Origin of the sequence: Maribacter sp. IgM3_T14_3, from assembly GCF_049603095.1 — a bacterium.
Lineage (GTDB): Bacteria > Bacteroidota > Bacteroidia > Flavobacteriales > Flavobacteriaceae > Maribacter.
On record NZ_CP187138.1, the window covers coordinates 403,701 to 634,386 of the forward strand.

Consider the following 230,686-nt stretch of genomic DNA (forward strand, 5'->3'; position numbering starts at 1 on the left):
TTATGGCTGATACATAATCATTTAATGCAGGGTACTCATATGGTTTAAGATTTATACGCTTTTCGAAGATGTTCGATTTTCTTTTTTGCGCTTGTTCATTTCGATACAGGATATAACCCTTCGCTACATCGAAATAACCACTTTCCATTAATTTATTCTCAACGAAATCTTGAACTTCTTCAACTGTAGGAATATAACTTTCATCTGCCTGCTTCCTTTCTAGCAATGCTAAATGAACATTATTCGATATTATTTCGGCTTCACCGGGCCCACCATGTTCAACAGCTGTCATAGCCTTTAAAATGGCATTAGTTATCTTGTGTAAATGAAAAGGTTTTGTAGAAAAATCCCTTTTTATGACTTCTGTGATTCTCATGTTAAATTAAGGTTAATGATGTAGTTAATAAGAGAGATGTAAAGGTCGAAAATTAATCACCTTAATTTCACATTATCCTCTTTAAGCTTTTAACAGGGTTATCAACAATTTCATTTTTGAGACAAAATAACTTGATGATAATATTATTAAAATATCGATATAAAAAACTAATAAACAAACACTTACAACAAATTATCTGAAGACAAAAATTAAATTTTATTAAAGAAATACTTTACCTAAAACTTTTATAAAATATTTTTTATCAAAAATCTCATAGATAAATTTTCGAGATAACATACTATTAACCTTGAGGTATTTTATCGAATTAAATATGTATATCTCTAAGTAGTTTTTTATCAATTATATAGCTAAAATCACATCAACCTAAGCATTATATTTTTTACTTAAAGAACAACTTTAGCTAGTGAGACAAAATCACCTTTTTACGGATTATTTTGCCCTTTGTACCTCCAAAACTTTCAGATTGAACTTCTAAGTTTATTAGGCTATCTTTTGTAAGAATGTTGGAAATATAAAAATTTTGCGAAGGAGTTTTGCCTAACCACACCTTTTCATTTTTTGTATTTATATGGTAAATTGTATGATATACCCCTTCTGGTTTTTCGTTAAAATGAATATATAACTCTGCGGTATTCCCCTTAACAAACGATTCCACAGAAAATGATGAAGTTACTGGTATTTTCTCTTTTTTACTGCGGATGGATAATTCGCCCAGAAATGCGTTACCCTCACCTTTCGTCAATAATCCGATTTTAGATATGATGGTATTTTCATATGCAGGAATAAAAATAGAATTCGCAAACCATGAACTCGATTTCTTTAAAGGAAATGTCAAAGTTTCTCCGTTTGATAGTTGACAATAGATTTGCATATTCAAATTACCAACTGTCTTCGATACCACCTGAAGACTAAAGGACTTATCTAAACTTAGTTTTGTTTTGTATAGCGGAATTTTTGCATCTGCCAATCCTTCAAAAAACAAACTACTGCCACCTTCATAACTTTCATCAAAACTAATAGTAGCATTTACTTTGGTGCTGTCTACTTGAAATTGCCAAGTAGGTAATACATTTTGAATACTGAGGTTATGCCATTCTTTTTTAGAAACAGTCTTGCCCTTTTCATTATAAAAACGACCCAAGCCGTAATTAAAGTTCGTTTTAAAAGGTAATTCTTTGATAACACTGCGTGGTTCAAAATAATCTGCAAAGCCTTGCCAAGTGTTAGTTCCAAAACGTGTTTCAAATGACGGACCACCATTCCAAAACTTTTGTTCGTTGTTGTAAACATCTTCAGGAGATTTCGTTTCTGATATATCGAAAGTGGAATTTGACCAGTACAAGCCTATAGATGTATTGTTTGGTTTACCATCCTTATATAAAACATCCCATTTTACGGGAGTTTTAAAACTTTTAGATTGAACATCTATACCAGCATATAGTTCCCATTCGCTTCTTCCCAATTCTTGAGCTGCTTTTTTACTATCTTCTAAATTTACTTCATGATATCTAAAGTTAATAAAGAATACATCAGACATACTTCTGTCCTCTTTTTGAAAAAACATCTGATTATGGTTATTCAGCTCATCTTGCCATATTACCCTAGAATCATCAATCATGGCATCATACCAGACCAATTTTAAATTTGATTGTGTTCTATAATAAGATATGAATTGTTGCATCAATTGACCCATATCGCCCACCAGGTTATACGTCTCTTGATTTATGAACCAACCGTCAAAATTATACGTATCGGCAACCTCAATGAGTTTATCTGCAACGGGAAAGCTACCATCATCATTCTGCACCAAAAACTGGTACACCCATTCTTCTTTACCTCCATATACGTTAGGCGGAAAAAATACGGTACCTATACTCTTAACTCCGTTTTTGTGTGCGGAGTCTGTCCAGAAAGCAGTTGGTGGCACAATTATTCCCTCATTGGCTGAACCACCCCATTGCACAAAATAATCTATGTATTGCCAAAACGGGAATGCATATTGCTTTACAGTAGAAAACCCTTGTGATGGATGAAAATTGGTAGTATGTGGCGCCATCAATGCTATAATACCAGGAATTTTATCGGCGCCATTATTTAAGTCTGTCGAATCATTTAAAAAGCGACTTGCCAGGCTCACTTCACTTATATTAAATTTAGCGTCATTGTCACTTTGTGGAGACCATTGTAATAGCTCTTCTACAAACCAATATGAAGAAAATGGCTGATTATCACCATACTTTTCTTCTTGTGTATATCCATTTGTCACAAAACCTATGATCACTAAACCTATTAAAATTGCTTTCTCCAAATTCGTTTAATCTTTTAATCCGTAACAGGTGTTTAATGCATCACTAGCTTTTAATCTGACTAACAATCGTTCTGTCTTTTATCTTGGTATCATCTGCTAGCATTAATGCTTTACTTAAAATTACCGATAATGTCGAGTCACCCTCGAATGGCAGAAACACCTCATTTTCACGTTTAGATCGATCTGCTACAATACACAAATACTGATCATTTGGCTTCATTAATATATTACCACTACCTAAATGTATTTTGTAAATTCTTATATCTCCTTTTACTACTAAAAAATTACCCTCAAAAGAACATTGATTTGCAATCTTCAATTTTGGAATTAGATTTTCTAGAAGTTCTTTTCGTTCTTGACCACTTACAGCGAGGTTACCGAATGAAAAATCTGCCCAATACCCATGATATCTTTCTTCTCCGCCATCTCGCCAGTTAGGGTCTGCACCAATACTTGTAACCCCCACAAAAAGGTCTATATCTCTCATTGCCTCAGAAAAAACTATCGCAGGTACTTTATCCATTTCTACTTGACTCTCCTGATCAAAGAAACGAACTTGATCTGTCTGTAAATAGTTGAAAATTCCAGAATCATTGGCGGAGTCTTGAATACCTTCTACCCAAAATTCTACGCGGTATTTCCAAGCTAAAATTTTTAAAACAGGAGTGTTGTGAGAATCCCATTGACCTTGAAGCGTATACGCCCAACCACGTTCCCTACAAAGAGCAATAAATATATGTTGTCTCAAAACATGTGCCGCAAACCTATTTGAATACGTATTTGTAGTTTTTTCTGCATCTGTTACAATATACAACTCCCTATGCGCTTGTTTAAACGGTTGTTTTATTTCATTTTTTTCTAACCATCTTCGCCACGATTGTACTTCATCAACAGAAGCATTAACTGGGTGCCATAATTTGACTTTGGCATTAGTACAGTTTTTTAAAATGACCCCGTTGACATCTATAAAGTCGTTATTTTTATAAATAACACTCGTAGTTTTATCACCTATCGTAAAACTCCAAATTAATTTAGTCCCAAAAAAGCGTAATAGATTATTATCTAAATACAGCTTTTTCCATTGCTCAAAGTCCCATTCACGCTTAGCTAAAAATATCTTTTCAATTCTACTTCTTTGAGCAGTTAGGTTCGACTGTATGTCTTTTACTTTTTTCTTATATTCTTTTAATTCTACCGCAAAATTATCCCTAACAAATTTCGGAATCGATTTTATCTTCTTACCGCTTTCATTTTCCCAAAGCAAACTAAAACTAGAACTACTTTGAATAGTCCCCAAAGCTTGATATTCTCCAAATTTTTGAATAAGCTGAAAATCAGAATTTAAACCTAAGTCTTGAACAGCCAATTCTTCAATTTCATACATTGTTTTACCCTCAGCTTTTGCAACACGTTCAATTGCTTTTGTAATTATCGATTGCACTGATGGGTACTTAATTTTCATTCTAAATTTGGTAAGCCTAGAAATACCATCTTGATACGGAAGTTTAGAAAAAGTATAAATACATCCATTCCCTAATTTTGCACTTAATGCTCCAACATTCCTTAACTTCTTAAAACTCAATAAGCCTAAAACTTCTATTATTTGGTTTAGTTCATCGTCATTAATTGTAGAACAAGACCAAACTGCAGACCTTAATATTTGCATATTCTTATCTGCAATAAAATCAAATTCATATTCTTGGTTTTTGTGAATCTCTCGAAAGATATCTAGGGTTACTTCAATCCATTTAATAAAATGTGACCTTAACTCATCAACCCCTATTTTAGTAATTAACTCGTGAGATGTTTTTAACCAAGAATTGGCAGGTGCACTTTTACCGCCACCTTTAGAAAAGTGTTCTAATAATTCTTTGAACACGGCTTGATCGCCTTCTTTCAAAGAAGTAAGGGTATCATAAATACTATTACCTAGAGCGTCAGTGCGGTTAATTTCGAATTCCGATGTTAGTTTACCAATATTCGCAACTCTATTACCCAAACGTATTTCATCTGCAGACAAATAATTACTTTTAGTTATAGCCTTATGTAAAATACTTAATGTGTCGCTTAACTCTGGTGAAAGTCCAGATTTTTTAACCTCTGCCTCTATTTTTCCTACTAGCGGAACTATAGGCCAATTCCAGCTATTTAAACTTCCATTATCACCAAAAAGAAAACCCTGTATAATATCTGAAATATCATCATCGTCAAAATATACATCAGAAGCTCTAATTAACAAGCTCATCACGTTTTTAGCGGTGTCTTTAAAAAAGTATGCATCGTCTCCCCAATCTGTTTTAGATTGACCGTTTTTGAGGTAAATTAATTCAAAAACAAATTCTTTTCTAAAAGAGACTGGCTTTTTCTTAAGGGCTGAATACTTTTGTATGTCTGTTAATTTTACCGAATAACCATCTCTATACTCTTGGGCATCTATGAAGAAATCTTTACCAAATTGTTGTACTTCAGAACTTATTTCTCGTTTACTCACAATTTGATTATCTGAACCGAATAATTTTTTAATAATATTTTTCATAATTTACCCACCAACTAATTGCGTAAGTTTTACAAAGGCTATTTCAGTGGTTGTAGAAACCAGCACTTCTTGCTCTAAATCTTCTGCCTGTTTATTATCTATAAGTATAAAATAACCATTCTTTTGAAATGCATCTAAAGCAACCAAAACCTGCTTCTCTATATCTATATGCTTACCTCGGTTTTTCAATTTAAAACCATTCAATGTTTTTTCAGCTTCCTTTGGCTGAATTAAACCTTTAAAATATTCAGGGAGATTTTTATTATACGTGTTGACCTCAGATTCTACTCGAGCAGATATCAACTCTTTAACCGTAGTTCGTTCATTTTTGACAGCAATCTCTATCTGGTTTAGAATATCACCAGTGAACGTTGCATCTTTTATAGTTAATACCATTTTGAAGTTTTTCTAAATTTATGGATTTTTAAAATTTCAAAGGAAACTTATCTGTTTAAATTATCAATAAAAATCTTATTAGACAGCGAATCACTTCACATACATAATCAAAAAATAAAACCACAAAATTTTCAATACTTTCATCATTCATAAAACAATATATGACGGTTAAAGATTTAGTTGGGAAATATGATATTATAGGCAGTAACCAAGATGCAGAATCAAACTCTTACGAGGGTACGTTGATTTTATCTTTGGATGTAAATGATAGAATTGTGGCAAAATGGACTATTAACACAAACCAAGAGCAAACAGGCACCGGATTTTTTAAAAACAATATTCTGGTAATCAACTTTAGGTATACTGGTGATGACAAAAATATATACAAAGGTGTTGATGTATACCAGTGTATTAATAAAGATGTTTTAGACGGATTTTGGTCAGAAAAACATGGTAATCCGCTTTATTTAGGGGAAGAACGCTGTTTTAGGGTAAAAGAGAAATCGGAACTGATGAATTAACTTTATTCCTAAAGTGTAAACATAACGTGGCAGGCAATAAACCCAATAACGGCTAAAATAATGCCGACTAGAAAAACATGGAAAGAGGCTCTTAAAAGCTTGAATTTTCTATCAATAGTTTTCCCTAAATGAAATGTATCTCTTGCTATGGTCTTATATAGCTCGTCTCCTTTATACATTAAGCTCGTAAGTTCTTCTGTATATTCTTCTTCATTCATGGTATTAAAATTACCATAGAATAGCAAATTGTTTGTGCTTGTACTACCATGTGTAAGTTCCGGTCTCGTTGCAAAAACGGCATACCCAATTGAAATAAGGTTGGTAAGCAACATAATTGTAGCAGGAAAAATTAAGTGTGGATCTTTATCTAACTGATTAAGAACTGTACCAATGGTAATAGAAAGAATAAGTGCATTGATAGAAATAAGAATATTAGATTTTCTATCAATCATTGTATTTAAGGTATACTGATTTTTAGATACCAAACGAAACAAAGTTTCTGCACCACGCTCTGAGCGTGGCTCAACTTTTGCTAGTTTCTTCTTCAGTTCTTTTAGTTTCTCTTTATCAATACCCAATTCTTTTCTTAATTGCTTATCAATTTCTTTGGCTTCTTCTTTTGGGTTTGTCATTTGGTGGTTATAAAGCTATCAATTGGTTTTTACTGAAATTTGGCATTGCAATATTAAAATGATTGTAAACTGCTTTAGGAATTCCTAAATCTGCCATATATACATCTACTTCGTTTGGCAATTTCTCTAAAATAATTTTAGGTGCTGCCAAAGTCATTACCTGGTCGGCTTTGAATCCTAAAAGCGCTCCATCTTTAGAAATACCAATAGGAATATCTAACGAAATTTTAAATGCCGATGATGCGTTGGCTAATGCAATACTTTTTACAAATGCATCTGACAATGGTAATCTTTGAGAGAATCCTAAATAGGCATCTACCCAAATATCCGTTGTTTCGGGAATACCTTCTTTAGCTCCAAACAACAACGCTCTTTCTAATTGTGCTTTTGGCAGGTCTTTGGTAATAGGAACTACCAAGTCTAAATTCACTTTAAACCCCCAAGCAGCAAGTCTGCGAGCAGCTACTAAACCGCCGCCGCCATTGTTTCCATTACCAACGCCAATAGTGATAACAGAGGTCTCAGTTGCCTTTTTGGCGATTAATCTTGCTAGTTGAAGCCCCGCATTTTCCATCATCAATTCAATGGACAGGTTGTATTTTTCAACCGCCCAATAATCCATTTCTTTAAAGGCTTCTAACGAAAGACTGGTTACTTGCATAGTTACTTTTTATAGGTATTGATAGCTTTCGTGAAAAACTGTACCACTTTTTCTTCATTAATTTTTGTAGCAGGTAAAACTGCTCCTTTAAATCCGTTGTTTTTCCATTCACCTAAAGAAAGAGCATCAAACTTAGAAGTATCTAAACCGCTATGACCTTTGTATCCGCTGATATAAAAATAGTGCTCATTAATCATCGTATCGGGTACAGCTAAACCAAAGCCTATAGACAAATCATCAGAAATAATAACATAAGCACCTGAATCAAAATGATGGGGCCAAATACGAATGTCTGATGACAAACCATTTACCTCAAGTGTTCTTTCAAGACCAGACTGCGTTAAAGTTCTCAGATCAGCGAGCTCCTTTAATTTATATGCATCAAGTATAAAAGTGAAAGAATCATCAATTGAATACGGTAGCTCGTAATGAAAATCATAGATGTATTTCTTACCCAAAAATGTATCCGCAGAATTCGTTAACCACTCCAATACTTGTTGATGGGTTTTACCATCTAAAGCAAAAGAAGCATTGTTCTTAGGGGAAATCCATTCTAATGAAAATGTAGTATAGTTTAAGGCAAGTACATCTCCAGTTGTTGAAAACGGGTGAGTTTCTAGACATTGCTTATCAATAGACCAGCCAAGATTGGTATGACTATCATCTGCTTTCTTCTCTACAAAACTTATTCCTGCAGCAGCTAAATATTGCGCTGCTAAGTGCATCATTTTATCCATCTTTATATTGTTTTTAAGCGTTAACACCGCCGTAATTAATTCCAGTTAAACGATGCATGTCATGATTAAAAGTAGATAGATCATCAAAATTAAATTTTGAAATATCATCATGACCACAAGCTCTCGCAATAACTTTTATAAGGTTGTTTGTGGCATCAAAATAGTTCTGTAATTGTTTCGCCGAAGAATCAATAATCAACCTACTACGCAATGATTCTTTTTGCGTTGCAATACCCACAGGGCAGTTGTTACTTCCGCAAGCACGCATACCTAAACAGCCAATTGCCTGCAAGGCCGAATTAGATACGGCAATAGCATCGGCACCCAACATAAGGGCTTTACCAAAATCTTCTGCAATACGTAAACCCCCTGTAATTACTAAAGTGACATCTGTAGCACCTACTTTATCTAAATATTTTCTTGCTCTTGCCAAAGCAGGAATTGTAGGTACATTGATATTATCTCTTAATATGGTTGGTGCAGAACCTGTTCCCCCACCTCTACCATCTAAAATGATATAATCTACACCTACATCTAATGCAAACTGAATATCTTTTTCTATATGACTGGCTGCAATTTTGAATCCGATCGGTATACCACCTGTACGTTCTCTTACCTGAGCTGCGAAAGATTTGAAGTCATCTACACCATGAAAATCTGGGAAAGTGGCTGGTGAAATTGCCGTCTCACCTTCTTTTAAACCTCTTACCTCTGCAATTTCCTTACTTACTTTAGCACCTGGTAAATGACCTCCAGTACCTGTTTTAGCTCCTTGTCCGCCTTTAAAATGAAAAGCTTGAACTTTGTCTAGCTTATGCCAAGTAAATCCGAACTTTGCCGAAGCTAATTCATAAAAATACTTGCTGTTGTTTTCTTGCTCATGAGGTAACATGCCGCCTTCTCCTGAGCAAATACCCGTACCTGCTAATTGCGCTCCTTTAGATAATGCTATTTTAGCTTCTCTAGATAATGCGCCAAAACTCATATCACTAACAAAAAGTGGAATATCTAAATGTAAAGGCTTTTTGGCTTTAGGTCCAATAACCACCTTTGTAGCCACAGCATCTTCATCTAGCAACGGTCTACTAGCCAATTGGGCAGGCAAAAATTGAATATCGCTCCATTTTGGCAACGTATTTCTATCCACTCCCATTGAAGCAGAAGCTCCGTGATGCCCTAAATTTTTAAGTCCGTTGGTAGCTAATTCTTTTATATACCCTGTATATGGTTCTGTTTCTTCAGGGTGTGTATCTGCGTAAGCGCCCAAATAAGCATCTCTATTAAAAGGTTGCGGACTGTCTACTAAATAAGCATCTATCTCTTCTTCATCTACAAAAAGACTACCGCCCTCTATTTTAGTAGTAAACTTATGTAATACCTCAGCGTTATTGTATTCTGAAACTCCGGTATCTACTCTGTAATCCCAACCGTGAACACCACAAATAAGGTTATGACCATCTACATGACCGTCTGACATTAAAGCTCCTCTATGCAGACATCTACCGTATAATACAGAAATATTCTCATCAAATTTTACGATTACTAAATCCAAACCATTGACTAATGCGTGTTCTGGTTTTTTGTTTTCTAAAGTGTCTACTTGGGCAATTGCAATTGGTTTTTTCATGGGATGTTTGGTTTATGTTTATTTCTATCAAAAGGACTATACTATAGGTTTTTGATATCAAGAAGTTATCACACTAATGCAAAATGATGACATTATTGTTCAATCTTTGTCGTGAAAATTTATGGTTTCTTTCAATCTAGGAAGATTAATGAGAAAATCAAATAGGTTGATTTATTGAAAACCAATCTATATGCTTGTAAAAACCGTAATTTTGCGTCCCAATTATTTAAAAAATAAAAAGAATATATGAAGAATGATCACGAGTTTTTTATGCGTAGGGCTATTGAAATGGCTGCAAAAGGAATGAACTCAAATGCTGGCGGACCATTTGGTGCCGTAGTTGTAAAAGATGGAGAAATTATTGCCGAAGGCCATAACAAGGTAACTTCAACAAACGACCCTACTGCTCATGCTGAAATGGTAGTGATTAGAGATGCCTGTAAAAAATTGAATGATTTTCAACTTACTGACTGTATTATCTACACCTCTTGTGAGCCTTGCCCTATGTGCTTTGGTGCTATTTATTGGGCTAGACCTAAAGCTGTATTTTACGGTTGCGATAAAGCAGATGCAAAGGCGATTGATTTTGATGACCAATTTATTTATGATGAATTAGAAGTTGGTATGCGAGACAGACAAATTCACTTTAAACAAATGCTACAGGAAGAAGCTGTCGAAGTTTTTAATAACTGGGCTTCTAAAAATGATAAAACGAAATATTAGTCCATCCATATCGTATAGATTACCGATTTAAAAAAAAAAGAGAGAAAAACCAATGCTTGTTTTTCTCTCTTTTTTTTGCTTCTAGTTACATGTTAACTGCAAGGTATAAACCATAAACTTTATTTCAACATTTAGAACAAGGTATATAGCACACTATTCTAAATAAATTTCAGCTATTTCTTTTTGAAACTTTTCTCTAATAACTCTACGCTTTAATTTTAGTGTAGGCGTTAATTCTGCAGCGGAACCATTTTCATGAACTGGTAGCCATGGAGTCGAAATAAGCTTAAACTTCTTAATCTGCTCCACGTGACTAAACTCCGGATTATATTTGTCAATTATTTTTTGATACTTTTTTATTACTTTTTCATGTTGAATAATTTCTTCTAAACTGGTCCAAGAAATATCCTTTTTACCGCAATAGTTTCTAAGTGCCTCTTCAGCAGGTACAATTAATGCCGAAACGAATTTTTGCTTATCACCAATTACCATCATTTGCTCTACCAAGAACTCTTCACGTAATCTATTTTCAATAGGCGCCGGAGCGACGTATTTACCACCAGAAGTTTTTAGCAGTTCTTTTTTCCTATCTGTAATCTTTAAATATTCACGGCCTGTAGGGCCTTTTACCAATTTACCGATATCACCCGTTCGAAACCATCGTTTATTGTCTATTTCACAAAAAACCTCTGCATTAACTTCTGGCTTTTTATAGTAACCCAACATTACATTTGGTCCATGAGCTAAAATTTCACCTTCACCTTCTTGGTAATCTCCACTTTCTGTATCGATTAATATTTGAACTCCGTCTATAATTGGTCCTGCTGTACCTAACATTACCCCATCAATTTCCATAGTATTTACGGTCAACGTTGGCGATGTTTCGGTTAGTCCGTAGCCTTCACGAATCGGGATTCCCGCTGCGCAGAAAACACGCATAATCTTAACAGGACAAGGAGCTGCACCGGTAACAATTGCATTTATATTACCGCCCATAGCTTCTCGCCATTTGCTAAAAATTAGCTTGTCGGCAATTTTCCATTTAATTTTTTTTACGAAAGATAACTTTTGATTTGGTTCCCACTCATCAGTTAATGCCAATGCCCAGAAAAACAGTTTTTTCTTGGTTCCCTCAAGCGATAATCCTTTATTGTAAATAGCTTCATATATTTTTTCAAGCAATCTTGGTACTGTCGCAAAAGTGACTGGTTTTACAAATGCCAAATCACCTTCTGGTCCACTTAAATTATCGGTTCCTGCAAAAAATACATTTGTGCTTTTTAGAATGTAGACGAACAGAACGGCTCTTTCAAAAATATGACATATCGGTAAAAAACTTAATACCTGATCTCCTGTTTTCGCCGCCATATGTGGCTCTGTTTCCCTTACCACATGCATGATATTGTTATGTGTCAGCATTACCCCTTTTGGGTTTCCTGTGGTGCCCGAAGTATAAATAATAGTAGCTAAATCTTGCCCTTCTATACCTTTTTTTATTTCCGTAATTCTATCGGTATGTTTTGAATCGAAAATAGTTTTCCAAAATGTGCCTTTTATATGTTCATCAAAAGTAAAAATATGCTTTAGGCTGTTTACCTTATTTTGAGTTTCTGTTAATTTATCAAACAAATCGCCAGTTCCACAAAACGCTGCTTTTACTTCTGCCTCATTTAATATATACTCATACTCACCTACGCTAATCGTTGGGTATAAAGGAACGCTCACCATACCTGCAAGCTGTATAGCAAAATCCATGATTACAAACTCAGGTCTGTTTTTATACACCACAATACCGACCTTATCACCTGGCTGTAAACCTAGACTTAACAAACCCGAAGCGGCTTGCTCAACTGCTTCAACGACCGCCTGCGAACTATACGATTGCCAATTTCCTTTTAAATCTCGACCACTTAACGATTTCTCAAGTGGATGATTTTCTAGTTGATGGTACAGAAGATCGAACAGTCTAGTCATTGTTTGTTATTTTGTTTAAGTTAATCATTTAATAATTACAAAAGGTATCTACTTAGAAACCCATTATAAAAAGTGTTATTCGAACATTAGGCTCAAAAACTCAGCAACACATGCCGGTTTTTCTGAGCCTTCTATTTCTATTGTACAGTTCCATGTCACCTTTAACCCGGTGTCGCCATAATTTTCGATATTTGAAATACTTCCCACTAATCGAAGTCGGCTATCTACTAATACCGGACTAGGAAAACGGACTTTATTCAAGCCATAGTTTACACCCATTTGTGCAGATTTTACATGAATAGAGCCTTCTAACATTTTCGAAATAAGTGATACTGACATAAAACCATGAGCTACCGGTTTTTTGAAGGGTGAGTGTTTTTTTGCTTTTTCAGCGTCTACATGAATCCATTGAAAATCTCCCGTGGCTTTAGCAAAATCATTGATCATTTCTTGGTTAACGGTCATCCAATCGCCATCTGGAAGTTGTTTGCCTTCTAACTTTTTAAACTCTTCAAAATTTTCTATTTCTAACTTTGCCATAATCTTATCTTGAAGTTCCGCCATCTATCGTTAAACAAATACCCGAAACAAAACGAGCCTCGTCTGATGCCAAATACAAATAACCATAGGCAATATCGATAGGTTGCGCTACTGTTTTTAAAGGGATACTAGCTTCTATTGCTGCGAAATGCTCTTTCGGAATCTTATTTACCATATTAGTCATCGTAAAACCTGGTGCAATAGCATTGGCTGTTATACCGTATTTACCAAGTTCCATCGTCCATGTTTTTGCCATCGCAATAACGCCGGCCTTAGTGGCTGCATAATTTGTTTGCCCAAAATTACCTCGTAAGCCTACATTTGAAGCGGCACTAACAATTCTTCCATATTTGTTTGCTCTCATATACACTGCTGCTGCTTGTGTACATAAAAAGACTCCTTTTAAGTTCACCTCAACAACGGAATCAAATTCTGCTTCGCTCATTTTTTCAAGGGTTCTATCTCTGGTGATTCCCGCATTATTTATTAAAATATCTAGCTTACCATGTTTCTCATTTATCGATGCGAACAAGGTTTCTATCGCAGCTTTATCTGTTACGGAAACGGAATGAAATTCTGCTTTTCCTCCATTCGCATTGATTCCGTCAGCAACTTCTTGACCTTCTGGTAATAGATCTACTATAATTACCGTTGCGCCTTCTTTAGCAAATAATTCGGATATAGCTTGACCAATTCCTCTCGATCCACCAGTTACTACTGCTACTTTATTTTCTAATCTCATTTGGTTTTTAGTTTTAGTTGTTGGTTGTTGGTTGTTGGCTGTTGGCTGTTGGCTGTTGGCTGTTGGCTGTTGGCTGTTGGCTGTTGGCTGTTGGCTGTTGGCTGTTATAAAAATCAAATGATTTTTATAACAGCCATGTTGAATTTCAATATTTTCTTAAAATCTGTATCATACTAAACGACAGCATATAATCAAAAATTAACTACATTTCATCTTCATACTTTTTACTTTGTACTTTGTACTTTGTACTTAAAAAAAAACCTACTCAATCTTCACAATCAACTTACCCATCACTTTTCTATTCGTCATTTCTTCCAATGCTTTTGATGTGTCTTCCAAATTGTAAATGGCGTGAATATGTGGTTTCAATTTTCCCTGGGCATGCCATTTCATTAAAGTCATTGTATTTTCCATATTTGCTTTAGAATCTTTCATTGCAAAAGCTCCCCAAAAAACACCAACAATAGAAGCTTCTTTTAATAAAGGAAGGTTCAATGGTATTTTCGGAATATCACCAGCAGCAAATCCAACCACTAAATACCTACCGTTTCTAGCCATACCACGAAATGCCGCTTCTGAATATGCACCACCTACCGGATCATATATGACATCTACACCTTTACCTTCTGTCAGAACTTTAATTGATTCTTTTAAATCTTGTGTGGTGTAGTTTATAGTTGCGTCAGCTCCATATTCCTGGCATAAGGATAGTTTTTCATCTGTTGAAGCTGCTGCAATAACTTTTGCTCCCATTAACTTACCTAACTCAACAGCTGCCAACCCTACGCCACCAGATGCCCCCAATACTAAAAGAGTTTTCCCTTCTGCCAATACACCTCTATCTTTTAATGCATGGTAAGAAGTACCGTACGCCATTAAAAATGACGCTGCTGTCGGAAAATCCATTTGTGGTGGTTTTGGAAAACAAGCATTTGCAGGTACGATAACTTCTTCTGCCAAACCGCCGTGTGCTACAAAACCGAATACTTCTTGACCTACTTTTAAATGGGTTACTCCTTCGCCTACCTCTTTCACAACTCCTGCTACATCACTACCTGGTGTAAAAGGTAATTCTGGTTTAAATTGATACAACCCTTGTATTATTAGGGTATCAGGAAAATTAAGTCCGCATGCTTTTACCGCTACTAAAACCTCCTTCGCCTTTGGTTTTAAATTATCAACTTCTTCTAATACCAAAGAAGATGGCGGACCGTATTTATTACATCGTATTGCTTTCATACCTATTAAAATTCAAAAGTCAAACTCAAATACAAATTCAAATTTCAGCTTTTGTCCTTCTGAATTTGACTTTTGTATTTGCGCTTGTATTTTATTATTTATTCTTCTATGACCTTCAAAACCAATTTCCCCATTTTATCTCCTGAGAAAAGTCGATTGTAGGTCTGTGGGAAGTTTTCAATTCCTTCGTAAATATCTTCACGGCTTTTTATTTTTCCTTGCGCCATCCAAATGCCTAATTGTTCAGCTCCTTCTTTATATCTATCTGCCCAATCAAAAACGACGATACCTGTCATGCTCGCTCTATTGACCAAAAGTGATAAATAATTACTTGGGCCTTTTACCGCTTCTTTATTGTTATACTGAGAAATGGCACCACAAATAACAATTCTTGCATGCAGTCTTAATCTACCTAAAACGGCATCTAAAATTTCACCACCTACATTATCAAAATAAACATCTAATCCCTTTGGGCATTCTTCTTTCAAACGTGCTTTGATATCTTCATTTTTGTAGTCGATACAAGCATCAAAACCAAGTTCGTCAACTACATATTTACATTTATCTGCGCCACCGGCTATACCTACCACATGACACCCTTTTATTTTGGCAATTTGACCAACGATGCTCCCCACAGCTCCTGCAGCACCAGATACCACTACGATATCTCCTGCTTTAATCTTCCCCACTTCTTGAATTCCGAAAAAAGCAGTCATTCCCGGCATGCCTAAAGAACCTATATATGTGGGTAACGGAGCTAATTTTGGATCTACAGGATAAAAACCTGTTCCATCAGTTACGGCATATTGTTGAACTCCACCGGTACCAGCTACATATTGTCCTACTTTAAATTTCGGATTTTTAGAGGCTACTACCTCGCCAACAGATCCTGCTCTCATGACCGAACCGATTTCCATTGGTGCTATATATGATCTTGCATCATTCATCCACCCGCGCATAGCAGGATCTAGTGATACATAATGTTGTTTTACCAAAAATTGACCTTCTTCTATTTCAGGTGTAGGGGTCGTTACTAATGACCATGTTGAAGCGTCAGCTTCCCCTTGCGGTCTTTTTACAAATAATAATTGTTTGTTCATGTGTTCGTTTATCTTTTAAATTCCTACTAGAGGAAATCTGTTTGATTTGTACCTAATAATTTAAATTTCGTACCCCTTACTTTACTTCTTCTTGCTGGAAAAACTTTCGACGTAAGCTTTCATTTTGGCTCGAATTTCTGGTTTCCACCAAAGCTCTGATGCTTCTTTCAATGAAGTTTCAGCATTTAAGTCTAGTTTATCTAAAAGGTGCTTTCTAAGTTTTGCTTTTGTATTGATAAGAATCTCTTGGTCTGCCCTCATATATATTTTCATCTGCTTTTCAGCACGTTCCAATACATTTTCTAAAGGCACTAACTCATCTACTAGTCCGGCTGCCAATGCTTCTTTTCCAGATAGTAATTTTCCTTCTAGAATATATCTACTTGCCAAACCATCGCCCATCCAAAATGCATATGCTTCTGTTAGGTTTTGACTTATTTGAATGTTAACTGCTACCTCATTTAAGCCTATAACATACTTGTCTCCTTCTGCCATATACCGATTATCACTTGCCACTGCCAATACACAACCTCCTGCCGGAGAATGACCGGTAATTGCTGAGATAAATGGTTTTTTAAACTGGACTAATTGAAGATATAAAGCACCAAATACAGTGAAAAAATGAGTGATTTGTTCTTTATCATATTGATACAATTCAATTAAATCTAAACCTGCAGAAAAGTAATGGGGCTGACCTGTTAGAATTACTCCCTTTACCACTACATTTTTTTCTAAGTCACGAAACGTAGTCGATAATTCATTTACCATTTCGGCATTGATCGCATTTACTTTACCACGGTTCATTTGAACTATAGCATAATCACCTTTATATGTTATCTCTAATGTTTTCATAGTTTCTTATAATGAAGTTCCTCCGTCTAATGTTATGGTCTGACCTGTAATAAATTTAGAATTATCAGAAGCCAACCAGCAGATTGCCTCTGCAATTTCATCTGCTTCACCGAAGCGCCCCATTGGTATAAAGCGTTTAAGTTTAGAGCCCATATCAGGACTTACGGACAATAATTGTTCTAATAGTGCTGAGTGTGTAAATCCAGGACAAACGGCATTTACACGTATATTTTTTCTGCCATATTCTAAGGCGGCGGACTTCGTCATACCTACCACTGCAAATTTGCTTGCGCTATACGACAAGTTATTTCCCGATGCTTTCAAACCTGCAAGCGAGGCTACGTTTACTATATTCCCCTTTCCTTGAGCGAGCATTTGCTTTATGGCCGCCTGCATACAATAAAATACGCCAGTTTGGTTCACGGCTATTACATTATGCCAATCATCATGCGTATGATCTGCCGTTTTTGCTTGGTGCTTTCCACCAATACCCGCATTATTTACCATAACATCAAGACTACCGTATTTTGAAACTGTGCCTGTTATTAAGCTTTCAACTTCTTCAAACTTGGTTACATCGGTTTTGACTGCCGATGCCGTGCCACCTGCACTTTTTATTTCTTCAACTACTTTATTCGCGTTCTCTAGATTAATATCAGAAACAATAACGTTTGAACCATGTGTTCCAAAAAGTTTTGCCGTTGCTGCGCCAATACCACTACCCGCACCTGTTATAATTACAATTTTGTCTTTTAAATTCATTTGTTCCTTTTTAAACTTTTAGTATTACCAGATTCTTGACTGCGTTGGATGTGGCAAAAAAGATTCATTTACTATCTAACTAGTACCTGGTTATTTTTTCAATCTATATTCCTCTATTCAGCTACAATGAATTAACCGAGAATCTTCTAATGCTTGATTTCTTAAATGAGAAGGATAACCTTCGGTTTGTATCATTTCTAAAAAATCTGAAATAGTTTTATATTTTATGAGTAAAATTTTATCCCATAATTCTTCGTCTTCCGGTCCTATTAACATGGTATTTTCTTTTCCCATAAATAAGATTTCTGCTTCTGCTTTTATAAAAAAAGGAGTCGCTTTTTTCATATATTCTTTATAAGAATCAGCTCCCGACAAACCTGTTTCTGTCACCAATTCTTTAAATTTCAATAAATTAAGCATCACTACAGAAGTATCTTTGGGCAATTTTACAAATGCCTTAAACTGTTCTTCATTGATTTCTAGAAATGCTCCCTTTTTCATACCCTTAAAATAAATTATCAATTTGATTTTTCTGAATAGCTTGCCACGCTGTATTACAACATAATTCTGATGCCTTATTCAAGTAAGCGAATTTTGGGTCGCTTGTGTGCCCATGCTTGTACCTATAATATATTTGCTGTGCGATTACTGCTATTTTAAAGAGTCCGTACGCATAATAAAACGTAAGGTTATCAATATTTCTACCACTCTTCAGTGCATATTGCTGAACGATTTCTGTTCTAGATGGGTTGCCTTCCATTACCGTTGGCGATTGCAAACCTTGCTTCATAAAATCGGGATCGGCAGCAGTGGTCCAATAGCCTAAAGAAGTACCTAAATCCATTAAAGGATCACCTAGCGTGCACATTTCCCAATCTAGAATAGCCGTAATCTCTTTCCACGTTTCATCTTTAAAAACGACATTGTCATACTTAAAATCGTTATGTATTAAAGTATGATCGTATTCTTTCGGCTGATTATCTTGCATCCATACCATTACCTTTTCAGCGGTAGGCACGTCATCGGTAGCGGCAGCTAAATATTGTTTGCCCCAATTGGTAACTTGCCTTTCAACATACCCTACAGGTCTGCCTAAATTATCTAATCCTGCTGCCTTGTAATCTACATTATGAAATTCTACGAAAGTATCGAGCCAGGTATTTGAAATTGTTTTGAATTCTGACGGAGAAACATGTCTAGCTCTTGCTTCTTTTGCCGTTAAAATTTCACCTGAAACCTTACTCATTATATAAAATGGGGCACCAATTACATCGACATCTTCTGTATAGGCAAATGCCATTGGTGCCTTATCGAATATCTTATTCAAGTTGTGAATTACTTTATATTCCCTTCCCATATCATGACCTCTCTTCGGAGCGGCAAATGGAGGGCGACGTAACACATATTCTTTATCTTCTATATGTAATAGATATGTTAGATTTGAAAAACCATTGGAGAATTGACCAACCTGCAGCTCGCTTTTGGCGTCTGTAATAAGGTTATGCTCAAACAAGAATTTCTTAAGTTTGACTTCGTTTAATTCTTCACCTTCTCTGACTGGTTTTAAATTCATCTTCTTTATTATCAGTTGCTCTTTATTCTTTCTAGTTTACAATCATTCTTAAACCAATACACTTTTTGTATACTTAAGTTTTCGACAAGTTCGAAATGACATTTAAGTCTCTTTTTACCTTATACTTAGTGCTAGTTTATTCTTATTCTGTTGTTACTTCGAGTACTGCTTTATAACATTCTTACCCAATTGGCTCATATGAACCTCATCTGGTCCATCAGCTAATCTGAGCATCCTGGCAGCAGCAAAAAAATGTGCCAATGGTACATCGCTGCTTACGCCCAATCCACCTAAAATTTGCATTGCCCTATCTACTACTCTCAGTGTCATATTTGGCGTTACAATTTTAATCATGGCAATTAAATCTTTGGCTTCTTTGTTGCCTAGTTTATCCATTTTATCGGCTGCAGAAAGCACTAGAAGTCTTGTTTGCTCTATCTCACAAGCTGAATTTGCAATATCTTGACGAACACTGCTGTAGCTATCTAAAGTTCTACCAAAAGGTTTACGTTGCGTTGTTCGTTGCACCATAATTTCTAGCGAGCGTTGCGCCATACCTATCAATCGCATGCAATGATGTATTCTACCAGGACCTAATCTACCCTGAGCAATTGCAAACCCCTGACCTTCGCCAACCAATAAGTTTTCTTTAGGTACGCGCACATTATCTAAAAGAATTTCTGCATGACCCTCTGGAGAATCGTTGTAACCAAAAACTGTTAACGGTCTAATCACTTTTAAACCCGGCGTGTCCATAGGAACCAAAATCATACTTTGCTGCACATGTCTGGGAGCATCAAAATCTGTTTTTCCCATGACAATGGCTATCTTGCAATTAGGATCCATTGCACCAGATGACCACCATTTACGACCATTAATTACGTATTCATTACCATCTGCCACGATAGATGTTTCTATATTGGTAGCATCTGATGAAGCGACGTCAGGTTCCGTCATTAAAAATGCAGAGCGAATATTTCCATTCATCAATGGTTTTAACCATTTTTCTTGCTGCTTAGGAGTACCATATTTTGATAGTACTTCCATATTACCGGTATCTGGTGCGCTACAATTAAATACTTCTGATGACCATAACATACGCCCCATAATCTCTGCCAATGGAGCATATTCCATATTGGTCAAACCCGGACTTAAATCACCATATGTTTTTGGAAGGAAAAGATTCCATAAACCTGCATTTTTTGCTTTTTGTTTTAATCCTTCTAAACCTGGCCACTTTGTCCATGCATTTGCTGGGTCTTTATGATAAGCCTCTACTTCTTTTTCAACAGGAGCTAAATTTTGAGCCACAAATTGCTTTAGCTTTTCTTGAAGTTCTTTGGATTTTTCTGAATATTCAAAATTCATTTTTTCTCGTTTTCGTTGATAGTGTTTAGAATGTACTTTTAGGTTTCAATTTGAAATTGACTTTTAGTTGATAGATTTTAATCCTTTAGTATAGTATAACTGTTAACCAAAATCGAATACCGATTTTTATCCTGAAATTAAATATCCACCGTCTGCTGCGTAAACACCACCGGTCATGTACGAACCTGCATCTGATGCCAAGAGCATTACAATGCCTGCCATTTCATCTGGCTCTGCCATTCTTTTTAGGGGCACGGTTTGATTGTAACCTTCAACTAATTTATCATTAGACCAAAGACTTTGACTAAACTTTGTTTTTATTAGCCCGGGACAGACGACATTAGAACGAATACCGTATCTACCCCACTCTTTAGCCTGATTTTTTGTAAGCATAATCAAGGCAGATTTGGTCATACTATACAATCCTAATCTAAACCCTGGATGAATACCCTCTACAGACGAAATATTAATAATACTACCGCTGCCATTATCTTTCATAAATGGTTGCACTAGGTTTGAAAGTAACCAAGGTGCTTTTACATTTACATTCATTATTTTATCGAAAACCTCTTCTTCAGCACTTTCTATGGGACCATAAAAAGGATTGATTGCTGCATTATTTACCAATATATCTATTCGTCCATATTTTTCAACCGTCTTTGCTACCAGTGCTTGTCTCTGATCTGCATCACCAATATGACAGGCAATACCAATAGCATCAAAACCAGCTTCATTAAATTCAGCTGCAACAGCATCAACAGCTTCTTGATTTCGACTACTGATAACTAATTTGGCTCCATTCTCCGCTAAACCACGCGCAATAGATAAGCCTATACCTTTACTAGAACCTGTAACGATTGCCACTTTTCCTGTAAGATCAAATTTTTGTTTTATGCTATTCATATGTTTGTTTCTCGTTTTTCTGTGCTAGTTTTTATATCAAGAAATGATAAAACCTGCACTATCTTCTAAATGTGAATTTATTTTAAACTTGTTCTTGTAAACGGAATATTGTTATTCTCGTGTTTTCACCCTAAGTTAGAAAACTCCTCCCTTCAATTGAAAGGAGGAAATTCTACCTATTTTAATTTATGCCTAAAAAAGTTTAAAACAGATGTATTCATCTCGTTTCAAAGTAAGAAATAGTACTACTCTTTCTTATTAAATAAAGACTTCTTTATCTGTACCGATAGTTAAAGCTTTCTCATTATCCATAAGTATTTCTGCTAGTCCCGAAGTTTTTGGAAGTTCGTATTTGAAATAGAATTCCATGGCATGAATTTTACTTTCATAGAATTCTGCACTGTGATCGTTATTACCCATTACTAAGGCATTTTGAGCTTCAAGACCTATATTTAGCCATAACCAACTTTGTACTATTGTACTAAAGAATTCCATAAACGGAGTAGCATCTGCTAAGAAACGCTGGTAATCGCCCTTCATGGCAAAGCCCATTAAGCTTTGTAATACCTGTTGAGTCAATTCTAATTTACCTCCTAATTTTTTAGCATAAGGTTTTAAAGAATCGTGAACCATACTTGCTTTAATAGTATTTGTAATTTCTTCGGATAATAGCTGTAAAGCCTTCCCGTTATCCATCGTTACTTTTCTACCTAATAAATCTTGAGATTGAATACCCGTTGTACCTTCATAGATAGCTGAAATACGGATATCTCTTAAATATTGTTGTAAAATATATTCTGAACAAAATCCATATCCACCTAAAACTTGAACTCCGTTATTTACCGAAACAATACCCGCTTCAGACGGATACGTTTTTACTAAAGGTGTCATAATCTCTAATAACAATCTATATTTTTCGCGTTCTTCTGCTGTTGCACTTGCTATAGAAAGGTCATGATATTTTGCAGTCAACAGCACTAAACTTTGAGCACCTTCGGTAATTACTTTTTGTAACAATAACATTCTACGAACATCTGCATGGTTAATAATTAAGGTCTGCTCTTGGTTTGCATCTTTTTTACCCGTGCTTGTTAATTTACGCCCCTGTGGTCTTTCGTTTGCATAGTTTAAAGAAGCTTGGTATGCCGCCGAAGCTATCGCCGCTGCACCTCTACCAACCCCTATTCTCGCACCATTCATCATTAAAAACATATATTTCAATCCTTGGTTAGCTTCGCCTACAAGCCAACCCTCACAATTTTCTTTATCACCAAAAAACAAATGTGTTGTGCAATAACCACGTTGTCCCATTTTTTCAAAATCGGCAACGACGGTTACATCATTTGGTGTTAAACCACCTTCTGCAGTTGGTTTATTTTTAGGCACCACAAATAAGGAAATTCCTTTTGTACCTGCTGGCGCACCTTTTATTCTCGCTAAAACCAAATGCACAATATTCTCTGCACCTTGGTAATCACCACCTGATATAAATATTTTCTGTCCGTGAATTTTATACGTATCGCCATCGGGCGTAGCAGATGTTGTAATATCTGAAAGTGAACTACCTGCTTGTGGTTCAGTTAAACACATGGTACCACCCCATTTTCCAGATAACATATTAGGCAAATAAGTTTCTTTCAGTTGTTGACTACCAAAATGAGCAATTAGTTCTGCCGAACCTACCGTTAAACCAATATAACCTGGTAAATGATTGTTCGCTGCATCCTGTATAAATGCCGAAGCATGTGCCGCCATAGCCGGCATTTGCATACCACCATGCTCATATGAAAATGAACTTGCAATCAGCCCCATTTCTCCACCAGCTTTCATAAATTTCAACACCTGAGGATGCACAACAATCTCACCATCTTTAAAATGTGCAGGCTGCTCATCCATCTCCCTGAAATAAGGATAAAGCTCTTTATCAGAAAAATCTTTAACCGAATTCAGCATCATTTCTACCGATTCTTGATCATATTCTGCATAGCGCTCTTGGTCAAGAACGTCTTGCAGGTTGTTTACTTTATATAATAAGAATTTCAGCGTTTCTAAGTCTACATATTGATTTGCCATTGCGTTATATTTTATGAAACATAAAGTTAGTAGATATTTTACCCAAACTCATTAAACTAGTTTAATAAAAGAATGAAACTAGCGATTATCACAGTCAAATCTTCTATATTTAGAACTACCTCTCTAAACCTGAGCATTTTATGGATAATATTTCTAACGCAATTCTTGCTATTTCCCTAATCATCATCATGTTCGGCATGGGTTTATCTTTAGAGACCAAAGATTTCGTTCGAATATTCAGTAAACCTAAAGCCATATTAATTGGTCTATGCTGTCAATTAATCATTCTTCCCATAGTTGGCTTCATCCTCATACAAATCTTCAACTTATCGCCAGAAATAGCGATTGGCGTCATCATTATTTCTGCCTGCCCTGGCGGACCAACGTCAAACTTAATTACACATTTAGCAAATGGCGATACGGCACTTTCGGTTTCACTAACCGCAATTAGTAGCTTAATAACCTTGGTATCGATTCCTTTTATTATCAATTTAGGTTTGCAAGAAGTTTTGGGTGAAGGCACAACTATTCAACTGAATATCGCCCAAACCATTTTACAAGTATTCATCATTGTAATTTTACCTGTTGGCTTAGGGATGATACTAAAATATAAAAGCCCAAGCTTTGCCCTGAAAATGGAAAAACCAGTAAAAAAAGCATCGGGTATTTTCTTTGTCATTGTTTTGGTGGCAATTCTTATTAAAGAACGGGCGCTGCTAATAACCAATATTCAAGAAGCCGGTCTTGTAACCTTAACTCTTAATATTATTACCATGTCTATTGGTTATATCTTAGGATATATATTCAACCTACCCCTTAAACAACGTATTTCTGTAGCTATAGAAGGTGGAATACAAAATGGAACATTGGGTATAAGCATTGCAACAATTCTACTTAACAATACCGCTTATGCTATTGCTCCTGCTATTTATGGAACTCTAATGTTTTTTACCGCAGGTATTTTTATTTACTGGAGCAATAAACGGATTAAAAAACAAATTATTTAAACACAATCGCTTTCTCTTTGACCCACACGCTTTCGAATTTTAGAGAGCCCAACAGGTGTTAAACCTAAATATGATGCTATTAAATACTGTGGTAAACGCTGAAATAAATCGGGCCTTTTCTCCAACAGCCTCAAATAACGCTCCTCATTCGTACGACTGTTCATACGTTCTACACGACTGTATGATTTTAAAAAAGCTTCTTGCATTGACAATCTGCCAAATCTTTCTAATTGATGCGAATTATCAAAAGACATTTCGGCATTCGATTTTTTTATTGCAAAGACTGTGGATTTTTCAGTTGCCGTTAAAAAATATCTAGATGGCGAACCTTTTACATAGGCTGGTAGGTCTGTAAAAAAAATATCTTCGGTATAAAACTCCAAAACTTTGGTCTCCCCATCTTGAAGTTTATAATAATAAATACAACCAGCATCTAAGTAATAAAAATAATTGACCATTTGACCTGAAGAAATAAGAGCTTCGCCCTTCTTTAAATCAATTCTTTCATAGAGTGACAACCAATAATCTAATACATCGTCATCAACTTTATTGTAAGAGAGAATTTTATTCTTAAGATTTTGCAGAGAAGTCACTTTTAGGTTGTTTTATAATTAGTATAAACAATTCAGGATAATTATAAATATAGGCAATTTCAAAAAATCGGATACAAAGTATTGCCATATTCTACCAACTGCAGTGTTAATTTTAAGAATATGAAAAAATTACAGCTAAAGATAAATAGAGTTACACCTGTACTTCCTACTTTAACAAATATGATATTCTCTCAAAATCAGGAATTACCAGAAATCCTTTTACAGTTTTCTTGACGCCCAAATTTTAAATTTCGAATTATACACTTTGACGCATTAACCCTTCTTGTGCTACAGAAGCAACCAACACACCGGTTCTATCATATACACTACCTCTTGAAAATCCTCGCGAGTTAGAAGCACTTGGGCTATCCATACTATATAACAGCCATTTTTGAATGTCAAAATCGCGATGAAACCATATGGCATGATCCAAACTGGCGTAAAAAGTCTCGCCCTTATTCAATACTTCTCTATGTGGTAATGTCGCCGTGGTCAGTAAATTATAATCAGATGCGTAAGCCAATAATTGTTGTTGCATCGGCAAAGCGATTTCAGCTTTATCAGAAGTGCGTAACCAAGTATTAAAAAATGGAGAACCATTTTCGATTAGTTGCGTTGTAAATTTTTCTACGGGTTTAAATTCAAATACTTTAGGCTGTACCGCTTTTAATCTTTTATATGCACCAGGGTACAGATCCTTAATCTCTTCTAACTGCTCGAGACTGGTAGTTAGTTTCTCTGGCGGAATTAAATTAGGCATCGGAAATTGATGGTTAACACCATCGGACTTTACCTGAAATGATGCGGCCATATTGAAAATTGCTTTTCCGTTTTGTTTTGCTACCACCCTTCTTGTAGTAAAACTGCCTCCATTTCTAATAGTATCGACCTCGTATCTGATTGGATATTTTAAATCTCCTCCTAGAATAAAATAACCATGTAACGAATGTGCTATACGATCTTCTGGTACGGTCTGATAGGCTGCATGTAAAGATTGTGCTAATACTTGCCCGCCAAAAACCCTACCCCAAGGGGCATTATAGTTTTCTCCTTCAAATATAGTTTCGTCTATTCTTTTAAGAGTTATCAGCTCTATCAGTTCTTTTATCGTTTGCATTTGAGGACACCTATTTTTTCGGATCTAAAAGTACAGCTTTACAGATAAAACAAAAACAACCAAACCGTTTATCACAGAAATATCTACTCATCAAAATTGAAACTCATCGTTTACATGAAAGTTCTAAATCTCATTTCTATGCCCTAACTCATTAAAATTAACCGTAAACCAAACAACTTGTCAAGATTATAGAAATCGTGTCTCTAATGGCATTAAAATAGCAGAGAATTATAATTTATTACGTTGTCAACATATTAGATCTAAAAATAAACCGATGGTGATGTGGAGTAAATCATGGCTGACATTCTAAAGTAATTATTAGCTATTAAACTTTAAAATTAATTTTTAAATCTAGAAAGTAAATAATCAAAAGCTCAAAAAAAAGCAAAAAAAAACCAGTTCATTTCTGAACTGGTTTTTGTCGGGGTGGCAGAGTTAGAACCCCTGCCCTATACCATTAATAACCAATACGTTACAATCATTTTTTCAAAATAGGTATCCGAATAGGTCTACCAGAAAGACGTTTTGACTCTTTCGTATAATAAAGATAGTAAAACGATTCAGAACGATTCGAAACGCTTTATATTTAATTCATCGTTTATTTAGACTTTGATTTGATTATATCGGTATTAACTCCTTCCGCTCTCAATTTAGATTCTAATTCATTGCGGTCAAAATCATGTAAATCTTTACCAACTAACATATGGATTGAATGTCCTTTAGAAACATAAACTTCTATTAGTTCAACCAATAATGCTTTTTTGTATTTTGAATCTTTTATTACGGTCATATATTATCCTTTATTTGAACTTTGATAACGGTTTGATAAATCAACCTGTTTCCTAAATTATTAAAGAAAAAACTTGTTTTTCAACACAGTACCTAAGCGTAGTGCAGAGGCAAGGAAACTCTTCGTTTCCGTCTGCCGACGTAGCTAAATCTTATTGTTTTGCTTTTTCTTTTTTTGTTCCAAAGCTAAATCCATAAGATTTAGCGACTTCATAAATATACACAGACCTTTCGGTTTTGCCCCAAAAGTCCGCATTACGTTTTGTTGGCATTAATTATTATTCTCAATAAAAAAAACACTATTTAATAGACATTTACGTACCCCACATTTTTACCTATGTAATCGTCAATATCATCAGATTGAAAATAAAATAAAATTTCTAAATTTTCATAATCATAAATATGTAGACGCTCATTATTTGTACTAGTAAATTTTTCTGTTGGAAGTCCAAACCTATCTACTACGGTAGTCATAGAAAGTTGTAGATTTTCAATTTTCAGACCTTCGCTAATCTCATATTGGTACTGCTCACCAATGTATTCGGTATTCTCAAAAGTTCTCGACCATGGAATGCCGTAAAGTCTCATATAATGGGCTTGATCAACATTGTTATCCATTAATATCCAAAAACCTTTATTAAAGTAATGCCATACTTCTTCGTTTTTATCTTCGATTGTTAAAATATAATCGGGATCCCCATGTAATTCACGTACACGAACGGGAGAGTCTTTATCTAGAGTTAAGCCTTCTACAACTTTAAAATCTATAACGCCGTGTTCAAAAAATATGTAGTCTACGTTTTTTACCTCGGTAAAATTTTCAGAGGTAAGGGTAATTTGTATTGTCACTTCGGTAGCTACCGTAGCACTTAAAGTATAGGTTGTTGAGTTTATTTTATTTACGGTTACATTGTTAGTATTGCTTGTGACTTCAATATTCAAATATCCTTCTGCATCAATACTTACAATTATTTCTTCTTCAGTAAAAGCAAGTTCTTTAGAGCTATCAATACTAGTAATTATTATAGGGTTTGTTTCAAGATTTTCACTGTCGTCACTAGAACAAGAAAGTATAATTGAAAATATTATTACTGTGATTAAAAGATGGTTAAATTTCATTTTTCTAGTTTTTATTATACTTATGGTGGCTCATAATTAATGCCAACAATTAAATATATAACATATGTTATATATATCTTTTATAAAGTTCAAGTTAATAATTAATAGAAAAGTATGTAACCAAGAACATTAAATAATCCTTTATTTAAACTTTTAATGTCATTTCAGTTTGCCGTCGCGGTGTCCTATTTTAGGACAGTATTTATGAAATATCACCAATATCCCAATACTCAATTAATTGGCTTGTAAATTATTTAAAACTTTGCTCAATAGACGCTATTTCCCTTTTTATATCAGATAAATAAATTTGGTCAAATAATTCATTATAAGGGTCAAACATACTTTGCTCGGATTGATAAAGATTCAAGGCCATCTTTAAATGAATGTCTGCCTTAGCCTGTTCATTGAGACTCTTATAACATAAGGCGGTATAATACTGGTTTTCTGCGAGATTATTTATATCTGATTGTTTTTTAAAAGAGGCCAAGGCATTATGGTAGTCTTCTTTTGCCATATAAAGAACACCCAAATGTAAATAGTTGTACATACCAAAATCATCTTCTATTTCACTTTGTTTTGCAATTATTGCAATTGCCTCGTCAGTCCTACCCAGAGATTTCAAACATAGTCCTTTCACAACATTTAAATGATATGTTCCATTCGAACTATAGCCAATGTCATTTGATACAATACTACTTAAAGAATCAATGTCCTTTATGGCACCCTTATAGTCGGCAAAAAATTTATATCGAAGTGATGCCCTAACTGATAAATATTCTTTTGGATTGTATTTTACAGCTTTGTCTATGTATTTCTTCCACATTAAAAAATTACCACTTTTTACATATGGGGCTGCAAGTTCTCGATAGGGATAAGCATAGTAAGGACAAATTTCAAGTGCTTCTTTCATCAGTTTGTGAAAGCGACTATCGAATTGATAATATTTATCCTGATTATCCACCAGTAATTTACAAGCTTCATATTTAAGTGTGTCCTTTTGCCATAAATATGCATTACAGTTACCTTGTCCATAAGAAATACCGACAATGATAAAAAGAAAAAGAAAAATGAACTGCTTCATATTAGGGTAATATTTTTGTTATTATGCCATCATTAATACTGAAAATCAGGTATTGATAATAATCTACTGAATCCCCTCTTAATTCTTTGACCCCCCAACCTTTCAGACTTTTTGTGATTTTTAAAAGTTGGTCGGTTATAGTTTTGTCAAAATCTTTTTCTTTGTAGTCGTTATCCATTCCGAGTAATCGAAATCTATCTGCTTCACCTTTACAATTTACTACAAATCGAATTCTGACTAATCCTGTTTCTTTCGGAACAATTCCGGAATTATATTGGATACTGAACGCTTCTACCAATAGCGGTTTTCCTCCTTCGAAAATTAAACCCTTGGAATCATTGAAATATTGGTAAACATAAGGACGGCAAAGTTTAAAATCAGGATCGTCTACTATTTTGTCAAAATAAATACTATCAACTGTTTCCGGTTTTTCGTCCTGAGAATCTGATTTCTCCTTTGGTGAATTACAATTTGTGAGTAGTAGACATGTTACTAAATATAAAAGACCTTTCTTCATGGATTATTATTATGATTTACCTAAGTCATTGTTTATTTTAATAAGTTCAGCAGAAATTACAGGAGCCTTACCGATCAGTTTTTTATCGGACAAGGTCTTTACCATAAACTCAGCTACACTTTTTCTACTAATGGTGATCTTGGGTTTTGGTTCATTGTTGTAACTTTCAATAATAGTCTGACTCTTACTTAAATCTACGAGACCACTTGGTCTTACTATAGTCCAGTTTAATGTAGAAGATTTTAAAAGATTTTCCTGTCTTTCATGGTCTTTATATGCAACTCCGATATTACTGTTTTTAATAAACCAGTTAAACCATAATGGAATTTCCTTTTCCGTATCCGCAACACCCCAAGCTGAGCAAACTACAATTCGATCAATTTTGATGTTTGTGGAAAGTGTAATTATATTTTTCATTACATCGGATAGAAATGTTTTTGGCGTTCTTAATTTCGACCAAGGAAAATCCGATTTACGGGAGATATTTAAAGCACTGATTATTGCGTCACAACCTTTTAGAGCTGATTCCAGTTCTGAAATTGATTCGGGTGAGCCCTTATAAATTTTTAAAGCACTATGGTTTTGCTTGATTGCCTCGGGTTTTCTAACCAGACAATTTATCTTATAACCTCGTTCTAAAGCCTCCGCCAAAATCCACTTCCCAGTACGTCCAGTTGCTCCGAGTATTAATATTTTCATATATTTCTTTAAGTGATTGATATTGGCAAATGCATGTTAGCTTGGTGAAAACAATTCCGCAAAGAATATGATATAGCCCCAAGTTAAGTAATAGTATGAAAAGATTTATTTTACTGGCTTTAAATAATCCTTTTTTGGACTTTGTTTTTGGAATTTACGAAATTTCGTCAAGTACTTGAAGGTGGCTTGTCAGTCATTATAAATTATTTTAATTAACCTTCGAAACTATTTTCTTTGAATGAAGACGCAACGTTGTTCAATGATTTACATCTATTCTAAAATTACTTTCGTGCAAACAAGATTTTTTTTTATTTTAATGTTCATTTTATTCTTGGCCTGTGGCAAAAATGATAATGTGGAACCTTTGTTCTTAGATAACTCTTTTATAGCTGCACGAGATAATGAAACGTGGAAAGGAACTACTGCAATCAGTCTGACTGCTAGTGATACACTTATTTTCCTAGCGGTCGGTAAGGGTCTTGACAATGGTGTGATGGTTGCCAAAATGAAGTTTAACGGTATAGGGTCCTATAAATTATATGACAGCAATGGCAGCTATTATAACACTTTGGGCGGTGATGTTTTGATCAGTGAATATGCCATTGAAGAAGCTTCCAACGGTATATTTTCGATTTCGGCTTATGATAACGAAAATAGATATATTGAAGGTAGTTTTGAATTACCCCTAAAGGCGACTAGATTAAATAATCCTGAAATAAAAGATAGCTTACTTATAATTTCCGATGGGCAGTTTAAAGGATTTATTCGGGAAGAGATTTTAGAGTAATGAAATTAGCTATCCTTTATTTAAACTTTTAGGGAAGATACTATAAATCACCTGAAGCAATAAACTCTTTACAGAAGGTGCGATTTGTAAAGAGCTTTGTTCTGTATGTGATCGATAATCATTCATCCTCAATCCATCCTTTTAGCAGTATAGCAGGATTTATTACAGGAAGTGTTATGCCGTTCCAAAATGTATTGATTGTTTTTTCGTATATTATTCCTCTGAGGGTGGAATATGAAATACCAGCTAGGGTAGCTACAAAGAGCTCCTGGAAAACTGGTATATCTTCTTCGTTATGCGTGTACATATCATCTAAATTGTCCACTTCAAAATGAAAATTTACTCTAAAAATACATTCAGGTTCGCCGTCAATTTCAACAGCCTTAAAGACAGCTTTTAGACCTAGTAAGAATAAGTTATCTGATATGTTGAAAGCATGTTTGTGAGCTACTTTGGTGTCAAGCTTAGAAACAGGGTTAAGGTTATCAACCAATTTACCGATGTCTGTATACAACTCCTCGATGTGTTTGAGATGTATTTGAGTAGGGTCGATATTATGCGCTTTCTTGGTCATTATCCAATTTTACTAGGCATTATTTCTTGGTAGTTGTTTTCAGTATACTCATTTATCGCCTGTTTCATAGTCCCAGGAATAATACCTAAGTGCACATATTCTTTGACAGGTTCAACATGAAGCAAACGTTTGTCTAATGCTAACTCCATTTTGATAATTGACTTACCAGTAAAATTATGAGTACCACTCAACCACTTGCTAACTTCAGATGGAGTTTTATTTAGCATTTTAGCTAAGTCTTTATCACTTAGTCCTTTTTCGTCTAGAATGTTCCTGACTTTATTGGCTATTGCAAGATTTCGTTTTACAAGACGTTCAATGACGGGGTCATTGTTCTCATTTAGCCATTCGTTAATGATGTTGTTTTTTTTCATGCTTTGGTTTTCTAACTATATATCAATGAGTAAATCATCTTCAAAGTCGATATTAGAATAGTCGTCTATCCATATGATATCTTTCACTTTGATTGCGGTATCAATAGCTTTAGTCAATCGGTTTGCTTCCTTAAAATGGGGGCCTACATTGGGGCAATCTTGTGGATATTTCGCCGTTTTGATTGCTCCAGAAAAAAGAATTACTACGTGTTCGTTTAACCTGTAGCAATATAATCTCAGGTTGTTGGGTATATTTTTACCATCTTCTGTGTAGGTCGGAGCTCTATGGGTGCCTTTTGGCGGTAGTCCTGTTGCTTCGCCTTGGTTTTGTTCGGGTCTAAATAATCTGTCTTGTGCGCCATACCTTTCTCCTATTTCTTTTAGCCAATTAGTAATATGGATTACTTTCTTTTTACTTTTTGCACCTTCGACTTTTAAAAATGATTCATATAAGGAATCTTGGTCAACTAAAGTGTCAGGGTCATCGCCTAAACAGACTGAATAGTAGCTAACTTTTTCAAGGTCTTGTATATGTTTAAGGCGTGCAAAGCTACTCATCTAAATGTAAATATAAAAATTAAATTCACTTATAAGTGAATTTTAAGATTATTTGTTGTGAAAAGGCCAATTTCATTGGTGAATGAATCAAAATTAAGATATTTCTTACGGTTTTTATAATCTTTCAATTGAGTTGATTAACATGAGGGTAAACATTTTTGTTCATGATGTTTCGAGAAATCTAAGCTAAACTGTGGCTTTCCATGCAGTACGTTAGAATCATAGGGTGTCTTTTCTAGCCAATCAACAAAATCAAGTTTATAGGGTTCGTTTGCATTCGATTTGTGCGCCTGACCTTGCTTTATAATTGGGAATAGATGTGTTGGAATATCAATTGCTTTAGCTCCGAAATAATAGAAATGATCCTTTATTTGAACTTTACACGATAGTCCTTTATTTACCAATCAAAAATAAATTTATAGTTTAACTGATATTTTAGGCTGACAAACCGTGATGTATTTCTCCAACATCGTAATCCTTTATCAATATATCAGCTGGCACGTGTAATCTTTTATTTATAGCCCTAATATGGTTTAGGGTCAATTTTCTAGTTCCACTGAAAAGTTCGGACACCCGAGACCTACTATTTATAATTTTACCTAAATCACCTTCACTGATTCCATTCTGCTCCATCATAAATCTGATAGCCTCCAAAGGATGTGGCTCTTCTATATGATAATTTTCATTCTCATATTTTTCAATTACTAATGCCAATAAGTCGAACTCATCAGATTCAGGTGTTCCTTCTTCTGCATCGAATATTTTATTGAATCGTTCCAAATACTGTCTGTACTGATTTTCTGATTTGATAATTTTGATTTCCATAACTCTAACAGTCTTTTGTTATAGCTTGAACTATAAAGGTTATTATTTAACTAAAGGCTTTCTATGTCCAATTTATCATACTCTTTATGTGTGCCAATAAACCTTATAAAGGCCGCATGTTTTTGATAATTGAATTTAACGATCAATCTAAAATCGTTACGACAAATATTGAATATTATTTTACCATCCTTAACCACATCTGCAGTGTTGAACAATGCTATCACTTCGTTAGAATTTTTAAACTCAGTGTTCTTGATAATACTGTAAAAAGCCCTTAACTGTTTTTCCGCTTTTGGGTTCTTTTTCCAGAATTCAATTAAAGTGCTTTTCGAATATATTCTCATGATTAAGATAAATACCTTGATACAAATATATTTATTATTTCCCGTTATGGGAAATAATAATTGTTAAAATTTCCCGAAATGGGAAATCGGCTTAAATCATCAACTGGCTCATTATTTAATTCAACTCAAGGAATTACTCATAATGCCCTAATTAATCGTTAATTTAGACTTTTTGGAATTCATTTCCTTTTCAATCGTTTGAACTATTTGTCTTAATAACTTATCGTTCAATAGGTCGTTTGGCAAGTTTACAAATCTCGTTTCGTCTCTTATATGCGGATGTACATTTGGCATTCCTTCGGCATAGTTATCAATACATTTTACGAATTCTTCAAATGTGTTATTGTCTGTTGCCAGGCTTTTCAATAAATCATAGTCTGGTTTTATACCCGATTTAATCATTCGCTCATCGTCAACAACTATATTTAATTTTTGTACCGATTTGAAAATCTTAGAAATTAAGAACTTAATTGCATCCCATGTCATACCAGATGCCACCGCACCAATAATAAAGGCAAATATTTCACCATAAGGTATGTGTGAATGATGGCGATATGGACCTTTTCCGTTTGTCCTTTCAATTTCTTTTTCTAATGTCTTTCTTTGTTGATAGGCATAAAACATTATAGCCTCGCAGTTCCTAAATATATTATTGTCAATGGTAAATTCTAAAGAGCAATCGCAACTAGAGCATACTTTATTGTCTATTTGATCAACTTCTAGACAAAATGGACAAATTAAGAGCTTCCATTCTCTGTATGTATAAGGTTGCATCATACTATTAATTGTTTAATTGAACTTTACAAATTACGACCTAGCGTCCTAACTCATGCTATAAGTTTTATTGGAGCTATCATTTGAAATTAATCTTTTAAAGTAGCCGGTAAGCTATTTTTCCAAATCTCTGAGTCTATAATTTTCCGAAGTTCGGCTCCTGCGACGAGGAAAGTTTGATAACTTAAAATTTTAATTGAAAAGTTTTTCTTCTATTAAATTTTTCGCATGCTTGAATAGAGGAACTTTATATAGTAAAATCCACTGACACTGCTAATAACTCACTCCGATAATTTGCATAGAAGAACAAATTGTCTCTATTTTCAAATAGATATTAAATTAAAATTACATTTTACTATTATTATTAACTCCAATTATAAAAACGGTACCTTTTTCAATGTTTGTCTATATAGTTAACTTTTATTACCTCCTTTCATTCAGTTTTTTGATATATTCTAAATATTCTTTAAAGGACATTTCTCTTTTTCCTTTAGGTCTTTCTATAATAATTTCTCCTTTTGGATTCAAATCTATATCTGTAACTTTGTAAATAACTTTTCCGTACTCATGGTCAGTAATCAACTCCAAGATTAATCCTGGTAGACCATTAAACTCTTTTATTCCAAAGGATGTGGCTATTTCTGGGGTATACCAAGCAACCACAGGGCTCATATAATTCATACCATATAGTTGTTCCGATTCTATGGTTGAAATCGCTTTGTAACTAGTATAGCCTCCAATTATTTTTGTTTCTTCAGTTAATGTCCATTTAACTTCATTCAAATTTACCACTACACCTCTTGTCCAAAAGCTTTTAAAAAAATTTTCGTTGGTATTCGTATTCGTATAATAGACGTTTTCATATTGTGCTATATTGTTTGTCCAATTGGGTTTATGTCCTAGATTTACTCTTTTTTCGGGGTCAAACTGAGCTTTGTATAAGGCTTCATTCCCTTTTATCAACAAATAAAAAACATCAGGTACACTATTAGAAATATCTTCTGTATATAATTTTTTTAAATTATCAGAAATCAGACTATCCTTTATAAAACGAGCATAAAACTCATCACTATTTAAAGTTGCTTGATATTTTATTTTTGCATTTAAGGCTTGTGAATATGAAGAGACAACCGTAAACAAAAGTCCATATAGAAAAAGTAGTTTTTTCATTTAACAAAATTTTTATAAAGCCAATTTCTATAGAAACTTGCTTTTTTTAAAAATAAAGGTACTAACATCCCATCATAACATACAATCCTTTATTTGAACTTTACGAATTACGACATGGTGTCCTAACTCTTGCTTTATTTGAACTTTAAGCCAAGATACCGTGTTCAATTCTTCCTAAAGCATACATAACCTTCTGTACGCCTCTTGAACTCTTTAAAAGTGATTCAGGGGTTATCCCGCCCAAGGCTTTTGACTTTGTCTTTAACCACTTTTCAAAGTTAGTTTTATCTTCGAAAACTGATTCGCCGTATTCCTTTAATCGAATTTGTTCTTTCTTTAAGTTTTCCATTCTATAATTTGATGGTTATGATTAACGACGTGGTGTCCTAACTTATCCTTTATTTGAACTTTGATAACGGTTTAGTTATGAACAGTGCGGGAGCAAACTGGCGTTTGCTTTCCGCCATGCACATAGCAAAATCTTTTTATTTTTTTTCTTGTTTAAAGTAAAACCCAAAAGATTTAGCGACTTCATAAATATACACAGACCTTTCGGTTTTGCCCCAAAGTCCGCATTACGTTTAGTAATTGTTATCTGCTGGCTTTTATTTCCGCCCTGATTTTTTCAGCCAATTCAAAATTAACTTTTTCGGATAATTTTCTTTTTCCAAATATGCGCTTTTTTAAATCGTAAAGTCCTGAATAAGAAGCGATTATTCTATCCATTATTGAGTTGCACGGAACAAGATGAATATGGCAATGAAAAATTGATTGTCCAGCAGCTTTGTTTACAGCAGTCCAGATTCTGATTCCGTTACATTTGAAAGCTCTTTCCATTGCTTTGCCAACTAAACTTTGGATTTTGATAAGTCCATTCCCGTCCTGTTCTGTCAATTCCAATATATTCGGAACATGTTGCTTGGGAATAATTAAGCAAATCCCTCCTGAGCTAGTTTTACGATTCCTATCCGATACCACTATAAATTCGTTATTTTCAAAAACAATTTCCTCCGCATTTCTGTCTCCTCCAATTATTTCACAAAAACGACAATCTTTATTCATTCTTCAAAGTTGATTTTTTGCAGCTTGCAGATAACAATTAAATATATAACATATGTTATAAGTTCAAGTTAAGAATTAATAGGAAAGTATGTAACCAAGGACATTAAATAATCCTTTATTTAAACTTTTATTATCTAGACTATAGCTTTTAATAGGAGACATTGATGTTCCACGTTTTATTTCCGCAGTGCTTCAACCTTATCAATTGCGTTTACGTTGTTCTTGTCGATTTTCAGAACATTTTTGTATTGAACTATTGCTTTTTCAATCATATTTAGTTCTTCGTATTTTTCGCCCAAAATAACAAGTGCGTTAACGGATTCAGGATAATTATTCGCATTTAGTTCGTACAATTTTAGAGCCTCTAATTTATCTTTTTCATTTTGTATTGATGCTAACCAGTTTATCATTCCTTCAAGTGGGGTAAATTCTGCACCATAATTTTTCGAGAAGTTTGCGAAATGATTAATGATTTCGTCAGCAGTTCTATACTTCATTCCTTTTAATTCGTAATCTCCGAAAATAAAGGTTAATCCATTATATATGCTTGGAATAGTTACTGTGCCATGAGTATTCTGTTCAAAGTAATCCTGTCTGATTTTAGTAGAATCAATCTTATGATTTTGGATTTTTTCATAAAACGAATTTTGACTGTTCCGCATTTCTTTAATGTAGTTTGAAAAGTCGAAGTTGTCTGAACTGGCAATGTATATTCTTCGATTTTTAATTATATTTCGAGAAACTTGATCAAGTAAGCGAACTACTAATTGTTTATCCCACCAAAAACTAGGGTCGATCAATAAATAACTATCCAATTCAGTTTCCGATTGTAAATAGTCAAAACCGCCAATTAGTCCTGCAAAAGAGCGACCAATTAAAGTATCGAATGAATTTGTTCTATAGCTTTGGTTGATGTATGGAATAAGTTCAAAGTTCAAAAATTTTAAAAATTCCTTGCCACCCCCGCTTTGTTCTAAAGTGGAATCGTTTTGTTGTTCATAATTTATTACCGTATGACTTGGTGTAAAATCTTTTGTTCTGTCTGAATTAGAAATATAGATTTGGATGAATTCAGGAATTTCCCCGGTCTTTGACATATACTCAATTATTCCTGATGTTGAATTAATAAGAAAATCTCCATCCAAAACGTAAATTACCGGATATTCTATTTTTTCATATTCGTCATAGGAAGGAGGTAGAACAATCTTAAAATGTCGTGTTTCATTTAAAGTTTCGGATACTATCGAATCCTTTTCTCCATTTTGGAAAGCTTGAGCAGACAGACCTATTGTTGACGAAATTATTATTAGAACGATTTTAAATAGTTTCATTTCAATTAATGATTTAATTTGATTAATTATGCTACATCAAAGGTTTACCTAGAATTTTAATTTATCGTTTATTTTAACATTCCTAAAGGTAATTTTTTTGTGTGCTCCTTAGAGACGTTCTAACATATCCTTTACGGCTCTTTTCGATTTTGACTCATCTATAGCCAATTTTGCAGTTATACATAAATATAAAATTGCTGTTAAGGTTCTAGTAATGTAAATCAATTTAGCTCCTGATGCTTTATGAGATTTAATACTACTATCGTAATGTGTGAAATAGTTTCTTGTGTTAATGGCCATATTAATAAAATGTTTTTTCTCTTTATTGTCTTCAAAAAGAAAATCAAGGTCGTATTTATCTATCAAATCTTTCATCCTTTGTCTCAGGCTAGGCTCATTTGCATATCTTAAGAGTTGTTCCATCCACTCTCTATCTTTTTTGGAATCAGCGAATGCATTCATTGCGGTAATCTTTAATTTGTCGAAATAATCAGCAGGGAATTTGTTGATATTACTATCAAGTCGGTGAAAAACTTCCAATGCATGGGCAGCGTCAAGAAATCTATTTTCGTTGAATAAGCGCTTTGACTTTAATCTACTGTTAATTAAGTTAATCGGAATTTGAAAAGTTTCATAAAGTTCAAACCATGTTTGCAAAATAAATTGAAAATTATCTCGGAGAATTGAATATGGTAAAAGATGATCTCTAGGTTCGTTCTGGGAACTACCAGAATAAAACATAGTAGTTTGAAAAAATAGTTCTACTGGAATAATTTTAGTCGAATCTCCAATTTTTTCAGTAAAGACATTGTCTTTTAAAATTAGTTTAGTTGGATAACTTTGCTCGTTGGTACAGAATGAAATAAAGGAAACGAAACATTGAACATCCTTCCAAATCACAAGCCAATTCTTGCTTGAATTGTAAGAAAGATTTAAATCAGTAGATTTCTCAATTATATGGGTATTTGAATAATTTTGAGGTTTAATAGAAACATCATGTTCTATATTAAGAAGAATTCCCTCCTTTAACTTGAAATTTTCTATTCCTGTACTTTTACCCTCCAGCTTAAAAGACCAATCATCAACGTTATGCTGAATCGTTAGGTTCGGTGGATTGAACCAAGACTCTAGATTTAATGAAGAAAAAGAAACATCACTGAAAATAAGTTCATCCTTGTTTTCAACTTGAATTCCTTTGAATATTAAGGTAATGTTATAAGTTGTAATCGTTCCAAAATTACGATTGCTGCTGAATGACCTATAATCTAAATCAACCAGTGTAAATTCTCCTATAGGAGTTCTACCGACAACAAGACTTACCTTGTGGTTTGAAAATAGTATTGTATGCTCTGTAAAACTTCCAAATAAGGAAATCGAACTCCTTGTTTCTGGGTCAAATGATAGCGTGCCGTGAATCCAATCACTTTGTGCAACATTCCTCCATTTACCTTCAATCTCAAATTTATTCACTTGTATTTAAATATAATATATCCTTTATTTGAACTTCTCTAAATTACAAAAAACCTTTAGCATATTAACTTTTGTACTGCATTCAAAAATGGACATTGCTATTGTGAGTTGTTTGTATGTTCTTTAAAATAACTATTACTAAAACAATAACTGAAACTGTTTGGATTAGCTCCAATAATTATCATTATTGAAAATGTTTGTAAAAATATTATACATTTCCTGTAAAATTATTTGACAATATTATATTGACTATTTTTATAACTATTTGATTGACAGAATATTGAATTATGGCATAATAATAGAAGTAAAGCCTAAAGTCAACCAAAAATATACGTATGTATAAACTCTTCCTAAAGATTGCAACAAGGTATCTGATCAAGAACAAGCTTTACTCTTTTATCAATATTTTTGGGTTGGCTATTGGTATCGCCTCGTTTGTACTAATCATGCTTTACGTAAATTATGAGCAGAGCTATGATAAATTTGAAGGTTCTGAAAATGTGTATCGGGTTTATATGGATTATCTGGAAGGTGGCGAATATGTCCCTGGTGACGCGAATGCCTATATCGTAAGCGGACCAGCATTGAAAGAGGAATTACCTGAGATTTTAGATTTTACAAGACTCCGCCGTAGACAGGGAATGGTCCTATTGTACGATAATTTGGTTTTTGACCAAAATTCCGGTGCACTGACCGATCCATCATTTTTTGATATTTTCGACCGTAAGTTGGAAAAAGGCGATGTTAGTACTGCTTTGAGCGAACCGTATTCCATTGTATTGAGTGCCTCTTTGTCCAAAAAGATTTTCGGCAGTGAAGACCCCATGGGCAAAACCCTTAAAATTGCTGGCGATGACGAATCCACTTTCAAGGTTACTGGAGTATTGGACACTAATAATCCAAATACTCATTTAAATAATGATTTTCTAATTTCTTTCCAAACTTTCTATACATGGAAGCTATTTGAAAATGATTGGAAGTTTACATGGAACCAAAATGAATATTATACTTATATCAAGGTCGATAAAAATGCAGACCTTGATTTGCTCAATCAAAAGGTAATGGCCTTTAGTACTGAAGGTCTAAAAAATGAACGGCACCATTTAGAACCTATAGAAGATATACACTTAAATTCAAACAAACCATATGAGGCAGAGACCAATGGTAGCGCCAGTTCAATCAGACTTCTAGCAATTATTGCCTTCATTACCCTATTATTGAGTTGGATGAATTATATGAGTCTTTCTAGCAGTAAATCATTGGAACGAGCCAAGGAAATAGGAATCCGAAAAGTGGTAGGGGCAAAAAGACCACAACTTATCCTTCAATTTTTGATAGAGTCCGCCATGTTGAATTTTATGGCCATTATATTAGCTATAATTGCGGTTTATTTATTGCTCCCGGGTTTCAGTAGGTTCGTAGAACAGGACTTAGGATTCGGTTATATACAGTTAAAAGGCATTATACCCTATTTTGGAGTTATCTTATTAGGGGCTTCCTTAACCGCTTTTTACCCCGCGTTCGTATTGAGCAATTATAGTCCGACCAAGGTATTAAAGGGGAAGTTACAGACTTCAAAAAACGGGTTTAATTTTAGAAAGGCACTTATTGTAGGGCAATTTATCGCAACCATTGCCCTGTTGGCTGGAACTTTTGTCGCAAATAAACAAATTCGTTTTCTAAAAGAAAGACCAATAGGGGCCGATCTAGACCAACTGGTAGCGCTTAAAGGCCAAAAATTGACCGATGTACCAGACTCCCTACTTGTAAAAAAGTACGAAACACTTATTGAGGAGATCAGAAAAAGTCCATATGTAGCTGAAGTAGCGGGTGCGGGTACTTACCCAGGCGATGACTTTTCGAATATGAACTCTAATATCGGCATAACCTTTCCCGATGGAAGAGAAGATGTGAAGCGTATTTGGTATAACTACGGGGTACAACCGGAATATTTTGATTTGATAGGAATGGAATTTGTTGCTGGGGAAGGCTTTAAACGAACGTCTCAAGCGTCGAGCCCAAATGTGGTCATAAATGAAAAAATGGCCCGTTTTATGGGTATTGTTGATATGAAGGAAATCATTGGGAAAACCATTAAATTCTGGGATGTGGATTGGACCGTTACCGGAGTAATTTCGGATTACAACCATTTTGGATTAAAATCACCCGTAGAACCTTTGATTATAAGGCAAGGTAGAAATACAGGTAATATTCTAGTGAAATTCAACAAACAGGTTGGCTCTTTTGCCAAAACCTCGATAGCACTGGAAGAATTGACCAACATATGGCACCAAATATTGCCAGAAAGCACTTATAGTTACACCTTTCTAGATCAAAAATTTGAAGCCCAATACAAAGAGGACCGAAAATTCGCAAAGGCATTTCAAGTGTTTACAATACTTGCCATTCTAATCGCATCCCTAGGTCTTTTTGGACTGACCTCCTATACAGTGTTGCAACGAAAAAAAGAGATTGGAATTCGAAAAGTCAATGGAGCCACCATAAGTGAAATTTTGTCCATTTTAAATATAGACTTTGTAAAATGGGTTGGTCTCGCATTTATCTTCGCCGTACCTATCTCTTGGTATGCCATGAATAAATGGTTGGAAGGTTTTGCCTACAAAACTAGCATGAGTTGGTGGGTTTTTGCCTTGGCTGGAGTTTCCGCTCTTGTAATTGCATTACTAACAGTAAGCTGGCAGAGTTATAGGGCGGCAGTGGTAAATCCGGTGGATGCATTACGAGAAGAGTAAACTAATAAATCCTTTATTTGAACTTTGATAACGGTTTGATAAATCAACCTGTTTCCTAAATTATTAAAGAAAAAACTTGTTTTTCAACACAGTACCTAAGCGTAGTGCAGAGGCAAGGAAACTCTTCGTTTCCGTCTGCCGACGTAGCTAAATCTTATTGTTTTGCTTTTTCTTTTTTTGTTCCAAAGCTAAATCCATAAGATTTAGCGACTTCATAAATATACACAGACCTTTCGGTTTTGCCCCAAAAGTCCGCATTACGTTTTGTTGGCATTAATTATTATTCTCAATAAAAAAAACACTATTTAATAGACATTTACGTACCCCACATTTTTACCTATGTAATCGTCAATATCATCAGATTGAAAATAAAATAAAATTTCTAAATTTTCATAATCATAAATATGTAGACGCTCATTATTTGTACTAGTAAATTTTTCTGTTGGAAGTCCAAACCTATCTACTACGGTAGTCATAGAAAGTTGTAGATTTTCAATTTTCAGACCTTCGCTAATCTCATATTGGTACTGCTCACCAATGTATTCGGTATTCTCAAAAGTTCTCGACCATGGAATGCCGTAAAGTCTCATATAATGGGCTTGATCAACATTGTTATCCATTAATATCCAAAAACCTTTATTAAAGTAATGCCATACTTCTTCGTTTTTATCTTCGATTGTTAAAATATAATCGGGATCCCCATGTAATTCACGTACACGAACGGGAGAGTCTTTATCTAGAGTTAAGCCTTCTACAACTTTAAAATCTATAACGCCGTGTTCAAAAAATATGTAGTCTACGTTTTTTACCTCGGTAAAATTTTCAGAGGTAAGGGTAATTTGTATTGTCACTTCGGTAGCTACCGTAGCACTTAAAGTATAGGTTGTTGAGTTTATTTTATTTACGGTTACATTGTTAGTATTGCTTGTGACTTCAATATTCAAATATCCTTCTGCATCAATACTTACAATTATTTCTTCTTCAGTAAAAGCAAGTTCTTTAGAGCTATCAATACTAGTAATTATTATAGGGTTTGTTTCAAGATTTTCACTGTCGTCACTAGAACAAGAAAGTATAATTGAAAATATTATTACTGTGATTAAAAGATGGTTAAATTTCATTTTTCTAGTTTTTATTATACTTATGGTGGCTCATAATTAATGCCAACAATTAAATATATAACATATGTTATATATATCTTTTATAAAGTTCAAGTTAATAATTAATAGAAAAGTATGTAACCAAGAACATTAAATAATCCTTTATTTGAACTTTGATAACGGGAGTTTGCGCAGCAACTCCATTTCGAATAAAAATAAATGATTTGTTTTGATTTATAGGACCCTAAGCGAAGGTTTTATAGCCGGTTCTTTTGTGGTAAACTAAATTTCCAAGAAAAGGAAAGTCGCCCAAAATGGCTGAAATGGCTCCGAATAGGGCAAAAAATATGTCGACAAGCCTTTTGAGCCTGTCCTTCAACACTTTTGGGTCAAGAATGGACACAAGTCTGCTAAGGTTGTAGCATATCATGATCAGGTTTACCTCGGAGAGCACGTTCTGTTTTCCTTTCATCAATGTATGGGTGAAGCCCCATTGTCTTTTGATGGTCCCGAACTGGTGCTCGGTGATCTGTTGCCTGAGCCTATAATATTCCGGATTTTCCTCCACTCTTTTCTGGTTTTCCTCCAAGGCCTCCTGATAAATGGAGCGCTCTATGAAGCGTCCGTTCTTGTTCGTGGTACAAAGGTGCCTTACGGGGCAGACCTTGCAGGCCTGTCGGTTCTTGTAATGCTTGACCTTGTGGCCCGCCTTATTGTAAACGGTTCCATTGGTCACCAATATCTGTCCGTCGGGACAGGTATAGGTATCCATTTCCCTGTCGTATTTAAAATCGACCATGGGATAAAGGCCGTTGTGTTGGGAAGAATGCTCCTTTGGGGATGAGTAAGTTGTTATCCCGTTCTTGGTGCAGATGTCCAGGTGTTTGCCCGTGGTGTACCCTTTATCGGTAAGTGTCCTCATTTTTTCCACGCCCAAAAGTTGCTTTGCATCGAGTGCCATGGGCGAAAGTGCGTGTGTATCGTTTACGGTGCCCGTGTCGTTGTTGACGAAGAGTTTGTATTTTGCATCACACCCTGCCTGCACGTTATAGCCCACATTGATTATGTTGCGGTGCAGTACTACCGATCTGGCATCGGGATCGGTAAGGCTGATCTGTCGTTCCCCACTGGTGCGCAGCTCTTCCCCGATGTTGCGGTATCTTTCCTTCTTCGATTCCTGGTAGGCAATTTTGTCCTGTATTTTTTCGGTATCCGAATCTCCGTCCTCGGCATCAAGTTGTTGTTGGTATTCCAGTATCTTGTTGTCTATGTACTCGATATGGCGGTCGATCTTGTTCTGGTTGAAGTTGTTCTTCAGGGCGTTCTGGGCCCTTATCTTGAAGGAGTCGATGGCAATGGTCTCGCCTTCGATTAGTTCCCAATCCTTGAGCAGCACCACAAAATACCTGAATGCCCCTTTGAAGGCTTTTGGGTTACGCTTTCTGAAATAGGCTATTTTCCTTGCGGACGGCCTTAGTCCCTTCAGGAGCCATATGACCTCGAGGTTTACCTTGCAGGCATGTTCCAATTGGCGGGAGGAGCGCAGTTTGTTCTTGTAGCCGTAGAGATAGAGTTTGAGCATGTCCGAGGAACGATATGGTGGCCTGCCCTCGTTGTTCAGCACGTCCCTGAACCCCAGGTCGCCCATTGGGAGGATATCCACGAACATATCGACGATCCTTGCCCACGAATCGGGACCCAGGCAGGATTCGAAATCCATCATTACGAGTTGGTCCCTGTCAAAACCTGTTATAAAATCCATACCATTAAGATAATCAATATCAATACGTTATGGTATTGGCCGTGCTAAAGGAAATCAACAAAGTTATTAAGAAAGGGTAGGTTTTTGCGCAGTCTGACGGTTAGTATATGGTTTGTTGCGTGTTTAAATAGCTAATTTAATTAATAAAACCTAAAAGATAATTGAGTTCTATTTTTCTTAATTAAACTAAAACTAGCAATAAATTATATACTTCTTAAGTTTGATTCTCAGTAAATTGTTGATATAATTAGAAAGAACAAAAGAGAGAATTAAGGTTACTATATACGGTGAAGCTTCAGACTTCGACAACATTGATAATCCTCTCTCTTTTACTACTTAAATCACGTTCAGTTCTGTGAGACTTTAGATCTCGTTTTCAAGTTGTTGTGAGCAGAAGTAGCCGGTTCTTTCATAAAACATTTCTTATGAATAAATATAAAGAAACTTTTGGAGTTGACATTAGTAAAGATGTCTTTGATGTACATGGTAGTAACAAAGGTCACGACCAGTATAAGAACGATGAAACGGGGTTCAAGAAATACCTTAAGGAATTACCCAAAGGTTCATTGGTCGTTATGGAAGCTACCGGTTATTATCATTACAGACTTGCACAGTTTCTTTACAAAAATGGAGTAATAGTTTCAGTAGTAAACCCATTATCTATAAAGCGGTTCATTCAAATGAAACTTGCCAAGGTAAAAACGGACAAGAGCGATGCCAAGGCTATATGTGAGTATGCCCTTATCAACGAGGTTCCTATTTATAATGCCTTGACGGACACCCAGAGCGAATGTTTACAGTTGTTCCGGTTATTGGATACCTATTTAAAGCAACGAACGGCAACCAAGAACAAGATACATGGGGAAGCAGTTTTAGGTATACCCTCAAAGTTTGTTTATCGTTCCTTGATACGTAACAAGAAACAGCTCAATAAAGAGGTAGCCGCTATCCAATCAAAGATTCTATCATTGGTGAAAGAGGACCAACAGGAGCAATTGACCTTGTTGACATCGATACCTGGTATAGGTCAAAAGACTGCATTGTTCCTAATAGTGGTCACCGATGGTTTCAGTAAGTTCGAAACCGCAGCACAGCTTTGTAGTTATGTCGGTATAACCCCGACGATACGAGAGTCTGGGAGCAGTGTAAGAGGTCGTGCGCGAATAAGTAAGGTCGGCAATAGAAAGCTTCGTAATCTACTGTTTCTATGTTCTTTCAATGCCTGTAAACACAACAAGGCGTGCAAAGAGGTATATGAGCGAATCGTGAACAAGGGTAAGAGCAAGAAATTGGCACTGATAGCCGTCAGACTGCGCAAAAACCTACCCTTTCTTAATAACTTTGTTGATTTCCTTTAGCACGGCCAATACCATAACGTATTGATATTGATTATCTTAATGGTATGGATTTTATAACAGGTTTTGACAGGGACCAACTCGTAATGATGGATTTCGAATCCTGCCTGGGTCCCGATTCGTGGGCAAGGATCGTCGATATGTTCGTGGATATCCTCCCAATGGGCGACCTGGGGTTCAGGGACGTGCTGAACAACGAGGGCAGGCCACCATATCGTTCCTCGGACATGCTCAAACTCTATCTCTACGGCTACAAGAACAAACTGCGCTCCTCCCGCCAATTGGAACATGCCTGCAAGGTAAACCTCGAGGTCATATGGCTCCTGAAGGGACTAAGGCCGTCCGCAAGGAAAATAGCCTATTTCAGAAAGCGTAACCCAAAAGCCTTCAAAGGGGCATTCAGGTATTTTGTGGTGCTGCTCAAGGATTGGGAACTAATCGAAGGCGAGACCATTGCCATCGACTCCTTCAAGATAAGGGCCCAGAACGCCCTGAAGAACAACTTCAACCAGAACAAGATCGACCGCCATATCGAGTACATAGACAACAAGATACTGGAATACCAACAACAACTTGATGCCGAGGACGGAGATTCGGATACCGAAAAAATACAGGACAAAATTGCCTACCAGGAATCGAAGAAGGAAAGATACCGCAACATCGGGGAAGAGCTGCGCACCAGTGGGGAACGACAGATCAGCCTTACCGATCCCGATGCCAGATCGGTAGTACTGCACCGCAACATAATCAATGTGGGCTATAACGTGCAGGCAGGGTGTGATGCAAAATACAAACTCTTCGTCAACAACGACACGGGCACCGTAAACGATACACACGCACTTTCGCCCATGGCACTCGATGCAAAGCAACTTTTGGGCGTGGAAAAAATGAGGACACTTACCGATAAAGGGTACACCACGGGCAAACACCTGGACATCTGCACCAAGAACGGGATAACAACTTACTCATCCCCAAAGGAGCATTCTTCCCAACACAACGGCCTTTATCCCATGGTCGATTTTAAATACGACAGGGAAATGGATACCTATACCTGTCCCGACGGACAGATATTGGTGACCAATGGAACCGTTTACAATAAGGCGGGCCACAAGGTCAAGCATTACAAGAACCGACAGGCCTGCAAGGTCTGCCCCGTAAGGCACCTTTGTACCACGAACAAGAACGGACGCTTCATAGAGCGCTCCATTTATCAGGAGGCCTTGGAGGAAAACCAGAAAAGAGTGGAGGAAAATCCGGAATATTATAGGCTCAGGCAACAGATCACCGAGCACCAGTTCGGGACCATCAAAAGACAATGGGGCTTCACCCATACATTGATGAAAGGAAAACAGAACGTGCTCTCCGAGGTAAACCTGATCATGATATGCTACAACCTTAGCAGACTTGTGTCCATTCTTGACCCAAAAGTGTTGAAGGACAGGCTCAAAAGGCTTGTCGACATATTTTTTGCCCTATTCGGAGCCATTTCAGCCATTTTGGGCGACTTTCCTTTTCTTGGAAATTTAGTTTACCACAAAAGAACCGGCTATAAAACCTTCGCTTAGGGTCCTATAAATCAAAACAAATCATTTATTTTTATTCGAAATGGAGTTGCTGCGCAAACTCCCGTTGGCAAACATTTTGAAGCAACCTTTTAGACAAATGAAAGACTATTAGTATATAACACAATTAAATACATATAATATGAAAACAAGATTTCTTTTAATAATCACTACACTGTCTTTTGGGCTAATTATTAGCTGTAATTCTGATGATGATGACAATAAGCAAATCGAATATGATATTGGCTCTGTTGGACCTGCTGGAGGAAACGTTTTTTATGATTCAGGGAATTATGATAATGGATGGAGATATATCGAAACTGCACCAAGCGATATTGAAGGTTTTGAATGGGGATGTTTTAATAGCCCAATCGAAAATGCAAGAAATATAAGTATTGGCACCGGACTTGAAAATTCATTAGCGATTGTAGAATTCCATAACAATTTTAATGATTATTATAATAATCCTAGTGAATGTTCTGATGTAAGTAATGGAACCGTTGCTGCTAAAACTTGTTTAGAATTAGCAATAAATGGTTTTGATAATTGGCATTTGCCATCAGAGGGTGAAATGCTATTAATGTATGAAGTTCTTCATTTAAATGGTCTTGGTGACTTTGAAGAGAATGATAAACTTTATTGGAGTTCAACTGAACACGATGATAATACAGCTACAGCAACTGACTTCTCGAATGGCGATCAGGGTTGGAATTGTAAACAATGTGATTTTGGATTTATGAAAGTAAGAGCAGTTAGATATTTCTAAAAACACAAATCAACATAGCGCCAAACTTTTAAAGAATAATCGGCAAAAGAATCTTAGAATTTGTAAATTAATAATCTAGATTTAGTTAAAAAAAAACTGCTTACAATAACTAAGAATATGGCGTGCCGACTGTGTGCCGATGCCTATCGGTATAGGCTAGCGCTATATGCCTTGTTGACTGACGCGGGATGGTAAATAAGGGGGAATACGAGGAGTTTGCCTAGCCCTTGGCAAAGAAGAAGGCTGTTATTTAGCCCTGCTGTGTGTTTCTTTCCGCTATAAAACAGCACCACAATACATTTTTTTCGCTGCTTAGGACACAACTATTGAGTTGTTAAGCAGTTTTACCCGCTTTTTTTTGAGTTTAGGCAGTAGTCTGCCAGGGCACTTTTCAGCACCATTCTTACACATTGAATTTCAATAATTTACGCTTTATGGTCTTTTGGTAATTTTTTGGTGGGCCGCGGCTATCAAAGGTCAAAAGGGTGATCAATGTTCCTTTTTTACAGCTAGGGCAAACACGGTGCAGGGATTTCTCTGGTGTTACAAGTGTTTCTAGGTGTAGCAAATCCTTGTCTGCTAATTGCAATTGTAAAAACGGTAATTTTTCCTTTTTCCAACTACTACTCAAAAAGCCATAATGGCGTATTCGCGTAAAACCTTTAGGAAGTATATGGAGTTGAAAACGCCGTATAAATTCCTTGCTCGTGAGTGTCATTGTTGTTTTCTGGCCGCCTTTACGATAGTCTTTTAAGCTAAAAGTGACTTCTCTTTTCGCTTCATTGATGTTGACTATTCGGTGGTTGCTAATCGCTATTTTGTGGGTGTACCTTCCTAAATATTCAATGACATGTTCTGGTCTTCCAAAAGGAGGTTTGGCATACAGGAACAGTTTCCTAATCTATTTTACCATTGGAAAATGGGATATACAAAGTGAAAACGTTAATTTAGATTTGTATAACAAGAGCCGTATGATGGGAGACTATCACGTACGGTTCTGTGCGGTGTCCGCCACAGGAGGAAGAGGCTTGGGGTGAATTCCCCTTGCCTACTCGACTACTGAACGTTAGCTTTAATGCCAAAATACCACTAAAAGAATTCAAACTGATTGAAAAATAAACTCGAAATTATACAAGCCATTGCTAATGGAGATGAACAGGCTTTAGCCATATTCTATAATATGTATTCGGAAAAAATTTATAATACTGCGTTGAGCTACACCAAGATTGTTGAAGATGCAGAAGAAATTACCCAAGATGTTTTTATAAAAGTATTTAAAAGTATTTCAAAGTTTAATCAAGAGTCCTCTTTAAATACTTGGATATATCGAATTACAATTAACACATCCCTCAATTTTTTAAATAAAAAGAAAAGGTTTAAGCTTTTCAAAAACTCAATAAACAAATCTCAATTAATTAATTTTCAGCATCCAGGTGTTTTATTAGAAAATAAAGAAAATGCAGCAATACTATACCAAGTAATAGATTGTCTTTCCAATAATCAAAAAACAGCATTTATATTAAGTTACATTGAAGAGTTACCTCGTCAGGAAGTTGCTAATATTATGGAAATTTCATTAAAGGCAGTAGAATCTTTATTACAACGAGCTAAAAAAAATATGAGATTAAAATTGGAAAAAAATCACCCTAACCGAAGGAAATTACGAAAATAAGAGTCTAATTAAAAAAGTTACAATATGGAAAAATGGATGGAAGATGTAATCACAAGTATGCAAGGTAGCCAACGTGCGAAACCTAAACCCGCACTATTAGCAAAAATCAACAACCAGTTTAACAGTCAGATAGCTATTATCAATTTTTGGCACCATTGGAGATATACTTCAATAGCTGCTGCTTTTGTTCTTTTCATAAATTCAACAGCATTAATTTACTATACTATTCATAAGGCAAAAACTCAAAATGTCACATCTTTAGATGCATATAAGAATACATTAATCAGTTCCTATCAAATTTATTAATTGTGAGCAAAAAAGGATTTTACAAACTCGTCATCCTAACTTTAGTAGCATTAAATATTGCTATAGTAGCTTTTTTTCTGACCAAATTAAAACCACAAGACAAAGCTTCAGTTAAAAACATTCGATCTGAAATTTTAGAAATACTGCATTTAAACAAAGAACAAGCAGCAACTTTTAATAAATTGGCTGATGAGCATAAACAACAAATGAGAGTGCTAGATGCGCAACAAGCGAAATTATTGTATCCTTATTTTGAAAGCCTTGCCGATTCCTCTATTCATATTGAAAAAGACAGCATATTACACCAAATACAACTATCAGAAAGACAAAAAATAGAATTAACACACCGACATTTTGAAAAAATAAAAAAACTCTTAAATGAAGATCAAAAACCTTATTTTAAGATATTTACAAAGAAAATAACTCAAAAATTAATTGAAAAATAAATTTTTTTTATTCAACCCGAAGGATTTTGATGAATATTTTGTCTAAAAATAAAATAAATAAAACTCTTATGACAAAATCCCTTTTTCACCTTGCATTAATTTTTGTATTCTTATTAACATCCTGTGGTAATGATGATAACAATAACAATAACAATAACGATACCGATACCGATACCGATACCGATAACGAAACAGGAATAGATGGAGGAATTGCAACACCAATATCTGCTTTCGATGAATTCAATCCCAAAGCAGTTACTGTTTCTTTTGATGGTAATGAAATAATTATTGAATCAAATGGTTTACCTAACCATACCTCACCGTATTGGCCAGAAGACAACCCACTACATATTGATAAAGTAGCAAATAATACTGAAGTACAATCGCCGGGACGAATAGGTGAGCGCAGCTATGAATTAACAGTGTCTTCAGCGCCAGAATTAGCTGCTACAGGAACAACTACAGGGTTGGGAGCTATTGGGATTTCGGTATCTGGTGGTCCTATTTTTAATGATCTGGAAGGAGATAATAGACCCATAGAAGAGGTAATTGTTGAAAATTTTGATTATGCTGGAGCACATAATGGACCTTCTGGATATCACTATCATATTGAATCTTTTGATGTGCCTGAAAATACAACACTTTCTTTTGATGATGAACAGTTGGTGGGTATTCTGTCAGATGGGTTTTTATTATATGGAAGAAGAGAAGTTGATGGTTCTTATCCTGCCGATTTAGATGCTTCAGGAGGACATTTTGGAACTACAACACATAGTAATGGTGTAGAATTTTATCATTATCATATTATAAATGAATACTATTTTGGAAATGTTATACCTCTTTTTGCAGGTCAATTACAAGGAACACCAAACACAATACTTTAATGAATAAGAAATCATCTTATAACAAGAAAAATAGTCTAACTTTTTATAAAAAGTTAGACTATTTGTTATTGACTAAAAACCTATTATTCTTTATTTTATTTGTATCAGTAAGTATCTTCACTATTAGTTGTAATCAACAAACTAAAGAAGAAAAAATATCCTCTGAAAATCAAACTATTAAATCAGTAACAATTCCAGATGTAAGTGTCGATAAATCACTCATTATTTACGACAATAAAACTTCCACTTTTTTAATTAGTGAAGAACCTTTTTCAGGATATATAATTTCTTTTTATGAAAATGGAACACCTAAAGAAAAAATTGGAATATTTAATGGAAAAAAACAAAACAAATCTTCTTATTGGTTTTCCAACGGCAAATTGAAACAAATAGGCACATACAACAAAGGTAAACTTCACGGAGAAAAAAAACTTTGGTCTAATGATTCAATCTATACATTAACAACACATTTAAATTACTATTCTGGTAAAGCACACGGAGAACAAAAACAATGGTATAGAACAGGAGAGTTATATAAAATACTACACCTAACAATGGGAAAAGAAGATGGCATACAACAAGCATTTAGAAAGAATGGTGATTTATATGCCAATTATGAAGCAAAAAATGGAAGAATCTTTGGATTGAAAAAATCAGCTTTATGCTATGGTTTAGAAGACGAAAAAATAAATAAATTATGAAAAACAGCAGTATAGTTTTACTTATTATATTTCTTAATATTTTGCAAGCAAAAAGAACCCAATAAAAGTAGGGTTGAAAAGCTTCCGTATTATAATGAGGCTACTTTTACACCTCGTTGGATATCTGCTGATGTCGAAAATTTAGATACTTTTCACAAAATTACGCCCTTTAGTCTTACCAATCAAAATGGATAAATTATCGCAGAAAAAACATTCGAAGATAAAATCTATGTTGCAGACTTTTTCTTTACTTCGTGTCCAGGTATTTGTCCAAAAATGACTGCCAATATGAATATTTTGCAAAAAGAATTTTTAAAAGATGATGATGTTCTATTACTTTCCCACTCTGTAACACCTAGTAGAGATTCGGTTTCTATATTAAAACGATATGCGTAAAGTAAAGGCGTTGTATCTAATAAGTGGCATTTAGTTACAGGAAGTCAACAAGAAATTTACAAACTTGGCAGAAAGGATTATTTCGTTGAGGAAGATTTAGGAACCGAAAAAAATGTTGACGAATTTTTGGATACCGAAAATTTTGTTCTAATAGATAAGAGCAGACAAATAAGAGGTATTTATTACGGTTTAAATAAAACAGCAATAAGTCCACTAATAGCAGATATAAAAACTTTAAAATTAGAATAGTAGGCCTCTTTAACAATTAATGTTTTAGTATGAAATTAAAAACGGTTTTAATAGTAACTTTAAGTGTAATAGCATTAACTAATTGTGGCACATCAAGTAAAAGTAAAGACCAAAAAGAAAATGAAACGTCTGATAAAATTGAACAAACAAGTACAGACGAGAGACCTGAAAGACCCGACAGGCCTGAACGAGGTGATAGACCTGAACGAGGTGATAGACCAGACAGAGGTGAAGGTAGAAGAGAATATGAAAAAGTAGAAACAGCATTAGGAAAGTTAACCCCTTTGTCGGCATTTGATGAATTTAACCCAAATTCAGTAACAGTATCTTTTAATGGTGACGAAATCACCATTGAGTCTACTGGTCATCCTAACCATACAACACCTTATTGGGAAGAGTCGGATTCTCTATATATTAAACCTGTGGTTGCTATTGCGCAAACTCCTGGTCGCATAGGAAGTCATCGTGACCGTAGTTTGACCCTTACGGTTTCAGCTTCACCTGGAATAGCGGTTAAAAGTACAACTACAGGCTTGGGGCCAATTGGTATATCTGTAACAGGTGTTCCTATTTTTAATGATTCCGAAGGACCTAATAGACCTTTAGAAGAAGAAATTGCTGAAACATTTGATTATGCAGGAGGACACGTTGGTCCATCAGGTTACCACTATCATACAGAAGCTAAGGATGTTCCTGAAAACACGATGCTTTCTCACAATGACAAAAAGATAGTTGGAATTATGGCTGATGGATTTTTAATCTACGGGAGAAAAGATTTTGATGGCTCATACCCTACTGATTTAGACGCTTCAGGAGGACACTTTGGTGCAACACCACACAGTAATGGCGAAAAAATTTATCATTACCATATTATAAATGAATATTATGTTGGAAATTTAATAGTTCTTTTCGCAGTTGATTTTATGGGCTCACCAACAAACATACTTTAGAAAGTGAGTTCAAAAGTACTAAAGCTAATAACTAAGAATTTGGCGTGCCGACTTTGTGCCGATCCCTATCGGTATAGGCCAACGCTATATACCCTGTTGACTGATCCGGGGTTTGTAAATAAGGGGTAATTCGTGAAGTTTGTCTAGATCTGTACAAGGAAGCAGGCTGTTATTTAGCCCTGCTGTGTGTTTCTTTCCGCCATAAAACAGCACCACAATACATTTTTATCGCTGCTTACGACACAACTATTGAGTTGCTAAGCAGTTTTACCCGCTTTTTTTTGAGTTTAGGCAGTAGTATACCAGGGCACTATTCAGCACCATTCTTACACATTGAATTTCAATAATTTACGCTTTATGGTCTTTTGGTAATTTTTTGGTGGACCACGGCTATCAAAGGTCAACAGGGTAATCAATCCCCCTTTTTTACAGCTAGGGCAAACACGGTGCAGGGATTTCTCTGGTCTTACAAGTGTTTCAATATGTAATAAATCCTTATCCGCTACTTGCAGTTGTAAGAGCGTTAGTTTCTCCTTTTTCCAACTACTACTCAAAAACCCATAATGGCGTATTCGGGTAAATCCTTTAGGGAGTATATGGAGTTGAAAACGCCGTATAAATTCCTTGTTCGTGAGGGTCATTGTTGTTTTTTGGCCACCTTTACGATAGTCTTTTAAGCTAAAAGTTACTTCGCTTTTTTCATTATTGATATTCAATATTCGGTGGTTGCTAATCGCTATTTTATGCGTGTACCTACCCAAATATTCAATGACATGTTCCGGTCTTCCAAAAGGAGGTTTGGCATACACCACCCACTTTTTTTTGAATAGACTGTCATATAGAGATTGTGGCAAATCTGGTAATGCCTTGCGTAATTTTGCCACAAAAAGTCCTCGGTATTTTTTGCTTATTGCTTTTACCGAAAACAGAAAATTATCCTTCCCTTTTCCCTTTTTCCAAAACCCAGCTTTTGAGACCCCTCCCTTGGGTACTATGCAATGTAAATGTGGGTGCAATTGTAAATTCTGTCCCCAGGTGTGCAAGACAGCTATCATACCCAATTTTGCGCCCAGATGCTTGGGATTGTTCCCAAAGGCAGTGAGTGTTTCCCAAACGGTATCAAACAAAATCTTATACAATACCTGAGGGTTGCGCAGTGCCACAGGATTAAGACTGTCTGGTAATGTGAAGACTACATGAAAATAGGGCACAGCAAGAAGCTCTTGCGATCTGGCTGCTATCCACTCTTGCTGCTTATGACCTTGGCAGGTAGGACAATGCCTGTTGCGACAAGAATTAAATTGTAAATGCAGCTTGTTACACTCCATACACCAGTCTAAATGTCCGCCAAGGGCTTTAGTACGACATTTACGTATGGCGTGCAGCCCTCGCGCGTTCCAACTATTATGAGTAATATCCTGCAGATGGTCTACTTCTAAATTCAGCACATCTGCCACCTTATATGTAGGATGCACTAGGGTGTAAATAAAGTATCTAGTGGACTAAACTTCATAGAGCTACCCATATTGGACACCTGTAAATACACAATGGTAGTTTCAATATGAGCGTGGCCTAGCAGTTCCTTTAGACTCATGATATTCATCCCATCTTCCAGTAAGTGGGTCGCATAGGAATGGCGAAGGGTATGTGCGGTAAATTTCTTTTGGGTGTTTACTTTAGAGCGGCATTCCTTGATAACCCATTGGATGCCCCTTGTGGTAAGAGGGCCTGCTTTCCCGTCTTTGGTAACCTGACTATTGAAAACATATTTTACGGGGTTTTCTGTCTCAAAATAGGTTTTGAGACCTCGGGCAAGGTGGGGACTCAAAGGAAGATAGCGGTCTACCTTTCCTTTTTGTTTTTTTACAAACACCGTCTTTCTATCAAAATCGATATCTGCTTGTAAGAGATTACATTCCCGAGGCTTCGGGATCGTAACTGCGCAGACCGCAGCCGTAGAGCATCCCCAACATCAAACGATGTTTTAAGTATTTGGGAGCCTTTAATAATTCACGAACCTCTTTTTTGTTAAGCACCAAGGGAAGGTCTTTCTGCCTTTTTATTTGTGGGAGGCTAATGCGTTTTTTCTCCATCCCAAGCACCTTATAGGCAGCACGAAGCCCGTAGATGGTATGTTTAAAAAAGCTCTCCGAAGGGGTCTTATGCAGGTTCTGGCAATGGTAGAGATAGTCGTTTATCTGTTCCTCGTTAAGGCGCTCGGGACTAGATTTGTAATAAATAGCCAGGTGTGCAAGACAGCGCAGGTAGTTGCGCAGTGTACTGCTAGCTTTACCATTAATGGCAAAACTCTTTTCTAGTGTAGTAGCTAGTTCTTTAAATCTGGGGACTTCTGATAAGGCAACCTCTAATACGGTCTTTGATTTTTTTTAAATACATAATGTTAAGATTTTAATGAACTCATTAAGATAGTGTATTTTTATAATCAAACTAAAAGCTCCCGAGGTACGAGGGTTAGTTCAAGTTGTATATAGTAACAAGTTACTATATTTCTATTTTAGAAATACTAATCTAATGGATTTTTAATTTTCTTAAAAGTATTGGTCGCCACATGGGTGTATATTTCGGTCGTCTTGCTGGAGCCATGACCTAAAAGTACTTGAATCTGTCTAAGATCTGTACCTGATTCCAAAAGATGTGTTGCAAAACTGTGCCGTAATACATGTGGGGTAACGGTATCTCTTATACCTGCTTTTGCTGCTGATTTTTTAACGATGTTCAATACACTTTCTGCGGTATATTTTGATGCCTTTCTTCCCTCGAATAAATAATCTTGCGGCTTCCACTCTCTGTAATAAAGACGGAGATCATCCAAAGCGGATTTTGATAATAAGGTATACCTGTCCTTATTGCCCTTGCCGTCCTTTACCCTTACAAGCATTCGCTTACTATCAACATCCGAAATTTTAAGGTTCAAAAGTTCACTCCGTCTTAGACCTGAACTGTACAAAAGCTTTACAATGCACCTATGCTTGATATTATTGGTGTTCTCGATAATTGAAATGATCTCCTCCTTTGATATTACCTTGGGTAGCTTGGACTCCTTTCTTGGACGTTCTATTTCATAAAATCGGTTCGGCATGCCCAATACTACCTCATAATAGAATTTAATGGAATTGATTACTTGGTTTAGATAAGAATTGGATACGTTACGATGAATAAGCTTTTGAAGAAACGCTCTAATATCCCTTTCGTCAATGGCGTTCAGTTCCTTATGCTTATAATGATTTATAAACATTTCAAAGAACGAAACATAGGTGCGCACGGTGCTATTGGCATATTTTTTTAGTTCAAGTTTTAGAAGGTACTCTTCGGGACAACATCTAAATTGGGGTATGGGTTTCCTCTTGCGGTACCATTCCACATCTATTGCCTCATTGGTCGTCTTTAATGGTTTGTTGGTCAAGAATCGATTATAGTTTATCCAAACTTCACCTTTAAATGTGTTAAAGATAATGCCAAGGTTAGCTTTGGTATTCTCAATATAGGCCATATTGTACCGTTTACTCCATCTGGGGCCAGGTAGCCCTTTGATTAAATTTTGTATCAACCTATCCGGATAAAATTTGATGCCTATCATCTGTTGCCCCTTGATCATAAGATGATATAAGGTTATGGATTTTATATGCGGTGTATAAGAAGAAGCCATACTATTGAATTAATGGATAAAAGGGCAATTTATAGGATAGAATTGATTTAATCGTACCTTAAGCGAATAATGTTCGTATATACAACCACTTAAATTTAACAGGGATGAGATTACAGCATGAATGTATATATTGTAAAAAGCAACTTACAGGTAGAACGGATAAAAAATATTGCAACTTACACTGCAAGAGCGCCAACCAGTACCAAAAGGAAAAACAGAACCCGGAACGGTTTTATAACAAAGTGGACAATCAACTAAAACTCAATAGGAAGATTTTAAAGGAATACAACAAGGGAGGAAAGGTAACGATACGGTCTAATGTGTTATTGGAATTAGGATTTAATCCTAAATTTATTACACACTATTGGAAAAATCAAAAAGGAGAGGTATATCTATTTGTTTACGAATACGGATTTTTGAGCAAGAAGGATAACGGAAAAGAAAAGTATGTCTTGGTCATTTGGCAGGACTATATGGCGGTAGGGCTATAGGGCTGATCGTAAAAAAGTTTGCTTTTTTGCTGATTTTCTTTATGCGTTTTCGGAATCAACACTGAATCTACAAATGTCGTTTGCAATATGCATCTTCTAAATCTTGCGCTTGATCCCAGAATACAACTCCACATTCCTTACAATTTCTTCTGCCCTGAATAGCCAAATATTTATATAGGGTAGGTTTTGATTTAATACCTACCAATTTCATGATGTCGACAATAGGCAATTTATTCTCTTGGTAATATGTTGCAGCCAGCATCGCCTTTTGTTTAGCTTCTTTACCAAGCCCCTTTTTACGACCCAGTTGTATACCCCTTCTTCTTGCACTCTTAAGACCGGCAGTGGTCCGCTCTATAATTATATCACGTTCCAGTTGGGCTACGGCACCGAACAGTGTAATTATAAATTTGCCGTGCGCAGAAGTCGTATCAATGAACGGGTCATTAATACTCTTGAATTTAACACCAAGTTTCTCGAACTGATCGACCAATTTTAACAGGTGGGAAATACTCCTGGCAATTCGGTCCAGTTTCCAGACGATTACCGTATCTCCTTCCCTAAGTTTAGAAATCATCAGATCTAAATCATGGCGTTCTGACTTGGCGCCGGAGGAAACATCCCTGTAGATATTTTTCTCGGTGACACCTTCTTTTAAAAGTGCATCTATTTGTAAACTGGGATTTTGGGTTTTGGTGCTGACCCTTACATAACCAAAAAGCATAACGAGTATAATTATAGCTCTAAAAATAAACTATTAAATTATACCGATAAAATGAACCGCAATTTATTTAAAATTCGATTTGATTAAAAAGTTCAATAAAACGGTCGTTTATATGCACTACGGAAAGCGTTAGACAAAAGGTAAAACTCACAAAGCTAATACGGAAGAATTCTGATTTTTTCAGGGAGAGTTTCGCAGTGTTATCTTCTAAAAGTTAAATGAACAATATTTTGCACTATTAGTGACTTCGATAATCTATTCTTATTTGAATACAGGCAGTATTTGACTATTCTTTTTACTAAAAAGTTCTTTTCTTAAACCTAAAAATAACCGCTGCACTATGTTCAGCGATATTAATTCTTTTTTACCTTACTCCAAAACTTTAGAAAGGATTTTAGCTTTTCAAAACGTCTGTCATAGAAATTTTCGGGGATTATCGAATCGGATATAAAATTATGTTTATAGCGAGAAAATACAAAATACCCAGAAAATCATTGAGAAATTCCTCGACAGGTGCACCGATATGAAGATTAGGGCAAAACCTTCAAGAAAGCCAATAAAAGAAACCTTAAGACAGACCATAGAGCCGAAATGGTTTCTAAGAGAGAACAGGAGACACTAGAACAAAATCACAAAAAAACTCATAAGGCTGATTATATGGAACTGGGCAAGTTTTCCTGCCCGGGTTTTCGGTTTCCTAAGGAGTATTTCAAATCTTTTAGGAACATGTAGATATATCGTAAGGTAAGAGTTTAATAAAGCAGGGGCAGTAAACTTTAAGTGGCTGTATTAGAGGCTAGAAACAAAAGGGGAACATCTAAAATTTCAAAAAGATAAAATCAAGCCCATATTAGCAATTTCATCCCAGTTCAATATTAAAAATTCCACCTATTAAAATGAACACGATATTTTATTTTGTAGCCAATTTCTAATTTTGTAACGATAATTAGCTCTACGGTTCCAAAGATATTATTGTTATGGTAGTAATGATATAATATATACTGATTATCTTCAATTAAAACAAGAGACGAAAAAAAATGTCCATAGTTCTTACTAGAATCTGGCTCTAATAGTAATATATCATTTGAAAATTTTTTTTTCAGCTTTTTCTCTTCTGGGATATTATCAATAATATTCTTTATTTTATTAGATGTAAAATATTGATTTAGGCTCTTAAAATCGGAAAGTAGAGATTCCTCTAATACTAATTTTAAAGCTGAATTATCTGTTGTACTAAATATTTCCGGTGTATAATTTGTTTTTTTCTCAACATATTTAATACTATCTTCTTTAGTGAATTTCCCAACCTTTACCCAATTGTGTAACTTCTCAAATTCTAAAGAATCCATATTTTTAGATTCTAAAGCTATTTCTTCAATCAATCGATAATATTCTTTACTTTCTACAACATTTTGACTAACGGAATTGAGAGATATCAGTAGAAAGATAGTTACTGATATACCTCTAGTTACATGGAGATCCAATGGCCAATATTTCGAAACCTGTACTTTCATAGTCTATAAGATATGTATAATTTTCTTTTACTGTTTCATCTAACAGTGTCCAAGCAACCGAAGATTGAAGACCGGCCCATGCTAATGCCTCAGCTGTATTCTCACTAACACCATAACCTTTAGAATTACCATAATTCTGAATAATTTGTGCACTTTCCAAAACTATATCACCCATTATTTGATGTTGTATGATTGCTAGGTCGCTCAATACTTCTTCTTGAGGTACGCCAGCTTGAACATGCGCAACGAACTTGGTCCACTCATTCGCTAAATCGGAGTAATCTATATTAGGGTTATCAATATTTATACCAGCATTTGATAATTGATAGAACATTAATGCATGTATATTTTCATGAATGACTGTGGCGAAAATTGACAGGTCGGTTGCTTCCATTAAGAAATCATTGTCTAATTCAATTTTTATATTCGTTATATTCCCTTCATTATCTACAGTTGGTATTGTTCTTGCCAATACCATACCGTTAGGATTATCTTGAAAGATATCTTCATTTGAATAAAATAGAGTGGGTGCATCATCATCTCCAAAAGCATCCTTAATCTTCTGACCGATAAGATTATCAGAGTTGTTTGCACTTTCTATGACTTCAGCGGGGCATGGAGGAGTTACTGTAATTATTACTCTATCATCAAAATTAACAATACCTCCACCACCATCAACGAACACATCAATGGTCTCATTAATAAAATTCTTCGTATCGTCGGACAAGCCGTTATCAATGAAAAACTGTACCATCAGCTGCGCCGTGCCATGATTATCGGCAAGGAAATTGATTTCTTCCCAAGAAAGGGATTCATTCAGAAAGTAAAAAAGCTTTTGTACCGGTTTTTCATAACCGCTCAGCGCTACGCCACCGGTAGGTTCCGGACAATCGCCCGTGCGCATGCTACTGGCATTTTTGTTCGTACTCGACTCGGCACTTGGACAACTAAAATTTACGATTCCCGAATCCCTGATCTGCGAATTGGAATCTGGACATCCGGATCCTCCATCAGCTGCGGCCGTTGTATTCGATGTGCTGTTTACGGATACCGTATTGCTATAGGTGGTGATGGTATAGTTCCCATACGGAGTCTGGTCAGGGAAAGTGACGACCCCACTAGAAGCGGTCTCCACTTTAGTCTCGGAGCCATTGTTCGTTACGATGGTAGAGCTATAGGTATAAATACCTCCATTAGTGGTGTTGCCGAAAATCGCGTTCGTGGTATAACCATCTAAGTATGTGAATAAGTGGAGCCTGGGGTAAGCGGTGGACCGCTACTGCTACCACTTCCCCCGGTAGACCCGACCACAATCTCCTGTCCTGCCTGTTCTGCCGTATTTTGAATCACTGAAGAAACTTTCGAAGGTGTGGTAGGTATAAGCGGATTTGAAATAACGTAAGTCCCCATCACTTCGCAATAAATCATCAATGGTGCCGGGGTCGATAATGTGCGCAATGACATAAGGTTCCTCCAATTGTCCTTCGGGAGTCCTATGAACCACAAGATTGTATAGGTGATTCGCTGGGGCGTCCTTTACCAAGATGTCGAACGTATAGTTGACCCCTCCGGCAATGGTCATGACTTCTGCTATTGTGTCCGTCTGTATCCTCGTGTTATTGTAATTCATTTTACCGGAACTAATGCCTTTCTGACCCAGACCCGTCAAGGTGCCAAGGTTCTCCATGACATCTGGGGCCATACTGCCGGGAATGTTCCTAATGGTGGAACCGTCGTCTTCTACAGCTGTTTCAATCACTTCAGTTGGGTCGTCGGTTACCGCTTGCTCTAGTATTTTATCATTAGTACAAGACATTAATATTAAAACGGCCCATAGCGTGACCATCTTGGGATAAAATCTTTTCATTTAAACTATATTTACGTATATTCTTACAATATAGTGATTTTTACTTCAAATTTTGAAAGAATAAACTTTAATGAACATATTATATTAAAGTCTCAAGATTTAAGTTCTGTGTCTATCACAAATAATTAAAGTTAATTGAATATTAACGTCATGTCAAATTGAAAATTTCGTAACGGAATTAGATTTAAATTCTATAAAAGTATCACACCTTTATTGATTTTATTACTTAATCTAGCATCGTGATGTCACTAAATATTTGCAAACTTATCCAGTAATAAAGATTTTGAACCCACAATGGAAATGTCAATACCATGTTTAGAATTAAAAAAATCCCTTGTAATTCACTATTAAATAGTCTTTCAAAAGATTGTTTTCACAATTCCTATCCCCAGTCTATTGAAAAGTTGTTTTTAAATCAGGCCTAGAGTCATTTATCTTAATTCTTTTAAGAACCGTAGAATGTTAATTATTAGAACTATTCAAAAAACAAAGACACAAGGGACTAGGAAAGGATTTGTTTTGTGAGAAATATGACAATACCCTAAAACGAACGTTTTGGCACTAAAGTTATCTTCTTAAGATTTCAATAAACCTGTTTCCCACTTAATTAAGCCATTGTATCTAAACCCACCCCTAATTGAACTTTCAAAATTACTTTTAAAGTCTATAAAAAGTATTAATAATTATACTTTACCTGAAATCTTTTAAAAGAGTTTAATTGTCCATTCCTATCGATAAACTATTGGAAAGTTTAGCGAAACGCTAAATTTCAAAGGGGTCGGACGGTCGTTTAAATATACAGTTTCATCTAACAACGGTAATAAATATTACTAAAAATAATAACAATTAGAACGCGTAAATAATCCAGATTGTCGAATCTATTACTTCAATCCAATAATTTCGTTTAGTTTCAAGATTGTTTCATTTGGTAAATGTGTAAGAGTTTCAATATGTCCAGTATTTGTTTCCCAAAATTTTTTTGGTTCTTTAGCGGCATTAAAAATGTTCTTTCCTCTTTCTAATGGTACAGCTCTGTCTTTATTACTTTGTATAATTAGTTTAGGAATATTTTCAATATCCGTAATATCTCTAACAGCAACATAATCTTGATTATAATCCTCAGGGTTTTTTATAAATGGTTTTAAATAAAACTCCTGAAAATTGTCAGTAATAAAACTTTGAGCTGATTCTAATCCTCCATCCAGAACTAAAGCGTCTATTTCAATTTGATTGTCTTTCGTCAATTTAACGGCTAATTGACCGCCTAAAGACATTCCATAAACTATGGTTTTAATACTATCATTTTCTGTTTGTTTCAAAAAATCTAAAAATGCCATTTCGGTATCTTTCATTACTCCTGTATAATTTGGTATACCATTTGATTTCCCATAGCCTCTCCAGTCTGTAGAATACACTCTAAATCCATTATCGACAAGTGGTTTGATTAGTTTTTTACCTTGGCTAGTATTTCCGCTGTTTCCACGTAATAGGAAAATATTTGCTTTGGCATCTGATTTTGGGTTAAAAAAATAGGTATGAATTTTAATTGAATCTTCTACGGTAAGAATATTTTCTGAATAATTTAAACCGTGCATACTTTGCATCCCTTTAGTAGGTCTATAAAAAAGTTTGGTTTCATTGTTATTTACCAATGCCTTTATGTAAGGATCAGACTGATAAATAAAAACACCGTAAACAATTATTACTAAAAATAAAGCAGTAAATCCACATCCGATAATTTTGATTGTTTGTTTCATTGTAATTTAGATTTTAACATTATAAGTTATTTAGGCTTTACGTAGCTGAATCGGCAATAAAGCCAAGTAATCACTTACTAATAATATTGTGAAATAAATATTTTCGTAGAAGTATTCCTAATATTCGGGATGGTCGGGATTGATTTGGGATAACTAGGATTAGCTACTGTTTAATTTCTATTTTACCAATTGCAACTTCAAATTCCAAGGCTTTTTGTCGTGATACGGGAATGAATTCATCATAGTTTTTTAAAAGAACCTTATAGCCTCTAGAGTTCCCATTGATAGTTGTCACTTGTTGAATGTTTATTATATAAGACCTATGGCAAAAATTAAATACTTCAAATTGCTCCAAATCTTGAAAGAGAGCTTTCAGTGTATTTCTTAATAAAGTACGTTTAACAAGTTCATCTGACAAATAATATACTTCCACATAATTATGAGCACCTTTCAAAAATAAAATATCACTAATCGCAAGCTCTACATTTTCCGTTTCATCGTTAGACTTTAGTTTGACCTTAACTTTCAAATTATTTAAAAGTTCACTGTCAAATTTCTTTTTAATCAAAAGCATATTAAGGTACTTAGCTTTTTGTAAATAGTCATTTAGGACAATGTCACGTTTTATGTATATCGATAATGGAATTGTAAAGAACTGCTGACCTATAAACAGTATAATTATATTTTCAATCGTAATTTCTAAATAGAAACCGTCAGGAACATTCCATATCCACAGGAGCAAAATATAACAAAAACCTATTCCGGCAATTATCTCTAGAAGCATCCAAATTATCTCTTTACCTATAGTCCACTTCTTTTCTGAAAATTGACTTTTAAAAAAAAATGGAATTATCACTCTAAGAAGTAACTGACTATTAAAAACCATGAACAGCATTATAAAAGCTAATGAACTAGGTTTTTGTTCAGGTTGTGCAAAAATAGGCCCAGTAAATAAAACAAAAAGAAAACTTAGACTGCATAATGTTAAAGTAACATTTAAAGTCTTTTTGTTCTTTGTAAAAAAAGGAAAATCTTGTCGCAAAAAGTTAATCATATCTATTTCTAAATAATTTGCAAATTATTGCTTCAAATGTAAAACTTAAGAGTTAATGGGATGGTTGGTATAATTTAGGGACAACTGGGAAATAAGATTCTCTATAAACCGAAAGTTTGCCTTATTCTAACTTTAAAGAACGAATTAATGCGTTCCCACGTAATTGAACTAGAATGTTTAATCCCACCCCTAATTGAACTTTTAAAATTACTTTTAAAGTCTATAAAAAGGTGTTAATAATTATACCTTAGCTGAAGTCTTTTAAAGAGTTTAATTGTCCATTCCTATCGATAAACTATTGGAAAGTTTAGCGAAACGCTAAATTTAAAAGGGGTGAGACGGTCGTTTGTTTATACTTTTTTAGTTCCGTAAAACGTGAATTACCGGAACTATTAAAAAGAACGACAAATGGAACTGGATAAGGATTTGTTTGACGCGAATATCGATAGTGCCGAAAAACGGCCGTTTTTTTGAACTGAAAATACATGGGAATCAAACATTACCCCCACAAATTTCTATGAAACGTATTGCGATGACTAAAGAAGTATTTCCGACTTCATAGTTTTTTATTGAGTAAACGGCAAAACTTATGAAAGAATACCATCAATGAATATGTACAGAATAAAAAATATCTTATTTTAGCGACAGTGAAAAGCAAAATCCAAATAAGGGCGGGTATATTGGCAATGTATATTTTGTCTTTGCCTGTAATTTTATTTTTTCACTCGCAAACACACAGGGGCAATAGTATAACTATTGTTAAAAGTGATTTTGCCGATTTAACTACGCAAGACAATTCAAATTGTCAAATCTGTAGCTTTTATTTTGATCAACAGCTCTATGTTGAAAATTCTTTTGTTTACCAATTAGACTTTTCCACCTACTACTTTCATCAAAACATAGTAGAAACACTTTTTATTGTTTCGCAAGAACAGCAGTACTTACGAGGCCCACCCTCAGTTTAACATCTTTCTTTTTTGATAATGAATCCTCGGTTTCCAATGGTTAGCGATGAGTTCTATCGTATGCGACCAGTTTCGGTGTTGCATACCTCTTTATTAATCACATTTTACATAGTTTCAGATGTTAGAAGCAATCAATCTTACAAAAAGATATGGTGGTCATGAAGCATTGAGCGATTTGAACTTTTCCGTTGCTCAAGGTGAAATATTTTGTTTACTGGGCCAAAATGGCGCTGGTAAAACCACCACAATAAATTTATTTCTTGGTTTAATAGCCGCCACGAGCGGTAAGGCCCTAATCAACGGTGTCGAGGTAAAACCAAATAGCAATGCTACCTCAAAAATGATTGCCTACATACCCGAAGTGGTACAATTGTACGGTAATCTTTCAGGCATGGAGAACCTTGATTTCTTTAGTCGGATAGCGGGGTTTCGATATTCCAGGGAAGAATTAACCGGGTATTTGCAAAAGGCGGGACTTCAAGAAACCGCACATTGTAATAAGCTTGCTTCCTATTCCAAGGGGATGCGGCAAAAGGTCGGTATCGCTATTGCACTTTCTAAAAATGCGGACTTCATATTCATGGATGAACCCATCTCTGGTCTTGACCCGAAAGCTACGGTGGAATTTACCGCAATCTGTAAGGAGTTGAGCCAAACGGGGAAATCCATCTTCATGGCGACGCATGACATCTTTAATGCCGTGAACGTCGGTACCAAAATCGGTATTATGAAAGAAGGTCGTTTGGTGTATACATCTGACACGAACGCCATTAATGCCAACGAACTACAAGACCTCTACTTAAAAACAATTTAAAAAAACCAAGGATCGAAACCATTGAAAATAGTATTTCCCGTCAAGGGGGGTATTCTTTTTTAATCGGATGGAGTTCAGGGTTACACTCAAAATAAAACACAAATGAAAATCATAAAAATTCTATTCATAGTATTCCTTTTTAGTTTTACAGGAAACATATATGCCCAAACCATAGTATCGGGTTCAGTTACTAATGAAGAAGGCAACCCGGTTTTCGGAGCGACTGTTTCACTGACCAATACAGAAAATACCTTCGGAGTGCTTACGAATGGCGACGGAGCTTTTGAACTAAATGTGCCGCAGGGCTCTTATAACTTTGAAGTTCGTTATTTGGGTTATGCTTCAAATCAACAATCCGTTGCTGTAAATTCGAATACCGCCGTTGAATTAGGAGCAATCGTATTAATCGAGGCTGCCGAAAATCTACAAAATGTTGAAGTTATAGGTAGAGCTAGAACCGATTACAATAGTGACTATTCATTTTCGGCAACCAAGGTCGCCATCAAAAATAAAGAACTACCGCAGGCGATAACCTCCGTAACAAAAGAATTGATGACTGACCGCCTGGCTTTTCAACTGCCAGATGCAGTAAAAACGGTTAGTAATGTCGCAGTTACAGGCTTATACAATCATTATAATATTCGCGGTATTACGCAAGGAGATGATGGGCAAGTTCTAAACGGAATGCGCACCCGCCAATATTATTTTCTGCAACCTATTACCTCGCATCTTGAGCGTGTTGAAGTAATCAAAGGACCATCATCCGTAACTTTTTCAAGTGCAGACCCGGGAGGTACAGTCAATATGGTGACTAAAAAACCATTAACTGAAAAGCGAAGTGAAGTTTCTTTAACAACCGGAAGTTTTGGAACCCTAAGAGCTACAGCAGATTTCACAGGGCCTTTAAACGAGTCAAAAACCTTGTTATATCGCTTTAATGCCGCTATTCAAGAGGCAGATTCATTTCGGGATGTTGTAAACAACAATGCGATTTTATTTGCACCGTCTTTAAGTTATATCCCCAATGAAAGCACATCACTTAACGTTGAAATGATTTACAGCGATGCGGAAGGTAATTTAGATAGGGGCCAACCCATTTTTGGAGCTATAAATGGTGAATTTGATTTGAATAGTACTCCCATTACAAGAAATGTCGGTGCATCAAGCGACCATTACAAAAACAAAGAGTTTATTTTCATGGCCAACTTTAGTAAAAAGTTTGGGGACAACTTAGGTTTCAATGCGCAGTACATGAAACAAACTTGGGATGAGGATCTAGCCGAACATAGAGTTGGGGGCACCGTGGTCGATATTGAGGGTAATGTGATTCCCACCCTAGCAAGGTTACGATATGATGAAAGACAACAATTTTGGGAAACAAATAATTTCAGCACCTTCTTTACCTATGATATCAAAAGTGACAAGGTTACCAATAAAATATTAGTTGGCTATGATGGTACGCGTTGGGAACGAAAAATCGGAGCTGGATTTCTACGTGCCAGAAGATATTTAACTGTCGATGGAGGTCAGTCTAATTTTGACCCTGATAATGCTGATAATTTTCAACAAATCGTTGTTGACGGTGTCACCATACCGAAACCCGCTGCAGCTTTTTTTGATTTAGAAAATCCTTTTAACGGTGCTAGAAATGTTAATGATTACGGTCTTGCTCAATTATCAATTCCGGCAAATTTATCGACCTCTGATGGTATCTATCTTCAAAACCAATTTAAGGTGGGGAAATTTTCAGCTTTACTGAATTTAAGGTACGAGTGGTTCAATGACATCTTCAATTATAAAGGAGATGAAGAGGAATTTAAAACGAGTGCTTTTGTACCGAGACTAGGTTTAACCTATGAGATTACGAATGATATAAGTGCATATGCAACGTATCTAGAAGGATTTCAACCACACACAAATACAGTTTCATTATCACCAACTGCTGAAGGTTTCTTTTGGTCCACCTCACCAAGTAGGTTTGACCCTCTAGAAAGTAGCTTAACAGAAGTAGGTGCGAAAGGGGAGTTCTTAAATGGAAAATTATTTGCCAACCTTGCCATTTTTAATATTACTCAAAAGAATATTTTACTGGGTGACACCTATGATTTAGATAACCTAACCACACGAGGCGAACAAAGAAGTACCGGTTTTGAAATGGATATATCGGGTTACATATCACCAAACTTTCAACTTACGGCATCTTACGGTTTCTCAGATGCAGTAATTGTAGAAGATGCTATTGTAGAGTTTATTGACCAACCCATTGGAGGAGCTCCAAAACATAATGCCAATTTCTGGGGCCGTTATGATTTCATGGGTAACACCTTGAAAGGCATTGGTGTAGGTTTTGGTGCTCAATATATGGCCGAGAGATTTACCTGGTACAACCCTACTTACGATACGAATAGGGTATTATTACCAAACTACACCGTTTGTGAAGCGGCAGTTTTTTATAAGCCGAATAACACAGGTATTCAATTGACACTTAAAATCAATAATCTATTTAATGAAACCTATTGGTTGGGTGGTCTTAATCCTTCGAGATTAGGTCCTGGAGCTCCAAGGAACTTTTTGCTAAATGCAACCTATAAATTCTAAGAATCATTAAAGCTCAACCTGTCTACTAACTAGGCAGGTGGGTCTTTTATGAAAAGTACAACCACTAATAGCAACATCAGATAGTTCGTAAACTTTAAACAAAATGAAAAAGGCAAACATCTTTCTATTTATGAAGCATTTCCTTAAAAATGCTTTTAAGACTAAAGTCATTTATGCGATGTTGACGGTTTTTATGCTGCTGACTGCCTATGCGGCGGTTAGTGGTATTCATAACTATTCGGAACAAAATGCGATTCGGTTGGAACATCAACAAAAGGCACGTCAAAGCTGGGAAGCCAATCCCGATAAACATCCACATCGTATGGCGCATTTTGGTTCGTTCGCCTTTCGTCTGAAACAGCCTTTGAGTATGTTCGACTATGGTATCGAAAGTTTTACGGGCAATGCCGTTTTTTTAGAAGCTCATAGACAGAACAGCGTCAACTTTTCCGATGCCGGATTTTCAACAGGCACCCTACGTTTCGGAGAGTTGAGTATGGCCATGCTGTTACAATTAGTGTTACCCTTGATTTTGTTTTTCTTAGGATTTTCTGTCGTGGCTGCCGAGCGCGAAAATGGTACTTTGAAAATACTCTTGTCACAATGTGCACAATGGAAAGAAATTTTACTCGGGAAATCCCTAGGATTATTTGTTCTGGCACTTTTATTCTTTGTACCCATTGTCTTGATTACTGCATTTTTTTTGTTTTTTGGGGATAGCAATGCTATTCAATCTGATTCATGGCTACGTTTTTTACTGCTGTTCTTGGGGTATGCACTCTTTTTGCTCATTTTATGTTTCATGACTATTGCGGTATCTACCACGTCAAGGTCATCAAAAAATGCACTACTTACTTTGTTGGGTATTTGGTTATTACTAGTGGTATTGGTGCCAAAAACTTCGCAGGCAATAGCAAGTTCAGTATATCCTACCCCTTCAAAATTCAGTTTTCAAACGGCGGTAGAGCAAGACGTTATCAAAAAAGGGGATAGCCACGACCCCAACGACCCATACTTTAATAAGTTAAGAGATTCTGTTTTGACCGTTCATAAAGTTGATTCGGTTACTCAGCTTCCGTTTAATTATGGTGGTTTTGTAATGAGGGAAGGAGAGAAAACAAGTGCGCATCTGTACAAAAAGCATCATGATAGTTTGATAAATGTGTATGAAAAACAAAACAATATTAGTCGGTTTACCGCAATATTGAATCCGTTTACGGCCATTAAGACGATATCCATGGCTTTTGCAGGAACTGATTTTAAAGGCTATGTAGATTTTCAGAACCAAGCCGAAACATATCGCTACCAATTGGCACAAGAAATGAACGAGTTACAAATGGAATATATTGGTGCTAGGGTAAATAATTCAGAAGGGAAAACCAATGTCGTCGGACATGAACATTGGGAGGAATTCGCAGATTTTGAGCATCAAATGCAGCCTTTGAAAAGTTCTGTCAACGAAGCTTCGATAGGTATTTACTCTTTACTAGGCTGGGTGTTGCTCTCCTTTTTTGGGCTAGGTTATCTTTCTAAAAAAGCAAAAGCGATATAATCATGTACAGACTTCTATTTTTACAGTTTTTAAGATCACGGGCAGTTATGGCCAGTTTGGTTCTCATCTTAATATTGGGAGGAATAAGCATTGGTATAGGCCATCAATTTTTATCCCAAAAGAAAGCTGCCATCGATCAAGTCGAAAGCCATCAAAAAAGCCATATCGAACGTAATGTGGAATTACACAAAGACGATTTAGGGCTGCTGATGTATTATCTCAAATTCGCTTTTGTGAACAGTCCGAATCATCTTGCCGGCCTTTCCATTGGCCAAAGTGACATCAACCCGAATGTACAGCGCATCACCATTAAAAATCTGGAAGGCCAACGATACGATACCGATTTGGTCAACCCGATGAACCTACAGTCGGGTAATCTCGACTTGTCATTCGTTCTAATATATTTGTTCCCGCTTCTGATCATCGTTTTTACTTTCAATCTATTATCCGAAGAAACCGAAACTGGAACGTGGCGTTTGGTATCCGTACAGACACCATCAAAACTGAAATATCTATTAACAAAGTTATCCGTTCGGATGATATTGATATATGTAGTTCTAGGGATACTCCTTAGCGTGGCCAAAATAGCATTATCGATTCCGTTGGATGCTAATTTTATGATGTTCGTCCTTCTATCTTCTTTATACATTATATTTTGGTTCGCCCTTTGCTTTTTTATAATCAACTTTAAAAAGAATTCTGGGTTCAATGCCGTGCTGCTATTATCAGTTTGGTTGGTTCTACTCATATTACTTCCTGCTGGAATCAATGCTTATGTAACCAACAAGTATCCCGTTCCGGAGGCTTTGAGTACTATGATAAGTCAGCGTGATGGCTACCACACCAAATGGGATACCGATAAAAAAGAGACCCTGCAAAAGTTTTATGAACATTATCCCCAATTCGAAAAATTCGGATACCCGACCGAGGGCTTTAACTGGACATGGTATTACGCCATGCAGCAGATGGGTGATGATGAATCTCTAAAAGATACAAGGGCGTTTCGCCAAAAAATAAATGAGCGTGAAAATGCCAGCAAACAATTGTCGGCATTTTTACCCAATATGCATTTGCAATTGGCATTCAATGAGCTTTCGGGAACAAGCCTACGCCAACATTTAAACTTTTTGGATGCTACAGGCGATTTTCATGAAAAATTGCGGTTGTTCTTTTATCCCTCGATATTCAAAGGGTTATCTGGAGATGCCATAGACTGGGCAAAGTTCACTCCAAAATATAACATTAGCGATACGAGTGATAAAAAACACAATCGTTTTATATGGCCTTTGTTAATAGCCTCTTTTATTATATTTCTCGGCTGCATTATCATTGGCCGCAGGTTGCATTAGACCAATAAGAAATACAAAACCAGCAATTTGAATTAATTAATCGGGTCACAACAGTATAAATTTTTATGAAACAAATAAAAACGAACCATCAGACTTTTGATATTATCGCAGTAACAAGTGCCATTCTTTGTGCCTTGCATTGCGTTGCATTACCCATTTTACTTTCCTTTTCTGCTTTTGCGGGACTTTATGTTTTACAGAACCCAATAATCGAATGGTTCTTTATTGCCTTTGGATTGCTTTTAATTTTAGTTTCCCTCTGGCCTAGTTTTCGTAAAATACACAATAGTAAAATACCACTTTGGTTCGCAGGGTTTGGCTTTGTATTTATTGTCGCTAGTCGTATTAATTTTTCTTATTGGTGGGAAGCAGGAAATACAGCTTTGGGAGCCTGTCTTATAGCTTATGCCCACTATAGAAATTGGCGTCTCTTAAAAAATAGTAATCACGAACATTGAGTTATAAAATTGCATATATTTAGGTAGTACCAAACGAAAAGTGAAAACATATAAAAAACATAGCATCTCCCTTATTTTTCTGACAATATTCTTGTTGTTTAGGATAGTCAGTTTACATGCCATATCACACATATCAGATGATAAGGAGATTTCTCATTGTGAGGAATGTGTGCTGATTGTTAATGCTAAAAAAGGTACAATACTTGATTTTCCAACCCAATCAGGATTTAAAATTTCAATACCGATAGTACCAGAAGCCAACACTGGTTTTACAGACTATAAATCACCTTATCAAAAAATACTTCTTTCTGATTATTTTCACAACAAACCGCCCCCGAATATTTCACAGGGATAATTACGGTTTGTTCATACCTATCGTTTTTACAACTTTAAAATAGATTTTTTCGGGTCGATTAATTGCGGTTCCGTTCAAATTCAATTATACCGATACATAATGTTGTAGAGCACTTCTTTTCAAATCACTAGTGTCTCTCTTGTAATTCAATCGGATATTACATTTCCGATAAAATCCCATTCACAACTTAAGATTCTGAAAATGAGGAAAATTCTCTTGTTAAATATTCTATTGTTATATTTTATCAGCAATGCCCAAGAAAAAGAAACCGACAACTTCCCTCCGCCTGAAGTTCCTTTGGAAATACAAGCTATAAGAGCCATCAATCCCGTTAAAATAGATGGTGTTCTTAATGAAGTAGATTGGCAATCAGCACAACCGACAACGGATTTTTTTAGAGTGGAGCCAGTTCAAGGTGGTACCATTAAAAATCCTACTGAGGTACAAATCCTCTATGATGACAAAAACCTGTATTTCGGGATTTTCGCAGCAGATTCCTTGGGCAAAAAAGGAGTTCGCATACAAGATTTAAGCAGAGATTTCAATGGACAGGAAAATGATGTTTTTGGAATTCAAATCGATGCACAGAACACCAAACAGTATGCGGTTTCTTTTCAAACAACCCCTTATGGCAACCAACAAGACGTCCAAAATTTTAATGATACCAATAGAGATGAAGATTGGAACGCATTGTGGCGAGTTCGTACCCAAAGAACTGATCAGGGGTATTTTGCGGAGTTTGCCATTCCCTTTAAATCCATTCGTTATGATAAACCTGTAGCGGGCATTCCTGTTGAATGGGGCATTACCTTTTTTAGATTGGCAAGACGGGATTATGAAAAAACCGTTTTTCCGGCCATACCACAATCTTTTTCTGAAAACCGAATGACCTATGCCGCAAAACTGACGGGTCTTGAAGTTCCTCCACCATCAGCAAACATAAGAATAGAACCCTATGCGTTGTATCAATTTGACGAAAATAAAGCAGGCAACATGTTGACCAGTAAATTGAACCAACCCAAGGTAGGGGGCGATGTCAAATGGGCCATTAACCCGAATGCGGTGTTAGATTTGACTATCAATACTGATTTTGCGCAAGCAGATGTAGACCAAGCAGTCAATAACTTGGAGCGGTTCAATATTTTTTTTCCTGAAAGAAGACAGTTCTTTTTAGAAAACTCCGGCATTTGGGCAGGAAGTAATAGCTCTTTTGTGCGACCCTTCTTTAGCCGTACCATTGGCCTTTCAAATAGTTTTAATGCTACTCCGGCACCATTGGATGCAGGTGCAAGATATACCGACAGAGACGAAAACCGTACCCTTGCCGCCTTAGTGGTGCGCCAACGTGAAATCGATAATAGTCCGGGAAGCACGTTTGGTGTGGCCCGATACACAAAGAACTATGGTGAAGAAAATAACTTTGGAGCGATGCTCACATACCGCAGGGATGATGGTATTTCAGAACTGAATTTGAACAGTACAAATAACACCACCCTAACCTTGGACGGATTGATTAGGCCTAAAAGTGAACTGTCTATTAACTATTTTCTCTCGGCTTCAACGGACAGCGAAACGAAGGACAAGGGATTTGCAGGTCAATTCTTCATCGGTAACACTACGAACAAATATTATCTGGGTTACCTAAATAATTTTGTAAGTAAAGACTATGCACCGGATATGGGGTTCGTTAGTCAGAATGATGTGATGTACCACAGCCCTGGAGGGTATGCGATTATTCGCCCGAAAAAGTTACCTTTTATACGCCGATGGGACCCAGGGGCTTTCGTTAACTATTATCATGACTTTGAGAATTTTGGGAATTTTCAGCAAGCGAGTATCTATATCTTTCCCATTTTCACGTGGTTCAAAGACAATAGTTTTGTAGAGGCCTCTTTTACGCCCACTTGGCAAAATATCAATTTTGATTTTGCACCGCTTGGCCTTGAAATTGATTCCGGTACGTATAATTACACCCGATACCTCTTGCGATACAATACAGATCGTTCGAAAAAGTTTTCAGGTTCGATAAGTTATGATTTCGGTAATTTTTATAATGGTACCAGAATTACAGTAACCGGGGGGCTGCGCTATGCACCTGTGCCTCATATTGCCTTGACGGCGGATTATGAGCACAACAATATTAACGCACTTGGCACTTTTCAAGAATATCTGGATACTGATTTGTATACCGCCAGTCTTCGCTTGGCCTTGAACCCCAGAGTGCAATTGTCTACCTTTTACCAGTACAACAGTTTTGACCAACAGGGGCGCTGGAACGTGCGTTTTAGTTGGGAGTACATGCCACTCTCATTCATTTATCTGGTTTTCAACGATACCCAGACCAACGTATTTGACCCAATACAACAAAGTACCCAGTTCATCAGCAAGATTACTTTTTTGAAGCAATTTTAATACATTAGTCATGTTATTAATTGCTACGAAATAAAACCACTTATTATGTTAAAGCCATATTTTATTGCACTACTATTATTTTCCATTCAAGCTGGAATAGCACAAAACGACTTTCAAGATATCTTTTCAAGCAACACAAAACCTCTGAAAGAAAACATTCGTATTGAATTCCAAGATTCTCGAAACAACCAAACCTTCTTACCAATATCTATACTCAAGGGGCAGCGCGAAGGTCCTGTTTTTACAATTGTTGCCGGAGTTCACGGTTTTGAATATCCTCCTATTGTTGGCGTACAAGAGCTTTTGAGAGAAATCGATGTCGATAGCTTAACTGGCACTTTAATCATAATACCTATTGCAAATACAAGTTCGTTTTTTTCGCGAACGTCTATTGTAAATCCGAATGATCAAGTGAATTTAAACGGTGCATTTCCCGGTAAATCGACTGGTAGCGTTACACAGAAAATAGCAGATTTCATTACTACTAATATAATACCCGTGAGCGATATTTTTTTAGATATACATGGTGGTGGTGTCAATGAAGATCTGATTCCGTTTGCACTTTTCTACGATAACCCGAATTATCCACAACAAACAAAAAAAGCCAGGGAACTTACAGAGATTAGTGGATTTGAATATATCGTTTCATATCCTTTCACCATAAGGGACGATGAACCTGCAAAATATGTCTTTAAACAAGCCTCTCAAAATGGCAAAGTGGCTTTGAGCTTTGAAAGCGGTAGATTGGGCAATGTACAGAAAGATGCCGTAAGTTTAATAAAAAATGGGGTGTATAATATGCTTGACAATATGGAAATGTATGATAAAGGAACTGGACTAAATGCCTACCTAATTCAGCTAAACAATCAAACCTATATCAGCGCTACCGAAACAGGACTTTTTTACAGTCATCTTAAAGCAGGAGATTCCGTTAAAAAAGGTGATAATATAGGCTATATCACTAACGAGTTTGGTGAGAAACTCAATGAATACAAAGCACATTCATCGGGCATTATTCTGTACAAAATTTCCACCCCACCCGTCAATGTAGATGACACTTTAATGTGTATAAGTTCGAGTTTATAAACAGTATTCAATATGCTCAACCTAGCAAAACATGACTTAGAAATACAGATAATTTCTATTAAAAATCTGTGTAAATCATAAACTGACCCTTATGAAATTGTGTTTTTCAAGTCTCATTAGACCAACCTTTTTTAGCACAAATACTATTTAGTAGTTTTTTCTAAATTCCGATTTTTCAATCAGCCCTTCTTAAAACCCTTGTTGATAGATTGAAAATAGGGTTTATAAGAAATCAATGCCCAGTCAAGTAGCCATATATCTGATAGGCGAATAACCCTATCCCCGCTAATACCAAATACCAATTCACCGCTTTGAAAAAAGCTGGAAACTGTTTGCGCTTTCGTGCGTACGTGATTATAAAAACAATCGGTATCAAAGCCAGCACCTGTCCCACTTCTACGCCTACATTAAAGCAAAGGATTTTTGCCAGAAATTGGTCTTCCCCCATATCAAATGACTGTAAACGAGTTGAAAGTCCAAAGCCATGAATCAATCCAAAAAGACCGACCATAAGCAATAAATTAGGCGGGTTTACCTTCAATTTTTCAAATCCACCCAGATTCTCAAATCCCTTATACAAGACACTTAAGGCGATAACTGCATCTACTATATGTTCATTTGCGGTAATCCCCGCATAGGTAGCTCCTATCAGGGTAATACAATGCCCTATCGTAAATACCGTGACAAAAATTAAAATGTCTTTAAAGCCCTTTAGAAAAAATATGACACCGGTAAGAAAGAGCAGGTGGTCATAGCCCGTAAGCATGTGCGTTGCGCCTACCTGAATGTAAGCCCATAAACTACCATCGCGTAGAATTTCCTGATCGGCACTGGTAACATCATGAGCAAATGCCAAAATTGGAACGAAAAGTAACAATGGTGAGAGTACTCGCCTTAAATTTAAATGCATTATTATTTCCCTTTTCTAAAAATTAGGAATAACAGTCCAATAACAAGTAGACTTCCCAAAACAAAAACCCAGGTAGGAATATCTTTATGGTCATCATCATGCGTGTGTGTATCAGAACCATGCTTGTGGCTAACCTCAAAAGTAAGCGTTGCCCATTTAGATCGGTGAGTTAGCTCATCACTATCAGTTACGCTGGTCATATGAATAGTTCGTAGAAAATAGATGCCGTCTTCGGGTAAATTCACCGTGAACATACCTTGCTCATCGGTGCGTAATTGCTGGCCATTGGTATGTGTATGTGTTTCATCTTTTTCGGATTCATGAGAATGGCTATTTTCATCATCGGAATGTGTATGACCATGGGAATGTTTTTCTCCGTCCACTTCATGCTCGTCGCCGTCTCCGTTATGTGTATGGGCATGAGCTCCTTTTAGGAAGTCAGCAAAGACTAGTTGGTTTGGTAAGGTTTTGCCATCCAACAACAACTGTACTTCCAAAGTTTCGCCACTATATTTTTCATAAGGATTTACCTGTGGGATAAACTCAATGGGATAGCCCAATACCGTACTCCAGTCGGCTGTTCTTGTTTCACCTACCTGATAAATGGCCTTGACATGCTTTTCATAGCTTTCCACGGCATCTGTATCCAATAGACTATCCTTCTTACGTTTTTCCAACATATCCAAAACACCGTCATGTTCCAGATAACTGTTAAATTTTTCAGCGGTGAGTTCTATATTTCTTGCCTTGGTGGATACGCCTACTACATAAGTTCCTGCTTCACCGGTATTAAACGGTAATTGTGTAATGGTACTGTCTTGGTTTTTCCATTGATTTGAATCGATGGCCATTCTTTTGCCATTGGCAACAACAGAAGCGTCAAGCATACGGTCCGGAGCGATAGTATTTTCGCTCTTTTCAAAAGTACCGTTGTAAAGGCTTAAGGTCGCTTCTTGATTAGGCTGCAAGAAATAAGCGTCCAGTTTTATATACAGGTCGTGACTGCATAGTAAAATAATAAATAGTAGGTAAAAGGTTTTACGCATAATAGAAGCTTTTGCTTTAAATATACGAGTAAAACATGCCAGTGGTTTGAAAAGTACAAACAAAATCCAAGATTGATGAATAAAAGTATTTTAGATTCTTTGTTGGCCTCTAAAATGAACGTTTTTTGGAACTACTTCTGTATAAACTTGGGTGTATTTAAACCCACCCCTAATTGAACTTTCAAAATTACTTTTAAAGTCTATAAAAAGGTATTAATAATTATACTTTACCTGAAATCTTTTAAAAGAGTTTAATTGTCCATTCCTATCGATAAACTATTGGAAAGTTTAGCGAAACGTTAATTTTCAGAGGGGTCAGACGGTCGTTTAAATATACTCTTGGTGTCCCATAAAAAGTGTATAAACGAGAATACTAAAAAAAGACCACGTTTGGGACACTCTCAAAAAAGTTTTATGTTTTGGAAAAGTGTTTTCTTAAAATGGCCGCTTTATAAACCTAGGGTTTCTCTGCCAAAAAATCAGATTACCATAGTTACATTTCCTTTTGATATAGTTAATGAACCGTTTTGGTAGTCTGTGCTTACATATTAATGACCTACCTGGTTACTTGATAAATTGTATTATAAACGTGAAAGTCATACTTTAGTCATTCGAAAAATTGCCTATTTGGACGGTTTTTGGTATAATAATTTATCGATGAAGAATTCACTTAAAAAACTTTTAAAACACGTTCTTATAATTACTGGCTTTGCAGTCTTGGCAATTCTTTATTTCAATCCCGTTTTACAAGGAAAAGAGATTATTCAGAGCGACATAGTCCAATATATTGGTATGGCTAAGCAAATGAATGACATTAGGGATGCATACGACGAAGAGACATATTGGATAGATACTGCATTTGTTGGTATGCCCACTTACCAACTAGGTGTAAACTACCCATATAATTTCGTTAAGAAGTTTGACAGATTATTAAGATTTTTACCAAGACCGGCAGATTATCTTTTTCTTTATTTGGTTTGTTTTTATTTCTTGATGCTAACAATTACCAATGATTTTCGTTTATCCCTAATTGGCGCGCTAGCATTTGGTTTTTCAACATATTTGATAATCATTATTGGAGGCGGACATAATTCTAAGGCGCATGCAATCGCTTATATGCCGCTAGTTCTGTCTGGAATTTTACTCGTCTTTAAGAAAAGATATTTGATAGGGTTTTTGGTCAGTACAATTGGGCTTGCTTTAGAAATAAATGCCAACCATTTTCAAATGACTTATTATTTGTTGTTGCTGGTTTTGGTTTTGGGCATTTGGTTTCTTATTGATGCATATTCAAAGAATAAAGTGCGCCAATTCTTTATATCGGTATCAGTATTATTTGGTGCACTTTTTTTGTCGATGGGCTTGAATTCAACTAATATTTTAGCAACACAGGAATATGTTCAGGACACCACAAGAGGTAAAAGTGAATTAACGATTAACCCTGACGGATCTCCCAAAGAAAACTCTTCAGGCCTTTCAAAGGCCTATATCACACAATGGAGTTATGGTATCTCTGAAAGCTTTAATCTATTCATCCCGCGGTTTATGGGCGGGAGGAATTCAGAACAACTAGATAAAAACTCAGCAAGCTATAAAACTTTACTAAAACTTGGCGCATCTCCCTCTGAAGCGTTAACAGTAGTTGAAACCCAAATACCAACATATTGGGGTGAGCAACCATTTGTATTAGGTCCTGCCTATATTGGAGCATCAATTTTGCTTTTATTGTTTTTGTCATTTTTTCTAGTAAAGGGTAAAAGCAAATGGTGGCTAACTTCAGCAATCGTTCTTACATTATTTTTGTCATATGGACATAACTTTGAGCTGCTCACAAACTTTTTTATTGACTATGTTCCATTGTACAATAAGTTTCGGGCTGTCTCATCAATACAGGTAATAGTAGAATTATGTGTGCCTATTTTGGCTATTATTGGCCTACAAAAACTATTGGATGATTCAATAGAACATTCCCTTAAGTTGAATGCTCTTAAATATACATTTATCGGTCTAGGAGGGTTAACAATTTTTTTTCTGATTTTCAAGTCAGTACTTTTCGATTTCGTTAATTCTAGAGAATTAGACCAATTGAATGAGTCAAATTCGGATTTGTTGAGTGCTATTATCGACGACAGGAAATACCTTTTTTCTAATGATGCATGGAGAACATTGGTTCTAATTTCAATTTTTAGTGGCGTAATCTGGATGTACCTTAAAAAAATACTATCCGAAAAATTGTCCCTTATATTATTCGCAATTATAATTTTATTTGATTTAGTAGGTGTTGATAGACGCTATGTTAATAACGAAAATTTCACAACCGCAAAGACCATTAAAAATTATTTCCGACCTAGCCAGGCTGATAAGGAAATTTTAAATGACACCTCTAATTTTAGGGTGTATGATATGAGTTCAGGTTTTTTTACGGGTAAGGCTTCTTACCTGCATAATTCGATTGGAGGATATCATGCAGCTCAACCAAAGCGTATTCAAGAATTGTATGAGTTTTATTTATCAAAAGGGAATATTGAAGTTTTGAATATGCTGAATGTCAAATATTTAATAAAATCATCTGAAAATGGACGTCCTGATGCGGTCAAAAATCCTTTGGCCAACGGAAATTCGTGGTTTATAAGAAAACTAAGTTTAGTTGATACGGCTGATGAAGAAATTCTAGCCTTAGAGGGGCTAAACACAAAAGAATCTGCTGTGGTAAGAAAGGATATTTGGTTAAGTTTTCTCGATGATTCTCCTCAAAAAATAAGACAAAAGACCAGTAGTGAATTCTCTTTTAAGATAGGTCAAGAAAATTATGTGAAACTTGTTAGTAATAAGCCCGACCATTTAATCTACAATTCAAAAAATGAAGAAAGTGCTTTTGCCGTTTTCTCCGAGAATTATTATCAACCTGGTTGGCAAGCTTTTTTGAATGGCGAACCAGTCGAACATTTGAGAGTGAATTACACCTTAAGAGGCCTCCCAATTCCTGCAGGGGTTCATACCATTGATTTTAAGTTTATCCCAAAAGTCATAGAAACCGGTAGTAAGATTACAATTGTCAGTTTGGTTATATTCATTTTAGTTCTTATTGGTCTATTTTATCTAATCTTCCGTAAAAAGAACCCGGAAATAATTAATTAACAGTTCTTCACCTAATTTAACTAGTATATTTATACCCACCCATATTTGAACTTTAAATATTGATTTTAAAGTCTATAAAAAGGTATTAATAATTATACCTTACCTGAAGTCTTTTAAAGAGTTTAATTGTCCATTCCTATCGATAAACTATTGGAAAGTTTAGCGAAACGCTAATTTTCAGAAGGGTCAGACGGTCAATTATCTAAACATATAAATGAAATAGCCTCAGCACATTCCCCTTCCATTCCGTTACTCTCCATTCCGTACAATAAGCTTCGTACCCACCTGTCTTGGACACAATCCACTCTTTTGACTTTCCATTCCGCTAACCCTTCCCGATACGCTGGGAAGGAACACTTCATTGCAAGCCAAAACCGTGAATTAAGTCCGCTTCAAACGAAATTGATTTATAGCATTTTGTTCCGCTTCAATAGCCTTTAAAATTTCACGGCTTCAAAGTATTTAATCTACTATCCGGACCACCACTATAATTCTTTTTTTGACGGCGAAAAAACAACATTCATTCTTGTACGACGGCATAAACCAGGGGGCCCCTGCCCCTCTTATTTATACGTCTTACCAAGCCTGAATATTGTAAAAGGTTAAGCAACAAAAAAAGGTAACAGTGACGGCTCTGTGGGAAGTAAATCAAAACCGAAAATCATGAAATCATATCAAATCCTCAAAAATGAAGCGGAACAAAAGTTAAAAAACAAAAAAAAGGAAAACGCTCTAGGTGTAATAAGTAAATCATTTTTAAAAGCTGTTCGAAGGGTTCGGACAGGCATATTAATCAATTCTAAATATTTTCAATTATGAGCAGTATCAAAAATTATGTGCATTTGTTAGGGAACATCGGGGATGATCCCAAAGTAACGGAATTGGATGGAGGTAAAAAGGTAGCCCGTTTTGCGTTGGCCACCAATGAAAACTACACCAACAAACAAGGGGAAAAGCAACAGGTAACGGAATGGCATACCATCGTAGCCTGGGGCAAGACCGCTGAAATCGTGGAAAAGTTTGCACACAAGGGCAAGCAGGTCGCTATTGTAGGGAAACTAAAAACAAGGAGCTATACAGAGCCGAAAGAGGGGAATGAACGCTATGTGACCGAGGTGGTCGCCGATGAAATTTTGCTCCTAGGAGGAAAAAACGAAACAACTGCCGCCAAGTAAATCAATTAAAAGGGTGCTGCGGTTTTGACGGCACCCTTTACATAATCCTAAAAAATACGAACATGGAAACACAAATGAACCCACAGGAACTTAAAGAACAATTGGCCGCATTTTCGGGTACAGAATCGTTTTACAAGATTCCCCTATTAAATACGGTCATCACGGATGGTATTCAATACCTCGCTAGTAAAGCAAATTGTTTTTGGTTGGTAACGGATGCATCGGTAGTCGCTAAAAGTCTGATGAACCGAAGTTCCTTTATTACGGTCGACTTTAAAAAGCTATCAACCGAGAAACAAAAGGTTTTAGGCTATGCCGCTGTTATAGAGTATAGCGACGGAAACGATACCATTCTGGAAACGCAAAAATATCACTTAACGGATTTTCCTTTGGAAACCATCCGGCTATTTTTTACCAATAACACGCTGATGCTACCAAGCGAGTATTAAAAAGAAAGAGGGCGACACCGTGGAAAGTTACGCCCTCTTTTTCATCGTCTAATCTTAATAAGAAAACAATGAGAAACGAAGTTAACGAAATTCAAATAAGCTATTGCGAAAAATTAGGGGTACTCAATTCAGAACCTGCAAACTATTCCGATAGGGTTGCCGAATTATTATACCAAACATGGGATAAAAACACCATCGGACTTCATGAAACCTTTAAGGTGTTATTGTTGAACAATGCCAATAAGGTCAAAGGCACATTTCAGGCATCTACAGGCGGACTCACAGGTACCTTGGTAGATGTTCGAATTCTCTTTGCCGTGGTGCTTAAAACGCTTTCTACATCCATCATCCTTGCACATAATCATCCATCGGGAACTAATAAAGCCAGTGGTGCCGATATCGCATTGACCAAAAAAATAGAAAAAGCTGCTGAACTTTTTGACATCAGGGTGCTTGACCATCTGATCATACTTCCCGATGGTAACTATTTCAGTTTTAGCGATAATGGGTTAATGAAAAATTAGGCAATCATGGATATTCCTATTAAAATCCCATTTCGCCTAAATTTCAACAATCTGGATCGGGAAACTCAAGAAAAAATCATGCAACAATCAAAGCAAGAGATAGAACGAAAATTCGGTGAGGACTTGAAAACCTATGCAGCTGAAAACTACTTAGACTACGATTCGCTCTTGGAAGAAGAAGCAATAAAGAACCTATATAACCATACATTCAAGTTTACCATTTAAAATAGAATTTCTTGGATGGAGACAAGGCAGCCTTTTCGGTTGCCTTTTTTCGTTTTATAATTCGTATTAATTTTTTATAAATCCTCAAAATTCCTCAAAAATTAGCGCCAAGGACTCTTAAAATTTTGGTTTCGAAATCCGTTGTTAAAACGGCAGGCTAAATTGAGATGAAGGCTGGATTTTTCTCCTGCGGAGTAAAAAGGAAGAGCAAGAGGGTAACACGCTGGCGCGGCGTTACAATATATAAACTCATTACAATACACTGTAAATCAAATTTTTAACTCGTTTAAAGTAGTTGTAATTGCCTTCAAAATTTTGATTTTTGCGGCAAATCACCCGAAAAAGCCCATAAACAGGCGAAAATTTGCGGCAAAACTGGATAACAAGTAAAAATCAGATTGAAAACATTTAGCAACATACGTTTCAAAAAGGCCACCGCCCGGAAGTTTCAAGAATTCTCCAGAAGATTCTTTAAAACCCATAGCGAAGCCCTACAGACAATGCTCGATTTTTTCTTTTACAACGAAATTTCGCCAAAGGAACGCTTTGGGCCTACAGCCAGAACGTTGGAAAACCTCATCAAAAAAAGATTCAATGGGATGGCAGCGATTATGAAAGAGATGGACAAGCGTGGTATAACACCTACTAGAGCCATGATGGAATTACTCTTTGAAAATGCCCCGCAACAGAACAAGCAGCAAAAATCACTTTCATCCAATAAAAAGGACATGCCCATTAAAGATGATGCTTTCTTTAAATCCGCTTTTGAAGCTATAGAACTTCAGAAAGAGAACACCGTAATAAAGCAAAATCTTGAACAGCTGCAGCAACAGTTTATAGGAACCCTGGAAAAGGTGGAAATAACGAAATCTAGTTTCGGCAAATCAAAATTGCATTTGAATATGAAACTGGAAGAATACAATCAATTGAAAGCATCACTAAAAACAGACTGAACTATGTACATCAGTATTACTAAACAACATTTAAACAACAACTTTTCACAGAGCGCATCTGATTTTGTGGATTATTTGGAAAAGGAAAATGAGGGTATCTTGCCTGAGCTACAAGAACCCTTTTTTGACCAAAAGAATGACCATATTCCACCAGAACAGGTTGTCAAAGAGATTGACGGGAATACGGCCAAACTTAAAAAGGTAGAGCCCAAGTTTTATTCCTTGACCATTAATCCGAGCCAACAGGAGCTGAAGGCGATCAACAACGACCCTGAACAACTAAAAATTTACGTGAGGGAAGTCATGAAGGACTATGCGGCATCCTTTCACCGCGACCAACCGGTTACCGTAGACGATATTAAATATTTCGCTAAAATTGAACACGAACGAACCTTCAAAGGTTTTGATCGGGAGGTTCGAGAAAATCAACCCTACCGTGCTCAAATCGTAAGACTTGAAAATGAAATTCGCAAAATAGAGCGGGGGGAACTTTCGGGTAGTATTCCATCAAAAACCAAAAAAGTTGAAAGCCTCAAAGCTGAAATACCCCATAAAATTGAAGGAAAGCCCATTGAACAGGGAATGAAAAAGCTAGGCTTCCAAACCCACGTTCATATCATCGTGAGCAGAAAAGATGTCAGCAATCGGTATAGCCTATCCCCTGGTAGTAAATACATGGAATCGGAAAGTAAGTTGAACGGCCTAATGGTCAAACGTGGTTTTAACCGTGACCTATTTTACAAAAGGGCTGAAAAGACCTTTGACACCCTTTTCAACTACAAACGGAATTTTGTGGAAACCTACGAAGCTAGAAAATCCTATATCAAAGATCCCCATCATTATTTCGCACACCTACTCGGACTCCCCACGAATGAGCGCAGCGCAGCATTCAAAATATTAGGGAAAGCTGGGGTGCGGGTTCCGCAAGTGAACATTCCCGCCAATAAAGTTCAAATGGCTCTTAAAACTATCAAACAGTTCAAAAAGGCCATGGACGTAGCTCGATCATCCAGTTCCATAGGAATCTAACGGCATATGCATTTATTTTCGGTCATCGTTATATATTATGTTTCGGCTTCAGGCTTGATACTTCTGATGCATCGCTATTACCGCTATACCTTTGTCAGTCTGGCTGTGATATTCTTGTATTTGGGTATTATGGGTTGTTGGGGAAACAGCTTACAGTACGGTCTGTTTTTTTGTTTAAAATGGATTTTACCATTGTATGCCATCAGCATGGTTTGTTATGCCGCTTTAATTGAAAGGGATAATATCAATATTCCTAAAAAATACCAGGTCAAATTTCAGCTTAGGAATGGTGTGCTGAACATGAAAAATATCCGCAGGGGTGTTTCGATTATTGGTTCTGCGGGAAGTGGTAAAACGGAATCCGTTGTCTTTAATTTTCTCAAACATTTTAACACCTATGGATTCTGTGGAGTCATTCATGATTATAAGCATTTTGAGATTACTGAAATGGCCTATCCCCTCTTCCAAAATCCAAAAATCCCGTTTCACATCGTTTCCTTTGACGATATCTATAAACGTGTAAATCCCATCGCACCACGTTATATGGTGGATGAGGAAAGTGTCAATGAAATATCCCGTGTGCTTTTGGAAAATCTTTTAGAGCAAAAAGAATCGGGTGCTTCGGGATCTTCCAAGTTCTTTAACGATGCCGTAGAAGGCCTTTTGGGTGGGTTGATCTGGAAATTGAAGACCGAGCACCCAAAATACTGTACCCTGCCCCATTTGATTGCGACCTTCCAATACTTGGATATGGAGCAACTGGTATCCTTTCTCAGTTCCGACTTTACCTCAAAAGCGATGGCCGATGCATTCATTTCCGGAATCGATTCCGAACGACAAACAGCCGGAGTAATGAGTACCTTGGCCAATGCTCTTAAAAAAATCAGTACCCAACGTATTTTTATGGCCCTCTCGGCAGATGAAATTCCGTTGGATATTAATAATCCAGATCATCCGTCAGTAATCTCCATTGTAAACAATCCAAAGTTCGATAACGCTTACTCCACAGTAATCGCAACCATTATTCACACCATTACCAAACAAATGAGTGTTCGCAATCGTTTATCATCTTTCTTTCTTGCAGAGGAAGCCTCTACCTTTCGATTGCTGAACATGCAACGAATTCCGGCTACCTTACGGAGCTATGATATCATGACGGTTTATGTACTCCAAGATAAGATTCAAAACGATTTGATGTACGGGGATAAGGCCAGTAAGGCCATCTTGAGCAACCTCTCTTATCAGTTCTTCGGGAAAGTGAACGACCCAGATACGGCAAAGTATTATGAACGCTTTTTTGAAATCATCAAACAACCAACTCGGAGTGTAAGCAAGAGCAGCAATTGGAATTTTGATGCACGGATTACCAAAGGGGAAAAAGATGTCAGCAAAATACGCGCGGATGTTTTCTTCCGATTGAAACGTGGCGAATTTATAGCCTTTGCCGATGGAAAGGATAAACGGGTCAGATTCGAAAGGCCAGAGATAAAAAGGGAACTTCCCAAGCCTGTCTTGACAAAAGACGATGCAGAAATCAAGGCTAATTTTCAACGGATACATCTTGAAGTTAGAAGGCTTTTCAAATAGGATTTTTGGACTTTTAAGTAACAACACAAAATGAAATAGGTTTCATTTTGACCTTGAAATTTCGTATCTTAAAGGGTCAACTAAACCCCTAAAATCGTGTGGTTCAATCAAGCAAAATGTGATATTTACATGGGTACCGGAGCCGGTACCAAATTACTAAAGGAAATTGGAAACGCTCAACGTTCCGTGAAAATTTCCTCTCCGTACTTATCTCCCAAAATGGTAGATGAATTGGTTTGGCTACATCAACAGGGGGTTAAGGTCACATTGATTACTTCTGATAAATATGACAGTAGAAGCTATCGTCAGGAAAAAAGTATTCAACCGTTGGTTGTTCAGAACCAACACTTAGATGAGGAGGCCAATAGAATAAGAAAAAGATGGCTGTTTACACAGAAAGCATTACTGGTTGGGAGTATCGCTTTAACTCTACTCCTGGTCATTCAATTCCTTACTTCGTATAACTCGACCTATATCTTTTCCTTTGGAATCGTTTTCCTGCTTTTTTTGGGCTCTAGATACGCTAGAAGAAAAGCTAAGAAAACAAAAATTTATTCCTATACCTATTCACCACTTTTTCCATTTAAGGTATTTATAGCCCCAGATTCCTACCGGATCAATGATATGTTCATCCATGGCAAAATCTATATCATCGATGGTCATACTGCTTATTTGGGTTCTTTGAACTTTACAGAGAGCGGTACCAAACACAACTACGAAACTAGGATTCGGATAACGGAAATCGAAGTGGTAAGAAAAATTGAAGAAGAATTTAATGCGTTATATGACCATCCTGATTTGGCTTTTTTTGGTATTGAAGATTGGGGTAAATCAATTTATAATGAACCAATAAACGAAGTTCGTCTGGTTTAAGAAAGTCTCTACATTGATTAAAATGTGTCCCATAAAAGTTTAAAGTAAGGGATTACTAAAAGAGACCATAATTGACACGTTTGAATATGAAGTTCTAAACCATTGGCAAAGTGTCCTTTAAAACGGCCGTTTTATGACTCACAAATTTCTAGAATACCACCAAGATTTGATAGTGAATTTTAGAAAACATCCAAAAAATAACAGCCGACACCCAAGTTGTTGAATCTACCAACTTTAGATGCCGACTGCGTTTTTAAAAAATATCGCTAATTACAATCGGCATCGGTCTCGCTCGCTTCGAGTTGAATTTCCGCTGTATTATCGAAGGTGGTCATCCCTCGTACCGTTATTTCAATAGAATTAGTACCAATTTCGGTAATGGTGCCTGTAAAGCCTCCAAAAGCGCTCTGGGTAGCTAATTCCTCTCCTGTTAGGGCAACTTGGTCTGAATTACGCCCCGTTATCTTAATTCGTTGTACAAAAGGAACCCTAATAGCGGGATAGGTTTGCACTGCGTCGTAGACCAGCACTTGTTTTCCTGGATTAACAGGGACCACTCGTTTCGTAAAAATAGTGCTTCCTATTTCTGTTGTCCTTTCTTCCGCATTGGTGGCCGATTTTGACATTTCCACGGATAATGCCAGTCCTACACTAACCTCTCCGGAAGCCTCCACATTTCCTTTGCCAAAAAAGGAGACCCCGGCTTTTGTACCTACTGTTACTTCGGCTGTTAATGTAGCCCCTGCTGTAAAGCCTACCGTCTCCTGCCAAGAAACGGACATCGTCTTCGTTTCCGTTAGGTCGACACCTACGTCTTGTGAGATTACTGCAGATGTACAATTGGTAAGCGTACTGTTGACCTTAAATGAATTTTCAGCAGCTGGCAATATAGGTTGCCCATACCAAGTTTCTATGCTTTGAGCCTCATACTCAACATCTGTAGTAGCAAATCTAAAATTTTGACCTGCGAAACTTGCAATACTGCTTCTTAGTGTAGTTACTTCAATACTGGTACCAAAAATACAGCTCTTAGTAGTGGTTTTAAATCCGAAAGGCTGATCATCATTATAGGGAGCTAGTTGATAATTACCATTTTCTTTTCGTATTTGAAATTTGAATGCGTCGCTTAAAGACGTATAATTCTTTGTTTTATTTATATCTGAGGTATAAACCTCCTTAGAAATAAGCCCAAGACTAGTAATACTCTTAAAAGCCAAATAGGTATTTGTGTCTCGGGAAATTATACTGTATACATTCTCTTTCTCTTCATCTTCATCTTCATGTTTTTGAAAATAAAACTGCTGTGTAGTGTTATTACTGGAAAAATCAGCTTCTGAATTCAGGGAAGGGTAGCCGGCATATTCTATAATTGTAGCGCCGCAATTAAAGCCAATAGTGGGATTAATTTCGCCATATACTATACCTGGGGCATTGTCCAATGCCTTAGACTCTATTTGGCCATCATCAGTTACCAATTGTAAAAAATAGGGCGTGTCCGGGTTTAAATGAACCTCTGTATTTAAATCTTCAACACCATCCCCACGTAATTCTACATCGCTGCCATTTTCTGTAAACAAGGTATTTTCCAAAATTTCTTTGAAAAGTTCATTGTCATTTTCATCGAGTAGGTCGACCTCTAGATCGATACCATTTCTTAAGGCGTTTTCTGCTTCACTAGGCAAATCTTCTAGGCCAAATTTAAAACTAGCATAATTGGTAAATGGGTCTACCTCTAATACCATTGGCTCAAAGTAATCGCTATCAGTTGGCGTAACTCTTAATTTAGTAATGGGTTGACCTTTTCGAATGTAAGGGCGCGCATCTAACAATATACCTATCTCGCCCATGAAGGTTTCCAATTCATCTTCACTAATACCATCTCCTTCAATGAAATCACCATCTTCTGGTAGTTCAGGTAACTCGGGCAGATCTACAGAATCATCGGAGCTACAACCCACATTTAACATAAGGCCAATCCCCATTGCAAATACGTACTTTAAAATTGTTTGTTTTGTTTTCATAATTTCTTTGGTTTTAAAAGATTCAACACCCCAAAACTAGATGCAAAACAAGCCCTCAACTAATTTTGGGCATGGACAAAGTATGGACAGGTGGTATGGATTTTAACATAATAGCACATGGACAACGACTATTTTACAAAAACAGAAAAACCACCTTAAGTCAATGATTTATTGGCTTAGCAAGTAGGATAAATCATTTTATTAATCAAAATGACATGGACTCTCTATGGACAAGTGGCTATTAAACAATGAACTGGTCTATTTCTAGACAGAATATAATTAGGTACCTTGGTCATGAAGCTATAAGAAGGAAATACATCACCTAAATCTTACATACGCTATGAAACCTATTTTCAAACTATTTCTATTCATTGGTTTGTGTCTTTGCATCAATCTACAGGCTCAAGAATATAAAAACCTTGATAGTTTAATTACAGCATATAACAATCATGTTATTGATACTGTCAAGGTAACTATAGGTTCGCTCATTTATCAGAATCTAAGCTTTACCAATCCGGAAGAATCCTATAAATATGCCCAAGAAGCGGTTTCTATGTCCAAACAAATTAACCATGAGAGCGGCCTTGGACAAGCTTACAATAATTTGAGTTTTTATTTTCTCAATAAAGACCAACTAGATTCTGCGCTTTACTATAAAAAAGCATCGCTGGACATAGCCACCAAACTGCAAAATATAAGAGGTATTCTGACCGTAAATATGGGTCTTGCTGTATTGTATAACAAGAAAAATGACTTTAATAAGGGAGAAGAGTACCTAAACAAGAATATTACAATTTTTAAAAATAGAGATACGATTAAGAATGCAAGGGAGATTGACTTCAAATATATCGGATCTACTTATCACGCACTTTCAGATATCAAAGTAAAAAAAGGACAATATAATTTGGCGTTGAAATATGGATTGAAATCTCTAGAGTTATATAAAGCAAGAGCTAAAGATCAACTCTATGAGGCGGATGCTTTTAATTTATTAGGGCAAATAGAAATGAAAATGGAAAACTATGCACAGAGTTTTATTTATCTAGAACAAGCTTTAAAAGTCTACCATGAGTTTAAGGATTTACTTTGGGAAAGTGATGTACTAAAAATTATGGGAGATAATATGGTATTGCAAAACAAGCCAAATGAGGCCATAAAATATCTTTTGCGTTGCATTGAAATTGCTAAAGAAAACGAATTTCAGTTAACAGAAGCATCAGCGCTTAACATTTTAGGCAATGCCTATAGCAAGTTGAATCGTAATGAAGAAGCACTACAAAGCCTAAATAATTCCATTGAGGTATATGGTCAAATGGAAAACCCGACAGAAGTTAATGAAGCATACATCAGTTTGGGTCTTTTCTACAATAAAGCCAATCAGCCGAATCGTGCTATTCCCTATCTTGAAAAAGCAATTGTAATTTCTGATAGTATTGGGGCAATCCCACAGGCATATCAAGCCTATTACGAAAGATCTAACTCATTCAATCAATTAAAAGAACACCAACGAGCTCTGGAAGACTTTGCTTTATATAACAAGCTAAAGGATAGTATGTTCACCGTTAAAAAGTCACAGCAAATAGAAGAAATGCGAATAATATTCGAGACCGAAAAAAATGAGAACGAAATTGCACTACAAAAAGAAGAGATCAAAACCTTAAATCAGGAGGTCGAGATTAGTAATTTAAGAAAAGGGCTGTATGCAGGCGGATTAGCCTCTGCCTTAGCTCTATCCGGTCTTTTGGTCTTTGGTTTCCGTCAGCGAATCAAAAAGAACAAAATAGCCCGCGAGAAGCAAGAAGTAATCTACAAACAAGAAATTGCACATAAAAAGAAGGAGCTCACCTCGCAAACCCTGCATTTAGTACAGAAGAACACCTTTATTCAAGAGTTGATGGATAATTTGGAGAACGTTAAGAATTCTCCTGAAAAATTTAAAACCGAGTTTCGGCGCATTGTCATGTTACTCAAAAAAGAAAACGCTTCAGATAAGGACTGGGAGGTCTTTAAAACCTATTTCGCAGAGGTGCATAATGACTTTGACCAAAAACTAAAAACGCTTTATGCTGATATCTCTGAGAAGGAAATACGCCTAGCTGCTTTTCTTCGCATGAATCTAACTACCAAAGAAATTGCTGCAACCCTGAATGTACTGCCCGATAGTATTCTAAAGTCGAAGTACCGCCTAAAAAAGAAACTAAACCTAGATAAGGATATCGATTTGACTAGTTTCTTAAATACTTTATAAAAAGCGGATTTACATTACCTACAACTTAATTCATAAACATAAATTCCAATCTCTTTCTGTTCTTTAATATTGACCGATAAAACGAACCATTTAAAGGACTTTTTCAACGCGATAAAAAGAGCTTTTGCTAATACCAGCTCTTCTGCATGCAATTTTTATAGGTAAGTCTTTATTGTCATATAAGTATTTTGCAAAATGGTACTTTTCGATAGTTTCTTTTTTAGATCCAGTTGGCCTGCCCAGTAGTTTGTTTCGTTTCCGTGCGTTGGCAAGTCCAACTTTGGTTCTTTCACTGATAAGGTTTCTTTCGAATTCCGCTACAGCCGCAAATATATGTAGCAAGAATTTGCCGTTTGCAGAGGCTGTATTAAATTCCGGTTCGCTTAAGCTTTTAAAGTACACGCCTGACTTATTAAACGTGTCTATAAGCTCGACCATATTCTTTAAAGAACGAAACACACGGTCATTTTTATAGGTTATCACGGTGTCTCCCTTGCGCATGTATTTGACCAATTCGTTCAGACCTTTTCTATCACTCCTGGCACCGCTGGCAATGTCTTTGTATATTTTTTCACAACCGGCTTTTTTCAATAGGTCTATCTGAGCATCTAAATTTTGCTCTTGAGTTGACACTCTAGCATATCCAAATATCATGACATACTTTGGTTAAGTTATAGCTAGCAATGATTTGTTTTAGTGGTGTCAATCATGGATTAATTTTAGAATCCGATTACCTCGGTACTCTTTGAGTTCCAACAGTAGTTTGTCGGTATCCCCAAAAGTAAATTTGGGGATAAGCAAAACGAATTCATGGCGCTCCCCATCGTTAATAATCCTAGGGAGCTTATGCTTATAAATAGACTCCATTTCAATTTTTTGGTAGGATGATTTTTTCCGCTTGTTTCCATTTACCTTGAAAATTTTCAGGTAATCCATCTCAAAGTCTATCCCAAATCTGTTTTTTATCTCCACAAGTGCATAGACCTCGGTTCGGTCGTAAATCAAGTCCTTTAAATGTAGGATTACACCCTTTTTTCTTTTGCGCTTTTGACTGTTTCGATTGTGCTTCAAATGAAATTCGCTGAATTTTTTAAAGTATTGAAAACGATTCGGGGAATCGGTTCGCGGTGTCTTCATCGTCACAGAATCCTTCAATACGGATAACGAACTTTTACTAGTTGGAATAAACAAAGGGCTTTCATAACCAATACGTTCATTTCTAGGAATAAAATAATTCAGCGTATCCAAATTTTTCAGATACTTCAATTTATAGGAATAAACTTCATTGGTGGCCGTTATTACCAAAAGATTGCTTTCGCTACCTTTTACACCCTGCAATAAGCCTACGTGCTGAACGCTTTCTTTATTATAACTAAACGTAAAGTTGGGTGAACCCACGACTGCTTGTCGAATCTCATCCGGAAAGAACAAGGCAACAACCTGCCTTTCATTGGTGCCGATAGTCTTTAACTCCTGTGCACTTATTTGGCCTAATACAAGTACTGAAAAAATGGATAATATCTTTTTCATAAAGTAGGTTTTAAAATAAGCTGATATTGATTGTAAACCGTCACTTTCACGTTACGGTTATTTCTTCGAAAGACCTGTTTAATTCCGCCCACCTGAGGCACACCAGCGATATTGATGTCCTGAACAATATCGTCGATTACTTCCCTCCCAGCCTCTGCAGTGAAACTGTTTTGAACGTAAATACCTTCATTACCATCTAGTAAATCGAAAGCTTTCAAATCAACTGGTTTATTATTGATGTTCGTAATATTGATGAAAACCCGATTGGCCTTGAAACTGACAAATCCATAAACCAAAGAATTCCGAGAAATAGAATCGCCATTGATCAGCGCATCTACAGCCAATCGCAATTCCAATCTGCTATCGGTTTTCACGGTCTGTTCGCCGTGAACTTCGACCATGATAAAATCGTCTGTTTTCAGATTCGATTCTTCTACCTTAAATGACGCAATTGGATTAGGTTCATATGCAAAAAACTCTTGATGGGCCTCTTTAAAATCTATCTCGATTTCTTCAATTTCATCTTTTCGTGTGTTGGTTCCTACCGGAACAGCATTGTATCTGGGCTTATTTCTATAATGCCCAGACTCATAGTTTATCCTTCCTTCTGCATAGATACTGTCGACAATGCGTTGCCGCTCCTTTTCTTGAAAGAGGGGGTCATATAATCCGGTAGAATCCAAAAGGGATTCATCATACATACTTGGAGCATTGGATTCTCTTACCTCCTTTAAATCATTAATAGCATCCAGTTTAGAGGAATATTCCTTTTGTTCTTCCTTCAATGCTGGCACTGCAGGTTGGCTTAGTTCAGTTTGCACTTCTTCTCCATCGCCCATTACAAACACAGCATAACCTACAATGAAGAGGACCACTGAAGCTACTATCCCGATAAAGATTATTTTATTTCTATCTAGTTTCATTTGCATCATTATTGGTTATTCAGCTTTTTAAGTGAGTTTTCAAAGAAGTTGGTAATCAATAGACCATGGGTGTTATGGGGAAAGTTCCTGTCCACTAGTATCAAATTACCCGTCGTAATTAATTGGTATTGGTCAACGATAGACCCTCTATTGATTTCAAAAATAACTTCGGTTCGAAATGAAGTGGTTTTTGAGGATAAAGTCAATTCTGTATTAACGGAAACAACCTTTTGAACCAGAGAGTATTGGAGTAATCTATTGTACACACCATCAGCTTTTTTCTGCCGGTAAACATTATCTACAGTACTATCTCCCAACCACAAAGCTTTCTCTAGATTTTTCTCGTAATTACTCTCATCAATTCCATAGAAATACGAATGAAATAAATCAATATGTGAAAGTGCCTCAACTTCCATATTTTCCTTTTGCAATACCAATTTCAGCGGAATAATAGAACCATCGGTATTTACTGCAAATGTGCTGTTCAACATGTTTTGGTTAAATCTATACACGGTTATGATGGAGAAAACGCAGGTCAGTAAACAGGCCGCTACTACCGCCAAAACTATAAAGCGGTTAATTTTCAACACGCTGTAAATATTCTTGTATGGAGTAATTCTATTTTTCATTGCTTTTGGTTTAGTCTACGAACAATCGTAAAGTAAAAGTGCTCGCTCGTTTATACAGTTTAAATTTTATAAGAATGATAAAGCCTACTCCTGCGAGTTCAATGACAGGTGCAAAAAGTTCGCTGCCGAAGTCGGTTCCAAACAGATTGGGCCAAAAATTTTCCGTGATTTCTTTATACAGTTCATTTACAAAAACATTGACCAGAAAGAAAGCCGGTACTATCATATAGACGGCAGCATATAGCTTGAAAAACCGATACCCAATATCCCGAAACTTTTCAAAAACGGCCATGCTAATGACCAATGGAAAGAAGGCCTGCATAATTCCTAATAAAAAGTAGCGTTCCGCCAAAAACATAGGGTAGATGAACAAATCCAACATCCAGAGAAATAGGCCGAGTCCCAAGGCTATCATTCGAATTCCCAGGAAAGGCGTGGTTAGCCATTCATACAAAATACCCATCGCTTTCGTGGTCGCATCCAATAGCCCTAAATCCTCCTCTACCGCGATGTCTTGTAATTCTAGTGGTAATAGAATAGGTGCAGTTCCTCTATATTGTCCTTCTATGGCCACCAAAATAGAATCGAATGCATCAAGTACCTGCGTTGAAAAGACAACCACTAAGACCACCGCAAAGTTTTTAATCAATTCTGTGGGTGTCAATCCCCAAGTAACTCCCTCCCTGCTTGCTCCGCCTTCATAATACTTCTTCACGATGTTGATTAGAAAAAACAATACGGCAAGGAACTTCATTCCACCAATGGTATAGGACATAAAATCACTATCCTTAATGGTCTGAAAAACCGTATCAACATATTCTAACCCGATGGATAAAAACATCTTAATGTGTTTAATAATTAGTTTCCCTAGTGTTGACTTTGTCTTGCATCTCCCGAAAAGAAATAATCAATTTGTACCGCTTGTTCTTAAGGGTAATATCAGCGACCATTTTTTGGGAATCGTCGCGTTGTGCTTCCAAAATGGCCAAGCGCTCCGCATCATTTAGCTTTAAGAAGTCGTTGGAAAGTATCTGATTCATAAATTCAAGATTCCGTAGTGACCCATCGATTATTGTATTGAAAGCGTTGGAAACCGCATCTATCTCATTAGGGTGGATATAGGGCGAATTCAATATATCCCTCAAATCTCTTCGTACCATGTTCACTAAAGCTTCATTGTTTTGGTTAATCTCCCTAACAGCTTCATATTGTTTAACGGCATTGTTCACCTTTTCAATAGTCTCCTTGGCCTGTTTCAAAAACTCGACAGTTTTAATCATTTCAGAAGTCTGTTTGGCGGACTCCACCAATTGCTTTACCAAGGAGATAAAACTGGTGTTGTCATAAACAGGCATTCCCTGTGCTTTTATGTGTCCGGTACTGGCAAGCAGCAAGAATGCAGATACGATGATAGTTTTGACTGTAATTTTCATGATATAGTAATTTTAAGTGTGTGAATTATGATTTTTGAAATTTCTGTTTTACAAATTCATTAATAGCCGACTCCATATTTTTAGTTTTCTTATAAATGTCCATTATGGCCTCGTTCTCGGAGCCGTCCGTGAGGTAGGCGGCATAAACTTCTGGTGGAACTTCCAAACGGAATATGTTGCTCTCCTTACCTATCTTGATAAAGATTTCAGTATACTTTCTTTGGCCTTTTAAATCGTTCTTGATGGACTTCAACTGATTTAAGTCGTGACTGGAAAGGCTTAGTCTTTTAACCAATTCATCATATCCCTTTTCGTTTCTAAGGCTGTAGATGACTTGGGTATTTTCAAGTATACTGGCGGATGTTGAATTACTAGGTAATTGGTTGATAGATTGCAGTATAATGCCAATGGCCCCATTCTGCTTACGAATGGCCTGATAGTAGAATTCAACACTTTCCAACACATTATCAAACTTCAATTGTTTAGCGAATTCATCGAAAAGAATAATTCCTTTTTCTGCACGGTTACGCCAGATGGTTCGCTGAATGGCGGACTTAATGAGCTTGAGCATTACGGAGAGCACCTCCTTGTTATCCTTCACTTCATCCAGTTCAAAAACAATAAGGCGTTTATCCTCAATTTTATAAGACTGGTCTTCGCTTACTTCGAACAAGAAACTATAAAGGCCTTCTCCCACGTACTCGGACATAATGTGAAGAAAGTTTGTGGTATTGAAATAGTCCGTATCAATACCTAGATCGTCCAACAAGGTTTCCTTTGTTTCTCGCACGAAATTGTAAAAAGCCTCTAAGGAATGTGTCTCTGTTGCGTTGCGCTTATAGTACTGCTGAAGGATTTTCTTTAAAGCCACCTCTTGGGCTTTGGCGACCTTAAGACCCGAAGCAAAGAGCTCCAAAAGGAAAACCGTTAGGTCTTCCAACCGCTCCGGGCTTAGGTCATGTAGGTTGTTTATGTAAAACGGATTAATGCCTAGGTTTTTGCCCTGTTCATAGCGCAGAGTGATATATTGGTCTGGGTATAGTTTCGCAAACTTGGAGTAGCTCCCTCCCAAATCAATAATGACCAACCGGACACCACTTTCAAAGTATTGTCGAAGGATGTTGTTCGCTAAAAATGATTTACCTTCTCCTGTTGGGGCGAATATGGCAAAGTTTCGAGCTTTGATGCGCCTCTTCTTTTCGTCCCAAACATCCTTAAGAACAGGAATATTATGTTGGCGATCGTTGAAAATGATGCCGGTTGCGTCCGATTTATAATTGGTATTGTTGATGAGCAGACAAAGGGCATGTTTGAGATCGGTGACATATAGATCTTCGTCTGAAAAGTTGGAGGAGAAACAACAGTAACTATTCAGTAAATAGTTTTTACGCTCCTCCCCTTTCGGATAATACGGTATGATGTCCAGTTCCTTGAACTCCGTTTTGATTCGAGAAGCAATTTTACCTAAATCAGTTTTCTGCTCGCTCCAAAAAATAACATTCAGATGACCTCTAACAATTCGGGCATTATCATCTTGGTTAATTTGATCCAATATCGCATTGATTTTCTCATACACGACCTTGTTCTGCGTACCGAAGTTGGAACTTTTACTCAGTTCTTCTAAACGTTTTTCAAGCAGCTTTCGCCACTTATGCTTATCGTCTAAATAGATAATCTGATTAACGATATGATTTTCGTTCAGATGTAGCCCTAGTCCATCGATAAAACCCTGATGGAAGATAAAAGCATCGGAAGTAAAAGCATCGTTGGTTTTGCTACTGCTTACTGCATCGCCAAAGCATAATTCATTATTGACCGCCAGGACATCAAAATAATGGTTACCAATCTGGGCATGGTGGTTATTTAGCACGATATCGGTATCGAACCCCTCATTGAATCCATTGAAGTACGTATCGGTTAGTGAAAGAATTTCCCCTTCGAATATCGGAGTGAAATCCAGTTTATAGCTGTTGTTGAGGAAGCCCACCGCATCTCGAACGGATGCCATAAAGCTTTCTACGGCTTCCGTCATTTTTTCGGGAATCCCTTTTGGAACTCCTCTAAACGGATTCACATATTTTGATTTGTTCAACCCTTTATTCTTGGGCCAAACAAAAAAGAGATACGATTGATGCGAGATGTATTCCCTACCCTTGAAATGTTGATGGGTCGCCTTTTCCAAGAAGGTTGTATTCGGCAAACGTTCAGCTGAATATTTCAATTTCTGGAAAACATCCTGTTTATGGATGACCATTCCGGCAGGTAGCGATTTTAAGGCTTGAAACCAACTACCGTGCAAATCTTCAAAATCCATAGAAGAGAGCGAATAGACCTCTGGCAAATCGGCCTTATAGCAAAGTACTAGATTGCCATTATTCGCAAAGACCAGATTCTCCTGGATATCCACAATTGGATAGTGTTGGGTGAGATTAATCCTCATATTGCAGCACGGTTGTTTTTTTGTTAGAAATAGCCGTTGGGAAAACCTTTTGTATATGTAGGATATGCGGCTGATGGGTCAACTTTAAGAGCAACACATACAACATAAAGTTGATTGCTATGGCCCCCATGACCAAAAGAAGGCTAAACGAGAAAATAACCACTAATAGCGAACCGATGACCACTGCCATTTGTAATGCGAACAAAGAAACCGGAAGCCCAAATATCAATGCCCGTTTACGAATGTTGCGATAGATCTGAAAACTCCTCATTATACCACTAGGGTTATCAGGTAGGTAAAGATGCCCACCACGGCGCCTGCAATCAATACAAATACCAATACACGGGTAATCCCCTTTTTAAGATCTGAATTCTCACCGAAGAAGTGTCCAGCATTAAATAGAAAACCCACAAGGAAGATGACCCCGAGAATTATGGGGAAAATAGTTCGTATGGTATCCGAAATGTCGGCTACCGAATCTTCTATACCTCCAATTTGCGCATAGGTTGGGGCCGCTGCAAAAAGCAACAACCAAAATGACTTGCTAAGTTTTTTCATAACTGTTCGTTTTTTAATACCTGATTAGGGCGGTTGATGAATTCTTGTTGACGAATTTGAAATGAAATGAAGCGAATGCAGAGAATCGGCTAAAAATTAACAGGTGGGAAAGTTAAAATTTCAAGTATTTGAAATGAATTGACCAAATCGATGAAAATTGTGCAACACGCACATAAAAATTTCAGCGAATGAAGAAACTCTGTTTTTACTGTTTGTTTTGGATTATAGCCGCTGGTTTTCATCAGGTCTTAGGACAGGAAAAAAACCATAAGCCAATTATTATTATTGATCCGGGACATGGCGGTACAGATTCTGGTGCCGTTGGAATCAATGGTATTAAGGAAAAAGAAGTGGTCTTACAGATAGCCAAAGAGGTTGTAAGGCTCAACCGAGAACTATTCAATGACTCGTTGGAAATTTATCTTACCCGTCAGACTGCGCAAAAACCTACCCTTTCTTAATAACTTTGTTGATTTCCTTTAGCACGGCCAATACCATAACGTATTGATATTGATTATCTTAATGGTATGGATTTTATAACAGGTTTTGACAGGGACCAACTCGTAATGATGGATTTCGAATCCTGCCTGGGTCCCGATTCGTGGGCAAGGATCGTCGATATGTTCGTGGATATCCTCCCAATGGGCGACCTGGGGTTCAGGGACGTGCTGAACAACGAGGGCAGGCCACCATATCGTTCCTCGGACATGCTCAAACTCTATCTCTACGGCTACAAGAACAAACTGCGCTCCTCCCGCCAATTGGAACATGCCTGCAAGGTAAACCTCGAGGTCATATGGCTCCTGAAGGGACTAAGGCCGTCCGCAAGGAAAATAGCCTATTTCAGAAAGCGTAACCCAAAAGCCTTCAAAGGGGCATTCAGGTATTTTGTGGTGCTGCTCAAGGATTGGGAACTAATCGAAGGCGAGACCATTGCCATCGACTCCTTCAAGATAAGGGCCCAGAACGCCCTGAAGAACAACTTCAACCAGAACAAGATCGACCGCCATATCGAGTACATAGACAACAAGATACTGGAATACCAACAACAACTTGATGCCGAGGACGGAGATTCGGATACCGAAAAAATACAGGACAAAATTGCCTACCAGGAATCGAAGAAGGAAAGATACCGCAACATCGGGGAAGAGCTGCGCACCAGTGGGGAACGACAGATCAGCCTTACCGATCCCGATGCCAGATCGGTAGTACTGCACCGCAACATAATCAATGTGGGCTATAACGTGCAGGCAGGGTGTGATGCAAAATACAAACTCTTCGTCAACAACGACACGGGCACCGTAAACGATACACACGCACTTTCGCCCATGGCACTCGATGCAAAGCAACTTTTGGGCGTGGAAAAAATGAGGACACTTACCGATAAAGGGTACACCACGGGCAAACACCTGGACATCTGCACCAAGAACGGGATAACAACTTACTCATCCCCAAAGGAGCATTCTTCCCAACACAACGGCCTTTATCCCATGGTCGATTTTAAATACGACAGGGAAATGGATACCTATACCTGTCCCGACGGACAGATATTGGTGACCAATGGAACCGTTTACAATAAGGCGGGCCACAAGGTCAAGCATTACAAGAACCGACAGGCCTGCAAGGTCTGCCCCGTAAGGCACCTTTGTACCACGAACAAGAACGGACGCTTCATAGAGCGCTCCATTTATCAGGAGGCCTTGGAGGAAAACCAGAAAAGAGTGGAGGAAAATCCGGAATATTATAGGCTCAGGCAACAGATCACCGAGCACCAGTTCGGGACCATCAAAAGACAATGGGGCTTCACCCATACATTGATGAAAGGAAAACAGAACGTGCTCTCCGAGGTAAACCTGATCATGATATGCTACAACCTTAGCAGACTTGTGTCCATTCTTGACCCAAAAGTGTTGAAGGACAGGCTCAAAAGGCTTGTCGACATATTTTTTGCCCTATTCGGAGCCATTTCAGCCATTTTGGGCGACTTTCCTTTTCTTGGAAATTTAGTTTACCACAAAAGAACCGGCTATAAAACCTTCGCTTAGGGTCCTATAAATCAAAACAAATCATTTATTTTTATTCGAAATGGAGTTGCTGCGCAAACTCCCGTTACCTGCAAGCACAAAAAAAAAGAAAGAATGATAACTATTGAATTTGCAAAACAATTTTCAGAGAATTGGACAAAAGATTGGAACTCACATAATCTTGAAAAAATATTATCTCATTACTCTGATGATTTTAGTATTGAAAGTCCTCTTGCATTAAAAAGACTTCCTGAAACTAAAGGAATTGTAATTGGAAAAGATAATGTTAGAAAGTATTGGACTATTGGTCTAGAATCTAATCCAAATTTACACTTTAAGATTATTGATTTATTAATTGGAGTTAATAGTATAACAATATATTATTTAAATACGACAACAGGAAAAAGGTCGACTGAATTAATGACTTTTGACAGCAATAAAAAAGTCATTAAGGCAATTGTTAATTACTCAGAATAAACAACTATAATATGATTCATTTAACTCAAATTATATATGTTTTTGAAGGTCAGGAAGAGATTTTTCATCAATTTGAAGACATAGCAATTCCAACCATTTCAAAATATAACGGTAGACTTACTTTAAGAATTCGACCGACTGACAATTGTATTATTGAAAATAATATTGATAAGCCTTATGAAATTCATCTTGTTGAATTTCATACTCAAGAAGATTTTGATAATTTCAAAAAAGACGAAGAAAGAAAAAAGTTCTTGCATTTAAAAGAAAAGTCAATTAGAACATCCATTTTAATTCAAGGAATAAAACTGTAACCAAAATAAAGCCAGCAGGTAACAATGTATATAAGAAATAGGCGAAATAGTAGTAAAATCAAGGCTTTAGGCTCGTGTCAAACTTTGGGCTTAACCGAAAGTTTCGTGCTTCGAAATCGCCTACTTTTCATATACTAGACCGTTATATGCAACCCTAAAAAAAATCTTGCTGAAAAGAAAAAATTCAAGGACTTTGTAACATTTTGTAGTTCCTCGTATCTAAAAGACGAATCATAATGCAAACTACGAAATGAAAAACTTACTTTTTTTTAGCACATTCCTACTAATCAATATTCAATCTTTTGGACAAATTTCTGACTACCCTTTTGAAGTAGAAAAAAGCGGGAATGGAAATCGAACAATTGTACTAATCCCAGGATTTGCGTCTTCAGGAGAAGTATGGGCTGAAACAAAAGCAGTTTATGAAAAAGAATATACTTGTTATACTCTTACGATGGCAGGATTTGCAGAGGCTAAACCAAGCCCAAATCCGAGCTTTGAAAACTGGAAAGTTGGAATTGCAAAATTCATTAAGGAAAAGAACATTGTAAAGCCAATTTTGATTGGACACAGTATGGGCGGTGGTTTGGCTATGGCAATAGCTGCCGATTATCCGAAACTTATTCAAAAAATCGTTGTTGTAGATGCCCTTCCCTGTTTGGCAGCGTTAACCAATCCAAACTTTAAACATCAGGAAAATATAGATTGTTCAGGAATGGTCAATCAGATTACAGCGTTGCCAAAAGAACAATTTCATCAAATGCAAAAAATGACGATGCCCCAACTTATTGAAAATAAAGAAATGATAGAAACAGTTGTAAATTGGAGCATACAATCAGATAGGCAAACCTTTGCAGAAATGTATTGTGATTTTTCAAACACAGATTTACGAGAAAAAATCAAAAGTATTGAATGTCCTTCTTTAGTTCTACTAGAATCTAACTTTACAAGCATTAAACCTGAGATTAAAGAACAATTTGAAAATCTCAAATCGGCTGATTTGCAATATGCAAACCAAGGACTTCATTTTATAATGTACGATGACAAAGAGTGGTATTTTAACCAATTAGAAAATTTTCTAACCAAAGATTAAACGTGTTCGAAGACATATACAAAAATTATTGGCAAAGAATATTTCGTTTATGTATGGGCTTTGTAAATGACAAAGACTTAGCAAAGGATTTAGCGCAAGAAACATTTATAGTTGTATTCAAAAAACTTCCAGAATTCAGGAACGAGTCGAAAATAGGTACTTGGATTTTTAGAATTGCATCTAATATTTGTTTACGCCAAATCGAACGCCAAAAGCGTTATCCAAAAGACGAACTACCAAAAAACCTTTCAGAAGAAAATACATCGGATATTGAACCACAAATCAAGTTTTTGTACAAGTGCATATCCGAACTAGCCGAAACTGACAGAATAATTATATCACTCGAACTTGAAAACATCAAACAAGAAGATATTGCAAATATAGTGGGGCTTTCCAGCACTAATGTTAGAGTTAAAATACACAGAATCAAAGAAAAAATAAGAATAAAATTCAGGGAATATGAACAATGATACAAACCTTAAAAAATTGTGGTCTAATCAGACCACCGAACCACCTCAAATAGAGGAATTGTTTTCAAATTTCGCGAAAATCAAGAAAAAAAATCTAACAACATTAATTGCTGCTAACTTTTTGATGGTAGCTACAATTGCGTTTATCATTTTTATTTGGTTTTATTTTAAACCTAAGTTGGTTACTACCAAAATCGGAATAGTATTAACGATTTCAGGAATACTTGTTTATCTATTCTTTTACAATCAACTTATTCCATATTTGAGAAAAATCAACGAAACTCAGAGTAATAGCGAATTTTTAAAAGCAGTTATAAAACTGAAAGAGCAACAGAAATTTTTACAAACGAGAATGTTGGAGATATACTTCATTACATTAACCCTTGGTCTATGTTTGTATCTATATGAGTATGTATCGCTAATACCATTTCCGTGGTCTATTTTTGCCTATGTAGTTACCTTGATATGGATTGGCTTTAATTGGTTCTATCTTAGACCAAGAGTAGTCCGAAAGCAGCGTGACAAACTGGACGGTATTATTAAAAAATTTGAAAATATTAAAAGTCAGAACTAAAGACAGTACGGAAAGGGCAGCATATAACAAAACCTATACGTAATGTGGGCTAAGGTGATTATTCGTAGCGTTTGCGTATTTTTATAATGTCGCAAAATCTTTAGGATTTTGCATTAGAAAAAAAAGATAAAACAAAACAAAAAGCTTTTGCTAAGAGCTGTGGCGGAATGGGTATTGCGTGTCCGCTCCCACACTACGCATAGCTCGAGCGTTAGGTGTAATTTTGACCCGTCCTGAAATATGTATACAAAACACTTCAAGTATATGTATAAAAATGATGGATATGTAAAACGCTATAGTGAGAGCTTCAAGCTCAAAGTCTTGGCAGAACTTACCAAAGGAAACCATTCCAAAAGACAAATTGCATTAACTTACGGTATACAATCCAGTACTATAAACGTATGGATCAAAAAGTATGATCGTAAAGATTTAATGAATACCCGTGTAACCGTGCAAACAGACGACGAACTTTCCCGTATCAAAGCCCTTCAAAAAGAGCTGAAACAACTTAAGGACCTTCTTATTAAAAAGGACCTGGACAAACTGGTGACCGATAGCTATCTTGAGGTAGCCGCCGAAAACCTGGGCTATAGAGATGTTGAAGAATTAAAAAAAAACTTAAACATAAAGCCTTGATGAAAGTAGCACCGATAAACCGTAATGAAAGGCTGCATTCAATTGGTACTATCTGTAATGCCTTTGATCTGAAAAGAGATGCCTATTACAAATACCAAAAAAGGTTTCTAATCAAAAAACAGATAGAACAAGATGTAATCGAACTTGTTCGAAAAAGTAGAAGAACACTACCTCGAGAAGGTACAAGAAAACTCATGCGATCATTAAAAAATGAGTTTCATAAATATGACCTTAAAGTAGGCAGAGACCGGCTATTCCGTATCTTAAGAGAGAACAGGTTACTCGTTAGAAGAAAAAAATATTCTTCTAGAACCACAAATTCATATCATAGGTTTTACAAGTATGGTAATATTATAAAAGACCTTAATATCAATAGACCTAATCAAGTCTGGGCTTCCGATATAACCTACATCAGAACCATTAAAGGATTCTGTTACCTGGCCTTGATCACCGACATGCACTCACGTAAAATTGTTGGATATGACCTAAGTGATAGCCTAGAGCTAAAAGGTTGTGTCAGAGCTTTAAATAAGGCTATTTACAATGCTCAAAACATTGATCAACTTATTCATCATTCGGACAGGGGCATTCAATATTGCAGCAATGTATATACCCAAATACTAAAAAGAAAGAAAATCAAGATCAGCATGACAGAAGAGAACCATTGCTATGAAAACGCACTGGCCGAAAGGGTAAACGGTATCCTAAAAGATGAATTCTATCTTGACCAGACCTTTACCAGCGTGGTACATGCTAAAAAAGCAGCCAAAAATGCAATCAAACTATACAACTCTAAAAGATTGCATTTATCTTTAGATTATAAAACACCTAATTACGTGCATCAATATGCCGCTTAAAACTAATATTAATCTGTAGCCGTATTTTAGGACGTGACATTTGAAATAACAACTCGAAATTGAAGATAATATGAGCAAACACATTGATGCAAGTCCTGAAGCAGGAAAAGAATTTTATCAAAACTTCCACGACAAAGGAAAGGTAGTGATGTTGAACTTACTGAAATTTAGAGCAACGGCTGACTATACAAATTTGGGAGAATTAAAACCTACTAAAAACATCAGTGGAGAAGAAGCCTATCAATTGTATATGGACAGTACTCTACCCGAATTGGAGAAAGCTGGAAGCCGAATTATCTATTTTGGAAAGAGCCAAAACTTTCTGATTGGACCCGACTCGGAAAAATGGGATGCGGTTTTGTTGGTAGAACACGAGTCTGTTTTGAAGTTTATGGAATTTGCCCAAAATCCAGACTATCTAAAAAAAGCGGGACACAGAAAAGCAGCATTGGAAGATTCCAGGTTGTTACCAACGAATGAAATAAAAAACTACACCTAACAAGGCATATATCTTATGGCGGGTGACCGGCTGAATGATAGGTTTTCGTTCCGTAACCAGTTTTGATTACCGTGGACAAGAAAGTTCTTCGAAACCGCCACAAGCCATATGCAAACCGTCAGACTGCGCAAAAACCTACCCTTTCTTAATAACTTTGTTGATTTCCTTTAGCACGGCCAATACCATAACGTATTGATATTGATTATCTTAATGGTATGGATTTTATAACAGGTTTTGACAGGGACCAACTCGTAATGATGGATTTCGAATCCTGCCTGGGTCCCGATTCGTGGGCAAGGATCGTCGATATGTTCGTGGATATCCTCCCAATGGGCGACCTGGGGTTCAGGGACGTGCTGAACAACGAGGGCAGGCCACCATATCGTTCCTCGGACATGCTCAAACTCTATCTCTACGGCTACAAGAACAAACTGCGCTCCTCCCGCCAATTGGAACATGCCTGCAAGGTAAACCTCGAGGTCATATGGCTCCTGAAGGGACTAAGGCCGTCCGCAAGGAAAATAGCCTATTTCAGAAAGCGTAACCCAAAAGCCTTCAAAGGGGCATTCAGGTATTTTGTGGTGCTGCTCAAGGATTGGGAACTAATCGAAGGCGAGACCATTGCCATCGACTCCTTCAAGATAAGGGCCCAGAACGCCCTGAAGAACAACTTCAACCAGAACAAGATCGACCGCCATATCGAGTACATAGACAACAAGATACTGGAATACCAACAACAACTTGATGCCGAGGACGGAGATTCGGATACCGAAAAAATACAGGACAAAATTGCCTACCAGGAATCGAAGAAGGAAAGATACCGCAACATCGGGGAAGAGCTGCGCACCAGTGGGGAACGACAGATCAGCCTTACCGATCCCGATGCCAGATCGGTAGTACTGCACCGCAACATAATCAATGTGGGCTATAACGTGCAGGCAGGGTGTGATGCAAAATACAAACTCTTCGTCAACAACGACACGGGCACCGTAAACGATACACACGCACTTTCGCCCATGGCACTCGATGCAAAGCAACTTTTGGGCGTGGAAAAAATGAGGACACTTACCGATAAAGGGTACACCACGGGCAAACACCTGGACATCTGCACCAAGAACGGGATAACAACTTACTCATCCCCAAAGGAGCATTCTTCCCAACACAACGGCCTTTATCCCATGGTCGATTTTAAATACGACAGGGAAATGGATACCTATACCTGTCCCGACGGACAGATATTGGTGACCAATGGAACCGTTTACAATAAGGCGGGCCACAAGGTCAAGCATTACAAGAACCGACAGGCCTGCAAGGTCTGCCCCGTAAGGCACCTTTGTACCACGAACAAGAACGGACGCTTCATAGAGCGCTCCATTTATCAGGAGGCCTTGGAGGAAAACCAGAAAAGAGTGGAGGAAAATCCGGAATATTATAGGCTCAGGCAACAGATCACCGAGCACCAGTTCGGGACCATCAAAAGACAATGGGGCTTCACCCATACATTGATGAAAGGAAAACAGAACGTGCTCTCCGAGGTAAACCTGATCATGATATGCTACAACCTTAGCAGACTTGTGTCCATTCTTGACCCAAAAGTGTTGAAGGACAGGCTCAAAAGGCTTGTCGACATATTTTTTGCCCTATTCGGAGCCATTTCAGCCATTTTGGGCGACTTTCCTTTTCTTGGAAATTTAGTTTACCACAAAAGAACCGGCTATAAAACCTTCGCTTAGGGTCCTATAAATCAAAACAAATCATTTATTTTTATTCGAAATGGAGTTGCTGCGCAAACTCCCGTTCTACGCAATTTGAACAAACCAACAATGGACGAGAAAACAAAGAAACAAATTGAATTACACTCTGCTGGAGCAACAATCCGACACGCAAGTCCATTCGCTGAATTGGAACATTATACAAATGAAAACAAAATTGAACCTGAATTTATAAAAAAATGGTGTGTTCCATTTTATATGTTCGGAATAAATAACGCGGATGAATTCATTCGGAACTTTGAATCAATAAGAGCGGAATTGAATATAGAAGTTGTTAAAAACTTACTTGGAGATTTTAATTGGAGAACTAGAATTGTAGGAGCATATTTTGCTTCAATAATGGAATTTAAATCTGTTGAAGATATTATTGGAATTCACCTTTTAAAAAGTCAAGTCTGTTATGCAGGAAATGGATACTGTTTGACTTTAGCGACATTTAATACTCAAAACGGAATTGAATATCTTAAAAAATATCTTGAATACTATTTGACTCGAAAAGACTTACATTATGAACAACGAGAGGCAATGTGTGCTTTAAAATGGACTGACCAAATAAACGGAACAAACGAAATGGAAAAATACTTGGATTTATATCAAGATTGGATTTCTGGAAAATATTCTCAAGACTTAAATAATTCATTTCAAGGATTTGAGCAACAGATGAACAATTTGAAAAGAATAAAAACTGCGTAGAACACCGTGTATAATTCATTGCTAGTTAGAGCCTACTTACGAAAGTCCTGGCGGACTTTCTATCTGTGATTTATTTGCTAACTTTAGTGCTGAAACACGCAACGAAATCATACACAAGACCGTTGTAATCAATAGCTCAAATAAATATTATGGAAGAATTAAAAATACATTCTGAGGGGCAAAATGACCACTTAATATCGATTAAAGAGAAGTATAATAAACTTAAAAACTCTTTGAAATTGAATGTTAAATTGACTGAGGAAGAAAAACAAATTGAACTAAAAAAAGCCGAAGAACAGTTTAATAAAGAAAAAAAGGATTCTAAGCAAAATCTGTACTAAGTCAATAAATAACAGACTAATCACTAGGATTTAAAAACAGTTATGTGCAGATGGAACTAACTCTTACGTAACTGTTACGCTGGACATCTAACTCTAACGGACTTAACTGTTGCGCAGATGGACTTTACTCGGACGAAAAAAATACAGAAACGGAATCGTTCGTGCTCACTCTTGTGTGTCGCTACTGATTACAACAATACCTAAACGTAATGCGGACTAAGGTGATAAACCGAAATGTCTGTGTATATTTATGATGTCGCTAAATCTTATGGATTTAGCTTTGGAACAAAAAAGAAAAAGCAAAACAATAAGCTTTAGCTTCGTGCGCAGACGGAAACGAAAAGTTTCCTTTCAACCGCACTACGCTTAGGTACTGTGTTGAAAAACAAGTTTTTTCTTTAATAATTTAGGAAACAGGTTGATTTATCAAACTGTTATCCCGCGCAGCAAGAGCTTCATGCTTTTGCTGCTTTTTTATTTCAAATTTAGCATCATAATTTTCTTCGTTCTTCCATAAGGTGTACATTAAGATCAATAGTTTTCTCTGCACCGCTACAAGTGCCACCAACGGCTTTGCCTTGTTCGGCTTCAGTCTATTGTAGAACTGTTTCAAAGTTGGGTTACAGCGTACACAGGTCATCGAGGGCATGTGCAGTACCGCCCTTATATGGCTGTTCCCTTTTTTACTGATCCTGGTCTTTCCCTTGAAGTTTCCCGATTCCCTCAATACCACATCATAACCGGCGTAGCTCGCCAATTGCTTGGCATTGACTATAGATTCGAAGCCCAACGTTTCTGCGATCACCGTAGCCGCCGATATAAACGATATACCAGGTATACTTATCAAATAATCCAGCTTCCTTTTCAATACTTCATTTTTAGAGATCAGAAGTCGCATATCTTCTTCGACAGCCGCTATCTGCGTGTTTAGAAGCTTTAATCTGATCTTGTGCCTTTTCAATGCCCTTGCATTACTATGAACGCTCGATGCGATAGCTCCTTGTCGATTGGTCTCCATCGTTCTATCGTTCAACAATGAACTACGTTCCCTGCTCAGTCCTTTTAGCTCCTGCAACTCCTCACTGGGCGGGTGCCATAGTCGAATGTTCCTTTCCAGACCTAACATACTTAGCATTCTACTGTCGAGTGCATCCGTTTTGGAACGTTGGTCCAAACTCTGCGCATAGCGCTTTACACGACCGGATTGCATTACACAAACGCTATAGCCCTGCTCGTACAGAAAATGCGCAATACCTTGATGGTAAACGCCCGTGGCTTCCATCACCACCAACAATTCCACATCGGGATCGACAGATGCCTTCAGCCATTTCAAGAGTACCTTATAACCCATTATATCATTGGATACATCGGGATGGGACTCGAATTCCTTAACTAAATTTTCATTTAGGGAACCTAGTGATAATGACAAGTTCAATTTTGAAACATCGATGCCAAGACTCTGTTTTAAATACTTTTCCATTTCTTCGGTTTTTAAGCTGTAATTCTCTTTATCATCTTTGCTCGCACTTGATTCGATCTCTATCCAAAGGACCTAGGTACTGTTCAGATTCCAAGAAAATTATAGAAGGGAGGTCTCTCTAAAAAACGATATCACATTAAGTGTATCTAGCCCAAAAGCCATTATCCCTTCTAGTTAAGCTTATTATTGATTATCTAAAATAATGCTTTAATAAATCAGTTCAGGAAGAGCGTAAACCTAAGCGACGATATCTCTATTTAGTATCTAGCCCAACCACGAAATCACCCTTCCTTTAAACTAATTTATCATTCAGAATATATTATCTTCAAACTTAGAACCAAACATACGAGCTAAACCGTTGTGCTTAATTTAAAAAAAATGAAAAAAAGAACATTTACTCTAATAATATTTCTCTTAACCTGCATTCCAATCTATTGTCAATTGAGTAAGCAAGAAGAAAAGAAATTAGACAGCTTGATGCAAATATCCAAAATACCTGGTGTAAGCTTGAGTATAATCAAAAACAATAAACTTGTCTATAACAAGGGATTCGGAATTAGTGGTGGGTCAAAGAAGGTAACAGAAAAGACTATTTTCCAAGCGGCATCATTAAGCAAATTTCCAACGGCATTATTATTTCTAATTAATAATCAAAATCAACAATTTGATATCGATAATGAAATTAATCTATATCTAAAAACTAATAAACTTGAGGGTTTAAAATCAGACCCAAGTACGATTCCTACAATTTCTCAATTACTCAGTCATACTGGAGGTATTAATATGTCTGGATTTCTTGGCTATAAACCTGATAAAAAAAGAATACCGACAATTGAAAATGTAATTGAGGGCAAACATACATTTATTTGGGAGCCAAAAATCAAAATTAAGAACGAAGTGAATAGTGAAAATAAATATTCTGGTGGAGGCTACTGTTATTTACAAAAAGCAATAAAAGATACTAAGGGAGAGCCATTCAGAACTGTTATTCAAAAGGAGCTATTACAACCATTAAATATGCAAAATAGTTTTTATAGTTTAACGCCGAACAATAGAAATGACGTAGCTTATGGTTATAGTAAAAAAGGGAAACCTATTAAATTAGGGTATAAAGTATATCCACAAGAAGCTGCCGCAGCATTATGGACTACTTCTTTTGATTACTCACAATTATTGCTGGAAGTAATGGCAGGTTTGAATGATAACAGACCTTCAATTTTAACCAAAGAGTCTATTAAATTATTGACAACACCAACAAATACGACAAATGGAAAATTAAATTTGTACGGATTAGGAGTAGGACTTCAAGTTGATGAAAACGGTAAAGTGAAAGGAATAGGTCATTCCGGAGCTAATATTGGCTATTCTTCTTTCTTCTACTTAGACATTAACGATGGTTCTGGCTATGTACTTCTTACAAATCGTAATTTTGCAGATTTAAGTGAAATAAAATCTTTGCTACGAAAAAACATATTCGGAAAATAAAACTAAGCACAACAACGTATAAAAACAATAGGGCAATTGGTGCTTAACACAATGTTCACAGCACTTTTCCGAGGTCGCCAAATTTTTAAATTTGGCTTATTGAGAAAAAAATTATAAGTAAAATTTAAAAATTCGGCTTGTGTCTAACCGAATGGTTCGTGCGTTTTTCCGTCCTACTGTTCTTATACAAATCCGTTGTAAAACATTCCCCACATCAGAATCCGATTAATTCCTCGAGCTAACGAATCGCAAAATCCTATCTTTTTTTTATTTTTATATAGGCTCACTACAAGGTCGATTTTTCAACTGGTGTTACCTTTTGGGTAAACTCGGTCAACATTCTGATTGAAGTACTATCATTCTTGCCTTTAGGTTGAGTTTGATGTGATAATTCCAGTGGTACTGCATCTTATGCAAGTCCGATCGAGATATTTTAGAATTTATACAGTACTTCTTTTGAGCCATTTTTATAAACCTAAATAATTTTGGTATGAACAAAAAAATGGAACTGGACATCATCAATCTTCACTGTGCTGGAATTGATGTGGGAAGTAGAAGTCACTTTGTCGCCATTGGACAAGACCTCAGTGATGTAAAAGAATTTGGAGTGTATGCAGAAGACCTTCAGGACATCTGTAATTGGCTTTTAGGGAATGGCATCAACTCTGTTGCTATGGAATCTACTGGAAGTTACTGGCAGAACTTATATGCTGAACTCGCTAAAAATGGATTTGACATTATTCTTGCCAATGGAAAATTTACTAAAAATGCCAAAGGCAAAAAAACTGACGTAAAAGATGCACGATGGATACAAAAACTACACGCTCTTGGACTATTGAGTAGTAGCTTTTTACCAGATGAAACTACGGAAATCCTAAGAACCTATTGCAGACAAAGAACAAACTGGTTACAATTAGCTGCCGAAGCTTCCAACAAAATGCAGAAGTACCTAAAACTACTTAATATGCGTTTAGACGTAGTAGTAAAGGATGTATGTGGGCTTACCGGGCTGAAAATTATTGAAGACATCTGCAAAGGAAATTTAGACCCAAATTCTTTAGCGAAACACAGGCACTATAATTGTCGAAAATCAGAAGAAGAAATTGCCAAGGCTCTAAAAGGCAATAACAGACAGGACTTTCTTTTTGGACTCAAACAAGAATTTGAAAGCTACCAATTTTATCAAAAGAAAATAGCAGATTGTGATAAACAAATTGACAGGTTCCTTAAAAAACAAATCAATCTTGACCCGATTAAAAAAAAACTAAAAACCAAAGCAAAACCTTATAAGCGCATAAATAAAAATGCCCCAAAAATTGAGTTAAACCAATTGGCTTTTCAATATTTTGGAGGCATAGACCTAATGCAAATAGAAGGTCTAAGCCACGCAACAGTACTCACTATAATTAGCGAAATTGGTTCTGAAGGATTTAATAAATTCCCTACTGCAAAACATTTCACCTCTTGGATGCGACTTGCACCGAATAATAAAATATCTGGAGGAAAAGTATTAAGTCATCGCACACCAAAAGGAAGTAATCGAATAAAAACAGCACTCAGGCAAGCTGCAAATGCAATCGGAAATCTAAAAGACACTCATTTATCCAATTTCTTTAGAAAAATCGCTTTCAAAAAAGGAAGACAAGTAGCCGTGAGTGCAACCGCTAGAAAACTGGCTGTTATCATTTGGAATATGGTCACAAAAAAACAAGCCTATCAACCACCTACTGACTATTTATTCCTAGATCAAAAAAGAAAAATGGGACTCGTCAAAAGAATTAAAAAACAAATCAATAAATTTGACATAAAACCAGAAGATCTCGATTTTTCAACATCCTGATTTTCAATAACTAAATTTGACGTTAGTCGAGATTTAAAAAAACATTTTAGCTATAGACTTTATTTCTTCAACTTTTCATAATAATCCTTTTTTACATTTAATTTAACTTAACATTTAAAGTCCTTTAACGTTTTCAAAATCAAATTAATATAGGTTTGTAGAACATCAAAGAAACCTTTTTAATGAAAACAAATTATATAGCAATCATACTTTTGTTCTCAGTATTTACCACCAAAGCGCAAAAACAAAATTCCATTAGCGCAAGTCCGTCTGAAAAGAGAAATGAACTAAAACTTAATGTACTTTTTACGTCATTAGGCCTTTTAGATATAGCATTTGAAAGAAATTTAAATAGAAAATCTTCATTGGGGATTTCGGGTCTATACGTGTTTAGCCAAAGACATGATGAAGACACAAATTTTCAAATTTCACCTTTCTACAGAAGATATTTTGGCAAAAAACATGCCTCAGGTTTTTTTGTTGAAGGATTTACAACCGTTGGCTCAACTGACGGAAAACAGTTAACCGATATAAACGGAAATCTTACTTTGAACGAAGGTCCTGATGTGATTGATTTGTCGCTCGGTTTAACGTTAGGCAGCAAATGGATTACAAAAAATGGAATTACTATTGAACCTTTCTTTGGTTTTGGAAAACTATTATTTAATGCAGATAAAACAGACCATTCCCAGATAAATAGACTTGGAATAAATGTAGGCTACCGATTTTAAAATTATACCAAGGTACTTCACTATAATTCAAAATCTAAAAATTGCAGAAACCTTTAAGATTTTTATTACTCTTGTTTATCCTATTGACAAACTACACCCTATCTAGTCAAAAGAAGACCAAACAAATAAGCGGTAAGATTAAAAGTCTTAACAATGATGTTTCAAACGTATTAATAATCAACTTAAATTCAAAAGAGTCAACAATTACTGATTCTTTGGGGGTGTTTACCATTGAGGCTAAGTTGAGAGATTCAATTCGATTTACTGCAGTTCAATACCTAACTAAAGAAATTGTCATCACGGAAACCATTTTTCAAAGAAATTTAGTCGTGGTGAATCTTGTAGAAAACATTATAAATTTAAATGAAGTTACCGTTACACCATACAATCTATCGAGTAAACTAGAACAAGACATTAACAGTCTGGGTATAGAACCCGTCGTTACTTCTTCGACATTGGGCTTGCCAAATGCAGATGTAAAGGTAATGCCCCAGAGTGAACGACTACTTTTAGTTGCAGACAGAGGCGAATATGCAAGACTCATGACAATAGAAGAAATATTGAAGCTGGATAAAACCCTTTTAGGATTCTTCAAAATAAGCGTTATGGTAAACTCAGATAAAACAATTAATAGAATTTCTGGTAAAACGAAATCACTAGAAGAGATAGTTATCCGCGAGAAAAATATAGAGCTAGAAAAAGAAATAATCGCAAAATTTTCAAAGAAAACAATGTCTGAAAATTTTGATATACCTGAAGTTAATATTGATGGATTTCTAACATTTTGCATGTCTCAAAAGGATTTTTCAGAAATATCAAAGTCTGGAAATATGCTGTCAATTTGGGAATATCTGAAAATAAAAAGTATTGAATTTAAAGAACAATAGCCATTGGGGGCATCTGTGCAGAAAAAACGTTTTACAACAATGCCTAAACGTAATGCGGACTTTAGGGCAAAACCGAAAGGTCTGTGTATATTTATGAAGTCGCTAAATCTTTGGGATTTAGCTTTGGACAAGGAAAAATAAAACTAAACCAAAAGCTTTAGCTTCGTGTGCAGACGGAAACTCAACGTTTCCTTACTACCGCACTACGCTTAGCCGAGACGTCAGACTGCGCAAAAACCTACCCTTTCTTAATAACTTTGTTGATTTCCTTTAGCACGGCCAATACCATAACGTATTGATATTGATTATCTTAATGGTATGGATTTTATAACAGGTTTTGACAGGGACCAACTCGTAATGATGGATTTCGAATCCTGCCTGGGTCCCGATTCGTGGGCAAGGATCGTCGATATGTTCGTGGATATCCTCCCAATGGGCGACCTGGGGTTCAGGGACGTGCTGAACAACGAGGGCAGGCCACCATATCGTTCCTCGGACATGCTCAAACTCTATCTCTACGGCTACAAGAACAAACTGCGCTCCTCCCGCCAATTGGAACATGCCTGCAAGGTAAACCTCGAGGTCATATGGCTCCTGAAGGGACTAAGGCCGTCCGCAAGGAAAATAGCCTATTTCAGAAAGCGTAACCCAAAAGCCTTCAAAGGGGCATTCAGGTATTTTGTGGTGCTGCTCAAGGATTGGGAACTAATCGAAGGCGAGACCATTGCCATCGACTCCTTCAAGATAAGGGCCCAGAACGCCCTGAAGAACAACTTCAACCAGAACAAGATCGACCGCCATATCGAGTACATAGACAACAAGATACTGGAATACCAACAACAACTTGATGCCGAGGACGGAGATTCGGATACCGAAAAAATACAGGACAAAATTGCCTACCAGGAATCGAAGAAGGAAAGATACCGCAACATCGGGGAAGAGCTGCGCACCAGTGGGGAACGACAGATCAGCCTTACCGATCCCGATGCCAGATCGGTAGTACTGCACCGCAACATAATCAATGTGGGCTATAACGTGCAGGCAGGGTGTGATGCAAAATACAAACTCTTCGTCAACAACGACACGGGCACCGTAAACGATACACACGCACTTTCGCCCATGGCACTCGATGCAAAGCAACTTTTGGGCGTGGAAAAAATGAGGACACTTACCGATAAAGGGTACACCACGGGCAAACACCTGGACATCTGCACCAAGAACGGGATAACAACTTACTCATCCCCAAAGGAGCATTCTTCCCAACACAACGGCCTTTATCCCATGGTCGATTTTAAATACGACAGGGAAATGGATACCTATACCTGTCCCGACGGACAGATATTGGTGACCAATGGAACCGTTTACAATAAGGCGGGCCACAAGGTCAAGCATTACAAGAACCGACAGGCCTGCAAGGTCTGCCCCGTAAGGCACCTTTGTACCACGAACAAGAACGGACGCTTCATAGAGCGCTCCATTTATCAGGAGGCCTTGGAGGAAAACCAGAAAAGAGTGGAGGAAAATCCGGAATATTATAGGCTCAGGCAACAGATCACCGAGCACCAGTTCGGGACCATCAAAAGACAATGGGGCTTCACCCATACATTGATGAAAGGAAAACAGAACGTGCTCTCCGAGGTAAACCTGATCATGATATGCTACAACCTTAGCAGACTTGTGTCCATTCTTGACCCAAAAGTGTTGAAGGACAGGCTCAAAAGGCTTGTCGACATATTTTTTGCCCTATTCGGAGCCATTTCAGCCATTTTGGGCGACTTTGCTTTTCTTGGAAATTTAGTTTACCACAAAAGAACCGGCTATAAAACCTTCGCTTAGGGTCCTATAAATCAAAACAAATCATTTATTTTTATTCGAAATGGAGTTGCTGCGCAAACTCCCGTTATCTGCAAGCTGAAAAAATCTCATTCCTTGGAAAAATCCTCTTCGAAATTGGAAATGAAATCATTAACGTACTTTTTGACCTTATCGGCTTTACGAAAGACCAAATAATGCGTTCTTTTCAAACCATTTTTACCTATTCTTTTAAAAATCAAATCATCAGACAACTTAAAGGATTTTAATGCCCATTTAGGCATACACATTATTCCCATATTGGCATCGACCATTTCCAGGGCGACCTCGGTAAGAGGAATAGCGGAAATCTTAAGCGGAGTAATTTTATTCGGCTTTAAAAATTGTTCATATACCGAGACAGTTTCCAACGGAAAAGAATGTATTATCAAATGTGCATCCGAAAAATCATTCGTATCCAAAAAACCAACTTTGTTCAACGGACTTTCCTTATGCATAATCGCAAAAATTTCATCTTCGTAAACCTCGATACTGGACAAAATTTCATTTACTGGTTTTGAGGTAACAATCGCAATATCAATCTCATTGGACAAAATCTTCGAAATCGGTTGATGCGTGGCTTCAAGAATCAAATCAACCTCTATTTCTGGATATAAAAGCCCCATTTTTTGAATAAAAGCAGAAAGACCTTGATAAAAACTGTAACATTCCGTGCTAACTTTAATAGTTCCGACAGAACCGCTTCGCAATTGTTCAATGTTCTGAAAACTCTTTTCGATACTTTCAAGAATAGAATTCCCCAATTTGTAGAGTTCGCCACCTTCATCGGTCAATTGCCATTTATTACGTGTTCTATGAAAGACCTTGAATCCTAAACGCTCTTCCAATTCCCTTAATTGATGACTTAAAGCTGATTGCGTTAAAAATAGTTTCTCGGCAGAATTGGCAATACTGCCTTCTTCAACGATTGTTTTTATCAGTCTAAAATATTTAATTTCCATACGGGACAAAGTTAGCAATTTGTATAGATGCTATAATTGAGAAATTCTCAGCTTTAAATTCAAAACCTTCAAGTTCAAAATTTGAAAATAGGGTTATTACCTAACTAATTTTGCCGAAACAAAAACTTAGGAATTATGCAAAAACAAATTGAATTTTACGAAAACAAACTTGCTTACGAAATGGACCCATCAGATTTATGGGACGCTTTGGAAAAGGACGAAAATACAGTAGCTTTAGATGCCCGAAAAGCTTTCGGTTTTGAAAAAGAACATATTCCGACCGCTATCAACATTCCGCACATGGAAATGAACGCAGAAAGCACAAAACATTTAGACAAGTCAAAAACCTATGTTTGCTACTGCGACGGAATCGGCTGTAATGCTTCAACAAAAGGAGCATTGAATATGACCAAACTTGGATTTAAGGTCAAAGAACTAATGGGCGGAATAGAATGGTGGAAATTTGATGGTTATGCAACCGAAGGCACGAATCCTGTGAAAGGAGCAAAAATGGAATGTGCCTGCTAAAAACTCTAATAATGAAGATAAGATTTGCCAAAAAAAAGGATTTGCCACAAATTATTGAATTATGCAAAGAACACGCTGAATACGAACAAGCGGAATTTGAACAAGAGAATAAAGCGGAATTGTTGTCCGCTTTTATTCTTGGGAAAAACCCCAGTTTAAAATGCTTGATTGTAGAGCAAGAAAATTCGATTATTGGATATGCTACATTTATGAAACAATTTTCGACTTGGGACGCGGATTTTTACATCTACCTTGATTGCTTATTCCTTAAAGCAAATACGAGAGGACAAGGTATAGGTACTCGTCTTATGGAAAAGGTTGAGGAATATGGAAAAGTTGAAAATTGTAAAATCATACAATGGCAAACCCCTGATTTTAATCAGAAAGCTATAGATTTTTATAAAAAAATTGGTGGGGTTTCCAAAACTAAAGAAAGATTCTGTCTGGAAATTTGAGAGCGTAAAAGCCAGCAGATAACAATGGCTATAAGTAATACGGGGCTTTAGGGCTTGCCGAAAGATAGTTGCGTAGATAGAAGACCGCAAAGCCTTATTTTGAGTTTTTATCGTTAAATTTAAAAAAAATAAGGCTTTGCTATGTTCTAGTCGGAAAGGTTCTTGCTTTAACCCCCCCGTACTACTCATAGTGTGCCAAGAAGCAGTCATGGTAATAAACTGTGCTGCATGCTGTAATTAAGATGATGGTAGATCCATCAGAGTCGTTGTATAGGCGATGGCTCTAAACCACTTAAAGGTGCTTTGGTTAACAGCCTTGGTACTGAGCGTTTAGGAGAATCCAACCCACGAGGTTGGCAGGTATGAATAAAGGAGTTGAACGAAAGTGAACCACTGAAGAGGTGTCGAGAAGTAGGTACATCCAGTCAAAAGCTACGAAGTATGATACGGAGTTAAAACTAGTGTTTGAAAGAACATTAATCACAGGGGTAACCTATTTATTTTCTGTGGGGCTGGCGTCATTCAGGTGGCAAGAACTTTATTCGGGCTTAGTTATGGAACTTGGGAAGCTGCATATACGTGCTAAGGGAAATACACAATAGGCACAACCTAGAGGTAGAATACCAAAAGTATATGTAGTGGCGGACTCATTCGTAGTAGTGATGAAGTTTCTGTAATGGAAATGGAGCAAAGGGATGAGCTGGTTTAATACACAACCTGCCAACTTGAAAGAGGATGAGCTATCTTTGTGTATCAAGTCAGAAGAGCCGTATGATGGGAGACTATCACGTACGGTTCTGTGAGAGGCTTGGGGTGAAATTCCCCTTGTCTACTCGACGCCCAGTCGTTAGCGGTCATTGTGACCCGTCCTGAAATATGTATACAAAACACTTCAAGTATATGTATAAAAATGATGGATATGTAAAACGCTATAGTGAGAGCTTCAAGCTCAAAGTCTTGGCAGAACTTACCAAAGGAAACCATTCCAAAAGACAAATTGCATTAACTTACGGTATACAATCCAGTACTATAAACGTATGGATCAAAAAGTATGATCGTAAAGATTTAATGAATACCCGTGTAACCGTGCAAACAGACGACGAACTTTCCCGTATCAAAGCCCTTCAAAAAGAGCTGAAACAACTTAAGGACCTTCTTATTAAAAAGGACCTGGACAAACTGGTGACCGATAGCTATCTTGAGGTAGCCGCCGAAAACCTGGGCTATAGAGATGTTGAAGAATTAAAAAAAAACTTAAACATAAAGCCTTGATGAAAGTAGCACCGATAAACCGTAATGAAAGGCTGCATTCAATTGGTACTATCTGTAATGCCTTTGATCTGAAAAGAGATGCCTATTACAAATACCAAAAAAGGTTTCTAATCAAAAAACAGATAGAACAAGATGTAATCGAACTTGTTCGAAAAAGTAGAAGAACACTACCTCGAGAAGGTACAAGAAAACTCATGCGATCATTAAAAAATGAGTTTCATAAATATGACCTTAAAGTAGGCAGAGACCGGCTATTCCGTATCTTAAGAGAGAACAGGTTACTCGTTAGAAGAAAAAAATATTCTTCTAGAACCACAAATTCATATCATAGGTTTTACAAGTATGGTAATATTATAAAAGACCTTAATATCAATAGACCTAATCAAGTCTGGGCTTCCGATATAACCTACATCAGAACCATTAAAGGATTCTGTTACCTGGCCTTGATCACCGACATGCACTCACGTAAAATTGTTGGATATGACCTAAGTGATAGCCTAGAGCTAAAAGGTTGTGTCAGAGCTTTAAATAAGGCTATTTACAATGCTCAAAACATTGATCAACTTATTCATCATTCGGACAGGGGCATTCAATATTGCAGCAATGTATATACCCAAATACTAAAAAGAAAGAAAATCAAGATCAGCATGACAGAAGAGAACCATTGCTATGAAAACGCACTGGCCGAAAGGGTAAACGGTATCCTAAAAGATGAATTCTATCTTGACCAGACCTTTACCAGCGTGGTACATGCTAAAAAAGCAGCCAAAAATGCAATCAAACTATACAACTCTAAAAGATTGCATTTATCTTTAGATTATAAAACACCTAATTACGTGCATCAATATGCCGCTTAAAACTAATATTAATCTGTAGCCGTATTTTAGGACGTGACATTGTAAAAGCGACACAGAATAAAATAGACAAAACATATGGACAAAAGAGTAAAATTTGACTTTGAAATATACTTTACCAACGGAGGAAGCATAAAAGGCGAGGATTTTCGACTTGATATTTTGGGCGACAATATATCTGACAAAGAACTTGCGGACTATATAGTTGAAGATTTAAGACTATTAATGGTAGGTCAAACTAAAATCTTGAATAAAGAAATATTGACCGAGCCTCACAAAAGAAAACCTATTAATGCAAACATAGAGAATGACTTACTAATTGATTTAAGCCACACAATTGAACACGGACTTGTAACTTACAAAGGTTTACCAGCTCCAATTGTTTGCGACTATTTGAGTAGAGAAAATTCAAAACAATTTTACGCAGAAGGGACTGAATTTCAAATTGGAAAAATTGAAATGGTTACAAACACAGGAACTTATATTGACTGTCCCTTTCATAGATTTGAGAGCGGAAAAGACCTTTCAGAGGTTGGTTTAGAATGTTTTACCGACCTTGACGGAATTGTGATTAGTATTCCATTTTCTGAAACATTAGAAATAACAGAAGAACATTTAAAAAACTGCGAAATTAGAAATAGGGCAGTTTTAATTCACACAGGTTGGGACAGTAATTGGAATACAGAAAAGTATTATGAAAATCACCCTTATTTGACAGAAGGTGCAGCAAAATATCTAAAAAATTGCAGTGTTAAATTAGTTGGAATTGACTCTCATAATATTGACAGCACATTAGGCAAAACAAGACCAGTTCATACGACACTCTTGGGAGCAGATATTTTAATTGTTGAACATCTTTGCAATCTTTATTTATTGCCCAAAGACGGTTTTACTTTTAGTGCTATTCCTCCCAAATTTAAAGGAGTTGGGACATTTCCAGTAAGAGCAATGGCTAAACTGACAAAAAATGTTTGACAAAATGAAAAACAACGAACCGCTAACATCACCTATACGCAAGCAGGGGTTTCGTGCTTCCTAGGACAGATAAGTGGTAAATTTGAAATTCAGCTCTTCGTAGGAAGTTCAGTGGTTAAAAACCCTGCCTGCGTATAGCTGAGAACCGTTGTAAGTAATGCGAAAATCGAGCTAAAATTGAACATTTGAACTAAAAACGCCAACGCTCGGTCAAGCACATTTATTTTTTTGCCAACGCGAAAAGCCAACGCTCAAAAAAAATAAAAGAGCTTGCCCTTTCCCATCGCACACATCAAAATAATATTCACATTTTTTACACTATTTTTTGAGATAATTTGAAAATCTTGATTATTTTAGTGGACTAAATTACGTCTGAAATGAACCGAATTAAGGAAGTGTTGGAACAGAAAGGAATTAAACAAACTTGGTTGGCTGAAAAACTAGGCAAAAGCTACAATATGGAAAAAACGGTCAATGAGAACCACTAAAAACGGATTTATTTGAACCACTTAAAAAATCGTTTCATACTTGGCTATAACAGGGTTTACCATAAAAATTGCTATGCTCACTTTAACCCGGCGGGGGTGGTATACTATGTCCGTCCTTTCCACATATGGCAGTATTCGTAATCAACACCTACTAAATGTGCTTCCCAAAATAATTCAGAGTTATTGCTTTTTTTAGCTTTTTTAATTAAATATGGTAATGGCAAGTCCCATCCCCATTGGTCAATTCCCATTACTTTTATTCCTTGTTTTATAATCCATTCTGTAGCTTCAGCGCTCATTCCAGTTCCTTTATAAAAAAAATCTTTTGTACCCATTAATTGGTCTCTTCCTGTTTTTATGAGTACAATCATTTCTGGAGCTAAGGACAGTTTTTCTTTTTGTAGAAATCCTTTTATATCTTTAGAAGTAATTGAATCAAAGTCTTTTTTATGAGTCATATCAATAACAATACCCTCACCAAAACACCACTCTAGAGGAACTTCATCAATAGTTTTTGCTCGTTTACCCATACAAGTTGGTGCATAATGCCAAGGCGCATCAATATGAGTTGTAGAATGAACTCCCATTTTTCTAATTTCATCATCTGCCCAGCCAGTAAATTTTTTTGGAAATAAGCGGAAAGGTAACCCTAAAAACCTAACCAGCCATTTAGCTTTTTTATGTGACTTATGCTTGATTTTTACCTTCATAAAGAATGGGTCATCAGAATTGTATTGAATAGTTTTAGAAAGATCTATTATTTTGCTCATTTTGTTTGATGCTTTCCTGGTTCCCAATTTTTATAAAGATATTTATTTCCAAATAGAAGAGGTTCATCTTCTAACTCAGTTGCCATGGAATCATTCCAACGGTTTAGAAAGCCAAAAATGGCAATTGTAGAAACAATTTCGATAATTTGTGGTTCTGTAAAAAACTTAGCCAATTTTTTATGATGTTCTGTAGTAACTTGATTAGGAACACTTCCATCAGCCATTGCAAAGTTTAAAGCCACTCGTTCTTGTTCTGAAAATAAGTCAGATGTTTGAAATTCCCATATTTTTTGAATTTTCTCAAGTGCAACACCATTCTTGTGAGCTGTATGTGCGGTATGTGCCTGGCAATACCGGCAACCAGCTGCATTACTTGCAACATTTGCTATAAGATCTTTTAAATAGGCAGGAACCTCTAAATGACTTTCCCTTTTAGCCTTTAATGTCCAACGTAGATTCTTTAAAAATAATTTGACACCTGTCCAAATAGTAGTCTTTGAAGAAGAAAATCCTTTAATATTAGCATATAGTATAGAAAAAGCTCCTAATATATTTGGCTTAGCACTCATTCTATGTAAACTATTAGGCACGAAGCCCATTCCTTTTATGGCTTCATCTAAAATGATTTCGTAGTCTTTCATTTAATCAATCTTATTGGTTAAAGAACCAATCCCTTCTATTTCCAAAGTAATGGTATCTCCCTTGTTAAGCATTACTCCGTTTTCAATACCTGTGCAACCAGGAATTGTGCCTGAGCCAAATAATTCACCAGGATATAATTGTTCTTCCCAAGAAGCATATGCAATTGCTTCTTGCAAAGAATAGGTTTTATCTTTTGTGTTACTTTCAACAATGGTTTTTCCATTGATAATAACTTTTACTTTCAAGTTGTCAACTTGGTGAATAAGCGATTCTTTCCTAACAATTACGGAGGATATAGAACTACCAAAATTTTTGGTTTTCATTGGGCCAAAACCACTATCCATTTCGTCTAGTTGTATGTCTCTTGCTGAAAAATCGTTCAAAATTAAAAAACCTCCAATGGCATCATTGACCTGATCAATGGATGCATTTTTTAAAGGTTTACAGATGACTACCCCCAGTTCTAATTCATAATCCATTTCTTTTGTATAAGATGGAATTTTGATAGAATCTCCTTCAGAAATAAAATTCAAATGATTACCCATATAATAAATAGGATGTTGATAGAACCTCTTTTTAGGTTTTAACTTTGGAAAAGGCCTTCTAAAAATTTTCTCGTAAGTCATAACTACTGGAAGTAAGTAAACCATATACTTTTTTACAAAACCTCTTGCAGCATCTATAGCGTGTTTTTCATAAAGCATAAAGTCTCTGTAAGCGGTTGGCTGGAATGATATTCTTTGTTGGTAAGATTCAAATTCTTCAATTAATTCCATTTGTAGTGAATCAATTTTGTTAGCAGGCAGATTTATTAGATCCAAGAAAGTGATTTTTTCGTCTTTAATCATTTGCCATTGGCCTTTAATTTCAATAGCAAATTTTTCAACTTTTGTTTTTTTGTTATAAAGTCTTGAATACTTCATTTTTCTATTTGTTTAAATTTACTATTTGGAATGGTAATAATCCCTTTCGTATTTTCTTTTCCATGTTGATTTGGCTGTTGCGCAGATGGTATCACTACCTTCTATTTTTATAGTGTGGTTAAATGATATTTCCTGCTTATTATTATAATTGTTGTTAATCAATGATGTAACGGTTTGTTTATAATGAGCTTCTGCAATGAATCTTCCTGTTATGGAATATAAAAAGTAATTATTTACAATTTCTTCAGGAACTGATTCAATAACCCATTGTAAATATCTAATATTATTTACATGATTATTCATATTGGTATCATACCTATTAACTATAAATTTTAATTCATAATCTGATTCATTGATTGGGCTAACTTTTTCAGAGATACTGTAATCGATACTTTTAAATGAACAAAATGACCAGTTTTCCTTTATAGCATCAAAAATTTGTATAGGCCTTCTTTTGGCTATATTAAAGAAAACCCATAAGCCCCTAGATCTTCCAATAATCGTATTTTGTTCATCATAAATAATATTTTCCCGATACCCCCTAATTTTTGAATATTGGGACAACCAAGTTCTAATAGTGATTTTTTCTTTATAACTAGGATATCGATCCATTTGCATATATCCAGAAACTAGTACCCATCCAATATTTAGATTCTTCAATTGAAATAAGCTATGTTTTATAGCGTAGCAGTGGTCGGCCGCTGTTTCTTCTAATAAAGTTAAGATTATAGTTGGCGAAGCATTGCCTAATGAGTTCATTTCAAAATAACGCAGTTCAAACGCCTTATCAAAATAATTTTCAATCAATTACTTACATTGGTTTTAAGTTCTCTTACGCCCAAAAAAAGTCTTGTTGTAATAAAAGAACAGATTATTAATACTTTTTCGCTAAAACGTAATGCCTATCTTACTTCTTTTCTTAGCCAATACTGTGTTCTTCCAAAAATTGAAAATCCAAGAAAACCTCTAACCTTAAGTTTATTTTTATCGATAAGTTCTAAATTACAGTTATATGTTTCCCCGGATTCTGGGTCTAAAATGGTTCCACTCTCAAATTTATTCCCGTTATTTTTTATATTTTGAACAATTACCAATCCAACTATGGGTTGACCTTTTTTATCTCCTACACATTTCTCACAAACCGCATCCTTATCTCCATCAAAGGTTTTGGTGATTTTAGCAAAATAGAGTTTGTCTTTTTCATAAATTTCAATAAGAGCTTTCCTTTTATTAGTCTTATCATCGATGGTTTCCCATTCCCCGACTATGCTTTGCCCATTAACGGAAATACTTAATATTAGTATAAATAGAAAATATAAATGTTTCATTATTTTAAGTTTTTTAGTTGAAAGGAGTTAGAGATTTAGAAGAAACCTGATTTAAAGTAAAAGATTTAATACTCATTTTATGTAAATAACCCTCTTTCAAGAGGTTCGATTTTACTGGTATAGTGCTTGGGAGAAGAATTCCGTCATAATCCTTGTAATCCTGGAAAGAGGCCTCACCAGTAACAAATCGATATTTATCCCTTACGGTATAAACTATTTTGATTATTCTCTTACTTTCAGAATCTATCCATATAATATATTGGTCTAAATCATTTTGAGGTGCGACAGTATTCCAAGAAGCTATTATTCCTTCAGCTTTTATACCATTAATCATTTTGGCTCCTAAATAATCAATAGAAGTAGCCTCTTGAATTCGACTTGGGAATTCGATGAAATATTGGTACGTAGGAATATAAAACTTTATGTTCTTGTTCTCTTTTACTTTAGGATTACCTTTTTCATCTAAATAGTAAGTCTTCCATGATTGAATTCCCCAAACGGTATTTTTCTCTTTCCCACTTAAGATTTTTAATTGACCATTAAAGGTTTTTGGGATATAGTTTAAAGAGAACTCTATTTTTTGTTCAGGAAAAGAGTGGGTTTTTCGTCCTAAGAACCCATAAAATTCATCCTCAAATATAACGTTGTAAGTTTCAATAGTATTCCAATTGTCAATTTGATGTTCTTTACCCATAGCTTCAAGAAGATTTTTAGCTTTTGCAATATCGTTTGGATATTTATAGCCATCAGGACGTAAATCTGTCAAGTAAAAAAATAAAAAAAATCCAAATAGCGTGATAAGACTTAAAATTGATAGTAAATGTTTTATTGATTTTTTCATTGTATTATCTTTTGATTTTTTTTAATCCAAGTTTTGGGATAAATAGACTAAAGTTCTTCACAATAAATTCCTTCCGAGATCAATACAGTTTTTACTTCTGAAATTATGTCCTTGTTAGATTCTATTCTTAGAATATGATCGCAATCTTCAAAATCAAAATCTATTTTATAAATTTCTTTAATTGATGAAAGTATATTGAGAACATAACTCTCCGAATCTTTTTTAATATTTGTTTTAAATACTTGTATCATATTGAAATTGTAAAGTTTTAATTAGATGTTTTATTGGCAAAAGGATTAATCGATATACCTAGTTTAAAATAGGTTGTAGCATCTTGTCTATTTTCATAAATATAGTTACTTGCTGCTGCTCCTTTCTCTAAAAGTATACTATTAAATACCTTATGAACGCCTGCTTCTAACTTACCTACTAAAAAATCATTAAAACGATGTTCATACAACAGACCTGCCTTTAGTTCCAATTGATTATATTCTAAAAGATTGACTAATGATTGGTGATTAGAATTCACGTATAACACATCACTCCCAAATGTTGATCCTAGCGACAACCTTCCTTTTTCTCCCATTAGTTTACGTAAATACAGCATTCGCGGTAAGAGAAAAATTAATTCCCATCTTAGGTCTCTAAATTGATGTTTATAAAGAAATAATGGTAATACAGGATTTTGGGAACTGGAATCTATATTTCCTAGAGCCCCTAATCCAATCAAAGTGCGATTTGTTCCTTTTAAGAATAGAAGAAACCCTAAAGAACCTTTTATTCGACCTAAATGCTGTTCATTTGAGTCCGCTATCGCACTTACAGTTAATTTTATCGGTAATTTTTTAAATAGATAAGTAAAATATTCTGCCGTAAACTCCGCCGATAAGTAATGAAAATTAACAGTATTGTCTTGCTCAAATAGCACTGGAACTCCTTCAAAAGAGGAGTTATTTTGAAGATTTTGAAATTTAAATTGGTTGAATTGATAGGAAAGAAATGTGCTCAATTCCCATCCAACTTTCTTGTAAAGAGGAATATTAGTTGAAAAAATATAATTTCTTTGATTTGTAATTACACCATCGTTTAAATTTTGATTTAAAAATTCGGAGCTAAAATTTCTATTTAAACTTTCACTAATATCAAAATTAAGAAGACTAGTTTTTGGAAACCTTTCTTTAACCTGTTTTATTTGTTTTTCTTGTAAAGAATCTTGAGGCTCTTGGGCAATACTACACTCATAAAATATAAAAAATGAAATAAGTATAACTATATTTTTTTGTACCAAAATACTCTGTTTGGTACAAATTTAGAGTGAATAACATCTTCATATGATTGACTTTCGTCAATAAATGTTTAAATACGTTTTCTTATTCTACTTAAAGATTCTGGAGTAATTCCTAAATAGGAAGCAATCATATATTGCGGCACAGTTTGAAGAATGTTTGGGTCTTTAATGAGTAGCCTTAAGTAGCGCTCTTTTGGGGTATCCATTAAAAAACTATCTAAGCGTAAAGACTTCATCAAAAAAATTTGTTCTGCAATTATTCTACCTAATTTATTAAAATTTACAGATTCGTCATAATGCTTATTCATATATGCTCTTTTCAATTTCCAAATAGTTCCTGATTCCATTGCTTCTATATTATAATTAGAAGGTTTGTTGGTAAGGAAACTTCTATAGTCCGAAAAAAAATCTAGCGGAAACCAAAAGTCAGTTGTTTTTTCATTGCCTTCTTTTATAATATAAAATCGAAAAAGGCCTGTCTTAACAAATCCAACAAAATCACAATGTTCTCCTTCAGATAAAATTAAATCTCCTTTTGAATAGGAAATCTTTTTTAAACCATTTTTTAAAATGCCCCATTCTTCTTCATTTAAGGAAACTATTTTTTTTATATGTTTTTTAAGCTCTTTCAAAATTTTTAGTCAACTTAATAAGCAGGCAAAAACCAAGCAATTACGTACAGCCATTGTGCTTGTAGCTCAAGTTAGCAAATAAAAGTAGTCTCTGCTCATTTCTAATGGAGAAAACGGATAGTAATTTTGATTATGGAAGATAAAAAAGAGATATAAGCAATAGGTAGCCCAACAAGAAGTGAGCAAAAGATTAAGATTACCTACTAGGTAGAGCTAACAAAGAAGCAAAGTATACCAGTAACAAGTGCCATTACAATCCTATTGAAGTCCTAAATAATAAGATTGTTGCACTTATGAGTTGAACTCAGCACTCATCTAGCTTTAAAAGGTTTAATATTAGTAATAAAGTTTTTTGCTTTTAATCCAATACTACCGGTAGGATCGGGATTAACTTAATCACTCACCTCTTAGCGAATAAAATCTAATTAGACTTTTACAACTTTATTTTAATTTAATTATTTGCCGGAATTTAACCGGCATCGATGAATTTTAGCTGAATAAATAAATCAAAGCTCATTCAAGCATATTCCTTGTGTTAGGTGTGTAGTTTAATCCTAACCCACTTATGTTAACAGACTACTATAGGTTTTTTATTTGTACTAAAAGCTCTATTTTTACTGAGAACTAGGAAAAGGATACGAAAGACTATCATAAGTAAGTTCACAAATCGTCAACACGAGAAGTGAATTTCAGCAAGTACTCGACTCTGGTTGGTCTGAACGAAGAGGGTTCGAGCACCAGCCAAATGAAATAAATACTTCATAAATCAAGTCTTGATATAAAATGATACTCATTTTAATGCACTTTATAGTTAAAATGCCATATATGAAAACTGATTTTTGGATTTATTTCAACATTGTTTAATTGCATTCTCAGGTTTTTCATGTCCAAACTAATCTTTTGTTGAAGAATTCTAGCGTATATCTGAATAGCGATCTACTAGTTTTTTAGTTCAAATTTAATTTTGACTGTTTACGTAGAATTTACAAATTATAGATCATAAAAATCTTACTAACAAAGCACTTTTCTTGGAATGGAGTTTTTCTGCCTAATATATAGGATTGGGGCTAACTAAGATGCGAACCAGTATCTTATCTTCTTGTAATAAGTAATTCACAAAATACTTGATATCCCTGAATTTAAAATTTATCCACTGTTCCATTTGAACTATTTCGTCCTTTAAGTACCTTATTTTTATTTTTAAAGCATATTATAGGCACTAAGAGCTTTTATAGGTATGGCATTCAATAGTATTAAAATGCTTCCTTAAGCGATCCATATCGTCACTTACCTTGCGTTCAATAACCTTCGCATAAATTTGAGTAGTAGCTATCTTTGAATGTCCCAGTAATTTTGAAACGGTTTCTATAGGCATCCCGTTACTTAAGGTGACGGTTGTGGCAAAAGTATGCCTGGCAATATGAAACGTGAGATTCTTTTCTATACCGCACACGTCTGCAATTTCCTTTAAATAGGAATTCAATTTCTGGTTCGATATTTTGGGAAACACCCTGCCTTGTGCAATCGATTTTGAATTATCCTTATACTTCTCTATGATATCCAAAGCTTTTGGCAGTAAAGGAATATGAATAGGCTTGGTTGTTTTTTCACGGTTATAATAAATCCATAGTTCCCCATCAATGCCAATGCGAATATTATCAGCGCTAAGATTGATAGCATCAATATAACTCAAACTTGTATAGCAACTGAAGACAAACAAATCCCTTACTAGTTGCAATCTAGGGATGGTAAAATTCTTTTTTTCTATTTCCTGAAGTTCTAATAGACTCAAAAAGCCCCTTTCCGTTTTAATAAACTTTGCATGAAAATTAGCGAACGGGTCGCTCAACATCCATCCTAACTTAAAAGACAAATTAATTAATTAATTTTCTAAAGCGTTCTATGTGCTTCATTACCGTGTTATTACCCATTTTTTTATGATGTTCTTGGGGAATGTAAGCCCGTAAATATTTCTCGAACCTTATGATAAAGTCATAATCCAATTCTTTTAGAAACATATCCGTAGAATTATACGCTTCCAATATAAAGTTAGAGATATAGCGCTGTGTAGTAAAATAGTTCTTTTGAGTCCCCCACTTTAACTTGCCTTTCATATCATCGTTGTGATAGCTAATAATTTCCATAACCGAACGGTTGATTTCATCCAAACCAAGGTAGCGTGCTTTAATCGATTGTGCTGTTATCTGCTTATGTTCGGACTTTAAGTCTTGATAGGCTTGAAATAACTGATTATAGGTTTCATCTAGATAGGTATTAAGTATACGTGATTTTTGCGCGGTGCCCTTTGCCCTATTTCTGTCACTATCCCAGTCGGTTATTAAAACTTTGCGATTTAAACTGATGGCGGCCCTTTTTCCGTTTACGGTAATCCGTGCGTAAAGAGATGCCTTACTGTTCTTTGTTCTGGATAAGTTTACCCAAAACAGAATACTGAATGAAGAAGATGTTTTCATGATTTCGTCTGTTTGTTAACATTAGATGTTGTTATCAGACGAAAGTCAAATCACTTAAAGATACATTTATTTAGCCTAAACACAGGAATTTTAACAATTCGGTCAACACTATTTAAAAAATTAATTTGTTAACCGAATTGTTGACGTGTTCTTTGGATATAATTGTTTTATTATGATACCCCTAAAACCATAAAAACCTGTTAATCATAAGATTAACAGGTTTTTGGTATAGATTGATACTATCATTTGTCGGGGTGGCAGGATTCGAACCTGCGACCTCCGCGTCCCAAACGCGGCGCGATAACCGGGCTACGCTACACCCCGAATTGGTTATCTAAAAATATGTCTCTCAACACATTGTTGCGGAGAGACAGGGATTCGAACCCTGGGTAAGTGTTTCCACCTACGACGATTTAGCAAACCGTTCCTTTCGGCCACTCAGGCACCTCTCCAGTAATTCTTCAATGAACTGTTGCTCTAAATAGCGGATGCAAATGTATAAGTATAACTCGTTTTACGCAACTATTTTTAATGTTTTTTTTCAATAAAAAAATACTACCCTGTTACTCAGGATATTCCACACGCAAATGATAGATATTTATTAGCTTTTGCTTAAAAATTTTCTTGATTGTTTCAATTTCTTTAAAGGTAATATCTGCATTCAAAAATTGATTTGCCTTCATTTGACCAGAAATTATCTTGTCAACAAACTCATCAATAATTAAAAAAGTTGGATTTTTTAAACTTTTTGATGCTGCTTCTACCGAATCTGCCATCATTAAAATTGCAGTTTCTCTAGAAAATGGTAATGGCCCAGGGTACCTAAAATCCTCTTCGTTTACATCATCATCCAATTCTTTTTGCTTTTTGTAAAAGTAAAACACCAAAGTAGTGCCATGATGCGAACGTATAAAATCTATAATACGGTCAGGTAAGTTATTCTTTCTAGCAATCTCAATCCCCTTAATAACATGATCAATTATAATACGTGCGCTGTCTTTTGGGCTCAGCTCGTCATGCGGATTTACATTCGTAACCTGATTTTCGGTAAAATAGGTAGGCTCGTTCATTTTACCAATATCATGATATAAAGCCCCTACCCTAACCAACATGGCATTCGCCCCAATTTCGTTAGCGGCCGCCTCAGCTAAATTGGCTACTTGTAACGAATGATGAAATGTACCCGGTGCCTTGTTAGATAATTCTTTCAAAAGTTTAGAATTGGTATCTGACAACTCCAACAGCGATACATCTGACACAAGACCAAAGAGCTTTTCATAGATATAAATTAATGGCTGCACAAAAAGAGTAATCATTCCGTTTAACAGAAAAAGACCTAATGTATACCACTCAATATCACTTAAATCACCTTCGTGTATGGTATGGAACGCCAAATAACCAATTATATAAATAAGTGTTATTTGACCAACACTCACAAAAAGGTTTGCCCTTTTATACAACTCAGAAACGGTAAGTATAGTTACTATACCGGTAATTATCTGCAAGAATATATATTCAAAACTATTGGGTACTACAAAACCTAAAATTAGAATAGTCAATACATGCACAAATAGACCTAACCGGGCATCAAAAAAAGTTTTTAAAATTAATGGAAGTATGCATAATGGTACTACAAACACTAATTGATCATTGTACTTTATAACAATAGTTGTTATAAAAACCATGAGCAGTATATTAAAGAAGATGAACGTAACTTTTACATTATTTTCATACACCGTTCTTCTATATTTTTTTAGGAATAGGAACAACATTATAAGTACCAGTGCTACTAGTACCGTATACCCGATTAAAATATAATAATAGTTATTCGCTGTCCATAATTCTGATTCGTATTCAGATTTTAAAGACTCTAATATCTTAAGATTTTCAGCTTCAACAACTTCACCTTTTGCAATTATTAATCGACCCTGATCAACCGTACCTCTTGTATATGAGAGTTTAGATAGGGCTTCATTTCTTGCTTTTTGGGTAAGGTTATTATCAAAACTTACATTGGGCGCAATTATGTCAAAAAATAGAGACTGGGTATCTTTTTCGAAAACCGATAAATTATTATCGGCAAGAACTCTACCTATTAGGTCATTAATTTCGCTGACCCTAAAAAAATCTGAAACCCTTACTTTACTAGCCTCATTATTCTTCACCAAAAAAATAAAACTGCGCTGAACTTGCTTCCCATTATTTTGTAAAATTCCTTTGGCGTAGACGGAATCTAATATAACCTGAGAAAAATACTTTAACCTCTTTTTCTGATTTTCCCTAAGTGATGTGTTACCCCACTTATCTTCAAATTTTTTCTCAAATTGTTCTGTAACTTTTTCAACCTCAGCCTGGTCATATCGATAGTACGGTAGTTGATTACTTTCAATTACCTGCTTCTCTTTGGCTATTTCAGTATCTGTTTTTTGTATCGAAAAATCAAATGGCGCATATAAGTTTTCAAATTGCCAAGGTTTACCTTTTTGAAACTCATACTTGAATTTACCTCCCTTGGGTAAAAAAAACACTATAAAAGCAACAGCTACAACATAGAGTATGTATTTGAAAATGAGCGATTGCTGTTTGTAAAGATTATCCAAAAGAAATTGTATTAGGTTCTTCAAAAATAGAAAATTATAATCTGATATCTAGTAATTGAAACGATATCCCTCGGGTTGCTATAGAATTTAGTAATTTCGTGACATCAAATAATTAAAAACATGAAAGAGGTCGTTATTGTTTCTGCTGTTAGAACCCCAATAGGAAGTTTTATGGGCGGATTATCAACCATACCTGCTCCGAAATTAGGGGCGGTTGCTATTGAAGGTGTATTAAAGAAAATAAATCTTGATCCTACATTGGTAGATGAAGTTATCATGGGAAATGTGGTACAAGCCGGAACTGGACAAGCACCTGCTAAACAGGCAGCCATATTTGCCGGTATTCCGAATACCGTACCTTGTACTACCATAAACAAAGTTTGTGCCTCTGGTATGAAAGCTGTTATGCAAGGTGCGCAAGCTATCGCTCTTGGTGATGCAGATATTGTTGTTGCTGGGGGTATGGAAAATATGAGCCTAATACCTCATTACGTTCATATGAGAACAGGTACCAAATTCGGACCTACTTCTTTAATCGACGGCATGCAAAAAGATGGTTTAGTAGATGCATATGATGAAAACGCTATGGGTGTTTGTGCCGATGCTTGTGCTACTAAATACGAATTCAGCAGAGAAGATCAAGATGCTTACGCTATACAATCATACAAGAGATCTTCTGATGCGTGGGAAAACGGGAAATTTGATAATGAAGTTATACCAGTTGCAGTTCCACAGAGACGCGGAGAGCCTAAAATGGTTATAAAAGATGAAGAATTCAGTAATGTATTCATCGATAAAATACCCAACTTAAGACCTGCCTTCTCTAAAGACGGTACGGTAACGGCCGCAAATGCCTCTACAATTAACGATGGTGCCGCTGCTCTAGTTTTAATGAGTAGAGAAAAAGCAGAGGAACTAAATTTAAAGCCATTAGCGGTTATAAAAGGTTATGCAGATGCTGCTCATGAGCCAGAATGGTTTACTACGGCACCAGCAAAAGCTTTACCAAAAGCATTGGCAAAATCTAATTTAAATTTAGAAGAAATAGATTTCTTTGAATTTAACGAAGCATTTTCTGTGGTTGGTCTTGCTAATATGAAAATATTAGGTCTAAACGATAAGAATGTAAATGTAAATGGTGGTGCAGTTTCTATAGGTCACCCATTAGGTTGCTCTGGTGCACGTATTCTTATTACACTACTAAATGTATTGGAACAAAATAATGCAAAACTAGGAGCCGCTGCAATTTGTAATGGCGGTGGTGGTGCATCGGCAATAATTATTGAAAGGGTTTAAGCGCTCAAAAAATTACATGCAATACGGTATTTGTCAATTAAGCATTGTTCCAATTAGAAGTATACCAGATGAAATATCTGAGTTAGTTACCCAACTTTTGTTCGGGGAGCACTACAAAATACTTGAAAGCCGAAAAAACTGGTCTAGAATAAAAACTATTTTCGACAAGTGCGAGGGCTGGATAATGAATAGTCAATTGACATTTATAACCGATAATGAATTTAATGAGATTCAAAAAAGCAAACATTTTAATTATGTTGCCGACTTAATTTCGTTTGTTAAAGATGCTAATGAAATTGAAACACCTATAGTTATCGGTTCATGTATTAACGATATCCCATCATTGTCTGTAAATTTCAAAGGTAATCTCTTAAGTAACCAACAACCTAAAGAGAATTTGACCAATATCTCATTGCTATATTTAAATTCTCCGGAATTAAAAGGAGGAAAATCCCCATTCGGTATTGACAGTGCAGGCTTTACACAATTGGTGTATAGAATTAATGGATATCATCTTTTACGAACCGCAGAACAACAATCGACACAAGGTACAGCGCTAAGTTTTGTTGAAGAAAGTGAGGCTGGCGATTTGGCATTTTTCGACAATGTCAATGGTGTTATTGACCACGTAGGTATTATTATGGACGATAATTATGTTATTCATGTCAACGGTAAAGTTCGAATAGATCGCATAGATCACACCGGTATTTTTAATAATGACCTAAGAACTTATACGCATCAATTAAGAGTCATAAAAAAAGTGATATAAAAAAAGGCCCTAATAAGGGCCTTTTAATTTTATAGCGTGCTATTAATTACTCGCCTAACAACTTCTTCATTTTAGTGAAGTTTTCTGTATCACCCATAGCTCCATAAATATTCTTGAGCTGAGTCATTACATTTTCGTTATCAGGACTGTTCTTCAATGCACTTTCCAATACATCAGCACCCTGCTTAAACAAACCATCTTTTTTCTCTTTTAGCTCATCGTATTTTGCAATATCAGCTCTAGAGTTACCCAACGAATTCATTTCATCAATTAATGCGTTACCTTCATTTACATACGTTGTAGAAAGGTTTAAGTATGCATTTGTGTACTTTGGATCAATTTCAATAGCTTTTTTGTAAGACACACGTGCATCTTCGTAATTTTCTTGCTCCATACTGATTACACCAACATTATAATGAAGATCAGGATTATCTGGCGCCAAAGCGATAGCTTGAGCCATCAATTCTTTAAACTTATCTTTATTACCTTGGTTGAAATATAAATTTGCTTCATTAAGAATCAAATTAACATCTTCTGGATCGTTCTTTCTAGCTTGTTGGTAAGCCTCTAAAGCTTTTTCATCTTGACCTAATTGCGTATAGATCAAAGCTGTATTCTTAACAATCTCAGCTTGTTTAGATGGAGTTTTCTCATCTACAGGATTTGAATACGTACCAGATTTAACCATAAGATCACGTTGAACCTTATCCATCTCTTCCACTTCACCAGATACGGCACTTGTAGCCTTATAAACAACTCCACCACCATCATAACCTACTTCTTGTAGTTTATTATAGTAATCTAATGCCATTTCATAATGACCACCATTTACCGCACTACCTGCAGCATAATACAAGTATGAAGTATCTTTAGGGCTAAGTGTGTAACTCATGTACAATTTTTCTGCAGCCTCTTTAAACTTGTTATTACCGTTATCGCTAACCGCAGAGTTTACTAAATCAGCAGTCAACGATGCCATATATTGGTTTGTTTCAGAAGTATATTTCTGCTTACCAGAAGCTTCTTCTAATTCAATAACCTTTTTGAAAGAAGTTGCTGATTTTTCAAACGCATCATTATTTCCTTTTTTAGCCAAATCACTATAAATTTTACCTCTAGTGAAATAGTATTGTGCCTGCGTTTTCTCATCAGCAGCAGCAATAGTACCAGATGCAGCCTCAAGAGCAGTTTGTGCCCCGGCAGAATCACCTGATTTCAATGCTTTTTCTGCATCTTTTATTTCATTTTTCTGAGCAAAACCTATCATAGTAAATGATAGCGCTGCTACAAGTAATAATCTATTTTTCATTTTTAATATATTAATTATTAGTGTTTAAAATTTATGATGTTTATTCTTCGGTATCAGGATTATCAATCTCTGTGCCATCTTCGGTATCAGAATTATCAATCTCCGTGCCATCTTCTGCATCTACCTCAATATCACGTATTTCAGATTCTTCTAAATCATCTTCATCTTTCATTACCTTGGCAACAGCAGCAATAGAGTCGTTACCTTTAATGTTTATTAATCGTACACCTTGTGTTGCTCTACCCATTACACGTAAATCTTCTACGCTCATACGAATTGCAATACCTGATTTGTTGATAATCATTAAATCATCTGAGTCAGTAACATTTTTAATAGCTACCAAGCCACCTGTTTTATCTGTAACACTGATAGTCTTAACACCTTTACCTCCTCTATTCGTAACTCTGTAATCTTCTATACTCGAACGTTTGCCATATCCTTTTTCAGAAACTACTAAAATTTCGTCTTCAAGATTATGAACCGATACCATACCTATTACCTCATCGTCATCGTTAGCCAAAGTAATACCCCTAACACCAGATGCATTTCTACCCATTGGTCTGGTCTTACTTTCTTCAAATCGAATAGCTTTACCAGACTTAAGACCTAAGAAAATTTCACTAGTACCCGTGGTTAATTTTGCCTCTAGCAATTCATCACCGTCACGCACGGTAATTGCATTTATACCATTTTGACGTGGTCTTGAATATTGCTCTAAAGAGGTCTTCTTAACAATACCTTTTTTGGTAGCCATAATGACAAAGTGACCGTTTACATATTCTTCATCTTTCAAATCTTGAGTACAGATAAAAGCTTTTACACTATCATCTTGCTCAATGTTTATCAGATTCTGTATTGCTCTACCTTTTGAAGTTCTACTTCCTTCGGGAATCTCATAAACACGCATCCAGAAACATTTCCCTTTTTGCGTAAAGAACAACATGTATTGGTGATTGGTGCCAACAAAGAGATGTTCTAAGAAATCTTCATTTCTAGTCGAAGAGGCTTTTTGACCTACTCCACCTCTATTCTGTGTTTTATATTCTGATAACGGAGTTCTTTTGATGTAACCGGCATGAGAAATGGTAATTACCACTTGCTCATCTGGGATCATATCTTCCATACTAAGATCACCACCTGCAAAGTTAATTACAGATCTTCTTTCATCTCCGTACTTATCTTTTATCTCTTGCAATTCATCTTTAATGATTTGCATTCTGCGTTCTTTTTTATCAAGTATGTCTTTTAAATCGGCTATTAAAAGAATAATTTCATCGTATTCGGTTCTAAGCTTGTCTTGCTCAAGACCGGTAAGCTGACGTAATCGCATTTCTACGATCGCCTTTGCCTGAATTTCACTTAACTTAAAGCGCTCCATCAAGTTTGCACGAGCTTCATCAGCATTATTCGATGCTCTAATGATAGCAATTACTTCATCTATATTATCAGAAGCAATTATCAATCCTTCTAAAATATGCGCGCGATCTTCAGCCTTTTTCAACTCAAACTGAGTTCGTCTAACCACAACTTCATGGCGATGCTCCACAAAATAATGGATCATTTCCTTAACGTTCAATAATCTTGGCCTTCCATTAACCAAGGCAATATTATTGACACTAAAAGAAGTTTGTAATGCTGTATACTTAAACAACATGTTCAATACAATATTAGGTATTGCATCTCTTTTTAAGATATAAACGATTCGCATACCATTACGGTCAGATTCGTCCCTAATATTTGAAATTCCCTCGATTTTCTTATCATTTACAAGATCGGCAGTCTTCTTAATCATGTCTGCCTTATTGACTTGATAAGGAATTTCATGAACAATAATACACTCTCTACCTTGAACTTCTTCGAAAGTTGCCTTGGCACGCATCATAACACGACCTCTACCTGTATGAAAAGCTTCTTTTACCCCATCATAGCCATAGATTATTCCACCTGTTGGAAAATCCGGAGCTTTTATATGGGTAATTAGCTCATCGATCTCAATATCATTATTATCTATATAGGCAACCGTACCATCAATAACCTCAGAAAGGTTATGTGGCGGCATGTTGGTAGCCATACCTACTGCAATACCAGACGCGCCGTTAACCAAAAGGTTTGGAACTCTAGTCGGCAATACCGTAGGTTCTTTTAATGAATCATCAAAATTCAATTGATAGTCTACCGTTTCTTTTTCTATATCGGAAAGCATATCATCTGCAATCTTACGCATACGGGCTTCCGTATAACGCATTGCTGCAGGGCTATCACCATCTATAGATCCAAAGTTACCTTGACCATCTACAAGCATATATCGCAAACTCCATTCTTGAGCCATACGCACCATTGCATCATAAACCGAAGTATCCCCGTGTGGGTGATACTTTCCTAAAACCTCCCCGACAATACGCGCAGATTTTTTATGAGAGCTATTACTTCTAACCCCTAATTCATGCATTCCAAATAAAACTCTTCTGTGCACGGGTTTCAATCCGTCCCTGACATCTGGCAGGGCTCGTGACACAATGACCGACATTGAGTAATCAATGTAGGCAGATTTCATTTCATCTTCAATATTAATAGGAATCAATTTTTCACCGTCAGCCATTTTAAAATCTTCTGTTTTTTAATTAGTAAAAAAGCATGCCAATATACTTAAATCCTGAGCGTTTTAAGAATAAGTGCTTTTAATAATGTTATTTTTTATTAACACTTGGTCGACTTGTGTTAATTTTCAGTTTATATTCTTATTTAAGTCATAATAGAGCCACATTTAATGGGTTTTACAATAACTTTAACGATTATAGGTACGGTATTTGCCATGGATTGGATGAGATTTAGTAATTTTATAGTAGATAATATAGTATATGGATGATAATTTTTCCCCAAGAGTAAAGGATGTAATTGCATATAGCAAAGAGGAAGCATTGCGACTTGGTCACGATTTTATCGGTACCGAGCACCTCATGCTAGGGCTTCTTAGAGATGGAAACGGGAAGGCTATAAGCATTTTAGATGCTTTAGAAGTTGATTTAGAACATCTACGTAGAAAAGTAGAAATTCTTAGTCCTTCGAACCCTAACGCTAGTGGCGTACAAAAAGATAAAAAGAATTTACACCTAACGAGACAGGCAGAACGTGCTTTAAAAACAACATTTTTAGAAGCTAAGCTTTTTCAAAGCTCTTCTATTAATACTGCGCACCTCTTGCTTTGTATTCTTAGAAATGAAAATGACCCGACTACAAAACTTTTACATAAGCTGAAAGTTGACTATGATGGTGTTAAAGAACAGTTTAAATTTATGATTACAAGCGACGACGATATGGTTGACGGCCCAACTGCCGAATCTTTCCCTAGTGATTCTGAAGATGCCAATGAAGGTAAAGAAAGCACTTTTGGTGCCGCCTCTAGCCAAAAAGGCACTAAGAAATCTAAAACTCCGGTATTAGATAACTTCGGTAGAGACCTTACCCAAATGGCTGAGGAAAATAAACTAGATCCAGTTGTTGGTAGAGAAAAAGAAATTGAAAGGGTTTCTCAAATTCTTAGTAGAAGAAAAAAGAATAACCCATTGCTTATTGGTGAGCCAGGTGTTGGTAAAAGTGCCATTGCCGAAGGTCTTGCATTACGCATTATTAACAAGAAAGTTTCAAGAATTCTTTTTAACAAAAGAGTTGTTACCCTTGATCTTGCATCTTTAGTTGCTGGTACGAAGTATCGTGGTCAGTTCGAAGAGCGAATGAAGGCCGTAATGAACGAACTTGAGAAAAACGATGATGTAATTTTATTCATTGATGAAATTCATACTATTGTAGGTGCAGGTGGAGCTACCGGAAGTTTAGATGCTTCGAACATGTTCAAACCGGCATTGGCAAGAGGTGAAATTCAATGTATCGGTGCAACAACCCTTGACGAATACAGACAGTATATTGAAAAGGATGGCGCATTAGAAAGACGTTTTCAAAAAGTAATTGTTGAGCCAACTACAGTTGATGAAACAATTGAAATCTTACATAATATAAAAGGTAAATACGAAGACCACCATAATGTAACCTATACCGACGAGGCTATTGAAGCTTGCGTTAAATTGACAAATAGATACATGACAGATCGTTTTTTACCGGACAAAGCTATTGACGCCCTTGATGAAGCTGGTTCTCGTGTACATATTGTAAATATGGACGTTCCAAAACAAATTCTTGAATTGGAAAAGAAATTAGAAGATGTTCGTGAGCTTAAAAACAGTGTTGTTAAGAAGCAGAAATATGAAGAAGCAGCTAAACTACGTGATGACGAAAAAAGTCTAGAAAAGGACCTTGCCATTGCTCAAGAACGGTGGGAAGATGATAGTAAACTGAACAAAGAGACCGTTAGCGAAGATAATGTTGCTGATGTTGTTTCTATGATGAGCGGTATACCTGTTAACAGAATTGCACAAACGGAAAGTAACAAATTAGCCGGATTGCCAGAACTAATTAAGTCGAACGTAATTGGACAAGACGAAGCGGTTGCTAAAGTTTCTAAAGCGATTCAACGTAACAGAGCTGGACTTAAAGATCCTGACAAGCCAATTGGTTCGTTTATATTTTTAGGACAAACAGGTGTTGGTAAAACACAATTAGCTAAAGTATTAGCGAAAGAGCTTTTTGATTCAGAAGACGCACTTATTCGTATAGATATGAGTGAGTATATGGAGAAGTTTGCTATTTCTAGATTAGTTGGTGCACCTCCAGGATACGTTGGTTATGAAGAAGGCGGACAATTAACTGAGAAAGTTAGAAGAAAACCTTACGCTGTAATTTTACTTGATGAAGTTGAAAAAGCTCATCCAGATGTATTCAATATGCTTTTACAGGTATTAGATGATGGTTTCTTAACTGATAGTCTGGGTCGTAAAATTGATTTTAGAAATACGATCATCATTATGACTTCAAACATAGGAGCAAGACAATTGAAAGATTTTGGTCAAGGTGTCGGTTTCGGTACTTCAGCTAAAAAATCTCAAGAAGACTCTCATCAAAAAGGTGTTATCGAAAATGCATTGAAAAAAGCTTTCGCTCCTGAATTCTTGAATAGAATTGATGATGTTATTGTTTTCAACGCTCTTGAAAGAGAAGACATTCATAAGATAATAGATATTGAATTAGCTAAATTATTTAAGAGAATCAAGGATATTGGCTATCACTTGAACTTAACAAATGAAGCTAAAGATTATATAGCAGAGAAAGGCTTTGACAAACAGTACGGTGCTAGACCGCTTAAAAGAGCAATACAAAAATACATTGAAGACGCCTTAGCGGAAGAAATAGTGAATTCTAAGCTTAAAGAGGGCGATAGTATTTTTATCGATCTTGATAAGAAAAGTGAAGAGCTAACTATTAAAATTGAAAAAGCAGAAGAAGAATCACCTAAATCCTAGGTATTTATACTTTACTTAAATATAAAAAAGGAGCCCTATTGTAGGGCTCCTTTTTCGTACAATTCATTTTTAATTGTAAGAATAAAAACACACTGAATAGTAGCCATACGCAGTATGAACGATATTTTCGCGTTTAAACTAAAAATTTACCTAGAGAATGTAGTTCCTTTTACTTTCGCTTCAGACACACTATATTAATACGAATAGAATGAAGATTGGATCAACCAAGAAGAAGGTAATTGTAAGGGAATACGAATTAGAAACAGGAAAAATTCAAGTATATGAGAACTACATGGTATCCATCTTTGATGAAGGAGCTACGTTAACTCTAGAAAGAGCATATCAAATTATTGGTATTTCTGAAATTCACTTTAGAGATAAAAACTTCGGTTTTATTAGTCTACGCAAACACTCATTTGCCATCGACCCAACCATATATAACTATCTAAAACAACTAGACAATCTTAAAGCTTTTGCTATTGTTTCTGTTAAAGAGATAGACATGCATAACTTTAAGATTGAAAAACTGTTCTACAAAAAACCCATGAAGTTTTTCATTGAATATGATAATGCTCTAAAATGGGTAAAAAGAAGAGTAAACTCTTAAAGAAAATCAACTTGGTTGATTTTCTTCTTCTACTACATGTTGTTCTGGCATTTTAAAAAGGTCTAAATAAGCACCCGCTAAATTATCTATTAGATGAGTTGCTGTTAAAGATTGAAAACCTGTATACTCTACCGCAATATCACCAGCTCTACCATGCAAATAGACGCCGAATATTGCCGCATCTAAAGCAGGATAACCTTGAGCTCTTAAACCTGTTATTATACCTGTTAAGACATCACCACTACCTGCTGTAGCCATACCTGGGTTACCAGTTGTATTTACATAACCTTTTGCATTGTATACTATAACAGTGTGCGCACCTTTAATTACAACAATACATTTATACTTTTTCGAAAATTTCTTAACCTTGGCAAGTTTATCGAAATCGTCTTTCCATTTTCCTATTAATCGTTCCAGTTCTTTTGGATGCGGAGTCAAAATAGAATCTTCTGGCAATTCTTTCAATAAATCTTTATGCTGAGAAAGTATATTAAGTGCATCGGCATCAAGTACCAATGGCAGCTTATTACTTTTCAAAAAACCAGATAAAGCTTTAACTGTTGCCGCACTTGTTCCTATCCCAATACCTACTCCGATAACCGTTGGTTCTATATCAAATTTCAAATCTGTAAGCTCATTTTCATTGGCATCGGTCAGAACCATAATTTCTGGTATTGAGGTTTGCAAAATGCTATATCCTATTTTAGGAACAAATGCGGTAACTAAACCACTACCTGAATACAATGCTGCTTTAGATGAAAGACAAACTGAGCCCATTTTACCATAGCTACCGCCAATTATTAACGAATGCCCGTAAGTCCCTTTATGTCCGTATTTCTCGCGAGGCCTATATAAGGTAAGCACTTCATTTTTTCCAATGAGTTCATAGTCGGTTTCCGTAACTCTTAAATATTCTGGATCTAGTCCTATATCTAAAACTTCCCACTGTTCAATGTATATTCCCGTTTTTGGTAAGAAAAATACTAGTTTAGGAGTTTGAAAACTCAACACGAAATTAGATTTTATAATAGCATCAAAATCTTCCGGACCTTGATCGGTGAATAATCCCGAAGGAATATCAATAGAAAGAATAAATGCCTGAGAATTATTTAAATGTTGAATAACCTTAACCACCCATGCATCGGGAGTTCTGTTTAAGCCTATTCCGAAAATTCCGTCTACGATAATATCCTCCTTACCAATTACAGGAAGTTCATCATCAGAATTCATAAAATGCGGCCAAACCTTACGGTCTTTCAATCTATCTAAATTGATTAGAAAATCTTTTGAGCGCTTCTCACTATAATTTATAACATACACTTCAACATTATAACCGTGATCTACCAGATGTCTGGCAAGGGCAATACCATCTCCCCCATTATTACCAATACCACAGAATAAATGAATTTTAACAGGTGCACCCTGCATACGCAAATGCATCCAATTAAAGAGCTGTAAGGCTGCACGTTCCATTAATTCATTACTACCTATTTCCTGTTTTTTAATAGAAATCTGATCTGCCTTATAAATCTGTTTTGCACTATATAATTTCATTCTTTATTTTTTTTACAGCTAAAAAGTAACGATTCCGTAAAAAATTGTGGAATCATTTGATTAAGATATCAAATGTACTACATTTGATTTTCAACCATTAGTATTTATGGACTGCTATAATACAGACATAACATTCGATTTCACTTCAGCTACTATTACTTATGGTACAGCTACGGCATGTTTCACCCTTTGGGGTTAAAAACTATATTTCTCCGTACCCGTGTTTAATTACACCATATCTTAAATTACAAAGTCAATATTTCACAACATGAAAGTTCTAAAATTCGGTGGCTCATCTGTAGCCAAACCTGAAAATATAATTAAAATTAAAAATATAATCTCTAAGTACAACGACCCAATTGTTTTGGTTGTTTCTGCACTAGGGGGCGTAACAGATCTATTATTAGAAGCCGGTTCTTTAGCTTCGACACAAGATCAATCTTACAAAAATATTCTTAGCACACTAGAAGAAAGACATTTATCTACCATCAAAGCATTACTGCCTGTTACGGCCCAAAGTAAAGTTCTTAGCAAGGTAAAGAGCGAATTTAATGTTTTAGAAACGCTTTTAGAAGGTGCTTATTTTATCGGAGAAATCACTCCGAAATTATCAGATAAAATAGTAAGTTACGGCGAACTTCTTTCTTCTTACATTATTAGCGAATACCTTATTAGCGAAAAATTAGACGCTGAATTTAAAGATAGTAGAGAGCTGATAATTACACATAAGCTTAACGGCAAGAATGTGGTAAATTTCAACAAAACCAATACTAATTGCGTCGATTTTTTTAAGAGCTCCGATAAAAAAATAACTGTTTGCCCTGGTTTTATTGCTACTTCTGAGGAAGGAGTTTCTACTACTCTTGGCAGAGGTGGTTCTGATTACACGGCAGCAATTTATGCTGCTGCCATAGATGCCGATATTTTAGAAATCTGGACAGATGTTAGTGGTATGTATACTGCCAACCCAAAAATGGTGAAGCAAGCCAAAGCTATTCCGCATATATCGTATGAAGAAGCAATGGAGCTTTCTCATTTTGGTGCTAAAGTACTATACCCCCCCACTATCCAACCTGTATTATCGAAAGGGATATCTATTGTCATTAAGAACACTTTTAGCCCTGAGGAAGCGGGTACTTTAATTACCAAATCTAAAAACGAAAAAGGAAAAACCGTTCGTGGAATTAGCCATATTGGCAATATTGCATTATTATCTTTAGAGGGATCAGGAATGGTAGGTATACCAGGAATTTCGAAACGATTTTTCGAGGTTCTTTCTCAAGCTGATATTAGTGTTGTTTTAATTACCCAAGCTTCTTCTGAACATTCTATCTGTGTTGGTATTTCTGCCGATGACGTAGATAAAGCTGTTTCAATTGTGAACGAGGCTTTTGAATATGAAATCGAAAGAGGTCGAATAAAACAGGTAATTCCTGAAAAAGATTTAGCTATCGTTGCTCTAGTTGGCGATAATATGAAAAGCCACCAAGGACTGAGCGGTAAAATGTTCAGTACTCTTGGAAAAAATAATGTCAACATTAGAGTGATTGCCCAAGGTGCATCTGAAAGAAATATTTCTTGTATTATAGATGAAAAGGATGTCAAAAAAGCACTAAATGCATTGCACGAAGAATTTTTTGAAGAAAACATTAAGCAATTAAACCTATTTGTAATGGGTGTTGGTAATGTTGGCGCAAAGTTTCTAGAGCAAATTAAAGAGCAACGTAAGTTCTTAAAAGAGAATTTAAAATTGAACATTCGAGTAATAGGAATGTCGAACTCTAGAACTATGCTTTTTGATGAAAAAGGGATAGATTTAAATGATTGGTCAACAAAACTTACGGCAGGTCAAAAAGCAGATAAATCTAAATTCTTAGAGCTCGTAAATAGTCTAAATTTTAGAAATAGTATTTTTGTAGACAACACAGCAAGTGAAGAGGTTTCTAATACATATAACGAATATTTAGGTAATAGCATTTCTGTAGTTACTTGTAATAAAATCGCCTGCTCTTCTGCCTACGAAAACTATTCTCATTTAAAATCTCTAGCTAGAACATATAACGCTCCTTTCTTATTCGAAACTAACGTAGGTGCGGGCTTACCAATTATAGACACCTTAAAACATCTTATTGCATCTGGAGATAAAATCTTGAAAATTCAGGCCGTTCTTTCAGGAAGTTTAAACTTTGTTTTCAATAACTTCAATGATAAAACTACCTTTCATGATGTGGTAAAACAAGCTCAAGAAGAGGGATATACAGAACCTGATCCAAAAATTGATTTAAGTGGCGTTGATGTAATGCGTAAAATTTTAATCTTAGCTCGTGAGAGTGGAAATCAATTGGAAATCAGTGATATTACCAACAATCCATTTTTGCCTGAAGAAAGTTTAAACACAGCTAATAATGATGAGTTCTTTGCTTCATTAATACAACATGAAGCTCATTTTCAGTCATTATTTACTAGTGCAAAAAATGCTGATAGCAAATTGAAATATGTTGCTCAGTTTGATGATGGTAAAGCAAGTGTTGGTTTACAAGAAATACCTAAAGGTCACGATTTTTACAATCTAGAGGGCAGTGATAATATCGTGCTTTTTTATACTGAAAGATATCCTAATCAACCAATGATCATTAAAGGTGCCGGTGCCGGTGCAGCAGTAACAGCGTCTGGTATTTTTGCTGATATTATACGAATTGGTAATTTCTAAATTTCATAACAAGAGTATTCATTATGAACGCAAACGAAATTAAAGTCTTTTGCCCTGCAACAGTTGCAAACGTTTCATGCGGATTTGATGTTCTAGGCGTTGCCCTAGACTCGGTCGGTGATGAAATGATAGTTAGAAAAGTGCCTCAAAAAGGTATTAGAATCACCAAACTAACAGGACAAGACCTACCAAAGGAAACTCTGAACAATGTAGCTGGAGTTGCCGGTAATGCTTTTTTATTAGCATCTGATTACCATGGCGGATTCGATATTGAAATCAATAAAAAAATAAAACCTGGTAGTGGTATTGGTAGTAGCGCCGCAAGTTCTGCAGGTGCTGTTTGGGCTATGAACCATTTATTGGGTAACCCGTTCAGCAAAACCGAATTGGTAAAATTCGCCATGGAAGGTGAACGTTTGGCAAGTGATGTTGCCCATGCCGATAATGTAGCCCCTGCCCTATTTGGTGGGTTTACGTTGGTGCGTAGCTACAGTCCGTTAGACGTAATTACCATACCTGCTCCTAAAGAATTATATGTAACCATTATCCATCCGCAGATAGAAATAAAAACATCAGATTCTAGAAAGATTCTGAAAACTACTATTTCTATGGAAACCGGAATTAAACAATGGGGAAACGTAGGTGGCCTAGTTGCCGGTTTATTCAAAGAAGACTATGATTTGATTGGTAGATCTCTTGAAGATCATATAGTAGAACCGATACGTTCTATATTGATTCCTGGTTTTGATGAAGTAAAAAAAATTTCCATTGAAGCTGGTGCTCTAGGCTCTGGTATCTCTGGATCCGGACCATCAATTTTTGCTTTTAGTAAAGGAAACGAAACAGCAGTAAAAGTAGGCGAAGCAATGAAAACGGTTTACGATAAAATCGGTATTGCTTACGAAATACACGTATCAAAAATTAATATGGAAGGCGTTAAACTTTTATAAGTTCAGCAGCAATACATTCATAACTTTTAAAAATATTCAGCTTGAAATTCTATAGTTTAAACAATATAGCGCCCGAAGTTTCTTTTGATACTGCCGTAGTCAATGGTATTGCACCTGATAAAGGTTTGTATTTTCCGAAGGAAATTAATGCATTACCTAGTTCTTTTTTCGAGAATATTGAGAGCCTAGCTAACGAAGAAATAGCGTTTACCGCAATACAGCAATTTGTATCTGGTATTTTACCTGATGATGTATTAAAGACTATTTTAAAAGAGGTGTTGGATTTTGACTTCCCTGTAGTTGAAATCACTCCCAATATTGGAACTCTAGAGCTTTTTCATGGTCCGACGATGGCTTTTAAAGATGTTGGCGCTCGTTTTATGGCACAATGTTTAGGCTATTTTTCAAGGTCTACGAAAAATGAAGTAACTGTTCTTGTAGCTACTTCTGGTGATACTGGTGGTGCCGTTGCTAATGGATTTCTAGGTGTTGCAGGTGTGAATGTAGTTATACTCTACCCTAGCGGAAAAGTGAGCGATATTCAAGAACGACAATTAACCACGCTAGGTAAAAATATTACCGCTTTAGAAGTTGATGGTACTTTTGATGATTGCCAAGCTATGGTAAAGAATGCCTTTTTAGATAAAGAACTTCTTGATCATATGAAATTGACTTCAGCAAATTCAATTAATGTTGCTCGTTGGTTGCCACAGTTATTTTATTTCTTGTTCGCTTACAAACAGGCGAAATCTAAAGGTAAGGAAATTGTATTCTCTGTACCTTCTGGTAATTTCGGTAATATATGTGCTGGCTTAGTTGCTCAGCGATTAGGCATGCCTGTAAAGCACTTTATAGCTGCTACAAATGTGAACGATACCGTACCGCAGTTTATGCTTACAAAAGAATACACTCCCAAACCATCTACAGCAACTATTTCTAATGCTATGGATGTTGGCGATCCTAGTAATTTTATAAGAATAAGACATTTGTTTCAAGATGATTTCGAAGCTCTGAAAAAGAACCTTTCTTCCTATTCTTTTGATGATGAAACCACTAAAGTAGCCTTAAAGGAAATCTATGATGTCAACGGATATATTGCTGATCCCCATGGAGCTGTAGGCTATTTGGGCTTGAAAAAATATCAAGAACAAAACCCTGATACTTATGGTATTTTCTTAGAAACGGCACACCCCGTAAAGTTCTTGGATATTGTTGAAGAAACAATTCATATTAAATTAGAAATCCCTAAACAGATTCAGAAAGTAATGGGAAAAGAGAAAAAATCCATTCAAATTTCTAATTATGAAGATTTAAAATCTTTTCTTAAAAATTAAATATCAATCAACTTTTTACTGATAAATAGATTAAAAAAGGCGAACCACACAGGTTCGCCTTTTTTGTAAATAAAAACTATTATACCAAATTATCAATAATGGATTAGTTGGCATCGTGAGTATTGCTAAGACGATAAAAAGTAATAATATCACTGTCATCAGCCTCACCTGTATTATTTTGAGTATAAATTCCAGCTTTAAAATACATCCACTCGTCAGCAAGATCATAACCGCTGTTCAGGGCATTCATATCTACGGTTGTCTCTGCAATCATAGGTCCATCAACATCACCTCTATAAATACGCACAATAATATCTTCGTTATCATTAATAATTTCATAGGAAAAAAGTTCGTCTAATGTTATACCGTCTTCAGGTCCATTACCACTGCAATCTTCATCACCGATCAATTCAAAGGTAACGTCATCACCATCTCGTATTTCATGTTTCAAATAGATACAGCCAAATTCTGCATCCGGCAACTTTTTATAATAAAGCCTTGCCGGTTCATCATTATCCGCATGTATTTGACCAATAACCGTTCTACCTTGATGTGAATTACTACCTGTTGTAGTTACTTGGTTAACCATTAGCGTAGCTGCCAATGTACCGTTTCTTCCTCCATGATCCGTACCTTCTGGTTGATACCCAAGAGCCCAATTATTTCCATTGACACCTGTAGTAGAAATACTGGTATTTCCGGCACGCAACATTTCACGTAGTTCACTACGGACGTATGATGTATTTTGACTAGTTTTAGCACCACCAACCGTAGATACAAATCTCATCCCACCATCGGTATGGGTAAAAAAGAAAGGGCGAGAATCGCTTGATGCCAAAGGATCCCAATTCAATTCACCATATCTTTCAGAAAAACCATCTTCGTCAAAAGCCGGAGTGTCTATAACCCAATCGGATAAATCAAAGTTTTCCCATGGTTCTAGAATTGAGCTTAAGCCAAATACGTCATTAATAAATTCCTCTTCTTCTTCTTCAACAACTTCCTCTTCTTCAACAACTTCTTCTTCCTCTTCAACAACCACTTCAGGATTTGGTTCAGGCACTTCATCAGATGAACAACCTACTGTAAGTTGCGACAAACACAGTACTGTAATGATTAATAATTGTAATTTAAAAATACGTTTTAAGTATATCATAAGTAAAATTTAATTAAACAACTCTTTATTTAGTGGCTAGCAATCATAATTGCTTATAAAAATATATATAATTATTATAAACAATAATTATAATCGATTAAAAGCATGAGCTTCCTTCCCTACAACGAAGTATTTTAAATAAATTTGCTTCGCAAGAAACTATAGAATATGAAGAATACCGCACTTACTACAACTCACGAAAGACTAGGAGCAAAAATGGTGCCATTTGCCGGATACAACATGCCTGTTTCTTATGAAGGTGTTAATGCCGAACATGAAACCTTATGTAAAAGTGTGGGAGTTTTTGATGTATCGCACATGGGCGAGTTTCTAATCTTTGGTCCTACTGCCTTAGATTTAATTCAAAAAGTATCATCTAACGATGCCACAAAATTGACTATTGGTAGAGCACAATACAGTTGTCTACCAAATGAAACCGGTGGCATTGTAGATGACCTTATTATTTATAAAATTTAAGAAGAGCAATATTTATTAGTGGTGAACGCTTCAAATATTGAAAAAGATTGGAATCACATTTCATTTTATAACGATGAATTTAAAGCAGATATAAAAAACATATCTGAAAGATATTCGCTTTTAGCGATTCAAGATCCTAAGGCTTTTGAGGCGATGCAATCTTTGACTTCTGTTAATTTAGCCGATATTAAATTTTATCATTTTGAAGTTGCCGATATTGCAGCTATAGATAATGTAATTATTGCTACAACAGGATATAACGGTTCTGGTGGATTTGAAATTTACTGTAAGAATGACGAGGTAAACAAATATTGGACACCGTTATTGAAGCCGGAGCAGATTTCGGAATTAAACCAATCGGATTGGCAGCTAGAAATACCCTTAGTTTAGAAATGGGATACTGCCTTTACGGTAATGATATTGACGATAACACCTCTCCGCTTGAAGCTGGTTTAGGATGGTTTAGGATGGTTAACAAAATTCAACAAATATTTTATCAACTCTGCAGCTTTAGAAAAAGAAAAACAACACGGACTGGAACGAAAGTTAGTTGCTTTTGAACTAGACGAACGTGGTATACTTAGACATGGTTATGACATTGTAGATGGTCATGGTAAAACTATTGGCGTATTAACTTCTGGTACTATGTCACCTTCTATTAGAACTTTAGAGTTATTTCACTTACCTACCATGGTTTTTAAGGATGTAGGCGCACGTTTTAATGCGCAATGCCTAGGATATTTTTCTCGTTCCAATAAAAGTAAAGTAATTGCTTTAGTCGCTACCTCAGTTGATACGGGTGGAGCAGTTGCAAACGTATTTTTAGGTTTAGATGTTGTAAAGGTTGTTATTTTATACCCAAGCGGTAAGGTCAGCGATAAACAGAAACGCCAATTAACAACATTAGGACAAAACAGTACTACATTGGAAGTGAATGGCATGTTAGATGATTGCCAAGCCTAGGTAAAAAATGCCTTTTTAGTTATCGATTTTATTGCTCATATGCAATTGGCCTAAGCAAACTCCATCAATGTAGCTCTCTGGTTACTGTAACTATTCTATTTTCTGTTCGTCTATAAACAAGCGAAATAAAAAGAAAAAGAAATCGTGTTCTCCTTTCCATCTGGAAGTTTTGCGAATATATGTGCTGGTCTAGTCGCACAAAGGTTAGGTATGACGGTTAAACATTTTGTAGAGTCTAGCAATGTCAACGATACCGAACCAGAATACGTGCTGACTAAAACCTATGCTGCAAAAGCATCTATACCAACAATTTCGAACGTAATGGATGTGGGTGACCCAAGTAACTTTATGCGTATGCGGCACATTTTCAATAATAATTTCAAGGAGATGGAAAAAAATTTGTCTTCGTATGCCTTTAACGATGAACAAACTAAAGAGACCTTATTGAAAATCCATAAAATAAACGGATACATTGCAGACCCACATGGGGCAGTAGGGTATTTAGGACTCAAGAAATACCAAGAACAACACCTAAATACCTATGGTATATTTTTAGAAACTGCGCATCCTGTTAAGTTCCTGGATATCGTGGAGGAAACTCTTTCTACTACCTTAGAAATTCCACCACAAATACAAAAAGTAATGAATAAGTAGAAGAAATTTCAAAAAATCAGGGATTATTAAGAATTTCAAAAATATCTATTGGAAAAAGTATAATTTCTATCGTCTACACTTTACGAAAATAAGGAAATAAAAAAAGGGCGGTGATTTGATTCACCGACCTTTTAAAATTAACTAACTCTATACTTTACTCTTTTGAAAAGTAATTGGATGTTAGTGAGTAGCATAAAAATCATAAACGACCACTTCTCCATAATTATTGGAATTTCCTGTATTACTGCCTTCTATTTCGGCATTACTTTGGGTATAGTTACCAATTTTAAAATATGCCTCACCATAAGTCCTGTCCATGACATAAGAATTATTTCCATCTCTAATTAAATAACTTGAAGCGTTTCCACTTGCATAGGCACTTTTTAAATTCCCATCTTCACTATAGTAGCAGTAATGCTTGCCATCTTTTACCTCGAATATTACTTCGTGGACTTTACCTAAGGTATAGTTGGTTTTTATGGTAACATCACTTCGCAAAACACCTCCATTGAAGCTAAGGAATAGTTTTGACCCTTCTAAGCGTAACACCATAGCATCATCTATGCCTTCAGATTTATTACCGTGAATTTGCGTTGCTACCAAATGATCTTTGGTTATAGGTAGGTTTGTAATCGCTTGTTTTACATACACAACATTTGTTCCCGCTGTTGTCCAATAAATATCAGAACTTCCATTCTCTGTTCGCTCACGAAGTTCTGAACGAACATAATCGGAATTAGGGGTTGTACCATTATTGTTTCTAATAGGAGCTTTAAATACTATACCGTTTTTGCTGCTATTGACAAAAAAGTATTCATTATTGCTCTCTCCGCATAGGGTCTTGTCTTCCGAACCATCTGGATAGGTTATTTTCCATTGGCTACAATTATCCATTAAATCAGAAGGAATAGACGCACTACCGGGTTCAACACCTCCACCGCCGCTACTTTCTCCAAATACCTCTACCTCAGCTAGTGATAATGGATTAGTTCCCTTTAACTTAACACGAACACGAGCACCTATAACTCCACCAGTGTTTATCGTTACAGAAGGACTTGGTGTGTCTGTAATCGTTGTCTTAAATACCTGAATTCCTGCATTATTATAAACGAAAACGTCAAAATTATTTAATCGGCTAGAACAACAATTTGTTCTGTTCCAGATTTTAATTTCACCTATTTCATAATCCGCACCTAAACGCACTTGCCACCATGGTTGATAAGTATTTGCAGTATGGGTTATAGTACCACTATTCCAATTTCCATTGGTGTTCCCATCAATAGCTCTGCTTGCAGCACCATTATATGCAGTAGAAGACTGTTCAGCAAGTTTCCCTAATGCCAAGTTTGTGTCTCCACTAATCCCTGAAGAGCCACCAGAACCACTAAAGCTAAATGAATCTACATCGAATAAATAACCACTACCACCTTTAAAAACTAAATAAAGATCAGAATTATTGGAATCATCACTAATACTACCAGTAAAGTCTTGAAAATTAGACCACCCACCAGTATTAATTACCGAAACTTGACCTAATAGATCACCACTAGTGCCACCTGCTCTAAACTCAATTGTTCCTCCCGTTTTTCCACTTGATGCACGCACAGATACCGAGCTAGCACCATCGTAATCAAAATCTTCAAATCTTATCCAATCACCGTTTTGTATGTAACCAACAGCTGTACCTCCACCACTAATTTGAATTCCATTTTGCCCATCATAATTCTCTGCTTGGATTAATGAACTTGTTAATTTCGCAACAATAAATTCATCAGCATTAGTCTGTTCTGCTTCTTCAAAGATTTCTTCTTGTGAACAAGAAAAGACTAATAAAGCAGATACAGCTAATAAGCTAAGACCATACAAACCTTTTTTTTTAAATTTTCTCATCATAATTTTAGTTTAAATTAATATAATACATGTTTAACAAATTGGATATCCAATCTGGTTTACCAGATTGGATATCCAATTATACACCAAAATAATCTATAAACCTAAAAAAATGTTAAATATTAGCCAAAACACTAAATTTTTATATAGTTAATTAACATTTTAATAATTAATGACTTTTCCAATAAACACCGTACTTTGCTAACCTAACTACGTTTCCAAATAATAATCTTAGATATTTTCAATAAATTTGTAGTCTAATTTTGATTTTCATGAAAAATACTGCGCTTACCACAACTCACGAATCTCTTGGTGCCAAAATGGTTCCATTTGCTGGTTATAATATGCCCGTTTCATACGAAGGTGTTAATGCCGAACATGAAACCGTACGTAAAAGTGTGGGAGTTTTTGATGTGTCGCATATGGGTGAGTTTCTAATCTCTGGTCCTAAAGCCTTAGATTTAATTCAAAAAGTATCATCTAACGATGCGACAAAATTGACCATTGGCAGAGCACAATACAGTTGTCTACCTAATGAAACCGGGGGTATTATTGATGACCTTATTATTTATAAAATTAAAGAAGAACAATATTTATTAGTGGTGAACGCTTCAAATATTGAGAAAGACTGGAATCATATTTCATCATACAACGATGAATTCAATGCTGATATGAAAAACATATCTGGAGGGTATTCACTTTTAGCTATTCAAGGTCCTAAGGCTGTTGAAGCGATGCAATCTTTAACATCTGTTAATTTAGCTGATATAAAATTTTATCATTTTGAAGTTGCCGATTTTGCAGGTATAGATAATGTAATTATTTCAGCAACAGGATATACCGGTTCTGGCGGATTTGAAATTTACTGTAAGAATGACGAGGTAAAACAAATATGGGATAAGGTCTTTGAAGCGGGAGCAGATTTCGGAATTAAACCAATCGGATTGGCAGCGAGAGATACCTTACGTTTAGAAATGGGATACTGCCTTTATGGTAATGATATTGACGATAACACCTCTCCTATTCAAGCTGGTTTAGGATGGGTTACAAAATTTAATAAAGATTTTGTCAACTCTGCAGCTTTAGAAAAAGAAAAACAACACGGACCGGAACGAAAGTTAGTTGCTTTTGAACTAGACGTACGTGGTATACCTAGACATGATTATGACATTGTAGATGGTCATGGTAAAACTATAGGCGTGGTAACTTCAGGTACTATGTCACCTTCGATGGGTACTGGTATCGGCTTAGGTTATGTTCCTCCCATATTCTCAGATGTAGGTAGCAAAATCAATATTCAAATTCGAAAAAATGCTGTACCTGCTACTATAGTTAAATTACCATTTTACAAAAAGTAAATGATAGATTTTCAAGGTGTTCTTACCTCAATAAATGAAACTGCATCAAATGAAAAGGACAAAGGTAAGATTGCAGATTATATTCCAGAATTAGCAAAGGTTGATGTTAATAATTTCGGAATACATCTTATTGATATTCAACAAAATAATTTTTCTGCCGGAAAATCTGATGAAAAATTTTCGATTCAAAGTATCTCCAAGGTTTTAAGCCTTTCTATGGCTTTAGGACTCATTGGAGAAAAAGTTTGGAAACGTGTAGATGTTGAACCTTCTGGAGATCCGTTCAATCATTTATCGCTTTTAGAATTAGAAAACGGAATTCCTAGAAATCCGTTGATAAATCCTGGTGCTATTGTAATTGCCGATATTCTGATTTCTCAATTAAAAAATGCTAAGGAAGATTTTCTAGCATTTGTGCGCAATATAGCGAATGATGACACCATAGCTTATGATCTTGATGTAGCCAAATCTGAAAAACGAACAGGGTTCCGAAATTTTGCAGCAGCCAACCTTTTAAAATCGTATGGTAATCTAAAAAATGAAGTTGACGTTGTTCTAGATTTTTATTTTCATCAATGTTCACTTGCCATGAGTTGCTCGCAGTTAACGAACACTTTTTTCATGTTCATGAACAATGGAAAGTGTAGAAAAAATAATACGTTCCTAACCACATCGCAAGTAAAACGTATTAATGCCATAATGTTGACGTGCGGCTTTTATGATGAAGCAGGTGAATTTGCTTTTGAAGTTGGACTGCCTGGTAAAAGTGGTGTCGGTGGCGGAATCGTTGCATTTCTACCAAATAAATTTTGTGTTGCTACTTGGTCTCCTGGTCTCAACCCTAAAGGAAATTCTAAATTAGGAATGCTTGCCTTAGAGAAATTAACTACAGAAACTGAACTTTCCATTTTTTGAAATTAGAAACTAAAAAAATATTGATTCTTGGCGGAAGCGGTTTCATAGGTAATGCGATTTACAAAGAACTTTGTAATTATTTCGATACTTATGGCACCTATTGTCATGCCGCAAATTCATTCTCCTCTAACAAACAATTTGTGCATTATAATTTAGAAGAAGATGATATTGTTGAGGTTTTAGAAGCCGTTAAGCCACAAGTAATAGTTTCAGCATTAAGAGGAAATTTTGCTGCTTTAGTAATCGCACATAATCATATTGTCGAATATATTACTAAAGAAGATTGTAAAATTTATTTTATATCATCTGCTAATGTTTTTGATACCTATAGTAAATATCCATCATATGAAATGGACAAAACTTTGTCTGAAAGTGTTTATGGCAGACTAAAAATAAAAATTGAAAATATGCTTCTTAGGTTGCCAAAAGATAAAATGGCTATCTTAAGGGTGCCAATGGTATTTGGCAATAGCTCGCCCAGAATTAAGGAAATGAAAAAGGCTATTATAGAAAATGCACCTATTGAAGTCTTCCCTAATTTGATATTAAATGTCACCAATGATGATAAGCTAACTCAACAAATTCATTACCTTATCAATAGAAATAAAACTGGTATTTACCATCTAGGCAGCAATGATTTAACGCATCATGAAGATTTTATTAAAGAAGTCCTAGAACGTGTTGGTAATTTTAACGCTATTATTAAAAGGGTTTATACCACTAATGAAGACAGGTATTTGGCAGTCTTACCAAAGACTAATAAATTACCTAAAAATTTACAGTTTACTTTTCAAGATATTATTGACCATCATGTTTTAAATTAGTAACAATTATGAAAGAAATGGAAAAATTTACTGACCAGCAAATAGCGGACTATTTGGGTCAACTTGACGGATGGGAGTATGTGGATGGCGCCATAGAAACCACTTTTGAATTTAAAAATTTTAAAGAAGCCTTTTCTGTTATGACGCGTATTGCCTTTGAATGTGAAGCGCAAGGTCATCACCCAGACTGGAGCAATGTGTACAATACTGTAAATATTCGTCTGAACACTCACGATGCAAATGGAGTTACCGAAAAAGATTTTGTTCTAGCTAGAACTATAGAAGATATAATAGAAAGTGAATTTTAATAATCAATACTAATTACTTACTGGTTGTTTAGAAAATTCAATTTAATGATATCTGAACATTGCCCGTTTTTGTACATTTGTTTAAAATAATTTACCATGGGAAGAGCTTTTGAATTTAGAAAAGCACGTAAAATGAAAAGATGGTCAGCAATGTCTAAAGCCTTTACACGTATAGGTAAAGATATTGTGATGGCCGTTAAAGAAGGCGGACCAGATCCGTACGCCAATTCTCGACTAAGAGCAGTTATACAAAATGCCAAGGCAGTAAATATGCCTAAAGACAATGTTGAACGCGCCATAAAAAGGGCTAGTGACAAATCTTTAGGTGATTATAAAGAAGTGCTTTTTGAAGGCTATGCCCCACATGGTATTGCAATTCTTGTTGAAACCGCTACTGACAACAATACAAGAACCGTTGCAAATGTTAGAAGTTATTTTAATAAATGCAATGGCAATATGGGTACATCAGGTTCTGTAGAATTCATGTTCGACCATACCTGTAATTTCAGAATACCCGCAGAAGGTCTAGACCCAGAAGAATTAGAATTAGAATTAATTGATTTTGGTGCTGAAGAGGTATTTGTCGATGAAGACGGAATTTTAATTTACGGACCATTCGAAAGCTTCGGAGCGCTACAAAAAGAACTGGAGAATCGTGAGATTGAAATTTTATCATCAGGTTTTGAAAGAATTCCGCAAGTAACAAAAGCACTTACCGAAGAAGAGGCTGCTGATGTGGAAAAACTTTTAGAAAAATTAGAAGAAGATGATGACGTACAGTATGTGTACCATACTATGCAAGAATAAATCTCCGAAACCCCTTAAACATTCAGATAACCCCCTATTTGTTAGATGGATTTTTTCTTTATAATCCTTTATAATTGTTTATATTTGTTCATATTCCGAACAAATAACGAACAAATGAATTTCAACTACTATCTTTCCCACTATATTAAGAAGAACGGTACTCAGATGATACGGCTCAAAATGGAGACTTCTAAAAAAGATGTACAATATTTGGATTCCGGAATATCAATCAGAAAAAATCAATGGGATGACAGGAAGAAAAAAGTAAAAAGGCATCCCATTGAAGAAAAACTGATATTTTTATGGGAATTCAGGAGTAAATCTATTGAAGTAATAGCGGTTTATCTCGTCTGAGTTACTTTCAATAATATCTAACTTGCCATCTCCATTTAAATCAAAAACAGTAATGTCGTACGTATTAAAATCTTCATCTGCCAAGGTGATTTTCTCCCAAGTTTTTCCGTTATTAGAATTAATAAAAACTGAGTTGGATTTTTTTACATTCGCTATGATTATATCCATATCTCCGTCTTTATCCAAATCACCTAAAGCAATGGCATAAGATTTATCTTCGCTAGGATCAAATGCTATCTTACGTTGGTAAGTCTGCTTTTTATCCCCAAAATAAATCACATTAGATTCCCCGATATTTGCAGTTACAATATCTAAGAATCCGTCTTTGTCTATATCAGCAATAGCCACAGAACGTGTAATGTCATTACCTGTTCCGTATGGTATTTTCTTGGTAAACTTTAAATTACCTTCATTCAAATACACAAAATTAGGTTGGTCATCTCTATTCGCCAGTATAAGATCAAGGTTTCCATCACCGTTCATATCTGCAACTTCCACATCAATTGTAGAATCTTCCTTATTTCCAAAACCTATTGATTTAGAAAAAGTTCCATCACCGTTATTCAGACATATCTCATTCTCTTTACCCCTATTGGTTATTAGAATATCCTTATCTCCGTCTTGGTCAATATCCGCAACCACAATATTTCTTGTTGGGGCATAAGCCGCCCCAAAACTTGAAGCTCTTGTAAAATCACCTTTGCCATCGTTTAGAAATATGTAGTTTGGTGCCATGTCATTACCTACAGCAATATCCAAATCTCCATCACCATCAAAATCTGCAAGTTCGGTTGAATACGTAGTTTCACTTTCTAATCCTAAGCTTTTTGAAACTGTAAATACCCCTCTACCATTATTAACGAATATTCTGTTTTGTCCTGGCCAGTGACGACCGTTGGCGACTAATATATCTGCATCGCCGTCATTATCTATATCGCCAACGCCTACAGATGCCGTTCTCTCTTTATGCGTACCCAATATTAACCTACCACTGGTAAAAAACTCCAGTGATTGCCCATTCACAGTAGATAGCGCAAGAGAAAAAAGAAGAATTAATTTTACTTTCATTTTATATATTATTTAAAGTGTTTAATACCCATTTTGTTATAAAGCTCTTCGGCGAAATAAAGATGTCCTCCCTTTATCGTCCACTCTACTCTTCTTATATCACTGATATTTTCTACAGGATTACCGTCTATTAGAATAAGATCTGCTTTTTTACCCGCTTCAATAGATCCTAAAAAATCTGAAACGCCCGTTATCTTAGCAGAATTAATGGTAGCCATCTTTATTACTTCTGCAGCAGGTATACCTGCCTTTTCATATAACTCCAACTCTCTATGATATAAAAATCCTGGTAAACCATCTGTACCCGGTACTATAGACACACCTCGTTTGTACATGTCGTTCAACGCATTAAGCATATTCGTATAACTATCTTTATACAAAGCAACCTTTTCACCAGCTTTAGGTAGGCCTCCACTATAGAAAGCGCGCTGTTCTATTAACGGTAGTCTATTCATTATTTTGCTATATGTTGGGCTGGGTTCTCCTTTTTGAGAAACAAACATATTCTCAAAAATGGCCATCGTAGGATCTACTAGAATATCTTTAGATTTTAATAATGATACAAAATCTAGATATTCCTTAGATTTTAAATCTATATCAACCCCATGATTCGCAACCATGGTAAATCTTAATGGTGTTCTGGTATCTATAGTATCTGACATGAAATTCAAAAACAACATATTCATATGCTGAATTTCATTATAACCTTGGTTGATAGCTTGTGATGCTGTCATATAAGCAGGTATATGACCACTTACACGCATACCTAACTCATGCGCTTTAGCGGCTAAAGGTTTTACCCACTCTGGCCTTATTGAACTGTATAATTTAATTTGATCATAATCTAAATCTTTATAAGATTGAATTTCAGCCAAACCTTCTTCTAAATTATCAACTACATTTCTTTGGTTCGCAAAAGGTCCAGATCCATCTATAATACCACAAAAAGTGACAATATTAGGACCTATAATCTCATTCTTATCGAACTGTTCACTTAATTGATTCAATTGCTTATTATTCGCTAGATCCCTAACTGAGGTTACACCACCTGCCAAATGTAAAAGCCCTCTAAATTTTGTGTTGTGCGTATGCATATCGAACATACCAGGTAAAAGCGTTTTTCCTGTACCATCAATAACCTGAGCAGTTCCATTTAAAATTTTCCCCTTAGATGGTTTTATAGACTGGATAACCGTTCCATCTATAAAAACATCTTGATTGTATACAATAGTCCCTTCAGGAGAAAAGACATTCACATTTTTAATAATCGTCTTATCTATTTGATGGGAAAGCTCTTTTGATATTTTAATCAGATAATTATCCTCATAGGTATCCTGCAAAGATTTTAGTTCTTTTCTAAAGTCTTTGAAATCTTCTCTAATGATATGAAGGTTACCAGAAATACTGGCTATCATTTCATTCTTTTGAATCCATAAATACGTCGGGTTCATATCTAAACCTTTGACCATTAAAAGGTTTATTGGTGTACTATCAGAAAGAGTTATTGAAAAATTATCAACCAACTCTACTTCACCCTCAGGATATAGATTAATTTTTTCATCCTCAGACTTTAGTAAAAGTTGCGCAAGAATTTCATAGACAGCAGGTGAACCGTCATGTCTAAAATATAGTTGGTTGCCATTAAAATCACCTTTATCTTCACTCATGGGGTTTTTCCAAGAAGCGGTACTACCTGTACCTATAAAGCTTTCGCTAATAGAATCTTTTAGATAATTCACACCTATAATAGAATCTGACACTATAAAATTTTGATTATTCAGAGTAATTTTCTCTGTAACCTCTGGTCCACGACCTCTATCTGTATAGGTGTAATAAAAATTAAAACTATTATCGCCAGTACTCCATTTTTCATATGTACCTGCAAGGTTTTCACGAAATACCACATCGTAAATCGTTTTTATTTCCGTTTTTGATGTGTCATTATCTTTGCACGAAAAGAGTATTCCAAAAATAAGGACGATATAAAAACTACTTTTATTCATAAATGTGTATTTTAATTGCTAGGTTAGGAGAAATATTTTCAAATCTCTATTTTATGGTTTTAAAACTTCCTTGTTGAAACGAATCCAGTTTTGACCTAATATTTTTTCTATATCTCCGGTACTATAACCTCTTTTGTCAAGGATCTTTGCAACCTGCAAATATCTATCAGGTTTATCTAGTTCAGGAATCCATGGCGGCCATTGTACTTTGTATGAAGGTTTAAATCTAGTTAGTCTAGGCACGTACCAGTTTTCTCGTGTTGCTCCCGTAGCTTCTAGCCCTTGTATAGCAAAATCAGCAGCTACACCTACATGGTCAATTCCACCAATTTTAACTGCATGGTCTATATGGTCTACATAAGTTTCTAAAGTTGTATCTGTACCTAGGTTAGGTCCAATCATATACCCCAGGCATATGATACCTATTATACCCCCTTTATCTGCCATAGCCTTTATCTGCTCATCCGTTTTAGATCGTGGGTGATTTTTATGAAGAGCCTCGCACATAGAGTGATTTATGGAAACTGGAGAATTACTAAAGGCTATTCCATCACTTGTTGTTTGCTTACCGCAGTGCGAAAGATCAATAATGATTCCCAGTTCATTCATTCGCTCTACAACCTCAAGACCATAATCAGATAACCCTACATTGGTTCTTTCTGTACTCCCATCTCCAATTAAGTTACGAGAGTTGTATGTAAGTTGCATCCATCGCATACCAGCCTCGTAAAGTGTATCTAAATTTTTAATAGAGCCTTCTAACATTCTAGAACTTTGAAAACCAAACATTACGGCCACTTTATCTTCTTTTTTGGCAGTAACGATATCGTCGGCACTTTTGGTTAACAATAATCTATCTGGATTATTACTGATAATTTGTTTCCATTCTTCTATACTCTTTAGAGATTTTTCAAGTTTCCCAGAATCTAAAGAAGCATTAAAACCGGTATAGCCAGATTCAGCCAAAGCTTTAAAAGAATCATCATTCCAATTACGTGAAATGACCAAACCGTCATATACCACAGCTTTTTTAAACAGTTTTTCTATTCCTTTTTCCCCTAGTGTCTGTAATAATTGATTACTTGAATCTGCGGGTATAGATTCTAAAATATTATTTAAAGAATAAGCCGCTTGAGCAGGAAACAATGCTCCTAACGATAGTAGTTTCGCAAGATTTCTACGTTGTGTGTTCATATGTTTCTTGATTTTTAAAGTGAAAAAATCCAAAATTTTTATTCTATGAAAAAGAACACATTGGCTCTATTCCAAAAATAGGACAAAATTTCCGGTATAGATTTATTGTTGATTGAAATACAGTCAGTTATGCCGATATTTTTAAATCCAATATTTTCTGCATATCAAATGGTAGCTTCCTTCCCTTTATTTCAAAATTATATTCTCCCAACATATTTATATGTTGCCATGTCATAATCGAGCTACCCTTTAGTAAACCGAGTATTCTATTATATTCCCCTTCGTCCGTCGTGGTGGACAATGTTTGGGAAACCGACATATAATTCCAAAGGATTATAGAGTTCTGAATCAAATGCCTGCATGACAGCGCGATTTCCTGTTCATCCTTGGTACTTACCTTAAACTCTTGGTTCTCGCCAAAGAACACCGCTTTTGCAAATCTGTGGGACAATTCCACTTTATTAAGTTGTTTCTCGATTGACTGCCGCAAAGGGGTTTCGGTAAGATACCGCAATATAAATATGGTCTTGAATATCCTCCCCAGTTCCTTTAATGCCCTATACAACGGGTGCTGTTTTGAATATGAACTGAGCCGGGACAATATGTCCGAAGCTTTTGCCTGTTTCAATTTTATGGTACAAAGCAATCGGAGAATATTTTCCCATTGTGAACTCAACACGGCCTCTTGTATAACGCACGATTTTGATGGTAAAATCATAAAATCATTTTTTTCATAATGTTTCCTGCTGTTTTCCTTAAAGGTGTAGAGCAACTGGTCTTTGTAGTTTTTTATTCTGGGTGCGAAAAAGACACCAAGTGAATTACAGAGTCCGAATACGATTTCACTATAACCATGGGTATCCGTGGAATGGACATCGCTCTCAATGTCATCGTTGTGCATCAGACCATCGAGTACGTAACCGGCCTCCCTCTCCGAAGTACTTATTACCGTATTATAGAACAACCTGTTCCTATCGTCGATAAAACTATAGGCCGATACCCCTTTTCCAAGACCAAAGTATTTGTAGGAATGGCGGGCATGCAACGATGGAACCGATACACCGTATTTCTGACCGTCACTTGAGGAATGAAGTTTTTTTGAATCCTCTACAAAAATTTTGGGAAGTGATAGTTTTTCGGTCAGGGCCAGGATCCTGCGATTGGCGTCATCGATATTCTGTTTGCTGAAATACCATCGTACGGCATAGTCCAATCTGTCCGGACCCACCCCCTTCGATATTTTCCCCATCTTTCTTACCCCGATATTGCAACCAAGTCCCATGATTCCGGCATATAGTATGTTTTCGGAGAGCTTTTTTGTAGTTGTCTTTCTACTGAAATGGGAAAAGGACTGTACGATATCCGATGAGCGGCCAACATCGGTAAGTATGTTGATCAAAGGAAGGTAGTTGTCCTGTCCGATAATTTCCAGGCATCCCTCCGATTCGATTTTTTTGGACTTTGGCGTTATCACACGGGGTTTTCCGTCCTTACCGATTTTCAGGTTCTTATCGGTCTTGGCATTTTCATTTGTGTTGGTGTATTGCTTTTCAAGTTCCAATTTTGAGGATTTCAAAAAAGAGTCGAACCCCTTTAGATGTTGGAGATTGGCTCTGGCCAGAAGTACTTTTTTATCCCGCTTCCACGTTTTTGCATGGATAAGATACTCATCAATGGATCTGTACTTTTCCGAATGTTTCAGGTTCAACGACCCTGCTTTGATATGGTTGCAGACCTCTTTGAAAAGGATTACCCTATAAAGATTGGCCCTATCCGCTCCGCTGGTAGCCAATACCCATTTTCTCTCCTTGTCGCTGATAAAGCCCATCGGCGATTTTATCGTAAACCTGCCATTTCGTTCTTGATAATCCGATATGGCCTCCATAATCGGGCCATCGGATGTTTCTTTATTGAACTCTAAAGCCAATAGAATTCGGCCGACCCTATTTCGTATTCTTAGGTAGCCTTCGGAAAGCTGTCCATAGTACATCCTATCCCTAAGACCTTTAATACTCAATGAATCGATTCTTTCAATTTCGGCAAGAAGCTCGTCTTGAAGAGATTTCGCCCTGATGGGTATCAGTTGCTTCAAGAGCTCGACCTTTTCAGTTTCATCATATCCATTCGAGTAAAGTATGTTCTTTGCCTCTTGGATCTGATATTTGGATGATAGGACGATATTCTTAAGGCCTGCAAAACTTGGTTTTCTCCCTTTGGAACCTTTGATTTCCTGTTTGAGAAAATCCCTGGAAATCTTTTTCTCGGTGTCGTTTAGATATTTTTGTACGCATTGCAGCATAGTGTCCACGAAAACATCCTGTCTGAGCCGGAACTGATATACTATAAAAGCAATTAGGTAAAGTCTTTTCATTGAGTTTTTGGAAATGCTTTCAAACTGTATATGTTCGGCCTTTATTACCCAAACGGCATAATAGTTCAACAATTCGTTTGAAATTCCAAGGTTTTCAACCGTATGGATAAAATTGGAATGTAGGTCTTTGATAATCGCGAAGTCCTCAAGGCTTTCCCTGATCTTGCTAACCTTTAACTCTTGGTTCGGTTTTTTGAGCTTGGTCATCAGGTAAGGGTTTTTAGGACCGGGGGCTTCATTTCCCGATACGAGCTTCATAAGGTTGTCCAGCGTTTCCTTTTGTTGCACGTTAAGTAACCCTTCCAGTTGATCTGCAAGTTCCTTTTCGAATGAGTTCAGGGAGTTCCTGATGGCCTCCGCGAAAAGATAGTACTTGGGCCGCTCGATCCTGCGTTCGTCCAAAAAATCGATAAGGGAATGGAATATGTCCTTTGGCCTCAAAGATGTTCTTACAAGTGCCCTTGCCTCGTTTTCGAACATTAACGTGTTCTCGTTAAATGGAAGATGGGCCAGTACGCCCAATATCTTGGGTCGGTGCTCTGCATAGGTACTGCTCTTATATTTCGAAATCTCCGGTTTCTTTTTGAGCCTAAGGAGCGTCGTCACATATTTTATATCCTCCTCTCGGAACTGGTCGGGTGTGTAGAATTTCCTCCCGTACTTAAAATACCCCATTTGAAGAATGAAGCCTAGTTTTGCTAATTTTTTGCGAAAATGGATTCTGTTTTCCTTGATTTCGTGCAAGGTAAAAAGAGCTCTCCGCTCTTTATCGGAAAGTAAAGGAGGAGTGTCAAAAGCATCGATTTCTTCATCCTTGAATAGTTGGATTCGGGCCATAATAATCGTTTTTCATCAAGATAAAAAACAATGCGGCCTTGGGGATGTTTATTTCTTATTTCTTTTTTCTGCCAGCATTTTTTTGACTTCTTCCCATGAATAGTACTTTGCGGTCCCGTCCCTGTGGCGTTCCAGTCTTCTATCAAGTTCTTCCTTGATAGCATCCGTAAGTTCAATATTTTCTTCTTCCTGGGCCAATTGGGATTTTTGTTGTTCTAAGTTAGGGAAATAAACCTTGTCCCGAAAAAGGTTCCTTTTACGGGACTAATGCAAATTCGTTAAAACTGCTTAAGAAAGCTAACTTTAACGATAGCCTGTCTCTCTAGAAAAGTATCCATCTGCGTAGTATTTTGATTCGAATTGAAAACTAAGTACAAATATGAAAGTGGACTATATTCCCAAGAAAGTCTAAGATTGTAGAAATCAGAATTATTTTGGTCATTACGCTGATACAGTCCATTCAAACTAAATCTAGGATTAAGAAATATTCTTCCTTCCAATGTATAAAGATTTACTATTCCCGAAGAGTTGACCGTGCCCAATGTCTTGAACTCGTTTCTATTAAAGCTTCCTTTTAGGAAAAAATGAGGTATCGGTATCAAAGTCAAGGAAGCATTTATACTATTTAATTTCCCATTATAAAAATCCCCAAACTCATAGTTAAGGATTGTGGATACTTTACTCGAAGGATCGGTGGATAGCCCTAGGTTATATCTAGTATAATCATATACCCCAATCCCAATCTCTTCATTTAATAGGGAAAATGAGTTGCTTATGTTTTGGCGAATAAATAGACTTGTAAAACTTATAACGGCACCATTTTGTGCCTCGATCGATAAGGGACTGACAGCTATCTCTCTTTCGGAAAGGTCGCTCGTAGACGCCTCATGAAACCAATTTGCGGCTAGCTGTGGCCTGAACGCCCTGATGACATTTTTGAAAGGAAGCCTTTTACCTCTGTAATTAGCAGTTATCCCAGGACTTGTGGCAATTACGTTGGTGCGCGAAATGAATCCCAGTTCCGGGTTGAACCGTTCTCCTAAATATGATTCTGTCCACCAAGCATTCACCCCATTGGTATCATATCGATATTGAACATAGCCGCCCAATCCGAAATTATCTGTATCAGAATCTGTTGAAGCTAATCCCATTACACCGATACTATTGGATTTATCGAGTCTAAAAAAACCATCTATGCCGCCTACAACATTAGACTTTTCATCCTCAATTTTTGTTGTAGCAATTACTCCTAGTCGATTCTGTTTTCCGAAATTATGGACATAGCGTCCAACAAAGTTGTAGCTACCGTCAATATCCTCAGAGCTTCCTTCCCGTATTCCCAAGACACCAAAATTGGATTTAGCAGAACGATGTACCAACCTCAGACCTCCATCTATATTGACTGGCTTACCTGAAGTGTCCAACCCGATTCTTCTACTGAAAAATGGAATGATACTCAAATTACCTGAAACTCCGTTGGAACTATATAACCCTGTACCGAATAATGAAGCATTCTCTAAAAAAAACTGTCTTCTTTCGGGAAAGAAAACAGAAAATCTACTAATATTATTTACTTGGCGGTCGGCCTCAGCTTGCGCAAAATCGGTATTTATTGTCAAATCCAATAAGGTATTTGAGTTAAGCGCCCATTTAAGCTCGCCTCCTAATGTATAATCTGTATTGGAGGTTGTTAGTTCCCCATTACTCTTGGTTTCTCGAAAATCTGAGAGTACATACGGATTAACTTGAATGTTTGTGCTTGGCTCTGGTGGTCTTACCTCTGTCAATAATCCAAAATATTCCGAACGATTAAAACCAAATGCCCTAGGATAGGAAGACCAAGTGGAAATCTCATTGCTTTTTCGTCTAAGTCTTACAAAATTGATTCCCCATTTTGAGTCACTTTCTGCGGTATTACCATATCGAATGGATTTCCATGGAATCTGGAATTCAGCATACCACCCCTTATCGGTTCGTGTTGTCCGAACCTTCCACAAACCGTTCCATTCCGCATCAAAATAAGTGTCATCAAACGATAAATAGTCTTTCTGTGTTCCATAGGGATTGGTTGCAATGGTAATGCTATTGCGTTCATCTAAAAATCCATCGATACCAATGGCAAATGTATCACTTGAGCGGAAGGGAAAATCCCGGGTAAGATCGGGAACCCGGATAGCCTTAGTGCCTTCTAAATCCTCACAATAGGCTCCTATATAAAGGTTTTTTTCATTATAAAGAATTTTTACTACCGTTCTGAATGCGGAACTTTCTCCTTGATTCGGCTCTACCTGCACGAAATCGGTCAGAGCGACTGCCTTGTTCCAGTTTGCCTCGGAAAGTTTACCGTCAATGTTTATTACACTTTCTGTATATACTGCAGATACAGATAACTTATCGATAGGTGGTTCGAAGATATCTTGTGCTAAGGTTGAATAAGTAAGTAATAATATCGGCAGTAACAATGTGTATTTCATAAGTTCTTTAGTTGTTTGTAAACCACAAATAAAGAACTTGTACAAGCATTCCGAAACCCAATTCTTGCGGAATGTCTTTAGTAAGTGAGATTTATGTTTGTGGGACTTTTAAAACTATTCTTAAATAAAAATCCATACGATGAAAGCTTTATTATTTCTTGTCGATGGTTCTAAAAGTTAGATTTATGCGAGGGTCTGTAATTCGTTTCGTAGGAGGTAGTCTGTGCAGCCAATTGGATTGTGTAGCACCCTTCATTACCAAAAGGCTTCCATGCTCCAATAAAAGTTCCCGCTTTTCGTCGGTGAGTTTATGCCTGAACAGAAATCTTCTTTCCGCACCCAGGCTTAGGGATGCTATTGCCCCGTTTTTCACCAGATCCTTTTCCGCATCACTATGCCAAGCCATACCCTCATTACCGTTATGGTAAAGATTAAGAAGACAGGAGTTGAATTTCTCACCGGTCGTACGCTCTATCGATTCCTTTAGTTCCAAGAGTTCGTTTGTCCAATTGAGCGCATATTTGGTGGTATTCGAATAGGTATATGCATAGGGCATGTCTCCATACCATGCCACCTTTCTTTTGGTAACTATCCGTTTTCCGTAAATGACGGCTTCATCACTTTTCCACGGGATTTTATGGAGCAGGGTCTTTAAATATAAATCGGCGTTTCCCCAATTTAGGATTTTGCCATAATAATTTACCGTGCCGTCCTTGGGAAGTAGGTTTGACCTAGGGTCGAACGATCTATCGAACAGTTCCATCTTTCCACTCTTTATAGGTTTCCCTCATACAATGTCCACAAGGTCTGTACCCGTTCTGGATGGCATCATCAACGGTAGCGAAAAATACGCGGTTCATTTTTTTCATACGCTTACCGCTGGAACAATCCAGCCTGCCGTAGATTTTTAATTTTTTATTTCCCCCGTATTGAATGCGGTGGTTTTTTATACTTTTTTTTAGTGAAAAGTCACTTATCTCCTCGTGCTCTATCATCCGTTCAAGTAAGCGCATCGTGAAAAATTATTCCGAGCGTATGTCTTTCCCCGTTTATGATTTCGCTAACACCGTGTTTCATATTGGCCCGATAATATCCCCTAGTGCCCATTATCGGACGGAAGTTGGTCGTAAAAACCAACATATCACCTTTTTTGGGTTTGAGGACAATGGCCTTTGATTGTGCCCTTGGTGTTTGTTGGGTCAGTACAAACTCGCCACCCGTGTAATCTACGTCGGGTTCATTGAGGAAGAAAACCGTCTGGATCGGAAAATAAACGTCACCGTACAAATCCCGGTGCAAGGTGTTGAAACCCCCAGCTTCGTACTTTAAAAGAAGCGGTGTCGGTCTTTTTTGGTCATTCGCTTGGCATAACTTCTGTAAGAGCAGTAACGAATTTGGAAACAACGTATCCATTCTTAGAGCCTTCATCCATTGGTTGGCTATTGGTGATAATCGGGCGTAAATAGTTTCTCTAAGTTCTTGTATGACCTGCGGCAGCGGATAATCAAAATATTTATACTCCCCTTTCCCGAACCTATGTCGTTCCATAACGACGGTCTTCCTGAACAAATCCTGATTTTCGTATAAATGTATGATCTCCTTGCATTGGTTTGAAGTCAATATTTCAGATGCTAATGCATATCCTTGTGAATGCATTTCCTCGGTAATGGTATTCCAATCCAAGGAATTTATTTTATCGGTCATTTTAAAATAGTTGAAATTTTGCCATTTGATGAACCCACCGTACTAAGTTATAGACTACCCTTTAGGTTCGCTTTTCAAGGCGATTTCTATAAATATATCCGCTAGTTCTCTTGGTTCGCTAAAAAACGGAGAATGGCTTGTTTCCATGCTATATACTTTTGAACAAGGTGTTTCGGTATACATTTTATGTTGAATAAAAGGGGTTACCGCCCTATCTTCGGAACATTCAATATAGAAACGTGGTACACTTCCAAAACTTTCCTTACTAAGTTTAAGTGTGGCATTACCTGATTCTATGGGTTCATTGCTTAGTATTACATTTGCCATTTCAGTAATATCATCATCACAATCGTGGTAAAGACCTTCTTTGAAAATTTCGGTTTTTAAAGTGTGCGACTTGGTATCTTCATGAATGTCGACATACCCCTTTAGCCAACCTTCGGTATCTTGAACCGAGTATTCTTTTTGGGTCTTTCCATCGGGAATCAGGTAAGCCGCCAGATAAATCAACTTCTCTATCTTGTCCGGGCGGTATTCTGCGGCTTGTGAAATCATGATACCATTTTTACTATGTCCTACCAAAATAACTTTGCCCTCGATACCGTCTATGAGATCGCAAAGTTTTTGAACTGTCCGTTCAAATTTCACCTCTTCGATTGGGGTTTTGTCCCTTCCCATTCCTGGCAGGTCGATAGCATGCACAACATGACCCTCACTTTCCAGTAAGGGAGTTACTTTGTGCCAGTTCCATGCACTATGCCATGACCCGTGAATCAAAATAAATGTCTTTTTTTCCATAATGTTGTTTGTTTAAATTTGTATCTTGAAATGAATATTAAGGTTACCAGTAAGGCATGGCTTCGCCACCTATATTTTTTCCTATGATTTAAGGATTTAATGGATTGGTTCTATTTTGAGGCTTCCCAACCGATCATAGCGGTCTTTCTCGTATTGCCCCAAGCGTACCCCCCAATATTCCCCGATGCCTGTATTACACGATGGCAAGGTATAAGAAAGGCCACAGGATTACTTCCGATTGCAGTTCCTACCGCTCTCGATGCCTTTGGTTTTTGTAGCTGTTCTGCAATTTTCCCATAGGACGAAAGCTGCCCCATAGGTATTTTCAACAAAGCGTCCCAAACTTTTAACTGGAAATCAGTTCCTTTTAGGTGTAACTTTATATTTGATATATGGCTCCAATCATTGGCGAATATCATAAGTGCGTTCACTTGTGATTGGTCGACTCTTTGATAGTACTTGGCATTGGGAAACCTTTTTCTTAAGCCATAAAACGCCTTCTCCTCATCGTCTATAAAAGCAACGTGGCAAAGACCTTTTTCAGTTGATGCAACCATAACAATACCGAACGGGCTTTGGGCGTAGCTATAGTTAATAATAAGTTGCTCTCCACCATTTTTGTACTCCCCCGGTGTCATCCCCTCTATTTTAACGAAAAGATCGTGAAGTCTTCCGGTTCCGGAGAGGCCGATTTCCATAGTGGTATCGAACAATGTGGAATTTTGCACGTCAAGAATTTTTTTGGCATTTTCCACACTTATGTATTGCAGGAACTTCTTTGGACTTACACCTGCCCATTCCTTAAAGAGCCGTTGAAAATGGAAAGGACTTAAGCTAACCTTTTCAGCTACTTCATTAAGTGAAGGCTGATCCTTATAATGCTCCTTGATATAGGTTATGGCATTCGCAATTCGTCCGTAGTTCAAATATTCTTGTTCGTTCATGGTTTTTGATATAATACATCAAAGATATTCATATCGTTATCTGTTAGAAACCCGATTCTTGCTATATATCATTTTGTCTTATCTAAATCAAAGCCATTGAGATTGAACAGTCCCAAAAAACGGCCGTTTTTCGGCACTATCGATATTCGCGTCAAACAAATCCTTATCCAGTTCCATTTGTCGTTCTTTTTAATAGTTCCGGTAATTCACGTTTTACGGAACTAAAAAAGTATAAACAAACGACCGTTTTATTGAACTTTTTAATCAAATCGAATTTTAAATAAATTGCGGTTCATTTTATCGGTATAATTTAATAGTTTATTTTTAGAGCTATAATTATACTCGTTATGCTTTTTGGTTATGTAAGGGTCAGCACCAAAACCCAAAATCCCAGTTTACAAATAGATGCACTTTTAAAAGAAGGTGTCACCGAGAAAAATATCTACAGGGATGTTTCCTCCGGCGCCAAGTCAGAACGCCATGATTTAGATCTGATGATTTCTAAACTTAGGGAAGGGGATACGGTAATCGTCTGGAAACTGGACCGAATTGCCAGGAGTATTTCCCACCTGTTAAAATTGGTCGATCAGTTCGAGAAACTTGGTGTTAAATTCAAGAGTATTAATGACCCGTTCATTGATACGACTTCTGCGCACGGCAAATTTATAATTACACTGTTCGGTGCCGTAGCCCAACTGGAACGTGATATAATTATAGAGCGGACCACTGCCGGTCTTAAGAGTGCAAGAAGAAGGGGTATACAACTGGGTCGTAAAAAGGGGCTTGGTAAAGAAGCTAAACAAAAGGCGATGCTGGCTGCAACATATTACCAAGAGAATAAATTGCCTATTGTCGACATCATGAAATTGGTAGGTATTAAATCAAAACCTACCCTATATAAATATTTGGCTATTCAGGGCAGAAGAAATTGTAAGGAATGTGGAGTTGTATTCTGGGATCAAGCGCAAGATTTAGAAGATGCATATTGCAAACGACATTTGTAGATTCAGTGTTGATTCCGAAAACGCATAAAGAAAATCAGCAAAAAAGCAAACTTTTTTACGATCAGCCCTATAGCCCTACCGCCATATAGTCCTGCCAAATGACCAAGACATACTTTTCTTTTCCGTTATCCTTCTTGCTCAAAAATCCGTATTCGTAAACAAATAGATATACCTCTCCTTTTTGATTTTTCCAATAGTGTGTAATAAATTTAGGATTAAATCCTAATTCCAATAACACATTAGACCGTATCGTTACCTTTCCTCCCTTGTTGTATTCCTTTAAAATCTTCCTATTGAGTTTTAGTTGATTGTCCACTTTGTTATAAAACCGTTCCGGGTTCTGTTTTTCCTTTTGGTACTGGTTGGCGCTCTTGCAGTGTAAGTTGCAATATTTTTTATCCGTTCTACCTGTAAGTTGCTTTTTACAATATATACATTCATGCTGTAATCTCATCCCTGTTAAATTTAAGTGGTTGTATATACGAACATTATTCGCTTAAGGTACGATTAAATCAATTCTATCCTATAAATTGCCCTTTTATCCATTAATTCAATAGTATGGCTTCTTCTTATACACCGCATATAAAATCCATAACCTTATATCATCTTATGATCAAGGGGCAACAGATGATAGGCATCAAATTTTATCCGGATAGGTTGATACAAAATTTAATCAAAGGGCTACCTGGCCCCAGATGGAGTAAACGGTACAATATGGCCTATATTGAGAATACCAAAGCTAACCTTGGCATTATCTTTAACACATTTAAAGGTGAAGTTTGGATAAACTATAATCGATTCTTGACCAACAAACCATTAAAGACGACCAATGAGGCAATAGATGTGGAATGGTACCGCAAGAGGAAACCCATACCCCAATTTAGATGTTGTCCCGAAGAGTACCTTCTAAAACTTGAACTAAAAAAATATGCCAATAGCACCGTGCGCACCTATGTTTCGTTCTTTGAAATGTTTATAAATCATTATAAGCATAAGGAACTGAACGCCATTGACGAAAGGGATATTAGAGCGTTTCTTCAAAAGCTTATTCATCGTAACGTATCCAATTCTTATCTAAACCAAGTAATCAATTCCATTAAATTCTATTATGAGGTAGTATTGGGCATGCCGAACCGATTTTATGAAATAGAACGTCCAAGAAAGGAGTCCAAGCTACCCAAGGTAATATCAAAGGAGGAGATCATTTCAATTATCGAGAACACCAATAATATCAAGCATAGGTGCATTGTAAAGCTTTTGTACAGTTCAGGTCTAAGACGGAGTGAACTTTTGAACCTTAAAATTTCGGATGTTGATAGTAAGCGAATGCTTGTAAGGGTAAAGGACGGCAAGGGCAATAAGGACAGGTATACCTTATTATCAAAATCCGCTTTGGATGATCTCCGTCTTTATTACAGAGAGTGGAAGCCGCAAGATTATTTATTCGAGGGAAGAAAGGCATCAAAATATACCGCAGAAAGTGTATTGAACATCGTTAAAAAATCAGCAGCAAAAGCAGGTATAAGAGATACCGTTACCCCACATGTATTACGGCACAGTTTTGCAACACATCTTTTGGAATCAGGTACAGATCTTAGACAGATTCAAGTACTTTTAGGTCATGGCTCCAGCAAGACGACCGAAATATACACCCATGTGGCGACCAATACCTTTAAGAAAATTAAAAATCCATTAGATTAGTATTTCTAAAATAGAAATATAGTAACTTGTTACTATATACAATTGTTGTAAGCAATTAAGACAAACCAATGTTGACCATTGAAAAAATAAAAATATATAACAAATTTGGCGGAGACATTGACCATTTGGCTCGTGTTGGAAAATCGACTGAAAAAGAATTGATTTCTGACAATGATTGGTCGCAGATTGACGAATTTGAACAGGATGTAAAATTGATTTCCGATAGACTTGTATCAAAAGAATATAGAGAAAACGCTTTAATTAAAATGAATGAAAATTGCGATTTGGAAACCAAAGACTACTTCAAATCCAAAATTCCATTTTATTCGGATTTTAAAGAAGTTTCGGAAATAGTGGCTAATATCAAATCAAGAATTAATGATGAAACTGATACTGTATGGGCAGGATTTGATAATGTCGAAATTTTGACAAAAGAACTTGACACTGACCAAAAACAAATAGAACTTTTGGACTTTGATACTCTTGAGAAAATAATGGTGGAATTTTTACCGACCAGTACTTATCAAGAATTAGCAATGTCAAATGGTTGGAGTGATGAATACTTAAAAATAGCTGAGAAATTTGATTCTATTCATAAGCGGATTAAAGAAAAACTGCTTACAACAACGTATAAAAATAATGGCGGAAATTCTGCCAAAATAAAAGATATTAATAACAATAATTTTTGGTCTAAACTGAAAAAGTGGTGGTCGTAAAACCGCCACTATTCTTATACAAGACCGTTGTGTGTAATTTTGAAAAAATGTGCAAACCATTCAAAATCTTGACTTTTCTTAGCTTAATTCTTTTGATTGGCTGTAAGGGACAAGAAAAAAGGGAAGGATTTAAATGGAATAGTGAAAAGGAAAAAATTCATAACCAAAACAGAAATGATAGCACTAAATTAAGCGTGAAAACGTGGAATGCGGATATTGAGAATATCAGGTTAAACGATAGACCCATGGTTAATGGAGTATTTCCTGTTCCAGACTATGATTTTGCGGATAGTACATTTGTTGGATTAGGTAATTCGGGAGATTGGAAAGGAATAAAATTAAAAGACAAAACAATTATCCATCACTCATTGTTTGTAACTAAAAGTGCTGTCAATCAAAAATATATTCCAAATAAACCTAATGAGGTATACTTCACAATTCTTGGACTCACGGACTCGGTAGACACCAAGAAATTTACTCATACTAATGTAAACGCAACTTCGAGGAACCATCCGCACTATTCTGGACAAGGATTTATAAAAACTAAGTCCAACACAATTGATTTTACAGCTTTTTTGACCGCAGACAGAAAAGAATACGCAATTGTGAATATGCGACTGTTTGATTTAAAAATTGGTCGAATAATTTTAATCGCACCCCAAAAAGATGGCACTTTTAGGTCGCTACAATTGGAATCGCCCATAATGTCATCAGAAGAAATGGACGTTTATGTTAAAGACTTGCTTAACGATAAAAAAGTTATGGACTTTTTTACTCGTGCTGGAAACATATAAAAACTTAACTGCACGGAAAAAACTACACACAACACAGCCTAAACGTAATGCGGACTTTAGGGCTAAATCGAAAGGTCTGTGTATATTTATATTGTCGCTAAATCTTATGGATTTAGCTTTGAAACAAAAAAAGAAAAGCAAAACAATAAGCTTTAGCTTCGTGCGCAGACGGAAACGAAAAGTTTCCTTGCCTCCGCACTACGCTTAGCCCAACCGTCAGACTGCGCAAAAACCTACCCTTTCTTAATAACTTTGTTGATTTCCTTTAGCACGGCCAATACCATAACGTATTGATATTGATTATCTTAATGGTATGGATTTTATAACAGGTTTTGACAGGGACCAACTCGTAATGATGGATTTCGAATCCTGCCTGGGTCCCGATTCGTGGGCAAGGATCGTCGATATGTTCGTGGATATCCTCCCAATGGGCGACCTGGGGTTCAGGGACGTGCTGAACAACGAGGGCAGGCCACCATATCGTTCCTCGGACATGCTCAAACTCTATCTCTACGGCTACAAGAACAAACTGCGCTCCTCCCGCCAATTGGAACATGCCTGCAAGGTAAACCTCGAGGTCATATGGCTCCTGAAGGGACTAAGGCCGTCCGCAAGGAAAATAGCCTATTTCAGAAAGCGTAACCCAAAAGCCTTCAAAGGGGCATTCAGGTATTTTGTGGTGCTGCTCAAGGATTGGGAACTAATCGAAGGCGAGACCATTGCCATCGACTCCTTCAAGATAAGGGCCCAGAACGCCCTGAAGAACAACTTCAACCAGAACAAGATCGACCGCCATATCGAGTACATAGACAACAAGATACTGGAATACCAACAACAACTTGATGCCGAGGACGGAGATTCGGATACCGAAAAAATACAGGACAAAATTGCCTACCAGGAATCGAAGAAGGAAAGATACCGCAACATCGGGGAAGAGCTGCGCACCAGTGGGGAACGACAGATCAGCCTTACCGATCCCGATGCCAGATCGGTAGTACTGCACCGCAACATAATCAATGTGGGCTATAACGTGCAGGCAGGGTGTGATGCAAAATACAAACTCTTCGTCAACAACGACACGGGCACCGTAAACGATACACACGCACTTTCGCCCATGGCACTCGATGCAAAGCAACTTTTGGGCGTGGAAAAAATGAGGACACTTACCGATAAAGGGTACACCACGGGCAAACACCTGGACATCTGCACCAAGAACGGGATAACAACTTACTCATCCCCAAAGGAGCATTCTTCCCAACACAACGGCCTTTATCCCATGGTCGATTTTAAATACGACAGGGAAATGGATACCTATACCTGTCCCGACGGACAGATATTGGTGACCAATGGAACCGTTTACAATAAGGCGGGCCACAAGGTCAAGCATTACAAGAACCGACAGGCCTGCAAGGTCTGCCCCGTAAGGCACCTTTGTACCACGAACAAGAACGGACGCTTCATAGAGCGCTCCATTTATCAGGAGGCCTTGGAGGAAAACCAGAAAAGAGTGGAGGAAAATCCGGAATATTATAGGCTCAGGCAACAGATCACCGAGCACCAGTTCGGGACCATCAAAAGACAATGGGGCTTCACCCATACATTGATGAAAGGAAAACAGAACGTGCTCTCCGAGGTAAACCTGATCATGATATGCTACAACCTTAGCAGACTTGTGTCCATTCTTGACCCAAAAGTGTTGAAGGACAGGCTCAAAAGGCTTGTCGACATATTTTTTGCCCTATTCGGAGCCATTTCAGCCATTTTGGGCGACTTTGCTTTTCTTGGAAATTTAGTTTACCACAAAAGAACCGGCTATAAAACCTTCGCTTAGGGTCCTATAAATCAAAACAAATCATTTATTTTTATTCGAAATGGAGTTGCTGCGCAAACTCCCGTTACCACACATTTGAAAAAACAGAATGGATTTAAAAGATATTAAAGAAAACTATAAAAATTTTGATGATTATAACATCGAAAAAATAGCATCAGAAGAGGCTGGTTCTTTAAGACCAGAAGTTCTTGATATATTAAAAGCAGAAATTAAAAAAAGAAATCTCAATCTGAATTTAATTGACAGCGTTGATTCTCAAACAAAGGAATTAACAGAATCCGAATTTAATGAATACTGTGGTATTTTAAGAAATCATCCTTGTCCTAAATGTAATTCAAAAACTCAAAAAGTAAACGCAACAATGGTTGGTCGAGTAGTTAGTATGTTAATAATGACAAACTATGAGAAATCTTTAAAAGTTGCATGCTCAAATTGCCTTGATGAAATGCATAGCAAAGCAAATATGAAATCTGCATTATTAGGTTGGTGGGGAATTCCTTGGGGACCAATTCAAACAATTAGGTCTTTTATGTTTAACTCAAGTATGAAAAAAAATAATCGGAGTGAAAAACCGAATGAAATTTTCACAAGTTTTATACTTAGTAATATCGGAATTATGGAGAAGGCGAAAACTGAACCTGAAAAACTGACTGAATTTATTAATCGGACAAATAGAACCGTGTAAAAACGTGTGGTAACAATGCCTAAACGTAATGCGGACTTTAGGGCAAAAACGAAAGGTCTGTGTATATTTATAAAGTCGCTAAATCTTATGGATTTAGCTTTAGCATAGAAAAAATAAATCAAAACAATAAGCTTTAGCTACGTGCTAAGACGGAAACGAAGAGTTTCCTTACTTCCGCACTACGCTTAGCCGGAACGTTAGGCATAAGCTGAAAAAACATACATGACGAAATACTTTTACATCATAATTCTTCTTTTTTCACTTACCAATCTTTGGAGCAATCCTAAATATGAAAAAATTGACAAGGAATCAAAAAGCGTTCCTGATTCACTAAAAACTACTGAGGAAATTGCGAAATACCTGACTTCTGAACTAAAAAATGATGATGAAAAAATAAGAGCTCTCTACATTTGGATTACTCATAATATTAAATATGATTTAGACCAAATCAATAGTGAATTTCAATATGGCTCTTATAAGGAAATGGTAGATGAAACCTTAAAAACTCGAAAAGGCGTTTGTGGACATTATGCCCAACTTTTTCACTACATGTGTAAATCCATTGGAATTGAGTCCTTTGTAATTTCAGGTTATACTCGACAATTGGACAGTAATAAAATTTCAGAATTAGACCACGCTTGGAATGGTGTCAAAATCAATGATAGCTACTTTTTTGTGGACAATACTTGGGCAGCTGGACATCTTAGTTACAAAGGCAATTATGTTCATGAATTTACAGATAATTACTTCCTAGTCAATGCAAAAAAATTCATAAAAACCCATGTCCCTTTTGACCCTGTTTGGCAATTTCTAAACAACCCAATAAGTAACGTAGATTATGAAAAAAAAGACTTTTCAAAACTTAGTAAACGCGGGAATTTTATCTTTAAAGATTCCATTTCTAAAATGGTTCAGTTGGACACTATAACCCAAATCAGGAAGAAAATTGACCGCATCATAAAATCAGGGATTACCAATGTATTAATTGAAAAAGAAATCTACGAAGATGAAGAACTAATTGAAAGTCTTACATACGCCAAATGGATTTCAAACTATAATAGCATAAACGATAAGATTAATAGCGCGAACGATGAAATAAATATGGGAATAAGTTTTGAAAATATTTTCATTGGTTATATGAACAAGAATTTCAGAAACCCAAAGATTGAAGATAGCGAGATTGAAAGTACGATTGATAAGGCGAATCAACACTTTTATCAAGGTAAAAATCAATTGAAAAAGTATAAACCATCAGTCTATGATTTAGAATATTCTGGAAAAAACAAAAAGTTCATAAGGCTAACCAAAAACTATAAAGAAACTCTAGTAGACTTTGTAATTCAATTAGAACGTACAATATTAAAAGTTGAACCATCAATAATTAAGGACACAGATTACTCAAAAAGGTATCTGAAAAAGTGGAAACCTTTAAGGGACCTAGTAGCATATTAAAAAAAAAGCCTATGCCTAATAACTAAGCATATGGCGCGCCGATAGGCTAACGCTATATGACTTGTTGACTGATCCGGGGTTTGTAAATAAGGGGTAATTCGTGAAGTTTGTCTAGACCTTGGCAAGGAAGCAGGTCATTGTTATATGGTGCTACAGTTTTCTTTTTTGCAGAAAACCACATAATGAAGAAATTTTTGCTGTAAAACCCATACTCCTTTTGAGTATTTGCGTGGTTTTACCTGTTTTTCCTTCGTTTTGGGCAGTAGTATGCTAGGGCACTTTTCAGCACCATTCTTACACATTGAATTTCAATAGTTTACGTTTTATGGTCTTTTGGTAATCCTGTGGTGGGCCACGGCTATCAAAGGTTAAAAGGGTGATTAATTCCCCTTTTTTACAGCTAGGGCAAATCCTGTGCAGCGATTTCTCTGGTCTTACAAGTGTTTCAATATGTAATAAATCCTTATCCGCTACTTGCAGTTGTAAGAGCGTTAGTTTCTCCTTTTTCCAACTACTACTCAAAAACCCATAATGGCGTATTCGGGTAAATCCTTTAGGGAGTATATGGAGTTGAAAACGCCGTATAAATTCCTTGTTCGTGAGGGTCATTGTTGTTTTTTGGCCACCTTTACGATAGTCTTTTAAGCTAAAAGTTACTTCGCTTTTTTCATTATTGATATTCAATATTCGGTGGTTGCTAATCGCTATTTTATGCGTGTACCTACCCAAATATTCAATGACATGTTCCGGCCTTCAAAAAGGAGGCTTGGCATAGACCACCCACTCGTTTTTGAATAGTGTATCATATAAGGATTGCGGTAATTCTGGTAATGCCTTGCGTAATTTTGCCACAAAAAGTCCTCGGTATTTTTTGCTTATTGCTTTTACCGAAAACAGAAAATTATCCTTCCCTTTTCCCTTTTTCCAAAACCCAGCTTTTGAGACCCCTCCCTTGGGTACTATGCAATGTAAATGTGGGTGCAATTGTAAATTCTGTCCCCAGGTGTGCAAGACAGCTATCATACCCAATTTTGCGCCCAGATGCTTGGGATTGTTCCCAAAGGCAGTGAGTGTTTCCCAAACGGTATCAAACAAAATCTTATACAATACCTGAGGGTTGCGCAGTGCCACAGGATTAAGACTGTCTGGTAATGTGAAGACTACATGAAAATAGGGCACAGCAAGAAGCTCTTGCGATCTGGCTGCTATCCACTCTTGCTGCTTATGACCTTGGCAGGTAGGACAATGCCTGTTGCGACAAGAATTAAATTGTAAATGCAGCTTGTTACACTCCATACACCAGTCTAAATGTCCGCCAAGGGCTTTAGTACGACATTTACGTATGGCGTGCAGCCCTCGCGCGTTCCAACTATTATGAGTAATATCCTGCAGATGGTCTACTTCTAAATTCAGCACATCTGCCACCTTATATGTAGGATGCACTAGGGTGTAAATAAAGTATCTAGTGGACTAAACTTCATAGAGCTACCCATATTGGACACCTGTAAATACACAATGGTAGTTTCAATATGAGCGTGGCCTAGCAGTTCCTTTAGACTCATGATATTCATCCCATCTTCCAGTAAGTGGGTCGCATAGGAATGGCGAAGGGTATGTGCGGTAAATTTCTTTTGGGTGTTTACTTTAGAGCGGCATTCCTTGATAACCCATTGGATGCCCCTTGTGGTAAGAGGGCCTGCCTCCCCGTCTTTGGTAACCTGACTATTGAAAACATATTTTACGGGGTTTTCTGTCCTGAAATACGTTTTCAGGCCACGGGCAAGGTGGGGACTCAAGGGAAGATAACGGTCTACCTTTCCTTTTTGTTTTTTCACAAACACAGTCTTTCTATCAAAATCTATATCTGCTTGTAAGAGATTACAGAGTTCATAGCTGCGCAGACCACAGCCGTAGAGCATCGCTAATATCAAACGATGTTTTAAGTATTTGGGAGCCTTTAATAATTCACGAACCTCTTTTTTGTTAAGTACCAAAGGAAGGTCTTTCTGTCTTTTTATCTGTGGAAGTCTGATGCGTTTTTTATCCATCCCCATAACCTTATAGGCAGCACGAAGCCCATAGATGGTATGTTTAAAAAAGCTCTCCGAAGGGGTCTTGTGCAGGTTCTGGCAATGGTAGAGATAGTCGTTTATTTGCTCCTCATTAAGGGCCTCTGGACTACATTTGTAATAAATGGCCAGGTGTGCAAGACAGCGCAGGTAGTTGCGCAGTGTACTGATAGCTTTACCATTAATGGCAAAACTCTTTTCTAAAGTAAGGGCTAGTTCTTTAAATCTGGGGACTTCTGATAAGGCGACCTCTAAAATCGTCTTTGACTTTTTTTAAATACATCATGCTAAGATTTTAATGAACTCATTAAGATAATGTATTTTTATAATCAAACTAAAAGCTTCCGAGGCACGAGGATTAGTTCAACAATGGCTATAATTAATGTGGGGTTAGGGTTTTTAAGCCAAGGTCTGTGTATATTTATGAGGTCGCAAAATCTTTGGGATTTTGCTTTAGACAAGAAAAATTAAAACAAAACAAAAAGATTTGGCTACGAGCTGTGGCGCAATGGGAATTATAAATCACCGCCCCACACTAATCATAGCCTAGCCGTCAGACTGCGCAAAAACCTACCCTTTCTTAATAACTTTGTTGATTTCCTTTAGCACGGCCAATACCATAACGTATTGATATTGATTATCTTAATGGTATGGATTTTATAACAGGTTTTGACAGGGACCAACTCGTAATGATGGATTTCGAATCCTGCCTGGGTCCCGATTCGTGGGCAAGGATCGTCGATATGTTCGTGGATATCCTCCCAATGGGCGACCTGGGGTTCAGGGACGTGCTGAACAACGAGGGCAGGCCACCATATCGTTCCTCGGACATGCTCAAACTCTATCTCTACGGCTACAAGAACAAACTGCGCTCCTCCCGCCAATTGGAACATGCCTGCAAGGTAAACCTCGAGGTCATATGGCTCCTGAAGGGACTAAGGCCGTCCGCAAGGAAAATAGCCTATTTCAGAAAGCGTAACCCAAAAGCCTTCAAAGGGGCATTCAGGTATTTTGTGGTGCTGCTCAAGGATTGGGAACTAATCGAAGGCGAGACCATTGCCATCGACTCCTTCAAGATAAGGGCCCAGAACGCCCTGAAGAACAACTTCAACCAGAACAAGATCGACCGCCATATCGAGTACATAGACAACAAGATACTGGAATACCAACAACAACTTGATGCCGAGGACGGAGATTCGGATACCGAAAAAATACAGGACAAAATTGCCTACCAGGAATCGAAGAAGGAAAGATACCGCAACATCGGGGAAGAGCTGCGCACCAGTGGGGAACGACAGATCAGCCTTACCGATCCCGATGCCAGATCGGTAGTACTGCACCGCAACATAATCAATGTGGGCTATAACGTGCAGGCAGGGTGTGATGCAAAATACAAACTCTTCGTCAACAACGACACGGGCACCGTAAACGATACACACGCACTTTCGCCCATGGCACTCGATGCAAAGCAACTTTTGGGCGTGGAAAAAATGAGGACACTTACCGATAAAGGGTACACCACGGGCAAACACCTGGACATCTGCACCAAGAACGGGATAACAACTTACTCATCCCCAAAGGAGCATTCTTCCCAACACAACGGCCTTTATCCCATGGTCGATTTTAAATACGACAGGGAAATGGATACCTATACCTGTCCCGACGGACAGATATTGGTGACCAATGGAACCGTTTACAATAAGGCGGGCCACAAGGTCAAGCATTACAAGAACCGACAGGCCTGCAAGGTCTGCCCCGTAAGGCACCTTTGTACCACGAACAAGAACGGACGCTTCATAGAGCGCTCCATTTATCAGGAGGCCTTGGAGGAAAACCAGAAAAGAGTGGAGGAAAATCCGGAATATTATAGGCTCAGGCAACAGATCACCGAGCACCAGTTCGGGACCATCAAAAGACAATGGGGCTTCACCCATACATTGATGAAAGGAAAACAGAACGTGCTCTCCGAGGTAAACCTGATCATGATATGCTACAACCTTAGCAGACTTGTGTCCATTCTTGACCCAAAAGTGTTGAAGGACAGGCTCAAAAGGCTTGTCGACATATTTTTTGCCCTATTCGGAGCCATTTCAGCCATTTTGGGCGACTTTCCTTTTCTTGGAAATTTAGTTTACCACAAAAGAACCGGCTATAAAACCTTCGCTTAGGGTCCTATAAATCAAAACAAATCATTTATTTTTATTCGAAATGGAGTTGCTGCGCAAACTCCCGTTAGCGGTCATTGTAGAACGACAGAACAAATAAAAAATTATGAAAAAAGAGACACCACAAATCAAGGTTGCAGAAATTGCATATAAAGACAAAGTTTTTAGCATTGAATATTTTTTTAGACAAGGACAAAAAGAAACAATAGTATTGCTTCATGGTCTTGGTGGAGCAAAAGAAAACTATTATGAAGCTTGTAAATCAGATGCACTTTCCGAGCATACGCTAATATTTTTCGACAACCCAGGAACGGGTAATTCAACATACTTTGAGGACTTACTATTAAATGTCGATGACCTCGCTGCCATTAGTTCCATTTTTATTAGGCAGCTTGACATTTCAAACTTCATACTTTGTGGGACAAGTATGGGTGGTCTAACCACTTTACTATATCTTAAAAGTACTGAGCAGGACAATGTCAAAGCCTATATCAATATCGAAGGAAATTTATTGCCTGAAGACTGTATGTTTTCAAGCAAGGTAGTTACTTATGACTATGAAACATTTGCCAATCACGTTTTTCCAAAAACAGTTCATGATATGAAAGCTAATGGAAATGCGGGTTATTATATCATTGCAAACAATCTGGAATTAAACACCAATGTAAAATCTTATTACAATTATAGTTTTCAAACAGTAGAATATTCGGCAACAGGCGATTTGCTTAAACAGTTTATTGCATTGAAAATCCCCAAAATATTTATTTACGGACAAGAGAATAATTCATTATCTTATATCCCAGAACTACTTAAAAATAATGTAAATGTTAAAGAGATTTCAAACAGTAATCACTTTGTTTTTTATGACAATCCGAAAGAATTATATGATATTATTGGAAACTTTGTTAATGAACAAGGTTGACAAACAACGAACCGCTAACAATGTATATGCGATAATGCTCCCTAATCGGTCGCACTACGCATATACTTGACCGTCAGACTGCGCAAAAACCTACCCTTTCTTAATAACTTTGTTGATTTCCTTTAGCACGGCCAATACCATAACGTATTGATATTGATTATCTTAATGGTATGGATTTTATAACAGGTTTTGACAGGGACCAACTCGTAATGATGGATTTCGAATCCTGCCTGGGTCCCGATTCGTGGGCAAGGATCGTCGATATGTTCGTGGATATCCTCCCAATGGGCGACCTGGGGTTCAGGGACGTGCTGAACAACGAGGGCAGGCCACCATATCGTTCCTCGGACATGCTCAAACTCTATCTCTACGGCTACAAGAACAAACTGCGCTCCTCCCGCCAATTGGAACATGCCTGCAAGGTAAACCTCGAGGTCATATGGCTCCTGAAGGGACTAAGGCCGTCCGCAAGGAAAATAGCCTATTTCAGAAAGCGTAACCCAAAAGCCTTCAAAGGGGCATTCAGGTATTTTGTGGTGCTGCTCAAGGATTGGGAACTAATCGAAGGCGAGACCATTGCCATCGACTCCTTCAAGATAAGGGCCCAGAACGCCCTGAAGAACAACTTCAACCAGAACAAGATCGACCGCCATATCGAGTACATAGACAACAAGATACTGGAATACCAACAACAACTTGATGCCGAGGACGGAGATTCGGATACCGAAAAAATACAGGACAAAATTGCCTACCAGGAATCGAAGAAGGAAAGATACCGCAACATCGGGGAAGAGCTGCGCACCAGTGGGGAACGACAGATCAGCCTTACCGATCCCGATGCCAGATCGGTAGTACTGCACCGCAACATAATCAATGTGGGCTATAACGTGCAGGCAGGGTGTGATGCAAAATACAAACTCTTCGTCAACAACGACACGGGCACCGTAAACGATACACACGCACTTTCGCCCATGGCACTCGATGCAAAGCAACTTTTGGGCGTGGAAAAAATGAGGACACTTACCGATAAAGGGTACACCACGGGCAAACACCTGGACATCTGCACCAAGAACGGGATAACAACTTACTCATCCCCAAAGGAGCATTCTTCCCAACACAACGGCCTTTATCCCATGGTCGATTTTAAATACGACAGGGAAATGGATACCTATACCTGTCCCGACGGACAGATATTGGTGACCAATGGAACCGTTTACAATAAGGCGGGCCACAAGGTCAAGCATTACAAGAACCGACAGGCCTGCAAGGTCTGCCCCGTAAGGCACCTTTGTACCACGAACAAGAACGGACGCTTCATAGAGCGCTCCATTTATCAGGAGGCCTTGGAGGAAAACCAGAAAAGAGTGGAGGAAAATCCGGAATATTATAGGCTCAGGCAACAGATCACCGAGCACCAGTTCGGGACCATCAAAAGACAATGGGGCTTCACCCATACATTGATGAAAGGAAAACAGAACGTGCTCTCCGAGGTAAACCTGATCATGATATGCTACAACCTTAGCAGACTTGTGTCCATTCTTGACCCAAAAGTGTTGAAGGACAGGCTCAAAAGGCTTGTCGACATATTTTTTGCCCTATTCGGAGCCATTTCAGCCATTTTGGGCGACTTTGCTTTTCTTGGAAATTTAGTTTACCACAAAAGAACCGGCTATAAAACCTTCGCTTAGGGTCCTATAAATCAAAACAAATCATTTATTTTTATTCGAAATGGAGTTGCTGCGCAAACTCCCGTTGGCAAACATTCCCCACATCAGAATCCGATTAATTCCTCGAGCTAACGAATCGCAAAATCCTATCTTTTTTTTATTTTTATATAGGCTCACTACAAGGTCGATTTTTCAACTGGTGTTACCTTTTGGGTAAACTCGGTCAACATTCTGATTGAAGTACTATCATTCTTGCCTTTAGGTTGAGTTTGATGTGATAATTCCAGTGGTACTGCATCTTATGCAAGTCCGATCGAGATATTTTAGAATTTATACAGTACTTCTTTTGAGCCATTTTTATAAACCTAAATAATTTTGGTATGAACAAAAAAATGGAACTGGACATCATCAATCTTCACTGTGCTGGAATTGATGTGGGAAGTAGAAGTCACTTTGTCGCCATTGGACAAGACCTCAGTGATGTAAAAGAATTTGGAGTGTATGCAGAAGACCTTCAGGACATCTGTAATTGGCTTTTAGGGAATGGCATCAACTCTGTTGCTATGGAATCTACTGGAAGTTACTGGCAGAACTTATATGCTGAACTCGCTAAAAATGGATTTGACATTATTCTTGCCAATGGAAAATTTACTAAAAATGCCAAAGGCAAAAAAACTGACGTAAAAGATGCACGATGGATACAAAAACTACACGCTCTTGGACTATTGAGTAGCAGCTTTTTACCAGATGAAACTACGGAAATCCTAAGAACCTATTGCAGACAAAGAACAAACTGGTTACAATTAGCTGCCGAAGCTTCCAACAAAATGCAGAAGTACCTAAAACTACTTAATATGCGTTTAGACGTAGTAGTAAAGGATGTATGTGGGCTTACCGGGCTGAAAATTATTGAAGACATCTGCAAAGGAAATTTAGACCCAAATTCTTTAGCGAAACACAGGCACTATAATTGTCGAAAATCAGAAGAAGAAATTGCCAAGGCTCTAAAAGGCAATAACAGACAGGACTTTCTTTTTGGACTCAAACAAGAATTTGAAAGCTACCAATTTTATCAAAAGAAAATAGCAGATTGTGATAAACAAATTGACAGGTTCCTTAAAAAACAAATCAATCTTGACCCGATTAAAAAAAAACTAAAAACCAAAGCAAAACCTTATAAGCGCATAAATAAAAATGCCCCAAAAATTGAGTTAAACCAATTGGCTTTTCAATATTTTGGAGGCATAGACCTAATGCAAATAGAAGGTCTAAGCCACGCAACAGTACTCACTATAATTAGCGAAATTGGTTCTGAAGGATTTAATAAATTCCCTACTGCAAAACATTTCACCTCTTGGATGCGACTTGCACCGAATAATAAAATATCTGGAGGAAAAGTATTAAGTCATCGCACACCAAAAGGAAGTAATCGAATAAAAACAGCACTCAGGCAAGCTGCAAATGCAATCGGAAATCTAAAAGACACTCATTTATCCAATTTCTTTAGAAAAATCGCTTTCAAAAAAGGAAGACAAGTAGCCGTGAGTGCAACCGCTAGAAAACTGGCTGTTATCATTTGGAATATGGTCACAAAAAAACAAGCCTATCAACCACCTACTGACTATTTATTCCTAGATCAAAAAAGAAAAATGGGACTCGTCAAAAGAATTAAAAAACAAATCAATAAATTTGACATAATGTAAGCTTCCCCAAAAACCGAACTGTTTAAAAGTAGAAAAATAGTTTTAACTTTAAACAGTAATTATGAAGACAAGTAAATTTTCACCCACCCAGATTGCCAAAATTCTAAAAGAATTCGATAATGGCAAAACCGCTTCCGAGATTAGTCGGGACCATGGTGTAAGCACAGCCGCTTTTTATAAATGGCGAGAACGTTATGCTGGTATGAGCGGTAAAGAACTCAAACGTATTAAAGAGCTCGAGGAGGAAAACCGCAAGCTCAAACAGATGTATGCCACTCTAGCATTGGACCACCAGATGGCCAAGGAGATCATTGAAAAAAAGTTCTAAAGCCCTACCGTAAACGAGCTATCAGTAAAGAACTTGCGCATTACGGTATCAGTAGGGCATGCCGTGTGATGAAAATGAGCAAGAGTGTCTATTACTATACTCCTTTACCCAAAGATGATTCTGAAATCGAAAAAGCCTTGCAAGAAAAAGCTGAGGAACGTTCAGAGGAAGGTTTTTGGAAAGCGTATGAGCGTCTTCGAGATGAAGGTAAACCTTGGAATCACAAGCGAGTGCATCGAGTATATAAAACCTTAGGACTTCCCTTACGACGTAAGGCAAAGAAGCGCTTGCCAGCACGTATAAAGGAGCCTTTAGCGGCTCCTTTAGAGCTTAACCATACATGGAGTATGGATTTTGTAACTGATGTACTTGAGAATAAGAGACGGTTCAGAGCCTTTAATGTCATTGATGATTATAATAGGGAGGCATTACACATCGAAGTAGATTTTTCATTGACCAGTAACCGAATTGTATGGGTTCTCAACCATTTGGTAAATAAAAGGGGAAAGCCTCGTAGAATTCGAATGGATAATGGCCCAGAGTTCGTTGCTAAAATAACAGCAGTATGGAGCGAAATGCAAGAGATAGAATTTAAATATATCCAACCAGGAAAGCCAACACAAAATGCATTTGTGGAACGTTTTAACGGAAGTTTCAGAAGAGGAGTTTTGAACAAATACATTTTTGAACATATAGATCAAGTTAGAGAACAAACAGAGATATGGATGCAGGATTACAATCACAAAAGGCCACATGATTCCCTTGGAGGAAAGTCACCCAAAAAATATGCAGAAGAAAATTCTCATGGGGCTAGCCCCATGAGAATTAAAAATAATAACTTTATAGAGATATTAGACAATTAAGCAGTTCTAATCAAGGGAAGCTTACAATAAAACCAGAAGATCTCGATTTTTCAACATCCTGATTTTCAATAACTAAATTTGACGTTAGTCGAGATTTGAAGAATCATTAAAGTCTGTAACAATTCAATAATTTCTCAATCTTTAGATAAAACGTCAAAGAAATGAAAAAAACATTTACCCTTTTATTTGCAATTATAAGTTTAATCGCAACTTCACAGAATAAAATCGAATACCTAAAAAACAACCGATTTGACTTAACAAAATCAACTTTTGAATTTCCTCAAAAAAAATTTCAACTTATTGGCTTTGGTGCTTACCACGGTAGTAAAAAAACCGAAACTACTGAAATTACATTGCTTAAATCCTTGACAAATGAAGGAAGGATTAAATATTATCTACCCGAAACCGACTTTAGTATAGCATACTATTTTAATGATTTTCTTAAAACAGGCGATACTATTCTGTTAAAAGAGTTAGTAGAACATTATGGAAGTCGAGTGCCTCAAGACAAAAGCATTTCTACTTATAAAAAATGGTTAGAACTTAAAACCTTAAATGACGAACAACCTAAAAAAAACAAACTTACTGTTCTTGGCGTTGACCTTCTAGTAAGCTATAAATTTACCACAAAACACTTACTAGAATTAATTGACAGTAAAATACACAATAGAAAATCAGTAAGTGATTTAGCTAAAATGATTGAAAAAGACTCAATTGATTACTTTCCTTTTTCGGCTACTTATTCAAAGTATATTTTACAGGCTTTTGTTGAGGATTATGATAATAATAGTATCGAATTTGAGAGTTATATATTAGATAAGTTCGCTTTTTTACACATTTTGAAAAATCTAAAAGAGACTTTTGTGGATTTTGATAATTCTTCAAAAAGAGAAAGATTAATGTTTGAAAACTATGTTGAGTTAAGTTCTCATTACAAATTTGAGAAAAAACCGCAGTTCGCAAGATTTGGCTTCTTTCATTTAGAAAAACAATTGGAAGGTAAAAATCCATCTTTCTTTTATAAATTAATTGAGAGTGGTACAATAAATAGAGATAAAATAATTTCGATTATAGGATATTTAACGGAAAGCAGAGTGCTTTGGGGTAGAGTTTTGGATGATAACGGAAATTATAAAGATTACAATACAGAAGGTGGATATGGAATAGGCGACTATGAAAAGGAATATTTTCTTGGAATTGAAAAGCTAAAAGAAAGTAAAATTTCAGATATTACACTCTTCCGTTTAAATCGAAAACATTCCCCATATTCAAATGGAATTCCTGACTTAATGGAAATTGTTATGACCGAAGAAAAATCAAATGGCGAATTAGTAAAGGGAAAATCTACAACAGAATATTTGGACTATGCTGTATTAATCTCAAATTCTGAAGCAAGCATTCCAATTGAAGAAATGGATAAAAAAACGTTGCCTAACAAAGAACTGAGGTAAAAAACAAACAAATTCTTCCTTAATTTGAGACATTATTATTCCACGCTCATAGATTCAAAAAACAGATTCTTTGAGCTTTTTTTATTCAATCTATCTTCTATTTATCTTGGCAGTATGGAAACGTAAGTTTCATCATATGGTCTACCAGATTTTGCAATAGCAAAAGACTGTTTGAGTAGTTTGTTAGCAACTGCTATCAATGCTAGTTTCTTACTCTTTCCTTTGTTCACGATTCGCTCATAAACTTCCTTGCAAGCCTTGTTGTGTTTACACGCATTAAAAGAACATAGAAACAATAGATTGCGAAGCTTTCTATTACCGACCTTACTTATTCGCGCACGACCTCTTACACTGCTCCCCGACTCTCGTATCGTCGGGGTAATACCAACGTAACTACAAAGCTGTGATGCTGTTTCGAATTTGCTAAAACCATCCGTTACAACTATCAGGAACAAGGCGGTCTTCTGCCCTATACCTGGTATCGAGGTCAATAAGGTCAATTGTTCTTGTTGATCCTCTTTCACCAATGACAAAATCTTTGATTCGATAGCGGCTACCTCTTTATTGAGCTGTTTCTTGTTACGTATCAAGGAACGATAAACAAACTTTGAGGGTATACCTAAAACTGCTTCCCCATGTATCTTGTTCTTGGTTGCTGTTCGTTGCTTTAAATAGGTATCCAATAACCGGAACAACTGTAAACATTCACTCTGGGTGTCCGTCAAGGCATTGTAAATAGGAACCTCGTTGATAAGGGCATATTCACATATAGCCTTGGCATCGCTCTTGTCCGTTTTTACCTTGGCAAGTTTCATTTGAATGAAACGTTTTACAGATAATGGGTTTACTACTGAAACTACTACGCCCTTTTTGTAAAGAAACTGTGCAAGTCTGTAATGATAATAACCGGTAGCTTCCATAACGACCAATGAACCTTTGGGTAATTCCTTAAGGTATTTCTTGAACCCAGTTTCATCGTTCTTGTACTGGTCGTGACCTGTTTTACTACCATGTACATCAAAGACATCTTTACTGATGTCAACTCCAAAAGTTTCTTTATATTTATTCATAAGAAATGTTTTATGAAAGAACCAGCTACTTCTGCTCACAACAACTTGAAAACGAGATCTAAAGTCTCACAGAACTGAACGTGATTTAAGTAGTAAAAGAGAGAGGATTATCAATGTTGTCGAAGTCTGAAGCTTCACCGTATATAGTAACCTTAATTCTCTCTTTTGTTCTTTCTAGTTATAGCAACAATTTACTGAGAATCAAACTTAAGATGTATATAAAAAATAGGCGAAATAGCAGTAAAATCAAGGCTTTTGGCTCGTATCAAACTCTGTGCTTAACTGAAAGTTTGGTGCTTCGTAATCGCCTACTTTTCATACGTGTGCCGAGAAAGCAATGAACGGCTGAAAATCGTTACGCAACTGTTTATAAGATGGTGGAACCGACCCACCGATGTTGTCCTGCAGGGGAGAGCATCAAACCACCATAAGGTGCTTTGGTAAAGAGCCAAGGTATTGAGCGTTATGGAAAAGGCTATGCCAAGAGCTGGTCAGGTATGAATAATGGAGATGAATGCAAATAAACCTCTGATGAAGTGTCGAGAAAGTGCAACCTTCTGTCAAAAGTGTTTGAAGTATGACAAACATTACAAGTCCGGCGGTCATCTGCTTATTGGCTGGGCGGCAGGCGTCATTTAGGAGGCATGACCATTATTCGGGCTTATTTACGGAACTCGGGAACCTGTGTCAAGATGTGAAGCGAAATGTACAATAGCACAAACTAGAGGCAGAATAGCGATGCTTGGTGCAGGGACGGATCAGTCTGTAGTAGCTATGAATTTTCTGTAATGGAAATGGAGCGAAGGGACTGACTTATTCAGTTTTATCAATTTTTACAACTCGCAAGAGGATGATTGAATTTGAGAAGACAAAATCATTACCAATTACCAAAGAAATGGTCTGGGAAGCTTACCTTCAGGTAAAGCGTAAAGGAAAGAGTGCAGGAGTAGATGATCTGAGTATGTCGCAGTATGACCTACAAAGACATCGACACCTATACAAAGTCTGGAACCGCCTAGCATCGGGCAGTTACTTCCCGCCACCGGTCCTTCAAGTCGAAATCCCAAAGAAAAACGGTTCCGTCCGTCAATTGGGGATTCCTACCATTAGCGACAGAGTAGCTCAAACGGTTATAAAGAATCAAATAGAGGAAAGGCTGGAAAAGATCTTTCACCCACAATCCTATGGTTACCGACCAAAACGTAGTGCCCATCAAGCACTCGAGCAGGTTCGTAAAAACTGTTGGAAATATGATTGGGTGATCGACTTGGACATCAAGAATTTCTTTGATGACATTGACCATGAAAAGCTGCTTAAAGCGCTGGGCAAACACGTGGAAGAAAAGTGGGTGCTGAGATACATTGAAAGATGGCTCAAAGCTCCACTACAAAACCGAAAAGGTGAAATTATAGCAAGAACCGACGGCACACCGCAAGGTGGGGTGATCAGCCCACTATTGGCTAATCTTTTTCTACATTACACCTTAGATGTTTGGCTTGGGAGATCTAGTCCTTCCATTGAATTTGTACGTTATGCGGATGATATAATCATTCATTGCTGGACACAAAGTCAAGCAGAGCAAAGCTTACAGCAAATTAAAGAAAGGGTGGGGAATTGTGGATTGACATTACATCCCGATAAAACGAAGATTGTGTATTGTAAGGATTTTAGAAGGCAACAAAAGTACCAAAGAGTCCAATTTGACTTTTTGGGCTATACTTTTCAGCCACGCACTTCAAAATCGAAGAAAACAGGCAGGCTGTTCTTAGGATTTGATTGCGCAATCAGTATCCAGTCAAGATCACGGTTATTTGAGCAGATCAGGAAAATGGAAATCCCAAGAATGCGATGCGACAGTATTGTTGGCATTGCACATCACTTGAATCCAAAACTTCGAGGGTGGATTCGTTACTTTGGCAAATACCGAGGCTATAGCTTGTCCAAAGTGTTTTATATATTACGTATAAAACTGGTAAGATGGGCAAGATATCGCTACAAACGGTATAGGAACAATCTAACCAAAGCCTACAAATGGTTGGACACGGTTCGGAAGCAATATCCGAGTCTGTTTTACCATTGGCACGTTGGATATTCCAATTAAAGGTATTAAATTGAATAAGAAGAGCCGTATGATGGGAGACTATCACGTACGGTTCTGTGAGAGGCTTGGGGTGAAATTCCCCTTGTCTACTCGACACATAAACGTTAGCAGCAACCTAAAAACACTTATCAAATAAATGAAAGAAATTGAAATCAACAATATTAAAGATTTTCATAATAGACTTGAATACTATAGAAAAACGAGTTGGTTTAAATTCAGAGGGCAAAGTGATATTTCTTGGAAATTAGTTCCTAAAGCAGGTCGACCTCCATATTCAAAAGTTAGTGACGAATCCTTATTTTTTCATTGGAAAAGAAGGGCAATCGCTCATTTAGATAAAGAATTAAAATCGGATTGGGAATTATTAGCTGTCGCTCAACATACTGGATTACCAACCCGTCTTTTGGATTGGACACATAATCCATTGGTCGCTGCATTTTTTGCAGCATCTGAAAATGAAAATAAAGACGGTGTTATTTATGTATATAACCCAAATACAGTAATTGACAATAAAACCGAAACTCCGTTTGCCCTGAAAGACACTAAAAATAAAATTGGATTTCACCAACCAAATTCATCTTCAAGTAGAATAATAAATCAACTAGGATATTTTTCAGTTCATAGCGAGCCTGCTTTATCTTTGGATGATAAATCAAAAAACGGACAACTTGAAAAAATAATTATCAGAAAGGAATTAAAAAAAGAACTGATTTTTATGCTAAATCAATACGGAATAAATTATCTAACGCTATTTCCTGATTTAGAAGGTTTATCAAAACATTTAGGCTGGTTTGCTGAAAATTATGAATTTTGGGATTAATCTTACGTGTGCCGAGAAAGCAATGAACGGCTGATATATTTCATTGCGAACTGTTTATAAGATGGTGGAACCGACCCACTGATGTTGTCTTGCAGGAGAGAGCATCAAACCCCCATAAGGTGCTTTGGTAAAGAGCCAAGGTATTGAGCGTTATGGAAAAGGCTGCGTCAAGAGCGTGGTCAGGTATGGATAAAGGAGATGAATGCAAATGAACCTCTGATGAAGTGTCGAGAAAGTGCAACATCATGTCAAAAGTGTTTGAAGTATGACAAACATTATAAGTTTAGCGGTTACCTGTTTACTGGCTAAGCGGCAGGCGTCATTTAGGAGGCATGACCTTTATTCGGGCTTATTTACGGAACTCGGGAACCTGTACTAAGATGCAAAGTGAAATGCACAATAGCGCAAACTAGAGGCAGAATAGCAATGCTTGGTATAGGGGCGGACTAATCCGTAGTAGTAATGAAAGTTTTGTAATGAAACTGGAGCGAAGGGATTAGCTAATTTAACGTACAATTTGCCAACTTGAAAGAGGATGAGCTATCTTTGAAAGTTAAGTTAGAAGAGCCGTATGATGGGAGACTATCACGTACGGTTCTGTGAGAGGCTCGGGGTGAAATTCCCCTTGTCTACTCGACACACGACCGTTACACAACATTCCCCACATCAGAATCCGATTAATTCCTTGAGCTAACGACAAATTTTAAGGTTTTTTTCAGAAAAGCAGAGGGGGAAAATAGGCGAATAGACTATAAATAAAGGGATAAGAACAAAAAATAACTAAATTTGACGTTAGTCGAGATTATGAAAAAAATTTTTGCACAAACTTTGGTTATTACTTTAATTCTAATTTTTATTTCCTGCCAAGAGAAACAAAACGGATTTGAAATATCTGCCAATCTTGTCGGATTTGCGGAAAATTCAAAAGTTATAGTTTCGGACATTTCAAGTCAAAAAGTGTTGGACAGTACCAAAATTATTGACGGAAAATTTATTGCAAATGGACTTTTGGACAATGCGCCTTCTTCGATTAGCGTAATAGTTTTATCCGACGATGGCAAAGAGAGAAATTATTCCTCAATTTTTATGGGAAATGAAAATATATCTATTGCTGGCAATAAATCAACATTTGACAAGGGAATTGAAGTTAAAGGCTCAAAATATCACGGATTAAAAGCCGATTATGATAACCGAGTTAATCCACTCTATGACGAGAGAGACAAAAAACTTATGAAAATGTTTGCCCTGCGAAATGACGGAAAGTGGAATGACAGTTTACAATCTGCATATTGGTCAGAAACAGGCTTAATAACCAAAATTGATAATGAAACTTCAAAAATCACGGAACAGTTCATTTCCGAAAATATAAATTCACATTTTGCACTATCTCAACTTGTAACCAACAAAAATGATTTCTCAAAAGAATTTATTCAAAATCAATTAGAAAGTCTTGAGCCTAAATTTATAGATACAAGATATGTAAAGGTTCTTAAAACCTATTTGGAAAATAAACCATTGGAAAACGGTTCATCCTTTTATAATTTCCAAGCAGAAAACCAAAGCGGAAAACTAGTTGATTTCGCATCGTTTTTCTACAGCGATAAAGAATTTACGCTACTTGAATTTTACTCACCGCATTGTAGCTGGTGCAAAAAAGCATTACCCGAAATAAAAGAATTGGAAAAAGCAGAAAATGATAAACTTCAAGTAGTCACATATAATGTTGACAAAAGCAAGGAAGATTGGCTCAAAACCACAAAATTAAACGGAATTAAGTGGACAACCTTATGGAATGAAAATGGAAGATACAGCGATGCTTACACCAAATATCGCGTGGGAGGAACACCTACTTACTATCTATTTGATAAGCAAGGAAACGTATTAAAAAAATGGACTGGTTATGATGAAAAACTCATCGCTGATATTAGAAACTCGATAAAATAACGTTGTGTAACAAATGTATAAAAAAAATAGGGCACATATTGATTAAACATAGGCTTGGGCGTATTTGCAAAGTCGCCAAATCTTTTGATTTGGCTTTTAGAAAAATAAGGTAAAAACAAAATGCAAAAGATTTGGCTTGTGGCTAAACGGAAAAAACATCGCTTACCATCCGCCCTACTTTTCTTAGTGTGCCAAGAAGCAGTCATGGTAATAAACTGTGCTGCATGCTGTAATTAAGATGATGGTAGATCCATCAGAGTCGTTGTATAGTCGATGGCTCTAAACCACCTAAAGGTGCTTTGGTTAACAGCCTTGGTACTGAGCGTTTAGGAGAATCCAACCCACGAGGTTGGCAGGTATGAATAAAGGAGTTGAACGAAAGTGAACCACTGAAGAGGTGTCGAGAAGTAGGTACATCCAGTCAAAAGCTACGAAGTATGATACGGAGTTAAAACTAGTGTTTGAAAGAACATTAATCACAGGGGTAACCTATTTATTTTCTGTGGGGCTGGCGTCATTCAGGTGGCAAGAACTTTATTCGGGCTTAGTTATGGAACTTGGGAAGCTGCATATACGTGCTAAGGGAAATACACAATAGGCACAACCTAGAGGTAGAATACCAAAAGTATATGTAGTGGCGGACTCATTCGTAGTAGTGATGAAGTTTCTGTAATGGAAATGGAGCAAAGGGATGAGCTGGTTTAATACACAACCTGCCAACTTGAAAGAGGATGAGCTATCTTTGTGTATCAAGTCAGAAGAGCCGTATGATGGGAGACTATCACGTACGGTTCTGTGAGAGGCTTGGGGTGAAATTCCCCTTGTCTACTCGACCACTAAACGTTGTACCACATTAAAAACCGATCATTATGAAAAGAATATATATAGTTTTTATAATAATGCTTTTATGCTTTCAATCATACGGGCAAAAACCAAGAGCAAGAGATTTAGGAATTCCATTTACTGGCATTACTGGTAAATTTAACGCTATTACAGATGTAAAAGGAGTTGAAGTTGGCTATAGTACTATTATTTCTGGAAATGGTAAAAACATTATTGGGAAAGGACCTGTAAGAACTGGTGTTACAGCAATATTCCCACGTGGAAAGGCTAAAAAATTTAGTCCTGTATATGCAAATTGGTATAGTCTAAACGGTAATGGAGAAATGACCGGAACTACATGGCTTACGGAATCAGGTTTTTTAGAAACACCTATCATGATAACTAACACAAATAGTGTTGGTACTGTAAGACAAGCTGTATTAAAATGGTTTGTAGACACAGATTGGTATAGCGGTGATGTTGAGTGGTATACATATCCGCTTGTTGCCGAAACATATGATGGCGAATTAAATGACATTTATGGGTTTCATGTAAAAGAGAAACATGTTTTAGAAGCAATAACTAATGCGAAAAGTGGAAAAATATCAGAAGGAAATGTAGGTGGAGGTACGGGAATGACCTGTCTCGGGTTTAAAGGAGGTACTGGAACTTCATCAAGATTAGTAACTATTGACAACAAGACATATACTATTGGAGCTCTAGTTCAGTCAAATTTTGGATCTAAAAAAAACCTTACTATTGCAGGAGTTCCAGTAGGAATTGAACTAAAAGACACACTGAATTCTATCTATAAAGCGCCACCTCAATCAAGAAGAGAAGAAGGTGATGGATCTATTATCGTTGTTGTTGCAACCGATGCGCCTCTACTTTCACATCAATTAAAACGTATTGCGCAAAGAGTTACCATAGGAATGGGATTGGTTGGGGGACGTGGCAGTAATGGTTCAGGTGATATTTATTTAGCCTTTTCAACAGCAAATGAAAATGGATTTAGTCGAGATAAAACGACAACAGTTGAAACATTTTCGAATGACAAGATGACTCCACTTTTTGAAGCTACTGTTCATGCTGTAGAAGAAGCTATTATTAATGCTATGATAGCTGCAGAAACTATGGAAGGAATTAATGGAAATAAAGCTTATGCAATACCTCATGATTTACTCATTAAAATTCTAAAAAAATACAATCGAATAAAAAAATAACGTGGTAAGCCGTATATAATTTATTGCTAGTTCTAGCCTACTTACGAAAATCCTCGCGGATTTTCTATTCGGTTTGTATTTGATAAATTAGGTGCTTAAAACACGCTACGAGCCATATGTGTGCCGAGAAAGCAATGAACGGCTGATATATTTCATTGCGAACTGTTTATAAGATGGTGGAACCGACCCACTGATGTTGTCTTGCAGGAGAGAGCATCAAACCCCCATAAGGTGCTTTGGTAAAGAGCCAAGGTATTGAGCGTTATGGAAAAGGCTGCGTCAAGAGCGTGGTCAGGTATGGATAAAGGAGATGAATGCAAATGAACCTCTGATGAAGTGTCGAGAAAGTGCAACATCATGTCAAAAGTGTTTGAAGTATGACAAACATTATAAGTTTAGCGGTTACCTGTTTACTGGCTAAGCGGCAGGCGTCATTTAGGAGGCATGACCTTTATTCGGGCTTATTTACGGAACTCGGGAACCTGTACTAAGATGCAAAGTGAAATGCACAATAGCGCAAACTAGAGGCAGAATAGCAATGCTTGGTATAGGGGCGGACTAATCCGTAGTAGTAATGAAAGTTTTGTAATGAAACTGGAGCGAAGGGATTAGCTAATTTAACGTACAATTTGCCAACTTGAAAGAGGATGAGCTATCTTTGAAAGTTAAGTTAGAAGAGCCGTATGATGGGAGACTATCACGTACGGTTCTGTGAGAGGCTCGGGGTGAAATTCCCCTTGTCTACTCGACACTAAACGTTGTGGTGCATTCCCTATATAAAGAAACTCTATTAATTTCTTTAGCTAACGAGTCAAATTTTTGTAGGAAAATTATACTAAATTTAACCGTTAGTCAGAATTTAAAAAAATGATTAATATAATATCAGAATAGGAATAGAATTGGAAATATTGCTAAAATCTTTAATTTTTGCAGGAGCAGTACAAGGTGTATTCTTAATATTTTTGATTCAGGGAAAAAAGAAAAAAAGCTGTTCCGATTCCTTACTAATAGCTTGGTTAACAATAGTATCTTGTCAATTGTTATTTTATTATGATAGTTTATCGCCAATTGCAAAAGCACCTCATTTTCTACAATTACTGGGATTTTCATTGCCTTTAGCTAGTACTCCTACTCTATTTTCGTACATTAATTCCCTCGCTTTCACTAATAGATTATGTTTTTGGAAATATGTGATTCACATTATTCCATATTTTGTATACAATATTGTAATTTTTTATTTGGACAATGAAAGTTCCATTATTGTTGCATATGGTTACCTAAACTTTAACGAAAATGCACCAAACTTTGTGCAATATCTTTACTCAATGCCATTGGCGATAATATGTGGTGGCTACTCAATATTGAGTCTTTTTGTCCTCTTAAAATACCAAAAATCACTACCTGACAATTATTCATATACTGAGAAAATAAACCTCAATTGGATAAAATGGATTGTGATTTCGCTAATTGGGGTTTTTGTTCTATTATATATGATAATAAGCTACGGTGTAAAAAATAGTATTCTTAATTATCAAAACCTTTTTGCAGCAATTGGTGGCATTCTTTCTGTATATCTTATGCTTGTTGGATATTTTGGATTTCGTCAAAATACTGTATTTAATTCATTTACGGTTCCTTCAATCTCTAAAAGTGAACCCATTTTAGGTAAAGAAAGTTATAAGAATTCCGGTTTAGATAATGATGCCTCTGAACAAATATTAAAAAAACTATTGAAATATGTGGAAACGGAAAAACCATTTTTAGATGAAAATTTAAGCCTATCAAAGCTTGCCCAACTTTTAGATATTACACCTAATCAACTGTCGCAGGTTATCAACCAAAAGACAAATTCAAATTTTTTTAATTTTATTAATAGTTATAGGGTTGTAGAAGTCATGTCTAAATTAAAAAATCCCTCCTATGCTAGATATACAATTTTAGCAATCGCATTCGAATCTGGTTTCCGTTCTAAAGCTTCCTTTAATAAAATATTCAAACAACAGGTTGGTAAAACGCCTTCGCAGTATCAAAAGGAATAAATTTTTTCAGCAAATTGGTCTACCCCTACCTTTTGAGCCGTTTCTTTCCCATTTTACTCTTTCATTTGTGCAATAATTTTTAAACCTATCTCTTTAAAAACATGCCTTATGACCTATCGTTCTCAATCTCTTACTTTTTTTTTCATTTGTTTATTAATGCCATTACTATTGTCTGCTCAAAACAAGTTGGAAATTGTAATTACAAAACTAAAAAGTAATGAAGGAGTTGTTTTACTCGAATTATTGGACGAAAGCAATGAAAGCGTAAAGGGTGTAGAAGTGGCTATTAAAAATAACACTTGCATAATTGTATTTGAAGCCCTTAAAAGTGGCAAATACGCAGCAAAATATTTTCACGACGAAAACTCAAACGATGTTTTGGATAACAATTGGATGGGAATACCAAAAGAAGGATACGGCTTTTCTAACGATGCCTACAATATGTTTGGTCCTAAAGATTTCAAATATTGGTTATTTAATGTTTCAACTAATATCAAGATTAAAATGTCACCAAAATATTAAATTCAACAATTTGGTTATTCTTTATTAAATATTTCAAATAAAAACCTCAATTGTCCCATCACAACAATACCGATGTAGAAACCAAGCGAAAACTGAAGTAAATGAATAAAATTCCAAATAACTTAAAGAATCTTGATAAAATCTCGAAAACCGATTTAACGGTAAAGTTTGTAGTTATAATTGTCATTTCAAGGTCTATTTTTTTACTACTTGCGCAATCATTGATAGCATTGATTTTAAAACTTAACAATGACCAAAATCCTTGGGAAAGTGCTTCCTCTTGGTGGACAGTATATGGCTCTTTGGTAGACTTAGGTTGTCTTTCGCTGATTATCTATTTTTTAAAGAAAGAAAATAAGAAGATTTCTTCATTACTGGATTTTGACCGTGAAAAAGTTTGGAAAGACCTAAAAATTGGTTTTATCATATTTTTAATTATATTTCCTATTCTTGGTCTACTTTACCCCGTAGGTATTGGAATGCTGGTTTTCAATGAATCTACATTAAATTTAATTTCAGGTCAACTCGCTGAAAGAGTATTGCCTACTTGGGCCTATATTTATAGCGTAGCAATTTGGTGGATTATTTGGTGCGTAATCGAAGAATTGACCTATAACGGTTATAGCTTACCAAGATTATTATGCAAATTTGGAGCTAAAAAAGCTTTATTATTTATTGGATTCTTCTGGGCATTACAACACAGTTTTCTACCTTTTATAGCTGATTGGAAGTATATTTCATGGAGATTTTTTTCATTTTTACCATTAGTAATTGGACTAATGATATCATTTATGAAAACTGGCAGACTTACACCCGTTATAATTGCACATGCAATGATGGACATCATGGCAGCCGTTTGGACTTTCAAATATTGACAACGGAATCAAAACATAACGCATAAAAACGCACCACAACACAGGCTATAGCAAATAGGGCGGTAAGTTCTTAATTCAAAAGCTTGTGTATATTTGCGAGGTCACCAAATCTTTTGATTTGGCTTTTAAATAAAAAAAGATAAAAACAAAATGCAAAAGATTTGGCTTAGTACAAGACCAAAAGTAAGCGCTAATCAACTGCCCCACTTGCCATAGCCCCATCGTTACCAACTATTTAAAAACTAAATCCACTACTTTCATGAAATATACTTTACTGGTACTTATTTGTTGTTTTGCAAATAAAATAGTTGCACAAAATAAAGACATTGACATTCGAGACCTTTTCAGTTCAATTGTTTATATAACAGACTCTATTCCTGCGACCAACATAGTCAATAATAAAGAGTATGAAATTGTACTTAAAGACCCCAAGAATGGAAAACTGAAAGAGTTAAAGGGATTTAAGTTAGGAACAGGATTCTTCATTAACAATGACTTCGATGTTTATCTTGTAACTGCTGCTCATGTTGCCAAAGGTTTATCCTTAAATACTAAATTGACCTACCAAAGTAAAAAAGGTAACAAGAGAGAAATAACGATAGATAAACTTATAAAAGGTAATCCAAAAAGCATAAATTGGATTTTACATCCAACAGCTGATGTAGCTGTACTACATATACCACTTGATATTATTGAAACTGATTACTTTGAAAAACTAGATTTAGGATTTATTGGTGTATCTGGAATTATGGACAAATTAGAAGGACCTGACCGTTTAGAGGAGATAACAGTTTTTGGTTTTCCTCTTGGTCTTGGAGTTTCTTTTAATTCTATTGCTCCCGTCACAAAAAATTTACGACCTGCAAGCGATATTATCTATTTACCAAGATTTGATAACAAGATTTTAAATCCATTTTTTCTTCTAGATGACCCTAGCATTTCTGGATTCAGTGGTGGTCCAGTAATGCGTGTGTTTTCTGTTAAGAAAAGTGAATTTAGACCGGAAAGTGGTGTTCAGCCAACTATAACTGGTCTAGTACATGGTACAATCAATGATAAGACCGGTGGTTTTGCGGCAATTGTTCCTGGCATCAAAATAATAGAAACAATAGATTTAGCACCTTCATTTAATGGAAAATATGTTTTCAAATACCCTGATGGCTCAATATGGAGTGAGGTTATTTACAAGAATGGTATTCCGTGGGAAGTTATTTCAAATTTTGGTCCCGATGGCAAGCCACAGGATAAAGGGACTTTGAAGAATGGGAACGGAGAAAGATATATTTATAACGAAGAGGGAGAAAAAGAATGGGTATTATTTTATAAAAATGGTAGATATACTGGTAATGCAGGTATTATGACCAAAGCTGAAATGAAGAAATACGGAAAGAAACAGTAAAAAACAGTTGGTAATAACTAAGCATATGGCGCGCCGATAGGCTAGCGCTATATGACTTGTTGACTGATCCGGGGTTTGTAAATAAGGGGTAATTCGTGAAGTTTGTCTAGACCTTGGCAAGGAAGCAGGTCATTGTTATATGGTGCTACAGTTTTCTTTTTTGCAGAAAACCACATAATGAAGAAATTTTTGCTGTAAAACCCATACTCCTTTTGAGTATTTGCGTGGTTTTACCTGTTTTTCCTTCGTTTTGGGCAGTAGTATGCTAGGGCACTTTTCAGCACCATTCTTACACATTGAATTTCAATAGTTTACGTTTTATGGTCTTTTGGTAATCCTGTGGTGGGCCACGGCTATCAAAGGTTAAAAGGGTGATTAATTCCCCTTTTTTACAGCTAGGGCAAATCCTGTGCAGCGATTTCTCTGGTCTTACAAGTGTTTCAATATGTAATAAATCCTTATCCGCTACTTGCAGTTGTAAGAGCGTTAGTTTCTCCTTTTTCCAACTACTACTCAAAAACCCATAATGGCGTATTCGGGTAAATCCTTTAGGGAGTATATGGAGTTGAAAACGCCGTATAAATTCCTTGTTCGTGAGGGTCATTGTTGTTTTTTGGCCACCTTTACGATAGTCTTTTAAGCTAAAAGTTACTTCGCTTTTTTCATTATTGATATTCAATATTCGGTGGTTGCTAATCGCTATTTTATGCGTGTACCTACCCAAATATTCAATGACATGTTCCGGTCTTCCAAAAGGAGGTTTGGCATACACCACCCACTTTTTTTTGAATAGACTGTCATATAGAGATTGTGGCAAATCTGGTAATGCCTTGCGTAATTTTGCCACAAAAAGTCCTCGGTATTTTTTGCTTATTGCTTTTACCGAAAACAGAAAATTATCCTTCCCTTTTCCCTTTTTCCAAAACCCAGCTTTTGAGACCCCTCCCTTGGGTACTATGCAATGTAAATGTGGGTGCAATTGTAAATTCTGTCCCCAGGTGTGCAAGACAGCTATCATACCCAATTTTGCGCCCAGATGCTTGGGATTGTTCCCAAAGGCAGTGAGTGTTTCCCAAACGGTATCAAACAAAATCTTATACAATACCTGAGGGTTGCGCAGTGCCACAGGATTAAGACTGTCTGGTAATGTGAAGACTACATGAAAATAGGGCACAGCAAGAAGCTCTTGCGATCTGGCTGCTATCCACTCTTGCTGCTTATGACCTTGGCAGGTAGGACAATGCCTGTTGCGACAAGAATTAAATTGTAAATGCAGCTTGTTACACTCCATACACCAGTCTAAATGTCCGCCAAGGGCTTTAGTACGACATTTACGTATGGCGTGCAGCCCTCGCGCGTTCCAACTATTATGAGTAATATCCTGCAGATGGTCTACTTCTAAATTCAGCACATCTGCCACCTTATATGTAGGATGCACTAGGGTGTAAATAAAGTATCTAGTGGACTAAACTTCATAGAGCTACCCATATTGGACACCTGTAAATACACAATGGTAGTTTCAATATGAGCGTGGCCTAGCAGTTCCTTTAGACTCATGATATTCATCCCATCTTCCAGTAAGTGGGTCGCATAGGAATGGCGAAGGGTATGTGCGGTAAATTTCTTTTGGGTGTTTACTTTAGAGCGGCATTCCTTGATAACCCATTGGATGCCCCTTGTGGTAAGAGGGCCTGCCTCCCCGTCTTTGGTAACCTGACTATTGAAAACATATTTTACGGGGTTTTCTGTCCTGAAATACGTTTTCAGGCCACGGGCAAGGTGGGGACTCAAGGGAAGATAACGGTCTACCTTTCCTTTTTGTTTTTTCACAAACACAGTCTTTCTATCAAAATCTATATCTGCTTGTAAGAGATTACAGAGTTCATAGCTGCGCAGACCACAGCCGTAGAGCATCGCTAATATCAAACGATGTTTTAAGTATTTGGGAGCCTTTAATAATTCACGAACCTCTTTTTTGTTAAGTACCAAAGGAAGGTCTTTCTGTCTTTTTATCTGTGGAAGTCTGATGCGTTTTTTATCCATCCCCATAACCTTATAGGCAGCACGAAGCCCATAGATGGTATGTTTAAAAAAGCTCTCCGAAGGGGTCTTGTGCAGGTTCTGGCAATGGTAGAGATAGTCGTTTATTTGCTCCTCATTAAGGGCCTCTGGACTACATTTGTAATAAATGGCCAGGTGTGCAAGACAGCGCAGGTAGTTGCGCAGTGTACTGATAGCTTTACCATTAATGGCAAAACTCTTTTCTAAAGTAAGGGCTAGTTCTTTAAATCTGGGGACTTCTGATAAGGCGACCTCTAAAATCGTCTTTGACTTTTTTTAAATACATCATGCTAAGATTTTAATGAACTCATTAAGATAATGTATTTTTATAATCAAACTAAAAGCTTCCGAGGCACGAGGATTAGTTCAACAATGGCTATAAGTAATTGCTTCGTTCAGCATCGCTTTGAAAAGTCTCCGACTTTTCAAAATTTGGTCATCCCGAGCGAAGTTCGTATATTTACCACGCAACTACATCATAGCCTTTGCCGTTACCCATAATAGCTCAAAAAATAAACTACCAATTTTAAAAAGTACGCATTTAGAGTTTGTTAAACTAAAATGCGAACCCAATTCGAGGGAATCTCAACTTTCAAAATGCCATCTTTTAAACAAATGGAATTCTCGACGTCTAGCAAATCTTTAAAAATGTAATCGGACTTTGTTGGCATGGGTATTTGGACAGTTGCTATTTCGTCCGATGAATTAACTAAAACTATTGTGGTTTCCTTTCCTAAACTTCTGGAAAAGGCGAATTGTTGGTGGTCAATGAAAAGTTGCTTATAATCCCCATTTTGGAGTGTTTGACTTTCTTTGCGAATTTGAGCAAAACGCCTAATGGACTTTACAAGTTCAGGATGTTTCACTTTAGAAACCAAATTCTGAAAAGTTAGGTGCGGTCGTAATGGACTATCATCGTGAGGTCGCTTTTTTCCTTCAATTCCCCATTCGCTTCCATAATAAATGGACGGAATTCCTGGAATCGTAAAAAGTAATGCGTACAATGGATAGAGATGTTCGGGCTTTTTCAATTTAATGGCAACTCTGTCTACGTCATGATTATCCACGAAATTATATAGCAAAAGGTCTTTGTAGATGCCCTCCGAACCGAACTGCCTGTTAAGCGAATATGCAATCTCAAAATAATTTAAATCATTATGGCTAGAATACAAACCCTTATAACATTCATAATTTGTAGTTGAATTGAGCATAAGCTTATTCGCCCACCGACTATAATCGCCATGGACTACCTCACCCATTAACCAAAAATTAGGGCGGAGCTTCATACAAAACTTCTTCAATTCCTTAAAAAATTCAAATTCAATCGAATCTGCGGCATCAAGTCTCAGTCCATCGATTCCAAAATCTAGAATCCATTCTTGAATAGCATTGAACAAATAACTTTTAACCTCTTCACAACCCAAATTCAATTTTACTAGATTATAATGATTGTTCCATCCTTCATAGGAAAATTTATCTCCAAGCGGGCTTGGTCTATTAAAATCCAAATTCGAGAACCAGTTTATATAATCAGACTTTTTACCATTCAGCTGTACATCTTTGAAAGCGAAAAAATCCCTCCCTACATGATTAAAAACCCCGTCAAGCACCACTCTGATATCCAGTTCTTTCGCTTTCCGCATAAGTTTTTTGAAAGTATCGTTTGTACCTAACCTGCGGTCAATTTCATTATAGTCCACCGTATCGTAACCGTGGCTGGTCGATTCGAACAACGGACCAATATAAAGCGCATTACATCCAATTTCCTTTATATGGTTTAGCCATGGTAGTAAATCTTCTAACAAGGGTTTAGGTTCCTTAACAAAATCATTTACACTCGGCGCACCCAACATACCAAGCGGATATATATGATAAAAAATACTTTTCTCGACCCAATTTTGTGATTGCATAATTTATTTTTTAGCTAATATACCTACCATTCGGTATACTGCCAAAAAAATAAAAGTGTTTTATTCATTCAAGAATAAATACCGTGTGAAAACTGTTGTACGGTATTCCAAATTAATTGTTCGTCAACCTTCGCATTTTCAGTATAAATCAAAGCTATTTGTCCGTTTAAAAAAAAGAGAAAAGAATTTGCGAAATGATGTTGACGATTAATCATATTACCATGGTCGACAGACGCTGACTTGAACATTTCTTCCAATATCGCTCGCTGTGCTTGAATCCAAGGTCTCATCACGAGATATGCTTCATTTTCTGGTATCGGGAACGACAAGGAAAGATTCAGTCTACAAAACTTTGGTTCCGTAATCGCAAAATTAAAATAGTGTTCGGTAATCTTTCTAAGGGTAAACGGTAGGTCGCCTTTATAATCAGCTAATAATGCAAGTTGATTTTTGAAAGGCTCTAACTTCTCTTTAATCAAAATCTCCAAAAGTCCTTTTTTACTTCCAAAATAATGGTAAAGAGTTGGTTTTGATACACCTACGGTTTTTACTAGCTCTTGTATTCCGACAACGTCATATCCACGTTTTGAAAAAAGTTCGAGAGCGTGCGCAAGGATTTGAGTTCTATTGTCTTCGTTTGGCAAACTTTTGTTTTTAGTAGTAACAAAAATACCTTTTTAATTGAACTTATCTCATGGACTTATTACTCGTGCGGAAGAAAACGAATGAAGTAGGACGTACTTACTCAGATGGGTCGCTACTATGGGTAACAAAACCTATAAACAATACGGGCTGCGGGCTTTTCCGAAGGTTTGCGTATATTTACCAAGTCCACAAAATCTTTGGGATTTTGCTTTGTCGAAAAAAAAGAAAAAACAAAACCAAAAGATTTTGCTATGTGAGTGGGGGAAAGTAAACGCCGGTTTGCTCCCGTACTGTTCATAGTGTGCCAAGAAGCAGTCATGGTAATAAACTGTGCTGCATGCTGTAATTAAGATGATGGTAGATCCATCAGAGTCGTTGTATAGGCGATGGCTCTAAACCACCTAAAGGTGCTTTGGTTAACAGCCTTGGTACTGAGCGTTTAGGAGAATCCAACCCACGAGGTTGGCAGGTATGAATAAAGGAGTTGAACGAAAGTGAACCACTGAAGAGGTGTCGAGAAGTAGGTACATCCAGTCAAAAGCTACGAAGTATGATACGGAGTTAAAACTAGTGTTTGAAAGAACATTAATCACAGGGGTAACCTATTTATTTTCTGTGGGGCTGGCGTCATTCAGGTGGCAAGAACTTTATTCGGGCTTAGTTATGGAACTTGGGAAGCTGCATATACGTGCTAAGGGAAATACACAATAGGCACAACCTAGAGGTAGAATACCAAAAGTATATGTAGTGGCGGACTCATTCGTAGTAGTGATGAAGTTTCTGTAATGGAAATGGAGCAAAGGGATGAGCTGGTTTAATACACAACCTGCCAACTTGAAAGAGGATGAGCTATCTTTGTGTATCAAGTCAGAAGAGCCGTATGATGGGAGACTATCACGTACGGTTCTGTGAGAGGCTTGGGGTGAAATTCCCCTTGTCTACTCGACGCTAAACCGTTAGCATTAATACAGAAACGCATACAGAACTAAATGAAAATAACAGACTTCTTAAATGACGATTTTTTTAATTTACCAAGAGTTCAAGGTCCAAAAGAAGATTATAAAATATTTATAAATCGGGTTTTTAAAGAGTTCTTAGAAAAACTAGAAAGTATCGAATACTTCGAAGACATAACTTTTGATATAGACAGAATTAAGGAACGCCAAAATCATTTAGTCCAACAATTAAAATCTGCTATTTCAAATTATTATGCAGGAAAACCAGCGTCAGCACTTTCAGAATTAGAAAAAGGATTAAATAGTAATCTAAAAGACTTTGAAGAAATACTAAATGTCAGAGAATTTCATTCCGACACAGATTTTTATAGAATTAGAATTCATAAACTAAATTTCCCTCTCAAACCTGAAAATTTTTTCCACATACCTTTTGATTTAAGAGGTAAAATAAAAACCCAAAGATTTAGTATTCCAGGATTTCCATCACTTTACCTTGGAAACTCATCTTATGTTTGTTGGGAGGAATTAAATAGACCAAACTTAAATGACTTTCAAATAGTAAGACTTGAGAATACCGAACGTTTAAAAGTAATAGATTTATCACCACCAAAAGGCAGTAATAAATTACCATATGAATATTATAAATATTTAATGATTTGGCCACTAGTTTTTGCCAGTTCTGTTCGTGTAAGGAATTATGAAGACTATTTCAAGCCTGAATATATCATTCCACAATTATTGTTACAATGGGTTAGAAAAGATAACAGAATAGATGGAATTTCATATCAAACAACTCATATCAATTTTAAAGATTCTTTATCAAAGGGAGAATTCTTAAACATTGTTTTACCTGTAAAAGAAAACAAAACGAGAGGATTATGTTCTGAATTAGAAAATAAATTTTTGATGACTGAATCAACATCTGTACAGTTAAATCAATGCTCAACTAGTGGATTAATTGATGGAGGTAGTTCATTAAATTATAGCAATAGAAATGTTCAAGAAATTGAATTGATAAAAGGTGTTCCGACCAATTATGACATTTCAATATTTGGAGAGTTAGAGGAAGTTCTTTCGAAAATGGAATCGAAAAAAATTATAAAATAGAAAAGTACTAATGCTAAGCCGTGTATAATTAATTGCTAGGTTACTGCCGACTTACGAACATTCCTGCGGAATATTCTATCTGTGATTTATTTGCTAAATTAGTTGCTTAACCACGCAACTAACCATACGTGTGCCGAGAGTAACGAACGGCTGAAAATCGTTACGCAACTGTTTATAAGATGGTGGAACCGACCCACCGATGTTGTCCTGCAGGGGAGAGCATCAAACCACCATAAGGTGCTTTGGTAAAGAGCCAAGGTATTGAGCGTTATGGAAAAGGCTATGCCAAGAGCTGGTCAGGTATGAATAATGGAGATGAATGCAAATAAACCTCTGATGAAGTGTCGAGAAAGTGCAACCTTCTGTCAAAAGTGTTTGAAGTATGACAAACATTACAAGTCCGGCGGTCATCTGCTTATTGGCTGGGCGGCAGGCGTCATTTAGGAGGCATGACCATTATTCGGGCTTATTTACGGAACTCGGGAACCTGTACTAAGATGCAAAGTGAAATGCACAATAGCGCAAACTAGAGGCAGAATAGCAATGCTTGGTATAGGGGCGGACTAATCCGTAGTAGTAATGAAAGTTTTGTAATGAAACTGGAGCGAAGGGATTAGCTAATTTAACGTACAATTTGCCAACTTGAAAGAGGATGAGCTATCTTTGAAAGTTAAGTTAGAAGAGCCGTATGATGGGAGACTATCACGTACGGTTCTGTGAGAGGCTCGGGGTGAAATTCCCCTTGTCTACTCGACACGAGCCGTTATCAAAGTTCAAATAAAGGATTATTTAAACTAATTCTTAACTTGGAAAGAAATAGGATGTCAATAGTTATTCTATTGGTTTATTGCGGCGTATTTGCAAAAAAAATGTTAAAATGATAAAATTATTTAAATTTCAGTGGGTTTGCCTATTATCAATAATGTTCGTTTTATTTTCATGTAATCGAAAGGATTACACTTATCAAAAACACAGTTTTGCTGATAAAGATTTAGCCTTTTACATTGTTAAAGGCGAGGAAAAAAATATAGAATTCAAGGTGTATTTTGATGAAAATAATGAAAATGCGGCTATGGAGGCAATTAGCCATTTGTTAAGAATATATAGGGAGATTCTCAAATTTCATATTTCAAATGGAGAAAAAATAAATTGGGCAGATGTTGCGTTTGTTAATGATGCGAACTATTTGGCACCAGCGTTTGGAACAACAAGATGGATTATACAAAATCGAACTGACAATCTATCTCAAAAAGCTGAAAATCAAATTTACGACCTAATTGGACACGAACAGGTTCACGCTTTGCAAGAACACTTCGTAACCTGTGATGATTTGCCCAGGTGGTTTGAAGAAGGACAGGCAGTATGGTCAGAATTCAAGGTGACACGTAATTTACAACCTGAATTATTCGAAGCATTATTAAATAGTCGTAAAAAACAATACGATAGTGTCATAAAAGCAGATGGGAAACTAAATCTGGCTTCATGGGGTGGTATAGCCGTAAAGCCAGAATCCATAATTAAACAACTGACACCGGAGGGTAAAAAATATTTTGATGAAAATGGTAGGACACCGCCTGGTGCTACTTTTAATATTTCACCACAAGATATGATCGAAGATAATGTAAATCAATCAGCAAGATACTATGGTTCATATCTGTTATTCAAAAGATTGGAAGAAAAAATGGGTGTTGAGAATCTCAAGGAATGGGTTTACGATACATTACAAAACATACCTTGTGAAAGTGAAGTATTAGTTAAAAAGTTAAAAGAACGATATAAGGTAGATATATCAAAGGAATTGAGTTGATTGTGTAAAGAGAAACCTAAAACTGCAATATTACTCGATTTATAAATATAGATGAGTTTGGACATAATGTCGGCGAAAAAATATTAAACTTAAGAGTTTCTTTAAAGGATTAGTTTTTCAGTTTTTAAAGAAAATAATGCAATGTCCTCAATATTTCTAAGGTTTTACTATAATGGTTTTTAGACATTTAAATATACTTTTGAAATAAGCCTTAAAGTTTTGCGCAAAAAATAATGAGGAAATTAATTTAACTTTAATTTTTAATTATGAAAAAATTATTTTTTATCCCGTTATTATTAATAATGTTCTCTTTTGTACCAATTTCAGATAATTCGGTTGGTGAAGCTGTTACATTTGAAAAATGTTTTTCTTGTCAATCGTGTGTTACCGACATGCAAGGTACTACTCATTGTAGTGGTTGTAAAGAAATTCGATGCCCACAGAAGTAATTATTAACTATTAAATTGACCTCTATAATAGCATATTAATATAGAGGTCTTTTTCATTATAAAAAATCATATATGAAAAGATATTTGATAATCATTGTTTTCATTTCCACCTATGTTAGCGCACAAAAGAGTTCTATTGAAGGTCATATTGAATATATTGAAAGTTATAACCCTGGAACTAAAGAAAAACACACTCTTTTCTTTAATTCAAAAGGGTCAATGTATGAACAGGAAATTGATAAAAGTAGAAAAGGTGAAACAATAAATGAAAACGAAGATGGTACTTTTGCCATTTCTTACTCATACCATTTAGAAACTCCTGAATACGTTTCTTTTGATTTAAAGAGTAATGTAAGCTATTTTAGAAAAGTCCTAGGCATGGAGTTGCTTACAGTTAAAGATAGTGTTGAGCAGATTCAATGGGAATTACTGAAAGAAACCAAAAATATAGGTACATTCTTATGTCAAAAGGCTAAAGGTGCTTATAGAGGCAGAACTTATGTAGTCTGGTTTACCAATGATATACCTGTTCCATTCGGACCATGGAAACTAAGCGGGCTAAGCGGACTCATTCTTGAGGTAAGTGAAACTTCAGGTGCATATTCAATAATTGCAACTTCAATAAAGTTAGGAGAAGGGGGGCAAGAATTTGAAAATAAAATTAAAACTTTGAATTTAAAGGATGTAATTTCCTTAGAAGATTATAAAGAAATTTTAGAAGAGGAACATCAAGCTACAATCAGTTACATTAATTCAAGACTTCCCCAAGGATCAAGTCTACCTATGCCTACAGAAGAAGCTGTGAGACAGGCTAGACAAAATGCATTAGAAATTTTTGAATCAACAAAAAATTGAGTACAAATTGTTATGATTACATACCAAAATTAATTTTATTGGGAGTATTTTTTTTTTCATTAACCATGTTTTGTCAAGAAAAGATAAAAGTAAAGGGGCAGGTTCTGGATTTTTCATATGAGCCTGTGCCTCTTGCAAGTGTAACCATAAGTCAGGATGATTCAAATATTGTGGAGTACTATACTTATACCAATGACATTGGAGAATTTCAGATTATTATTAATAGAATAGGTGAGTATGATTTAAAAGTTAATGCACTTGGTTATGACACTTGGTCATATGTGCTCAGTATAAGAGACTCACAGACTCAACCAAATATTAAAGCCGTATTATTAGAAAAAATTACTGAACTCAACGAAGTCATGGTTAGTGCGGAAGAGGTAATGAGAATTAAAAAAGACACTATTTCCATTTTAGTAGATGTTTTTACTGACGGCAATGAAAATTCTTTAGAAGATTTATTAAGAAAAATTCCTGGGCTTAATGTGGATTTAAACGGCACCATAAAGGTAGGTAATCAAGAAATTGAAAAATTGATGATTGATGGCGACGATTTTTTTGAAAGTGGCTATAAAATTTTATCTAAAAATATGCCCGCCTATCCAATCAAATCTTTAGAAATTCTTAAAAATTTTTCGAATAATAGTTTGCTTAAAGGTGTGGAGCATAGTAATAAGGTCGCACTTAACCTAAAATTAAAGGAAGAATCTAAGCGGGTCTGGTTTGGAAATATTGAGCATGCATATGGGTTGGTGACAGAAAATCGTTATCAAGCTAAGGCAAATCTCATGAACTTTGGTAAAAATAATAAATATTATTTTTTAACCAGCTTAAATAATATAGGTGAAGACGCAACTGGAGATATTACACAATTGGTACAACCATATAGAAGCAACGAACCTGCGAGTTTGGGAGATAACGAGACTCTAGATAATGTAATTAGCCTAACTAAGGATATTTTAGGTTTTAAAGCCATTCGTACCAATTTTAACAACAATGAGCTAGCTTCTTTGAATGCCATTTTTAATCCTTCAGCAAAATTAAAGGTAAAGACTTTGGCGTTTTTCAATTGGGATGAGAAGGGTTTTTTCAGGAACAGTATAACCGAAGTTGATGCTAATGGGAGCAACTTCATAAATTCGGAAGACTATATGCTACACAACTCCGAAAAAATTTTTTTTGGTAAAACAGATTTGACTTATAATATATCTGCAACACAAAAATTGGAGGCAACTACCAAATTCAACAAAGGTAATTTCGATGACACATCTAAACTGAATTTTAATGGTACAGCGACTTTAGAATCCCTTCAATATAATAACACTTTGTACGATCAAAAAATAGTTTATACCAATAAGTACGAGGATAAAAAAGTTCTTCTTATGACTGGCAGGTATATAGATGAGATATCTCCTCAAAATTACTCTTTAGACCAGTTTCTTTATCAAGATCTATTTCCAAGATTGGGCACTGCTAATACCGTAATTCAAACTGTTCAGAACAGGTTACAGTTTTTTGGTTTCAATACCCATATTTTGAATAGAATGGATAACGGCAATCTTTTTGAAATACAATTGGGTAATATTAACAGGAAGAATAATTTATTAAGTAGTTTTTCTATATTACAAGATTCAATATTATTAGAAAGCCCTGAAGATTTTCAAAATATTACAAGCTACCAGGTGAATGAGCTTTACTTAAAAAGCTTTTACAGATGGGATTTAAACCGACTTGGTATTTCTGCCAAATTAGATGCTCATCAATTATTTAACCGATTAGCTTTACGGGATGAATATCAAACACAAAATCCATTTTTCATTACCTCAAATTTGGGTTTAGACTGGGAAATCAACAAAAAAAACAAAATTATTGCCAATCTGACTAACACTACTACAAATACCCAAATTTTAGATGTTTATGAAAGCAATATACTCACGGGTTTTAGAAGCTTTACTAGTGGTACAGGAAGGTTTAATCAGTTAGAAGCATCAAGTCTTAACGTAAGCTATCAATTAGGTAATTGGAGCGATCGTTTCTTTGCCAATACTTCTTTTACGTATAATCAAAACCACAATTTTTTTTCTAATAATACTTTATTAGAACAGAATTATGCTATTTCAGAAAAAATTCTGACTAAGAATCGGGAATTTATAAGTTTATCTGGCAATTTCGATTATTATTTAAAGTTTCTACTTTCCAATATAAAAGTGAATTTAGATTATTCGGCATCAAATTTTATGAACAGCATTAATAATGGACCTTTACGTAATATAACTACAAGAAATTTCGAATACGGTTTCGAACTACGATCTGGTTTTAGTAGTATTTTTAACTATCATTTGGGTAATAAATGGACCGAAAATACAATAGAGACCAATGGGATTAACACTTTTTCTAATAATGTAAGCTTTGCAGATTTTTCATTAGTTTTTAAAGACAATTGGAATATTTCTATTAAGACTGAAAGGTATTCATTTGAAAATTTTGAAAATAAAAAGAAATACTATTTTTTGGACCTAGATTCAAATTTTATATTATATAAAAGTAAATTGAATTTAGGATTAACAGGGAAAAACTTATTGAATACTCGTAGTTTTACTAATTTTATGGTAAGTGATATTGGTAGTTCTACTACCGAATACCGATTAATGCCAAGGTTTGTATTGTTAAAATTAGGGTACAGATTTTAATGAAAGTATATACTAAATGATGAGTTAGGAAACCAAATCAGTATCAACAATACTCAATTTAAGATTAAAAAACATAAAAAACAGTCGATTTGATTGAATCTGGAGAAATTATTTTTGAAGACAAGTCTAGTTTTCAAACTTGGCTTACCTCTAAATCCTTTGCCTTAGGTATTATAAAGCCAAATTCGTTTTTGAAAACTTCAATAAGTAAAGGATCGTTTGGAAAAATCTGGCAAAGTATTCTTACTTGAAAGTATTTATGAAATACGAGACATGACAAATTATCGTAATTCGGAAAGTTCAAATAAAGGATAAGTTAGGACACCACGTCGTTAATAATAACCATCAAATTAAAGAATGGAAAACTTAAAGAAAGAACAAATTCGACTAAAAGAATATGGCGAATCAGTTTTCGAGGATAAAACTAACTTTGAAAAGTGGTTAAAGACAAAGTCAAAAGCCTTGGGCGGGATAACCCCTGAATCACTTTTAAAGAGTACAAGAGGCGTACAGAAGGTTATGTATGCTTTAGGAAGAATTGAACACGGTATCTTGTCTTAAAGTTCAAATAAAGGATGCAATTATCAAGATAAAAATCAATAATAAACCCAAATGAGTGTAGTTTCAAATGTAATTCTATCATTTTCTGTTGGCGAAGATGAATCCCAAAGAATGAAGGATGTTAATGAATTCGATATTAATGGAAACAAGATTAATCTTGTTTCGGCAGATTTTCAAAGAAAGGAGAATTACGAAGCCAAAGCCTGGTATGGAGGAAGCAAGTATTTGGAAAAACCATTATACATTGGAGCTTATAATAATTTAAATTTAAATGCCTTTATAGACCATTTGAAAACTATAATTTGGGATGAGCCAGAAAATGTACAGTTGATTATAAACGAACAAAACGAGGATTTGTTTAAGGTTGTTCGATTGACGTAATAGGAAGATAAGAAAACCAAAGTTCAAATAAAGGATGAATAAAACTACGTGGATAAGAAAATATTTTTTTACTAAAAATGAGTTCAAACGAACGAATATTCCAAGTCTGGAAATAACATAAAAAGCTAAATACACGATGGCATTAATCAAATGCGTAGAGTGCAATTCTGAAATATCCGATAAAGCTGTATTTTGCCCAAACTGCGGATATACCAAGAATCAAGATACAAGACCTGTACAAAGGGAAGGTTGCTTTCTTCAAACACTGAACGGTGGATGTATGGCAATCGTAATAATCTTAATAATACTTGGAATCTTTGTACAGTTAGGACCCTACTTTTTGAAACTCATTAATTATCTCTATCAAGCTTCTCAAAGTAACTAGTAGTGATATATAACTGAAGCTATGAAATTTGATAATCCGGAAACAGCACATAAATTAAAATATAAATCAATGATGAGTTAGGACACCATGTCGTAATTCGTAAAGTGTAATTAAAGGATAAATGAAATGATCGAAATAGACAAAATTGCATTTATTGAAATCCAAGGGCGTAAAATATTGAGCACGAAATCTAAAGGCAAGTTCAAATATTATATACCAGGAGGAAAAAGAGAAAAGGGCGAGTCAGATGAACAAACTTTGGTTCGCGAAGTATCTGAAGAGCTGACAGTTAATATTATCCCTGATACTATTGCATATGTTGGAACATTTAGGGCGCAGTCTGATGGTGCCAAAGAAGGTGTAATGGTTAAAATGACTTGCTATAAAGCACAGTATAATGGAACGTTTCATCCTAATATGGAAATAGAGGAAATCAGATGGTTGGATTCAAACGATACAGACAGAATATCAGAGGTGGATAAACTTATATTTCGCCATCTAGTAAGTATTGGGGAGTTAAATTGAAGTTCAAATAAAGGATGAAAAAAAATGAGTTATAATCATTAATTTATTTACATTAATTGTATTTTAATTACATATTATGTAATTTTTTTTAATACATTTGTGTAGATTACAAATCGCCCTATGAGAATTATATCATTTCGTAAACTTAGAGAGTATTTCGATAAAGAAACAAATGCAAAAGTAGGATTACAGGACTGGTATAAAAAAGCAGCAAAAAGTGATTGGACGAATTTTTCCGATTTAAAGAACACCTTTAATTCTGCGGATAATGTTGGCAATGGTAGAATTGTCTTTAATATAAAAGGTAATCATTACAGGGTTATCGCTATTGTACGATTTAAGTTTAAATTAGTTCTAATTCGTTGGGTCGGTAATCACAAGGATTATGATAAATTAAAGAATATAGATAAATTATAAGTCATGGAGTACATTGAACACCAAACGTATATAAACGCTAATCTTCGCTTGGAAGAACTTATTGATGTTGTTACGGACGACACACCCGATAATGACCCTTTAGCAATGGAATTTTTAAATCTAACAAAGATTATTGAAAACTATGAAGCTATACATTTCCCTATGGAATTGCCTACTTTAAAAGAGGTTATTGAATTACGTATGTTTGAAATGAAGCTAAATCAAAAAAAGTTAGCAGCCCTTTTAGAAACTACTTCTTCAAGAATAAGTGAGTATTTAGGAGGAAAAAGAGAAATGCCATTAGAAGTTGCTAAAAAGCTGCATGTTAAATTAAATATTGATAGTGATATTATTTTACAATCTTAAAAGTCTAAATAAAGGATGGGTTAGGACACCATGTCGTAAGTCGTAAAGTTCAAATAAAGGATGATTAGCGACAGTACTTTAAAGAAGGTAAACTGACCTATTCCAAAATCCGCGAACGTGTCGATATTTCCAAGGCAATTTATTATAAGTATTTAGGGCATTGAGGGCTTAAGGGGATATCTTGGAAGTTACAAACAATAAAATGTGTAAATAATGCACTTCTTATATTACCCTATAAAAAATGGCAAATAAGAATCAAATATATCTTGTTTTTTCTTAAATCATTTATAATTTAATTATAAGGTCATTTAATTGACTCTATTTTTTATATTTGTTATAAACTAAGTACTAAATGATACGAGAAATTTCCAAAGATCAGGTTTTAGATAGAATTCGATTTGAAAATCCATGGTGGATTGATGGCGAAATTGAAGCTGATTACAATGAGATGCCACGAAGGTTATATTTTGAATTATTCAAACCATTGGTTAAGGAAAGGGAAATAAGAAGGGCAGTAGTGTTGATGGGTCCGCGAAGGGTAGGAAAAACCGTTATGCTCTATCATATGGTTCAAGAATTAATAGAAAATGGTGTAGATCCAAAAAAAATAATATTTATAACTATTGAAAACCCTATTTACAATAACATATCTCTTGAACAGCTTTTTAATTATTCAAAGGAGGCCACTGGTTTGACTGATAAATCTGATTGGCACATCATTTATGATGAGATACAATACTGCAGGGATTGGGAAGTACATTTAAAATCTTTAGTAGATAGTTATAGGAAAGATAAGTTTATTGTATCCGGTTCTGCTGCAGCCGCCTTAAAATTCGCAAGTAATGAAAGTGGGGCGGGTCGATTTACTGATTTCTTACTTCCTCCTCTTACTTTCAATGAATATATATCATTAAAAGGTTTGGATAGGCTAATCAAACCAATAAAGCTAAATTGGAACGATAAACAGACAGAATTTTATTCAACAAGTCATTTAGATGAACTCAACAAGCATTTTCTAGACTATATTAACTTTGGGGGATACCCAGAAGTTATACTTTCCGAAAAAATTCAAGCTAATCCAGGGCGATATATAAGGCAAGATATTGTAGATAAAGTTATCCTTAGAGATTTACCTAGTCTCTACGGTATAAGCGATACAAGAGAATTATATTCTCTGTTCACGACAATTGCATATAATAGTGGCGGTGAATTCTCACTTGAGACATTGAGTAAACAATCACAGGTACCTAAAAACACTTTAAAAAAGTATATTGAATACTTAGAAGCAGCATTCTTAATAAAGCAAGTTAAACGAATTGATCAAAGTGGAAAAAGATTCAAACGAGACAATTTTTTCAAAATATACCTTACCAACCCTTCATTAAGGAGCGCATTGTTTACTCCTATAACCGCAACTGATGAAATGATTGGGAATATGGTTGAAACAGCAATATTTGCTCAATGGATGCATAGGGATTGGTTTACACCTTATTATGCTAGATGGAGCAATGGCGAAGTGGATATGGTTGGATTGAGTGATAATACATTGAAACCTATTTGGGCTCTCGAAATTAAATGGTCTGATCGATATTTTGAAAAACCCAAAGAATTAAAAAGTTTAATCAAATTTTGCCAGGAAAATAATATTAAAACACCAATTGTTACTTCTATAAGTAAAGAAGGAGAAGTGGAATATGCAGATGTTCTTTTTCAATTTTTACCTTCATCGGCTTATGCATATACAGTCGGGAAAAATACACTTGACATGAAAATCAAGAAATAAACATTCCAAAACACTTAACTTTTTAAAAGTTCAAATAAAGGATGAAAAGCAATGTAATTTTTAAAAAATATTCAATAAATAAACTGGTAACAGGTTTATTATTGTTTGGATTTGTAGTTACAGGATTTTTAGATTTACTCGTGAATAGACAATCTTCTTACTCTTCAATATTAGGTAGATTAAATTTATGTTCTATATAAATCCCCTTTTCTTTGCAATCGTTAGCAATTCTCTATCAGACGTGCTACTTACTTGATTAACTTCACTAAATGACATCCAGGGAAGTCTATATAAATATTGAAGGGCAGAAAGAGATAAATGATTTTAATTTATTAAAATATATTCTTAGAGCTTATAACTTCTTTTTCTTCCAAAAAACATATCCTGAATTTATATATCAGGATAAGTCATCAAAAATTCATTATTTACTCGTGTAAGATTTGAAGATTAAATATTTGGTTTTGAAGGAAAATGTTTATAAAAAATTTTTTTCCTAAACCAAAATTAGTTATATTTTCTTCTAATATCATTATATGAAGTTGCTATGAAAATTAGTGTTACAGTAGTTTTTTTATTATTCATTTGTATTCCTTTTTGCAACTCACAGCAAATAGAAGGAATAGTATCTTATGACAACAAACCTTTAAAGGATGTTAATATATTGCTAAGGGGAACTAAAACAGGAACTAAAACTGACACTAACGGAAAATTTCAAATAAATGCTCGTAAAGGCGATATTTTAGTTTTATCTCATATTACTTGCAATACGGTATCAAAAAAAGTAGAGGATGATAAATATTTGGTGATAAATATGGTTTCCAAAGCAAATATTTTAGATGAAGTACTTGTCAAGGCTAATGACCGTCGTAATTCACCTAATATAACTAAACCTAAAACATTTACTGGAAGTTTTGGACAAAAGACATTGGAAAGTAGAGGTTATTCTATAACCTATGTTGAGGGAAAAAAACTAAATTTAGCTGCCGCGATAGAAAAAGCAGGAATTCCTGGTTATGTAAACGCCCTTAGAGGTAAGATAGCGAATTACAATATTGGACCCGATGGAGTGGTTCTTCGTTCCAATAATTCTCTAAATTTATCCAATACAGCTTTATGGGATGTTGACGGGGTAACATATGACGGTTTTCCTCCAGCCATAGAAACATCGCTCATAAAAGATATATTTGTTATTCGAGGCCTTGCGGGAACTACAAAATATGGGACTAGGGGTTCGGGAGGTGTCATAGTTGTAACTACTGTTAATAATCCTGCTTATTTAAAAAAAGTTAGAAAAAAAGGAAAGGGAAAGAGCAAAGATGATGATCTATTGTCATATTCGGAATTAAAAAACAGGGAGGAATTACAAATACCAAAAGATCTCGAAAAATTTTCAAAATTGGTAACAAGTCTGGGTAACGATATTACCGCACTCAGGGTCTTAGCTTATAGATGTCAGGGGCAGGGTCAACAATTAAAAGCAGCACAGATATATCGTAAAATTTTAACGTTGGCGCCAAATGACGGACAATCTCATAGGGATTTGGCTCAGACTTGGGCTATTATTAGAAAACCTTTTAAGGCGTGGTCTGCTTATTTGTATTGGTTAAGTCAAAATGGTGGACAATTAAACAACAAATTAGGAACACTTGTTTTTAATGAAATGGAAAAGCTTTTTGTCTCTGAAGATTTAGATGGAGAAGTTTCACAATCATTTGAAATTCAAAATATTTTTGATAGTTCAGAAGTTGACACAACTAGAATTGTCTTCGAATGGGCTAGTATTAATAAAGAATTTACTCTCGAAATATCCAATTCTGAAGGACAAACATTTAACGTAGACTATGGAAAGGCATACAACACAAGTGAGTCTTTTGATGAATTTTATCTAGATCAAACAATTAAAGGCAATTGGAAATTTAATATCACACCAAATATTAGTACAAAGGAACCACTGAATTTGAAGGTCTCTATTTATCCCAAATGGAACTCAACGAATAAGACCTTTTGTAAAATAAAGGTTTATACTTTTTTTCAAAATGATATTTCACAATATAATTTATTTAAAATTAAAGTTTAAATTGAAATTCAATTAATATCTTTTATTTTCATGTTTGTAATTGCTAACTCACTTTTATAATATCTGAATAGAAAATTATAACAGACCATTTCATTCAACCTATTTTTAGATTTAAATAAACGATCGATTAATAAAAGGCTAAAGATTACCAGTAAGTGTCTTTGTCCCGATGTATAAACCGTAAAATGCCTATTTTAGTAATTATACAGTAAGTTCTGCACCATGCTGACAAAACACTAAAAATGAAACAACATTTGATTTTACTTGGTTTTTTGGTATTCTTATCGAGTTGCTCTGAAAAAAAGAACATTTTTAAATTAAAGCCATTGCTAATTGACCAACTGAAATACTCACATACTGAGGAAAATTGGTTCGTTCCGACCAAGATTGCTATTAACGGACTTAATGCTGAACAATCCAATTGGAAAGACAGCACGGAAAACCACTCAATTGCAGAACTTGTTTCTCATCTAACATTTTGGAATGAAGCATTTCTTAAAGATATAAATGGAGAAGATTTATCAGATTTCGATATGGAAAACGAATTGACTTTTAAAATATACTCTGAAAAGGAATGGAAAAGTGCAGTTTCTAAATTGGACAGTATTCAGACGGAATTTGAACGAATAACGGAAAAAGCAAACGAAGAGCAATTGTCCGAATTGGCTCCTGATATTTTGACAATGACTGCACACAATGCTTACCATACTGGTCAAATAATCTATATAAGAAAACGCAAAGGTTGGTGGAATAAATAATAAAAGCAAGGTGTACAACAATACCTCCTATGAAAAGCCTTAGTCCAGTTTTTAAAGTTCAAATAAAGGATTATTTAATGTCCTTGGTTACATACTTTCCTATTAATTTTTAACTTGAACTTATAAAACATATGTTACATATATCTCGTATTGGAATGAAATATAATATATGTTATATATTTAATTGTTAGCCACAAGCTGAAAAAAATCCAGCAATAAAAAACTACCGATATGAAAGACGGAATTATATACTGGAACGTTGACCCTGAAATTTTTACTCTATTCAACACTTTTCCAATTAGGTATTACAGTCTTTCGTGGGCAATTGGTTGCGGTCTTTTATTTTTAGTGGTTAAGAAAGTTTATCAAAAAGAGAAAATACCACTCGAAAACTTGGAACAGCTAACTATGTACATTTTAATTGGAGGACTTCTGGGCGCACGCCTTGGGCATTGTTTTTTTTATGAACCACAATATTACCTACAGAATCCACTTGAAATACTCTTACCTATCCGAAAAGTAGACGAATCCTTTCAGTTTACAGGATTCCAAGGACTTGCAAGCCATGGCGGATTAACTGGAATAGTAATCGCAATCATCCTTTATGTTAGAAAGACCAAAACAAACATTTTGTGGATAATGGACAGGGTTGCTCTTGGGTCTGGATTAATGGCTGCGAGCATTAGAATTGGTAATTTTATGAACTCTGAGGTATACGGCAAACCGACGAATGGAAATTGGGGTGTGGTCTTTGAACGAGACGACCTAATACCTAGACATCCAACGCAACTTTACGAAGCTGCGGCATATTTGCTGATTTTCGTGGTTCTTTTCTTTGTTTATAAATCGAAAAAAATTAGAAGACAAAATGGACTTATGGTCGGAATTTTCATGATTTTAATGTTTACAGCAAGATTTATGATTGAATTTGTCAAAGAAAATCAAGTTGGGTTTGAAGATTCGATGTCATTAAATATGGGGCAAATTTTAAGTATACCACTTATCCTTTTAGGTTTTGGAATTATATATTACGGGAAGAAGCCAGTGGCTAACAAAGAACTGAGCTAAACCAAAGTTCAAATAAAGGATGAGTTTACTGGAAGCGCTATATATTAGGGGATTACTTCGGGACTAAGAAAATGTAAAAAGCGTTATATCGGAAGTCCTATTATTTTGATCAATTAGATTGTGAACAATCCCAATCTGGTCTATACTTTACATCATTGAGTTCTGCAATATCTTTATGAGAACCACCATTAATAGAAATGGAAGTATCATAGAATAAAATATAATCAATGTTCGCGTTTTTTGAACGACCACTCATGGTAAAGGTGTAAGACTCCCCTTCTTTTAAATTGTATAAGATGGCACTTTTATTATGTTCTGCACCTCCGTCACCATTATGAATACTGCCCCACTCGTTAACACCACGACCATAGAATTTTAAATCGGTTTTTAGGTCTGTTGTTGTATATTTATCTGTAGCGGAAGTAAAATCACCTTCCATTTTAATAAAAACATCATTTGATTTATCTTCTTCAATCCCCTCCATCAAACGTTGTTGCATTCTCATAAGAACACGGTATACGCCAGTCGTAGGAGCCTCAAAAGTATACTCCAAAGGAGAAGTAGCCGGTCCACTACCAATATTATTACCTGTAAACTCTAGGTGTGTCCCGTTAATTGGACCTACACTCTCTTTATCTAAATAATCATTATCCCCTTTTTTAATTAATTTCCATAAGTCAAGAGGAGAATCAGTATCTTCTGCCTCAAAGACCAAATAATTCTCACCAAATGTAATTAAGCAACTCTTAGATGATTCTTGATTATCACCATTGTTTGTTTCCTCATTATTAGTTTCTTCAACATTAACACTCTCATCAATACCGTCTTCTTCAAGCGTTTCTTCAATAATCACAACCTCTTTAGAGCAAGAAATCAATGAGATAAAAGTAAACAATAGAAAATATTGTAAAATGAGCCTAGATTTTAAAAGTGAGTTCATTGTGCTTGATTTGGGTGAATAGTATAGACTTAACGGTACTTTTTACTAGAAATTTTAATCTTAAAATTATTTTCGACAAACTTCACAATTACTGAATAGTAACACTGAAGCTATTTTTTAGGTAAAGTCTTCAAATCATTTTTGTCTTTTTTAATTTTTTTCTAAGTCAATAGTCTGTGGCCCCTTACAAACCCCTTCTTTTATGTTAATGGATAAATCGAATTCTTATCCTTAGTGGAGTCCAGATAAATGATAAGATACGACGCTTGTGCGGCGAAGTGAAAGTTCAAATAAAGGATAGGATGTTTAAGTATGTCCAATCCCAAATGGAAATGGATACCCCTGATAAATGGATCGATAAAAAAGAAGCGAAGCGGCTATTGAGAATAAAATCGGATACTACACTACAAAAATTGCGTGATGAAGGCCAAATAAGGTATTCACAGCCCGAAAAGAAACATATCGTTTATGACCGCGATTCTCTAATTGAATATCTTGAAAATCACGTTCGCGAAACCTTTTAATGAATAAGAATGGAGACCAAAATTAATTGAGATTATAAGAAAGCATTTAATCCCGGTTACGAAATAGCCAAGGAATTGAATTTGAAAATACCCATGTTCAAAGGACAAGATTCTTCACAAAATTCAACAAATGCAATGCAGACCGGGATACTTCAATATGTCAAAGAAGTAAAGCTCTCAAGAAATATAAATATTGATAATTCTGTCAATAAAAGAGTTTTAAAATCGAACCTAGAGAAAAAGGCAAAAACAAAAAAGCGGTAAAGGCCTATCGTTTTAGGAAAGAGGTCACTGGTTCCCTCGAGCGATTCGGGGCGGTATTCTCGACCAAATATGTTAGAGCTTCCAAGAAATCGGAAGCTTTTTTGTTTTGGTGTTGCAAACAGATTACACACGGTTAGGATATAGCTTCTTAATGGAACAAAGCTGTTTTGTGCTTCAGAACCTCCTTTTGGCACCAATAAATATGAAACCATATTAGAATTCATAGACAATTCAGACTTAAGATTTAGTGCCGAGAGGTGTGAGAGTTCGAGTCTCCCCCTGGCCCCCTATTTCAACAACCTCATTAAACTTGTTTTTAAAGATTTATTATCCTAAGGATGCGGTAATTATAACCTTCAATCTGAATCGAACCCTATAAATCTATAGCAGATGGTATTAAGCTTTAATTGAAAATTGCAAGTTTTTTCTTATTTTTTTTTTAAACTTCTTTTTTTATAAAGTAATTTCCTTAATATTATAAAAGAAAATCGGTGTTTATGAAAGTGCTTATAGTTGAAATAGTGCCTTTTATATCTGAAACAATAAGAGATATTCTCAAATATTTCAGAGACGATAATATTAATGCTCGATTTAAAGTAAGTGTTGAAAATGATTTTGAAATTGCTTATTCCAATGTGAAGAGAGAAAATTTATATGACTATTATTTTATAAACTTCTATAGCAATTCATATCAAGCTATGACCTTCAAGGAAAAATCAATAATAACTTATGACGAAAAATTGGCACTATGGATAAGAAAACATTATCCTGAGGCTAAATTAGGT

The 230,686-nt window shown here is 36.1% G+C and carries 206 protein-coding genes, 2 tRNA genes and 4 pseudogenes (2 of these 212 only partly in view); 109 read left to right on the plus strand and 103 right to left on the minus strand.

Annotated elements, in window-relative coordinates:
• The 4 genes from ACPF9A_RS01875 to ACPF9A_RS01890 all read right to left on the minus strand — a co-directional run.
• Window positions 1-376: the beginning of a ribonucleotide-diphosphate reductase subunit beta gene (locus ACPF9A_RS01875; protein WP_424001141.1), read on the minus strand. The gene continues 899 nt to the left of window position 1, outside the view; 376 of the gene's 1,275 nt are visible here — the first part of the coding sequence; its start codon is at window positions 374-376; the stop codon falls past the left edge of the window.
• Window positions 377-797: 421 nt separating this feature from the next.
• Window positions 798-2,705, minus strand: a complete 1,908-nt coding sequence (locus tag ACPF9A_RS01880) for an endo-beta-N-acetylglucosaminidase (RefSeq protein ID WP_424001143.1) — start codon at window positions 2,703-2,705, stop codon at window positions 798-800.
• Between the two features lie 43 nt (window positions 2,706-2,748).
• Window positions 2,749-5,241, minus strand: a complete 2,493-nt coding sequence (locus ACPF9A_RS01885) for a DUF4132 domain-containing protein (RefSeq protein WP_424001145.1) — start codon at window positions 5,239-5,241, stop codon at window positions 2,749-2,751.
• Between the two features lie 3 nt (window positions 5,242-5,244).
• Window positions 5,245-5,637 (minus strand): hypothetical protein, encoded by a 393-nt coding sequence (locus ACPF9A_RS01890; RefSeq protein ID WP_424001147.1) that lies wholly within the window; start codon window positions 5,635-5,637, stop codon window positions 5,245-5,247.
• Window positions 5,638-5,798: 161 nt separating this feature from the next.
• Between ACPF9A_RS01890 and ACPF9A_RS01895 the strand changes: the two genes are divergently transcribed.
• Window positions 5,799-6,158 carry a hypothetical protein gene (locus ACPF9A_RS01895; protein ID WP_424001149.1) on the plus strand — a complete coding sequence of 120 codons (360 nt, stop codon included), beginning with the start codon at window positions 5,799-5,801 and terminating at the stop codon, window positions 6,156-6,158.
• 8 nt (window positions 6,159-6,166) lie between these two features.
• On the opposite strand, the gene ACPF9A_RS01900 is transcribed toward ACPF9A_RS01895, so the two are convergent.
• The 4 genes from ACPF9A_RS01900 to ACPF9A_RS01915 are packed head-to-tail and all read right to left on the minus strand — an operon-like array spanning window position 6,167 to window position 9,815.
• The gene (locus tag ACPF9A_RS01900; protein ID WP_424001151.1) at window positions 6,167-6,790 is read right to left on the minus strand and encodes a Pycsar system effector family protein; all 624 of its coding nucleotides are present in this window, start codon (window positions 6,788-6,790) and stop codon (window positions 6,167-6,169) included.
• 7 nt (window positions 6,791-6,797) lie between these two features.
• Entirely contained in the window at window positions 6,798-7,451 is a 654-nt protein-coding gene (locus ACPF9A_RS01905; RefSeq protein ID WP_424001153.1) for an NAD(P)H-hydrate epimerase, read from the minus strand.
• Between the two features lie 2 nt (window positions 7,452-7,453).
• On the minus strand, window positions 7,454-8,179 hold the full coding sequence (locus ACPF9A_RS01910) for a hypothetical protein (protein WP_424001155.1): 726 nt from the start codon (window positions 8,177-8,179) through the stop codon (window positions 7,454-7,456).
• 22 nt (window positions 8,180-8,201) lie between these two features.
• The gene (locus ACPF9A_RS01915) at window positions 8,202-9,815 is read right to left on the minus strand and encodes a glutamate synthase-related protein (RefSeq protein WP_424001157.1); all 1,614 of its coding nucleotides are present in this window, start codon (window positions 9,813-9,815) and stop codon (window positions 8,202-8,204) included.
• A 246-nt stretch (window positions 9,816-10,061) separates the two neighbouring features.
• On the opposite strand from ACPF9A_RS01915, the gene ACPF9A_RS01920 reads away from it, so the two are divergent.
• A complete protein-coding gene (locus tag ACPF9A_RS01920) occupies window positions 10,062-10,538 on the plus strand; it encodes a nucleoside deaminase (RefSeq protein ID WP_424001159.1) in 477 nt (158 codons plus the stop codon).
• Window positions 10,539-10,691: 153 nt separating this feature from the next.
• On the opposite strand, the gene ACPF9A_RS01925 is transcribed toward ACPF9A_RS01920, so the two are convergent.
• The 12 genes from ACPF9A_RS01925 to ACPF9A_RS01980 form a co-directional block, all read right to left on the minus strand.
• The gene (locus tag ACPF9A_RS01925; RefSeq protein WP_424001161.1) at window positions 10,692-12,512 is read right to left on the minus strand and encodes an AMP-dependent synthetase/ligase; all 1,821 of its coding nucleotides are present in this window, start codon (window positions 12,510-12,512) and stop codon (window positions 10,692-10,694) included.
• 75 nt (window positions 12,513-12,587) lie between these two features.
• Window positions 12,588-13,052, minus strand: a complete 465-nt coding sequence (locus tag ACPF9A_RS01930; RefSeq protein ID WP_424001163.1) for a MaoC family dehydratase — start codon at window positions 13,050-13,052, stop codon at window positions 12,588-12,590.
• Window positions 13,053-13,056: 4 nt separating this feature from the next.
• Window positions 13,057-13,911 (minus strand): SDR family NAD(P)-dependent oxidoreductase, encoded by an 855-nt coding sequence (locus ACPF9A_RS01935; RefSeq protein WP_424001165.1) that lies wholly within the window; start codon window positions 13,909-13,911, stop codon window positions 13,057-13,059.
• Between the two features lie 144 nt (window positions 13,912-14,055).
• On the minus strand, window positions 14,056-15,033 hold the full coding sequence (locus ACPF9A_RS01940) for an NADPH:quinone oxidoreductase family protein (protein WP_424001167.1): 978 nt from the start codon (window positions 15,031-15,033) through the stop codon (window positions 14,056-14,058).
• Between the two features lie 98 nt (window positions 15,034-15,131).
• A complete protein-coding gene (locus ACPF9A_RS01945) occupies window positions 15,132-16,133 on the minus strand; it encodes an NADP-dependent oxidoreductase (protein WP_424001169.1) in 1,002 nt (333 codons plus the stop codon).
• A gap of 81 nt (window positions 16,134-16,214) precedes the next feature.
• Window positions 16,215-16,985 (minus strand): enoyl-CoA hydratase/isomerase family protein, encoded by a 771-nt coding sequence (locus ACPF9A_RS01950; RefSeq protein ID WP_424001171.1) that lies wholly within the window; start codon window positions 16,983-16,985, stop codon window positions 16,215-16,217.
• Window positions 16,986-16,991: 6 nt separating this feature from the next.
• Window positions 16,992-17,747, minus strand: coding sequence for an SDR family NAD(P)-dependent oxidoreductase (locus ACPF9A_RS01955; RefSeq protein WP_424001173.1), 756 nt, complete (start codon window positions 17,745-17,747; stop codon window positions 16,992-16,994).
• A 117-nt stretch (window positions 17,748-17,864) separates the two neighbouring features.
• The gene (locus ACPF9A_RS01960; protein ID WP_424001175.1) at window positions 17,865-18,248 is read right to left on the minus strand and encodes a DUF1330 domain-containing protein; all 384 of its coding nucleotides are present in this window, start codon (window positions 18,246-18,248) and stop codon (window positions 17,865-17,867) included.
• Between the two features lie 4 nt (window positions 18,249-18,252).
• On the minus strand, window positions 18,253-19,320 hold the full coding sequence (locus ACPF9A_RS01965) for a phosphotransferase family protein (protein WP_424001177.1): 1,068 nt from the start codon (window positions 19,318-19,320) through the stop codon (window positions 18,253-18,255).
• Between the two features lie 153 nt (window positions 19,321-19,473).
• The gene (locus ACPF9A_RS01970; RefSeq protein WP_424001179.1) at window positions 19,474-20,688 is read right to left on the minus strand and encodes an acyl-CoA dehydrogenase family protein; all 1,215 of its coding nucleotides are present in this window, start codon (window positions 20,686-20,688) and stop codon (window positions 19,474-19,476) included.
• Window positions 20,689-20,814: 126 nt separating this feature from the next.
• The gene (locus ACPF9A_RS01975) at window positions 20,815-21,591 is read right to left on the minus strand and encodes a glucose 1-dehydrogenase (protein ID WP_424001181.1); all 777 of its coding nucleotides are present in this window, start codon (window positions 21,589-21,591) and stop codon (window positions 20,815-20,817) included.
• A gap of 258 nt (window positions 21,592-21,849) precedes the next feature.
• Window positions 21,850-23,664: an acyl-CoA dehydrogenase gene (locus tag ACPF9A_RS01980; protein ID WP_424001183.1), complete on the minus strand. Its 1,815-nt coding sequence runs from the start codon at window positions 23,662-23,664 to the stop codon at window positions 21,850-21,852.
• Window positions 23,665-23,804: 140 nt separating this feature from the next.
• Between ACPF9A_RS01980 and ACPF9A_RS01985 the strand changes: the two genes are divergently transcribed.
• Window positions 23,805-24,671 (plus strand): bile acid:sodium symporter family protein, encoded by an 867-nt coding sequence (locus ACPF9A_RS01985; protein ID WP_424001185.1) that lies wholly within the window; start codon window positions 23,805-23,807, stop codon window positions 24,669-24,671.
• Here the strand turns inward: ACPF9A_RS01985 and ACPF9A_RS01990 are convergent.
• The 7 genes from ACPF9A_RS01990 to ACPF9A_RS02020 form a co-directional block, all read right to left on the minus strand.
• A complete protein-coding gene (locus ACPF9A_RS01990) occupies window positions 24,668-25,264 on the minus strand; it encodes a Crp/Fnr family transcriptional regulator (protein ID WP_424001187.1) in 597 nt (198 codons plus the stop codon). The genes ACPF9A_RS01985 and ACPF9A_RS01990 overlap by 4 nt on opposite strands.
• A gap of 256 nt (window positions 25,265-25,520) precedes the next feature.
• The gene (locus ACPF9A_RS01995; protein ID WP_424001189.1) at window positions 25,521-26,381 is read right to left on the minus strand and encodes an acyl-CoA thioesterase; all 861 of its coding nucleotides are present in this window, start codon (window positions 26,379-26,381) and stop codon (window positions 25,521-25,523) included.
• Window positions 26,382-26,979: 598 nt separating this feature from the next.
• On the minus strand, window positions 26,980-27,171 hold the full coding sequence (locus ACPF9A_RS02000) for a hypothetical protein (protein ID WP_424001191.1): 192 nt from the start codon (window positions 27,169-27,171) through the stop codon (window positions 26,980-26,982).
• A gap of 302 nt (window positions 27,172-27,473) precedes the next feature.
• A complete protein-coding gene (locus ACPF9A_RS02005; RefSeq protein WP_424001193.1) occupies window positions 27,474-28,289 on the minus strand; it encodes a hypothetical protein in 816 nt (271 codons plus the stop codon).
• Window positions 28,290-28,539: 250 nt separating this feature from the next.
• Entirely contained in the window at window positions 28,540-29,370 is an 831-nt protein-coding gene (locus tag ACPF9A_RS02010) for a hypothetical protein (RefSeq protein WP_424001195.1), read from the minus strand.
• A 1-nt stretch (window position 29,371) separates the two neighbouring features.
• Window positions 29,372-29,887, minus strand: coding sequence for a hypothetical protein (locus ACPF9A_RS02015; protein WP_424001197.1), 516 nt, complete (start codon window positions 29,885-29,887; stop codon window positions 29,372-29,374).
• 9 nt (window positions 29,888-29,896) lie between these two features.
• Window positions 29,897-30,586 carry an NAD(P)-dependent oxidoreductase gene (locus ACPF9A_RS02020; RefSeq protein ID WP_424001199.1) on the minus strand — a complete coding sequence of 230 codons (690 nt, stop codon included), beginning with the start codon at window positions 30,584-30,586 and terminating at the stop codon, window positions 29,897-29,899.
• A 289-nt stretch (window positions 30,587-30,875) separates the two neighbouring features.
• On the opposite strand from ACPF9A_RS02020, the gene ACPF9A_RS02025 reads away from it, so the two are divergent.
• Entirely contained in the window at window positions 30,876-31,373 is a 498-nt protein-coding gene (locus ACPF9A_RS02025; protein WP_424001201.1) for a hypothetical protein, read from the plus strand.
• A gap of 118 nt (window positions 31,374-31,491) precedes the next feature.
• Here ACPF9A_RS02025 and ACPF9A_RS02030 read toward each other — a convergent pair whose 3' ends face one another.
• The 12 genes from ACPF9A_RS02030 to ACPF9A_RS02085 form a co-directional block, all read right to left on the minus strand.
• Window positions 31,492-31,947 carry a hypothetical protein gene (locus tag ACPF9A_RS02030; RefSeq protein WP_424001203.1) on the minus strand — a complete coding sequence of 152 codons (456 nt, stop codon included), beginning with the start codon at window positions 31,945-31,947 and terminating at the stop codon, window positions 31,492-31,494.
• Complete coding sequence (locus ACPF9A_RS02035) at window positions 31,947-32,321, minus strand: helix-turn-helix domain-containing protein (protein WP_424001205.1); 375 nt, start codon at window positions 32,319-32,321, stop codon at window positions 31,947-31,949. The genes ACPF9A_RS02030 and ACPF9A_RS02035 overlap by 1 nt, the downstream gene beginning before the upstream one ends.
• 15 nt (window positions 32,322-32,336) lie before the next feature.
• Complete coding sequence (locus ACPF9A_RS02040; protein ID WP_424001207.1) at window positions 32,337-32,879, minus strand: hypothetical protein; 543 nt, start codon at window positions 32,877-32,879, stop codon at window positions 32,337-32,339.
• 137 nt (window positions 32,880-33,016) lie between these two features.
• Entirely contained in the window at window positions 33,017-33,283 is a 267-nt protein-coding gene (locus ACPF9A_RS02045) for a hypothetical protein (RefSeq protein WP_424001209.1), read from the minus strand.
• A 31-nt stretch (window positions 33,284-33,314) separates the two neighbouring features.
• Complete coding sequence (locus tag ACPF9A_RS02050; protein ID WP_424001211.1) at window positions 33,315-33,704, minus strand: helix-turn-helix domain-containing protein; 390 nt, start codon at window positions 33,702-33,704, stop codon at window positions 33,315-33,317.
• 50 nt (window positions 33,705-33,754) lie between these two features.
• Window positions 33,755-34,048, minus strand: coding sequence for a type II toxin-antitoxin system HigB family toxin (locus ACPF9A_RS02055; protein WP_424001213.1), 294 nt, complete (start codon window positions 34,046-34,048; stop codon window positions 33,755-33,757).
• A gap of 147 nt (window positions 34,049-34,195) precedes the next feature.
• Window positions 34,196-34,825, minus strand: coding sequence for a hypothetical protein (locus ACPF9A_RS02060; RefSeq protein WP_424001215.1), 630 nt, complete (start codon window positions 34,823-34,825; stop codon window positions 34,196-34,198).
• 420 nt (window positions 34,826-35,245) lie between these two features.
• Entirely contained in the window at window positions 35,246-35,992 is a 747-nt protein-coding gene (locus tag ACPF9A_RS02065; RefSeq protein WP_424001217.1) for a GLPGLI family protein, read from the minus strand.
• A gap of 145 nt (window positions 35,993-36,137) precedes the next feature.
• Entirely contained in the window at window positions 36,138-36,341 is a 204-nt protein-coding gene (locus ACPF9A_RS02070; protein WP_396632899.1) for an antitoxin Xre/MbcA/ParS toxin-binding domain-containing protein, read from the minus strand.
• Between the two features lie 242 nt (window positions 36,342-36,583).
• The gene (locus tag ACPF9A_RS02075) at window positions 36,584-37,054 is read right to left on the minus strand and encodes an HIT family protein (protein WP_424001219.1); all 471 of its coding nucleotides are present in this window, start codon (window positions 37,052-37,054) and stop codon (window positions 36,584-36,586) included.
• Window positions 37,055-37,230: 176 nt separating this feature from the next.
• The gene (locus ACPF9A_RS02080) at window positions 37,231-38,385 is read right to left on the minus strand and encodes an alpha/beta hydrolase-fold protein (RefSeq protein ID WP_424001221.1); all 1,155 of its coding nucleotides are present in this window, start codon (window positions 38,383-38,385) and stop codon (window positions 37,231-37,233) included.
• Window positions 38,386-38,493: 108 nt separating this feature from the next.
• Complete coding sequence (locus ACPF9A_RS02085; RefSeq protein ID WP_424001223.1) at window positions 38,494-39,855, minus strand: HEPN domain-containing protein; 1,362 nt, start codon at window positions 39,853-39,855, stop codon at window positions 38,494-38,496.
• Window positions 39,856-40,190: 335 nt separating this feature from the next.
• On the opposite strand from ACPF9A_RS02085, the gene ACPF9A_RS02090 reads away from it, so the two are divergent.
• Complete coding sequence (locus ACPF9A_RS02090) at window positions 40,191-42,608, plus strand: ABC transporter permease (RefSeq protein ID WP_424001226.1); 2,418 nt, start codon at window positions 40,191-40,193, stop codon at window positions 42,606-42,608.
• A gap of 305 nt (window positions 42,609-42,913) precedes the next feature.
• Here the strand turns inward: ACPF9A_RS02090 and ACPF9A_RS02095 are convergent, their stop codons facing one another.
• On the minus strand, window positions 42,914-43,729 hold the full coding sequence (locus tag ACPF9A_RS02095; protein ID WP_424001193.1) for a hypothetical protein: 816 nt from the start codon (window positions 43,727-43,729) through the stop codon (window positions 42,914-42,916).
• Window positions 43,730-43,952: 223 nt separating this feature from the next.
• On the minus strand, window positions 43,953-45,470 hold the full coding sequence (locus ACPF9A_RS02100; protein ID WP_423997090.1) for an IS1182 family transposase: 1,518 nt from the start codon (window positions 45,468-45,470) through the stop codon (window positions 43,953-43,955).
• A gap of 425 nt (window positions 45,471-45,895) precedes the next feature.
• On the opposite strand from ACPF9A_RS02100, the gene ACPF9A_RS02105 reads away from it, so the two are divergent.
• The 3 genes from ACPF9A_RS02105 to ACPF9A_RS02115 all read left to right on the plus strand — a co-directional run bounded on the left by ACPF9A_RS02105 (window position 45,896) and on the right by ACPF9A_RS02115 (window position 49,153).
• Window positions 45,896-46,828 carry an IS110 family transposase gene (locus ACPF9A_RS02105; RefSeq protein ID WP_424001228.1) on the plus strand — a complete coding sequence of 311 codons (933 nt, stop codon included), beginning with the start codon at window positions 45,896-45,898 and terminating at the stop codon, window positions 46,826-46,828.
• A 44-nt stretch (window positions 46,829-46,872) separates the two neighbouring features.
• The gene (locus ACPF9A_RS02110; RefSeq protein WP_423997090.1) at window positions 46,873-48,390 is read left to right on the plus strand and encodes an IS1182 family transposase; all 1,518 of its coding nucleotides are present in this window, start codon (window positions 46,873-46,875) and stop codon (window positions 48,388-48,390) included.
• A gap of 139 nt (window positions 48,391-48,529) precedes the next feature.
• Window positions 48,530-49,153, plus strand: a complete 624-nt coding sequence (locus ACPF9A_RS02115) for a hypothetical protein (RefSeq protein WP_424001229.1) — start codon at window positions 48,530-48,532, stop codon at window positions 49,151-49,153.
• 403 nt (window positions 49,154-49,556) lie between these two features.
• Here the strand turns inward: ACPF9A_RS02115 and ACPF9A_RS02120 are convergent.
• Window positions 49,557-50,039: pseudogene (locus tag ACPF9A_RS02120) on the minus strand (IS91 family transposase); the annotation flags it as partial.
• A gap of 222 nt (window positions 50,040-50,261) precedes the next feature.
• Between ACPF9A_RS02120 and ACPF9A_RS02125 the strand changes: the two are divergent.
• The 7 genes from ACPF9A_RS02125 to ACPF9A_RS02155 all read left to right on the plus strand — a co-directional run bounded on the left by ACPF9A_RS02125 (window position 50,262) and on the right by ACPF9A_RS02155 (window position 54,757).
• Complete coding sequence (locus ACPF9A_RS02125; protein ID WP_424001231.1) at window positions 50,262-50,825, plus strand: RNA polymerase sigma factor; 564 nt, start codon at window positions 50,262-50,264, stop codon at window positions 50,823-50,825.
• A gap of 24 nt (window positions 50,826-50,849) precedes the next feature.
• Window positions 50,850-51,131, plus strand: a complete 282-nt coding sequence (locus tag ACPF9A_RS02130) for a hypothetical protein (protein ID WP_424001233.1) — start codon at window positions 50,850-50,852, stop codon at window positions 51,129-51,131.
• A 2-nt stretch (window positions 51,132-51,133) separates the two neighbouring features.
• Window positions 51,134-51,577, plus strand: a complete 444-nt coding sequence (locus ACPF9A_RS02135; protein WP_424001235.1) for a hypothetical protein — start codon at window positions 51,134-51,136, stop codon at window positions 51,575-51,577.
• A gap of 68 nt (window positions 51,578-51,645) precedes the next feature.
• Window positions 51,646-52,461, plus strand: coding sequence for a YHYH protein (locus tag ACPF9A_RS02140; RefSeq protein WP_424001237.1), 816 nt, complete (start codon window positions 51,646-51,648; stop codon window positions 52,459-52,461).
• On the plus strand, window positions 52,461-53,162 hold the full coding sequence (locus ACPF9A_RS02145) for a toxin-antitoxin system YwqK family antitoxin (protein WP_424001239.1): 702 nt from the start codon (window positions 52,461-52,463) through the stop codon (window positions 53,160-53,162). Before ACPF9A_RS02140 ends, ACPF9A_RS02145 begins: the two co-directional genes overlap by 1 nt.
• A 225-nt stretch (window positions 53,163-53,387) precedes the next feature.
• Complete coding sequence (locus ACPF9A_RS02150) at window positions 53,388-53,558, plus strand: SCO family protein (protein ID WP_424004401.1); 171 nt, start codon at window positions 53,388-53,390, stop codon at window positions 53,556-53,558.
• A 278-nt stretch (window positions 53,559-53,836) separates the two neighbouring features.
• A complete protein-coding gene (locus ACPF9A_RS02155) occupies window positions 53,837-54,757 on the plus strand; it encodes a YHYH protein (protein ID WP_424001241.1) in 921 nt (306 codons plus the stop codon).
• A 326-nt stretch (window positions 54,758-55,083) separates the two neighbouring features.
• On the opposite strand, the gene ACPF9A_RS02160 is transcribed toward ACPF9A_RS02155, so the two are convergent.
• The 4 genes from ACPF9A_RS02160 to xerA (ACPF9A_RS02175) all read right to left on the minus strand — a co-directional run bounded on the left by ACPF9A_RS02160 (window position 55,084) and on the right by xerA (ACPF9A_RS02175) (window position 58,373).
• Window positions 55,084-56,232 carry an IS91 family transposase gene (locus tag ACPF9A_RS02160; RefSeq protein WP_424001243.1) on the minus strand — a complete coding sequence of 383 codons (1,149 nt, stop codon included), beginning with the start codon at window positions 56,230-56,232 and terminating at the stop codon, window positions 55,084-55,086.
• Window positions 56,232-56,630 (minus strand): tyrosine-type recombinase/integrase, encoded by a 399-nt coding sequence (locus tag ACPF9A_RS02165; protein WP_424001245.1) that lies wholly within the window; start codon window positions 56,628-56,630, stop codon window positions 56,232-56,234. Before ACPF9A_RS02165 ends, ACPF9A_RS02160 begins: the two co-directional genes overlap by 1 nt.
• 37 nt (window positions 56,631-56,667) lie before the next feature.
• On the minus strand, window positions 56,668-56,850 hold the full coding sequence (locus ACPF9A_RS02170) for a hypothetical protein (RefSeq protein WP_424001247.1): 183 nt from the start codon (window positions 56,848-56,850) through the stop codon (window positions 56,668-56,670).
• 431 nt (window positions 56,851-57,281) lie between these two features.
• Window positions 57,282-58,373 carry a site-specific tyrosine recombinase/integron integrase gene (gene xerA / locus ACPF9A_RS02175; protein ID WP_424004403.1) on the minus strand — a complete coding sequence of 364 codons (1,092 nt, stop codon included), beginning with the start codon at window positions 58,371-58,373 and terminating at the stop codon, window positions 57,282-57,284.
• Between the two features lie 155 nt (window positions 58,374-58,528).
• Here xerA (ACPF9A_RS02175) and ACPF9A_RS02180 point away from each other — a divergent pair, with 155 nt between their 5' ends.
• The gene (locus ACPF9A_RS02180) at window positions 58,529-58,915 is read left to right on the plus strand and encodes a hypothetical protein (protein ID WP_424001249.1); all 387 of its coding nucleotides are present in this window, start codon (window positions 58,529-58,531) and stop codon (window positions 58,913-58,915) included.
• 67 nt (window positions 58,916-58,982) lie between these two features.
• Here the strand turns inward: ACPF9A_RS02180 and ACPF9A_RS02185 are convergent, their stop codons facing one another.
• From ACPF9A_RS02185 to ACPF9A_RS02210, 6 genes are all read right to left on the minus strand, one after another.
• A complete protein-coding gene (locus ACPF9A_RS02185; protein WP_424001251.1) occupies window positions 58,983-59,639 on the minus strand; it encodes a recombinase family protein in 657 nt (218 codons plus the stop codon).
• Window positions 59,640-60,514: 875 nt separating this feature from the next.
• The gene (locus ACPF9A_RS02190; protein ID WP_424001253.1) at window positions 60,515-61,153 is read right to left on the minus strand and encodes a hypothetical protein; all 639 of its coding nucleotides are present in this window, start codon (window positions 61,151-61,153) and stop codon (window positions 60,515-60,517) included.
• Window positions 61,104-62,288, minus strand: coding sequence for a hypothetical protein (locus ACPF9A_RS02195; RefSeq protein WP_424001255.1), 1,185 nt, complete (start codon window positions 62,286-62,288; stop codon window positions 61,104-61,106). The genes ACPF9A_RS02190 and ACPF9A_RS02195 overlap by 50 nt, the downstream gene beginning before the upstream one ends.
• Before the next feature lie 147 nt (window positions 62,289-62,435).
• On the minus strand, window positions 62,436-63,020 hold the full coding sequence (locus tag ACPF9A_RS02200; RefSeq protein ID WP_424001256.1) for a hypothetical protein: 585 nt from the start codon (window positions 63,018-63,020) through the stop codon (window positions 62,436-62,438).
• A gap of 881 nt (window positions 63,021-63,901) precedes the next feature.
• Complete coding sequence (locus ACPF9A_RS02205) at window positions 63,902-64,777, minus strand: alpha/beta hydrolase (protein WP_424001258.1); 876 nt, start codon at window positions 64,775-64,777, stop codon at window positions 63,902-63,904.
• A gap of 163 nt (window positions 64,778-64,940) precedes the next feature.
• Complete coding sequence (locus tag ACPF9A_RS02210; protein WP_424001260.1) at window positions 64,941-65,831, minus strand: LytR/AlgR family response regulator transcription factor; 891 nt, start codon at window positions 65,829-65,831, stop codon at window positions 64,941-64,943.
• Between the two features lie 1,083 nt (window positions 65,832-66,914).
• Here ACPF9A_RS02210 and ACPF9A_RS02215 point away from each other — a divergent pair.
• From ACPF9A_RS02215 to ACPF9A_RS02245, 7 genes are all read left to right on the plus strand, one after another.
• Window positions 66,915-67,610 carry an ABC transporter ATP-binding protein gene (locus ACPF9A_RS02215; RefSeq protein ID WP_424001262.1) on the plus strand — a complete coding sequence of 232 codons (696 nt, stop codon included), beginning with the start codon at window positions 66,915-66,917 and terminating at the stop codon, window positions 67,608-67,610.
• 102 nt (window positions 67,611-67,712) lie between these two features.
• A complete protein-coding gene (locus tag ACPF9A_RS02220; protein WP_424001264.1) occupies window positions 67,713-70,208 on the plus strand; it encodes a TonB-dependent receptor domain-containing protein in 2,496 nt (831 codons plus the stop codon).
• Between the two features lie 103 nt (window positions 70,209-70,311).
• A complete protein-coding gene (locus ACPF9A_RS02225; RefSeq protein ID WP_424001266.1) occupies window positions 70,312-71,760 on the plus strand; it encodes a DUF3526 domain-containing protein in 1,449 nt (482 codons plus the stop codon).
• A 2-nt stretch (window positions 71,761-71,762) separates the two neighbouring features.
• Window positions 71,763-73,109 (plus strand): DUF3526 domain-containing protein, encoded by a 1,347-nt coding sequence (locus tag ACPF9A_RS02230; RefSeq protein WP_424001268.1) that lies wholly within the window; start codon window positions 71,763-71,765, stop codon window positions 73,107-73,109.
• A gap of 65 nt (window positions 73,110-73,174) precedes the next feature.
• Window positions 73,175-73,567 carry a MerC domain-containing protein gene (locus ACPF9A_RS02235; RefSeq protein ID WP_424001270.1) on the plus strand — a complete coding sequence of 131 codons (393 nt, stop codon included), beginning with the start codon at window positions 73,175-73,177 and terminating at the stop codon, window positions 73,565-73,567.
• Window positions 73,568-74,123: 556 nt separating this feature from the next.
• Complete coding sequence (locus ACPF9A_RS02240) at window positions 74,124-76,334, plus strand: DUF5916 domain-containing protein (RefSeq protein ID WP_424001272.1); 2,211 nt, start codon at window positions 74,124-74,126, stop codon at window positions 76,332-76,334.
• Between the two features lie 45 nt (window positions 76,335-76,379).
• Entirely contained in the window at window positions 76,380-77,420 is a 1,041-nt protein-coding gene (locus tag ACPF9A_RS02245; RefSeq protein WP_424001274.1) for a succinylglutamate desuccinylase/aspartoacylase family protein, read from the plus strand.
• Between the two features lie 232 nt (window positions 77,421-77,652).
• Here ACPF9A_RS02245 and ACPF9A_RS02250 read toward each other — a convergent pair whose 3' ends face one another.
• Both ACPF9A_RS02250 and ACPF9A_RS02255 read right to left on the minus strand, forming a co-directional pair.
• A complete protein-coding gene (locus ACPF9A_RS02250; protein WP_424001276.1) occupies window positions 77,653-78,330 on the minus strand; it encodes a HupE/UreJ family protein in 678 nt (225 codons plus the stop codon).
• Between the two features lie 2 nt (window positions 78,331-78,332).
• A complete protein-coding gene (locus tag ACPF9A_RS02255; RefSeq protein WP_424001278.1) occupies window positions 78,333-79,376 on the minus strand; it encodes a DUF4198 domain-containing protein in 1,044 nt (347 codons plus the stop codon).
• A gap of 657 nt (window positions 79,377-80,033) precedes the next feature.
• On the opposite strand from ACPF9A_RS02255, the gene ACPF9A_RS02260 reads away from it, so the two are divergent.
• The 9 genes from ACPF9A_RS02260 to ACPF9A_RS02300 all read left to right on the plus strand — a co-directional run bounded on the left by ACPF9A_RS02260 (window position 80,034) and on the right by ACPF9A_RS02300 (window position 89,329).
• Entirely contained in the window at window positions 80,034-82,514 is a 2,481-nt protein-coding gene (locus tag ACPF9A_RS02260; RefSeq protein ID WP_424001280.1) for a YfhO family protein, read from the plus strand.
• Window positions 82,515-83,329: 815 nt separating this feature from the next.
• Window positions 83,330-83,689: a single-stranded DNA-binding protein gene (locus tag ACPF9A_RS02265; RefSeq protein ID WP_424001282.1), complete on the plus strand. Its 360-nt coding sequence runs from the start codon at window positions 83,330-83,332 to the stop codon at window positions 83,687-83,689.
• A 62-nt stretch (window positions 83,690-83,751) separates the two neighbouring features.
• A complete protein-coding gene (locus tag ACPF9A_RS02270; RefSeq protein ID WP_424001284.1) occupies window positions 83,752-84,138 on the plus strand; it encodes a DUF6876 family protein in 387 nt (128 codons plus the stop codon).
• Window positions 84,139-84,206: 68 nt separating this feature from the next.
• Window positions 84,207-84,662, plus strand: coding sequence for a JAB domain-containing protein (locus ACPF9A_RS02275; protein WP_424001286.1), 456 nt, complete (start codon window positions 84,207-84,209; stop codon window positions 84,660-84,662).
• 78 nt (window positions 84,663-84,740) lie between these two features.
• Entirely contained in the window at window positions 84,741-84,887 is a 147-nt protein-coding gene (locus ACPF9A_RS02280) for a hypothetical protein (protein ID WP_424001288.1), read from the plus strand.
• A gap of 398 nt (window positions 84,888-85,285) precedes the next feature.
• Window positions 85,286-85,840, plus strand: coding sequence for a BfmA/BtgA family mobilization protein (locus ACPF9A_RS02285; RefSeq protein ID WP_424001290.1), 555 nt, complete (start codon window positions 85,286-85,288; stop codon window positions 85,838-85,840).
• A 3-nt stretch (window positions 85,841-85,843) separates the two neighbouring features.
• Window positions 85,844-86,869: a MobB family relaxase gene (gene mobB / locus ACPF9A_RS02290; protein ID WP_424001291.1), complete on the plus strand. Its 1,026-nt coding sequence runs from the start codon at window positions 85,844-85,846 to the stop codon at window positions 86,867-86,869.
• A gap of 6 nt (window positions 86,870-86,875) precedes the next feature.
• Entirely contained in the window at window positions 86,876-88,456 is a 1,581-nt protein-coding gene (locus tag ACPF9A_RS02295) for a type IV secretory system conjugative DNA transfer family protein (RefSeq protein ID WP_424001293.1), read from the plus strand.
• Between the two features lie 129 nt (window positions 88,457-88,585).
• The gene (locus tag ACPF9A_RS02300; RefSeq protein WP_424001295.1) at window positions 88,586-89,329 is read left to right on the plus strand and encodes a phospholipase D family protein; all 744 of its coding nucleotides are present in this window, start codon (window positions 88,586-88,588) and stop codon (window positions 89,327-89,329) included.
• 266 nt (window positions 89,330-89,595) lie between these two features.
• Here ACPF9A_RS02300 and ACPF9A_RS02305 read toward each other — a convergent pair whose 3' ends face one another.
• A complete protein-coding gene (locus ACPF9A_RS02305; RefSeq protein ID WP_424001297.1) occupies window positions 89,596-91,350 on the minus strand; it encodes a hypothetical protein in 1,755 nt (584 codons plus the stop codon).
• A 340-nt stretch (window positions 91,351-91,690) separates the two neighbouring features.
• On the opposite strand from ACPF9A_RS02305, the gene ACPF9A_RS02310 reads away from it, so the two are divergent.
• The gene (locus ACPF9A_RS02310) at window positions 91,691-93,598 is read left to right on the plus strand and encodes a tetratricopeptide repeat protein (protein WP_424001299.1); all 1,908 of its coding nucleotides are present in this window, start codon (window positions 91,691-91,693) and stop codon (window positions 93,596-93,598) included.
• Between the two features lie 90 nt (window positions 93,599-93,688).
• On the opposite strand, the gene ACPF9A_RS02315 is transcribed toward ACPF9A_RS02310, so the two are convergent.
• From ACPF9A_RS02315 to ACPF9A_RS02350, 8 genes are all read right to left on the minus strand, one after another.
• Window positions 93,689-94,252 (minus strand): recombinase family protein, encoded by a 564-nt coding sequence (locus tag ACPF9A_RS02315; RefSeq protein ID WP_424001301.1) that lies wholly within the window; start codon window positions 94,250-94,252, stop codon window positions 93,689-93,691.
• A 48-nt stretch (window positions 94,253-94,300) separates the two neighbouring features.
• Complete coding sequence (locus ACPF9A_RS02320; RefSeq protein WP_424001303.1) at window positions 94,301-95,128, minus strand: DUF4138 domain-containing protein; 828 nt, start codon at window positions 95,126-95,128, stop codon at window positions 94,301-94,303.
• A complete protein-coding gene (gene traM / locus ACPF9A_RS02325; protein ID WP_424001305.1) occupies window positions 95,125-96,003 on the minus strand; it encodes a conjugative transposon protein TraM in 879 nt (292 codons plus the stop codon). Before traM ends, ACPF9A_RS02320 begins: the two co-directional genes overlap by 4 nt.
• A gap of 56 nt (window positions 96,004-96,059) precedes the next feature.
• Entirely contained in the window at window positions 96,060-96,680 is a 621-nt protein-coding gene (locus ACPF9A_RS02330; RefSeq protein ID WP_424001307.1) for a conjugal transfer protein TraK, read from the minus strand.
• Between the two features lie 10 nt (window positions 96,681-96,690).
• Window positions 96,691-97,521: a hypothetical protein gene (locus tag ACPF9A_RS02335; RefSeq protein WP_424001309.1), complete on the minus strand. Its 831-nt coding sequence runs from the start codon at window positions 97,519-97,521 to the stop codon at window positions 96,691-96,693.
• 10 nt (window positions 97,522-97,531) lie between these two features.
• Window positions 97,532-98,113, minus strand: a complete 582-nt coding sequence (locus ACPF9A_RS02340) for a conjugal transfer protein (protein WP_424001311.1) — start codon at window positions 98,111-98,113, stop codon at window positions 97,532-97,534.
• Window positions 98,114-98,138: 25 nt separating this feature from the next.
• Complete coding sequence (locus ACPF9A_RS02345; protein ID WP_424001313.1) at window positions 98,139-100,553, minus strand: TraG family conjugative transposon ATPase; 2,415 nt, start codon at window positions 100,551-100,553, stop codon at window positions 98,139-98,141.
• A 270-nt stretch (window positions 100,554-100,823) separates the two neighbouring features.
• Complete coding sequence (locus ACPF9A_RS02350) at window positions 100,824-101,111, minus strand: hypothetical protein (protein WP_424001315.1); 288 nt, start codon at window positions 101,109-101,111, stop codon at window positions 100,824-100,826.
• A gap of 188 nt (window positions 101,112-101,299) precedes the next feature.
• Between ACPF9A_RS02350 and ACPF9A_RS02355 the strand changes: the two genes are divergently transcribed.
• From ACPF9A_RS02355 to ACPF9A_RS02415, 13 genes are all read left to right on the plus strand, one after another.
• Window positions 101,300-101,572, plus strand: a complete 273-nt coding sequence (locus ACPF9A_RS02355; RefSeq protein ID WP_424001317.1) for an N-acetylmuramoyl-L-alanine amidase family protein — start codon at window positions 101,300-101,302, stop codon at window positions 101,570-101,572.
• Window positions 101,573-101,638: 66 nt separating this feature from the next.
• Window positions 101,639-103,156, plus strand: a complete 1,518-nt coding sequence (locus tag ACPF9A_RS02360) for an IS1182 family transposase (RefSeq protein ID WP_423997090.1) — start codon at window positions 101,639-101,641, stop codon at window positions 103,154-103,156.
• Between the two features lie 93 nt (window positions 103,157-103,249).
• Entirely contained in the window at window positions 103,250-103,612 is a 363-nt protein-coding gene (locus ACPF9A_RS02365; protein WP_424001319.1) for a YybH family protein, read from the plus strand.
• A gap of 11 nt (window positions 103,613-103,623) precedes the next feature.
• A complete protein-coding gene (locus ACPF9A_RS02370; protein ID WP_424001321.1) occupies window positions 103,624-103,926 on the plus strand; it encodes a hypothetical protein in 303 nt (100 codons plus the stop codon).
• A 250-nt stretch (window positions 103,927-104,176) separates the two neighbouring features.
• Window positions 104,177-105,019: an alpha/beta fold hydrolase gene (locus tag ACPF9A_RS02375; RefSeq protein WP_424001322.1), complete on the plus strand. Its 843-nt coding sequence runs from the start codon at window positions 104,177-104,179 to the stop codon at window positions 105,017-105,019.
• Window positions 105,020-105,021: 2 nt separating this feature from the next.
• The gene (locus ACPF9A_RS02380) at window positions 105,022-105,489 is read left to right on the plus strand and encodes an RNA polymerase sigma factor (RefSeq protein ID WP_424001324.1); all 468 of its coding nucleotides are present in this window, start codon (window positions 105,022-105,024) and stop codon (window positions 105,487-105,489) included.
• On the plus strand, window positions 105,479-106,063 hold the full coding sequence (locus tag ACPF9A_RS02385; RefSeq protein ID WP_424001326.1) for a hypothetical protein: 585 nt from the start codon (window positions 105,479-105,481) through the stop codon (window positions 106,061-106,063). Before ACPF9A_RS02380 ends, ACPF9A_RS02385 begins: the two co-directional genes overlap by 11 nt.
• Window positions 106,064-106,327: 264 nt before the next feature.
• On the plus strand, window positions 106,328-106,699 hold the full coding sequence (locus ACPF9A_RS02390) for a transposase (protein ID WP_024479941.1): 372 nt from the start codon (window positions 106,328-106,330) through the stop codon (window positions 106,697-106,699).
• Window positions 106,699-107,556, plus strand: a complete 858-nt coding sequence (locus ACPF9A_RS02395; protein WP_424001329.1) for an IS3 family transposase — start codon at window positions 106,699-106,701, stop codon at window positions 107,554-107,556. Before ACPF9A_RS02390 ends, ACPF9A_RS02395 begins: the two co-directional genes overlap by 1 nt.
• Window positions 107,557-107,626: 70 nt before the next feature.
• A complete protein-coding gene (locus ACPF9A_RS02400) occupies window positions 107,627-108,055 on the plus strand; it encodes a DUF1330 domain-containing protein (RefSeq protein ID WP_424001331.1) in 429 nt (142 codons plus the stop codon).
• Window positions 108,056-108,270: 215 nt separating this feature from the next.
• Window positions 108,271-109,788 (plus strand): IS1182 family transposase, encoded by a 1,518-nt coding sequence (locus tag ACPF9A_RS02405; protein ID WP_423997090.1) that lies wholly within the window; start codon window positions 108,271-108,273, stop codon window positions 109,786-109,788.
• 90 nt (window positions 109,789-109,878) lie between these two features.
• The gene (locus tag ACPF9A_RS02410; RefSeq protein ID WP_424001333.1) at window positions 109,879-110,520 is read left to right on the plus strand and encodes a DUF6000 family protein; all 642 of its coding nucleotides are present in this window, start codon (window positions 109,879-109,881) and stop codon (window positions 110,518-110,520) included.
• A 149-nt stretch (window positions 110,521-110,669) separates the two neighbouring features.
• Window positions 110,670-110,861, plus strand: coding sequence for a hypothetical protein (locus tag ACPF9A_RS02415; protein WP_424001335.1), 192 nt, complete (start codon window positions 110,670-110,672; stop codon window positions 110,859-110,861).
• A gap of 406 nt (window positions 110,862-111,267) precedes the next feature.
• Here ACPF9A_RS02415 and ACPF9A_RS02420 read toward each other — a convergent pair whose 3' ends face one another.
• Window positions 111,268-112,341, minus strand: a complete 1,074-nt coding sequence (locus ACPF9A_RS02420) for an IS110 family transposase (RefSeq protein ID WP_423999762.1) — start codon at window positions 112,339-112,341, stop codon at window positions 111,268-111,270.
• A gap of 378 nt (window positions 112,342-112,719) precedes the next feature.
• Here ACPF9A_RS02420 and ACPF9A_RS02425 point away from each other — a divergent pair, with 378 nt between their 5' ends.
• The 5 genes from ACPF9A_RS02425 (at window position 112,720) to ACPF9A_RS02445 (ending at window position 119,120) form a co-directional block, all read left to right on the plus strand.
• Entirely contained in the window at window positions 112,720-113,826 is a 1,107-nt protein-coding gene (locus ACPF9A_RS02425; protein ID WP_424001337.1) for a serine hydrolase domain-containing protein, read from the plus strand.
• A gap of 490 nt (window positions 113,827-114,316) precedes the next feature.
• On the plus strand, window positions 114,317-115,666 hold the full coding sequence (locus ACPF9A_RS02430; protein ID WP_423997572.1) for an IS110 family transposase: 1,350 nt from the start codon (window positions 114,317-114,319) through the stop codon (window positions 115,664-115,666).
• A gap of 182 nt (window positions 115,667-115,848) precedes the next feature.
• Entirely contained in the window at window positions 115,849-116,397 is a 549-nt protein-coding gene (locus tag ACPF9A_RS02435) for a DUF3575 domain-containing protein (protein ID WP_424001339.1), read from the plus strand.
• A gap of 41 nt (window positions 116,398-116,438) precedes the next feature.
• Window positions 116,439-117,284: a hypothetical protein gene (locus ACPF9A_RS02440; RefSeq protein WP_424001341.1), complete on the plus strand. Its 846-nt coding sequence runs from the start codon at window positions 116,439-116,441 to the stop codon at window positions 117,282-117,284.
• A 318-nt stretch (window positions 117,285-117,602) separates the two neighbouring features.
• Window positions 117,603-119,120: an IS1182 family transposase gene (locus tag ACPF9A_RS02445; protein ID WP_423997098.1), complete on the plus strand. Its 1,518-nt coding sequence runs from the start codon at window positions 117,603-117,605 to the stop codon at window positions 119,118-119,120.
• A gap of 86 nt (window positions 119,121-119,206) precedes the next feature.
• Here the strand turns inward: ACPF9A_RS02445 and ACPF9A_RS02450 are convergent, their stop codons facing one another.
• Complete coding sequence (locus tag ACPF9A_RS02450; protein ID WP_424001343.1) at window positions 119,207-120,097, minus strand: LysR family transcriptional regulator; 891 nt, start codon at window positions 120,095-120,097, stop codon at window positions 119,207-119,209.
• A gap of 135 nt (window positions 120,098-120,232) precedes the next feature.
• Between ACPF9A_RS02450 and ACPF9A_RS02455 the strand changes: the two genes are divergently transcribed.
• From ACPF9A_RS02455 to ACPF9A_RS02480, 6 genes and pseudogenes are all read left to right on the plus strand, one after another.
• The gene (locus ACPF9A_RS02455) at window positions 120,233-120,625 is read left to right on the plus strand and encodes a rhodanese-like domain-containing protein (protein WP_424001345.1); all 393 of its coding nucleotides are present in this window, start codon (window positions 120,233-120,235) and stop codon (window positions 120,623-120,625) included.
• An 11-nt stretch (window positions 120,626-120,636) separates the two neighbouring features.
• Window positions 120,637-121,080, plus strand: coding sequence for an N-acetyltransferase family protein (locus ACPF9A_RS02460; RefSeq protein WP_424001347.1), 444 nt, complete (start codon window positions 120,637-120,639; stop codon window positions 121,078-121,080).
• A 900-nt stretch (window positions 121,081-121,980) separates the two neighbouring features.
• Window positions 121,981-122,352, plus strand: a complete 372-nt coding sequence (locus tag ACPF9A_RS02465; protein WP_024479941.1) for a transposase — start codon at window positions 121,981-121,983, stop codon at window positions 122,350-122,352.
• Window positions 122,352-123,209 (plus strand): IS3 family transposase, encoded by an 858-nt coding sequence (locus ACPF9A_RS02470; RefSeq protein WP_424001329.1) that lies wholly within the window; start codon window positions 122,352-122,354, stop codon window positions 123,207-123,209. Before ACPF9A_RS02465 ends, ACPF9A_RS02470 begins: the two co-directional genes overlap by 1 nt.
• A gap of 75 nt (window positions 123,210-123,284) precedes the next feature.
• A complete protein-coding gene (locus tag ACPF9A_RS02475; protein ID WP_424001349.1) occupies window positions 123,285-124,181 on the plus strand; it encodes a cyclase family protein in 897 nt (298 codons plus the stop codon).
• 377 nt (window positions 124,182-124,558) lie between these two features.
• Window positions 124,559-124,642 (plus strand): annotated as a pseudogene (locus tag ACPF9A_RS02480) (transcriptional regulator); the annotation flags it as partial.
• Window positions 124,643-124,773: 131 nt separating this feature from the next.
• On the opposite strand, the gene ACPF9A_RS02485 reads toward ACPF9A_RS02480, so the two are convergent.
• The 13 genes from ACPF9A_RS02485 to ACPF9A_RS02545 all read right to left on the minus strand — a co-directional run bounded on the left by ACPF9A_RS02485 (window position 124,774) and on the right by ACPF9A_RS02545 (window position 136,191).
• Entirely contained in the window at window positions 124,774-125,439 is a 666-nt protein-coding gene (locus tag ACPF9A_RS02485) for a cyclase family protein (protein WP_424001351.1), read from the minus strand.
• Window positions 125,436-126,080: a carboxymuconolactone decarboxylase family protein gene (locus tag ACPF9A_RS02490; RefSeq protein ID WP_424001353.1), complete on the minus strand. Its 645-nt coding sequence runs from the start codon at window positions 126,078-126,080 to the stop codon at window positions 125,436-125,438. The genes ACPF9A_RS02485 and ACPF9A_RS02490 overlap by 4 nt, the downstream gene beginning before the upstream one ends.
• The gene (locus tag ACPF9A_RS02495) at window positions 126,081-127,004 is read right to left on the minus strand and encodes a fumarylacetoacetate hydrolase family protein (RefSeq protein ID WP_424001355.1); all 924 of its coding nucleotides are present in this window, start codon (window positions 127,002-127,004) and stop codon (window positions 126,081-126,083) included.
• A 21-nt stretch (window positions 127,005-127,025) separates the two neighbouring features.
• Window positions 127,026-127,811, minus strand: coding sequence for an acyl-[acyl-carrier-protein] thioesterase (locus ACPF9A_RS02500; RefSeq protein ID WP_424001357.1), 786 nt, complete (start codon window positions 127,809-127,811; stop codon window positions 127,026-127,028).
• Window positions 127,812-127,906: 95 nt separating this feature from the next.
• On the minus strand, window positions 127,907-128,332 hold the full coding sequence (locus tag ACPF9A_RS02505) for a DUF2147 domain-containing protein (protein WP_424001359.1): 426 nt from the start codon (window positions 128,330-128,332) through the stop codon (window positions 127,907-127,909).
• Between the two features lie 13 nt (window positions 128,333-128,345).
• A complete protein-coding gene (locus ACPF9A_RS02510; RefSeq protein WP_424001361.1) occupies window positions 128,346-129,173 on the minus strand; it encodes a hypothetical protein in 828 nt (275 codons plus the stop codon).
• Window positions 129,174-129,441: 268 nt separating this feature from the next.
• A complete protein-coding gene (locus ACPF9A_RS02515) occupies window positions 129,442-130,461 on the minus strand; it encodes a hypothetical protein (protein ID WP_424001363.1) in 1,020 nt (339 codons plus the stop codon).
• Window positions 130,462-130,529: 68 nt separating this feature from the next.
• Entirely contained in the window at window positions 130,530-131,093 is a 564-nt protein-coding gene (locus tag ACPF9A_RS02520; protein ID WP_424001365.1) for a Crp/Fnr family transcriptional regulator, read from the minus strand.
• Between the two features lie 1,219 nt (window positions 131,094-132,312).
• A complete protein-coding gene (locus tag ACPF9A_RS02525; RefSeq protein ID WP_424001367.1) occupies window positions 132,313-132,966 on the minus strand; it encodes a site-specific integrase in 654 nt (217 codons plus the stop codon).
• Between the two features lies 1 nt (window position 132,967).
• Window positions 132,968-133,567, minus strand: a complete 600-nt coding sequence (locus ACPF9A_RS02530) for a phage integrase SAM-like domain and Arm DNA-binding domain-containing protein (protein ID WP_424001369.1) — start codon at window positions 133,565-133,567, stop codon at window positions 132,968-132,970.
• A gap of 249 nt (window positions 133,568-133,816) precedes the next feature.
• Window positions 133,817-133,891 (minus strand) — tRNA-Pro (locus ACPF9A_RS02535).
• Between the two features lie 39 nt (window positions 133,892-133,930).
• Window positions 133,931-134,019: transfer RNA gene (locus ACPF9A_RS02540), tRNA-Ser, on the minus strand.
• Between the two features lie 111 nt (window positions 134,020-134,130).
• Window positions 134,131-136,191 (minus strand): HD family phosphohydrolase, encoded by a 2,061-nt coding sequence (locus ACPF9A_RS02545; protein WP_424001371.1) that lies wholly within the window; start codon window positions 136,189-136,191, stop codon window positions 134,131-134,133.
• 96 nt (window positions 136,192-136,287) lie between these two features.
• Here ACPF9A_RS02545 and ACPF9A_RS02550 point away from each other — a divergent pair, with 96 nt between their 5' ends.
• Together ACPF9A_RS02550 and ACPF9A_RS02555 are read left to right on the plus strand one after the other, a co-directional pair.
• Complete coding sequence (locus tag ACPF9A_RS02550) at window positions 136,288-137,463, plus strand: acetyl-CoA C-acyltransferase (protein ID WP_424001373.1); 1,176 nt, start codon at window positions 136,288-136,290, stop codon at window positions 137,461-137,463.
• A gap of 16 nt (window positions 137,464-137,479) precedes the next feature.
• Window positions 137,480-138,232, plus strand: a complete 753-nt coding sequence (locus ACPF9A_RS02555; protein ID WP_424001375.1) for an NlpC/P60 family protein — start codon at window positions 137,480-137,482, stop codon at window positions 138,230-138,232.
• Window positions 138,233-138,278: 46 nt separating this feature from the next.
• On the opposite strand, the gene ACPF9A_RS02560 is transcribed toward ACPF9A_RS02555, so the two are convergent.
• Window positions 138,279-139,541, minus strand: coding sequence for a tetratricopeptide repeat protein (locus ACPF9A_RS02560; protein ID WP_424001377.1), 1,263 nt, complete (start codon window positions 139,539-139,541; stop codon window positions 138,279-138,281).
• Between the two features lie 40 nt (window positions 139,542-139,581).
• The gene (gene gyrA, locus ACPF9A_RS02565) at window positions 139,582-142,140 is read right to left on the minus strand and encodes a DNA gyrase subunit A (RefSeq protein ID WP_424001379.1); all 2,559 of its coding nucleotides are present in this window, start codon (window positions 142,138-142,140) and stop codon (window positions 139,582-139,584) included.
• 259 nt (window positions 142,141-142,399) lie between these two features.
• Here gyrA and ACPF9A_RS02570 point away from each other — a divergent pair, with 259 nt between their 5' ends.
• Window positions 142,400-144,952 carry an ATP-dependent Clp protease ATP-binding subunit gene (locus ACPF9A_RS02570; protein WP_424001381.1) on the plus strand — a complete coding sequence of 851 codons (2,553 nt, stop codon included), beginning with the start codon at window positions 142,400-142,402 and terminating at the stop codon, window positions 144,950-144,952.
• 208 nt (window positions 144,953-145,160) lie between these two features.
• On the plus strand, window positions 145,161-145,559 hold the full coding sequence (locus ACPF9A_RS02575; protein WP_424001383.1) for an STAS/SEC14 domain-containing protein: 399 nt from the start codon (window positions 145,161-145,163) through the stop codon (window positions 145,557-145,559).
• 6 nt (window positions 145,560-145,565) lie between these two features.
• Here the strand turns inward: ACPF9A_RS02575 and ACPF9A_RS02580 are convergent, their stop codons facing one another.
• A complete protein-coding gene (locus ACPF9A_RS02580) occupies window positions 145,566-147,113 on the minus strand; it encodes an NAD(P)H-hydrate dehydratase (protein WP_424001385.1) in 1,548 nt (515 codons plus the stop codon).
• Window positions 147,114-147,381: 268 nt separating this feature from the next.
• Here ACPF9A_RS02580 and thrA point away from each other — a divergent pair, with 268 nt between their 5' ends.
• The 3 genes from thrA to thrC are packed head-to-tail and all read left to right on the plus strand — an operon-like array spanning window position 147,382 to window position 152,107.
• Window positions 147,382-149,823 carry a bifunctional aspartate kinase/homoserine dehydrogenase I gene (gene thrA / locus ACPF9A_RS02585; protein WP_424001387.1) on the plus strand — a complete coding sequence of 814 codons (2,442 nt, stop codon included), beginning with the start codon at window positions 147,382-147,384 and terminating at the stop codon, window positions 149,821-149,823.
• A gap of 23 nt (window positions 149,824-149,846) precedes the next feature.
• Window positions 149,847-150,773 carry a homoserine kinase gene (locus ACPF9A_RS02590; RefSeq protein WP_424001389.1) on the plus strand — a complete coding sequence of 309 codons (927 nt, stop codon included), beginning with the start codon at window positions 149,847-149,849 and terminating at the stop codon, window positions 150,771-150,773.
• Window positions 150,774-150,814: 41 nt separating this feature from the next.
• A complete protein-coding gene (gene thrC, locus ACPF9A_RS02595; protein ID WP_424001391.1) occupies window positions 150,815-152,107 on the plus strand; it encodes a threonine synthase in 1,293 nt (430 codons plus the stop codon).
• Window positions 152,108-152,210: 103 nt separating this feature from the next.
• On the opposite strand, the gene ACPF9A_RS02600 is transcribed toward thrC, so the two are convergent.
• Window positions 152,211-153,263 (minus strand): polysaccharide lyase family 7 protein, encoded by a 1,053-nt coding sequence (locus tag ACPF9A_RS02600; RefSeq protein WP_424001392.1) that lies wholly within the window; start codon window positions 153,261-153,263, stop codon window positions 152,211-152,213.
• A 168-nt stretch (window positions 153,264-153,431) separates the two neighbouring features.
• Between ACPF9A_RS02600 and gcvT (ACPF9A_RS02605) the strand changes: the two are divergent.
• The 3 genes and pseudogenes from gcvT (ACPF9A_RS02605) to ACPF9A_RS02615 form a co-directional block, all read left to right on the plus strand.
• Window positions 153,432-154,400: pseudogene (gene gcvT / locus ACPF9A_RS02605) on the plus strand (glycine cleavage system aminomethyltransferase GcvT); the annotation flags it as partial.
• A complete protein-coding gene (locus tag ACPF9A_RS02610) occupies window positions 154,386-154,703 on the plus strand; it encodes a hypothetical protein (RefSeq protein WP_424004553.1) in 318 nt (105 codons plus the stop codon). The pseudogene gcvT (ACPF9A_RS02605) and the gene ACPF9A_RS02610, both read left to right, overlap by 15 nt.
• Before the next feature lie 210 nt (window positions 154,704-154,913).
• On the plus strand, window positions 154,914-155,357 hold the full coding sequence (locus ACPF9A_RS02615; protein ID WP_424001394.1) for a hypothetical protein: 444 nt from the start codon (window positions 154,914-154,916) through the stop codon (window positions 155,355-155,357).
• Window positions 155,358-155,537: 180 nt separating this feature from the next.
• Here the strand turns inward: ACPF9A_RS02615 and ACPF9A_RS02620 are convergent, their stop codons facing one another.
• Entirely contained in the window at window positions 155,538-157,250 is a 1,713-nt protein-coding gene (locus tag ACPF9A_RS02620; RefSeq protein ID WP_424001396.1) for a carbohydrate-binding protein, read from the minus strand.
• A gap of 269 nt (window positions 157,251-157,519) precedes the next feature.
• Between ACPF9A_RS02620 and gcvT (ACPF9A_RS02625) the strand changes: the two genes are divergently transcribed.
• The 5 genes from gcvT (ACPF9A_RS02625) (at window position 157,520) to ACPF9A_RS02645 (ending at window position 161,459) form a co-directional block, all read left to right on the plus strand.
• A complete protein-coding gene (gcvT, locus tag ACPF9A_RS02625; protein ID WP_424001398.1) occupies window positions 157,520-158,605 on the plus strand; it encodes a glycine cleavage system aminomethyltransferase GcvT in 1,086 nt (361 codons plus the stop codon).
• Window positions 158,606-159,520, plus strand: coding sequence for a glutaminase (locus tag ACPF9A_RS02630; RefSeq protein WP_424001400.1), 915 nt, complete (start codon window positions 158,606-158,608; stop codon window positions 159,518-159,520).
• Window positions 159,517-160,344: a sugar nucleotide-binding protein gene (locus tag ACPF9A_RS02635; protein WP_424001402.1), complete on the plus strand. Its 828-nt coding sequence runs from the start codon at window positions 159,517-159,519 to the stop codon at window positions 160,342-160,344. The genes ACPF9A_RS02630 and ACPF9A_RS02635 overlap by 4 nt, the downstream gene beginning before the upstream one ends.
• A 17-nt stretch (window positions 160,345-160,361) precedes the next feature.
• Window positions 160,362-160,652: a 4a-hydroxytetrahydrobiopterin dehydratase gene (locus tag ACPF9A_RS02640; protein WP_073245998.1), complete on the plus strand. Its 291-nt coding sequence runs from the start codon at window positions 160,362-160,364 to the stop codon at window positions 160,650-160,652.
• Window positions 160,653-160,748: 96 nt separating this feature from the next.
• Window positions 160,749-161,459, plus strand: a complete 711-nt coding sequence (locus tag ACPF9A_RS02645) for a YebC/PmpR family DNA-binding transcriptional regulator (RefSeq protein ID WP_424001404.1) — start codon at window positions 160,749-160,751, stop codon at window positions 161,457-161,459.
• Window positions 161,460-161,759: 300 nt separating this feature from the next.
• Here ACPF9A_RS02645 and ACPF9A_RS02650 read toward each other — a convergent pair whose 3' ends face one another.
• The 11 genes from ACPF9A_RS02650 to ACPF9A_RS02700 form a co-directional block, all read right to left on the minus strand.
• Entirely contained in the window at window positions 161,760-162,881 is a 1,122-nt protein-coding gene (locus ACPF9A_RS02650) for an FG-GAP repeat domain-containing protein (protein WP_424001406.1), read from the minus strand.
• Between the two features lie 8 nt (window positions 162,882-162,889).
• Window positions 162,890-164,884 carry an amidohydrolase family protein gene (locus ACPF9A_RS02655; protein WP_424001408.1) on the minus strand — a complete coding sequence of 665 codons (1,995 nt, stop codon included), beginning with the start codon at window positions 164,882-164,884 and terminating at the stop codon, window positions 162,890-162,892.
• A gap of 51 nt (window positions 164,885-164,935) precedes the next feature.
• Window positions 164,936-166,078 (minus strand): dipeptidase, encoded by a 1,143-nt coding sequence (locus ACPF9A_RS02660; protein ID WP_424001410.1) that lies wholly within the window; start codon window positions 166,076-166,078, stop codon window positions 164,936-164,938.
• Window positions 166,079-166,205: 127 nt separating this feature from the next.
• Complete coding sequence (locus ACPF9A_RS02665; RefSeq protein ID WP_424001412.1) at window positions 166,206-169,286, minus strand: Tn3 family transposase; 3,081 nt, start codon at window positions 169,284-169,286, stop codon at window positions 166,206-166,208.
• Window positions 169,287-169,334: 48 nt separating this feature from the next.
• Complete coding sequence (locus ACPF9A_RS02670) at window positions 169,335-169,484, minus strand: addiction module protein (protein WP_424001414.1); 150 nt, start codon at window positions 169,482-169,484, stop codon at window positions 169,335-169,337.
• Between the two features lie 80 nt (window positions 169,485-169,564).
• Window positions 169,565-171,760, minus strand: coding sequence for a DUF5916 domain-containing protein (locus ACPF9A_RS02675; RefSeq protein ID WP_424001415.1), 2,196 nt, complete (start codon window positions 171,758-171,760; stop codon window positions 169,565-169,567).
• Between the two features lie 151 nt (window positions 171,761-171,911).
• Complete coding sequence (locus tag ACPF9A_RS02680; protein ID WP_424001417.1) at window positions 171,912-172,523, minus strand: alpha-ketoglutarate-dependent dioxygenase AlkB family protein; 612 nt, start codon at window positions 172,521-172,523, stop codon at window positions 171,912-171,914.
• Window positions 172,507-172,773 (minus strand): Ada metal-binding domain-containing protein, encoded by a 267-nt coding sequence (locus ACPF9A_RS02685; RefSeq protein WP_424001419.1) that lies wholly within the window; start codon window positions 172,771-172,773, stop codon window positions 172,507-172,509. Before ACPF9A_RS02685 ends, ACPF9A_RS02680 begins: the two co-directional genes overlap by 17 nt.
• Window positions 172,760-173,464 (minus strand): 2OG-Fe(II) oxygenase, encoded by a 705-nt coding sequence (locus tag ACPF9A_RS02690; protein ID WP_424001421.1) that lies wholly within the window; start codon window positions 173,462-173,464, stop codon window positions 172,760-172,762. Before ACPF9A_RS02690 ends, ACPF9A_RS02685 begins: the two co-directional genes overlap by 14 nt.
• 54 nt (window positions 173,465-173,518) lie before the next feature.
• Window positions 173,519-174,262 carry an alpha/beta fold hydrolase gene (locus ACPF9A_RS02695; protein WP_424001423.1) on the minus strand — a complete coding sequence of 248 codons (744 nt, stop codon included), beginning with the start codon at window positions 174,260-174,262 and terminating at the stop codon, window positions 173,519-173,521.
• A gap of 110 nt (window positions 174,263-174,372) precedes the next feature.
• Entirely contained in the window at window positions 174,373-175,206 is an 834-nt protein-coding gene (locus tag ACPF9A_RS02700; RefSeq protein ID WP_424001425.1) for a methylated-DNA--[protein]-cysteine S-methyltransferase, read from the minus strand.
• 347 nt (window positions 175,207-175,553) lie between these two features.
• Between ACPF9A_RS02700 and ACPF9A_RS02705 the strand changes: the two genes are divergently transcribed.
• Window positions 175,554-176,210 (plus strand): recombinase family protein, encoded by a 657-nt coding sequence (locus tag ACPF9A_RS02705; RefSeq protein ID WP_424001251.1) that lies wholly within the window; start codon window positions 175,554-175,556, stop codon window positions 176,208-176,210.
• 67 nt (window positions 176,211-176,277) lie between these two features.
• Here the strand turns inward: ACPF9A_RS02705 and ACPF9A_RS02710 are convergent, their stop codons facing one another.
• A complete protein-coding gene (locus ACPF9A_RS02710; protein WP_424001249.1) occupies window positions 176,278-176,664 on the minus strand; it encodes a hypothetical protein in 387 nt (128 codons plus the stop codon).
• A 155-nt stretch (window positions 176,665-176,819) separates the two neighbouring features.
• Here ACPF9A_RS02710 and xerA (ACPF9A_RS02715) point away from each other — a divergent pair, with 155 nt between their 5' ends.
• The 6 genes from xerA (ACPF9A_RS02715) (at window position 176,820) to ACPF9A_RS02740 (ending at window position 183,389) form a co-directional block, all read left to right on the plus strand.
• Window positions 176,820-177,911 carry a site-specific tyrosine recombinase/integron integrase gene (xerA, locus tag ACPF9A_RS02715; RefSeq protein WP_424004403.1) on the plus strand — a complete coding sequence of 364 codons (1,092 nt, stop codon included), beginning with the start codon at window positions 176,820-176,822 and terminating at the stop codon, window positions 177,909-177,911.
• A 68-nt stretch (window positions 177,912-177,979) separates the two neighbouring features.
• Window positions 177,980-178,627, plus strand: a complete 648-nt coding sequence (locus ACPF9A_RS02720; RefSeq protein ID WP_423997120.1) for a hypothetical protein — start codon at window positions 177,980-177,982, stop codon at window positions 178,625-178,627.
• Between the two features lie 68 nt (window positions 178,628-178,695).
• Window positions 178,696-179,421: a hypothetical protein gene (locus tag ACPF9A_RS02725; protein ID WP_424001427.1), complete on the plus strand. Its 726-nt coding sequence runs from the start codon at window positions 178,696-178,698 to the stop codon at window positions 179,419-179,421.
• 313 nt (window positions 179,422-179,734) lie between these two features.
• The gene (locus ACPF9A_RS02730) at window positions 179,735-181,252 is read left to right on the plus strand and encodes an IS1182 family transposase (protein ID WP_423997098.1); all 1,518 of its coding nucleotides are present in this window, start codon (window positions 179,735-179,737) and stop codon (window positions 181,250-181,252) included.
• An 88-nt stretch (window positions 181,253-181,340) separates the two neighbouring features.
• Complete coding sequence (locus ACPF9A_RS02735; RefSeq protein ID WP_424001429.1) at window positions 181,341-181,937, plus strand: hypothetical protein; 597 nt, start codon at window positions 181,341-181,343, stop codon at window positions 181,935-181,937.
• Between the two features lie 222 nt (window positions 181,938-182,159).
• A complete protein-coding gene (locus ACPF9A_RS02740) occupies window positions 182,160-183,389 on the plus strand; it encodes a transglutaminase domain-containing protein (RefSeq protein WP_424001431.1) in 1,230 nt (409 codons plus the stop codon).
• A gap of 294 nt (window positions 183,390-183,683) precedes the next feature.
• On the opposite strand, the pseudogene ACPF9A_RS02745 reads toward ACPF9A_RS02740, so the two are convergent.
• Window positions 183,684-184,832: pseudogene (locus ACPF9A_RS02745) on the minus strand (IS91 family transposase).
• Window positions 184,832-185,437: a tyrosine-type recombinase/integrase gene (locus tag ACPF9A_RS02750; protein ID WP_423997595.1), complete on the minus strand. Its 606-nt coding sequence runs from the start codon at window positions 185,435-185,437 to the stop codon at window positions 184,832-184,834. Before ACPF9A_RS02750 ends, ACPF9A_RS02745 begins: the two are co-directional and overlap by 1 nt.
• A 671-nt stretch (window positions 185,438-186,108) precedes the next feature.
• Between ACPF9A_RS02750 and ACPF9A_RS02755 the strand changes: the two genes are divergently transcribed.
• The 6 genes from ACPF9A_RS02755 (at window position 186,109) to ACPF9A_RS02780 (ending at window position 194,557) form a co-directional block, all read left to right on the plus strand.
• A complete protein-coding gene (locus ACPF9A_RS02755) occupies window positions 186,109-187,626 on the plus strand; it encodes an IS1182 family transposase (protein ID WP_423997090.1) in 1,518 nt (505 codons plus the stop codon).
• Window positions 187,627-187,729: 103 nt separating this feature from the next.
• Window positions 187,730-188,545, plus strand: a complete 816-nt coding sequence (locus ACPF9A_RS02760) for an alpha/beta fold hydrolase (protein ID WP_424001433.1) — start codon at window positions 187,730-187,732, stop codon at window positions 188,543-188,545.
• A 170-nt stretch (window positions 188,546-188,715) separates the two neighbouring features.
• Complete coding sequence (locus ACPF9A_RS02765; protein ID WP_423997098.1) at window positions 188,716-190,233, plus strand: IS1182 family transposase; 1,518 nt, start codon at window positions 188,716-188,718, stop codon at window positions 190,231-190,233.
• Window positions 190,234-190,592: 359 nt separating this feature from the next.
• Window positions 190,593-191,915, plus strand: coding sequence for an IS110 family transposase (locus tag ACPF9A_RS02770; RefSeq protein WP_424001435.1), 1,323 nt, complete (start codon window positions 190,593-190,595; stop codon window positions 191,913-191,915).
• A 61-nt stretch (window positions 191,916-191,976) separates the two neighbouring features.
• Window positions 191,977-193,106, plus strand: a protein-coding gene (locus ACPF9A_RS02775; RefSeq protein ID WP_423998553.1) for an IS3 family transposase whose coding sequence is annotated in 2 segments (ribosomal slippage) — window positions 191,977-192,238 and window positions 192,238-193,106 — 1,131 coding nt in all. Because the reading frame shifts where the segments join, the coding sequence is not laid out codon by codon here.
• Window positions 193,107-193,267: 161 nt separating this feature from the next.
• The gene (locus ACPF9A_RS02780) at window positions 193,268-194,557 is read left to right on the plus strand and encodes a hypothetical protein (protein ID WP_424001437.1); all 1,290 of its coding nucleotides are present in this window, start codon (window positions 193,268-193,270) and stop codon (window positions 194,555-194,557) included.
• Between the two features lie 101 nt (window positions 194,558-194,658).
• On the opposite strand, the gene ACPF9A_RS02785 is transcribed toward ACPF9A_RS02780, so the two are convergent.
• On the minus strand, window positions 194,659-195,627 hold the full coding sequence (locus tag ACPF9A_RS02785; protein WP_424001439.1) for an IS110 family transposase: 969 nt from the start codon (window positions 195,625-195,627) through the stop codon (window positions 194,659-194,661).
• An 850-nt stretch (window positions 195,628-196,477) separates the two neighbouring features.
• On the opposite strand from ACPF9A_RS02785, the gene ltrA reads away from it, so the two are divergent.
• The 8 genes from ltrA to ACPF9A_RS02825 all read left to right on the plus strand — a co-directional run bounded on the left by ltrA (window position 196,478) and on the right by ACPF9A_RS02825 (window position 207,372).
• Window positions 196,478-197,728, plus strand: coding sequence for a group II intron reverse transcriptase/maturase (gene ltrA / locus ACPF9A_RS02790; protein WP_424001441.1), 1,251 nt, complete (start codon window positions 196,478-196,480; stop codon window positions 197,726-197,728).
• Between the two features lie 136 nt (window positions 197,729-197,864).
• A complete protein-coding gene (locus ACPF9A_RS02795; protein ID WP_424001443.1) occupies window positions 197,865-198,548 on the plus strand; it encodes an FRG domain-containing protein in 684 nt (227 codons plus the stop codon).
• Window positions 198,549-199,352: 804 nt separating this feature from the next.
• Entirely contained in the window at window positions 199,353-200,492 is a 1,140-nt protein-coding gene (locus ACPF9A_RS02800) for a thioredoxin-like domain-containing protein (RefSeq protein ID WP_424001445.1), read from the plus strand.
• Window positions 200,493-201,361: 869 nt separating this feature from the next.
• On the plus strand, window positions 201,362-202,537 hold the full coding sequence (locus ACPF9A_RS02805) for a P1 family peptidase (RefSeq protein WP_424001447.1): 1,176 nt from the start codon (window positions 201,362-201,364) through the stop codon (window positions 202,535-202,537).
• Between the two features lie 899 nt (window positions 202,538-203,436).
• Complete coding sequence (locus ACPF9A_RS02810) at window positions 203,437-204,576, plus strand: helix-turn-helix domain-containing protein (RefSeq protein WP_424001449.1); 1,140 nt, start codon at window positions 203,437-203,439, stop codon at window positions 204,574-204,576.
• 186 nt (window positions 204,577-204,762) lie between these two features.
• A complete protein-coding gene (locus ACPF9A_RS02815) occupies window positions 204,763-205,098 on the plus strand; it encodes a DUF2141 domain-containing protein (protein ID WP_424001451.1) in 336 nt (111 codons plus the stop codon).
• 101 nt (window positions 205,099-205,199) lie between these two features.
• On the plus strand, window positions 205,200-205,973 hold the full coding sequence (locus ACPF9A_RS02820; protein WP_424001453.1) for a CPBP family intramembrane glutamic endopeptidase: 774 nt from the start codon (window positions 205,200-205,202) through the stop codon (window positions 205,971-205,973).
• 259 nt (window positions 205,974-206,232) lie between these two features.
• A complete protein-coding gene (locus ACPF9A_RS02825) occupies window positions 206,233-207,372 on the plus strand; it encodes a hypothetical protein (protein WP_424001455.1) in 1,140 nt (379 codons plus the stop codon).
• 289 nt (window positions 207,373-207,661) lie between these two features.
• On the opposite strand, the gene ACPF9A_RS02830 is transcribed toward ACPF9A_RS02825, so the two are convergent.
• The 4 genes from ACPF9A_RS02830 to ACPF9A_RS02845 form a co-directional block, all read right to left on the minus strand.
• A complete protein-coding gene (locus ACPF9A_RS02830) occupies window positions 207,662-208,810 on the minus strand; it encodes an IS91 family transposase (RefSeq protein ID WP_424001456.1) in 1,149 nt (382 codons plus the stop codon).
• Window positions 208,810-209,415, minus strand: coding sequence for a tyrosine-type recombinase/integrase (locus ACPF9A_RS02835; protein WP_423997595.1), 606 nt, complete (start codon window positions 209,413-209,415; stop codon window positions 208,810-208,812). Before ACPF9A_RS02835 ends, ACPF9A_RS02830 begins: the two co-directional genes overlap by 1 nt.
• 569 nt (window positions 209,416-209,984) lie before the next feature.
• Window positions 209,985-211,343 carry an alpha-amylase family glycosyl hydrolase gene (locus ACPF9A_RS02840; RefSeq protein ID WP_424001458.1) on the minus strand — a complete coding sequence of 453 codons (1,359 nt, stop codon included), beginning with the start codon at window positions 211,341-211,343 and terminating at the stop codon, window positions 209,985-209,987.
• A 68-nt stretch (window positions 211,344-211,411) separates the two neighbouring features.
• Window positions 211,412-211,987: a TetR/AcrR family transcriptional regulator gene (locus ACPF9A_RS02845; protein WP_424001460.1), complete on the minus strand. Its 576-nt coding sequence runs from the start codon at window positions 211,985-211,987 to the stop codon at window positions 211,412-211,414.
• A gap of 990 nt (window positions 211,988-212,977) precedes the next feature.
• Between ACPF9A_RS02845 and ACPF9A_RS02850 the strand changes: the two genes are divergently transcribed.
• From ACPF9A_RS02850 to lgt, 14 genes are all read left to right on the plus strand, one after another.
• The gene (locus ACPF9A_RS02850; protein ID WP_424001462.1) at window positions 212,978-214,051 is read left to right on the plus strand and encodes a hypothetical protein; all 1,074 of its coding nucleotides are present in this window, start codon (window positions 212,978-212,980) and stop codon (window positions 214,049-214,051) included.
• A gap of 877 nt (window positions 214,052-214,928) precedes the next feature.
• Entirely contained in the window at window positions 214,929-215,858 is a 930-nt protein-coding gene (locus ACPF9A_RS02855) for a hypothetical protein (RefSeq protein WP_424001464.1), read from the plus strand.
• 521 nt (window positions 215,859-216,379) lie between these two features.
• Window positions 216,380-217,162, plus strand: a complete 783-nt coding sequence (locus ACPF9A_RS02860; RefSeq protein ID WP_424001466.1) for a GLPGLI family protein — start codon at window positions 216,380-216,382, stop codon at window positions 217,160-217,162.
• A 38-nt stretch (window positions 217,163-217,200) separates the two neighbouring features.
• Complete coding sequence (locus ACPF9A_RS02865) at window positions 217,201-219,852, plus strand: carboxypeptidase regulatory-like domain-containing protein (RefSeq protein WP_424001468.1); 2,652 nt, start codon at window positions 217,201-217,203, stop codon at window positions 219,850-219,852.
• Window positions 219,853-220,209: 357 nt separating this feature from the next.
• Entirely contained in the window at window positions 220,210-220,413 is a 204-nt protein-coding gene (locus tag ACPF9A_RS02870) for an antitoxin Xre/MbcA/ParS toxin-binding domain-containing protein (protein ID WP_424001470.1), read from the plus strand.
• A 51-nt stretch (window positions 220,414-220,464) separates the two neighbouring features.
• Entirely contained in the window at window positions 220,465-220,794 is a 330-nt protein-coding gene (locus tag ACPF9A_RS02875; RefSeq protein WP_424001472.1) for a hypothetical protein, read from the plus strand.
• Window positions 220,795-220,930: 136 nt separating this feature from the next.
• Window positions 220,931-221,179 (plus strand): zinc ribbon domain-containing protein, encoded by a 249-nt coding sequence (locus ACPF9A_RS02880; RefSeq protein ID WP_424001474.1) that lies wholly within the window; start codon window positions 220,931-220,933, stop codon window positions 221,177-221,179.
• A gap of 126 nt (window positions 221,180-221,305) precedes the next feature.
• Window positions 221,306-221,704 carry an NUDIX hydrolase gene (locus ACPF9A_RS02885; RefSeq protein ID WP_424001476.1) on the plus strand — a complete coding sequence of 133 codons (399 nt, stop codon included), beginning with the start codon at window positions 221,306-221,308 and terminating at the stop codon, window positions 221,702-221,704.
• 120 nt (window positions 221,705-221,824) lie between these two features.
• The gene (locus tag ACPF9A_RS02890) at window positions 221,825-222,121 is read left to right on the plus strand and encodes a type II toxin-antitoxin system HigB family toxin (RefSeq protein WP_339657629.1); all 297 of its coding nucleotides are present in this window, start codon (window positions 221,825-221,827) and stop codon (window positions 222,119-222,121) included.
• A 3-nt stretch (window positions 222,122-222,124) separates the two neighbouring features.
• Window positions 222,125-222,487 carry a helix-turn-helix domain-containing protein gene (locus tag ACPF9A_RS02895; protein ID WP_424001479.1) on the plus strand — a complete coding sequence of 121 codons (363 nt, stop codon included), beginning with the start codon at window positions 222,125-222,127 and terminating at the stop codon, window positions 222,485-222,487.
• A gap of 352 nt (window positions 222,488-222,839) precedes the next feature.
• The gene (locus ACPF9A_RS02900) at window positions 222,840-224,270 is read left to right on the plus strand and encodes an ATP-binding protein (protein ID WP_424001481.1); all 1,431 of its coding nucleotides are present in this window, start codon (window positions 222,840-222,842) and stop codon (window positions 224,268-224,270) included.
• Between the two features lie 544 nt (window positions 224,271-224,814).
• On the plus strand, window positions 224,815-226,347 hold the full coding sequence (locus ACPF9A_RS02905) for a carboxypeptidase-like regulatory domain-containing protein (protein WP_424001483.1): 1,533 nt from the start codon (window positions 224,815-224,817) through the stop codon (window positions 226,345-226,347).
• Window positions 226,348-226,589: 242 nt separating this feature from the next.
• Window positions 226,590-227,105, plus strand: coding sequence for a DinB family protein (locus tag ACPF9A_RS02910; RefSeq protein ID WP_424001485.1), 516 nt, complete (start codon window positions 226,590-226,592; stop codon window positions 227,103-227,105).
• A 231-nt stretch (window positions 227,106-227,336) separates the two neighbouring features.
• Complete coding sequence (gene lgt / locus ACPF9A_RS02915; protein WP_424001487.1) at window positions 227,337-228,173, plus strand: prolipoprotein diacylglyceryl transferase; 837 nt, start codon at window positions 227,337-227,339, stop codon at window positions 228,171-228,173.
• A 109-nt stretch (window positions 228,174-228,282) separates the two neighbouring features.
• On the opposite strand, the gene ACPF9A_RS02920 is transcribed toward lgt, so the two are convergent.
• Window positions 228,283-229,113 (minus strand): hypothetical protein, encoded by an 831-nt coding sequence (locus ACPF9A_RS02920; RefSeq protein ID WP_424001489.1) that lies wholly within the window; start codon window positions 229,111-229,113, stop codon window positions 228,283-228,285.
• A gap of 302 nt (window positions 229,114-229,415) precedes the next feature.
• Between ACPF9A_RS02920 and ACPF9A_RS02925 the strand changes: the two genes are divergently transcribed.
• Together ACPF9A_RS02925 and ACPF9A_RS02930 are read left to right on the plus strand one after the other, a co-directional pair.
• Window positions 229,416-229,637: a helix-turn-helix domain-containing protein gene (locus ACPF9A_RS02925; RefSeq protein WP_424001491.1), complete on the plus strand. Its 222-nt coding sequence runs from the start codon at window positions 229,416-229,418 to the stop codon at window positions 229,635-229,637.
• A 761-nt stretch (window positions 229,638-230,398) separates the two neighbouring features.
• Window positions 230,399-230,686 carry the 5' portion of a hypothetical protein gene (locus ACPF9A_RS02930; RefSeq protein ID WP_424001493.1) on the plus strand. 390 nt of this gene lie beyond the right edge of the window, so 288 of the gene's 678 nt are visible here — the first part of the coding sequence; its start codon is at window positions 230,399-230,401; its stop codon lies beyond the right edge, outside the window.

What these genes read in the sequence shown, in the direction of transcription:
- ACPF9A_RS02630 (WP_424001400.1), top strand. Translation starts at nt 158,606, where the DNA reads ATGATAGATTTTCAAGGTGTTCTTACCTCAATAAATGAAACTGCATCA.
- ACPF9A_RS02260 (WP_424001280.1), top strand. Translation starts at nt 80,034, where the DNA reads ATGAAGAATTCACTTAAAAAACTTTTAAAACACGTTCTTATAATTACT.
- ACPF9A_RS02855 (WP_424001464.1), top strand. Translation starts at nt 214,929, where the DNA reads ATGATAAAATTATTTAAATTTCAGTGGGTTTGCCTATTATCAATAATG.
- ACPF9A_RS01890 (WP_424001147.1), bottom strand. Translation starts at nt 5,637, where the DNA reads ATGGTATTAACTATAAAAGATGCAACGTTCACTGGTGATATTCTAAAC.
- ACPF9A_RS02555 (WP_424001375.1), top strand. Translation starts at nt 137,480, where the DNA reads ATGCAATACGGTATTTGTCAATTAAGCATTGTTCCAATTAGAAGTATA.
- ACPF9A_RS02580 (WP_424001385.1), bottom strand. Translation starts at nt 147,113, where the DNA reads ATGAAATTATATAGTGCAAAACAGATTTATAAGGCAGATCAGATTTCT.
- ACPF9A_RS02140 (WP_424001237.1), top strand. Translation starts at nt 51,646, where the DNA reads ATGACAAAATCCCTTTTTCACCTTGCATTAATTTTTGTATTCTTATTA.
- ACPF9A_RS02060 (WP_424001215.1), bottom strand. Translation starts at nt 34,825, where the DNA reads ATGATGCAACCTTATACATACAGAGAATGGAAGCTCTTAATTTGTCCA.
- ACPF9A_RS02680 (WP_424001417.1), bottom strand. Translation starts at nt 172,523, where the DNA reads ATGGAACTGTTCGATAGATCGTTCGACCCTAGGTCAAACCTACTTCCC.
- ACPF9A_RS02355 (WP_424001317.1), top strand. Translation starts at nt 101,300, where the DNA reads ATGAAGAAACTCTGTTTTTACTGTTTGTTTTGGATTATAGCCGCTGGT.
- ACPF9A_RS02720 (WP_423997120.1), top strand. Translation starts at nt 177,980, where the DNA reads ATGTTGACCATTGAAAAAATAAAAATATATAACAAATTTGGCGGAGAC.
- ACPF9A_RS02460 (WP_424001347.1), top strand. Translation starts at nt 120,637, where the DNA reads ATGAAGATAAGATTTGCCAAAAAAAAGGATTTGCCACAAATTATTGAA.
- ACPF9A_RS02920 (WP_424001489.1), bottom strand. Translation starts at nt 229,113, where the DNA reads ATGAACTCACTTTTAAAATCTAGGCTCATTTTACAATATTTTCTATTG.
- ACPF9A_RS02905 (WP_424001483.1), top strand. Translation starts at nt 224,815, where the DNA reads ATGAAAATTAGTGTTACAGTAGTTTTTTTATTATTCATTTGTATTCCT.
- ACPF9A_RS02275 (WP_424001286.1), top strand. Translation starts at nt 84,207, where the DNA reads ATGAGAAACGAAGTTAACGAAATTCAAATAAGCTATTGCGAAAAATTA.
- ACPF9A_RS02530 (WP_424001369.1), bottom strand. Translation starts at nt 133,567, where the DNA reads ATGAAAACATCTTCTTCATTCAGTATTCTGTTTTGGGTAAACTTATCC.
- ACPF9A_RS02390 (WP_024479941.1), top strand. Translation starts at nt 106,328, where the DNA reads ATGTATAAAAATGATGGATATGTAAAACGCTATAGTGAGAGCTTCAAG.
- ACPF9A_RS02170 (WP_424001247.1), bottom strand. Translation starts at nt 56,850, where the DNA reads ATGGAGAAAAAACGCATTAGCCTCCCACAAATAAAAAGGCAGAAAGAC.
- ACPF9A_RS02895 (WP_424001479.1), top strand. Translation starts at nt 222,125, where the DNA reads ATGGAGTACATTGAACACCAAACGTATATAAACGCTAATCTTCGCTTG.
- ACPF9A_RS02090 (WP_424001226.1), top strand. Translation starts at nt 40,191, where the DNA reads ATGTATAAACTCTTCCTAAAGATTGCAACAAGGTATCTGATCAAGAAC.
- ACPF9A_RS02825 (WP_424001455.1), top strand. Translation starts at nt 206,233, where the DNA reads ATGAAATATACTTTACTGGTACTTATTTGTTGTTTTGCAAATAAAATA.
- ACPF9A_RS02340 (WP_424001311.1), bottom strand. Translation starts at nt 98,113, where the DNA reads ATGAAAATTACAGTCAAAACTATCATCGTATCTGCATTCTTGCTGCTT.
- ACPF9A_RS02640 (WP_073245998.1), top strand. Translation starts at nt 160,362, where the DNA reads ATGGAAAAATTTACTGACCAGCAAATAGCGGACTATTTGGGTCAACTT.
- ACPF9A_RS02575 (WP_424001383.1), top strand. Translation starts at nt 145,161, where the DNA reads ATGAAGATTGGATCAACCAAGAAGAAGGTAATTGTAAGGGAATACGAA.
- ACPF9A_RS02185 (WP_424001251.1), bottom strand. Translation starts at nt 59,639, where the DNA reads ATGCTTTTTGGTTATGTAAGGGTCAGCACCAAAACCCAAAATCCCAGT.
- ACPF9A_RS01980 (WP_424001183.1), bottom strand. Translation starts at nt 23,664, where the DNA reads ATGGCAAATCAATATGTAGACTTAGAAACGCTGAAATTCTTATTATAT.
- ACPF9A_RS01905 (WP_424001153.1), bottom strand. Translation starts at nt 7,451, where the DNA reads ATGCAAGTAACCAGTCTTTCGTTAGAAGCCTTTAAAGAAATGGATTAT.
- ACPF9A_RS02155 (WP_424001241.1), top strand. Translation starts at nt 53,837, where the DNA reads ATGAAATTAAAAACGGTTTTAATAGTAACTTTAAGTGTAATAGCATTA.
- ACPF9A_RS02675 (WP_424001415.1), bottom strand. Translation starts at nt 171,760, where the DNA reads ATGAAATACACATTGTTACTGCCGATATTATTACTTACTTATTCAACC.
- ACPF9A_RS01985 (WP_424001185.1), top strand. Translation starts at nt 23,805, where the DNA reads ATGGATAATATTTCTAACGCAATTCTTGCTATTTCCCTAATCATCATC.
- ACPF9A_RS02650 (WP_424001406.1), bottom strand. Translation starts at nt 162,881, where the DNA reads ATGAAAGTAAAATTAATTCTTCTTTTTTCTCTTGCGCTATCTACTGTG.
- ACPF9A_RS02180 (WP_424001249.1), top strand. Translation starts at nt 58,529, where the DNA reads ATGAGATTACAGCATGAATGTATATATTGTAAAAAGCAACTTACAGGT.
- ACPF9A_RS01950 (WP_424001171.1), bottom strand. Translation starts at nt 16,985, where the DNA reads ATGAAAACATTAGAGATAACATATAAAGGTGATTATGCTATAGTTCAA.
- ACPF9A_RS01970 (WP_424001179.1), bottom strand. Translation starts at nt 20,688, where the DNA reads ATGAATTTTGAATATTCAGAAAAATCCAAAGAACTTCAAGAAAAGCTA.
- ACPF9A_RS02740 (WP_424001431.1), top strand. Translation starts at nt 182,160, where the DNA reads ATGACGAAATACTTTTACATCATAATTCTTCTTTTTTCACTTACCAAT.
- ACPF9A_RS02610 (WP_424004553.1), top strand. Translation starts at nt 154,386, where the DNA reads ATGTCACCTTCTATTAGAACTTTAGAGTTATTTCACTTACCTACCATG.
- ACPF9A_RS02105 (WP_424001228.1), top strand. Translation starts at nt 45,896, where the DNA reads ATGAATAAATATAAAGAAACTTTTGGAGTTGACATTAGTAAAGATGTC.
- ltrA (WP_424001441.1), top strand. Translation starts at nt 196,478, where the DNA reads ATGATTGAATTTGAGAAGACAAAATCATTACCAATTACCAAAGAAATG.
- ACPF9A_RS02485 (WP_424001351.1), bottom strand. Translation starts at nt 125,439, where the DNA reads ATGAGCAAAATAATAGATCTTTCTAAAACTATTCAATACAATTCTGAT.
- gyrA (WP_424001379.1), bottom strand. Translation starts at nt 142,140, where the DNA reads ATGGCTGACGGTGAAAAATTGATTCCTATTAATATTGAAGATGAAATG.
- ACPF9A_RS02860 (WP_424001466.1), top strand. Translation starts at nt 216,380, where the DNA reads ATGAAAAGATATTTGATAATCATTGTTTTCATTTCCACCTATGTTAGC.
- ACPF9A_RS02795 (WP_424001443.1), top strand. Translation starts at nt 197,865, where the DNA reads ATGAAAGAAATTGAAATCAACAATATTAAAGATTTTCATAATAGACTT.
- ACPF9A_RS02835 (WP_423997595.1), bottom strand. Translation starts at nt 209,415, where the DNA reads ATGGATAAAAAACGCATCAGACTTCCACAGATAAAAAGACAGAAAGAC.
- ACPF9A_RS02245 (WP_424001274.1), top strand. Translation starts at nt 76,380, where the DNA reads ATGTTAAAGCCATATTTTATTGCACTACTATTATTTTCCATTCAAGCT.
- ACPF9A_RS01915 (WP_424001157.1), bottom strand. Translation starts at nt 9,815, where the DNA reads ATGAAAAAACCAATTGCAATTGCCCAAGTAGACACTTTAGAAAACAAA.
- ACPF9A_RS02735 (WP_424001429.1), top strand. Translation starts at nt 181,341, where the DNA reads ATGGATTTAAAAGATATTAAAGAAAACTATAAAAATTTTGATGATTAT.
- ACPF9A_RS02040 (WP_424001207.1), bottom strand. Translation starts at nt 32,879, where the DNA reads ATGAGTAGCTTTGCACGCCTTAAACATATACAAGACCTTGAAAAAGTT.
- ACPF9A_RS02925 (WP_424001491.1), top strand. Translation starts at nt 229,416, where the DNA reads ATGTTTAAGTATGTCCAATCCCAAATGGAAATGGATACCCCTGATAAA.
- ACPF9A_RS02210 (WP_424001260.1), bottom strand. Translation starts at nt 65,831, where the DNA reads ATGATTAACTTTTTGCGACAAGATTTTCCTTTTTTTACAAAGAACAAA.
- ACPF9A_RS02645 (WP_424001404.1), top strand. Translation starts at nt 160,749, where the DNA reads ATGGGAAGAGCTTTTGAATTTAGAAAAGCACGTAAAATGAAAAGATGG.
- ACPF9A_RS02005 (WP_424001193.1), bottom strand. Translation starts at nt 28,289, where the DNA reads ATGAAATTTAACCATCTTTTAATCACAGTAATAATATTTTCAATTATA.
- ACPF9A_RS02415 (WP_424001335.1), top strand. Translation starts at nt 110,670, where the DNA reads ATGGAAGAATTAAAAATACATTCTGAGGGGCAAAATGACCACTTAATA.
- ACPF9A_RS02590 (WP_424001389.1), top strand. Translation starts at nt 149,847, where the DNA reads ATGAACGCAAACGAAATTAAAGTCTTTTGCCCTGCAACAGTTGCAAAC.
- ACPF9A_RS02425 (WP_424001337.1), top strand. Translation starts at nt 112,720, where the DNA reads ATGAAAAAAAGAACATTTACTCTAATAATATTTCTCTTAACCTGCATT.
- ACPF9A_RS02280 (WP_424001288.1), top strand. Translation starts at nt 84,741, where the DNA reads ATGCAACAATCAAAGCAAGAGATAGAACGAAAATTCGGTGAGGACTTG.
- ACPF9A_RS02755 (WP_423997090.1), top strand. Translation starts at nt 186,109, where the DNA reads ATGGATTTTATAACAGGTTTTGACAGGGACCAACTCGTAATGATGGAT.
- ACPF9A_RS02205 (WP_424001258.1), bottom strand. Translation starts at nt 64,777, where the DNA reads ATGAAACAAACAATCAAAATTATCGGATGTGGATTTACTGCTTTATTT.
- ACPF9A_RS02570 (WP_424001381.1), top strand. Translation starts at nt 142,400, where the DNA reads ATGGATGATAATTTTTCCCCAAGAGTAAAGGATGTAATTGCATATAGC.
- ACPF9A_RS02875 (WP_424001472.1), top strand. Translation starts at nt 220,465, where the DNA reads ATGAGTGTAGTTTCAAATGTAATTCTATCATTTTCTGTTGGCGAAGAT.
- gcvT (WP_424001398.1), top strand. Translation starts at nt 157,520, where the DNA reads ATGAAAAATACTGCGCTTACCACAACTCACGAATCTCTTGGTGCCAAA.
- ACPF9A_RS02345 (WP_424001313.1), bottom strand. Translation starts at nt 100,553, where the DNA reads ATGAGGATTAATCTCACCCAACACTATCCAATTGTGGATATCCAGGAG.
- ACPF9A_RS02665 (WP_424001412.1), bottom strand. Translation starts at nt 169,286, where the DNA reads ATGGCCCGAATCCAACTATTCAAGGATGAAGAAATCGATGCTTTTGAC.
- ACPF9A_RS02225 (WP_424001266.1), top strand. Translation starts at nt 70,312, where the DNA reads ATGAAAAAGGCAAACATCTTTCTATTTATGAAGCATTTCCTTAAAAAT.
- ACPF9A_RS02385 (WP_424001326.1), top strand. Translation starts at nt 105,479, where the DNA reads ATGAACAATGATACAAACCTTAAAAAATTGTGGTCTAATCAGACCACC.
- ACPF9A_RS02375 (WP_424001322.1), top strand. Translation starts at nt 104,177, where the DNA reads ATGAAAAACTTACTTTTTTTTAGCACATTCCTACTAATCAATATTCAA.
- ACPF9A_RS02200 (WP_424001256.1), bottom strand. Translation starts at nt 63,020, where the DNA reads ATGAAAAGATTTTATCCCAAGATGGTCACGCTATGGGCCGTTTTAATA.
- ACPF9A_RS02190 (WP_424001253.1), bottom strand. Translation starts at nt 61,153, where the DNA reads ATGAAAGTACAGGTTTCGAAATATTGGCCATTGGATCTCCATGTAACT.
- ACPF9A_RS01975 (WP_424001181.1), bottom strand. Translation starts at nt 21,591, where the DNA reads ATGAATAGCATAAAACAAAAATTTGATCTTACAGGAAAAGTGGCAATC.
- ACPF9A_RS02365 (WP_424001319.1), top strand. Translation starts at nt 103,250, where the DNA reads ATGATAACTATTGAATTTGCAAAACAATTTTCAGAGAATTGGACAAAA.
- ACPF9A_RS02430 (WP_423997572.1), top strand. Translation starts at nt 114,317, where the DNA reads ATGAACAAAAAAATGGAACTGGACATCATCAATCTTCACTGTGCTGGA.
- xerA (WP_424004403.1), top strand. Translation starts at nt 176,820, where the DNA reads ATGATCAAGGGGCAACAGATGATAGGCATCAAATTTTATCCGGATAGG.
- ACPF9A_RS02265 (WP_424001282.1), top strand. Translation starts at nt 83,330, where the DNA reads ATGAGCAGTATCAAAAATTATGTGCATTTGTTAGGGAACATCGGGGAT.
- ACPF9A_RS02115 (WP_424001229.1), top strand. Translation starts at nt 48,530, where the DNA reads ATGAAAACAAGATTTCTTTTAATAATCACTACACTGTCTTTTGGGCTA.
- ACPF9A_RS02615 (WP_424001394.1), top strand. Translation starts at nt 154,914, where the DNA reads ATGACGGTTAAACATTTTGTAGAGTCTAGCAATGTCAACGATACCGAA.
- ACPF9A_RS02840 (WP_424001458.1), bottom strand. Translation starts at nt 211,343, where the DNA reads ATGCAATCACAAAATTGGGTCGAGAAAAGTATTTTTTATCATATATAT.
- ACPF9A_RS02075 (WP_424001219.1), bottom strand. Translation starts at nt 37,054, where the DNA reads ATGAATAAAGATTGTCGTTTTTGTGAAATAATTGGAGGAGACAGAAAT.
- ACPF9A_RS02295 (WP_424001293.1), top strand. Translation starts at nt 86,876, where the DNA reads ATGCATTTATTTTCGGTCATCGTTATATATTATGTTTCGGCTTCAGGC.
- ACPF9A_RS02620 (WP_424001396.1), bottom strand. Translation starts at nt 157,250, where the DNA reads ATGATGAGAAAATTTAAAAAAAAAGGTTTGTATGGTCTTAGCTTATTA.
- ACPF9A_RS02270 (WP_424001284.1), top strand. Translation starts at nt 83,752, where the DNA reads ATGGAAACACAAATGAACCCACAGGAACTTAAAGAACAATTGGCCGCA.
- ACPF9A_RS02240 (WP_424001272.1), top strand. Translation starts at nt 74,124, where the DNA reads ATGAGGAAAATTCTCTTGTTAAATATTCTATTGTTATATTTTATCAGC.
- ACPF9A_RS02505 (WP_424001359.1), bottom strand. Translation starts at nt 128,332, where the DNA reads ATGAAACATTTATATTTTCTATTTATACTAATATTAAGTATTTCCGTT.
- ACPF9A_RS02750 (WP_423997595.1), bottom strand. Translation starts at nt 185,437, where the DNA reads ATGGATAAAAAACGCATCAGACTTCCACAGATAAAAAGACAGAAAGAC.
- ACPF9A_RS01920 (WP_424001159.1), top strand. Translation starts at nt 10,062, where the DNA reads ATGAAGAATGATCACGAGTTTTTTATGCGTAGGGCTATTGAAATGGCT.
- ACPF9A_RS02300 (WP_424001295.1), top strand. Translation starts at nt 88,586, where the DNA reads ATGGGTACCGGAGCCGGTACCAAATTACTAAAGGAAATTGGAAACGCT.
- ACPF9A_RS02010 (WP_424001195.1), bottom strand. Translation starts at nt 29,370, where the DNA reads ATGAAGCAGTTCATTTTTCTTTTTCTTTTTATCATTGTCGGTATTTCT.
- ACPF9A_RS02095 (WP_424001193.1), bottom strand. Translation starts at nt 43,729, where the DNA reads ATGAAATTTAACCATCTTTTAATCACAGTAATAATATTTTCAATTATA.
- ACPF9A_RS02885 (WP_424001476.1), top strand. Translation starts at nt 221,306, where the DNA reads ATGATCGAAATAGACAAAATTGCATTTATTGAAATCCAAGGGCGTAAA.
- ACPF9A_RS02255 (WP_424001278.1), bottom strand. Translation starts at nt 79,376, where the DNA reads ATGCGTAAAACCTTTTACCTACTATTTATTATTTTACTATGCAGTCAC.
- ACPF9A_RS02335 (WP_424001309.1), bottom strand. Translation starts at nt 97,521, where the DNA reads ATGTTTTTATCCATCGGGTTAGAATATGTTGATACGGTTTTTCAGACC.
- ACPF9A_RS02465 (WP_024479941.1), top strand. Translation starts at nt 121,981, where the DNA reads ATGTATAAAAATGATGGATATGTAAAACGCTATAGTGAGAGCTTCAAG.
- ACPF9A_RS02760 (WP_424001433.1), top strand. Translation starts at nt 187,730, where the DNA reads ATGAAAAAAGAGACACCACAAATCAAGGTTGCAGAAATTGCATATAAA.
- ACPF9A_RS02655 (WP_424001408.1), bottom strand. Translation starts at nt 164,884, where the DNA reads ATGAATAAAAGTAGTTTTTATATCGTCCTTATTTTTGGAATACTCTTT.
- ACPF9A_RS02435 (WP_424001339.1), top strand. Translation starts at nt 115,849, where the DNA reads ATGAAAACAAATTATATAGCAATCATACTTTTGTTCTCAGTATTTACC.
- ACPF9A_RS02100 (WP_423997090.1), bottom strand. Translation starts at nt 45,470, where the DNA reads ATGGATTTTATAACAGGTTTTGACAGGGACCAACTCGTAATGATGGAT.
- ACPF9A_RS02020 (WP_424001199.1), bottom strand. Translation starts at nt 30,586, where the DNA reads ATGAAAATATTAATACTCGGAGCAACTGGACGTACTGGGAAGTGGATT.
- ACPF9A_RS02230 (WP_424001268.1), top strand. Translation starts at nt 71,763, where the DNA reads ATGTACAGACTTCTATTTTTACAGTTTTTAAGATCACGGGCAGTTATG.
- ACPF9A_RS02490 (WP_424001353.1), bottom strand. Translation starts at nt 126,080, where the DNA reads ATGAAAGACTACGAAATCATTTTAGATGAAGCCATAAAAGGAATGGGC.
- ACPF9A_RS01965 (WP_424001177.1), bottom strand. Translation starts at nt 19,320, where the DNA reads ATGAATTTAAAACCAGTCAGAGAAGGTGAAGAATTAAACGAAGTCAAA.
- ACPF9A_RS02910 (WP_424001485.1), top strand. Translation starts at nt 226,590, where the DNA reads ATGAAACAACATTTGATTTTACTTGGTTTTTTGGTATTCTTATCGAGT.
- ACPF9A_RS02785 (WP_424001439.1), bottom strand. Translation starts at nt 195,627, where the DNA reads ATGAATAAATATAAAGAAACTTTTGGAGTTGACATCAGTAAAGATGTC.
- ACPF9A_RS02220 (WP_424001264.1), top strand. Translation starts at nt 67,713, where the DNA reads ATGAAAATCATAAAAATTCTATTCATAGTATTCCTTTTTAGTTTTACA.
- ACPF9A_RS02070 (WP_396632899.1), bottom strand. Translation starts at nt 36,341, where the DNA reads ATGGAAAACTTAAAGAAAGAACAAATTCGATTAAAGGAATACGGCGAA.
- ACPF9A_RS01995 (WP_424001189.1), bottom strand. Translation starts at nt 26,381, where the DNA reads ATGCAAACGATAAAAGAACTGATAGAGCTGATAACTCTTAAAAGAATA.
- ACPF9A_RS01900 (WP_424001151.1), bottom strand. Translation starts at nt 6,790, where the DNA reads ATGACAAACCCAAAAGAAGAAGCCAAAGAAATTGATAAGCAATTAAGA.
- ACPF9A_RS02030 (WP_424001203.1), bottom strand. Translation starts at nt 31,947, where the DNA reads ATGACCAAGAAAGCGCATAATATCGACCCTACTCAAATACATCTCAAA.
- ACPF9A_RS02880 (WP_424001474.1), top strand. Translation starts at nt 220,931, where the DNA reads ATGGCATTAATCAAATGCGTAGAGTGCAATTCTGAAATATCCGATAAA.
- ACPF9A_RS01955 (WP_424001173.1), bottom strand. Translation starts at nt 17,747, where the DNA reads ATGAATTTAAAAGACAAAATTGTAATTATAACAGGTGCGGGTAGTGGT.
- ACPF9A_RS02050 (WP_424001211.1), bottom strand. Translation starts at nt 33,704, where the DNA reads ATGGAAATCAAAATTATCAAATCAGAAAATCAGTACAGACAGTATTTG.
- ACPF9A_RS02495 (WP_424001355.1), bottom strand. Translation starts at nt 127,004, where the DNA reads ATGAAGTATTCAAGACTTTATAACAAAAAAACAAAAGTTGAAAAATTT.
- ACPF9A_RS02560 (WP_424001377.1), bottom strand. Translation starts at nt 139,541, where the DNA reads ATGAAAAATAGATTATTACTTGTAGCAGCGCTATCATTTACTATGATA.
- ACPF9A_RS02410 (WP_424001333.1), top strand. Translation starts at nt 109,879, where the DNA reads ATGGACGAGAAAACAAAGAAACAAATTGAATTACACTCTGCTGGAGCA.
- ACPF9A_RS02510 (WP_424001361.1), bottom strand. Translation starts at nt 129,173, where the DNA reads ATGAAAAAATCAATAAAACATTTACTATCAATTTTAAGTCTTATCACG.
- ACPF9A_RS02110 (WP_423997090.1), top strand. Translation starts at nt 46,873, where the DNA reads ATGGATTTTATAACAGGTTTTGACAGGGACCAACTCGTAATGATGGAT.
- ACPF9A_RS02890 (WP_339657629.1), top strand. Translation starts at nt 221,825, where the DNA reads ATGAGAATTATATCATTTCGTAAACTTAGAGAGTATTTCGATAAAGAA.
- ACPF9A_RS02305 (WP_424001297.1), bottom strand. Translation starts at nt 91,350, where the DNA reads ATGAAAACAAAACAAACAATTTTAAAGTACGTATTTGCAATGGGGATT.
- ACPF9A_RS02700 (WP_424001425.1), bottom strand. Translation starts at nt 175,206, where the DNA reads ATGAACGAACAAGAATATTTGAACTACGGACGAATTGCGAATGCCATA.
- ACPF9A_RS02475 (WP_424001349.1), top strand. Translation starts at nt 123,285, where the DNA reads ATGGACAAAAGAGTAAAATTTGACTTTGAAATATACTTTACCAACGGA.
- ACPF9A_RS02130 (WP_424001233.1), top strand. Translation starts at nt 50,850, where the DNA reads ATGGAAAAATGGATGGAAGATGTAATCACAAGTATGCAAGGTAGCCAA.
- ACPF9A_RS01930 (WP_424001163.1), bottom strand. Translation starts at nt 13,052, where the DNA reads ATGGCAAAGTTAGAAATAGAAAATTTTGAAGAGTTTAAAAAGTTAGAA.
- xerA (WP_424004403.1), bottom strand. Translation starts at nt 58,373, where the DNA reads ATGATCAAGGGGCAACAGATGATAGGCATCAAATTTTATCCGGATAGG.
- ACPF9A_RS02310 (WP_424001299.1), top strand. Translation starts at nt 91,691, where the DNA reads ATGAAACCTATTTTCAAACTATTTCTATTCATTGGTTTGTGTCTTTGC.
- ACPF9A_RS02600 (WP_424001392.1), bottom strand. Translation starts at nt 153,263, where the DNA reads ATGATATACTTAAAACGTATTTTTAAATTACAATTATTAATCATTACA.
- ACPF9A_RS02730 (WP_423997098.1), top strand. Translation starts at nt 179,735, where the DNA reads ATGGATTTTATAACAGGTTTTGACAGGGACCAACTCGTAATGATGGAT.
- ACPF9A_RS02420 (WP_423999762.1), bottom strand. Translation starts at nt 112,341, where the DNA reads ATGGAAAAGTATTTAAAACAGAGTCTTGGCATCGATGTTTCAAAATTG.
- ACPF9A_RS02080 (WP_424001221.1), bottom strand. Translation starts at nt 38,385, where the DNA reads ATGAAACTATTTAAAATCGTTCTAATAATAATTTCGTCAACAATAGGT.
- ACPF9A_RS02400 (WP_424001331.1), top strand. Translation starts at nt 107,627, where the DNA reads ATGAGCAAACACATTGATGCAAGTCCTGAAGCAGGAAAAGAATTTTAT.
- ACPF9A_RS02215 (WP_424001262.1), top strand. Translation starts at nt 66,915, where the DNA reads ATGTTAGAAGCAATCAATCTTACAAAAAGATATGGTGGTCATGAAGCA.
- ACPF9A_RS02450 (WP_424001343.1), bottom strand. Translation starts at nt 120,097, where the DNA reads ATGGAAATTAAATATTTTAGACTGATAAAAACAATCGTTGAAGAAGGC.
- ACPF9A_RS02695 (WP_424001423.1), bottom strand. Translation starts at nt 174,262, where the DNA reads ATGGAAAAAAAGACATTTATTTTGATTCACGGGTCATGGCATAGTGCA.
- ACPF9A_RS02780 (WP_424001437.1), top strand. Translation starts at nt 193,268, where the DNA reads ATGAAAAAAACATTTACCCTTTTATTTGCAATTATAAGTTTAATCGCA.
- ACPF9A_RS02360 (WP_423997090.1), top strand. Translation starts at nt 101,639, where the DNA reads ATGGATTTTATAACAGGTTTTGACAGGGACCAACTCGTAATGATGGAT.
- ACPF9A_RS02690 (WP_424001421.1), bottom strand. Translation starts at nt 173,464, where the DNA reads ATGACCGATAAAATAAATTCCTTGGATTGGAATACCATTACCGAGGAA.
- ACPF9A_RS02145 (WP_424001239.1), top strand. Translation starts at nt 52,461, where the DNA reads ATGAATAAGAAATCATCTTATAACAAGAAAAATAGTCTAACTTTTTAT.
- ACPF9A_RS02805 (WP_424001447.1), top strand. Translation starts at nt 201,362, where the DNA reads ATGAAAAGAATATATATAGTTTTTATAATAATGCTTTTATGCTTTCAA.
- ACPF9A_RS01885 (WP_424001145.1), bottom strand. Translation starts at nt 5,241, where the DNA reads ATGAAAAATATTATTAAAAAATTATTCGGTTCAGATAATCAAATTGTG.
- ACPF9A_RS02870 (WP_424001470.1), top strand. Translation starts at nt 220,210, where the DNA reads ATGGAAAACTTAAAGAAAGAACAAATTCGACTAAAAGAATATGGCGAA.
- ACPF9A_RS02660 (WP_424001410.1), bottom strand. Translation starts at nt 166,078, where the DNA reads ATGAACACACAACGTAGAAATCTTGCGAAACTACTATCGTTAGGAGCA.
- ACPF9A_RS01960 (WP_424001175.1), bottom strand. Translation starts at nt 18,248, where the DNA reads ATGAAAAAGGGAGCATTTCTAGAAATCAATGAAGAACAGTTTAAGGCA.
- ACPF9A_RS01910 (WP_424001155.1), bottom strand. Translation starts at nt 8,179, where the DNA reads ATGATGCACTTAGCAGCGCAATATTTAGCTGCTGCAGGAATAAGTTTT.
- ACPF9A_RS02235 (WP_424001270.1), top strand. Translation starts at nt 73,175, where the DNA reads ATGAAACAAATAAAAACGAACCATCAGACTTTTGATATTATCGCAGTA.
- ACPF9A_RS02015 (WP_424001197.1), bottom strand. Translation starts at nt 29,887, where the DNA reads ATGAAGAAAGGTCTTTTATATTTAGTAACATGTCTACTACTCACAAAT.
- ACPF9A_RS02330 (WP_424001307.1), bottom strand. Translation starts at nt 96,680, where the DNA reads ATGAAAAATAGAATTACTCCATACAAGAATATTTACAGCGTGTTGAAA.
- ACPF9A_RS02065 (WP_424001217.1), bottom strand. Translation starts at nt 35,992, where the DNA reads ATGAAAAAACTACTTTTTCTATATGGACTTTTGTTTACGGTTGTCTCT.
- ACPF9A_RS02900 (WP_424001481.1), top strand. Translation starts at nt 222,840, where the DNA reads ATGATACGAGAAATTTCCAAAGATCAGGTTTTAGATAGAATTCGATTT.
- ACPF9A_RS02820 (WP_424001453.1), top strand. Translation starts at nt 205,200, where the DNA reads ATGAATAAAATTCCAAATAACTTAAAGAATCTTGATAAAATCTCGAAA.
- ACPF9A_RS02705 (WP_424001251.1), top strand. Translation starts at nt 175,554, where the DNA reads ATGCTTTTTGGTTATGTAAGGGTCAGCACCAAAACCCAAAATCCCAGT.
- ACPF9A_RS01925 (WP_424001161.1), bottom strand. Translation starts at nt 12,512, where the DNA reads ATGACTAGACTGTTCGATCTTCTGTACCATCAACTAGAAAATCATCCA.
- ACPF9A_RS02765 (WP_423997098.1), top strand. Translation starts at nt 188,716, where the DNA reads ATGGATTTTATAACAGGTTTTGACAGGGACCAACTCGTAATGATGGAT.
- ACPF9A_RS02055 (WP_424001213.1), bottom strand. Translation starts at nt 34,048, where the DNA reads ATGAGAATATATTCGAAAAGCACTTTAATTGAATTCTGGAAAAAGAAC.
- mobB (WP_424001291.1), top strand. Translation starts at nt 85,844, where the DNA reads ATGTACATCAGTATTACTAAACAACATTTAAACAACAACTTTTCACAG.
- ACPF9A_RS02770 (WP_424001435.1), top strand. Translation starts at nt 190,593, where the DNA reads ATGAACAAAAAAATGGAACTGGACATCATCAATCTTCACTGTGCTGGA.
- ACPF9A_RS02315 (WP_424001301.1), bottom strand. Translation starts at nt 94,252, where the DNA reads ATGATATTTGGATATGCTAGAGTGTCAACTCAAGAGCAAAATTTAGAT.
- ACPF9A_RS01895 (WP_424001149.1), top strand. Translation starts at nt 5,799, where the DNA reads ATGACGGTTAAAGATTTAGTTGGGAAATATGATATTATAGGCAGTAAC.
- ACPF9A_RS02470 (WP_424001329.1), top strand. Translation starts at nt 122,352, where the DNA reads ATGAAAGTAGCACCGATAAACCGTAATGAAAGGCTGCATTCAATTGGT.
- ACPF9A_RS02350 (WP_424001315.1), bottom strand. Translation starts at nt 101,111, where the DNA reads ATGAAAAAACTTAGCAAGTCATTTTGGTTGTTGCTTTTTGCAGCGGCC.
- ACPF9A_RS02405 (WP_423997090.1), top strand. Translation starts at nt 108,271, where the DNA reads ATGGATTTTATAACAGGTTTTGACAGGGACCAACTCGTAATGATGGAT.
- ACPF9A_RS02800 (WP_424001445.1), top strand. Translation starts at nt 199,353, where the DNA reads ATGAAAAAAATTTTTGCACAAACTTTGGTTATTACTTTAATTCTAATT.
- ACPF9A_RS02000 (WP_424001191.1), bottom strand. Translation starts at nt 27,171, where the DNA reads ATGACCGTAATAAAAGATTCAAAATACAAAAAAGCATTATTGGTTGAA.
- ACPF9A_RS01940 (WP_424001167.1), bottom strand. Translation starts at nt 15,033, where the DNA reads ATGAAAGCAATACGATGTAATAAATACGGTCCGCCATCTTCTTTGGTA.
- ACPF9A_RS02370 (WP_424001321.1), top strand. Translation starts at nt 103,624, where the DNA reads ATGATTCATTTAACTCAAATTATATATGTTTTTGAAGGTCAGGAAGAG.
- ACPF9A_RS02685 (WP_424001419.1), bottom strand. Translation starts at nt 172,773, where the DNA reads ATGCGCTTACTTGAACGGATGATAGAGCACGAGGAGATAAGTGACTTT.
- ACPF9A_RS02035 (WP_424001205.1), bottom strand. Translation starts at nt 32,321, where the DNA reads ATGAAAAAAAACAACATCATTAACGAATGGCTAAATGAGAACAATGAC.
- ACPF9A_RS02850 (WP_424001462.1), top strand. Translation starts at nt 212,978, where the DNA reads ATGAAAATAACAGACTTCTTAAATGACGATTTTTTTAATTTACCAAGA.
- lgt (WP_424001487.1), top strand. Translation starts at nt 227,337, where the DNA reads ATGAAAGACGGAATTATATACTGGAACGTTGACCCTGAAATTTTTACT.
- ACPF9A_RS01945 (WP_424001169.1), bottom strand. Translation starts at nt 16,133, where the DNA reads ATGAACAAACAATTATTATTTGTAAAAAGACCGCAAGGGGAAGCTGAC.
- ACPF9A_RS02320 (WP_424001303.1), bottom strand. Translation starts at nt 95,128, where the DNA reads ATGAAAAAGATATTATCCATTTTTTCAGTACTTGTATTAGGCCAAATA.
- thrA (WP_424001387.1), top strand. Translation starts at nt 147,382, where the DNA reads ATGAAAGTTCTAAAATTCGGTGGCTCATCTGTAGCCAAACCTGAAAAT.
- ACPF9A_RS02395 (WP_424001329.1), top strand. Translation starts at nt 106,699, where the DNA reads ATGAAAGTAGCACCGATAAACCGTAATGAAAGGCTGCATTCAATTGGT.
- ACPF9A_RS02710 (WP_424001249.1), bottom strand. Translation starts at nt 176,664, where the DNA reads ATGAGATTACAGCATGAATGTATATATTGTAAAAAGCAACTTACAGGT.
- ACPF9A_RS02455 (WP_424001345.1), top strand. Translation starts at nt 120,233, where the DNA reads ATGCAAAAACAAATTGAATTTTACGAAAACAAACTTGCTTACGAAATG.
- ACPF9A_RS02250 (WP_424001276.1), bottom strand. Translation starts at nt 78,330, where the DNA reads ATGCATTTAAATTTAAGGCGAGTACTCTCACCATTGTTACTTTTCGTT.
- ACPF9A_RS02445 (WP_423997098.1), top strand. Translation starts at nt 117,603, where the DNA reads ATGGATTTTATAACAGGTTTTGACAGGGACCAACTCGTAATGATGGAT.
- ACPF9A_RS02550 (WP_424001373.1), top strand. Translation starts at nt 136,288, where the DNA reads ATGAAAGAGGTCGTTATTGTTTCTGCTGTTAGAACCCCAATAGGAAGT.